The organism is Parabacteroides sp. AF27-14, from assembly GCF_003635425.1.
Classification (GTDB): Bacteria; Bacteroidota; Bacteroidia; order Bacteroidales; family Tannerellaceae; genus Parabacteroides; species Parabacteroides distasonis.
In genome coordinates, this window is record NZ_QTLZ01000001.1 from 199,565 (window position 1) to 405,402 (window position 205,838).

The following is a 205,838-nucleotide window of genomic DNA, read 5'->3' on the forward strand; positions in this document are numbered from 1 at the left end:
TATTAGACCTTTAAATCACCTATTTTATTGGTAATCATTTTACCACCAACAATTTAATATCAATCTAATAATTTAATTATTTAAATTATGAAAAACATTCTTTTCACAACGAGGAAGAACAATGGTGTTCCAATGTTAAAAAGCACCCTTCCTATTATTCTATTTAGCATGTTCCCATGAATTGCCGGTATTGCGGCAACGGAATCTGCGACACTAGACAATCCTTTGGTTTCAACGGTGACTCAACAAAACAAAAAAGTCAGCGGTGTTGTTTATGACACAAATGGAGATCCTGCCATCGGAGCAAATGTCATCGTAAAAGGGACAACCAATGGAACCATTACAGACATGGATGGTAAATATACGTTGGAAGTACCGGCAAATGCCATTTTGCAAATTTCCTACATCGGATACAATACCCAAGAAATACCAATAGGTAATAAAACAACAATCAACATAAATCTTAAAGAAGATACACAAGCCCTAGACGAAGTAGTCGTCGTAGCCTACGGTACTCAAAAAGCACGTTCAGTAACAGGGTCTATGAGTAAGCTTGATGCTAGTGAACTATCTGATATGCCGGTTTCCCAGATTGGGGAAAAATTACAAGGAAAATTCTCTGGAGTACAAATCAACCAAGCCAATGGAGAACCAAACGGCGGTTTAGTGATCCGTGTGCGTGGTGCGGCTTCTATCAATGGAGGAAACGAACCATTAGTGGTTATCGATGGTTTCCCCACTACTTCCGGTTTGGCATCCATCAGCCCGGATGAGATCGAGAATATCACTGTATTGAAAGATGCGGCTTCTGCCTCTTTGTATGGATCCCGCGCAGCCAATGGTGTTATCTTGGTAACTACAAAAAGCGCTAAAGGAGTAAGCGCAGGTAAACCGCATATCGATTTCAGCGCATACTTCGGAATTGACAAGGTCTCCAATCAAGGAAGGCCTGATTTGATGAATGCACAAGAATTTGCCCAGTTCAAGAAAGAATATTATGAAGATCAAGCACTTTACGAAGGTTATACAGGAGGAGTTCCCGAATGTTATCAAAACCCACAAGCAATAGGTAAGGGCACGGATTGGTTTGATATTCTTTTGCAAGACGCAATCACACAAAACTACAACTTAGGCCTAAGCGCAGCAGGAGAGAAATTCAAATCAGCTGTCAATATCAATTACAACGCAAAAGAAGGTGTTATTTTGAACACTTACTCCAATCGTTTCGCCGCACGTGCCAATAACGTATATGAAGCATCTGACCGTGTTTCATTCGGATTAAATGTCTCCGGATCTTACACAATCGGTCAATTAACAGACGGATTAGGTGGTGGACGTTACATCATAGGTTCTGCCATGTTGATGGACCCGCAGTTGAAATACAAGAATGATGACGGAACTTATCCTATCGCCTATACGCAACCGGGTATGTTTGCCAACCCTAACTATTATCTTGTACTTACTCAGCGTCAGAATCCTTCTAAAACCTTCAGAGGCACGGTCAATGCCTATACAGACATCAAGATCATTGATGGCTTGAAGTATCGTTTAAGTGCTAATGCGGATTTGGCGAACAACTCTCGTTCAAACTGGATTCCATCTACCGCAAACGGAGCTATGTTCTCCGCTCCTCCTCAACCAGCCACAGGTTCCTATCATACTTCTAATTACGTAAACTGGCTATTGGAAAACACGTTAACTTACAACAAGACAATCGCAAATGATCATAACCTTGATATTTTAGTAGGTTATACGACTCAGAAAAACACACAGGAAAACGCTCGAATCGACGCTTCCGACTATCCGGATGATGAGCTACCTTGGTTTGGAGCCGCAATCACAAGAACAGGAAACTCTGATGCTGATAAATGGGGTAGCTGGGCTATGATCTCTTATTTGGGACGTTTGAATTACGACTATAAAGAAAAATATATCTTATCTGTAGCATTCCGCCGGGATGGTTGTTCCCGATTTGGTTCGAATGCGAAATTCGCCAACTTCCCGTCCGTTTCAGTGGGCTGGATCGCTTCAGATGAGCCTTTCATGGAGAAATACGATAAAGTTAGCCATTTGAAACTTCGCGGTAGTTATGGACTGGTAGGAAACTACAACATCGGAAATTATACCTATTTGGCTTCCGTAGGCTCCTACAACTATGTGACAGATGGATCTATCACCGCTGGACGTGCTCTTTCCCGTATCGGAAACAACGAGCTGACCTGGGAGACAACCAAACAAATGGACTTCGGTGTGGATTTAGGGTTATTCAACGATCGTGTATTCTTAGTCTATGATTACTACAGAAAATGGACGGATGGTCTCTTGTATCAGATTGATATCCCCTACTCTTCCGGATTCAGCAATATTCAATCTAACATCGGTGAGTTCCATTTCTGGGGTCATGAGATCAGTTTGGAAACAAAGAATATGGTAGGAGCCTTTAAATGGAATACGCAGATTAATGTATCCATCGACCGAAACAAAGCCGCCAAATTGGGGACAAACGATACTCCCATTGGAGGCTTCAACAACCAAGAAGATTACAACCGTACCGCTGTAGGGAAACCATTAGGTATGTTCTACGGATACGTATACGACGGAGTATTCATGACTGAGGCTGAATATGAGGCAGGTCCTAAGCATGCGTCATCCATGGTTGGTACTGTACGAATGAAAGACCTGAATGGAGACAACAAGATTGACATGGACGATAGAACTTATATTGGAAATCCGAATCCCGACTTCACATTCGGCATAACGAATGAATTCTCATGGAGAAACTTTGATGCCAGCCTGTTATTGACCGGATCCGTTGGAAACGACATCATTGACGGCACATTGGAGTGGACAGAGAATATTGATGGCGTATTCAACGTACATAAAGGTGTAGCCAACCGATGGCGTTCCGTAGACAATCCCGGTGACGGACAAGTTCCACGTACTCGTACAGGTACAACAGAGCTATTCCGTTATACAAACTCTCGCTGGGTATCAAACGGTTCTTATTTAAGGGTTAAGAATTTGACCGTAGGCTATACTATTCCCATCAAGAAGAATCCATACGTGAAAGGACTACGCATTTATGCAAGTGGACAGAACTTATTGACTTGGACAGGGTATAAAGGTATGAACCCGGAAGTCAGTGGCAAAGGTGCCAGTGGCTTATATCAAGGGGTAGACAATACCGCTTATCCGGTAGCTCGTACATTCTCCTTAGGCGTTAATGTTAAATTTTAAAAGTTAAATCAGTATGAAAAAAAGATATTTATATGTTGCAGCTTTGGCTGCATTGTTGAATTTTTCGTCTTGCAGTAATTCTTTTTTGGACTTAAATCCGGATACAGCCATTACAGCAAATACATTCTACAAAACAGCAGAGCACTTCGACCAAGCACTAGTCGCTTCTTACACAGCTTTCAGAAGCATTGCTCAAACCGGAATAATGATGGATGAAATGCGCTCGGATAATTCCTTCTATACCTTCTACTCAGGAGATAGAGGCCCATACGCTTCAACGGAGGTACTAGCCTTGTTCTTGGATAGCGGAGATCCTATTAGCTGGATAGAGACCCGATACAAAGACAATTATACTTGTATAGGTCGTGTCAATACAATCTTGAATCGTTTGGAATCCTCTGAAATGACAGATTCAGAAAAAAACGCAGTAAAAGCCGAGGCTCTATTTTTAAGAGCATACTATTATTACGACTTGGTTCAGCACTGGGGGGGAGTCCCTTTGATATTGGAGGAGGTACAGAACGAAGCTGATGCGTTTAAAGCAAAATCTTCAGCTGAAGAGGTTTATAACCAAATTATCACAGACCTTACGGAAGCGATTACGTTAGGTTTACCTGTGCCTTCTAAATTCCCGCAAAGCGGACGAGCAACGATGGGAGCCGCAAAAATGTTGAGAGCATACGCTTACATGTCTCAACCCGATCGGAATTATCCGGCCGCAGAGCAAGACTTGAAAGATATCACAAAGATGAATTATACATTGTTGAGTGATTACAATGCTGTATTTGACAAAGCGAATAAAAACAACCAAGAATCCATATTGGAAGTACAATACGCCAATGACGGTAGTACAGATGAGTGGAATCGTATTCCTTGGAATATAATCCCTAAATGTAGTAACAATGAAGTCCTTATGGGTATCGCTGGTTCCAATTATGTAGGTGCATGGCCTGGTGGTACCGCCGGAGGTTGGAATGTTCCCACGGATGAAATGATCCAATCTTATGAAAAGGGAGACAAACGTTTAGAGGCATCTATCGCAGTGGCAGAAGGAACGTTGGATGGTGATAACTTCACATTCGAAGAAGTTAAAAGCCCGATCGGTTACACGCCAGCTGCAGGAAAAGACTTCCGTTACTTTGTAAAGAAGTATTATCATCCACCTTACACCTATTCACTGAGGGCAGACGATAATTTCCCGGTTTACCGTTACTCAGGCGCCTTATTGCTATTATCAGAGGCATTGGTGAAACAAGGTAAGAACGCAGAAGCTTTGCCTTATATTAACCAAGTAAGAGAAAGAGCGGGACTTAAACCTTTAGCGTCTGTAACATTAAACGATGTTATGGATGAAATGCGCCATGAGTTGGCCTTCGAGAACAAACGTTGGACGGATTTAATCCGCAATGATCAAGCCATTGAAAAAATGACAGCATTCGGCAAGACCATGAAAGCTCTCTATCCGTGGATTTTACCTTCCGCATTCAACGTCACGAAAGAGCGTTTCGTATACGCCTTCCCGAGACGTGAAATGGACATCAATTATCTATTGGAACAGAATCCCGGATATTAATATAATTATTCCTTTTGAAGAGGGCCGGCAATAGCCAGCCCTCTCGGAGATTACACTAATTTTATAGCGGATTTATATAAACAATTTAATAGCATGAAAACACAGGAATTAGTCAAGTATCTATCTTTCGCTATTACATGCGGATATTTATCTTGGGGCTTAACGAGTTGTGATGGGCAAGAAGCCATGAGTTCCGATAATTGGGCTACATTGGAAACCGGATTTAAAGATCCGAAAGCAGAATATCGAACAGCACCTTTCGCCGTATGGAATGGTAAGGTGACAAAAGAAGAGGTAGAACGGACAATCCAAGAGTTGAAAGACGCCGGATCTGGAGGAGCATTTATACATCCACGTCCAGGTCTCATTACCGAATATATGTCAGACGAATGGTACTCTTTGTACAGGCATGCTGTCGACTATGGAAAAAAAAATGATATGAACATCTGGATCTATGACGAGAACTCATATCCCAGTGGTTTCGCAGGTGGACATGTTCCCGAACTGATGCCGGAGTCTTATAATCAAGGACAAGGTTTGGCTTTGAAAAAAGCTGAGCTATTACCCGAGAAGTTAGACAACTGTTTTATCTGCCTAAAAAAAGAGGGTGACAAATGGAAAGACATCACAAACGAAGTTGACTCCTACAAACAAAAGAAAGGAGAATATTACCTGTATGAGAAAACATTCTATGGACGCTCGGATTGGTATGGTGGATATTCTTACGTAGATGTCATGGTAAAAGGCGTAACCGAGAAGTTCATCGACGTAACGATGCAAGGTTATGAGAAGGTTGCTAAAAATGAGTTTGGCAAGACCATACCGGGTATTTTTACTGACGAACCCAATATCCAGAGCTCCGGAGGTCTGCGCTGGACACCGGATTTGTTCGACGTATTCCAGCAAAAGTGGAATTACGATTTAAGACCTTTATTGCCATTGTTAGAAGAAGAAGTCGGCAACTGGAAAGAGGTACGTCATAACTACATGGAAACCTTATTGCAATTATTTATCGATCGATGGTCAAAACCATTTCATTCCTATTGCGAGCAAAACAATTTACAATGGACAGGCCATTACTGGGAACATGGTTGGCCTTATATGAATGACGGACCGGATAACATGGCCATGTATGCTTGGCATCAAGTCCCGGCCATCGATATGTTGTTCAACCAATTTGATGATAAAAGCCCCGTCGCGCAATTCGGTAACGTACGTGCGGTAAAAGAGCTGAGGAGCGTGGCCAATCAAATGGGATATATCCGGACTTTGAGTGAGACATACGGTGGAGGAGGCTGGGATGAGACCTTCAAAGACTTCAAGCGTTTAGGTGATTGGGAATACGTATTAGGTGTCAATTTTATGAACCAACATCTTTCGCACATGACATTGACCGGCGCTCGTAAATACGATTACCCTCCAGTATTTACATATCATTCTCCTTGGTGGTCTAACTACAAGAGCTTGAATGATTACTACGCACGCTTATCTTGGGTCATGAGTAAAGGTGTACAAGACAATGACATATTGGTTATCGAACCGAACTCTACCCTATGGAGCTATTATTCTCACACAAAAAGTAGCAAGCAATTGATGGAAGTCGGGCAAGCCTTCCAAACCTTTGTGACAACTTTGGAAAAGAGTCAAGTAGAATACGATCTGGGCTCTGAGAATATCATCAAGGATCAAGGAGCCGTAAAAAACGGTCAATTCGTCATCGGAAAAGCAGCTTACTCAACAGTAGTTCTTCCTCCTTTGATGGAGACTTTAAATAAGCCCACATTCGATTTACTACAAAAATTCGTTCTGCAAGGAGGAAAAGTGGTACGTTTCTCCTCTCCCAATCGGATTGATGGCGCAGAAAACGGCGAATTAGCCAAAGTATTAAGCGTACAATCGGTCATATCCTACGATCAATTGAATGAAAAAGTCATTCAAGATGCTTTTCCTCCAAAAGATTGCAAATTTTCTTTTAAGGGAGGCGACTTATTCCATCAACGTCGTAAGTTTGCAGATGGGGAATTGCTATTCTTAGTCAACTCATCCATGACCGAGTCCGTAGAGGGAACCATAGCCACAGTCGGCAAATCTGCAATCCGCCTAGATGCCATGGAGGGTAAGATTTATTCCTATCCTTCCGTTGTAGGCTATGGGTTATTACATACAGATTTCCATTTGGAACCTGCAGGAAGTTTATTACTTTATTATTCCAACCATATATTGAAAGGATATCCGGAAGCACCCGCTATCGCCGGAAATACGAAATTGGCAGCTAGCAAAAGTGTTGAAGTAAAACGTTTGAAAGAAAATGCATTGAATATTGATTTCTGTGATGTATCCGTAAAGGGAAAAACTCAGAAAAACATTTATTTTGCACAAGCCGCCGATATGGTATTCAAGGAATATGGTTTTACAAATGGTAATCCATGGAACACTTCTGTACAATACAAAAGAAATATCTTGGATAGGGACACCTTCAAGACCGGAGGATTCGTCGCAACCTACCATTTCAACGTGAATGATAAGTTTGATTATTCTACGATGAAACTGGTAGCTGAACGTCCTGAGTTTTTCTCCGTGAAAGTAAACGGACAGCAAGTACAGGCCATTCCTTGTGAATGGTGGCTAGACCGCTCTTTCGGAGTATACGCGATCGGAAACATGGTGAAACAAGGAACCAACACGGTCGAGATGAGTGTGACACCAATGAGTATATTCGCAGAAATCGAACCAATCTATGTGATCGGTGATTTTGCGGTTGTTCCTGAAAACAAAGGATGGAGTATTAGCGCTCCGGTGGAGAAACTGACCTTGGGCAGTTGGAAAAAACAAAAACAACCATTCTATTCTTGGGATGTTTCCTATACGAAGGAATACGATGTGAAAGATACCTCCAAATCCTACACCATCCAGTTGAACGCTTGGAACGGTACGGTCACCGAAGTCTACGTGAACGGCGAGAAAGCCGGAATCATCGGGTTTGATCCATATCGCTTGAATGTAGCCTCCTATTTGAAACCTGGAAAAAATCAAATAGAAGTCCGCGTAATAGGAAGCCACAAGAACCTGTTAGGCCCGCATTATAACAACCCGAATCCGGGTCTGGCCAGTCCATGGCATTGGAAGAATATTCGCAAGCAAATACCCGGCTCCGACTATCAGATGCTGGATTATGGCTTAATGGAAGATTTTGACCTTGTTTATTAATAGAGATAATAATGGCATCAAAGCATGATTATACGCATAACATGCTTTGATGCCATTTATTTAATCACAATAGATTTTTAGCGATGTTTAAATATTCATATAAATATGCACTGATGGTATACTTGCTGTTATTGAGCGCATCACCCATATTCAGTCAAAAAAGCGATGAATTGAGACATTCATTCAACGCTCCTCCCAATCAAGCGAAACCCCGTGTGTATTGGTGGTGGCTCTATAACCGAATAAACAAAGAAGGTATTACCCGAGATTTGCAGGAATTCAAGGAGAAAGGGATCAGTGGTGTGAATCTGATCTGCACCGGAGGATATGCAGGTGACAAAGCTTTAGAAGGAATCAAGTGGCTCAGCCCGGAATGGCGTGAACTTTTCCGGCACGCCGTCAGTGAAGCTAAACGACTGGATATCGAATTGGGATTCAACCTGTCCGGAGGATGGACGATGCTGGGTCCTTGGGTTACGTATGACAACGCAATGAAAAAAGTAGTCCAATCGGATACGATTATCGCAGGAGGTAAGAAAGTCTCCATGAAACTGGCTCAGCCGGAAACCGTAGAAGGCTATTATAAAGATGTCTGGGTACAGGCTTTCCGTATTGACACCACAAAGAAGTTGGTAGACGCAGAATCCGCAAAAGACCTAACCCTATACATGAAACCAGACGGAAACTTTGAATGGAAAGCCCCGAAAGGAAATTGGTTGATCCTCCGCACAGGATATACCTTGACCGGACATACTTGGAGCCGTTGGTTCGCCTATCCCCAAGGGGACACTTTCGCAGAAGGAGCCGGATATGAGATCGACTATTTAAGCAAAGCGGCCCTCGACAACCATTTCAACCACTTGGGAACAATTATTCTTGACGAGGTCAAAAAGGCAGGAGGCGATTTGGCCTATTTCTGGTCGGATAGCTGGGAATGCGGGAAATTAACTTGGACACAAGATTTCCCTGAACAATTCATGCACTACCGGAAATACGATTTGAAACCTTATATGGCCATATTGTCCGGATATATAGTTAAGGACTCTCTCTTTTGCGAACGTTTCCAAGAAGACTTCGATCGCACGATTCAAGATTGTATCGCCGATAATTACTACGGTCATTTTTACGATCTCTGCCATAAGAACGGACTGAATGTCGGCAATGAAGCCGGAGGACCTAATGACATTCCACCCCAGGATGTCTTAAAGAATCTAGGACGATGCGATATTCCTGCCGGCGAGTTTTGGGTTCATTACAAATTGCCGGAAGACGGAATGAACTCCCGGAAAAGCGCCCGGTTGAATTTGAAACAAACCGCCTCTGCCGCTCATATCTATGGTCTACGTGAGGCGCAAGCGGAAGCTTTCACCCAAATGGAACAAGATCGTACTCATTGGTCGTTAGGCCCGTATGATTTGAAACCGTATGCGAATGACGCATTCTGCGAAGGAATAAACCGCTTTATGTTGCACCAGTCAACCTGCCAGCCACCCGAGGATGGAAAACCAGGTTATGAGTTTTGCGCTGGACAGCATTTTACCCCCAACCTTACTTGGTGGGAACAATCATCCGCATTCTTCTCTTATTTATCACGATGCCAATATCTGTTGCAAGAAGGTAAATTCGTAGGCGACGTATGCTATTACATTGGCGAACAGACTCCATCACTGGTTCCTCCTCAGTACATCATTCCGTCGTTAGGTCTAGGATACGACTGTGATTATACGAATGTGGAGGTCTTGTTAACGAGAATGTCCGTAAAAGATGGTAGGATTGTCTTGCCGGACGGCATGAGTTATCGCTTACTCTATCTCCAAAATTGCGTCTCACCAGATAAGGAGATATGCGAGGCCGTTTCTCGCTACCAACAATTAGAAGTTCCTACCGAAGCATCGGAAATGATGTCCCTGGATGTGCTTAAGAAACTGCGTGAACTGATTATGGACGGAGCAACCGTCATAGGCGCACCACCAACAATGTCCGCAGGACTAGACAACTATCCTTATGCGGACAATGAGGTACGTAAACTGGCCTCAGAGATTTGGGGAGACTTGGATGGGAAAAACATCACAGAACGTAAATTAGGTAAAGGAAGGATCATCTGGGGCAAAACCGCACGCGAGGTTTTGCAAGCGGATGGAATCGGACAAGACTTCGCCTATCTGAACCAGACTGCAGAACCGGAAAAATTCAATTACATCCACCGTTCATTGGACGATTGCGATATATACTTTGTCATCAACCGGACAGGCAAACAAACTTCTAGCCAATTTACGTTCAGAGTTCAAGGTAAACAACCCGAGATTTGGGACCCTGTAACAGGCGAGATGAGAATAGCCTCCTCTTTCACCCAGCATGATGGATATACGACCGTCCCTTTAGAGTTCGTTCCGTACGGTTCTTACTTTGTCGTATTTGACAAGACAATCTCAACGGATAAGCAAGGAGAAGGCGATCGTAATTTCAGCAAGCTGGAAATAGCGCAAGATTTAAGCCACTCTTGGGAAGTGATGTTTGACACAACTATGGGAGGCCCACAAAAGGTCTTTTTCGAGGATTTATCCAATTGGATAGATCGGCCAGAGGAGGGTATCAAGTATTATTCGGGGACAGCCACTTACCGGAAATCATTCGACCTTTCTTTCAAGAAAGGAAACGGCGAACGTATCTACCTAGACCTTGGAGATGTCAAGCATGTCTCATCAGTTCGGTTCAACAACAAAGACTTAGGTGTCTTATGGTGCACCCCGTGGCGAATAGATATCACGGACTATGTAAAAGAGACCGGCAACTTCGTAGAAATCGATGTGATTAACTTATGGGCTAATCGGGTGATCGGTGATTGGAAATTACCCAAGGAACAACGGTTTACCCGTACTCATGATGTTTTCCGTTTTGACATGTTAAGAGCTAGTACCCCGCTTACGGACGCAGGTTTGTTAGGGCCGGTTAGCATTCTAAAAGAGAAAGTATGGGATGTGGATACACGAAGTATCGCCTTGGACTTATCCCCCGCAAAGTGGATATGGTATCCCGCAGGTAGAACCTTGCAAAATACATTTGTATTATTTCGGAAAGATATCGTATTGGACAAGAAACCTCATAAGGCTATCGGCTGGATATTGGCAGACAGCCGATATCGCTTGTTTGTCAACGGAAAGCGAATCCAATGGGGGCCAGCCCCTTCCGATCCTCGCTGGCAAGAGGCTGATCCAATAGACTTAACCGCATTTCTCACTGAAGGGAAAAATGTAATCGCTGTAGAAGTTTGCTTTTTCGGTTCTGGAGATGGTACACATCCAATGGGAAAGCCCGGATTTATACTAAACCTAGACATGGATCAAGAAAAGTTGGTGACCGATGCCTCATGGGATTGTTTTCTTGCTAAAAGTTGGCGACCGGGACAATATAAACGTTGGTTCCTACGCTCCTTACAGGAAGAATTCGATGCTCGGCTATATCCATACGGATGGGATACCTCCGATTTCAAACCAGACGAAAATTGGACAAAGGCTATCCTTGTAAGCCAAGATGGCAAGGAACCTTCCGTGTGCAACAGCTCCTCCGAGTATGTCTGGGAAATATTCGGTGACAAGCAATTGTCCGAGATACGGAAAAGAAGCATTCCCACTATGCGAGAATTTGATTTCCATGCCACTACGCTAGAAGAATCTATGTGGATCCATTGGAAAAGACCGGCGGAAGATTATTTTGATTTGTTGGTATCAGACGCTTTCGAGACAATCGATAAACCAATCACAAGATCTCTCGGGGATGGAGAGTGGGAAATATCACCGCAGGGAAACTACGCAGCTGCCCTGACATTCTCTTTTCCGGAACAAGGTGTCGGATGGCCTCATTTCACGATCGATGCACCCGAAGGGACCATAGTGGAGCTACTGGTTCATGAGGCTCATCAGAAAGGAGGCCCAGCACTTATCAACTCGCATTTCAATTCATGGTCGCGCTTCATCTGTAAAGAAGGAATCAACCATTTTGAGACTTTCGATTTTGAGAGTTTCAGATGGTTACAACTGCATATCCGCAACTTCAACCGTCCCATAAAAATAGCTTCAGTAGGTATGCGTCGTCGTATCTATCCTTGGAAGTCGGAACCTACTATCGTTATATCGGATGATACCATCCAACACGTAGTCAATGCCGCCGTGAATACATTATTTAATTGCGCTCAAGAAACTCTAGTAGATGGAATGGCTCGCGAAAGACAACAATACAGTGGAGACGGAAGTCATCAACTACACGCCGTAATCCAAACACTAGGTGATATAACGTTACCGTATCGATTCGTGAACACTTTCAGCCAAGGGCTTTCCATTGACGGATATTTCATGGATAGTTGGCCCGCATGGGATCGCTTAGCTCGTACGGTTGAACGACAAATGCATTTAACAGGTTGGGGCCCAATATTGGATCATAGTATTGGTTTTTGCTTTGATGCTTTTCATTACTATATGTACACAGGCGATCTACAAGGATTAAAGGAGGTCTATCCCAGACTACTCTCCTTCTTCAGCTATCTCTATAAATTGACTGACAAATCAGAACATCTGGTTCCGGTGGAGAACTTAGGAATGTGCTCTGTCTATATCGACCATGAGGCTTATAAGCAAACGAAGCATAAGCAACTCGCACTCAATCTATACATCGTTGCCATGTGCCGAAATGCCTTATCTACATTATGCCAAGCGTTTGGCGATACTCAAAAAGCAGATGAGATCAATCAGTATGCGGCGGACATTCTACAAGGATGTATCCAAAAATTTTGGGATAAGGAACAACAAGTCTATGTAAACAATCTACCATGGAAAGACGAGGAAGGAGAAATTCGTTACTGCGATCGTTCCTTAGCGACCGCCTTGATCTTTGATCTATGTCCAAACGGAGAGACCGCAAAAGCATTGAATCTATTAGAACAAAGTCCAGCAGAAATGGGAGTGTCGTATCCCTGTAACGCCGTATGGCCTCTATGGGCTTTGGTTAAATACAGGAAGATCAACACAGTCTTATCCGACCTAAGGGAAAAATGGGGCAACATGAGTTCCGTATGGGCCAATAATACGTTGCAAGAGTTTTGGCAGGCTTATCCCGACGAAGGTTCTCAATGGAGCCATTGTGCCATGTATCCCCTAATTACCCTCAACCAAGGTATCGCAGGAGTACATCCACTCAAACCCGGTTGCGAGAGGATTAAGATGGAACCTCAGTTAGGAGATCTTGAGCATATCCGTTTTGATGTGCAAACCCCCAAAGGAGCCATTCAATTCTCGGCACAAGGCATAAAAGGTAAACGTGAACTACGATTGCAAATACCGGAATCTCTCTCTATCGAGTTAAGACTGGATAAACGAGAAAAGGTGGATTTGCCACTTTTACGCACGGAAAAAGACGGAATCAACGTATATAAGATCACACATCCCGGTTCTTATGTATTAAAACTAAAATATACTTAATTGTTGGCCCATAACATTCTAAATTCGTTACTATATGAAAGGAAATAGAGTAATTTTAAACACAGCCATTCTCTTGATAAGTTCAATGAGTTTATTAAAGCTGTCCGCTCAGAATGAAAATTCATGTGTACCTACGAATCTTCGTTGTGAGCATTTGGCACGTCCTTTAGGAATCGACCGTCAGTCTCCCCGATTTAGCTGGTATTTGTCTGATACCCGAAATGGAGCTAAGCAAACGGCTTATCAGATCGCAGTAGGAAAAGACTCTTTGGCGCTATCTAAGGGAAAAGGTGCTATTTGGAAAAAGCAGATATCCGGAGACCAAATGCTGACCACTTATACGGGAAAGGCCTTAGAACCTTGTACACGTTATTATTGGAGTATCAGCGTTTGGGACAAGGACAAGAAGAAATCCCAGCCGGTTGTCTCCTCCTTCGAGACCGGCTTATTGACCCAAAGAAATTGGCAAGGCAAATTTATCTCAGACGGAAAGGATATGGAGTCTCGTGACACTCCTTATTTCAGGAAACAAATCTCATTAAACAAAGAGGTTGAATCCGCTCGTGCCTATATTGTCGCAGCCGGTCTCTACGAGTTATCTATCAATGGTGAGAAAGTCGGAGATCACTACCTAGATCCCGCCTTTACGGATTATGGAAAACGTTTGCTGTACGTGACACATGACGTGACAAGCCTTTTGCAACAAGGGAAGAACGCAATCGGTGTAATCTTAGGAAACGGATGGTATAATCATCAGCCAGTCGCAGAATGGAATTTCCACAACGCTCCATGGCGTGACAGACCATCATTTTGTATGGATATTCGCATCCGTTATACCGATGGAACAGAAGAGATCATTGCCTCGGACAATAGCTTTAAGACAAACTCCGGGCCTATCACGTTCAACGCTATTTATCTAGCGGAAAACCATGACTTCCGTAAGGACATGCCCAATTGGAATAAGCCTTCTTTTGATGACTCCTCTTGGCAAACAGCGACAGAAGTAGAAAAGCCGGATGTTATCATATCCTCCCAAACAATGTATCCTATTCGTATCACAGACTTTCGCAAGCCGATTGAGGTGAAAAAACTAAGTGATACGCTTTATCTGTATAACTTTGGGCAGAACTGGTCGGGTATCACCACTTTTACCGCACAAGGCGAAGCTGGTACGAAAGTAAAATTACGTCATGGAGAACAATTGGATTCCCGGGGTAAACGTTTGTTTGATGATAACAATACCCAATTCTATCAAAACGTAAACGAACCACTCAAGTATGGAAAACATCCGGAAGACGAATTGTTCCAAACGGATGTGCTTATCCTAGACGGGAAAAAGAACACGTTCACTCCACATTTCAACTATAAAGGATTCCAATATGTGGAAGTATCTTCCAATAAGCCCTTGGAACAGGACAAACAAGATATGACCTCCCATTTTATCCATACCGACTTACCACAGATCGGCACATTCGAATGCTCCGACTCTTTGATAAATCGTTTATGGCGTGCTACCAATTATTCATATCTGTCGAACTTAGCTGGGTATCCTACCGATTGTCCGCATCGTGAGAAAAACGGGTGGACTGGTGACGCGCATTTAGCCATCGAGACCGCTTTATTTAATTACGATGGTATCACCTTGTATGAAAAATGGTTAGCGGATCATCGGGATAATATGTATGAAAACGGACGGTTACACTGTATCATTCCCTCCGGAGGCTGGGGCAGCGACATCGTAGACTGGACTTGTTCCGTAACGCTTATCCCTTGGGCGATCTATGAATTTTATGGAGATCAGACCTGTTTACGTGATAATTACACCGAGATGAAGAGACATACCGATTACTGGTTGAGTAAGTTCCCCGATGGTTTAGTAGGAGATGCCGGATTGGGAGACTGGGTACCTCACAAAGCTGTAGCCAACCGAGAATTATCGGCCTCTATCTACCACTACAAAAACGCAGATATCATGTCACGCACAGCGAAGCTATTCGGTTATGAGGAAGAGTATAAATATTATAAGACCGAAGCGGAGAAAATAAAAGCAGCGATCAATAATAAATATCTCAACAAAGAGACCGGAATCTACGCTAGCGGTTATCAAACAGAACAGAGCATGCCACTCTATTGGGGTATCGTGCCAGAAGAACTGAAAGCGAAAGTCGAGGAACGTTTATCCGAACGTGTACACATGGATAAGGATCATCTGGATTTTGGCATCATGGGTTGCAAGACCGTACTGAACGCATTGACCGAAAGTGGGCACGTAGAACAGGCTTTCCGTATAGTCACACAACAGGACTATCCCTCATGGGGTAACTGGGTGAGACAAGGGGCAACTACCTTGTTTGAGAATTGGGATTATAATGGATTGGCGTGGGGATACTCACAAAACCATATCATGTATGGAGAAATTGGAGCCTGGTTCTATAAAGCTCTTGCCGGAATCAACTTTGATCCACAGCAACCCGGTTTTAAAAACATCCTGTTAAAACCGCACTTCGTGAAAGAGCTTACGTATGTAAAAGCTTCTTATCATTCACCGTATGGAGAAATTATCTCCGCATGGAAAAGAGTGGGCGACAAAGTGATTTATCAAGTGACTATTCCCGCTAATACAACAGCGACTTTATATTTGAAGCATAAAGACGTACCGAAAACTTTATCATCAGGATCTTATGAATTTGAAATTAAATAGAGTAGATATGAGAATTTTGAATAAGACAATTTTATCGGGAATGCTGCTTCTACAAATGTTCGCAATTTGCACACAGGCCTCTTCCTTGAAAGTGAACCACCTCAAATGCGAAGAATTGGTAAATCCGTTAGCAATAGATAATACGACACCTCATTTTAGTTGGCAATTGAATAGCGGCAGGCAAGGAGAGCAACAGACTGCTTATCAAGTATTAGTAGCTTCTGACAGGGAACGACTGAATGAAAACAAGGCCGATTTATGGAATTCTGGTAAGGTGACCTCCTCCGCATCTACTTGGATTCCCTATCAGGGAAAGCTTTTGGCCGCTAAAAGTTTTGCTTATTGGAAAGTACGTATTTGGAATAAGGATGGAGAAGTATCCGAATGGAGTACTCCTGCTTTTTTCGGTATTGGCTTATTGTCCCCACAGGATTGGAAGGCGCAATATATCGGTATAAACAACGAGGATCCTCAATCTCCCTTATTGAGAAAAACGTTTGAATGGAATAAGAAGGGAGATAAGATGCTGCTGCATGTCAACTCTTTAGGTTACCATGAGGTGTACTTAAACGGTTCGCCGGTAAGTGATATCGTATTGACCCCAGCGGTCTCACAATTCAATAGACGGTCACTTTCGGTCACCTACGACATCACTAACTCGTTGCGAATCGGTAAGAACGAATTGGTTATCTGGCTGGGAAAAGGTTGGTATCAAGACCAACTTCCTGGTGTCGTAAAAGGCGGTCCCTTTGTCCGTGCCCAATTAGAAGCGCGAAATAACAACGCATGGGAAACCTTTCAAGCCACAGACGCTTCTTGGCTGGCACGAGAAAGTGGTTACACCTCATTCGGGACTTGGCAGCCTCATCAATTCGGAGGTGAGGAGATCCATGCGGAAAAGCTGATCGCCTTGGATGCCGTTTCCCTAAACAAGGTAAGCTGGGCACCAGTCAAAGTTGCCGATATTCCAGAACACACCACCTCCCCACAAATGGTAGAACCCAATCGAATCCAACTAGAATTTCACCCGTTGTCCATAGAAGCATCCGGAGACACTGCCTGGATTTTCGATATGGGAACCAATCTGACCGGATGGACAAAGATCAAGTTTCCTCCTTTAGAGAAGGGAGAACGAGTTCGCATCAGTTATTGCGACTTTTTGGATAAACAACAGTTCCGGGATAACTTATATGAGGATTATTACATCGCAGCAGGCAAAGAGCAAGAGGTTTTTATCAACAAGTTCAATTATAAGGCATATCGTTACCTGAAGGTGTCCAACCTAAAGCAGGCACCGGCATTAAACGATGTTACGGCCTATCTGATCCATACGGATTATTCAAGTTCCTCTTCTTTTGCTTGCTCTGATGAAGATTTGAATGCAATTCATGATATGATACAATACACCCTATGCTGCTTAACCTTGGGAGGATATATGGTAGACTGTCCTCAAATTGAGCGTTTGGGATATGGTGGCGATGGGAATGCGTCAACACCCACGGTTCAGACAATGTTCAACCTTGCTCCGCTTTATACGAATTGGATGCAAGCTTGGGGGGACTGTATGCGCACTAACGGAAGTATGCCTCATACGGCTCCAAATCCGTATGCAGCTGGTGGTGGACCATTTTGGTGCGGTTTCATGATCGCAGGTTCTTGGCAAACGTATGTGAACTATGGCGATGCTCGTTTGTTGGAACGCTATTATCCATTCATGCAGCAATGGCTGGAATATGTAAAAGAATACACGGTCGATGGCTTATTGAAAACATGGCCGAATACAGATTATCGGAACTGGTATCTGGGAGACTGGGCAACACCGAAAGGGATTGACCAAACAGATCCCCGATCAGTAGACCTGGTAAACAATTGTTTCGTAGCAGTTTGTTATCAGACAATGGCTAAGATCGCTCAAACATTAGGCAAGCCTAACGACCAGAAACTGTATGAAAGCAAAAACGAGCAGTTGAGAACATTGATTCATAAAACATTTTACGACTCAAAAGAGGCTAGTTATGGTACCGGTACACAGATCGACTTGGTTTATCCGATGCTTGCCGGAGTTACTCCCGAATCACAACTATCTAACTTGTTAAACACATTGTATAAAAACACCGCTGAACGTTTCCGCAGCCACCTAGCAACCGGCCTAGTGGGGATTCCCATAATTACGGAATGGTGCATCAAGAACCAACAAGTCAACTTCATGCTCCAAATGTTGAAAAAGCGTGATTATCCGAGCTATTTGTATATGATTGATAACGGTGCGACCACGACCTGGGAACACTGGAACGGAGAACGCAGCCATATACATAACTGCTACAACGGGATCGGCACTTGGTTCTATCAAGCCCTGGCAGGGATCATGCCGGACGAGGCGCATCCAGGCTATAAGCATGTACGAATCTCTCCGCAATTGGCAAAAGGGATCTCTTGGGTTAAGGCCTCGAAAGAAACACCTTATGGCAAGATACTTGTCCATTGGGAGAAAAAAGAGGGTAGTTTGTTGTTAAATGTAACGATCCCCGCCAATAGCGAGGCGACAATCACTTTGCCAAGCCATACAGGGCAAGTCCGTTTAAATGGCAAGACGCTAACAAACGCTACCTCGATACATATCCCTTCTGGCAATCACCAAATCGTTTCCTCTTTATCTACGAATCCCGAAGTTGAATAATCATAAGTTTCGAGCCTATCGATTTGTCATTCCCTGGTCGTAGAGACACAGCACACGATGCCTCTACAACCGGGGAAGAATATAGTTCCATTATTTCTTACAGCTTAATCTTAATGTCCTTATCCCGTAACGAGGGATAGAAAGACGCATTGAACTGGCGCCTTTCTTCTCGGTGACAGTTAAGTCCTCAACCAGACGGTTATCCAATTCCACCAAGCTCGCTTTCACGTCTTGTCCTTGGAAGGTTATCGTTTTAGGGGAGGCATCGCTTTGGGCATTGAATAGGCGGATGTAAAGGTCATTACCTTTATAGACCATGGAGACCAACTCGTAGGCATTATTCTCTATCCGGAAAAGGGAACCGGATGTCAAGGTAGCATCGCCGCCCAAGGTCGCGACCAAAGGCTCATTGCGTCGTTCGCTTTGTGTCCAAATACGGCTTTTCTCCCAAGTTCCGGCATGAGGGATCAAGGCATACGAGATCTCGGTCGGACGGTCTATGATATAATCCCGGCCCCACAAGCCTTTACCGGCGTATTGTACGTTCAAGGCCAATGGGAAATCCTTACCATGCGCATAGCTGGTCGTATGATCCGTGAATAATGACAGACCGCAAGAGTTATCCTTGCTCGTAACATCCACCCAATTCAAAATGATATTATGCTTGATGCTATCCCAACGATTGAAAAAGGTATTCTCCAACCGGCTCTCGCAAACATCGAACGGAGCGTCCTTATAAATCTGTTGGTTGGCGATCTGGATAGGCAGATATACCAGAAGTTTGTAACGGTCGTCATAGAATGACTTACGAGGATTATCCGCACGGAATTCGATACCCGGCTCACCAATACGGGGGTTTCCTGTCCAATCCAGTTTAACACTCATATCGATGCGAGGCTCTCCCTGCGTTAACCGGATCGTTTGGGTAAATGAATACTTTCCGATCTTGCCTTTCACAGCTACCTTCACGAATAAGGGCCCTTGCTCCAACACGCTCACCTCAGCCGGTTGATCCATACTGGAAAGGAAACCACCCTCGTCGATAAAATATCCCCGAAGCTCATTGAACCCACGTTCATTCCGGTTATCCACGAATTCCTTGCCTCGTACGGCTTTCGCTTTCAAGCTTTCTATTACACCTCCTTTAGAGGGGTTTAGCACCAAGGTGTATAAATCACTTTCCATGCGAAACGTACCGTCTTTCTGTCTCTCAGCCTTCAAGGTTCCAGACTGTTTATCCTCTGCCTTCCGGATCGCATAAGAGGCATAACCGGCCGAGGGGACTTGCGCACGAAACAAGAGTTTTGAAATGCCGTCTTCCGTCAACCATTGAGCCGGTTGTTTCTTTCCTTGCTTATCAAGAACCACCCAATCCGAGTTTCTCCATGAGACGGGAACTTCCACCGCCACCAATTCATTCCGGTCGGTAGCCAAGGTATTATATACGTACACCGTGGATTCACCTTCCTTTTCTTTCAATAAGGACAAAGCGTTATCAATTATCTGACGGCTGTTTTGATTGGTCACCCCAGTCCAATCCGTAACCGTCTCCGCCCATGTCTTTTTCCCTTGTAATCGATTGTAAGGAACGATCCAGCAATCATGATGCTGCGACAATAGAAGCGTGCGCCATCCCTCATCGATACGTTCAGTCGGCCATTCCATGCCTTTGTATAAGCGAGCGTAAGCCGCCATTTTCTCCGCACGGACGATAGCGTTCTCGGCTACCCGTACCTCTCCGGCCAAACGCTGCATGACCTGCGTTCCCCACATCAAGCCACCTAGGACATTCTCTTGCGAGAAATGCCAATCATCCTGAGTAGTCCCGACGGAACAGTCTTGGATATAATTCCGCCAAGTCTTATAGGCGGTCGGCGTATAATAGCCCGTCGTATCCTGTCCCAGCCAAGGGCCTTTATCCCAACCATGGCTCCATGAGGCATCTTGGATACACATGCCGACCGGGTGCTGAATACCGGTATCCAAGCATTTATGGATGTAGTCCTTCGTATTGAACCACGAGATGGATTGCCAGCAAGAGCCGGGTTGTAAATCCTCGCAGGCGTAACGGGGGACGGTGGTAAATCTCGTACCATCCGGCCCTACCCAATTCACCAACTCACCTCCGTAGGCGCTTACGTAGCCACCCCACATCGTATTCGGGTTCTTAGTAGAGGCATACGAGAAGCCGAATGACTTCAATATATAGGGCAGGCAACTGGTAAAGCAAGGCTCCTCCGCCGAATAGGTGGTGAATACCGCCTCGGGGAAATGTTTCCGGATCAGCCGTATTCCATATTCGAATTGGCGGATAGCGCTCTCGCCGGATGTCCCGAAGAAATAACTTTGGGCATAGGTCGGGTTTACGTACTCGATCCGCCCGCTCTCCACGGATTGATCCTTAAATAAGCGCTTGAAAGCCTCGTAACCTTCAGGGTCTCGTTGCCGTACGACTTCCCATGATTCAGGCTCGATCTCGATATTGATATTCCAGTTGGGATTCTGCCTTAATTTCTGGGCGATAAAGGCGGTCTGCCCCACCGGGTAATGCCCGTAGATACCGCCATGATAGCCATCGATGAAATAGGCTTGTTGGGCATCTGCCCAACCGGCCAACAAGAATTGGCTTAATACGAATATCGCTAGTTTCTTTTTCATATAATATGTACTATTAATTCACATTTAGAATACTTCCAGTCGGTGGGAGACGGGGCACGCCCCGTCTCTACAAGTCTGTAAATTTCTTGATCTCTATTCGCAAGGGGATTGGTTTATTTTGCTCATAGATCTGGTTAACCAGATCCTGTTGCTCATTCACGCAATCCTCACGAATCCCCTTGTGCATGTATTGTAGCCAAAGGTCGCCGTTCCATTGCAAGAAGATGTCGTGGGGACGGTATTTGCGCAAGGTGTCCACGGCAGCCTCGTTGCAGGCCCAAAGCATGCCCGTCTTCCGCATCAAGTTATATTCCACCCAATAAAATTCACGCATCTTACGCTCTTTCAACCAGCGTTCCTCGTTCATCTGGCGGATCTTCATCGCTTGTTTATACTGCGGGGTATTCTGAAGAAGAGCCATATTGATGCCTCGCTCCAACTCCCTCGCCGTAAAACGACCGATAAACTCCCTACCGATCGTTAACCCGTAATATCCATCCGACAAACCGCTCACGGACAATCCCTCATAATTCATCTCATCCATAAAAGGGATAACACTCAAGGCATCTGCCTGCGTATGTTTCTCATTATCATAATAAGAGGTATCGATAGGATACGGAAGTGATTTCGCCTCGTACGTAAAAGTAAGGTTATCCGAGGAAACAGACAAATCCGAGACACGGCAATTATCCGAGCGAGTCACCTTTTTCCCCGCTCCGTCTATCCGGATATCGGCTACCGGCTTACCGGCCAGACCTTGCGCCTTCAAGAAGAGATAAGCCATGACCAGATGCCCGTCCGTAGAGGGATGTATACGATCCTTCCCGCATAAGGTATACATGGAATCCTCCGCTTGCTCCCATTGGTTGATCGCTACCATCGGGCGGTTAAAATCCACGAATCCCCATTGATTCTCCCGGGCCCGGGCATTCTGGAAATCCACGATCTCCAAGATTGGCGTATTCTTCCCCGGGAAAGCGACCTTATTGAAACGAGAAGTCTCGTCATAAGGAGAGCTTCCGATCAAGATTTTCCTCACCTCCGGATACTTCTTATAGACCTCCTCGATAAGGGCATAATCCCGGCAAGCTTTCTCTACCCGGTTCCGGGCGATCGTATCCGCCCCCGGCTTCCGAAAATCCATATAGCCGACATCGTTCATGCCAAAAGATAGCGTCACCACCGTAGGCTCATGTTCGAAAACCTTATCCAACCGCTGGTAAATCATCTCGGCTACATCCCCACCTACTCCCTCGTTAAAGATATCGATGCGTTGATCCGGGAAACGGGTCATATAATACAGCCAGATATATGAATGATAATGCCCACCGCAAGTAATGCTGTTTCCCACGAAGGCGATCCGATCTCCTTTCTGAAACGGAGCTATCGACTGAGCATATACTCCTGCAAGACCTGATAAAAGCAAACAGACAAACAAAACATATCTTTTCATCTCTATTTCTCTCTTCTCTAATTTTCTGTGATGAATAATATATACCGTGTTAAAAAATATTACTATCAATAGTAATCGTATTTATCATGGATAATAATCCGGATTACTACGGATAGTAATATCCTTCCACACACCTCTAGTCTAGAGAATCGCCCGCTTACTTTTAGCGAACGACATCCTCACCAAGCAGAGGGTTCAGTTCTTTCTCACGCAAAGGTACCGGGAAAACCAAATCCGATTCTTTAAACGGATACGTATGATTAACCGCCTGATAGCCGAATAAATCAACCATTTGCTTCGAAACCGGATCAAACGCACGGTGAGTACGCAACATATCATACCATCCTGTAAACTCATAACAGAGTTCCCACGCACGTTCTTTCAATACTTGATCAACCGTGATTGAAGTCGGTCTCGCCTCATTGGGCAACGCACGGTGACGAACTTGGAAATAAGCATCCACAGCTATAGCGTCGGAAGTAGATCCACCATCCAAGGTAGCTTTTGCCTCCGCACACATTAATAGAACGTCCGCATAACGGTAAACCGGAATATTCGCCCCGCTCTTTCCTGTAGATTCGGCATTCTCATCCCAATATTTGCATAAATAAGGAACATCCAAAGTAATCGTTGTCTCCGGATCACCATATTTGGGTTTAGAAGTATAGAAAAACTCCTCATTCCGTTTACGAATATCTTGGTCATCATAACTTTCATAAAACTCTTTACGAGGAGCCAAACCACCCCCATAAGCCGGAGTAATGGAAATCGGTTGTTCCGGATAAGGCAAAAGGCCAAAATGGAAAGGAGCCCCGGCATCTTGCGCCTCACGCTGGATCATAAAAATATGCTCACCACTATTTTCGTTCTCTGACGCACGCAAATCCTTATAATCAGCGAACAAGCTAAAGGCTCCACTATCAATAACCTCCTTGGCTTTCTCGTAAGCCAATTGATAATACTCATTTCCTTTTTGAAGCGGATAACCTGCCATTGTCAAATAAACCTTAGCTAAAAGGGTCTTGATCGCTCCCATAGAGACATGGCCTGTTTTATCACTCCAATCCAGCCCGGACTGCTCCGCCTTTTTCAAGTCTTCCACGATCTGGTTATAAATATCTTCCTTAGGAGACCTGGGGATCTTCACCGTATTCAAGTCTACCGTAGGTTCCGTCTTCAACGGGATATCCCCGAATAATTGTACCCCTTGGAAATAGTAATATGCCCGCAAGAAATAAGCCTCTCCCAGATACTTCGCTTTCTGGCTCTCGCTAATAATATCCGTAGCGGAAACATTTTGAATCACGCTATTACAATTTTCCAAAGGAAAGAAAGTAGCCTTCCAGAAGTTACGAATAATGCCGTTACTCTCTTCCAAACCGGAAAGCAACAAGAACTGGTTCTGCTCATTACCGGCCGCACGAGGACGATAACTAGTACCTACAAGATATTCCAAGTTAAAAAGGTGAACTGTAGCAATCTCGAGGTCGGAACTCAACAGATCATCAAGCCCGTCATAAGTGCCATCCACAGCCGCCTTTATCTGGTTCTCTGTCGTATAATATTCAGAAGGACTCAAGAAGGTTTTCGGGTCTTCCTCTAAAAAATTCGTACAGGATGTAAAAGCCATTGTCGCAGAAAGCAAGCCACACATCCATACATGCGCTTTATTTTTCATATCTTAGTTTTTTACGAAGTAAAGATTAAACAATTAGAAATTAACACCTAAAGTAAATGAATACGTACGAGGTTTGGGATAGGTATAAAAATCCACTCCTTGCTCAAATACGGCATCATAACTCGTCACCTCCGGATCACTACCAGAATAGTTCGTAATCAAGAACGCATTCTCCACATTGAATCCCAAGGATAAACTCTTGATGTGAGCGGCAGAAAGCATACGGGAACTAAAGTCATATTTCAAGCCGATATTACGTAAACGCAAGAACGAACCCGGCTCACAACTCCAAGAATCTACGTCATTCTCATATCCATCTCCCGGAAGGCGCAAGCTAGGCACCATCGTGTTTTGGTTTTCCGGCGTCCAAGCGTTCACCGGAATGTCCGCATAAGCATTGGAGAATGTCACACGGTTACCCATCAACTGGCGAGTGAAGTTAATCAACTTATTACCATATACCCATTGCAAATCAAACATAAACGTGAAGCCTTTCCACGAGAATGTATTTGTCATATTCATCTCGAATTTAGGAGCGCCATTTCCGATATAGTCTTGGTCTTCGCCATCCTTCATTCCATTACCATTCTTGTCCCAATACTTGATATCGCCGGGTTTCTTATTATACTTAGCGGCTTCTTCCGCCTCATCAGTACCCCATGTACCTAGGCGAACATAGCCGTAAAGAGCATTTAAAGGATGTCCCTCTTCAATGCGTCCTCCCCACTTACCGATAATATTATCATTTATATCCAGTACCATCGAGCGGTTCATCGTATAATTCCAAGAGGTAGTCCATAAGAAATCACGGCTTTGGATATTGCGTGTATTCAAGCTCATCTCAAGACCTTGATTACGGATCTTACCCAAATTTGTCATAGTCTTCTCATATCCTGAGTTAGAAGGCAATTGTAGCTCATACAATAAATCAGTCGTAATCTTATGATAATAATCCGCCATAAACTCGATACGCCCATTAAAGAAACTCAAATCGATACCCGCGTCAAGTTGTCTGGATTTCTCCCAGCGTAAATCCGGATTTGCCATACTTTTCAACGTAACGATCGTCGTCATATCCTTGCCAAAAGGAAGGCGTTTATTCTCATAACGTGCCATAGACGCATAATCACCGATTTCTGCGTTACCCACCGTACCGTAGCTCAAACGGACTTTCATATCATCAATCACCTTTTTTGCGTTCTCGAAGAAATTCTCATTGGATACACGCCAAGCGGCCGAGAATGAAGGAAAGAAACCATATTGGTTATTCAAGCCAAAACGAGAAGAACCATCCTCACGGAAAGAAGCGCCCAATAAGTAACGATTGTCAAAATTATAGTTGATACGGGCATAGTAAGAATTCATCTTATTATCCGTATAGTCTGAGCCAACCTTAGAACGTACGGTGCCGACTCCCATATTATTATACTCAAAATAATCATCGAAGAAATTCTCGGCCCCTAGCTCGCTTTTCTCTGTTTTTGAGTAATACCAACTAGCTCCCGCTACGACATTCAAGTTATGCTTATTCCAGCTTTTATCAAAAGTCAAGTAGTCCTCATTCGTCCACGACATCGTATTTCGATGTGCTTTCTCCGCTTTACCCTTTTGAGTATCTCCATAGCCGAATAAGGTACTCGGGTTATAAGATGAATTGATATAAGAACCATCTTGACGGCTGAAGCTAGTCGTTAACTTTAACCAAGAGGTAATTTTAAACGTACCGATCACATTAGCCAACGTGTACTGATTCTTATCGATATTCTTACGCTCTTTTAAAATCCTCACGGGGTTCTCCGTATCTTCCGCACCTGGATAATCTCCTTTACGGGAATAGGTACCATCCTCATATTGAACCGGAAGGAACGGTAATGCTTCCAATGTATACCGAGAGATCGCATTCTCTGAGTTTCGGGCATTACTAGATCCTACATTCAACATGGCCTGTAAATGAAACCATTCTTTCAAATCCCATCCGACATTGATAAATGCGTTCAACTGACGTTTATAGGTCTCCAACATTATACCTTGATTATCTTTGTAACTTACATTCGCCACAGCGGTCAGCTTATCACTTCCTCCGGAGAAACTAAGTGAATGCTGATGAGAAAAAGCCGTACGGGTTACGGCATCCTGCCAGTCCGTATCATATTTCGGAGTCCCGTCCGGATTGAACAGGTCATTCTTACGTGTAAACATATTGCTCGGATCCATATGGGGAGCGATACGTCCCGGTTGAGCCTCATAAGCACGCTTGAATACATCCAAAGCCTCCTCCGCATTCAAGACATCGACCTTACGAGCTAACGTTCCTGCTGACAGAACTGTATTATACGAGATATTCGTCGTATTTTTCTTACCTTCCTTTGTTGTTATCACCACAACGCCATTCGCACCTCTCGCACCATAAATAGAAGAGGAAGTTGCGTCTTTCAAGATATCGATAGACTGGACAATATTCGGATCAATCTGGTCCGGATCCACGCCAACCACACCATCGACCACATATAGCGGTGTATTGGAAGAATTCAAAGAACCGATACCACGGATTTTTATCGCAGGACTACCACCCGGCGCACCAGAATTTAAGGCGATATTAACACCCGCTACCTTTCCGGCCAATCCTTGGAATACGTTCGTGGCATTCGGGCGCTCCAATAACTTCTCCGAGTCTACGGAACCCACTGAAGTTGATAAGTTTCGTTTCAACATCGTACCATATCCAACGACGACGACCTCTTCAAGCGCTTTATAATCCTCGGCCAACTTCACGTTAAACAGTGTACGATTCCCTACCTCGATCTCTTGCTCCGCATAGCCGATATAGGAAAATGACAGGATATCGTTATTAGCCGCATCCAAGCTAAACTTTCCATCCAGATCCGTAACGGTACCGACCGTCGTACCCTTAATCACAACATTGGCCCCAATAACCGGTATGCCATCCGGATCCGTAACGGTACCGGAGATCTTTTTCTTTTGTTGCTGTACGGCGTCTTTCTTCAAGATCGTGATGTGCTTACCTGATATGCGGTAGGTCAAGTTCGTGTTTTTCAACAACTCATTCAACACGTCGGTGACTTGGCGATTCTTCACCTGTATATCCACCTGCTTACTATTATCGATATCCTCGCTCTTATAGAAAAACATGAACTCGGTCTGTTTCTCAATCTCCGAGACGACATCATAGAACGTCCCGTTCTTTACTTCTACCGTAACTTGAGCTTTTTGCGCATAGGTATCCGCCGAGACATGCAATATACCCAGTATTAAAAAAAGCAATGTGATCTTCATGATTGATTTAATTTTTTTAGGCAATAGCTCATCGCTATTCCAGACTTTTTCCATAAGTTTGTAATTGTTTTTTATTAATGACTTACCTTGCTCGCTACTTTTTAGAGGACAGCGATAAAGGTGATTAAACGAATAATGAACGTCTAAGAATCGGGGGTGAGTGGTGTCAGTCCCGATTCTTTTTTGTGATCAGGTATTTGTCATAGGCAATTCGAATGTTTAAGGTTATACATCTATTATTTTGTTATTTGCTCCTCGCCGATATCAGGATATCTTTTCCGTCTTTCGTGAAAGTGAATTGTTTCTCCGAGTTAATAATATCTAGTACCTCTTGTATACCTTGATCCAAGGAGAAGGTTCCTGTGTAGCGGATGTTCCGCAGACTGTCATGCGCCAAGCGGATATTTACCCCATAGTAATTCTCCATACGTTTTACGATAGAAACTAAGGTCTCATCCTTGAAACGATATTTCCCTCCTACCCAAGCGTTCGAGATCGAGGCATCTGTCTCTGACAAGAAAATAGAGCCGGTCCGGTTATCCGACCGGGCTTGTTGATTCGGCTTTAGCTTCATGCTACTCATTTTCCGTCCTTGAGCGTCAAAAGATTCCAACAGGATACTACCACTTAATAAGGTGGTGATGCTAAAGCGATCATCGTTGAAAGCCTGTATATTGAATGAGGTTCCGAGTACCGTGATTTGTTGGTTCTTTAGTTTTACGATGAAAGGTTTCGAATGATTCTTCGCAACCTCGAAATAGGCCTCACCCTCCAGATGAACCACACGCTCATCTCCATTAAAAGAGATGGGGTATTTTAAACGGGTGGAAGCATTGAGTATGATCTTGCTGCCGTCGGATAGCAATAGCGTGTTCGCACGTCCGCCTTTTTCCACTACGATCTCGTTATATTCCGTATCGCCGGCATATAAACGATTGCTTATCCATTGATTCATACCCACACCTACTCCCATAGCGATTACGATAATCGCCGCATATCTCAAGAATGAAAGCCAGAACTGTTTGCCAAGGACCTTGGATTTCATAGATACGCCAGAGATCGCATCCAGCTTTCCAGCCATTCGCTCCCAACTACGCTCCACGGAATAATGGTTCAAGAACGCCACTTCTTTCCGAGTGTCAAAAAGCCCCTTAAACTCAAAGAAGTGGGCTTTATTAGCGTCACTCTCATGAATCCAAGCATCCAACACCCGAAGTTCATCCTCTTGAATCTCGTTCTGCAAATAGCGTATGATCAGTTCTTCTATCGAATTATTAGATTCCATTTTCTGTTTCATTTATAATATATACGACCGGTTCCCTCTTTTTACTTACGTATTCTACCGTATTTTCATCTAAAAAATAAAATCAGTGCCAGAAGCGCCAACACATTCCGTATGATCTTCAATCCTTTATAGAGTTGCGCCTCTACCGTACGTTGAGAGATATTTAGCATTCCTGCGATCTCCACTGATTTCTTCCCGTCCACATAAGCCAACGTAAAAACCTCTCGGCATCTGTCCGGTAACTTGGCTATTTCCCGGTAAACGGAGTCCAGACGCTCTTTCTCCAGCTCCGCCGCATCCGACTGATTATAATAATCTATCTCCTCTATCTTTAGTCTACGAGCAACCTCATCCGCATAAGTCTTTTCTATTGATTTATGCTTTAGGTAATCGAGGCAAGCATTTTGAACGGAACGGAATAGGTATGTCTTCAAGCCTTCTTCCACGGAATAAATCTCTTTCTTTTGCCAGATCTTGATGAATATATCATGCACTAAATCTTCCGCCGTATCGCTATCCACATATTTCGAGGCATAAAAGATCAGTCTGGGGGCATTCTCCAGATATAATAATTTAAATTTATCTAACTCATGGTTCTTAATAATATAGTCTTTCATGCTCAATGTGGACATTTCTTGTATTATATTAGACAGTTCAAGGCTTCTCCTTTATCTATATACGATCATAGAAACAGATCTACTTACGCCCACACGAAAAAAATAACACAAAAACAAAAAGCCCTATCCGAACTTAATCAGATAGGGCTTTCAGATTATTCTATCGCTAGATATTATCTCAACGGGATATATTGTACAAACGCCTCGATCGCCTCATAAGAAGCCAAACCTAATTGGCGATACAACTCCGCGGTAGCACGGTTGCGATCTTCGGCACGCTGCCAGAACAAACGCTCGTCGTCACCCAGATACGGAGCGCTCTCGGCCTGCGATTGATGCTTCAAGATAGCGTTACGTTTGAAGCGCAACTCCTCCGGACTGATAGGTACGGCCATCTCGATATGATCCATTTCCCATTCTGCCCACGCGCCGCGATACATCCATACACGGCAGTTCTTCATCCATTCCTCGTCTTTCACCTCGTCGATAGCGGCCAGTACGGCATCCAGACAAACCTTGTGGGTTCCGTGCGGGTCAGCCAAGTCACCGGCGACAAACATTTGATCCGGCTTGATCTCAAGCAACAGGGCCTTTACGATATCCTTGTCGACCTCACTCAAATCATTCTTTTTCACTAATCCGGTCTCGTAGAACGGAAGATCCAAGAAATGAACATGATCGTCCTTCACGCCCGAGTAGCGGCAACCGTGACGGGCCTCCTCCCGACGGATCGTTCCTTTCATAAAGAGGACATCCTTCCGCTCCGGCTCGCCGTTCTCCACCTTCTCGTAACGCAGGTAGTTGATGATCTCGTTCGCTTTATCCTTCACGGCCGAGTCGGGAGAGTATTTCTCACATACATCACGCAAATACTCGCAATAACGGATTACCTCCTCGTCGCCTACGGCAATATTACCGGAAGTCTCGTAAGCCACATGCACATCATGATGTTGGTCGCACAAACGGCGCAAGGTACCGCCCATGGAGATCACGTCATCATCCGGGTGCGGACTGAATACGATCACTTTCTTCGGATACGGGTTAGCACGCTCCGGACGATTGGAATCGTCGGCGTTCGGCTTGCCACCCGGCCATCCGGTAATCGTATGCTGGATATCATTGAATATCTTGATATTTACATTATACGCCGAACCATACAGGGCTAACAACTCACCCAATCCGTGCTCGCTATAATCCTTGTTTGTCAATTTCAAGATCGGTTTGTCCGTCAACTGACACAACCAAACGATCGCACGGCGGATCAACTTATTATCCCACTCGCAGCTAGTCACCAACCAAGGATGGCTGATACGAGTCAAGTCGTAAGCGGCTGAAAGATCGATCACGACCTTGGCGTTCGGATGATTCTGCAAATAGCTGGAAGGAACGGCATCGCTAACCTTGCCCTCAACGGTCTTAGCGACAATGCTAGCCTTATCCTCGCCCCAAGCCATCAAGATCACGCTGCGGGCGTTCATCATCGTAGAGATACCCATCGTGATGATACCTGCCGGGACATTCTCCTGCGAAGGGAACGTACGGGCCGCCTCCTTGCGGGAAGCGCCTTCCAACAAGACCATACGGGTACGCGAGCTGATCGTCGTTCCACCCACGTTGAACATGATATTGCTGGAGTTACCGATACCTAGCAACATGCAATCGATACCTCCCACGGATTGGATCGTCTCCTCATACTGGCGACAGAAATCTAGGATAGCGTCTTTCGGCATGCTTCCGTCCGGGCAATAGATATTCGCAGGATCGATATCGACCTGATCGAATAACTCCTCTTTTAGGCGAGCCAGATTTCCGGCGCTGGGATTAGCCAATGGATAGAACTCATATTCCACGAAAGCAATCACGTTGCGGAAACTTAATTTCTCCTCTTTATGCATACGGATCAACTCCTTGTAAACGCTTAGCGGAGAACGTCCGCCGGGTAAAGCGATCACGAAGGGCTTACCAATATCTTGTTTTTTACGGATTTGTGTTGCTATCTCTTTAGCGATAGCGAAAGAACCTTCCTCGGCCGATTCATAAATGTTTGTCGGAATCTTTTCCAAACGGGTTAAAACTGAATGCTCGAAAGCATTTTCCGGGCGATAATACCGCAACGGTATACGCGTCAGAGTAATTTGAGAACTAAGGTTCGTTTTCATGTTTAATTATTGATTTAGTATTACAATCTTACTTGAATCACAAATATATGAAATAAGTACTGATTTCGCCATACGTTGATAGAACAAATTTATTAGCCGAAAGGTTTGATCTATATCGCCTAAAAATAAAAAAGGACCGTCCCGGCCAGCCAAGACAGCCCCTCTCTTTATTATTAACGTGTTTAGACCAATGTATTTGTCTCCGGAACTAAGTTTCCCATGCTCCATACCGCACGCACGTTCAACTTACGATCCAAGATCACGATATCCGCGTCCTTCCCTCTTTGCAAGGTTCCGGTGCAATCGCTTACCCCCATCAGGCGGGCCGGAGTCTCGGAAGCCATACGGACTGCATCGGCCAAAGGAATGTCAGCCTTCTGCACCATCGTACGTACCAGTACGTCCATCGTGGCGATACTTCCCACCAATGAAGAATGATCCGCCAACTTGCATACGCCATCCTCAATGATAATGCGGGGATCGGATAACGGCTTACCCTCGTTGGCTGCGCATGAGAGAGCGTCCGTAACCAAGCAAGTACGTTCCACTCCTTTCAACTTATAGACCAATCGGAGGATCGTAGAGGGTAAATGACGCCCGTCAGCAATCACCTCTACCGTCATATCGTCCATCAAGAAAACACTTTCCACCGTTCCCTCGTACTTATATTCACGACGCTTATGGAAACCAGGCATGGCGTTATAGAAATGAGCCGCATGCGTGAAACCGGCATTGTAAGCGGTCTTAATATCATCAAACTCCGCTTCCGTATGCGAGATAGCGGATAGGATTCCCCTCGACTTCAAGTATTGGGCGAACTCAAGCGCACCCGGTATCTCCGGGCTGGAATCCCAACGCTTGATGCAATCCGTGCGTTCCAATATCTCTTTATACTCTTTCGGGTCGGCGGAATTCTCCTTATCGATAAACAGGCTCGCCGCCATCTTCGGATTCAGATACGGTCCCTCGATATGCAATCCCAAGATAGGGCCGTCTTTTTTCCTCATCATCTCCTCGCATACGGCCACCGCCTTATCGATCACCCCGATTTCCGGAGCCAGCACGGTAGGGAATATCGTCGTGGCCCCATGCTTCTGATGGGCAGCTACCGCACCGTGGAAAGCCTCTTCCGTACATTCGGAGAAGTCGAAGCCCCCACCGCCATGGATATTCATCGCCACGAAACCGGGGACGATAGACATTCCTTTCGCGTCCACCACCTTGGCGCCAATCACCGCTAAATCGCTATTTGTAACCTCTAAGATCTTCCCGTCGCTAATCAATACGGAACCATCCTTCATCCATCCTTGCGGCGTAAGGATATGGCCATTTATAATCTGTGTCAACATAATCGTTCTTGTTTAGAATAGTTTATTCGTACCTTCAACCAACTTACCCATCGCCCAAACCGCACGGACATTCAAGTCACGGTCCAACAAGACGATATCGGCGTCTTTGCCCCGCTGCAAGGTTCCCTTGCGATCGGATACGCCCATGATACGGGCGGGAGTCTCCGAGGCCATACGCACGGCATCCTCCAAGGGAATCTCGGCCTTTTGCACCATCGTACGGATCAAGCGGTCCATCGTGGCGACACTACCCGCCAAGGCCGAGCGGTCGGCCAACTTACACACGCCATCCTCGATGATGACACGGGGATCGAAAGCGACTTGGCTATCACTGGCGGCGCAAGCCAAGGCATCCGTGATCAGACAAGTGCGTTCCACACCTTTTATCTTATAGACCAGACGAAGGATCGTAGGCGGCACATGGATACCATCCGCAACGACCTCGACGGTCATATCATCGAGCAGATAGATGCTTTCCACCGTTCCCTCATACTTATACTCGCGGCGTTTATGGAAGCCCGGCATGGCGTTATAGAAATGGGTGGCGTGGGTATAACCTACCTCATAAGCGGTCAAGATATCCTCAAACTCGGCTTGGGTATGCCCTACCGAGGCGAGTACGCCTTTCGAGGTGATATATTTACCGAACTGCATCGCTCCCGGAAGTTCCGGAGCGGCGTCCCAGCGCTTGATGCAATGCGTTTCCTCCAACAGAGGGATATATTCCTCGGGATCGGGATTCTTGATATTCTCAGGGATTTGTCCACCAGCCATTTTCATATTGAAATAATGTCCTTCTAAGTGAAGCCCCAGAACCGGGCTATCTTTCTCGGCCATCAGTTTCTCGGTGGTCTCGGCGGCGGCACGGATCATCGGGATGGTAGAAGAGGATAAGGTGGGGAAGATACTGGTCGTACCGTGTTTCATGTGCGTGGCTACCGCCGCACGGAAAGCTTCCTCGGTACCTTCCATAAAATCACGGCCTCCACCTCCGTGCACGTGAATTTCCACACCCCCGGGGACGATATACATACCTTTGGCGTCTATCAAGGTTGCCCCTACTACCGCTAAGTCGCAGTTTGTTACTTCTAAAATCTTACTGTCGCTTATCAGTACCGAGCCGTCTTTCAGCCAGCCCTGCGGGGTAAGAATCTTTCCATTAATGATCTGAGTTAACATGATATGAGTTTTAAGCTTTCGCGTTTCTTTGGATAGCAAAGTTAAGGACTTTCTTTTTAAAACGAGTAAGCTATTAAAGGTTATTTTCAAGGAATAATCAAAATGACACTTTGTAATCCGAACCTCCGGAGAACCGAATATTCCGGGCCTAAGTACTGCTCGCCTCCAAATCCGAAAGAAAATTTCAGCAAACAACTAATAGCCAACTCTATACCCGAAAATAGCCTTTTATTCTAGCGAAATCAATTCATCCTAATTCATATCAAAGGGAAAGATTGGTATCATTTATAGGGTTACAATAGGGTTCTAGCAGGGTAAGAATGCCTATTCACGAGTAGTCATAACCCTATTCTTGAGTAGTCACGATGCCCAACGGCGGCATACGCATCGGCCGATGACAGTACTGGCGTAGCCCAACGCAGCCTATCACGCATGAGAAAAGGGATATTCTCCCCTTTAAAAGCCAGCTCTCGTACTCTCCCTTCCGCTATTTTGCGTCATCAACGGCAAGCGCTTGTCACGAAAACAGGAGTATTTGGATCAAAAAGATCAGATAAGCAGCCTTTCACTGACTAGCAGCCTTTTCATGAATCCTGCGTATTCAGCTCTTCCAACTCCATTGTCCGTTCGGTCCATAGATCCATCGCATCGGAAAGTTCTTTTTTTAGGGCAGAATATTCACCGTAGAGAGAAGCGTCGGAGGCACCTTCCGGCGTAGCCAGCTTCGCCTCGATAACGGCAATGCCATTCTCAAGCTCCGAGATACGGGCCTCGGCCTCGGCAACTGCTTTCTCCGCTTTCTTAATCGCTTTACTCAGTTCCTTCCTTGCCTCATAGGAGAGCTTGTTTTGAGATACCTGAGCCTCACCGGTACCGGATGTGGAAGTGCTCGTCCCGGTAGAACGTTCCAATTCACGCAAGCTATCCATTTTCTTATGCTCCAAGAAATTATAGATGCCGCCTAAGTGCTCGACGACTTTCTGGTTACCGAACTCATAGACCTTATCGACTAGGCCATCCAAGAACTCACGGTCGTGGGAAACCAGAATCACCGTGCCGTCGAACTCCCTCAAGGCGTCTTTCAGCACGTCTTTCGAACGCATATCCAAGTGGTTCGTCGGCTCGTCGAGAATCAGCAGGTTGACCGGCTCCAATAACAAGCGGATCATCGCCAAACGGGTACGCTCGCCACCCGACAGGACTTTCACCTTCTTATCGGAAGCCTCGCCGCCAAACATGAAAGCGCCTAGGATATCCCGTATCTTCAAGCGGATATCTCCTTGGGCTACGTAATCGATCGTATCAAAAACGGTAAGATTCTCGTTCAATAGCTGCGCTTGGTTCTGGGCGAAGTAACCGATCTTCACGTTATGACCTAATTGGAGCTTTCCGGTGAAATCGGCAATCTCTCCCATGATACATTTCACCAAGGTAGATTTACCCTCGCCGTTCTTTCCGACGAAAGCGACTTTATCGCCCCGATTGATCGTCAAGGTCACATGGTCGAAGATCAGATGATCGCCATAACGCTTCGCCACCTCCTCACAGATCACCGGATAGGAACCGGAACGGGGAGCGGGCGGGAATTTCAGCCGCAGCATGGCTGTATCCACATCGTCTACCTCGATACGTTCCACCTTCTCCAATTGCTTGATGCGGGATTGTACCTGTACGGACTTCGTGGCTTTATAACGAAAACGCTCGATAAACGCCTCGGTATCGGCCAATTTCTTTTGTTGGTTCTCATAAGCGCGCTGCTGCTGCTCACGGCGTTCTTGGCGAAGTACGACGTACTCCGAATATTTCACTTTATAATCGTAGACCTTGCCTAATTCGATCTCCAAGGTGCGGAAAGTCGTATTATCAATAAAGGCACGGTCGTGCGAGACTAAGATCACGGCGTTGGCACGGGTAGCGATAAAGTTCTCCAGCCATTGGATGGATTCTATATCCAGATGATTCGTCGGCTCGTCCAGCAACAACACGTCCGGTTGCCGGAGTAAGAGCTTTGCCAGCTCGATACGCATACGCCAGCCTCCGCTGAACTCAGACGTCGGGCGGTCGAAATCGCTACGGCTAAAGCCTAATCCGACCAATGTACGCTCCAACTCCGCATGGTAGTTGTTTCCTCCCATCATCTGGAAATGCTCGGATAGGTACGTGACACGATCGATCAGCTTTTGATAGCTCTCGGAGTCATAATCCGTACGCTCCGCCAATTGGGTATTCAAGCGGTTGATCTCCTCCTCCATCTCATGGATATGCTCGAAAGCGCATTCCGCCTCCTCCCGCACCGTACGGGTATCAACTAATTGCATGTGCTGGGGCAAATACCCGATAGTAACATCTTTCGGTACGCTAACAGTTCCGGAAGTGGGTGATTGCAAACCGGCGAATATCTTCAACATCGTCGATTTACCCGCACCGTTCTTACCTACCAAGGCTATACGATCCTTCTTGTTTACTACAAATGAAATGTCATCAAAAAGCGTAAAACCGCCAAACTCAACTGTTAGTCCTTCAACCGAAATCATACTGTCTCTTTAATTTATGACCGCAAAGATACAACAGTTCAAGGTTTACTCACAAACTTTTCAATTAATATCAGCACATCCTTATGCAACGGAAGGGCGGGATCGGTATAGGTAGCCATTTGCCTCTGCTGGTCCATCGTATCGCAGGTCTTCATCAGATGGTTCATATTTCCAATCAAATGATAATCCGCCGAAGGCTGGGCTTGCTTCAATAGTTCGGCATCTTTTACGGATACTTGCATATCCTTATCCCCTTGTAAAATCAACACCGGCACTTTTAATTTTTTGATGATTTCTTGCGGATTATACGTATACCATGAGATCATATAAGGCTGTACCGACGAACGGAACAAGGATTGTAAGCCGATCGGCACGTCCGGTACGAGCTTCCCTTCCTTCAAGGACGCATTTATCGACTTTACCATGTCCCGGATCACTTCCGGCTGACCCGCCATTTGCTCCTCCACGATCTCATAGGCTGGACGCCCCGCACCTGCCACCGAAATGTATCCTTTCACTTTCGGGTTATCCACCGAAGCCGCCATACCGACTAACGCTCCCTCGCTATGCCCCAACACATAGATTCCGGAAATACGTTTATCCCGGCTCAAATAATCGATCCAGCCTCGTGCGTCCTTGATCCCGTCCTCGAAACGCATGGAATACTCATCCTTTCCCGCTGAGGCGCTGGAGGCGATACCCCGTTTATCATACCGCAAGGAAGCGATACCTTTTCCCGCTAGCCCTTCCGCCAAGTATTTAAGGGAGTTATTCTTACCCGGCAAGGCGGCGGAGTTCCCGTCCATATCCGTAGGGCCGGAACCGGGTATAATCAATACCACAGGATAACCGGACTCCTGATTGGGAGTTACCATCTTCCCTTTTAATGCCCCGGTAGACGTATTTAACACCACCGAACGCTCGTTCAACCGTACAGGCAACTGCGGCAAACAAGACAAGGATACGAGAAGAAAGCAGGCAAAAACTATCAGTTTCTTTTTCATAACGGAATCAATTTATATACTTAAGCACATGAGACATACAATCTCAATATTCGCCAAATGTAACTAAAAAAGGGGAGAACCTCTCGGCCTTCCCCCCCTTTTTATCTAACATCTCATAGGAAACTAATACCCCGGATTCTGTTTCAAGTTTGGATTCTTATCCATGCTTGTTTGAGGAATCGGCAAGTAACGGTTACGAGAAGAGAACTGACGAGTCTCAATAACAGCCGTACCCGTGATTTCCGCACGTTTAGTAGGCTCAGACTCCCCATAATTAATCGTTCCTGTAACACGTAACAAATCACCATTCAGGACTTTCTCGGCAAGCATCTTTCCATCTTCCTGCCAACGGACGATGTCCGCACGACGCAAGCCTTCGCCGGCCAACTCTACCGTACGCTCACGACGGATCAATTCACGAAGTTTATCCTTCGTCCCATATTTAGCCTTATCCACTTCCCGCATTCCTACACGCTGACGGATCTGATTCAAATAACCATAGATCTCATCAGAAGGACCGCTCAACTCATTCGCAGCCTCCGCATACGTCAATAGAACCTCCGCATAACGGAATACGATCGGACAAGCTCCCGAGCTCCAAACATCTCCATATTGATCCATCGGATCCAAGTATTTCGCCCAAGTCAAAGCACTCTTGGAAGCATTATCTGTATAAGTCGGGAAGTTCTTGTTGACAGTACCATCTTGAAGTTTCTCGTTCAAAGTATTCAAGACATCACCTCTCCAGTCACGTCCCGGATATAAAATGGTCATGGCCATACGAGGGTCACGATTCGCGAACGGATGCTTTGCGTCATAAGTCTTCGACTCTTCTTTCGTCAATCCATCAGACATTTCATACATATCCACCAAATTCTGGGTCGGGACGATAGAAGACCAGCCTTGGTCTACATTATTGTACATTTGCCCGATGGTTCCCAATCCGTCCAACGTCTCAATATTCTGATCCGCTAGGATTATCTCTTTAGAATCCACTCCCGATACCTTAAAAAGATTCGTATAATCCGGATCCAACTCATACTGCTTCAAATCAATGATTGCCTTAGCTGCGTCTTTTGCCTTTTGCCAATCACCATAATACAAAGCCTCACGCATCTTGATAGCTAAAACAGCACCTTTAGCGATATAGCCACGAGCCTCCGGAGCCTCCGCGATCCCAGCTAAGGCCTCGTCTAAATCCTTAGCTATATAATCGCGTACCTCTTGTTCCGTATTGCGTTCCACTTTAGCCTCGTCCGCACTTGAATAAGAACTAATAATAGGCACACCACCATACCACCAATTCATCAAGAAATACTTATAAGCACGGATCGCTTTAGCTTGAGCCACATAATTAGCTTTTACAGCGTCACTAGAAAACGTCACCTTGTCTACATTCTCCAAGAATGTATTCGCCTTACGAATCGACTTGTAATCATAAAGGATCTGCCCAGGATTAGAACTAGACAATGACCCATCCCCCCACGGGCGGAATCCTTCCCAAGGGAAATTATTATAGCCTATATCTGAGCCACAATCCAGATAAAGCAACGTATTTCCATCTAGCAAATCCTTATAACAGCCTACTATGAAGCCCTTCGCATCCGCCTCTGTCTGCCATGTGGTAGAGGGAGCCAACTGATCCTTAGGCACCGTATCCAGAAAATCCGAACACGAAGTAGATAACGCAGCCATACCAGCCGCCAACATATATATTGATAATCGTTTCATAAAATCTTCTATTTAAATGGTCTTAACTAATTAGAATGTCACATTTACGCCAAAAGAATTTGTCATCACTAATGGGTAGCTAGACAAACGGGAACTAACAGTCTCCGGGTCTACGTTCAATGGCATAGAATCTATCGTAAACAAATTCTCCGCAGAATAATAAACACGTACATTCGACAAACCGATAGCGTTCAGCACACTCTTTGGAAGCGTATATCCCAATTGCAATGTCTTCAGACGCAGGTAACTGGTATTAATTACCCAGAAATCAGACATCACGTTAGAAGCCTCACTCGGAGATTTTCTAGACTCCGCTACACGCGGCATACTTGCATTGGTATTTTCCGGTGTCCAGCTATCCAGCCATGCAGTAGAAGGATGTCCGGCACTACCCGAGAACTCACCAAACGCTTCTTTCGTAAACGCACGGCCTACATTAGCCGCACCGGTGAAGTTCAAAGTCAAGTCAAATGCTTTATAGCCTACATTCAAGTTCAAACCAAATGTAACAACTGGATTGATAGTCTTAGACAATACACGGTCATCCGCATCCAGCTTTCCATCTCCATTCGTATCTACATAACGTAAATCACCGGCTTGGAAATCCTGTCCGAACGGGTAGCCGTCTTTTCCTTTATAGGTATCCATCCATTGCTGTGCCTCCGCGTCAGATTGGAAAAAGCCATCAGCCTTATATACATAGTAAGAATCGATTGGCTTTCCAACAAAACGCCACAAATCACCGTCATCAGGATTTGTCATACGGTCTACACCTCCTAAATCCTCGATCTTGTTCTTATTATAGGCCATATTTCCCATCACATTCAATGACCAGTCATTCCACTTATTGTTATAACCTAGCTGTACCTCGACACCTCGGTTACGCATAGAACCCACGTTGTCGAAATAAGGATCCAAGCCAAACTCAGTCGGGACCGGTACCTCCATGATGATATCCGTAGTCTTGCGATCATAGTAATCAAACGTGAAAGTCACATGATTAATAACCGCATCCAAGCCAATACCCCAAGTCGTAGATTTCTCCCATGACAAATCCTCGATACGATAGGCTTTCTGATAATATCCCGTCGTCAAGTTGCCTCCCATAGGATAATTACCATCCAAATTATAAGTCTGCATCCAAGGATAATATTGGTTCTCCCAAGGATTCGATTTATTTAAGGCGTCTTGATTACCTAACATACCCCAAGAAGCACGAATCTTCAAACTGCTCAACCAATCATGCGTACTTTCCATAAACTCCTCCTCGCTGATACGCCAAGCACCGGAGAAAGAAGGGAAATATCCCCAACGATGTCCCGGAGCAAAACGAGAGGAAGCATCCGCACGGAAGTTTGCCTCTAATAAATATTTTCCCGCAAAATCATAATTAATACGCCCAAAATAGGAAAGCATGGCAAGCTCTCGGCTCAAACCATCATTTGTTTGTGTAGAAGCCCCACCGGCATCCATATCATTCAGGCTATTACTCGGGAAATTATTCCTCTGCATCTGATTCTTGCTAACCTCATACTTCTCCGCATGATAACCTACCATCACTTTCAAGCCATGCTGACCAAAGTTCTTGCTGTAATTCAGCAAAGCATCGAAATTATAACGTTTCCAATTCACGAAACGTTCAACCAAGGAAGTGGTACGAGACGCAGATGCCGGATCATCCGGTATGCTCAGGACTCGCTCCGTATGACGTTGGTCCTCGTTCACGTAGGCACCCGTCACAGTAGCCTTCAACCCATCAATAATATCATAATCAACAGAAAGTGCCCCCGTAAAATTCTGGTTACAATTATCCACCGTCTGCCCGGAATCCAACCATGCGATAGGGTTACCATCGTTAGTTTGTCCGTATTTGCCATCCTTATCCTTGACTGGGATCATCGGGCTAATAATATTCAATTGACGGATAATCTGGTCGGAAGAACCACCATAATAGCTAGCATTCGGATCCGAGAAGTCATTCTTAATAAAAGACATGTTCATCCGAACAGCCAGTTTCTTCGTCAACTGCATATCCAGATTCGTACGTCCGTTAAACTGTTTACGATCTGAGTTAGGAAGGATACCCGTCTGCCCTAAATATCCGGCCGAAGCCATATACTTCACGTTCTCCGCACCTCCTGTAATACTAACATTGTGCTTATGCAACAAACCTGTCCGATAAGCCTCATCATTCCAGTCCGTATTAGGATGTCCGTAAGGATCAGAGCCATCCTCAAACATCCGGATGTCCTCGTCACTATAACGTCCCGGCTCGAAACGATTCCACAAACGTGCGTAATCGGCTGAGCTGACACGATCAATCATGGAAGTAGCTTTCGAGGCACCCACATATCCGTTATAAGAAATACGAGGAGCACCCGTCTTACCACGTTTTGTCGTGATCAAGATAACACCATTAGAAGCCTTCGAACCGTAAATAGCGGCGGAAGAAGCGTCTTTCAATACAGAAATACTCTCAATATCATTCGGATCGATATCATTCATGGAGCCACTCTCGATACCATCGATCAAGATATATGGGCTGGCAGAGTTCAAAGTACCGACACCACGGATACGGATCGTACTACCATCCTGTCCCGGACGGCCTTGACCCGAGGTAACGGTTACACCCGGCATCATACCTTGAAGACCGGAAGACACGTTAGAGATAGGACGGCTTGTCAACTCCTTGCTATCCAATTGGGCTACCGCTCCCGACAAGTTCGCCTTCTGTTGCGTACCATAACCAACAACGATCACCTCATCTAATTTCTGGGTATCTTCCTGCAAGGACACATTGATGGAAGGCTCTCCATTATATTTGAATTCTTGAGTTAGATAACCGATAAAGGATACTTGGATCACATCCCCTTTCTTCACATCCAACACGAAATTACCATTCATGTCGGTTACAGTACCATTCGTAGTACCTTTTACAACTATTGACGCTCCGGCCACAGGGCCAAAACTGTCACTAACCGTTCCCTTCAAACTACCTTCTTGCTGGGAAATACCTACCCTCGGAGTTATCGCCGCACGATCAGAAGCATGAACCACACCCCCGGAACAAAACGCTGCAGACAATAGAACAAAACTGACAGGTCTTACAATTTTCAACATAAGAATCGTTTTTTGTTTATTAAATAGCTGTTACTATTATAAGACTTAAGGCATACTATTTTAGATCTCGTTTCTTATAATATTCACTCTTCTAAATCATTAATGTATAATTATAAATCCTCGGTTAACTACCATGAAAGCACTTCTTCATCGTTCTGGCGGAACTTATAATCATTAGACGCAGCAAATATAGCACTATTTTTAATTATAAAACAAAAAAGACTAATTTTTCGCATACGAATCTAAAACAACACCATCTAGTTATTAAAATATTTAACAAACAATCTTTCCAACCATAATCTTTTTTAGTATGGAGCTATGGACATCAAAGAGGTATATGGTTTGAAATTCAAACATAAAGTTAGTGTATATGAGTAATAAACGGAGTTCCGCCAGAACTACGTACTTAATAGAAGCTTGATTAATATTAAGGCACTTATTCCATTTATTCCTTTATAACCACTATTTATCATGAAAAAGTTGTTATCTTCGTCCCTTGTAATAACTAATTATTAAATTATGAAAAAGAAAAGCTTAACTTTATTACTAGCGACTACGGTGGCAAGTAGTATCCTATTTTCGTCCTGTATAGGATCTTTTGGTTTAACAAACAAACTTTTAACGTGGAATAGAAGCATCGACAGTAAGTTTGTTAATGAGCTAGTGTTCATTGCTTTCTGGATTGTCCCGGTTTACGAGATTTCCGCTTTGGCTGATGTCCTTGTGATCAACTCTATCGAATTTTGGAGCGGAAGTAATCCTGTAGCAGATGTAGGTAACGTTAAAACAATCGATGGTAAAGACGGCGTTTATACCGTAGAAACAAAAGTTGACGGATACCATATCCAAAAGGAAGGCGACGAGAAAGCGCTTGACTTAGTTTTCAACGAAGCAGATCAAAGCTGGAATGTAGAGGCTGACGGTGAAAGCACAAAATTGTTAAAATTCAATGGCAATGACGAAGTTGTCATGTACCTACCGGACGGAAAAGAAATGAATGTCGAGTTAAGCCAATCTGGGGTTTTAGCATTCCAGCAAGTAGCTAACGGATATTCTTACTATGCAGCTAAATAATTGAAAATTGAGAATTGAGAATTGAAAATTAGAAGTGACTCTACGTAATTTTCAATTCTCAATTCTCAATTTTCAATTCCCCAGTGCTAATCTAAATAAAATACGATGAATATGAACTCTATCAAAAAAATGATGCTTTCCGGAGCATTAGGTTGCCTTATTTCCGGAATGGCTTATGCGGACGGTTCTTCACCCCAACCCGTAAAACCTTATTGGCAAGACATTCAAGTCGTAGCCGTAAACAAGGAAAAACCCAGAAGCTCCTTCATGAGTTATGCGGACCGGGAAACCGCCCTCACCTCTCGATTTGAGAAAAGCCCGTACTATTCCCTATTAAACGGTACTTGGAAATTTTTCTTTGTCGACTCTTACAAAGATCTTCCTCAAAATATCACAGATCCTTCCGTTAATACCTCTTCATGGGATGATATAACCGTTCCCGGAAACTGGGAAGTACAAGGACATGGCGTAGCCATTTATACGAATCATGGTTACGAGTTTAAACCAAGAAATCCCCAACCTCCGTTATTGCCGGAAGCGAATCCGGTTGGCGTATACCGCAGGGACATCGAGATACCCGCAAATTGGGATAACCGGGATATTTATTTACACATCGGCGGAGCTAAATCCGGCCTTTACGTATATTTAAACGGGAAAGAAGTGGGTTATAGCGAGGATTCCAAAAATCCCGCCGAGTTCCTGATCAATAAATACCTGCAACCCGGGAAGAATGTGCTTACATTAAAGATATTCCGTTGGAGCACCGGTTCTTATTTGGAATGTCAGGATTTCTGGAGAATGAGCGGTATCGAACGTGACGTATTCCTTTGGTCTCAACCTAAGGCCAGTATTCAAGATTTCCGTGTCGTCTCAACCTTGGACGATACGTATACGAACGGAATCTTCAAACTGGCGGTAGACTTAAAGAATCATACCCAAGAAACGAAAAATTTAAATGTCGGATATGAGCTTTTGGACGCAAAAGGTAATCTTGTGACCTCCGAGGCTAATGATATATGGGTAAGTCCTGCAAGTCCTCAAACAGCATCTTTCGAGTATGATTTAAAGAACGTAGCCCCTTGGAGTGCCGAGCATCCGAATCTATACAAATTATTGATGACGATAAAAGAAGAGGGTAAGGTAATCGAGGTAGTTCCATTCAACGTTGGTTTCCGCCGGTTCGAGATGAAGCAAATCGACCAAGTAGCGGAAGACGGAAAACCTTATACGGTCTTATTGTTCAATGGGCAACCGGTTAAGTTCAAGGGTGTCAATATCCATGAGCATAACCCGGAAACCGGACATTACGTAACCGAGGAACTCATGCGTAAGGATTTCGAGCTGATGAAGCAAAACAATATCAACGCTGTCCGCCTATGCCACTATCCGCAAGACCGTAAATTCTATGAACTCTGCGACGAATACGGATTGTATGTTTACGATGAGGCGAATATCGAGTCTCACGGTATGTATTACAGCCTGAAAAAAGGCGGCACTTTGGGTAATAATCCGGAATGGCTGATCCCGCATATGGACCGTACGATGAATATGTACGAACGAAACAAGAATTATCCGAGCGTTGCTTTCTGGTCACTCGGAAACGAGGCTGGAAACGGATACAACTTCTATCAAACTTATTTATATCTGAAAGACAAGGAAATAAATAGCATGAATCGTCCGGTGAACTACGAACGTGCCCTTTGGGAATGGAATACGGATATGTACGTACCTCAATACCCGAGCGCTGAATGGCTAGAGGAAATCGGGCGTAAGGGTAGTGATCGTCCGGTAGCTCCTTCGGAGTATTCACATGCGATGGGAAACTCTTCCGGTAACTTATGGGATCAATGGAAAGCTATCTATAAATACCCGAACCTGCAAGGCGGATTCATCTGGGACTGGGTGGACCAAGGTATCTTGGAAAAAGATAAGAATGGACGTGAATATTATACCTATGGTGGTGACTATGGAGTAAACGCCCCTAGTGACGGAAACTTCCTTTGCAACGGTATAGTAAACCCGGATCGTACCCCGCATCCCGCTATGGCAGAGGTTAAATACGCCCATCAAAATATCGGGTTTGAGGCGATCGATTTAGCGAACGGTTTATTCCGCGTCACGAACCGTTTTTATTTCACGAACCTAAAGAAATATATGGTCCACTATAGCGTAACAGCCAATAATAAAGTTGTACGCTCCGGTAAAGTCTCTTTGGACATAGAACCCCAAGCTTCTAAGGAATTTACGGTTCCCGTAGGCAACTTAAAGCCACAAGCCGGTACGGAATATTTCGTAAACTTCAACGTAACGACCGTAGAAAAAGAGCCGTTAATCCCTATCGGACACGAAATCGCTTGCGATCAATTCCGCTTACCGATCGAAAGCCCCAAGAAGGCGTTTAAGACCAGCGGCCCTAAATTAACGGTTTCGACAAATGGAGATAACTTATCGGCATCCTCCTCAAAGGTAAACTTCATATTTAACAAGAAGACAGGAATCGTTACTTCTTATAAAGTGGATGGTACGGAATATTTTAGCGAAGGTTTCGGCATCCAACCGAACTTCTGGCGTGCGCCGACCGATAACGATTACGGAAATGGTATGCCAAAACGCTTACAAGTATGGAAGGAAAGCAGCAAGAACTTCAACGTAACAGACGCTACCGTCACTATGGATGGCAATAACGCCGTGGTTAACGTGAACTATTTATTGCCGGCAGGAAATCTATACATTGTTAATTATACGATCTATCCAAGCGGAGCCGTAAATGTGGCCGCCCGTTTCACATCCACGGATATGGATGCCGCCCAAACCGAGGTATCGGAATCTACTCGCACGGCAACTTTCACTCCGGGACGTGACGCCGCCCGTAAAGAGGCTTCCAAATTGAATGTTCCCCGTATCGGTGTTCGCTTCCGCTTACCGGCAAGCATGAATCAAGTGGAATATTTCGGACGAGGACCTGCTGAGAACTACTTGGATAGAAACGCCGGTAGTATGGTCGGCTTATATAAATCTACAGCCGAGGAATTATATTTCCCATATGTACGCCCGCAGGAAAACGGTCATCATACCGACACTCGTTGGGTATCACTTAGTACCGGCAAGAAAGGCTTGTTGATCCAAGCGGATAATACGATTGGATTTAACGCTTTGCGTAATTCCATAGAGGATTTCGATGACGAGGAAGCGACTGGCCTATCCCGTCAATGGAGTAATTTCACACCAGAGCAAGTAGCGAATCATGATGAAGCCGCAGCAAAGAACGTATTACGTCGCCAGCATCATATCAACGATATCACGCCTCGCGACTTCGTTGAGGTTTGCGTCGACTTGAAACAACAAGGTGTAGCAGGTTATGATAGCTGGGGTTCACGTCCGGAACCAGCTTATACATTACCCGCAAACCGGGAATACAACTGGGGCTTTACCCTTATTCCGCTTAAATAAAGAAAAGTCATAACTTATCCATAAAAAAGGGAGTGTATTAGGCTTAATCCAATACACTCCCTTTGTTTATACTACTGCAACGGCTTTGCAGTAACGTATCCTTATTTAATCACTTCCTTCAAGGTATTCTGTAAGTCTTCTCCAGTGATATTCTTGGCGATGATCACCCCATTCGGATCCAATAACACATTTGCCGGAATACCCCGTACCCCATAAAGAGCAGGGATCTCAGAATCCCAATATTTCAAGTCGGAAACGTGAGCCCAAGTCAGATGATCGTCAGCGATCGCTTTCTGCCATTTAGCCTTATCCTTGTCCAAGGATATACCTACGATCGTAAAGTTCTTATCCTTATATTGCTGGAAGGCATTTACCACGTTAGGGTTTTCCTTGCGACACGGGGGACACCAAGAGGCCCAAAAATCCAATAACACATATTTTCCCCTAAAGTCCGACAATGACACAGAAACTCCTGCAGTATCCGGCAAGGAAAACTCCGGAGCGACTTGTCCGATCTGTACGTGTTCTAATTGCTTGATAATACCGTCCAAGTCCTTCACATAAGGACTATTCGCCAATGCCGGGGAAATCTTCGCACGAGTCGCCTTCAAATCATCCAAAGATAATTGGTAGGTAAAATAACGATATAGATAGAACGCCGCCGCCGGAGAATCCGGACATTTCGAGATCAAACTGTCAATATCATACCCTTCCTCAAATACCTTCTCCGCATTTTCTTGAAAGATATCATTCACCGGCGAGTTCCGTACGGTGATGGTCTCCCCGTCATTCCCGATCTTGACATTCATATCCGTATTCTCCAAGAAGAGCTGAACCGGATAGTTCATATTCTCGGTTGCCAAACCAAAAAGTAAAGGCTGATCTACCTCACCCTTAAAGGTGAATTTCCCGTCTTTTACCTCTGCCGTATCCACGTCAAAGAACATTTTATTACGGAATGACTTCAAATAAATTTTACCGTCGGGCATATTCTCTACCTCGCCATTGATAACATATCCTTTTGGAACTTCTTGGCAACCAACCACCAAAAGGCCGGCAAGCGCCATCATACAAAATTGCTTCATTTCTCTATTCTATTTATTGATTACTTAAACTCTGGGTGATGATAACGTCCCTTTTTCAACGAGATCGTCCCATATTCTATCGCACGCACCGGACAACGATGAATACAGGCAACGCACTGAACGCAAGTATCAGCCCATTCCGGTTTTCCGTCACCCGACAGGGAAATCGTACCGGTCGGACAAACCTTCGCACAGATACCGCAAGAGATACAGGTATCCGTAGCATAAAATCGGTTGCTGCCTATCGCAAAGTGAGTAAATAACGGATAGACCATATAGCTCTTCAAAAGAGGGACACTTCCCGCACAATACAAAGAGGGATTTTTCTTCTGCCGGATCGCCTCTACGATCTCGTCTACACGTTCCGGTGCTTTTTTCAGTTTTTCAGTCTCTACCTCCTTACTATCCACGTCGAAGCCGGGCATTAAGATATAATTATTCGGCATTTGTATAGAGAATCCTCCAGTTAGTGTAATTCCCCGTCTCGCCAAGGTATTCCTCATGATCCGATCCGTATATCCACAATCATCACCACAAGTACAGACGAAATAAACCTCTTGCCCTTTATAGCCAGATAGGATCAATCGGGAAATAAAACGGGACACCAATACAGCCGGCCCCCAAGAATGGACAGGAAACACAAAAAACACTTTCTCCCTCTCCCTCAATGGATAAACATTCTCATCCTTACCCTCATTCAACGCATCGGCAATGGAAACCAACGGCTCATCGAAAGCCGTTCCTAACGCTTCCGCAACCCAACGGGAGTTTCCTGTCCCTGTAAAGTAGAATATCATGCGCTCATTTTTTAGATGCAAAAATACATAATATCCAAATACATACGCTATCTTTGTCTAGTTTAAGAAACCTAAAAAACAAATCTTATGACAACGATGGAATTAAATTTACGGAAAGAATATCTCTATGACTTGATAAAAGGCATGGATGAGGAAAGATTATCGAAAGTGGAGACCTATATAAAACGTCTATGCCTTGCCAAGCAAAAGGAGGGCCTTTATCCTTGGGCACCAGACGAGGCTGAATTAACTTGTAAGATAGCTGAATCTGAAGTAGATTTCAACAATGGGGATTATTGTACGCAAAAAGCGCTGAAGAAAAAACTACAAAAAAAGTTGGCTTCATGGTAAAATAAATCCAATGGTCTAAACATGCAGAAGAATCATTTACTGAAATATCAGATATTCGATACTAGGCAATTACCGGATAAACTGATGGATTTATTCAGATAAAATAACAAGGGATAGAAATGTAAGCGTCTTACAATTTATCCCTTGTTACTTTTCTGAATTATAGCGCAAATCAAATCTCAATATCCCAAATACCCGCCGAACGTTCTAATTCGACCAAGGCTGAGCTGTAATTAAACAGCGTCTCAATATACTGAGCTTGTACTTCATCGTAAGTACGCTGGGCGTCCAAGACTTCCAACAAAGAGACTTCCCCCCTATTATAGCTGTAAATCTTGCCATCCATCACCTCACGAGCTTGCCTTAAAAGCCCATCCTCATAATGATTAACTTGCTCGGCGAAAGATTGATAATTACGATATGCCTGCATCACCTCCGTCTGTACTTGCAAAAGAGCCTGCTTATATTGCGCTTCCGCCTGTTGCTCCCGATAACGAGCGGCACGAACCGTTCCCTTATTGAAATTAGAGAATTTCAAAGGAACAGCGATACCTGCCGTCACTCCGGTAAAAGGAGGTGCCGGGGCTTCCTCATTATAAACCCGGGCGTTACGGCTTACGGCGATAGACAAATCCACATCCGTATTCCGCTCCCGGCGAGCTACTTTCAAGGCTCTAGCGGCCACTTCCTTGTTTTTTAAGGCGGCTACCAAATCCGTACGCCCCTCGCTTGCCGCCGTGATTAAGTCGGCAAGGATAAAATCCCGAGGCTCCGTACGTAACTCAGCCTCTGGGTGAAATAAAGTATCCGTACTGAAAGTCCCCGTCAAGAAGTTTAAGTTCGAGAAAGCATTCTTTAATTCCGCTCCGGCTTGCAACAACTCGTTTCGTAAGACCCCGGCCTCTACCCGGCTCTGCGTAGCATCCACCTCACGGATTTGCCCCAATGAGAAACGGATACTGTCGCTCTCCGCCAATGTCCGGATATTCTCATAGGCATTCTCCTTTACCTTATACAACTCATGTTGCTTCAAGGCTTCCATATAAGCAATCGTAGCGTCTGCCCGGAGATTCCGGAAATAATCGGCCAACAAAGCCTCGGTCAACTCACTCTCGCTACGTGCCAATGAGATATTCGCACCCCGTTTTCCAAAAGAGAAAGTTTTGCTCAGTTCTACTTCAACACCTTCTCCCATTTGCAAGGAATTATTCTCATTATTGAAATAAGACACGGAAAGGTTCGGATCGTTAAACACCTTTGCCACCGTTACCTCAGCCTTAGCGGCCGGCACATTCAATTTCTCCGACGCATACTCAAGGTTGCCTTCCGCAACCCGCTCCATATATTGCCGATACGTAAGCGGAACCATGGTCTGGGCATTCACGGATAAGCATCCGCAGAGTAACGACAGGATTATATATTTCTTCATATCTTCTAATCTAAACATAGTATATCTTTTTAATTCCACCTCCGGATTAAGCGTGCAGCTCTTTTTCCTCCGATACCGGCGTCAAATCCTTCCCCTCATAATGTTTCTCGATCATATAGTATAAAGCGGGAAGTACATAAAGCGTAATAACCGTAGCAAATAAAAGCCCGTAAACGATTACCGTAGCCAAGGGACGCTGCACGTCCGAACCGATACCTGTACTAACAGAGGCAGGAAGCAATCCCAAGACCGCAACCGTAGCCGTCATCAAGATCGGACGGAAACGGTGCTTAGTTCCCGTTATCACCGCATCTTTCAAATCTCGTTCCCTTGTACGTAAGTTATTGATATGGGAAATCATGATCACGCCATTTTGGATAGCGACACCGACCAAGGCAATAAAACCAACCGCCGAGGAAACATTCAATGTCATTCCCCGCACATTCAACGCCAACATACCACCAAACAAAGCCAAGGGAACGACACTCATCATCAAAGCCGCCTGCCGGAATTTACCGCAAGCCGCAAACAACAGAAGCAGCATCAGTCCCAACGCCAAAGGAACCACAGCCCCCAAACGGGCATACGCACGATGCTGGTTCTCGAACTGTCCGGCCCATTTCAAATGCACGGAATCATGATCGTATTTCACCTCTTTATCAATCAACGCATTCGCCTTATTCAAGAACGCCGTCAAGTCCACGCCACGTAAATTAACCCGTACCGTCAAGTGCCGCTTATTCATCTCACGGGTAATCGTACTGGCACCGGTTGTCATCTTAATCTCCGCTACTTGCGAAAGAGGAATCTTCGTACCGGAACCGGTAGTCAGCAATAGATTACCGATACGTTCGGGAGAATTGCGGCTAGCGTCATCGAAACGACAAATCACGTCATAACTTTTACTTCCGACAAATATCTGGGAAATAGAGGCTCCACCGATCGCTAACTCAATCAAATCAGCCACATCCGACACGTTCAAGCCATACTGGGCGATACGGGCACGATCCGCGATAATCTGCAATTGCGGCAACGGAGGCTCTTGATCTACCGCTACGTCGGCAGCACCCGGTATTTCCTTCAACACATTAGCGACTTGATCCGCGATATGGCGACTTTCCGTAATATCATCGCTATAGATCTTCAACGCCAAATCACTATGAGCCCCGGCGATCTGATCCATCACCATATCGATGATCGGCTGTGAAAAACCGACCGAGTAGCCGGGCATAGTCTCCAACTTAGCTGCCATCTCCTCGATCAAATCCGCTTTCGTCTTACCGAACTCCCATGTACTATAGGGCTTCAATCCCACGCCACACTCCACATGGGAGAGTGAGAACGCTTCCGCCCCCTCATCATCGCGACCTACTTGGGTCATTACATATGAGACTTCCTTAAACTCTTTCAAAGTCTTCCGAAGCTCTGCCCCCATCTCCTTAGATTTCTCAATGGAAATACCAGGAGGAAGCTGTACCTGTATCCAGATCGCCCCCTCATCCAACGGAGGCAAGAAGTCTTTTCCTACGGTATAACTTAAAATCCCCGCTCCCAGCAATATCGCCAGTAACGGTACAATAACCCGTCTTGGCTTCTCCATCAATCGGGCAATTTGTGAATGATAAGCCGTGGAAAGTTTCTCCAACCAACGATTATGGTAAATCTTTCCCGGCTTACGATACGCATAAAAGGCCAATCCCGGAATCAAGAACAAGGCCACGCACAAAGCGCCCAGCAAAGCATACCCTACGGTATAAGCCATCGGCGTAAACAATTTCTTCTCAATATGCTCAAAAGCGAACAAAGGAAGATAGGCCGTTATAATAATTAATGTAGAGAAAAAGATCGGGCGAGCCACCTCAGTCGTACGGCGCAAGATCGAATCTTCCGTCAATACCTCATCCGGATGCCGTTCCCTTTTCTTCAAGACCGTCTCCATCATCACGATCGCTCCGTCTACCAAAATACCGAAGTCTATAGCGCCTAGGGAAAGTAGGTTCGCAGGAATATTCGTAACATGCATCAAGATAAAGGCAATCAATAGAGACAAGGGAATGGTTAAGGCCACCAACAAAGCGCCACGCCAACTCCCCAAGAATAAGATCAGTACTAAGACAACCAGTACCATACCCTCGAACAACGTATGCGATACAGTATGCAAGGTCGTATTAACCAAATCCGTACGATCCATAAACGGATGGATACGGGTTCCCTCGGGAAGTGTCTCGTTATTTAGTTCGTCTACCGCCTTATGCACATCATCCAACACCCGGGACGGATTCTCCCCCCTAAGCATTTGCACGATACCTTCCACGCCATCGGAGTAATCACGGGTATCGTCCGTAAAACCTAAAACGCCCTTACGCTCCAAGTTTCCGTATTTCAGTTTACCGATATCATTCAAGTAGACCGGGACACCATTCACGGTCTTGATCACGATATGTCCCAAGTCTTCCAAGTCCTTAACCAGACCGATTCCACGGATCACATAACTCAAATCCCCCCGGCTTAACATACTACCACCGGCGTTCACGTTATTCTTCTCTATCTTTTCCGTAATATCCCCTAAGGTAATGTCGTATTGCTCCATCTTATAAGGGTTCACCTCGATCTGATATTGGGTAGTGATACCGCCGTAATTACTTACATCCGCTACACCCGTAACCTGTTTCAGTCTCGGAATAATTACCCATTTATGCAAATCGGTCAACTCCCTCAAGTCTAAACGGTCACTTTCCACCACATAACGAAAGATCTCTCCCGTCGGCGAAGTCAAAGGATTTAAGCCGGGAACCGCATTATAAGGAAGCTCCACGTCTACCAACCGCTCTTGTACACGTTGCCGGGCCCAATAATCCTCAATACCATCATCAAAAACCAATACGACCGTAGATAAACCAAACGTATTCTTGCTACGCATTACGTTTAGTCCCGGCAGACCATTCATAGCCCGCTCGATCGGAATACTGATTTGTTGCTCGATCTCCTCGGCGGCCAATCCGGGAACTTGCGTCACGACTTGCACGGTGGTATCGGCGATATCCGGATAAGCATCTATCGCCAACCGCGTCCAAGAATAATAACCAACGATCGCTAAGAACAGAAATAACACGAACATCAGTCCTCGCCGATGTATCGCCAAGTAAATAATCCTTTTCATAATCCGTTAGCGTGCGTCAAGTAAATAAAACGCTCCCGTAGCTACGATCTCGTCACCTACGTTCAAGCCGGATAAAACCACCGTCTTGCCATCTTCAGTAAGGCCGGTCTCGATCTTTTGTTTCCGATAATCGTTATTCCCCAATTCCACCAATACGTACATATTCTCCTCTTCCTGCAAGATAGCGGAAGTAGGTATACGGATTACCTCCGCCTCACGGTCGCTCAACTTGACCGTGCCGTACATCTCCGGTTTCATCAAACGGGTACTGTTATCGCACTCGATCAAGACCTCCACCGAACGGGTATCGGGGTCCAGCATCTCGCTGATATGATAAATCTTTCCCGATATCGGTTTATCCGGCATGGCTACCAACCGAATTTCCACCTCATCCAAAGCCTGTATTAAACTCAAATCCTTCTCTTTTACATGGGCGACCACCCATACCTTGCTCAAATCGGCGATGACAGCTACTGGCTCGGCGTCCTCTTTCATATATTGCCCGATTACGATCCGATCTTTCACGACCTCACCGGCTATAGGCGAGCGAACGATCAATGGTTGCCCCAAAGCCATTTCATCCGGATTAATCTGAAAGACTTTCAATGCGGCTACCATATTCTCATAGTCTTTTTTCTTTAACTCGTAATTCACCTCGGCCTCTTCCAATTCCTTTTGGACACCAACCTTGTTTTTCATCAAGTCTTTCTCCCGATTCAAGCTTTTCAAGGCCAGTTCCATCTCTTGGCGAGCTTGGTAATAAGATTTCCCCGCCTCATAAACAGCGGGAGCGCTAATCTCGAAGATCGGACTACCCGGGGCCACTTTCTGCCCTAAGCGAACGAACGATTTCGTAATTCGCCCGCTTACCGGTGAAGCCACCTCCGCGTAATTAGAAGGAATCGCCTGTACGACCCCCGAGGTGGTAAACTCCATACGGTAAGGTTCCCGTTTAACCGTTTCCTTTGTCAACTTGGATAAAACAGGAGATTCGGAACCGATATGTATAATATCCCCTTTGAGTGTTACGGCATGCGCAGACTCATCCTCTTGCTTTTGGGTATGGCAAGAGCATAGTACTATCGCTGGAAGCAATAGTAAAAATATAGATTTCATATAAGATGCGTAAAATGTTTAGTATAAAAAGTGATTCTAATGCTTGATTCAAATTACTATACCAAACGAGGGAGGCGCACGGGATTCGCCACGCCGCACAAGACGCAAGACAACCTCTTTCTTTAGAAAGACGAGCACTACCATCAAAAGCGCCCAAGCCATAACCAAAGGTAAGTACGGAATTAACTCCATACACAATTCGGTCAGCTCTTCAATCGTATTAAACGCTACCGTACTATGCTCATGATGAGGCAAGCCATCGGCTCCCGGCAGATAGGGATGAGAGTGAGTGATACTATAGTTTAGGAAATGATGCGTATGGGTAAAGGCCGTGCCACCCACGTAGTAACTCATAAAGAGTACTACCAAGAGGGGTCTTAACCACTTCAAGCTACGCATTGTTTTCATTCACCATCTGTTTACTCCGCAAAGTTATAAAAGAAACTGCCATTTCATTTGCAATAAGTCAAAATTTATTCCTTTATTTGCATACACTGAATAATAAACAGTCATATCAATGAAATAAACACTACTTTATGAGAAAAATCTTACTTGTTTGTGCGGCATTAGCCTGCATGACAGTCTCCCCTGTACCAGCTCAGGACGCTGCCGTAAAAAAAATCATCGAGATGGGTCAGAACGATAATCAAGTGATGCATCAGCTGGATATCCTTACAAACCGCTTTGGCGGACGTTTAATAGGTTCCGACGCTTATGAGAACGCCGCCGAGTGGATGGTGCGTGAGTTTAAGAGTTGGGGACTCGATGTCCAATTAGAAGAGGCCGGTACCGTCCCTGTCGGCTTTAATCGAGGACCTTGGTTCGGACGCTTGTTGAGCGACAACGGAATGATCCTGCATTTCGCCACCCCTTCCTACACTTCCGGAACGAAAGGCGTGCAACGTGGGCATGCGGTGATGGAGCCTCGTAACGACGAGGAGTTCCAGCAAATCAAAGGAAGATTAAATGGTGCTTGGGTTCTTATCTCAGGGAAAAATGTAGGTTGGCCTATCGACCGCTCCGCCTCGGGAGATTCCATCCGTGCGGAGATCAAGAAAGAGAACAACGAGATCATGAAGAAAAACAATGATCTAAGACGCCGCAACTGGGAAAACGGGGAGAAAAACGAGATGTTGCCTTATAAAGAATTCCCCGGATTATATTATAAGGAAATGTGCGAGGCCGGAGCTTTAGGTTTTATCCAATCCTCCACCGTACCTATCCGTGCGTTATACGACCGGAAAATGATGAACGACCCGAATACGAACTTCGACAATCTGCCGGAACTTCCGGATATCAAATTAGACGAGCATCAATTCGCGATCATCGAACAAATGGTGAAAGAGAGACGTACATTCGAACTAGAGTTCGATATTCGTAATCATTTTAAATTAGGCCCGGTTAAATACCATAATGTCGTAGCGTCTATCAAAGGCAGCAAATACCCGGACGAATATGTTATTATCAGCGGTCACCTAGATGCTTTCGACGTGGCTACCGGAGGCATCGATTGCGGTACTGGAATCGGACCGATGATGGAAGCCGCTCGCATGATCGCCAAATCCGGAGCCAAGCCTAAGCGCACGATCTTATTTATCGGATTCGCCGGTGAGGAATTTGGCTTATTAGGAGCACAAGCTTGGGTGAAAGCGCATAAGGATAAATTACCCAAAATCGCTAATTTGTTCAATCGTGACGGTGGCCCGGAACCTCCTGTCGGTATCTCCGTCCCTCAAGCCATGTATGATGATTTCGTGAAGATCAGCGAACCCATCCAAAAAATCCGTCCGGACTATCCTTTCGAGGTAAAAGTTCGTGAACCCCGTAAACGCCCGACACGCATGGGGGGAACAGACGCATCAGTTTTCGCCATCGAAGGTGTCCCCACATTAGGTTTCACCACAGAGGATTTCAAAGGATATGATTTTGATTACGGCGAAATCTGGCATACGGAACGGGATTTATACACAAAGAACATCCCCGAATACCAAGAACATACGGCTACTGTTACCGCTATCATAGCCCTCGGTGTAGCGAATCTGGATAAGCAATTATCAAGAGAAGGTTTATATACCGAAGAGTAGGTCAGCACGATCGCTATTATAAGGAGTTTACAATGCCTATTGTAAGCTCCTTATGATGGGCATCATAAAAGACTTACAATGCCCATTATAAGAAATAGAAAAAGGATATGCCCTAATAGACATATCCTTTTCTCATTCTAGGGTGAAAGATGGGGCTCGAACCCACGACCCTCGGAACCACAATCCGATGCTCTAACCAACTGAGCTACTCTCACCATATAAAAAAACCTTTCATTCTTCACAGACGCCTTGGTTCATAAAACCTTGTTTTATTCATAACAAGATTTTTATCTAAAAAACCACAATGGGTGAAAGATGGGGCTCGAACCCACGACCCTCGGAACCACAATCCGATGCTCTAACCAACTGAGCTACTCTCACCATATCCGCCTTTCAAAGGATTCTCCCTTTAAGACGGCGCAAAGATAGGTATAAATTCTGATTACACAAACCTTTTGCGAACTTTTTTATCCATCCACTTACTTATAGATCGCTTTCTTTCCCGCTAACAATGTGTTACGCATCAAAGAAATGATTGTCATAGGCCCTACGCCACCCGGAACCGGAGTGATATAGGAACATTTAGGAGCGACCTCGTTAAACAAGACATCTCCCGTTAACTTAAATCCGCTCTTGGTTACGCTGCTTGGCATACGGGTTGTTCCCACGTCAACGATCACGGCGCCTTCCTTCACCATATCCCCTTTCAAGAATTCAGGAACACCTAAAGCCACGATAATAATATCAGCAGACAAGCACATCTCCTTCAAGTTCTTAGAACGGCTATGGCATACGGTCACCGTACAATCGCCCGGATAAGATTTCTGCATCATCAAGGTAGCCATCGGCTTGCCGACAATATTGCTGCGTCCCAAAACCACGCAATGCTTTCCTTGCGTCTCGATATGATAACGCTTCAATAATTCCAAGATACCGGCAGGCGTAGCCGATACGAAACAAGGCAAACCGATAGACATACGTCCCACGTTAATCGGATGGAAACCGTCCACGTCTTTACGATAATCGATCGCCTCAATCACCTTCTGCTCGGATATATGTTTCGGAAGCGGAAGCTGTACGATAAAGCCATCCACATCCGGATCATTATTTAACTCATCGACCTTACGAAGCAATTCTTCCTCCGTAACATCCTCCTCAAAGCGAATTAAGGTAGACTTAAAACCAATCTCCTGACAAGTCTTGACTTTACTAGCCACATAAGTCTCGCTACCACCGTCATGGCCCACCAAAATAGCAGCCAAGTGAGGGATCTTACCTCCGGCAGCCTTGATCTGGGCTACCTCCTCAGCCATCTCCTTCTTCATCTGAGCGGAAACGGCCTTACCATCCAGCAATTGATAATGTTGTTCTTCCATATTATTGATTGTCTCCTGTTAATTAACGTCTGAACGAAGGCTTCATCGAAGGTAGCTTCATCTTACCCGACTTCGCGGAAGTAAGCATACGCATCATCTTACGGGTCTCATCAAATTGCTTGATCAGCTTGTTCACCTCCTGGATGCTCGTACCGCTACCTTTAGCGATACGCTGACGGCGTGAGCCATTCAAGATAGCCGGGTTGCTGCGCTCATCCGGAGTCATCGAATAAATGATAGCCTCGATACTCTTGAACGCGTTATCATCGATATCCACATCTTTCAATGCCTTTCCTACACCCGGGATCATGGATGCCAACTCTTTCAAGTTACCCATCTTCTTGATCTGTTGGATCTGGGAGATAAAGTCGTTAAAATCGAACTGGTTCTTAGCGATCTTCTTCTGCAAACGTTTCGCTTCTTCCTCGTCATATTGCTCTTGCGCACGTTCCACCAAAGACACGATATCACCCATGCCTAAGATTCGATCCGCCATACGTTCTGGGTGGAAAATATCCAAGGCATCCATCTTCTCGCCCGTACCGACAAACTTAATCGGCTTATCAACAACCGTACGGATCGACAAAGCGGCACCACCACGGGTATCACCATCCAACTTCGTAAGTACGACGCCGTCGAAGTTCAGCCGCTCATTAAATTCCCTCGCGGTATTCACGGCATCCTGACCCGTCATGGCATCTACCACGAACAAGGTCTCATCCGGCTGGATAGCGCTCTTGATAGCGGCGATCTCGTTCATCATCTGCTCATCGATAGCCAAACGACCGGCGGTATCCACGATCACGACGTCATTGCCTTTAGCCCGTGCCTCGCGGATAGCGTTCATAGCGATCTCCACCGGATTCTTATTCTCCAATTCCATGTATACCGGAACACCTACCTGCTCTCCGACTACACGCAACTGCTCGATAGCTGCCGGACGATACACGTCGCAAGCGGCTAATAATGGTTTCTTATTTTTCTTGGTCTTTAATAAAGACGCTAGTTTACCAGTGAAAGTAGTCTTACCCGAACCTTGCAAACCGGACATCAATATAATGGCGGGATTTCCCTGCAAATTCACGTCGACTGCCGTACCTCCCATCAAGCTGGCCAACTCATCGTGAACAATCTTAACCATCAACTGACTAGGCTTAACCGATGTAAGCACGTTCTGTCCTAAAGCCTTCTCTTTTACCGTATCCGTAAAACTCTTGGCAACCTTATAATTGACGTCGGCATCCAACAACGCTTTACGCACATCCTTCAATGTTTCCGCCACATTGATCTCGGTAATCTTGCCTTCGCCCTTCAACAGTTTAAACGATCTGTCTAACCTTTCGCTTAAGTTCTCAAACATAATTCGTATGTGTATTTATATTATTTTCTACTGGATTAAGGGGCAAAGGTACGAAAAAGAGATGAGTATGCGATGAAAGCGATCTCGAAATTCTTCACTTCTCAACGTTTTAGTATACGGATCGAATTAAGAACCGCCAGCAAAGATACGCCTACATCCGCGAAAACAGCTTCCCAAAGCGTGGCAAAACCGAAGGCTCCCGCCACAAGGACTATCACCTTCACGCCAATAGATCCCACGATATTCTGACGGACGATATTCCGGGTAGCACGTCCGATAGAAATAGCTTCCGCTACTTTAGAGGGCTGGTCCGTTTGGATAACCACGTCCGCGCTCTCGATGGCCGCATCCGATCCCAATCCACCCATCGCAATACCGACATCACTTAAAGCCAGTACCGGCGCATCGTTCATCCCATCGCCCACAAAGGCAACCGACTTATCCGGCTCCGCCGTTAATCGCTCTATATAAGCGGCTTTATCCTCCGGCAGCAGATTACCATACGCTTTATCGACACCCAAACGCTCAGCGAATTGATTCACGATCTCTTGCTTATCCCCGGACAACAAGCAAATATCTTTAACATCCAGATCCTTTAACCGACGAATCGCATCCACGGCATCCTTCTTCAAGGTATCCGAAAGGAGAAGATGCCCCGCATATTTCCCATCGATCGCACAAACCACCACGGTAGAAACACTATCGGATAATTCCTTCGGGACAGGAATATCACGTTCGGCCAATAAACGAATGTTACCGACAAGCACCTGCCGACCGTTCACGATAGCCTCGACACCATGCCCTGCCAATTCCCGCATGTCAGTGATTTCCATCGGCACGCTATCTTGTTTTTCCGCATAGCGAACTACAGCCTGCGCTACCGGATGGGTACTTTTCCGCTCTACTGATAACAAAATACTCAAAAGATCAGAAACCGGGATCTCCGTGCTTTCCACCGTTGTGACCTCAAAACGCCCGGTAGTCAATGTACCGGTCTTATCGAACGCTACCGTATTTACCCGTGTGATCGCATCTAAATAATTACCGCCCTTAAATAATATCCCGGCACGAGAAGCGGCGCCTATACCACCGAAATACCCGAGCGGAACACTTATAACCAAGGCACAAGGACAAGAAATAACCAAGAAAACCAATCCCCTATATAACCAATCCGAGAAAACATACAGGAAAGAAGGCGTCACCATCCCTACCAAAGCAGGAACCGACACGATTAGAAACGACAGAAGAATCACGATTGGGGTATAAATCCGTGCGAAACGCCGAATAAACAATTCCGCCGGCGCTTTCCGCTCCGAGGCATCTTTCACCAAAGCCAAAATACGGGCCAAGGCACTTTGCTCGTACGGCCGATTCACTTGTATACGTACCGCCTGCCCCTGCACGATCATTCCGGCAAGCACCTCCTCACCCTCACGGATAGAACGAGGCATACTTTCCCCGGTTAATGCCGAGGTATCGAACTGTGCCTCGGCTTCCAATAAAACGCCATCCAAAGGCACACGTCCGCCGGGCTTCACCTCGATCCGCTCGCCTACTTTCACATCCTTCGGAGATACATTCATATATGTACCCGTCCGCCATACATCCGTTCGTTCCGGCCGGACATCTAATAAGTCACTGATATTCTTCGAGGCTTTATTCACGGCTAGAAGTTGCAACCTCTCTCCTACCGTATAGAAAAGCATCACGGCTACGGCCTCGGGATACTCCCCAATACAAAACGCCCCGATCGAGGCGATCGCCATTAACGAGAACTCACTAAAAAAGTCTTTCCGCAAAGCCGCTTCCCAAGCTTCTCGCATAACAGGAAGTCCTACCGGCAAAAAAGCGACCAGAAACCAAATGGCCTCTATCCAAGACTCAGCAAACCAACTTATCCCCGAGTACTTCCCGATAAGTCCTATCACCAACAAAACGAAAGAAACCGTCGGCATCCATAAACCGGAACTTCCGTGCGAATGGCAATGTTCGCATCCACATGTTGTACTCATAATCTTATCTATTTTAATTATTTACTTCTTGATTACGGTACAAAGGTAAGAGAAGGGAGTTGCAACTTGATTGCAAATTATCAGGGTTTCTGAAAACGTCGCTTATTACACAATGGGCAAACACCCTTTACCGTATAATTAATGGTATCCATTATATATCCTTCCGGCAATTGAGCGACCGGGATCTTGATATTATTTAAACAAGAGGTTTTACGGCATACCTCGCAGAAAAAATGAATATGCCTATCACCCACTGGGCATGTCTCCGAACGGCTCTGGCATATCTCATATTTTATAGAGCCACTACCATCTTCGAAAGAATGGATCGCATGATGTTCCAATAACAAGGCCAATGAACGGGAAATGGTCGATTTATCCAACGTCTCCAACTCCGCCTCCAATTCGAACAGGGAAGCCGGGCTGGTTCGTTCTGATAATTTTTGCAAGACAAGGATCCGTGCGGCAGTAGGCCGTACTCCTTTTCCTACCAACATATCTTCACATTGCTTCGTGGACATGAGTTACCTTTCTTATTTGATTACAATACAAAAATACGAACAATTTCCCAATATTCACAGTTCAAAAAAACACGTACATGTTTTTCAGAATTCACGTACGTGTTTTCGAAAAAAGACGTACGTGTTTTTTTCCCCTCATATACTTATATTCTCTTATTTTGCCAAGAGGCTTTCTTTAAATAGATTACGCTAGCGACGAGCAATCCACTATAGTAAATAGCCTCTGTCAAGAAGCATACGGCTACCGGCAAACGCAAACGCATCCCCGCGACATATACAAAAAGCACATACAGAATCAATACCGCCGCTTCCATAAAAAGCGCAGAACGTGTATTTCCCGTACCCGACACCCCGTTGAACGCCACATTAGCTACCGATCCGATCAATAAAGAACCGACAATCACGTAAACGGATGGAACCGAGGCCGCCACTAATGAAGCGTCATTCGTATAAACAGACACGACCCATCCCGGCATCAAACTGACAATAGCGGCAAACACGACCATAATGCCCAACGATAACTTACAGATCTTCCTGATAGTCGGCATAACTTGATTGATCGCTCCCGCCCCGATACTATTACTCACGAACGTGTTTGTCGTGGTCGCTAAGGAATTAACGGGAATCAACATCACGACGTAAATACTACGTACGATATTCGCCACCGCCAACTCCCGTTGCCCCAAATGCTCCACAGCGATAAAGAACATAAACCAAGTAGCGATAGACAAGAAATATTGCAGCATCGTGAACACGGAAATATCCAGCACCCGTTTCAACAAGCCAAAATCGAAAGAACGAATCTGGTTAAGCGCATATTTACGTATATCTACGGTAAGTCTCGTGTAAACCACGAAAAAGAGAATCGATACCGCCTCGGCTATGACGGAAGCGATAGCCGCCCCTTGAATGCCCATCTTTGGGAATCCGGCATGTCCGAAAATCAAAAGATAATCCAGTAAGACATTCGTCATTGCCATCAAGACAGCGTTCAATGTCAACACCTTTGTACGGGTAATACCAATAAAAAGAGCCCGGAACATCACGTTCACGAAAGAGAAGAAGAAGCCAAACACACGCCAATCCAAAAATTCCTCCGTGGCATTCAAGATAGCGTCCGAAGAAATCAATACACGCATCACATCTCCCGCGAAAAAACGAGAAAACAAGAACAATATAGCAGCCAGCGACAATAGGAAGAAAACGCCTTGTATCATGACAGGCCCTATCTGGTCATAACGTCCCTCTCCGTTTCTACGGCCAATCACGATTTGAGATCCCGTACTAAAACCGAAGGCGATCGTAAAAGCGCAGATATAATAAAGTCCTCCCATAGCGGAAGCCCCCAACTCGACTTCACCAACCCTACCTAGAAAAGCCGTATCAGTCACGTTTATCACGTTTTGCGCCAACAAGCTCAAAAAGATCGGGTAGCTAACATTCCATATATTCCTGTTCGTGTACATAACTCGCTCATTACTTAAATTTATGAAGATAAAAAAAGCCCGCCGCATCCCGACGAGCTTTTCTTATGATTAGAGATCTCTACAAAGCCTAGCGTCTGCTATATCAACTTATTTGTCGCCGTATCGGGAAATACCACGGAAGGCTTGAATGTTTTCGCCTCCTCGAAATCCATCATGGCATACGACATAACGATAATAATATCTCCGGGTTGAGCCTTACGGGCAGCCGCTCCGTTCAAGCAAACCACTCCCGAGCCACGTTCGCCCTTGATAATATACGTCTCAAAACGTTCTCCGTTATTATTATTCACGATCGAGACCTTCTCGTTCGCGATCAAATTAGCGGCGTCCAACAAATCCTCGTCGATAGTGATGCTACCGATATAGTTTAAGTTAGCTTCCGTTACCGTTACCCGGTGAATTTTTGACTTTACTACCTCTATAAACATGTATGACTTATAATTAGTATTTGATATTGTCGATCAAACGTACCTCTCCGCAATATACCGTGATGCAACCTACCGGATAATCGGTATCCGACCAGTTCTTGATAGACTCTAACGTATTGCCATCTACGATCTCGTAGTACTCAACTTCCATGACAGGATCGCTATTAATCGTATTGACAACATAGTCAATCACTTCTTCTACGCTTTTTCCGGGCACAAAGGTAGTACTTTCTTTTAACGTACGAGCAATTAACGGAGCTTTTTGACGTTGTTCCGGTGTCAAACGGGTATTCCGGCTACTCAAGGCCAAGCCATCGCCTTCACGAACGATCGGACAAGCATTGATCGTTACAGGGATATTCAATTGTCTCACCATCGCCCGGATCACAGCGATCTGCTGGAAGTCCTTTTCTCCGAAATAAGCGTTATCCGGCTCCACGATATAGAACAATTTACTTACCACCTGCGCTACACCGTTAAAATGCCCCGGACGCTTAGCGCCTTCCATTACCTCAGATACCGTTCCCAAATCAAACGTACGGGTATCTGGCTCCGGATACATCTCTTCTACAGAGGGAGCGAATACATAGTCACAGCCGGCAGATTCTAATAACACACAATCAGCCTCCAACGTACGGGGATACGTTTCCAAGTCGTGTTTGTCATTAAATTGGGTTGGATTTACAAAAACACTGACTACACATACATCATTGTTTTTCACGCAATGTTGTACCAAGCTAAGATGTCCATTATGCAGTGCTCCCATGGTAGGAACAAAGCCAATTTTCTTATTATCCTGCTTTGCCTCAGCAAGATAAGCCTTCAAATCTTTAATACTATTTACTATTTTCATCAGATAGATGCTTAATTGACGGTGCAAAGCAACTAAATAATTACCGTAAATAAAAGATTTTTCGTATCTTTGTAGCGTCTTTATAAAACTAGTTTACAGAATGGATGCAAAAAAAATCTTGTTTATAGCCCAAGAAATCACTCCCTACCTTCCCGAATCCGAGATCGCGACAATATGTAGAAATTTGCCGCAAGGAATTCAGGAGCGTGGTCGCGAAATCAGGACATTCATGCCAAAATTCGGAAATATCAACGAGCGCCGCAATCAGTTGCACGAGGTTATCCGTCTGTCTGGTATGAATCTTATTATTGACGACACGGACCATCCTCTGATCATTAAGGTAGCATCCATTCAATCGGCCCGGATGCAGGTTTACTTTATTGACAACGAGGATTTCTTCCAACGGAAATCCACGGTCAGCGATGAGAATGGAAATGAGTATGAAGATAATGACGATCGTTCGATCTTCTATGTACGCGGAGTATTGGAAACCGTAAAAAAATTGCGTTGGATTCCTGATGTAATCCATTGCCATGGCTGGATGTCAGCGTTAACGGCTCTTTACATCAAGAGAATGTATGCCGATGACCCGTGCCTGCGTAACGCGAAAATCGTTTATTCGATCTACAACGATGACTTCAAGAACCCGCTAAACAAAGATTTCGCGACAAAACTGAAGGCGGACGGAGCCAAAGAAGCTGACTTGAAGTTAATCAAGGCAGATACAAGTTTTGTGGCCTTAACCAAATTAGCGATTGATTTCGCTGATGGTGTAATCCAAGGTAGCGAGACGATCAATCAAGAAGTCCTTGATTATATCTCTGCCAAGAAAGATACTCCTTTCCTTCCCTATCAGTCACCGGAAACTTATATGGACGAGTTCAATAAGTTCTACGACGTGGTATTGGATTCTAACACGAAATAATAAATGTAGTAATGAAAATCAAGCTTTTAATACTTGGACTTGGCCTTGGTGCTAGCATTTTGGCCGGGTGTAATGATGATTTTAGTTCGATAGGAACAAGTATTCAGCCAGGCGACGATACAATTGCGGTATATATGGACACGTTCCAGATACAAGCCACTACGGTGCAATTAGATTCTATTTACGCAAGGTCTACTAGCGCCCAGTTGGGTGAACTCTACGATCCGCTGTATGGTAACCTTGTATCGGATTATATGTGCCAATTCTATTGTCCGAGTGATTTTCAATTTGCGCATACACCTTATGAGGGAAAAATTGATTCGGTGGAATTCAATATATATTATAATGGTTCCAATAAAAACGGTGTATGGGTAGGAGACTCCTTGGCGCCTATGCGTGCGGAGATCTTTAAAATTACAAGTCCATTACAAAAGAATTTTTATACAAATATTGACCCTAAGCAATATTGCAATATGCAAGAGTCAATGGGTGCTCAAGCTTATACAGCTTATAACACAAGTATATCCGACTCCCTTAGAAACTCTGATGGTTACAGCCCTCATGTAAGCATTAAAATGCCTACTGAGTTCGGACAAAAATTTTATGATGAAACGATTAATAATCCGGGTACATTCAAGAATCAAGAAACTTTCAATGAGTTTTTCCCGGGGCTTTATGTAACAACTACCTTCGGTAGTGGTAATATATTGTCCGTGGCTAGCTCTGTCCTTAAGATATATTATAATTATGCGGTTAAAAGCACAGCAGGAAAAGACTCTTTAATAACCACGTGGGAAGCTTTCTCCGTCACTAAAGAGGTTATTCAGCTAAGTCGTTTCAAAAATACGGATATGAGTCAATTGCTACAACCGAACGACAGCTATGCATTCTTTAAGACTCCTGCCGGCGTTTGTACACGCATTGTTCTTCCGACAAAGGAAATCACTCCGATCATGAAAGAGCGTATCGTGAATAATTTACCACTCGAGTTAAAAGCGATGCCGCAAGAAGATTGGCAATATGCATTGGCTCCTCCTCCTTATCTATTAATATTGCCAGAGGATTCGGTAAAAAGTTTCTTTGAGGGCAACCAGATAAACAATAATGTAACCTCGTTTTTATCGGAAGCTTACAATGAGACGACTCGCACTTACTCTTTCCCGAATCTCGCCAATTTATTGAAATATCAGATAGAGAAAGATCCGGATAAAGATATGGCGTTACTTATCATACCGGTTGATTGGACTTATACCCAAAGTAACAATTATGGTAGCGTACAAACAATCACAACCGCAATCACGAACTATTTGGCCCCTTCAGGAGTAAAAATACGGAAAGATGAAGAAGTAATGAAAATCGGTATCACTTCATGTAAATATGCCAGATAATAAAAAGTATTCATACAAAAAAAGCGAGAAGAAGAACATCTCGCTTTTTTTATGCACTGTTCCAAAGCAAAAAATAACGGGCCCCCTAAAGGACCCGTCACTCTCCAAAAATAGTCTAGTCAAATCAATTAACGACTTATTTCTTCGCCGCCTTCTTTTTTAATTTATCTAATTCTTTCTGTAGACTCTCGATCTCCTCTCCTTGATTCTTAATCGTAGAAAGCAATGAATTCAATTCCTCATTCTCTATGTTTTCCGGGAATTCCGCATTCACACGAACAATGAAATCGGAAAGAACATTCATATAGTTATTAAATGCGTCATACGGATTATCGTAAGGGCTAAAGCCTCCCTGTCCCATATGCTTTGTACTCATATAATAGAAATGGTCACTGCTCTGCAGATAGTACCAGTCCTGACGGATACGACGAGTCTGAGACAAACGAACACGCTCACCGATCTCGTTAATCTTACGGAATGCTTCCTGCTGCAATACATTTCCTAACCAAGAACTACAATCTCTCTCCTCATCTACCCAAGAGATCGGATAAGGAACGGAGATAGAATCTACCGGCTTGATCAATGTAAATACTTCCGATGGAGTAGAGAAACTAATACCCTTATCTGCGGCAAAGCGAGGCAAAGCCTTGAAGAACTCAAAAATACCGGTTGAAGCTGGATGCAAAGATCCCAGCACCTCATAATTCATAAACAAATTAATGATTTGCTCTGAATCCGGAGTAGCAGCGATCCATGACATATACTTATCGGCTGTCAAAGGATACTCATTCCAACTATAATCACTGAAACGGTTCGATAAATCCTCGCTGAAACGGTCATTCTTCAATAATAAACTCAACTTCGGAGCTACGCAAGAAGAATACATATAGTTCGGACTCTTCCAACCTAAGATATGCTTAGCACCCTCCGTCAACATCCCCTTATAGCCCATCTCAGAAACCATAGCGGAAATATCATCCGAGTAAATCAACTCCGTATTACGGAACACTTTCGGTTTAACCCCGAATAAAGTCTTGATCTTATCTTCTTGTTTCTTTACTTGATGCTTGAACTCCTCCGGATCTCCCAAGGAAGAAAGAGAATGAGCATAAGTCTCAGACAAGAATTCCACATTCCCCGTAGCCGCCAATTCCTTAAAGCTATCGATCACTTCCGGAGTATAAATCTCCATCTGCTCCAACGCTACGCCGGAAATAGAGAACGCTACCTTAAACTTACCACCACTGGTCTTAATCATCTCCAAAATAGTCCGGTTAGCCGGCAAGTAACATTGTTCAGCTATACGATGGATAATCTCCTCATTCTGGAAATCATCGTAATAGTAATGGTCGTTACCTATATCGAAGAAGCGATATCTTTTTAAACGGAACGGCTGATGTATTTGAAAATAAAAGCAGATCGTTTTCATAATATTGTTTGTTTTATTTTTGTCTTGTCGTTAATTTATTTGTTACCTATCACATTGTCGTAAATACGACGAACCTTTTGTCCGGCATACTCCCATTTGATATTATCCACCTCTTTCTTACCTTCCACTTTCAAGAACTCATGCATGGCAGGATAAGTAATAATAGAATACATGGCATCCGCTAACGCCTCAATATCCCAATAATCCACCTTAATCGCATAATCCAAGATCTCGGCGCAACCGGATTGTTTAGAAATGATAGAGGGTACACCACATTGCATGGCTTCCAACGGAGAGATACCAAAAGGCTCGGAAACCGAAGGCATCACATATACATCACTGGCTTTCAACACCTCATAGACCTGCTTACCCTTCATAAATCCAGTAAAGTGGAAACGATCTGAAATATTACGTGCCGCAGCCAAACGAATCATTTGATCCATCATATCACCACTACCAGCCATCACGAAACGTGCATAAGGAGCCTTAGCCAAAACCTTTGCGGCAGCCTCAACGAAATATTCCGGCCCTTTCTGCATCGTGATACGACCTAAGAATGTAATAACCTTATCCTTTACACCCTTTTTATCTGGGATCGCTAAAATCTCAGGACTTAAAGGCTCTACGGCGTTATGTACGGTCGTTACCTTAGAGGGATCTTGATGATATTTCTCAATCACCGTCTGACGAGTCAAATTACTCACCGTTATGATATGGTCTGCATTGTCCATACCATTCTTCTCAATCGCATAGACATCCGGATTCACATTACCGCGACTACGATCGTAATCCGTAGCATGAACATGGATGACCAAAGGCTTACCACTCACATTTTTAGCGTGAATACCCGCCGGATAAGTTAACCAGTCGTGCGCATGGATGATATCATACTCTTCCGTACGAGCGATTACTCCCGCAACGATCGAATAGTTATTGATCTCTTCCAGAAGATTATCCGGATAACGTCCGGAAAACTCAAGGCACCCTAAATCAGTCACATGACGATAACTGAAATCCGCATAAATATGATCCCTGTACTTATAATACTGGTCAGCGTTCATTCCCGCTTTGGAAACCCGTTGCTGCACATATTCACGGTCAACATCCTTCCAAACAATCGGAACTTGGTTGACACCCACTATCTTTAGAAAGCTCTGGTCTTCATCGCCCCAGGGCTTCGGTATACAAAAAGTAATATCCATATCGGGCTGCATTGCCATGCCTCGTGTCAAACCGAAACTGGCCGTTCCTAAACCGCCCAAGATATGAGGAGGAAATTCCCATCCAAACATTAATGCTTTCATAATGGTACTTAGTTTTATTCGGCGTTATACTTCTTCAACAAATCCACAACACGGAGGATAGCCGCAACATTCATCGCAAAAGAGACAGCTCCACGTCCGGTAAACGGTGGGTTACCATCAAACAATTCCGGGATCGTCCCGATACAGTGTAATGACATCTCCTCCTCCAAGCTTATCAACATACGTTCAGCAAAAGCAACGCCACTCTTTCCGAATACACGCAAATAAGCTTCCAAATAGGCGCCTAACAACCACGGCCAAGCAGTACCTTGGTGATAAGCCAAATCTCGTTCATATTGCGGCCCCACATAATACGGGCGATATCCTTCGCTCTTCGGACTCAAGGAACGCAAGCCCTTCGGGGTAAGCAACTCTTTCGTCACGATATCCACCACGGCACGTTTCTGCATCCTCGTCAATGGGGAATAAGGCAATGCCACAGCGAAAATCATATTAGGCCGTACGCTCCAATCTACCGTAGAACCATTCACGGAATCGAACAAATAATTATACCCGTTCACAAAGGTTTCCGGGAACGATTTATCCATCGACTTGATAATCGGATCAATACCCTCGACAGGTACTCCCCCCATCAATTCCGTATAGAAACAAAGAGCATTATACCAAAGAGCGTTAAATTCCACTATATAACCGGAACGAGTTACGACAGGTTTTCCGTTTACGGTAGAATTCATCCAAGTAATCGCCTTATCTTTTCCATTAGCGAAAAGTAAACCATTCTCCATCAATTTCATATCGGGATGTTTCTGGTCCCGTATATAATCGATAACCTCTTTCACGAAATCGCCGTATAGCTCACGTGCCTTTTCAACGCCCTCATGTTTAGCATACTGTTGGATCGCCCAGATCGCCCATAAAAAGACATCCGGATGCTCGATCTCACGAATCACCGCATCGAAACGCCCATTCTCCATATACGCCCGCATCGCCGGCATCGCCGTATGCATGATCTTCTCAAAACGAACCGGATCATCGATAGACAACGTACTACCCGGAAGAGCTACGAACAAATCTCTCGCACGTACTTTAAACCATGGATAGCCCGCTAATAGATAAGCATCGTCTTCCTTGGGACGAAAATAAAATTGCTGAGCGGAATTCTTCAAGCAATTGAAGAAGCTAGTACGAGGCGTACGAGCTACGACCTCATTCTCATACAGTGCCTTCAAGCGGGTAGTTGCCACTGCACTATCGCCAGCGCTGAAAATAATAGTCTCCCCTTTTTTGATAGGGACCTCGAAATATCCGGGAACATACAAATCCTCCTGATAAGGATATCCCCTCTCTTGTTCTTTCGGATACTCGATTCCATTGTACCAATACGGCTCATACACAAATTTAACTTTCTTGTTAAATTGCATATACAGTTCCGGATAACCGGGATACATACATGTCTTGATTCCGTTTGTGACTTCCTCGTAAGATTGGTTCACGTTACCATTGGCTTGCGTTAAGTTCTTCACGCTACGGAAAGCGAGGAAAGGACGGAAACGTAAGGTCGTAGCGGAATGAGCATCTTCCAACGTGTACTTGATCATGATACGATTCTCGTACATGGAAAACACTTTCTCTTTCGAGAAGATCACACCTCCTACACGGTAAAGCGTACGAGGTACTGTCTCTGAGCTATACTCGCGGATGTACTTATGTCCCTTGGGACTGAAATTATCGCCTGCATATTTATGCAACCCAAGATTAAATTCGGCACCATGTTGAATTACCGTCTCATCAAAAGAAGACAGTAACACATGGTTGTCATCATCAATCGCAGGCACAGGCATAACGAGTAGTCCGTGGTATTTCCTGGTATTACAATCAACAACAGTAGTGCAGTGATAGGCTCCCAAACGGTTGGTTCGAAGCACCTCACGAGTCAGCGACTCTTCCAGGTTTATCATTACTGTTTTGTCAAATTTAAGATAACTCATATGTGTATTTGGGTTTTAAGTTACTTTCTTTAATATCAAAATGAAATTATTTTCGTTTCTGAGAATCAAAAGTATTATTTAATAACTAAAAAAACAAACTGTCTTTTATATTTATTTAGAAAAAAAGGCATCCTTCTTCTACGATAAACTTATAGATCAAGGCTTTAAAAAGAAAGGTGCTCTAAAGGAGTGTTTTCAAACATATAAATTTTTGTTAAATCAATCCTATCATCATATTCATCAAAGCTCAAAATCAAGGTACAGCCCCCCGAAAACAAGCCTCGGTTTAGTCATAGGAAATGTTCTATTTTTCATTTTAAATCAATCTGAATATAAAAACAGATGCCGATAATGTTCCTGTGATTAAAATGCCTACCTTTGCGGAAATTTTCAAACAATTTTTAATATGAGGAAGTTATTATATAATGTAGTAATTTTATTAAGTGCAATTCAAATGACACACGCAGCGAATAACCCTTTCTTCGGGAAGTTTAAAACACCGTTCGAGACCCCTCCTTTCGATAAGATCAAGATCGAGCATTATGAGCCCGCTTTCGACGAAGGAATCAAGCAAATGGAAAAAGAGGTGCAAGAGATCGCCAATAACCCGCAACCGGCTACTTTCGAGAATACGGTAGTAGCTCTGGAACGTAGCGGCAAATTATTGGAAACAGTCTCTTCTGTTTTTTTTAATGTATTAGGGGCAGAGGCTAACGACGAGATGATGGAAATCTCGCAACGTGTCTCCCCGAAGTTATCCCAGACATCCAATAACATCTTCTTAAATGAGAAACTACTTGCTCGGGTCAAATCAATCTATGATAAAAAAGAACAATTGAACCTTTCTACCGAGGATGCCAAATTGCTGGAAGACCTTTACGAGTCGTTTAAAGCGAATGGGGCTACGTTAAATAAAGATGACAAGGAAAAATACCGCAAGCTAAGTATGGACCTAAGCATGTTAACCTTGCAGTTCGATCAAAACGCCTTGAAAGATAAAAACCGGTTCGAATTACTAATAATGGACGAGAACGAACTATCCGGCTTACCCGAAAGTGCTCGTGACGCAGCGGCCATGTTAGCCAAAAGTAAAGATAAAAACGGATGGTTATTCAATCTCTCGGCTCCAAGTTACATTCCATTCATGCGTTATTCCGACAAGCGTGATTTGCGAGAGAAAATGTATCGTGAATACATGAGCGTAGGAAATAAAGGGGATGAGTTCGACAATAAGGACATTATCAAAAAGATCGTTAATATCCGCCTAGAGATCGCCCAGTTGATGGGATTCAAGAATTACGCCGAATATGCGCTGGAACACACAATGGCTAAAAACTCAGCGAACGTATACAAATTATTGAATCAGTTACTCGAAGCTTATAAACCGATAGCGATCAACGAATACAATGCGGTAGAAGGATTTGCGTTAGGTACAGAGAAAGAGAATATCACCGTTATGCCTTGGGACTGGAGTTATTATTCCGAGAAGTTACGGGATATCCGCTTCAAGGTAAACGACGAGATGACTCGCCCTTATTTCGAGTTGAGCAACGTAAAGAAAGGCGTATTCGGATTAGCTACCCAGCTCTACGGTATCACCTTTAAGGAAAACAAGAAAATCCCGGTTTATCATCCGGAAGTAGACGCTTACGAGGTATACGATGCTGATGGTAAGTTCCTAGCAATCCTTTATACGGATTTCTTCCCTCGTGACGGAAAACAATCCGGCGCTTGGATGAACAATATCAAGGCTCAATACAAAGATAAAGACGGAAAAGATAGCCGTCCTCAGATCGTTATCGTGATGAACTTTACCCGTCCGACAGACACGAAGCCCTCTTTGTTAAGTTTCGACGAGGTGAACACGCTCTTGCATGAGTTCGGGCACTCCTTGCACGGCATGCTAGCGCAAGGAACATATTCCAGCCTTTCGGGAACCAGCGTTTATCGTGATTTCGTAGAATTACCTTCCCAGATCATGGAGAACTGGTTGACTGAAAAAGAGTTCTTAGATCAGATCGCCGTTCATTACCAGACCGGAGAGAAAATCCCGCAAGAGATGATACAAAGCTTGGTAAACGCCTCAAACTTCAACGCCGGCTACCTTTGCTGCCGCCAATTAAGCTTTGGCTTGCTGGATATGGCATGGCATACGTTGGAGCAACCTTTCGACGGTGACGTAGCGGCATTCGAGAAAAAAGCTTGGGCTCCGACCGTAATCATGCCGGAAGTACCGGAAGCCTTGATGGGCACAAGCTTCGGACATATCTTCTCCGGAGGATACGCGGCAGGCTATTACGGATATAAATGGGCCGAGGTATTAGACGCCGACGCTTTCTCCGTTTTCAAATCGAAAGGAATCTTCAACAAGGAGGTCGCGAAATCTTTCCGTGACAATATCTTATCCAAAGGTGGTACGGAAGATCCCGCCGTGTTATACAAGCGTTTCCGTGGACAAGAGCCTACGATAGACGCCTTATTAATCCGTAATGGTATTAAGAAGTAATAATTTACCGGGCGATAAGCCCGGTAAATCTAAATAATCACTACCTTTGTGTCTGGATTAAAAGACAAAAGAGTAAACAAATGTGCGAGAAAACAGAAAAACAGCACGAATTAGATAAACGTTACCTGCGAATGGCCGCTATCTGGGCCGAGAATTCGTACTGTAAACGACGCCAAGTGGGCGCATTATTAGTAAAAGATAAAATGATCATATCCGACGGATACAATGGAACACCCGCCGGTTTTGAAAATGTTTGCGAAGACGAGAACAATGTCACCAAGCCTTATGTTCTACATGCGGAGGCTAACGCCATCACAAAAGTGGCAGCCTCATCGAACAGCAGTAAAGGAGCGACCATTTATGTTACCTCCTCCCCTTGCATTGAATGCGCGAAATTAATCATACAATCCGGGATCAAGCGAGTGGTCTATTCCGAGAATTATCGAATAGCGGACGGCTGCGAATTATTGAAGCGTGCCGGTATCATAGTAGATTATATAGATTTGAACGAATAAATAAAACGTTTTTATGGATAAAAACAAAAGACTGACCGTATGGCTCCCGGTTATCATCGCAGCTAGTATCGCTTTAGGTATCTTTATTGGGAACCATTATTTATCTATCAGTCAAGGAAAAAAACGGTCCTACTCCAGCGGCAACAAGATAAATGCCATCTTGGACATTATCGACGAGCAATATGTTGACACGGTTAGCATGTCTAAGTTGGTAGAGAGTACGATCCCGAAAATATTCAGTGAATTAGACCCTCACTCCGTATATATCCCCGCGGAAGACGCTTCCGTGGTGAATGAGGAGCTGGAAGGTTCTTTCAGTGGTATTGGCGTATCATTTAATATGCAAACCGATACGATCCTAGTGATTAGCGTAATTAGCGGCGGTCCCGCAGAGAAAGCAGGTTTACTGCCCTTCGACCGGATCATCTCGATCAATGATTCTATTTTTTCCGGAAAGAAAAAGAACCAAGGAGAGATCATGAAGACACTTCGGGGCGCAAAGAACAGTACGGTGAAACTAGGCGTACAGCGAGGGAATTCTCCTGAGTTGCTCTATTTTGACGTAACCCGTGGAGATGTCCCAGTTAATTCGGTCGATGTTTCTTATGAGGCGGCTAAAGGTATAGGTTACATCAAGGTTAGCAAATTCGCCCGGAATACTTATAATGAGTTCATCACGGCGATCGCCAAGTTAAAACAAGCGGGCTGTACCTCTTTCGTGATCGACTTACGGGGTAATACCGGCGGGTATATGGATGCCGCTATCAATATGATTAACGAGTTTATGCCGGAAGGACGCTTGATCGTCTACACGGAAGGTAAGTCGTTCCCCCGTTCCGACGTATACGCGAACGGAACCGGAACTTGTAAAGACGCCCCGATCGTAGTATTGACCGATGAGATCTCGGCTTCCGCCAGTGAGATATTCTCCGGAGCGATCCAAGATAACGACCGTGGTACGATTATCGGACGAAGAACGTATGGCAAAGGTCTGGTACAAACTCAAATGTCATTGAGCGACGGTTCAGAGATGCGATTGACCATCGCCCGTTATTACACGCCGTCCGGTCGCTGCATCCAGAAGAAATATGAGATGGGTAATACGGACGCTTACGACCAAGATATCTATAACCGATATATGCACGGCGAGTTTGACTCGGCCGATAGCATCAAGATGGATGATTCCTTAAAATACCAGACCGTAGGCGGACGTACCGTATACGGCGGGGGCGGTATCATGCCAGATATCTTTATCCCTCGTGATACGAGTGGCGTTACCTCTTACTACTCAAATGTGGTAAATAGCGGCGTGCTTTACCTGTATGCGCTCGAGTACTCAGACCGCCATCGGGAGAAACTAGGCTCATTCAAGACTTGGGAGGAATTATATAATTACTTGCAGCAACAACCGCTCCTTTCCGACTTCGTGAACTTCGCCGCTACCAAGGGCATCAAGAGACGTCCCACATTAATTAATATATCCGGCAAGTTAATCGAGAACCAATTGCAAGCGTATATCGTAAGGAATTTCTTCGACGAGGCGGGCTTCTACCCCATTTTCCTAAAAGATGACGTTACCTTATTACGCGCGATCAAGATCTTGCAAGAGGGAAAATCCGTGCCGAACGCGGAACTATTAAAACAATCAGCGAATGGAGACTTACACAGCCAAGCAGGCCCTACGAAAAGATATGGCCTCTCGAAAGAAAGAATATTCGAGGATTACCTTGTGCGAGCTATCGGATAAGATCATGGACCGCTTGGAACAGACGGAACTGTTCCAAGCGGCTTCTTGTATCGCCCTTTATCACGCTATAGCGGGAGAAGTGCAGACCGCCGGCTTTATCGAGAAATGGTACCAAAAGAAAAAGCTTCTGTTGCCCTTGATCGTTGGTGATGATTTGAGATTGCTTCTTTACGAAGGACCGGAATCCTTAAAACCCGGACCTTTCGGGATATTAGAGCCTAAGGCGGACGGCATAGAAGTTCCAAAGAATGAGATCGACTTGATTATCGTGCCCGGAGTCGCCTTTGATAAAGACAAGAACCGCATGGGACGAGGAAGGGGATTCTACGACCGCCTTCTTTCCACGCTCAACGCTCCCAAGGTTGGCATATGCTTCGGGTTCCAGATGATACCGCAAGTCCCGGTAGAGCCACTCGACAAGAAAATGGATTACGTAATAACAGAAGACACCATCTATTGATCTCTCCGCAGAATATATACTTACTGGGTCAAGCCATATATACTTACTGGGGCTGGGCAGTATATGTTACTTGACCCAGTAAGTAATATTGCGAATGGTAAAGCCACACTCAATGAAAAACGATATTGGTAATGACCGAGGCACCCGCGTAATCATTCAAGCTTTTCACCAACCGTTCCCGGCAAAGCGTCAACTCGCTACGAAGTACGGAGGAAGTCAATGAGACATGAAGCACCTTATCACGTACATATATATTACGTGTGTACTGCATGATCGTAGGCCCTAAAACTTCTCCCCACGCACGCTGAACCCGGATCTCCATCATTTTCTCGTACAACTCGGTATTATCCTCGAAAAAGTCACGAAGCACCTCACCCAATGTCTGTGTATTTCTTCTCTGCATCCTTATTCCTCCATAGGTTGTACCTCGCCACGTTCCACACGGAAGAGGGCATAGTCATGATTCATAGCCAATAAGATCTCATCCAGATACTTCCGGTTCGTATCCGTAATAAAAATCTGCCCGAAGCCATTCTCGCTGACCAGTTTGATGATCTGCTCCACACGGCTAGCGTCCAGCTTATCGAAAATATCATCCAACAGCAAGATAGGTGTAGTCTGTCCCCGTTTATTTAGGAAAGCGAACTGAGCGAGTTTCAAGGCTATCAGATACGTCTTATTCTGTCCTTGCGAACCAACCCGGCGAATCAGGTACCCGCCCAACGTCATTTCCAGCTCATCCTTATGGATACCGGAAGAGGTATAGCCCAATATACGATCCCGTTCCCGGCTCATCGCCAATTTACCGGCAAGCTCCGTTTCCTCCAATTGCGAGATATAATGTAGCCCTACCTCCTCGGCAGAGCCGCAGATCGTCTGGTAGTACTCATTAAAGATCGGGGTAAAATCCTCCACCAGTTTTTTCCGCTTCTCGTAAACGATTTGGCCGTACATACCCAGCTGCATCTCCAATACCTCATAAAGAGAGGCATCCATGCTCTGATCTTTCAGCAACGTATTCCGTTGGAGCAACGCTTTATTATATTGGATAAGCGCATGCAGATAAGGCTTGTCCTGCTGCGAGATGATTAAGTCCAGAAAACGGCGTCGCTCATCGCTCCCCCCCCGGATCAAGTCGGCATCAGCCGGAGAGACCATGACCAACGGTAATAGGCCGATATGCTCGGACAGCTTGTCGTACTCCTTCTTATTCCGTTTGAACTGTTTGCGTTGCCTACGCCGCATGGCACAGAAAATCTCCTCCTCACGTCCCTCATAATCATAGTTACCCTGCACCACGCAAAGATCTTGATCATTGTTTATTATCTGGCTATCAGGCGTATTGACATGACTCTTGCAAAACGAGAGATAATGAATGGCATCCAATAGATTCGTCTTCCCCATCCCGTTATTGCCGAAAAAGCAATTCATCTTGGGCGAGAAAATAACCTCGGACTGAAGTATATTTTTGTAATTGAGAACAGAAAGCTTCTTTAGTATCATCTAAACCGTATTAATCGTACAAAATTAAAAAATATACTTCTAAGTATAGATTATATCAGCAAAAAAAACTACTTTTGCGCTTTGAATCGCCAACCGTATGGTATGGCTTAAAATCAGCGATAAAATTAATAAATAACTATAACACATTATGGCTACTAAAGAAAAGGACACCAACAAGGAGTTAGAAGTAGAAGAGATTGTCTCCAAATCGGAGCAATTCATTGAAAACAATTCAAAGAAGATTATTTACGGTATAATAGCTGTCGCACTCGTTGTTGGAGCTGTTTTGGGAATCAAGCATGGTTATTTAGTTCCTCAGGAGAAAAAAGCCGCCGCCGCCATGTTCAAGGGTGAGCAATACTTCGCCAGAGATTCTTTCGCCTTGGCTTTAAACGGCAATGGAGCTGACTATGAAGGTTTCGAGGCTATCATCGACCAATATGGAAGCACGGACGCCGGAAACTTGGCGAAAGCTTACGCAGGTATCTGCTACTACAAGATGGGCGATACGCAGAAAGCGATCGATTTATTGAAATCTTTCAGCGGAAAGGACCAAATGGTATCTCCGGCGGTTACAGGCTTGATCGGTGATTGCTACGTGAACATGGGTAATACGAAAGAAGGCATCAGCTATTTCGAGAAAGCCGCCAAGGAGGCCGACAATGAGGTAATCAGCCCGATTTACTTGAAGAAGGCCGGTATCGCTTACGAGAACTTGAAAGAGTATGACAAGGCTGTAAAGGCTTACACGACTATCAAGGATAAGTATTACACTTCCATGGAGGCATCCGATATCGATAAGTATATCACCCGTGCTTCGGCAGGAAAATAAATAAACAGTATATTATATAGTATAACAGAGGATGTCTCGGTCAAACAAGGCATCCTCTTCTTTTAAAGAGACAAGTATGGCTACAGCTTATCAGAATTTATCCGAGTACGATTTCAACAGCGTACCCGATGCTTCAGAGATGAACATCGGCATCGTAGTTGCGGAATGGAACAAGAACATTACCGAGAAGTTATTGGAAGGTGCTTGCAACACGCTTGAAAAGCACGGGGTGAAACCGGAGAACATCGTAGTTAAACGAGTTCCGGGAAGTTTTGAACTGACTTTTGGAGCCAAAAGATTGGCCGAGACTAAAGAATTAGACGCCGTGATCGTTCTGGGATGCGTCGTAAGAGGCGACACGCCACATTTTGATTACGTTTGTTCCGGCGTTACTCAAGGCATTACAGAATTGAATTTAATGTACGATATCCCTTTCATTTTCGGCCTGTTAACTACCGACACCATGCAGCAATCCGAGGATCGTGCGGGAGGTAGATATGGCAATAAAGGGGACGAGGCAGCGGTTACCGCAATAAAAATGGTAAATTTTTCTGCCTAAACGCTTGCAGGTTTCAAAATAAATCGTACCTTTGCACTGCAATTAAGAACAAGGGGGCAGTTACCAGAGTGGCCAAATGGGGCTGACTGTAACTCAGCTGGCTTTCGCCTTCGGTGGTTCGAATCCATCACTGCCCACCTTTTTAATTCGCAACATATTATTGCGGAAGTAGCTCAGTTGATAGAGCATTAGCCTTCCAAGCTGAGGGTCGCGGGTTTGAGCCCCGTCTTCCGCTCTAGGAAAAGAGGAAAATCGAAAGGTTTTCCTCTTTTTTTTATATCCTCGTATTACTATATATCCGGGATAATGTCTACTTTAGCCCCCAATACAACAAATAACAAAAAGAGAGATGAAGATGGTGAAAGGGATATACGTGTTGCTGACAATGTTCCTATTGATGGGATGCGCTACGGTAATGAATCCTTATAAAATGGACAACCGGATGCATAAGATAGAGCTAGGGATGACCAAGCAAAAGGTTATATCGATACTAGGAAAGGATTTTGAGTCGGCTGGCGCACGAATAACCCCGGACGGCCCCATAGAGAGTATCAGTTATAAGACGGTCACCATGACGATAGCCGACTACTCTGAAGGCTACTACATCCTAAGCTTCAAGAATGGGATACTGGTAGAATGGTTCAAGGAAAAGACACCGATCAATAACAATACAGCGAACTAAGGTCTCCTTTTAGGCTACTAAAAACAAATAAGGCAGATGCCTCTGGGCATCTGCCTTCATTCTTTTACGATTATAAACTTTCTTCGATACATGAATCCGGTTATGACTGACCGGCCTGCCGTGGTTTTCTAACTCGGCCTCACGACTGCCTTTCCGGTTAGCCTTTATGTACTCGACTAACGGATCTTGCTTTTTTCTCTTTGTCTTCATAGCTTTATTGCTTTTATATCGCTTTCACGAGCGCAAAGATACGAAAAGAATTCATTTCACCTCACTATCGTCCCAAGGGTATTTTCTTTTCGGATTTCTAGGGAACCAGCCTTTCTGCACACGCTCCTCCTGCTCGAAAATCTCCTTGATCGTCCAGAACGATGAGAAGGCGAATACGCCGCAAATAGCGGACATAAACACGCTGTCTATAAACAGGGAGGCTATCACTCCTAAAATCCCCAAGACAAGGAATATCCACCAGCATTTCGTCCCCCAATAATACTCGGCCTTCACGACTACCGGATGAAACAGACCGATAATCAAAAATGTAACGATACCGATCAACAACCCATCAAAATTTATCATATCCATATCTGAGTATTTATACTTATTACTATTATATGTAACAAATATACGAACAATATTCCACTTAACTGATCATTTCTTTCTATGAAGAGATAGAAGCCCCTATTCGCAATAATCGTCTCACAAAGATGAAACGATCTTTTCATATACGTAATACGATCTTTTCACCCTTGTGATACGATCTTTTCACATAGGTGAAAAGATTAAGAGATAAAGAAGCTTCCACTTAAAGTAGCACAAAAAAAGCCACATCCATTGTTAGTGGATATGGCTTCTATATTATTCTCAAATACAATCTTATTTGTTGCTTTCCTCCGCAGGTGTAGTAGTAGCGGGAGTTTCCTCTGCCGGAACTGCCGGTTGTTGCGCTGTACCAAAGTCCGGAGCGATCGTGTTAGGATCGATAGAGACAGCGTCGTTCACTTGTTGCTTGATCTCTGATTGAGCGGCATGCTCAGTTCTGGGGATAAATGCGGTAATCACGATACTCAGTACGATTACGGCACCCGCCAAACTCCAAGTAGCTTTCTCCAAAAAGTCTGTGGTCTTACGTACACCCATGATTTGGTTAGAAGAAGAGAATCCTGAAGCCAAACCTCCACCTTTCGAGTTCTGGATCAACACGATCAAGATTAATAGTATAGAGGCAATCAGGATTAAGATAGAAATAAATACGTACATCTTAGTTTTATTTTTTAGTGTTAATAATCAACTTTTCCAAAAATCTGATTTGGTCTGCAAAGTAAACATTTTTTTCTGGATATTTCAAGCTTAAGTTTTTAATAATTTGCAAAGCCTTATCATATCGCTTCTGTTTTATATAAATCCGGGCTAAAGTTTCCGTAAGGCACGAGTCTTCCAGCGATTTGGACTGTTCATCATCCAAATCTTTCACCGACTCTGGAGTCTCCGCACGGCTGGTTTCCTCACGGATTTCCAGCCCGCTACCCGGCATACGCTGTTGGTCATTTTTAATGAACGAATCGATCAAGTCGTGATGTCGAAGCCTATTCTCCGCATCCTCTCCAGATGGCTTCTCTTCTTCCTCTTTCGATAATGACCAAAACATATAATCTGACGATACCGATGGCTGGAACAGGAACGGGGCTTCTTTCTTAGGCTCCGGTTCCTCGTTACGGTTAGAGAGGAATGCGTCTATCAAGGAGAAAGTATCCTCTTTTCGCATATCCGGCTCATGCTCCACACGGGAGTTCAAGCCATATTTATCTCCCTCTATCAGTTGGAACAGCTTTTTCCGGTCCGGCAAGAATATCGCCATCTTCTCCAGCTCCGAGGTAAAACTCATATCATTTAATACGGCCAGATTCTTTAGATACAACATCCGTGCCACTTGAAAATACGGGTAATCCTCCACGATTCGTCGCAACTCAAGAAGAGTCCCCTCGGTCAATTCCGAAGGCTCCTCCATCAAACGATATAAATCCTCCGCCCTCATTCTACCAATTGGCAACCGTAGCGTTATAGATTTGGTCTACTATTTCCTCTATGATTTCCTCGCATAATGTTCCCTCTACCTGCTGCGGCATCAAGTTACTGTCGAACTCGCGGTAAGCGGAGAACGACTGCTCAAAATCCTCATCCGGGTTAACCCGGTTGGAGTAACGAACCCGCACCGTGATCGTCAACCTCGTCTGCGAGGCGATAGCATCCTCCTTCACGGCCATTGGAGCGAAATCGTAACCAGTGATCTCACCCTCCAACTCAAGGTCGCCATTGCTCGGAACCAGTTGCAGACGAGTCTGACGGATGTAAATATCCTTCAAATCCTCCGTAAACTGCGGCGCAAGGGTCGGATTCACGTAGGGAGCTTGGTTCGTGAAGTCACGAATCGTAATGGTCTTCACCTTCGTATAATCGATAGAGGCTCCATTAAACTTATAGGAAATAGAGCAAGCCGTAGCCAATACCGTCAAAAATGAGAGTATAAGCCAATTGGCTGCCGACAAACGTATGTTGACAATCTTCTTTAGCATATTTTTATTCCAAATTGTATTCCTTGATTTTTCGATATAACGTACGCTCCGATATCTTCAAGTCGGCTGCCGCGTTCTTCCGTCGCCCGTTATGCTTCTCCAGAGCCTTACGGATCATCTCCTTCTCCACCTCTTCCAAGGATAAAGTCTCCTCTTCCACATCCTCGGCATCTTGGATCGTCGGGTGCATGGCATGAACCGCCGCCGGATGGATCGGATGCGCATAAGGGGTATCGTCTGCCACCGTTGGCATCGGGATATTCCCTCCCATGATATCATGCACTAATTTCTTTAGCTCGTTCACGTCCTTTTTCATATCGAACAAGACTTGATAAAGGATCTCCCGCTCGCTGTTAAATATCTTTTGATCCGGATCTTGCTTCACCAATACCGGATATTTCTCAACGTTCACGTTCGGCAGATAAAGGTGCAGGACATCCGCCGTTATATCCCGTGTCTCCTCGATTACGGAGATACGTTCCGTGATGTTTTTCAATTCACGCACGTTACCCGGCCAACGGTAAGAAACCAATAATTGACGTGCTTCATCATCCAAGCGGATCGGCGGCATCCGGTATTTCTCGGCGCAATCACTGGCGAACTTACGAAATAATAAGACAATATCTTCCGGACGCTCCCGCAAGGGAGGCACTTGAATAGGCACCGTATTCAAACGATAGTACAAATCCTCCCGGAATTTACCTTCCGAAACCGCCTGCACTAAATTCACGTTCGTAGCGGCAACGATACGTACATTCGTCTTCTGTACCTTGGAGGAACCGACCTTGATAAACTCACCCGTCTCCAACACACGAAGCAAGCGTGCTTGCGTAGGAGTTGGCAGCTCTCCGACCTCATCCAAGAAGATCGTTCCACCGTCCGCTACCTCGAAATACCCTTTACGGTCGGCCAACGCCCCGGTAAAAGAACCTTTCTCGTGCCCGAAAAGCTCCGAGTCTATCGTCCCTTCCGGAATGGCGCCACAGTTTACGGCTATATATTGTCCATGCTTACGCTGACTGTTCTGGTGAATAATTTGCGGGAAAGTCTCCTTTCCTACTCCACTCTCTCCTGTAATAAGAACAGATAAGTCGGTTGGCGCTACCTGGAGCGCAACGTCGATCGCACGATTTAATCCCGGGTTATTACCAATAATCCCAAAACGCTGTTTTATCTGTTGTACATCAACCTTCATCACTCTTTCACTTTTAAAATCTGTAATTATTTCAGTTACTCTGCCAAAATTACAAATCTTAATTCAAACTACCACTATTGATAACAGATTCTATCGGTCGTTTCTTATTTTTTAGCACCATATGTACGTTTATACAAGAACTCGGCAAGATCCTTGTCTTCCGGGATGGCGGCGATCTCTTCCGGCGAGATAGGCTCACCGATATATACATCCGCTTTCTTTCCACGCTTATTGAAAGCCTCAGTAGGAATACGCAAGGTACGTATTTGCCAGCTGATATTCCCTAGCCAATAGAAAAAATGGGTATTTTGGAAATCAAAATAAACAGGGTATACCGGTGCTTTCGCCTTACGAACTAAGCGGATCACGCTATGCGCCCACGATAAATCCCGTACCTGTTTCTCTTTTTTATTATAAAATGAGATCGCTCCAGCAGGGAAGAAACCCATCGGATGACCTTCTTTCAGGCGTTGCAGGGATAGTCGCACGCCATTAACATTCGCCGGATTCGCCCCTCGCTTGTGGGAATCGGGCACCACGGATATGAAATTATCCTCCATCGCCCCGATCTTGGTCAAGATGCCGTTCACCATCACCTTAAAGTCCGGACGGCGGGAAGCGAAAATATCAATCAGCATGATTCCATCCAACGACCCGATCGGATGGTTGGAAACGGTAACAAAAGCCCCTTCCGGCAGATGATCTAAAATCTCCTTATTATGAACCTCATAGCTGAGATCGATAATGGGGTCATGCAATAAAGCGGAAGTAAACTCAGCGCCCCGTAAATGACAATTCCGGGCATGTACCTTATTAACCAGATCCACACGTAAGCACTTTATCAGCAACTTACCTAACCATGTCCCCACTCGCCCCTTGAAGAACGGGGCCATCTCTTGCAAATCGTAAATGTCAACAACACTCTTCTTCATACTTTATCCTAAAAACGAGGCACACATCTTCTCGTGTTTCCTCATCACTATCGCTAGTACGATGTTCAACACGATGATCTCGTATAGGTAATAAGCCCAGACCTGTCCCGTTAGTACGATCACAAACATAACCATCGTCCGGCCATTAAAGGTCAACAAGTCTATGTAACGCATTAAATGACGACTCTGTTTACGAAAGTCCACACGGATATTCTCCGGAATATTATCCCCATACTTCGCGTGCAAATTTTGTAACATACTCTGTAAGGTAGGCGTAGCCTTCACTTGCAACATCGTATACCAACGATATAAGAAGTAGAAAAACTTGTTAATGCCATACTTCATCTCCTTATGTTTCGCCTCCACCTGTTCCAAAGACTGAAACTCCGATCCTTTATCCTTACTGATAAAATAAAGGTGAAGCGTCTTATAATAATCCGTGATATTCGCTTGGACTAAATGAGACAGACCGGATAAGACCGCCAAGGCAAAGAACCAATCCGTACCGTAATCATGAGACAAACGAAGAGCGAATCCGATATAGATCGAAGCGAACCAGATATCCCCGGCGAATCCGTCCAAGATACGCCCGATAGCGGACTTGATCCCTGTAAGACGTGCCAGCTGCCCATCCACGCAGTCGAGGATATTGGCAAATACCAACAATAATATACCACAGATATTATATGTCAAATTATCGTGATAAAACATAAATCCGACCGCCGCACCCACGAAGATCGAGATAACCGTAATCATATTCGGGGTAATCCCCGTGCCTCGCAACATACGAGCAATACGAAATCCTATCGGACGATAAAAAATTCGGTCTATCTTATTTTCTGTTTCTATCGACTTTAACGATGCTTCGTATTCCTTATCCAACTCGCTCATTTGTTTCTTATTTATACGAGTAACCGCCATCCACAACGACTACCTCGCCATTAAAATAACTATTCTCTATCAACATTTTATAAACTTCCGCCAATTCATCCGGGTCGCAGAACCGTCCCAAAGAGACCTTGTTCTCTATATTCCGACGGATCTCGGCAGGCTTTGTTTTCTGCCATTCCGTATCGACAAAACCGGGAGCCACGGCATTCACACGCAGTTCATAGGGAACTAAGAACTTCACCATGTTTTTGACCAGCGCATGCACCGCGCTTTTCGTCACCCCATATGCCAAGGATACCGAATGAGGCTGTATTCCCATCAAGGAACCCGTAAACACGATACTTCCCCCCTTATTAATCCGTCCAACAATCTTCTGTAAAAGGAAGACCGGGAAATGGATATTAGCAAAGAAAACCCGTTCCCAATCCTCGAATGAAAGTTCCTCAAAAGGATCCCGACAGGTCATTCCCGCATTGAACACAAGGCCGTCCAAACGTAGCCTATTCTCCTCCAAGAAAGAATCGATAACCCCGATCGTATTCCGATCCGAGATATCGGCCCGCAGAATAGAAACCTGTATATCGAAACGCCCCACCAACTCGCTACGTACCTCCTCGGCCGCCGCTTGGTCGGAAGCATAAGTCAGTATAAGGTTATATCCGGCCTTTCCTAAACAGGACGCTACCGCCTTTCCTATCCCTTTTGTCCCACCGGTAATTAAAATAAATTTATCCATGAAACTGATCGTTATTTAGCGGCAGATCCTTTCACTGTTTCCGGCTTCGCCTGACGTTGGGTTGTCAGATTCGCCTCATAAGAATCATGTATCGTTTTTTTCAGATTCGAGGAGGAAACCCCCGTTCCGTAAGGGAAATAAAATACCTGAACGCCTAAATCCTTCAGATAGTCGTACTTTCCGAACCAGTCATCACCTACCACGAAAGCGTCGATATTCAGCTTCTTCACGATTTCCGTATGATCCAAGGAATGTTGTGGAATAACGATATCGGGAGTCTTCAACGCCTCGATGATCTGCAAACGTTCATGGAACGGAATGATCGGCTTCGCTTTATAAGAAGAGACCAACTCATCTGTACTAACCCCGACGATCAATATATCCGCCAAACTACGGGCGTAATTGATCATCCTAAGATGATTATAATGGAACATATCAAACGTCCCGGATGTATATACTATCGTTTTGTCTTTAAACATAATCGTAATTTTCGTTTTAAACCGCAAACTTACGCAAACTTTTCCTATCTTAAAAGTTTAAAACCAAAAAGCGTCCCACGCCCCATACAAAAATGTCATGTCAATAACATCCATTCGTTATTAACATGACATTTTATGTATTTATTGAAACTTGTCAGGAAAGATCTACTATAATCCGTCCGTATCGTCCTCTTTCGTCAAGTCCAGTTTCTCATTATCCCCCCCCCTATCGAAATATTGCTTACGCAACGGATTGACGGTAGCCTCTTGATAACGCAACCGGTTCCGGAAGATATCCAACGCCGCATATAAGGCTTGGCGGAACGACTCTTCCGAAGCCACGTTCTGCCCGGCTATGTCATAAGCTGTTCCGTGTGCCGGAGAAGTCCGTACGATCGGCAATCCTGCCGTATAGTTCACCCCGTCATCCATCGCCAACGTCTTGAAAGGAGCGAGCCCTTGATCATGATACATCGCTAAGACACCATCAAATTTATCATACATCTGCGAACCAAAGAAACCGTCAGCCGCATAAGGGCCAAATGACATTACGCCTTTTTTCTCCGCCTCTTGCATTGCCGGTATGATAATCGTCTCCTCTTCCGTACCCAGCAATCCGGCATCACCGGCATGAGGGTTTAAGGAAAGAACCGCGATACGTGGCTTCACAATACCGAAGTCTTGCTTTAACGACTGATTGAAAATACGCAGCTTATTCACGATATCGCCCACGTTGATGGAAGACGCAACTTGCGACAATGGAATATGCCCCGTCACCAAAGCGACACGAAGATCATCTTTCATCAAGATCATCAAGGCTTTTTTATCCAAGCCACCGAAGCATTTCTCCAAATACTCAGTATGCCCGGGAAAATGAAAATCCTCGTTCTGGATATTATGTTTATTGATCGGGGCGGTAAGCAGTACATCCACTACTCCCCGCTTCATATCCGTAACTGCCGCTTCCAACGCCTTGAAAGCCGACTCACCGGCAACCGGCGTAGATTTCGACAACTCCACCTTGGTCTCGTCCTCCACGCAGTTAATAATGTTCACCCGGTTTACTCCCGCATCCTCCGCATGTGAAATAATATTCATATTGATAGGAGGAAGCTCCAATGCCTTCCGGTGATAAGCGGCTATCTTGGACGAGCCATAGATAATCGGCGTGCAAAGCTCCGCCATGCGGGTATCGGAAAAGGTCTTTAATATTACCTCATAGCCGATACCATTTATATCTCCGTGGGTGATCCCCACTTTAATCAGTCGTTCTTCCATATATTTTGTTTGTTTATTACTTTTTCTCTTTTGGGATATCTAATGTCTCAGTTACCGGTTCATCAAATTCACCCGGCAAACGTAACGTAAATAAGGCAGCTTCTATTCTACGCATGAAATTACGCTTGTCTGTCTCCGGAGCATACACAAATCCCTCGGCTACAACCACACGATGATTCTTTTCATCCAAGCGGGTGTGGCTTACGAACGGGCCTCCCATCATATCGCCTTGCATTCTCCACAAACCGCGCATCACGCCGCAATATTTACCATTTAAGGTTATTGGCGTATACTCCACTCCCGCACGCGTTTCTGTTTGCATATAGGAACCCGGGAACGAACCCGGCAGATTCGCCTTCAATACAGAATCTCGTTTAGCGACCAGATATTCCTCCGTAAACGTATTCGGATCAGTATAAGGGAAAGTATATACGATTAAGTCCATACGGCCTGTGTTAGCGTTATTGGAAGACCAGAAGAAATCTGTCGTATCCTTATAGTACGTGAAGTTTGCCGGAGCGTTTAACATCACGTTCAGGTCGCTTTTCAGGTTATCCATAACCACCATACTATATTCCTTTTGTAATTGCTCTATCGCACGATTCATCTCCACCTTTACGAAGAAATCGACCAACGCCTTCTCATGGGTCTTTGAATACTCGACGATCGACTCCGTATTAGGAGCTTTCAGCGAAACAACCACCTGCCCTCTAGCCCAGACATTATTCTCGTAGCCTACAGAAACTTTCGTATAAGCGGTGGGGTCTATCGTAACCACTAATATATTCCTTACATACCGTAACAGACCTGTAAAATCCTTTGGTTGTACGTAGGTAATCTTCAAAGAAGGCTCGGCTTGCGGAAGTCCGGGCACCGAAGAGGCCAACTCAGACTTTATGGCTTCTCCCGCAGGGCCTTTCCAATCCTTTTGATCCATAACCACGACAACCTCATATGCGAAGCCCGTAGCTTGAGTCATCACAGAACCTGAATTACATGCTCCCATCAAAACAAGAAGCAGCAACATACCGATGAATAAAGAACGTGTTTTCATACCTGTGTGTTTTATATTATACAAATGTAACATTTTTCGCGGTAGAAAGCATTCCACAAGCGGCGAAAATATCCTCCCCACGTGACGCCCTTATCGTACATACAACTCCTTTGGCGTTTAAGAAATCCCGAAACGCCTCCATTTTAACGATATCGGAAGTCTCTAAAGACACATTCGGTATCGCATGAAAACGGATCAAGTTTACCCGACAAGGAATTCCACCTAATAAACAACTCAAAGCTTCGGCATGTTTCAAGCTATCGTTCAAATTTTTAAAAACAATGTACTCAAAAGAGACACGTCGTTGATGCGAAAAATCATATTGTTTGATTAAATCGATCACCTCCCTCGCTGGGAATGCCTTTTCAACCGGCATCAAGGAAAGACGTTCCATAGGATAGGGCGAGTGCAGACTTACGGCCAGATGACATTCGCTCTCCTCTAAAAAGCGTTTCAAGCCTTTCGTCACACCGATGGTTGAAACCGTGATACGCTTCGGGCTCCACGCATATCCATACGAGGCCGTGAGTATTTCCAAAACCTTGAAAAGCTCGTCTACGTTATCCAGTGGCTCCCCCATTCCCATGAAAACGATATTCGTCAATGAATCGTTTTCCGGCAAGGACTGGATCTGGTTCAATATCTGGTTCGCTGTCAGGTTTGCCGTGAAACCTTGTTTTCCCGTCATACAAAACAAGCAATTCATTTTGCATCCGACTTGAGAAGAGACGCAAAGAGTCGCCCGATCATCCGTAGGAATATAAACAGACTCAACAAAACGCCCCGGTCCGGCAGCATATAGATATTTGATCGTACCGTCTTTCGACTTTTGATACTCAGATGGCGGATAAGCCCCGATCTCGAATGAATCCTCCAATAAAGCACGTTTGGCAACCGCTATATTCGTCATCTCCGAAATCCGGGTTATTTTCTTTTTATAAATCCAATCGGCCATTTGCTTAGCCGCATATGCGGGAAGACCCACCTCAGACGCTACACCTTTCAGTTCCTCCAAGGTCATCCCTAATAATTGTCTTTTGTCAACCATGCTATCGATATTTTCTTATTCGCGAAAGTACGAGAAATATTCCACAAAATAAAGATCCCCTGTTTTGCCGTCAAAATAAATATATCTTGACGACAAAACAGGGGATCTTTTTTATCTTAAGTATAAATACTCTTTATTAATAGAAACGGATACGGTTGTCTTCCACCTTAGCGTTGTTGACCATAGATTGGATAGCTTGGAATCCTACACGATACGCGTTCGAAGCATCCAACGCACGGATTTCCTCAGCCTCGTTGAACTCCTTACCATCTTTATTTCTTGCGTATACCTTGAACACATATACACCGTTGTTACCTTTAACCGGAGCACTTACTTGGTCAACTTGAGCCATAGAAACCATAGCGTTCAAGTTCGGTTCGATACCGATACCAGCGATACGGCGAGTACCAAAGTTCACGAACTTTACAGAGTCAACAGAAGAACCCATCGTTTCAGCATATGCCTCAACTGAAGTTAAATTCTTAGCAGCCAATTCCTGAGCGATCTTATCGCCTTTCTTCTGGGCAGCCAATTCAGCTCTCAAAGCCGGAGCAACCATATCAACCGGACGATACCCCTCGGAAATACTTCCTTCTACAGCAGCCACGACAAATTTATCACTACACTCGAAGATCTCAGAGATAGAACCTTTATCGTTCTGGAACGCCCAACGAATTACCGGACGTGAATTCTTGATAGAACCTAACAACTGATCATCTGTAGTAACCGTTGCACCTGAAATCAAGTTATAACCGGCTTCCTTCGCATTCTCCTCCAATTTAGCCATAGAGTTGTTCTTCGATACGAACTGATTCAACTCATTGTAGATGTTGCTATAGGTCTTAGAGCTAGGAGATACAGTCATGTCGATATCTGCGATCTTATATTTTTCAACATTTCCTGTTTTCTCTGTTACTTTTACAAGGTGAGTACCATATAAAGATTTCACAACCGCTACCTCATTCAATGGAGTTGAGAAGACAGCCTTCTTAAAATCATCATTCACACCTCTCAAAGCGGTAACCTCTGTAAACCAACCTAGTTCACCACCATTCTCGGCGGCTTGGTCTGCTGAGTATTTCTTAGCTAATTCAGCAAAATTAGCGCCACCTTTCAACGCCCCCATCAAGCTATCAGCCAAAGCTGTTGTCTCAGCCTCAGATTTACCGGCCAACATGATGTGGCTAACTTTTACTGAGTCCGGAGCGACCGTCTTATCGACTAGCTTAAACATTCTGTATTTGTCATTCTCGAATACAGGACCATAAACAGCGCCAACCTCAGAAGTCGTAGCGAATTGTTTCATCTCCGGATCCAAAGCCTTCTCCGTGAAGAAAGCGTCAACATAAGGAACCTCAGAGTTCTCGTTTACTACATCAGCCACTCTTTCAGACGTAGCCAGCTCCTCTTTCAAGCTCTCGATCTCGGCCTGTGCCTTATCATAATCCTCTTTACTCGGACGGATATCTACGGCGATATATTTAATTACCTTAGATTCTTTTTGTTTATAAAGCTCCTTGCGTTGGTTATACAATTTCTCGATCTCGCTCTTGCTTACCTCAATCGTTGAATCCGGAATCGTAGCATATGATTGCATAGCGTAAATGATATCCGAATTCTCGGCATTATCATTATAAGCTTCCTTAGCGTCCAATGAATTCGCGGAAATAGCCTTGCTCAATAATGTCGTATATTTTTGCTCCAAACGTTGACGTTTGATGTTCTTCTCCCAGAACAACCAGAAGTTCTTAGCTTGAATCAGCTGTGCCTGTTGATCTGCCGGATAGCTAGCGATATTATCGGAATCGATTTGTTTCAAGAAATTCAACAAAGCGGCCTTATCAAAAGCACCAGTCTGAGGATTCGTAAACATTTGCATTTGTTGGATCAACGGAGAGATATTCTCACCTTGAACCATATCAAACAATTCTTCCGGACTTACTCCCATACCTAATTTAGCAGTAGCCTCGTCCAACACGACCTCTTGTACCATCGCATCGAATACGGACTGGCGAATCTGTGTCATATATTCCTCGGGCAGGCTGGCTGAACCGGATTGCATCTTATACATCTCGGCCATCTCATCAACGCGACCTTGATAATCTTGAATTTTTACAACCTCTCCATCAATCTCGGCGATCCGTTCCTGTGATTGCCTAAAATAAGTAGAACCAGAGTTTAAAAAGTCTCCAATGATAAAAGCGAACAATGCCAAACCCACCACGAGTACCAGCAGTCCTGCTTTGCTTCTAATTTTTTCCAGCGTAGCCATTTATCTTTATTATTTTTTAAAGTTTATTATTTCACATTTTAAGGGCACAAAGATATGAAAAAAAGGAAATTCCACAGCATATAATCCTTTTTTTTATCAAATCCCTACTTTCATACGTACAAGTTCGATCTTCGTAGCCGTTACTTTGATTATCTTAAACGAATATTTATCGATCTGGACAGTCTCGTTCAATTTCGGGAATTTTTGATAGAAGTGCAAGATAAAACCGGCGATGGTGACATAATCATCCGACTCCGGAAGATCCAACCCGAACATTTCGTTCAAGGTATCAATCTCCATCCTACCCGACAGCAAATACTCATTGTCCGATACTTTTTTAGCCACATGCGACTTCATATCGTGCTCGTCCTCAATCTCTCCGAAAATCTCCTCCACCAAATCCTCAAGTGTCACGATACCCGACGTACCGCCAAACTCATCCACGACAACAGCCAAGCTCTTCTTCTCTTGCATCAGCAGTTTCATCAGTTTATTCGCCGCCATCGTCTCCGGAACGATCGATACGCTACGGATATGCTGGGTCCAATCCTCCGGATTCTTGAAAAGCTCGGAAGAATGGATATACCCGATAATATCGTCAATATTCTCGTTATACACCAATATCTTCGAAAGTCCTGTCTCGATAAACTTAGAACGCAATTCCTCTATCGTAGCCGACGTATCACAGGCTACAATCTCCGTCCGGGGCACGATACAATCCCTCAAACGGACATTCGAGAAATCTAAGGCATTCTGGAAAATCTTAACCTCCGTATCCATATCCGAATTTTGAGGTGCATCTTCCAGACTTTGCTGTATAAAATAATCCAAGTCTACCTTGCCTAATGCCTGAGGTGAACTTTTCAAGTTCTTCACGCCCCCTAACTTCAAAATCAAAAAAGATAGCAGGGATGAGAACTTGGAGACCGGATACAGGATGATATATATGATAAATAATGGTATCGCAAATATATTGAGTGATAAATTAGGATTCAACTTAAATATGGTCTTGGGAATAAACTCCCCGGCAAACAAAATCAAGATCGTAGATATCACGGATTGGATAAAAACGATCAATGCCTCATTCGCAACCACCTTGGCTATAAACGGCTCCAATACGATTGCCATCTGAAGACCATAAACGACCAACGCAATATTATTTCCTACCAACATGGTAGAGATAAACAAATTTGGATTACGATAGAAAACACCCAGTATCTTACTGGATAGACTACGTTCCTTCTTATCCAGCTCGAAACGAAGCTTATTGGAGGAGATAAAAGCGATCTCCATCCCGGAAAAGAATGCGGAAAATGCGAGGGAAATTAAAATATAAGTCAGCGTCCCCACCTTAATTACTTTTTATTGAATCTATTTGTGACACATCTACCCGGGCACTATCCCCCTGAGCTGTCCGTGTCGTATCGGCCGGAGCATCGCTCACCGGGAAAATACCCTGTGAGTTAAATATCTTATACTGAGTCATATCTTGGTTCGACTCAAAACCTATACCTGTTATGATCTTATCTTCTTGCTCGATACGCATAAACTTATCAGAATAAACCTTCTCTTGCTTCTGGTCCCAGAACAATTGGGAAGTCTCAAAATGCTCCCCTTGCAGACTTTCCACCTCTACATTACCGATCAGCTCCCAAAGCCCTTTTTTATCATAATAATAGGCTGTATCCGCCTTAATACTCGCTTCTGTCTGGAATAAGGTATCGAACTTCTCCACGTAGATCCCCTCAGGGAAATACCAATGGGGTTCCGCCGCCTTCCCATAAATCTGCCACTCTTTCGCTTTCAAGCGATATCTCGTGATACCAGAATCGGAGATCAAGGATGACACATCCGTAGCCTTCATCGTATAAGTCTTGTCCGGGTCAAACTCAACATCAACCACCTCCTTATGCTCCTTACTGCAAGAGGCAGAAAACAAAAGAAGCATAACAACCACCACGAAGGTAGTTGTTATGCCCATATTTTCCGTTTTACAATGAAAACGATTTCCTATCATAATTACCGAATCGTTGTACGCTCTCCGATCCAACCACCGACAGTGAAAGGTTTGCCCTTCTCCAAATCCGGGTGCATGAAGATCTCCTCCGTAGAAGGAAGGTGAGCACGATAAGATGATATCAAAGTATTAGCCTCTTCAGCAACACTCGGATCTACCTGTTTCGCTTTCTCAAATTTATCGATAGCGGCATTATAAGCAGCTCTTGCCAGTACTCCGTCGTTCGGGAAAACAGACTTGGAAGTAGCGGCATACATCTTACCGATCAATAAATAGGCATTGCCATAATTAGGATTTGCCTCCAAAGCTTTCTGGCAATATTGTCTAGCCTTTGAATAAGCATTTTGCTCAAACAGCAACAATGCGATCATATAATAATCATCAGCTTTTGAAGTCGCGTCCGTTTCTAAATTTGCGGCCTCATCAAAGTATTTAATAGCCGTATCATAATCCTTTATCTTAACGGCTTTCTTTCCTAGCCCAACAGCTGCCTCGGCACTAGGTTCTTGACGATAAGCATAGTCTGATGCCAAAAAGTAAGCCTCGATTTCTTGGCAACCTGTTCTTCTCAACAAGGATATAGTCTCTTTCAAATAAGGTAAGTTGTCCTTATTCTCCTCGATCTTAGCAGCATACAAATTCTGCAAAGTCTCGCAATCGGCAGCACCACTATTCGCAAAGGCATTATCAACACCACTCTTATATGCGGTCAAGGCATTCACTTCTTTTTGATTGTTTGCAGCCTGCGCAGCTTTTAATTGAGCATCCAAGCCACCAGAAACCTTCAAATAATCTTGAATATACTGTTCTTTGAAGTTCGGATCGTTAACCATTTTCTTCATAGAAGAGAAACTAAACAAGGAGAGACCTAGAGCCTCCGTATCAGCACCTTTCTCATCAACGATCTCCTTCAACCAAGTATAGGCCTGATTATAGTCGGCATTATCGCCAGTTTGCGCTAAATAATCTTGCACTTTTCGAGCAACGATCCAGTCTTTTCCATACCGGCGATCATTTCCAAAATATTTCACACGCTTGTCGTAAACTCCCATCAAATCATCAATAAGAGCTTTCTTCTTAGCGGGATCTTTCTCTTGGGCGATCTTCCAGCCCATAATTTTCACACCGTACAAATAGATATCTTTTGTAGCGGCAGGACACTCATCGTACACGATCTTCCAGAAATCAAAGGCGTCTTTGAAGTTTCCGGCTTTCGCATAAGGAACGAACAAGCTGATATTGGTAATACAACGCACGCTATCCTCACCGGAACCGAACTGTGTACCATTATCTACTCCTTTCTGCGCATAAGCGCCTAACGTACCCATAGTACATCCAAGCGCTAGTAATAAAACTTTGATCTTCATATCTCTTTCTATTAAAGTTAGCTATAATATTTATATTCCTTCAAAAAAGTATCATACTCATTAGACCCTTTCGGCCATTCCCGGTTTAATCCACTTTTCGTTTAAAAAACCATAATTCGTTAAATGTATAGTTCACCGTAAACCGGAAATACTGCTCATCAATCATTGTACGTAATTCCGGACGGATCTTCACGTATTCAAATGACAGGTTCACTAATGAACGGTTATCGATCAATGGAAGCCCAAAACCGACACTCGCCCCATATTCATTATAACCATGTCCTTTATAACCATTCTCCTCGGAGCGACTGACTCTTAAGTACGAATTGCTATAATGAAAACCGGCACGGTATCTGATACGCCCCAAATAATTACGATTATCATAACGAGGAATAAACTCGGCACCAGCCGCCACACGTGTACGATTCTTGAATTGGCCTTTCTCGTTATCAAAATAAGCGTTCGCCCAGTCCTCATACAAGAAATCAGCGGCTAACGTCAACCGGTTCTCCTTCACATAAGAGATACCTGCTCCGTAAGAATTCGGCATATCAAACCGATAATCCTTAATCGTATCATTCCTCGTATATCCAGATGTAGAAGACAAAGAGCCAACAGTCTGAATATCATACACAGTCGTATTCAACTTCTTTCCGGGAGAGTAGACGAAACCTACCGTGACATGCTCCGTCTTACTCAAAGGATGCGTATATTGAATACCAAAATCTAACTTTAAATCACGAATCTCATAACGTTGGTTTCTATACACATTGTCCGCCCCTGTCGAGCTGGGAAAAATCAAGTTACGGGAATGTGTAATATTTCCAAATAAAAATCCGGCGTTTACACCAATGGAAAGACGCTTCTTCCAAATATCATAGGAGAGCCCTAAATAGGCATCGCTTAAGCCACCTTCGCCACTAAAGCTTTCTCCCCAACTTAAACCGCCCTCGGTACGGCTCTCGCCGAAATCATATCCTACATATGAATAAGGTAATAAACCAATACTCATCGCTAAACGCCGGGTGATCGGAAATTGCATGGCGATATACTCCACGTTTCCATTCATCTGTCGTTGCTTGTTCGTACCGTCATAGAACCAAGACACCTGACCGGACGCACCAAAATCAAAAAGGAATGTCAACGAGTCCATGCAACTATAAGATGCTGGATTTAATGGATTTATCTGTTTAGAGGACCTTAATCCATAACCGACTCCACCCATCGCCCTTCCGGCACCAAAAGATCGATCCGCCAACTCTCCATATCCAAATCGCGTATAAGGCGAGTTCGTGTTATTTTGAGCCCACAATGGCAATTGTGTAAAGATAAGAAAACTTATTATTACTACCTTATTAATTTTCAACATTATACTCTAAGATTCTGTTTAATCCTGTCAACACTAAATTAATGTCTGCAAAGATGGAGTTTTTTAGCCGTCTTTCAAAATAAAACGAATGACCGCCTGTTAAAAAAACCAAAAGATCCGGATATTTTACTTTCAGCTCGTCAATATATCCGTCCATCTCGTAAACAATCCCATTCACCACACCCGCTTGGATAGCCGTTTCCGTACTTCTCCCGATAAGCGGTATATCATCCTCTTCCGTTACCAAAGGCAGCTTCTTCGTAAACTGGTTCAACGCTCGAAAACGAGTAGTCATCCCCGGAGAGATATTCCCCCCCAGAAAGATACCCGGCGCTTCTATCACCTCATACGTGATAGCGGTACCGGCATCGATAACCAGCAGATTTTTTCCCGGCCGCAAATAATTCGCCCCCACGACAGCGGCCAAACGGTCCTTGCCTAGCGTTTTCGGCGTCCCATATTCCACCTTGATCGGTAAAGCTACATGTTCATCCAGAAAGACAAAACGCTGAAGCTTATTTTTTAGATAAGCGATCAACTCATCGTCCGTATCTATCACCGTCGATAAAATGCCTTGCGTAAAAGCGTACTTCTCAAAAAGAGCAGCGACCACAGATACACCGAATTGCTTGTATACAAAAGAAGCCTCTATATGCCCATTTTTATACACAGCGACCTTTGATGACGTGTTACCTTGTTCTATAATAAGATTCACTTCTCTGATATTTTCCGCAAAGAAAAACAAAAATGATGAAATAACACGCAAAAACATCGTATAACCTCTAAAATTCTTCTTGAACAAAAAGGATCGCATCTCTGTTTGAAGAAAAATCTAAATAAAAAACAAGTTATGAATTACGGGATTAGTGTCTTATTCAGGGCGATTCCATTGCTAATGGCCCTCTTTTGTTTCGGTTATGGATTTTTTGTCTTTAACTATGGAGTGGACTCCAGCAGATTCGTCGCCGGACCTGTCGTATTCTCTCTTGGCTTTATTTGTATAGCTTTGTTCGCTACGGCAGCGACCATTATTCGTCAAATTATCCATACATATAATAATGTAGCCAGATTCGCTTTGCCTATCCTTGGATATCTCTCGGCAACCATCACTTTTCTGGCGGGCTTTATCTTACTCATGTCCTCACCGACGCCAGCAGACTTTGTCGCGGGCCATGTCATTTGCGGGGTGGGCCTTATAACTGCATGCGTAGCGACAACGGCTACCGCCTCTACCCGATTCACCTTAATACAAATGAACGCCAAAAGCGACGATCCCAGAATACCAGACAAAGCGTTCAACTTTTGGCAGGGGGTATTCTTGATCCTTGTAGCATCATTTATATCCATAGTCGCATGGATTTGGGCTTACCGGTTGCTAGCGCATAGCGACGAGCATTCCCAATACTTTGTCGCCGGGCACGTGATGGCCGGACTAGCATGTATTTGCAGCAGCTTAATCGCTTTAGTCGCCACGATCGCCCGACAAATAAGAAACACATATTCCCGATTGGAAAAAAGGCTATGGCACCGTTTTGTCATCCTGATGGGATCTATCAGTCTGATATGGGGTCTCTTCGTATTAGGAGATAGCGACCCGGCTAATGCCTCAACCGGATATATCATGATCGGCCTTGGATTAGTTTGCTATAGTATCTCCAGCAAGGTGATCTTGCTGTCTAAAATATGGAGGGAAGAATTCAAGCTTGCCAACCGAATTCCATTGATTCCTATATTCACGGCTTTATTCTGCCTTTTCCTCTCCGCTTTCCTTTTCGAGATGGCGGCCGAGCATAGTTATTATGCCATTCCCGCACGGGTATTGGCCGGACTGGGAGCGATCTGCTTTACGTTGTTCTCCATCGTCAGCATATTGGAAAGCGGAACCTCTTCCAAGTAAACTGTTTTTTCATCGTGATGAAAATACTTTTTCTTCACGGTGAAAATACTTTTTCTTCATGATGAAAATGTTTTTTCCTCACAATGAAAAGATCAACATTCTTTGATAAACCATCGGCCACAATACATAAAACATTCTTTAACACTACCAAAAGCATAAGGTTTTCAATTCTTTATAAACAATTATCATCCCAAGAGTAAGAAAACGCTTGCAAAGTAAAAAATAATATCTACTTTTGCACCCGGGTAAGTCCTACACGGCATGCTCCCACGGAATCCCCCAGGGCTTGACCGCAGCAAGGGTACTTGGTTGTAGCGGCGCGATGTAGTAAGCTTACCCACCTGCCTCTTTAGCTCAGTTGGCCAGAGCACGTGATTTGTAATCTCGGGGTCGTTGGTTCGAATCCGACAAGAGGCTCAGATAAAACACAACTTAAAAGGAAGCTTATACGTAGGCTTCCTTTTTTCTATTTTAGACATAATATAGTTGCGCATTTGCATTAATATATTAACTTTGCTGATAAGAATTCAAAACAGCAACATCATGGAAGAGAATAAGAATTTACTTTTAAAAGGCGCTATGACTTATGGTTTGGCCATGGGTATATATTGGGTAGTGAAATACATCTTTTTCATCTTCAGCGTTTCCGTCCCCTCCTTGAGTCTTGTCTATTGGCTATTGACGCTCGCCGTCCCTTTCATCGCCTACTACATGACGAAAAGATATCGGCACGACATCGGTGGAAGGATCAGTTTCTTTCATGCATGGAGATTCGGCACGATGTTGTATTTTTTCGCCGCATTGATCGTCTCGCTTGAATACTTTGTCTTTTATCAGTTCATCGCCCCACCTGATTTCGTGGCAAATGCGATCGGGCAATTAACGACTGCATTAAAAGATAGCCAAGTTAGCTCGGATATGCTCGACTCGCTCAGCAATATTCGCATCTCGCCAATCCATATGGCCATACAAGGAATATTTAATAACGTATTTTACGGCATCATACTTTCTATACCGGTAGCGGCTCTCTTGTGCAGGAACAATTCGACTGGTTCCATCACTGAAAACCGCTAAAAAGTTAATTACAGACAAATAATGGACATATCAGTTGTTATCCCGTTGTATAACGAAGCCGAGTCTTTACCCGAGTTATTCTCGTGGATAGAGCGGGTGATGAAAGAACATAATTATACCTACGAAGTCATTTTCGTGAATGACGGTAGTACGGATAATTCTTGGGAAGTGATCGAGGAGTTGAAACAACGTTCTCCACATATCCGGGGAATCAAGTTCCGTCGCAACTACGGCAAGTCGCCGGGATTGCACTGCGGATTCCAGCGGGCTAAAGGTGACGTAGTCATTACCATGGACGCCGATCTACAGGACAGCCCGGATGAGATACCCGAACTTTACCGGATGATCACCGAAGACGGGTATGATCTGGTATCCGGTTGGAAAAAGAAAAGATATGACCCGTTGTCTAAGACGATCCCCACGAAATTATTCAACGCAACAGCTCGTAAATTCTCGGGAATAAAGAACTTACACGATTTCAATTGCGGATTGAAAGCGTATAAGAATGTTGTCATTAAAAATATAGAGGTGTATAACGATATGCACCGTTACATACCTTATTTAGCTAAGATTGCCGGATTTCACAAGATTGGCGAGAAAGTAGTGAAACATCAAGCCCGCAAGTACGGAACTACTAAATTCGGGTTGGATCGCTTCGTGAACGGTTATCTTGATTTGATCACGCTTTGGTTTACTTCCAAATTCGGAAAGAAACCGATGCACTTCTTCGGTTTATGGGGAAGCGCTATGTTCTTCATTGGTTTTATCGCTCTAGTAATCGTACTCAGCATGAAATTGATCTCGATGTACTCTGGAGATCTAAGACCTTTGGTTACAAGTTCCCCTTATTTCTATATTTCATTGACAGCGATGATTCTGGGAACCCAGATGTTCCTAGCGGGCTTTATCGGGGAGTTGATTTCCCGCAATTCTCCGAATCGCAATAACTATAAAATAGAGGATGAGATATGAGTTTCCTAGAATTAGCGAGAAAACGTTGCTCTATCCGAAAGTATGCCCCCAAAAACGTAGAGCAAGAAAAGATTGATTATATCCTAGAAGCAGCTCGTTTGGCCCCTTCGGCGGTAAATTATCAACCTTGGTATTTTGTATGGGTTCAAAGTGCGGAAGGAAAAGCTAAATTACAAGAATGCTATCCCCGGGAATGGTTCAAGCAAGCGCCTTATTACTTGATCGTTTGCGGAGATCATCAGCAATCTTGGAAACGGGGCGATCATAAGGATCATATGGATATCGATACGGCTATCGCTACGGAACACATTTGTTTAGCCGCTACCGAACAAGGATTGGGAACTTGTTGGGTTTGCAATTTCGACACGGAGCTTTGCCGTAAACATTTTAAAATTCCGGAAACGATCGAGCCTGTTGTATTGATACCGTTCGGCTATCCTTCCGACCCGGCATTATTCGATGAGACTCCAAAGAAACGTAAGCCCATAGAAGAAATTATTAAACGGGAATCATTCTAGTATGTTATACATTGAAGTTCTGCTACTAGCGATCGGCTTATCCATGGATAGCCTAGCAGTATCAGTTACCGGCGGCGCAGTTCTTAAGAACAACTGCACCGCCGGTAATATTATTAAGATAGCGAGCGTGCTCGGTATATTCCAAGCCGGAATGACCGTGATCGGTTATACGATGGGATTAGGATTCGAAAAATACATTTGCGCCTTCGACCATTGGATCGCATTTACCCTCTTGCTTTACTTAGGTGGAAAAATGATATACGATAGCACGAAGGAAGAGGAGGAAGACGGGAAATTCGATCCTCTATGTAACCGGACATTATGCGGATTGGGAATAGCGACAAGTATCGATGCCCTCGCCGTAGGAATCTCTCTGGCGATCTTAAAATCACCGCTCTTGCTGCAAGCCTCGACTATCGGTGTTGTCACCTTCGCTATCTCTGCCTTCGGTGTCTATTTCGGTAACCGATTCGGCAAGAGAATCGACTTGAAGCTGGACCTCATCGGAGGTTTAATCTTAATCGGTATCGGTACAAAGATTTTGATAGAGCATGTATTCTTTAGCTAGGGATACCTTATTGAATAAATAACCTTATACATTAATTAATAGACATGAAAAGCCAGCAATTACGAAAACTAGCGCCGGAGCTGGATTCACTCCGGCTAGGCAGCGGTTGGAAAATCGACGAATTGAGTAAACCGCAAATCATTGTAGAAAGCAGTTACGGACATAGCCATCCGGGAAGCGCCCATCTGGATAAATTGGTGGACGAGGCCGGAATCGGTATAAAGGAAAAGGGGGGACGTGCCGCAAACTACTTCGTCACTGATATTTGTGATGGAGAGGCGCAGGGACACGATGGTATGAACTACTCATTAGTCTCCCGTGATATCATGGCCGCCATGATGGAGATTCATGTAAAAGCGACTCCTTTCGACGCTGGTGTCTTTATAGCCAGTTGCGACAAATCCGTCCCTGCGCATTTGATGGCGATAGCCCGGCTAGATATGCCTGCTATATTCATGCCCGGTGGTATAATGAAAGCCGGTCCCAACCTACTCACGTTAGAACAAATCGGTACCTATAGCGCCCAATACGAGCGAAAAGAAATAACGGAAGAACAATTCATGGTTTATAAGCGTGACGCATGTCCGGATTGTGGAGCTTGCTCTTTCATGGGTACCGCCTCTACGATGCAAGTAATGGCAGAAGCGCTTGGCATCGCTTTACCGGGCTCCGCCTTGATCCCCGCCCATTTACCCGAGTTAAAAGAAACCGCCCGTAAAGCCGGAGAACATGCACTCGGACTAGCGAAAGAAGAGTTAAAACCCTCCGATATCATGACGATACAAGCATTTGAAAATGCGATCATGGTACATGCCGCCATAGCGGGTTCCAGCAACAGCCTGCTTCATCTTCCAGCTATCGCCCACGAACTGGGAATCCAGTTATCACCGGATTTGTTCGACAAGATACATCGTAAGATCCCCTACCTTTTAAATATACGTCCCAGCGGTTTTTGGCCCGGCGAATATTTCTGGTATGCGGGAGGCGTACCGGCGATCATGGAAGAAATTAAAGAATTCCTCCATCTCGACGTCATGACTGTTACCGGCAAAACATTGGAAGAAAACTTAAAAGATTTACAACTCAACGGCTTCTATGAGAATTGCCATAAATATCTTCCTACCCTAGGAGTAAAGGTTGGCGATATTATCAAACCTCTTCATACACCGATCAAGGCACAAGGAGCCATCGCTATATTGAAAGGAAATTTAGCGCCCGAAGGGGCAGTCGTAAAACATTCGGCGATTTCACCCCGCTTGATGCAAGTCACCCTGAAAGCGAGGGTATTCGATTGTGAGGAGAACGCTATTGAGGCGGTATTACAAAAGAAAATCCATCCGGGAGAAGCGGTATTTATCCGTTATGAAGGACCGAAAGGAAGTGGAATGCCAGAAATGTTTTATACGACAGAAGCGATCGCCTCCGATCCTGAGCTGGTAGAGACCATCGCATTGATCACCGACGGTCGTTTCTCCGGAGCGACCCGAGGCCCGGCGATCGGACATGTATCCCCGGAGGCTTCCGAGGGGGGACCAATCGCCTTGGTCGAGAACGATGACTTGATCCGTATCGATATTCCAGCGAGAACATTGGATATAATCGGTACCGACAGTATTGAGAGAAGCGTGGAAGAGATAGAAAAGATCCTATCCGAAAGGCGTGCACATTGGATAAAACCAGAGTCACAATATAAAAAAGGAATCCTTGATATTTATACACACAATAGCGTCTCCCCCATGAAAGGGGCATATATGGAATTTTTTATGTAAGTTCGCGACAGTGAAGTTACGAAAAGAGTGTAATTTATTGGAAATGAGCGTAGGTTAATTGCTCTTGATAGTAATAGGTTACGATTTAGTTAGTTATCTACTGCATTATCCTTCTGCGCGTTGCGTAACCTTCAAAGAACTCTTCGTATGCAAAAGTAGCTATTTAATTCGAGATTTTGATATAAACTCCCGTTTTTTATCCCCTCATTCATAAGAATTTTCCGTAAAAGCGGTATTGTCCGTCGGCACACCATTGCCCAAAACGAGTTTGGAACAAACGTGTGCCGACTACCGCATAGCTGGAGAAAAGGGCATTGCCTCACGCCTAAACGATGTTTAGACAGATGAAGCAATGCCCCTTTCTTTTGCGCCTATGCCAAGAGGTGCTTTTACGGGTTTTCAAATGATTTTTCTTTTTTCGCTGTCTCTTTTGCCGGAAGCGGAAAGTGAATGCAGAGTGTGTCAGCCTGCCCCATGAATGAAACAGGCGCCCACACACAGCCGGACAAACCGGGAAGAATGATTGTTGCCACCCGGCTGAACAAGTTCCGTCGGATCGGAAACAATCATACTTCCTTTGTTGTGGTTTGCCCTTTTCACGCTTCCGGTGATGTCTTTTTCCTTTTGGTGATTCTTTTTTTTACGGATTTTCCCCTGAAGTTTTTTTCTACACAATCTGCCTCTGTTTTCGTTTACCTCCATTTTGCGCCTTTCAGTAAGCCGCATCAGTCAGTCATTTTCGTTCTGGGCGCAAAGGTAATTCCGGGATTGGACGGGAAAGCAAGGTCAAGCCTCCTGTTTTCGGTAAAAATCTCCAGCCCTGCGGGTAGTATTTTGACCGAAAAACCTTGCATTCCCTAATCCCTACCTTTTCAAGCACCCGAAACGAAAACGACCGATGCGACAGAAAGACGCATAAAAAAAATGTCGGATAAACGAGAGGCAGATAAGATAGTTTGAAACTCAACTCCCTCAGCTCTTGAATCCGCATTAAAAACAAAAAAATCAAAAACAGCGAAGATATGACGGCAACGGCAAATTTCAGACAAATGGCGCAACACATCGGGTTGGCGATATGCGGCTTGATGATGCGCACCGCCTTCGGGGTGTTCGGCATCCTTTGGGGCATCATCAGAGAGATTGTAAACGGAGTGTTCCGAGTGGCGATAGGTGTAATCGTGGCTATCCTTTCCACCATTGCCTTCTTTGGCTTCATCCTTTGGTTATTCACCCTTTAACCCTTACCGACATGGCAAAAAGAAACAGCAAGACGGCAGCGCAGCAGTGCAGATATTACGAGGTGGACAACATCTTCGTGTATATGGTGGAAACGTACATCAACGGCAATTTTGAAACTTTCCGAAGATTGTACCACGAACTGAACAAGGACGCACGGAGGGATTTCATGGACTTCCTTCTCAGCGAGGTAGAGCCGACCTATTGGAGAGAGATACTGAAACAGATAATCTAAAAATGACAGCGATATGAAAGGAACAGACCATTTCAAGAGAACGATATATATGTACTTGGAACAGCGTGCGGAGGAAGATGCGCTATTTGCAAAGAAGTACCGCAACCCTGCCAAGAACATGGACGAGTGCGTGACCCACATTCTGAACTATGTGCAGAAAAGCGGTTGCAACGGTTTCACGGACGGAGAGATATTCGGGCAAGCCATCCACTACTATGAGGAAAACGAGATAGAGGTGGGCAAACCGATGGACTGCCAAGTGGTTGTGAACCACGTTGTGAAACTCACGGCAGAGGAAAAGGCGGAGGCACGTCAGAACGCTGTCCGCAAATACCAAGAGGAGGAACTCCGCAAGTTGCAGAACCGCCACAGACCGTCAGCGAGAAAAGAAAACCAACCCCAACCCTCATTATTTGATTTAGGCTTATGAAACCGAAGACCAAGATACAGAAAGAGGTGGCAAGACTTTCCGCCAACCTTCGCCCCATATCAGCGACACAAATAGATTGGGCATACCGCCACTGCGTTGAGCATATCGGCTACCGCACCAAGAAAGGGAACATCACCTGTTCCGACTGCGGTCACGAGTGGCACAGCGACAGCGGACTATGCGACACCCTTGAAGGCTGCACCTGCCCCAAATGCCATGCCGAACTCAAAGTGCAGGACACACGCAGACGCATCTACAAGGAAACGCAGAATTTCAGCGTGATAACCACCTGCAAAGGGTATCAGGTAATCCGCGTGGCGCAGGTCAGATGCGAGAGCAGGAAAGGCGAACCGATGCGTTTCTACTGCCACGAGGTCGTGCAGCGTTGGATTTCACCCGACGGCAAGGTTACGGACATGGCGTTGCTCCGTGGCTTCCTTTTCTGCTATTGCGATGTGTGGGCATTAGGCAGCGATATGGAGGTAAGACCGCACAACAGCCTATACGATGATGTGGTGGCAAGAAGCTGTGCATATCCAAAGATGAGGATATTGCCCCAACTCAGACGTAACGGCTTCAAGGGCGATTTCCACGGCATCTCCCCCGTGCGTCTTTTCAAAGCCTTGCTTTCAGACCCAAGAATTGAAACCCTTATGAAAGGCGGTGAGATTGAGGTCATGAAACACTTTCTTTTCAATACCCGTACTGCCGATGAATGTTGGGCATCATATCTGATTGCCAAGCGTCACAAGTATCAGATAGACAACCTCTCAATGTGGTGCGACTATCTGCGTATGCTCAAAAAACTCGGTCAAGACCTCCGTAACCCGAAGAACATCTGTCCCGAAGATTTCATGGCGGCACACGACAACGCAACCCGAAAAATTGAAGCCATACACGAGAAGGAAAGAGCCGCAGAGCAACGCCGTTGGGAGATTGAAAGGCGTGAGCGTGAGCAACAGCGACAACTCCAACGAAAGAAAGATGCGGAGGATTTCATCGCCAACAAATCCAAATTCTTCGGCTTGGTAATCACGGACGAGGAAATAATCGTCAAGGTGCTTGAAAGCATAGACGAGTATTACAACGAGGGCAAGACGCAGGGCATCTGCGTGTTTGGCAGTGGATACTACAAGAAAGCCGACACCCTCATACTATCGGCAAGGATTGGCGATGAGATTATTGAAACCGTAGAGGTGGACTTGCGAACCCTCGAAGTGGTGCAGTGCCACGGCAAGCACAACCAGGACACCGAATATCACGAGCGCATCATAGACCTTGTGAACAAGAACGCCAACCTTATCCGTGAGCGGATGAAAGCGGCATAGCATAACCCCTAAAACAACATTGATATGGAAGTAAGAATTGAAAGTATGATTTGTGTGTGGGATGATGCAATCCCCACGATGTTCCTTGAATTTGTGAACCTCCTCACTCTCACAACGAGTGAGGGGGAATTGAGAAAGAGCGTAAAGGAGTTTGCCGAGAAGCACGAACTTGACAAGTTTTTCCTTTACGGCTTCGGCTCACACCATTTCTACCTGCACCAACGCTACACAAGCAACCCCGAAATGGTGATGAAGAACAGAGTTCTGTCAGTACATTTTTAACCATCTAAAAAGCAACATTATGACAACACGAATGACCATCAACGGAGTAAGCACCTGCGCGGAAGCAGGTACGGAGAAATACGAGCGTTTCCAATCGGGTATCGGAAGACGCAGGCGGACACTTGTGCAGTACGACTACCGCCACCCCATAGACAGAGAATTGTTCTCTTGTGTCAAACCCACGTTGGACGAGTGCCGAGCCGCACGGGACAAGTGGCTGAACGCAAAGAAGGGAAAGGAGGACAGACTATGAACACGACCTATCAAACGCTGATAGTCAAGTTCAGCGAACCTATCACGGCATTGGACGGTATCTTTGACGATACCGGAGCGTGGGGAACGGACACCCTCAAGGGGTGGATAGATGATTACGAAAGCACACGTTTCACCGCCACCGACAGCCATACGGCAGTCATCACGAGCGAGTACAATATGGAATGTGTGAAAGAGTGGCTACAACGGCAGACCCCCATTTCCGAAATGCGAGAATTTTGAACGGGATGGCGGTGTCCGCACCGCCAATACTTAAAACCCTAAAAACAAAAGATATGATAGCCAAGACGATATTACAGCAGATAGGCGGAAAACGCTTCACCGCCATGACAGGTAGCCGTGATTTCATAGATATGGGCAACGGCTTACGGATGAGCCTTGCAAGGAACAAAACAAGTGCCAACCGCCTTGACATCATCTATGACGAAGGGGCAGACCTCTACAATATGCGCTTCTACCGCAGGACGTTCAGCAAAAAGACCTTTGAGTGCAAGACAAAGGACATTGCCGTACACGAGGGTATCTATTTTGATATGCTGGAGGAAATGTTCACGATGGTGACGGGACTTTACACACGCTTTTGAGTGGCGGGGCGGCGAGAGCCGCCCTACTTTCTTTCAGTGAGCATGATGGCGGACAAAGAAAGTAGCAAAGAAACCTTTGTCCAATCTGCGATAACTAAAAAATCCGCAAGTAAAACTTGCGGAGGCTATATATTGGGTCGTTATTTTTTGGTGGAGGGGAATGATAATCTCGAACCGTTGAACTACACATTTCTGCTTCGTCTCCATTTCCCCCAACGATTTGATACGTTCAATCATTTTTGTTGTTCCTTTCTGAATTTTCCTAAATACTTTCTTCATAATTTCGCTATACTTTTTATGGTTAATAACTATGTTTTGTATTGCTCTCACAACACTTACAACTTGAAGTGTTATTTGGAAACCGATAGGCAAAAATGGCTCAACGATGTCAATTAACGAGAAAATCCTACGATAATCTATCAAGTGATAGAGCAAAAGACGTGCCAAGTTAAATATGGCACGTCTTTTGCCAGTTTTGTCAGTCCTTTTATGGGATATACAACAGCGCAAACTCCGCCTTTCTCCGTTTGAGCAGCATGGCGTGGCGTTTTCCTTTGTAGTTGCAGAAGGCTATATACTCACGGTAGATGTTCCTGTCACCAGCTTCCAGCTTCTTGATTAAGGTGCTTTTGGGGATTGTTTTGCTGCCTAACAGCTTCGCCGGTCCCACATTGTAAGCTAACGTGCCAAGCAAAATCGAATCAACCCCGAATTTACGGAACATGGCGACAAATTTGCGCAGGTCTTTCCGCAAAAGTTCATCCGCATCCCGTTTTGTCATGGTTCGTGCCGAATACTTCTCGTTTGGCAAAAGTTTGTGACCCCAACCGACGTATGGGTAGTGTTTTTCTGAGTGCCAGCCTTCAAAGTAGCGGCAGCATAAAAAAGCACGTTCCATAAGCGGCAGTCGGTAGATTGCCGCCTGCCCGTCCGTTCCCTCTTGGCGGCTGATCTGCGCGGACACAGAACAGACCGTCAGAAGTGAACAGAGCATTGTCATGAATACACGCATCATTTCAACAAGGGGCTGAAGTTGCCGATGGGAACGATGGTAAGATCGTCGTCCTTTACATTCCTGTTGTTGAAGTCAAATTCCAGTTCGTAGGAGTTGCTAAAGTTATCCTCCACCACCACGATGAAATTATGCGCCTCATCACCCGCCGCCGTGTAGTACAGGCGGAATTTTTCGTTCTCCAGCAGGTAGCGGTCGTTAGGCAGGAAGGTGATGCCGTTATCCATTTTGAGCGAGCCTTCCCCCTCGAACTGGAAATAGCGGATGGTATAGAGCGTACCCGAAAAGTCGCCCTCCTTTTTCAGTTCACAGCGGATTTCCACTGTCTGCCCCTTTACTACCTTGTTCGGCACGGGCATGACCTCCACCGTGAAGGGATAGGACTGCTGGATGTCCATGTCATCGTCACATGACACGAGGGTGAATGACATGGCGGCTATCAGGCATAACGCCACTGCCTTGAATATTGATGTTCTCTTGTTTCTGTTGTTCAGTATGTTCATTGTTCTTCGATTTTTAGATGGTTGTTTTTCTGTTTTTTCGTTGTCAGTTGCAGGTACTCGTTCAAGTCCTTGCAACCGTCATAGAGGGAGGAACGGTCGGTGACACGTTCCCCGTATCGCATGGTAAGTGCGGCAAGCGTCCGCCGTCCGGCTTCGTCACGGTCGAGGAAGCAGCCGATGCGCCCGTATCCGTCCAGCAATCCCGCCGCCTTCTCCACGTTGGCGACTGAGTTCAGCACAAGACAGTCAGCGTTACCGGTTACACCAAGCGTCACGGCAGAGAGAAAGTCCATGAAGCCCTCGAACACGAGGCACTCGTCAGCCGGGATGTCATTCGCCTTTACCAGTGATACAGACTTCGGAGGTATGCAACCCTTGAAATATCGGCTTCTGACTTCATAGCCACCTGCCATGTTCGGAAAGCCAACGGCAAAATACCGTTTCCCACGCACACCGTAGTTCAAGCGGCAGCAGTGACGGGATGCGATGGCGTAAGGGATGCCCCGTTCCTCTAAATACTCCGTCAGCAGTGAGCGGAGCAGCGGAGCGACCTCCACATCCTCAAAAACGGATTCGGTCGGCTTCGAGAGATAGACGGGCTTTTCCCATCCGGCAACCGTCATATTGGCGGCTTCCGCTATGAACTTCGCTTGCTTCATGAAGTCATCGCTTTGCAGAAACTCCCCGGCAAGCGTGAAGATGTCGCCGCCCTTGCCCAAACCGAAGTCGTACCAGAGCTGTTTCGCCACGTTCACACGGAAAGAGGATGTGCGCTCGCCCCTGTACGGGGCAAGATACCACAGCTCGTTACCGCTCCTTCTGACAGGCTCATGCCCCAGCCGTGCGAGAAAATCCGCAAGCGGCATCCTTCTGACAGCATCTATTTCCGTCCTTTCCATGCCCGTGTCAGTTGATGATGAACTTGATACCGACCCCGAACTGCGTGTGGAACTTCCGTGTGTCGCCACCCCAAAGGCAACGCTCCCGCAGGTTGGCAAGCAGGGCGATACGGTCTGCCACGTAACACTCCACATCGAGCGTCAGCGCACCGCCGTAGATGAAGGCGTCCCGGTCGTGCAGCGTGGAGCCGTCATGCAGCACCTTCTTCCCCCAATTTACCGCCTCATATCCGGCGAGAGCCGAAGCCCCGGCATAGACGAAAACAATCTTTCGGGCGTCCGACAGTATCTTGAAGTAATAGCCGCCCTCCGCCGTGAACTGCGCCACGGGTATCTTGGTGTCCTTGTAGGGATTGTTCTTCAACAGGTATTCGCCACCGAACACCCACTTGTTCCCCTTCTTCGTGTAGGTGGAGAGAGCCGCCCCGAAGCTGTACCCGCCGTCCTTGCCGCCGAGATTGAAGCCGTCCGCCATGTCCGCCCTCACCTCGATGCCCTGCATCTTCGGCAGACACCGCTGGGCGTGCGCCTGCCCTGTAAAAAGGGCAAGCGACGCGATGATTATTGCGATGTACTTTCTCATGGTCAGCGTACTTGAAGTTCGTTGATGGTACCCGCGCGTACCAAATCCTCGTTCTCAATCACGAAGGACTGGTGACGGCCGCCGTTCTTCTCGTTCAATTCCACCACGAGGCACTTGTCATCGGGGATGGTGAACTTCGCCATCGTGAAGACCGTGCGCTCGCTCTTTTTGCCCGGCACGAGGGTGGCGTAGTTCTGCGCGCGGAGCGGCAGAATAATCTGCTCCTGCACGGCAGTACGCTTCGCAACCTTCTTGTCCACGATTTTCCAAGTGATGTAGTCCACATCGAAAGGCACGTTGCTCTGGTTCTTTATCTCCGTGTGGAAATAAAGCAAGCCGTTGTGCGTGTAGATGCCTTTCAACAGGTATTGGATGCCGAAACGCTTGCAGCCGATATGCTTCACCTCGCGCTTGTTCTGTTTGTGGATGGACTTCATGATAAGGCGCACCAGCATCGGGCTTTCGCTGCCCAGCTCTTTCAGATAGATTTCCTGCGCGTTGTTCGGGCGGTTCACCGTGCTGCCGTCATGGATGAAGTCGCACATCTCCACGTTGAGCAACAGCGGTTCGGCGGCGTACTTCACGTTGAAGGTGTAGAAACTGCCGTCCTCCGTGATGACGGACATATTCGTTTCGTTGGGAAAATTCCTTACGGTAGCCTTCACACGGATGATGTTCTCCGCTCCGTCGGCTTTCCCGGCAATCAGGTCGGGCGAGCCTAAATCGACATAGCGCACCTCCGCCGGAAAAATGACGTGGACGGTCTTGTCGTAGGTCACTTCCAGACCGTGCGGCGGTATCATGCGGTCGAAGGTCAGCTTGCGTGACAGCCCGTGATATAGGTCGCCGTCCGCCTCCTTCTGCGGATAGACCTCCTTCGTCAAGGTCGGTTGTTCACTTCCGTTGGTCGTTTCAACGGTTACATTCTCCTGCGCGTTGGCAGTTATGATGCCCATAGCGAGGGCAAACATGATGATTACTTTTCTCATTACTTTTGGATTTTAGTGGTAATTTTTATTGTTTTCAATATTTTTCTTGGTAAAGCATGACCCTGTACCCGGCTTTCAGATGCACCTTGACGGTTCGCATCTTTTTGGCGATGTACTGGCTCGTGCCTTGTATCAGCCCCTTGCCCAAGTCGGAGGCGAGCTGCGCCCCGGCATTGGTGGAGATGTTGATGCTGCTTCCCAGCGAGCCGCCCATGTTGGCGGCGACCTCCCGGACGGCGTTCATCTCCATCGAGTTCGGGATGAAGATGCCGGGCTGTCCGTCCGTGTCATAGACCGCAAGCTCCACGGGGATAATCGTGCCGTCGTATTCCAGCGAGGTAATCTCGATGTCGAGCCGCTCACCCTGTATCTTGCCCGTGCCGACCACCACCGCACCCCGGGGTATTGTCCTGCCTGCCACCGCCATAGGCTCCAGCAGGCGCAGCCTTACCGTCTGCCCGTCCGTCACGCTCTGCGCCCCATGCACGCACGCCGGTATGGTGTTCCTGTCCAATACCTCCGCCGTGCCGACAGCCGTGTTGAAACCCCGGTTGCGTTCCTGCGATAAGGCGGCGACAAACTCCGCGTTACTCATAGGCTGTGAGAGTGAAGAAACTACTTGATGCTCCACCTGTCTGATAGGCATTGCCTTGTTCTTCTTCCCTTTCTGCACGGTAGTTGGCTCTGCCCTCTGTTCCGCCGATGGCTGTCCTCCGTTCTGACCGCCCATGTACTTTGCCGCCAGCTCGTAGGACTTCTCCATAAGAGCCACCTGCTCGTCCATAGAGGAAGCCTTGCCCCTCTCGCTTTCCAGTTCCGACTCCAGCGATGCGATGCGCTCCAACAATTCGTCCATCTCCGCATTGTCGTTTTTCGGCTGGTCGTAGAAGTTTCCGAGCGTGGCGTTCAGGTCACGGTAGGCGGCTGCGGAGGACTGGATGGTCTGCGGCGTGGCTGGCTTTGCCCTTTCTTCCTTGCCGCCCGGATTGGCGAGGTCGAAGTCCACTCCGTTCTCCGTTCCCGCTATCTCGCGGTCGAACATGTCGCCCAGCTGCCCGATGGCACGGTTGCGGCTCTCCTGACGCTCTTCCATCTCCCCATGCTCGTAGGCTTTCAGCTTGTCGCCGATAATCTGCCGGTTCGCCTTGTCAGCGTCGGGCATCTCGGTGTTGTATCCGTCCGTTCCCGGCGGTTGCTCCTTGCCGGAGGACGGGGCGAATATCAGCCACATCGCCCCGATGAACACCAACACCATAGCGGGCAGCACGATCATCTTCTGCCGTTTCAGCCGTTGCGCCTCTGTCAGCGGTTCGCGCTCCTTTTTCGGTTTCCCCGTTTCGGGAGCAGCTTTGTTCTCTTTCGTCGGTTCATTCTTTGTCTGTTCCATATAAATAAGGTGTTAAGTGATTGCCTGTTTCCGCCGGGGTCGGCAGTTCCACCCGTCCGGCGTGTCCCGTTTCCATATGTGAGCCGTCGTTCCTGCCGATGTCATAGACGGCTCTGCCGAAGGTGTAAAGGGCAAGCACCGCGAAGGCGGCGAACATCCCCAGCACGATGCGGCGGCGTGTTTCCGGCGGCAAGCCGTCCAGATACCCTTTGAGACTTGCCGCCAAGCGTTTCCGTTTGTCGTGGAGTTTCCAATACATGCCCCACATTGATTTTCTGATACTTTTCATGTCCTGTTACCGTTTGATAGTCTGTAAATCCTTGTTCTCAATGATGGTGAAACCCTCGATGGTAAAACCGTTCGGGTTGTCATCCGACCGCGATGCGTTCAGCAGGCGGCAGGTGGTCACGAGGCTGCGCTCGGTGACGTTGCTCTGCCGGATGATTTTCTGTGTGGCGTAGGTCACGGCACGGTAGGGATAGGCGTTGAAGTCGCACACCACGCTGTCCACCTTCAGCACTTGGTTGATGTTCCCGGCGATGATGCGGTTGTAGTACCCCTTCTCCGCGAAGTCCGAATAATAGTGGTACACGCTCTTGTCCGCCAGCAGCAAGGCACGTTTCACGTTGTGTTCAATCGCGCTTTTTTCAGGTGATAGCGTGAAGAACATCTCGTGGAAACGGCGCACATGTTCCCGTGCCTCCGCCGGGCGGTTCTGCGACAAATCCTGAGACAAGGCGAGCATCAGGCTCTTGCCGTTGTCCAGCACATAGATTTTCTCCCGTTGCTTCTCTGCGAAACGGTAGGAGTTCCACACGCTCCACACCGTCACCACGGCGCACAGCGAGAGGAAGACGATACCGAACAGGCGTATCTGCCTGAACGACGATTCGATGTTTCTAAGTGATTTGAATTCCATTTATATTTTCCAATTTATGATTGCACATTGATTATTTCAGCAATTTGCCGACACGTCCGACTGCGTTTCCTGCGGCTGCACCCGCCACGCTGCCCGCCATGCTTCCGGCTCGTCCCGCCATCTGGTTCACGTTGCGACCGTAACCGCCCATGCCTCCGGCTTGGATAATCCAGCCCGCAACGGTGGGAATGGTAAAGTAGCCGATGATGCCGATGCAGAGGAATACGATATACACCCCGTCGCTCGAATCCAGCGAGAAGTTCGGGTCTGCCTGCATCCGCTCGATGTCGTTTTGCAGCATCAGAACCTGTATCTTCGCCAGTATGGTGCTGAACATGTCCGATACCGGTAGCCACAGATAGACCTGTATATAGCGGCATATCCACTGCGTGAGCGTGTTTTGGAAACCGTCCCATACCGACAGGGCGAAGGCTATCGGACCGAGAATCGCCAGCACCACGAGAAAGAAGGTGCGGACGGTGTCTATCACGAGGGCGGCGGCTTGGAACAGCAGTTCGAGTATCTCGCGGAAGAAGTCGCGGATGCTCTTCTTCATGTTGTACATTCCCCGGTCGATATACATTCCCGCCATCGTCACCATGTCGGAGGGCGACCAGCCGAGTTCCTCCAGTTGCTTGTCAAATTCCTCGTTGGACACGAGGTAGGCGGTTTCGGGGTTGCGTACCATCGCCTCGTATTCCAGTTTGTCCTTCTGCTCCCGGTATCGGTTCATGTCCAGCGTTTCCGCCTCCAGCATCTTTGCCGTGCCCTGTACGACGGGTGAGAGGATGCTGTTTATCGTGCCCAGCACCACAGTCGGGAAGAACATGATGCACAGACCGATGGCAAAAGGACGGAGCATCGGGAATACGTCTATCGGTTCAGCTCTCGCCAGCGACTGCCATACCCGGTAGGCGACGTAGAACAGCGCACCCAGCCCGGCGATGCCTTTCGCCACACCAGCCATGTCCCCACACAGCGGCATCATCTGCTCATAAAGTGAACGTAAAATCTGATGAAGGTTGTCGAACTTCATAGGCTACCAGTATCTTTCGTTCATGTTCCCGTACAGCCCCATGATGCGGTCGAGGTCGTTCTTCTTTTTCGCACGCAGGTAACTCACGGAGATGTTCTTGTTCGTGTAGTAGCTCACGAGGTTGCGGTAACGCTTCATCTTCGAGTGGCAGCGTTCCACCACGTCCATGCGCTCCTTGTCGGTCATGGAGAGCGTGGTGATGTTCACCACGTTCCTGAGTTCCGTCAACACTTCGTTGCTTTCCTCCAGCAGTTTCGTGTAGCCGAAAGCGATTGCGGAAAGCTCTTCGGGTCTGAAATTCCCGTCACGGAGCATCCGTTGGAAACTGTTCACATAGATGTCTGTGATGTCGCCCACCATCAGGATGGTCTGCTGCACCTTGCGGGCGTCCTTGACCAGATTGTTCACCGATTTGAGGGCATCGTAATACTTCTTGCCCTGCTGATAGATTTTCACCGTCTCCTGAAAGTTGCTCACCATGTTCGTGGCGGTCTTGGAGGTATGGATGATGTTTTTGGAGGCATTGATGATGCCCTGCGCTAGATTGCCCGGATCGCTTACGACCCACTGTGCGCTTGCCCTGCCCGCGAAAAGCAGGCACAGGCAGATAATCATTGTTATTCTTGTTCTCATGTTACTTTGGATTTTAGTGGTTGTTATTCTTCGGTCGGATGTCCCGGCTGCGGCTTCACCCGCACATAGTCCCCGTTTGGCGAGAAAGTCAGCACATCCGTGGCCTCGTTGTAGGACACGTCGATGCGGAAGCCGGTGTTCATGAACAGGTTGCCGTTCTCCTCCTGCAAGAGATAGGTTTCCGGCTTGAGCTTGCGGCGCAGACCGCTACGACGGAACACCGTCACTTTGTAGGCTTCGCCCTCCTTGTAGATAAGCACGTCAGGTTTTCCCTCCACGCTCTCCCAGTTCCCGCACAGCATGTCGCGGCGGTTGTCGGCCACGTCGCAGGATTGCAGCATCATGACCGCCAATCCGATAAGGCACTTGCTGACTTGCAGCATTTTCACTTTTGGTAAATTCATACGCGTTTTTCTTTTTTGGTTGATACATTCTGTTTTTTAGTTATTCCTTGTTTCTCCGCCTTTCGGCAAGCTGCCGGATGGCGGCTTCGATGTCGTCGCCCAGCTTCTCCGCCAGACGGTAAACCTCCACTTTTTCCGTTTCCTCGGTGGTGTACGCCAGATACTCTTCCGCGCTGACCTCCGTGGCATAGACCGCCGACTGCGTGCCGCCCAAGCCTATCCACACCTCCTTGTAGAGCCGTGAAGGGTTGTTCGCCATGTTGATGGAGAGTATCTGCGACTTCTCCTTTTCCGTCAGTCCGAGCAACGCCTGTATCTGGTCGAACTTGTTCATATATTTCCTTTGGTCAAGCAGGATTTTACAATCCGAGTTGTTGATAATGCTCTCTTTGACCACCGGAGAACTGATAATGTCGTCCACCTCCTGCGTCACCACGATTGCCTCGCCGTAATATTTTCTGACCGTCTTATACATATAGCGCAGATATTCAGCCATGTTCGCCGATGAGAGGGCCTTCCAAGCCTCTTCCACGATAAGCTGTTTCCGCACGCCTTTCAGCCGCCGCATCTTGTTGATGAAGGCTTCCATGATGATGATGGTCACGACGGGGAACAGTTCGCGGTTTTCTTTAATCGAATCTATCTCGAAGACGATGAACCGCTTGCCGAGCAGGTCGATGTTCTCCGTGGAGTTGAGCAGGAAATCGTAACGCCCGCCCCGGTAATACTGCCGCATGGTGGTGAGCATGTTGTCGATGTTGAAGTCGGACTTCTCCACCTTGATGTCACGCTGTGCCAGTTCCTTGCGGTAGTCGTCACGCATATACTCGTAGAAGGTGTTGAACGACGGCACGATGCTACGGTCGGATTGGATGCGCTCAATATAGGCACTCACGGCACTGCCCAGCTCGCCGCTCTCCGTCTTTGTCACCTTGTCGTCCTCCGACTTCCAGAGCGTCAGCAACAGGGTCTTGATGCTGTCCTTCTTCTCCACGTCGAAGATGTAATCGTCGGTGTAGAACGGGTTGAAGCTGATGGGCTTATCTTCCGTGTAGGTGAAATACACACCGTCCGCTCCGCCTGTCTTGCGTCGGATCATGCCGCACAAGCCCTGATAGGAGTTTCCCGTGTCCACCAATACCACATGTGCGCCTTGCTCATAATATTGGCGCACGAGGTGGTTCATGAAGAAAGACTTGCCGCTGCCCGAAGGACCCAGCACGAACTTGTTGCGGTTGGTCGTGATACCTCGCTTCATGGGCAGGTCGGAGATGTCAAGGTGCAGCGGTTTTCCCGTGAGCCTGTCCACCATCTTGATGCCGAAGGGCGAGAGCGAGCTGCGGTAGTTGGTTTCCTCTGTGAACAGGCACACCGCCTGTTCGATGAAGGTGTGGAAACTCTCTTCCGCCGGGAAGTCCGCCGCATTGCCGGGTATCGCCGCCCAGTAGAGTGTCGGGCAGTCGATGGTGTTGTGGCGCGGCACGCATTCCATGCTTGCCAACTGGCTGCCCACGTCGTTCTTGATATGCTTCAGTTCCTCCGCATCGTCGCTCCACGCCATGACGTTGAAGTGTGCCCGTACCGAGGTCAGTCCGTAGGAATGGGCTTCGTTCAGGTATTGGTCTATCCACTCGCGGTTGATGCTGTTGCTCCTTGAATAGCGAGATAGCGACTGCATGTTACGGGCGGACTTCTCGAACTTCTGCAAGGTTTCCTCACTGTTGTCTATCAGCACATACTGGTTGTAGATATGGTTGCAGGAGAGCAGAAGCCCCACCGGGGAGGCGAATGACAGTCGGCAGTCACTCCGGTCGGTGGAGAGCTTCTCGTAACGGGTGTCGGTAGCCACCTTGCCCGGCAGGTCTTCCGCGTCGGAGAGGGTGTGCAGACACAGGCGGTTGTCGCCGATGCGCATCTCCCTTGCCGAAAGCTCGATGTCCTGCAAGGTGGTGTCACCTTCCGGCATGAGCGAGAAGTAGCGTTCAATAAGTCCCGTCTTTCCCTCAGTACCCACAATCTCATCGGTGGAGAGGCGGCGCAGCCTGACAAGCCCGCTGTCGTTCATGATGCGCTCGAACTGTTCGCAGGCTTCCAAGAACTTGGTCGTGGTTTCCCTGTCCAGCTCCTTCGGGATGATATGTCCCCGGCACAGCGTGCTGAAATTGCTCTGCATCCGGTTACGCTCCTTTGTTGTCTTGGTCAGGTAGAGGTAGCAGGTGTGTTTCAGGTACGGACGCTCGTTGAAGTGACGCTCGAAAGAGCGGCTTAAAAAGCTCATGTCGTCCTTCTGAAGCTCCGGTTTGTAGCGTTCCTTGATGAACCAGTCCTGTTTGTGGACGACGGAGTAGTCCGGCAGCACCTTGATAGCCTTGCACCAGCAACTGTGTATCGCCTCGTACTCCGCACCCGTCACGGTGTAAAGTTCCGGTAGTTCCACCTCGAAAGCCACCGTGATGTCGGCGTCCTTTGAGATGATGCAGCCATGCTCCACCGCTAAAAGTGGGAACCTGTTTTCCAGTGTTGTCATTTTCGATGTATTCCTCATTGTCTTTCTTCCTTTCGTTGTCGTTTGAACAGACGGGTTATCCGCCGCCGGTTGATAAGGTATCGGGGATGGCTCCGTGCCGCTCCTAATTTCATCAGCCCGTGTTCACCGTACCGGGCGTTCAGCGCGAAGGTCTGCCATACAAGGAGGGAGGACGATGCCGCGCCGAAGCCGATACATATCCACTGGTCGATACCGACCATGTAGAGGATGACGAACAGGACGAAGAGAGCCAGCAGACCTCCGCAGAAGATGAAGAGGTACTGTGCCTTCAAGCCCTTGAACTCTACCGGACGGCCGATACCCTTGTTGATTGGGTATTCAGCCATACATTATTTATTAAAGGAAGAATGAGCGCAGGATGGTGGCGGCAACAATCAGGAAGATGCACGCGCCGAACCACGAGGCGGCTGTCTTGCTGGTGTCGGGGTCGCCCGATGAAAACTTGCCGTACACTTTTACGCCCCCGATAAGCCCGACGACTGCACCGATGGCGTATATCAGTTTAGTTCCGGGGTCGAAATAAGAACTCACCATAGAGGTGGCTTCGTTGATGCCCGCGATGCCGTTTCCCTGCGCGAAAGCGGAGGCGGTTGCGGCGATGACAAGTGCCGCGGAGAGGATTGCTTTTCTGTTTTTCAAGATGTTCTTGTTCATAAACTGTTCTTGTTTTTTGCCGTCAAAAGGGTGGATGGTCCTTTGTCGGGCGGTTGATACTTTGTTTCTTTACTTTGGTTTTAGTGGATGCCCGTTTGTTTCCACGGACGTGGGCGTGTCCGTTGCGGATGGGGATGCGCCTTGCGTTTCCTCGCCGCGTGGGTTGATGTCATTCTTTCATGTTCATTTCTTTTATTGTTGTCATACATAGTTGCGAATGTCGAACTCCTCGATGTTGTCCGGCACGACGAACTCCTTTTCAGATTTCTTCAGCCGAATCTCGATAAGCCCCTTGATGCGGATGCCTATCTCCGAAGAGCCTTCCATCATTTTCTCGTACAACTCCGTGCCCTCCATGTCGGTGAACACCTTAGCCGCCTTTTCACGTTCCGCCTGTGTCGCGTCCGGGTTTTTGGCGGTCTTGCAGGCGTCGTCAATCTCGTCAAAGCTGCTGCCCGAAGCCCGTGGCGTGTCCGAGGCGTCCTCTTCCGGTTCGTCGTCCCCGTATCCCAGTTCCTCCGGCGGTATGCTCGTGAAGGTCTCATCGAGTTTTTCCTCCGGGACTTGTGCCGGGCGGGATGCGTTTCCCGTTTTTCCGTCGTCAAAAGTAGCCTCTTCCTCCGACAGCTCAATGCCTTTTTCAATAGTGGCGGCTTCTTGCGTCGGTATGGCAGCGGTTGTCCGGGTGGATGCCATCCTGAAACGGCTCTTGCCGATGATGTCCGCCTTTTCCGCAGGGACTTCCTCGTGTGCCGCTATGCGTTTAGCCTCATTCCCGTCCAGTGACCGCCATAATCCGACAATGCCCTTGAAGAAGCGGACAATCCGCGTGTCCATGATGCGCTCGTAAAGGAGCAGGAACAGGAACCAGAGGTTGCAGCCGACCGATACCGCCAGCAGAATGTCTGTCATGCTGATTGTGTAATTCATATCCTTCCGTTTTTGGTTAGAATACTGAATTGTAATTTCGGGCATAAAGGCTCTTTATCGCATCTTCGCACTGGTTGAAGTGGTGCGTCAGCACATGGTCGATGTAAGCGGACAGCGTAAGCCGGTCATGCCCGATTACACGGGTGATACGCATGATACGCTCGTGGTACTCCGGGCGCACATACGCCATCTTCCCCTCACGTGCCTTTACTTCCGGGTCGCGGATGAACAGGCGTTCATAGTCCTTCTCACTGCATTTGCCGCTTACCGGGACAGGCGACAGTATTTCCACACTCGCCTGCACTTGGGTAAACATACCTCCGCAGTCTTGCTGTGGTCTTTTTTCATTCGGTGTCATTTCTTTTTCCATTTTCAAATCAGATCTTCACGTTGTTTCTTGTACAGTTCGTTGATTCTCTCCTTGTGCTGTTCCAGATGCTGGCGCAGCACGGTATCCACATATCCGCCTACTGAGATTTCCCCTCCGGCGATGTCGTTCACGATTCTGAGGATCTTGCCGTGGACGTCACGGCTGATATAGACACATTGGCGGGTCTTTATCTCGTTGCGGCGCAGGAATAGCTCGTTGTAGTCCTCGTCCTGCCTTTTCCGGCGTCCACTTTCCCTCTGCGCTTTTTCCCGTGTTACGGGTTGCACAGGAGATGGTTCCGGTGCGGCGGTGTCCTCTTCGGTCGGTGCAGCTGCGGGTACTTCCTGTGCGGGGCGCAGTGTCCCGTCCTGTGTGCGCCGCCCGATGGAGGCTAACAGCAGTTCCTCGTCGATGCCTTCCGTGTTCACTTTCCTGCTGCCCATGCTCACTGCGGTCTGATGATGTCGCTTATCTCTTCGGAAAACTCCCGGATGCCACTCCCTTTCAGCAGTGCCGTGTCCATCGGGAAGATGGTGGAGCGGAAAACGCTCTTGCGCTCTTCCGAAAGGTCACGGCGGAACTTCTTGCTGTCGGGCAAGCGGGTGGAAAGTACCGGAAAGCCCATTTCGGCTATCACTTCCTCGTAGATGCCGTACAAGTCGTTCCTCTCCCTGCCGTCCACCATCGTCCAGAACAGATGCAGCCCCTTTGTTTTCGCCTGTCCGGTAGTCATCAGCCTGTCGCGGAACATCGTGACGAATTTCAGGGTACTCTCCACGACAAAGCGGTCGGCACTCAGCGGAGTGAAAATGTAGTCCATCTGCGAGAGCGTCTTTATCACGCCGTTGCTTCGGAGTGTGCCGGGCATGTCGAAGAACACCACGTCGGGTTTCACGTCCTCAGTGGCAATCATCCTCTCGGCATCGTCGAGGGCGTTCACCGCATTGCTTTTGACGATGGTGTAGGCGTTCTTTTTGATCCGGCGGAAATGGTCGCAAGCGAGAGCCTTGAAGTAGGTGCTGCTGTCGATAAGCCCCATTTCGTGTTCGCGCAGCCCGTGGATGCTGTGCTGCGGGTCGTCGCAGTCCACGACGGCGACATTGTAGCCTTTCACGTTGTGCAGGTAGCTGGCGGCAAGTGCCGTGACAGTGGATTTGCCGATGCCACCTTTCTGTGTTGCGAATGCAACGAAGATTTCCTTACTCATAGTTCCATTTATTTTAATTGTTGATGATTTGTTTTTCTGTTTCCATACGGATTTGGCTGTCGCACCATCCGCTTCCGTGACTACACACGCAGGCGGGTCGTCGCGTATCCGGTTCTGTGGTGAAGCGGTGCGTCGGACAAATGGTGATTGACGACATTGCGTCATGAAGTCATTGAATCCATACGTCACCGAATTGTCGGAGAACCGGGTTTCCGACGGTTCGGGTATCCGTTTCGGCAAGTATCCGAAGAAGCGGATTTCCGGGTATTTGAATGTTCCGTTTATCATATCTTCAAATCGTTCGTTTCTTGAATCATGCTGCAAATAAACAAGTATATTTTGGAACCTGTATCACTTCTCCGGCAAGTGGCGGCACGTTGCGCCGGTTGGCAGTCATTGACCGGGTCAAGCATCTGTCCGATACCGCTTTAAGGGCGTAACTTTGCACCCGGACAGCAGGGTTCGCCGATGACGCGCGGCCCGGAGTCCTGAAAGGTATTTTCCCAATCCGTCCCCTGACGGATTTTTATGTTCACCTGAACATAGCAAGATGTCTTTTCAGCCGCTCAAAATATTTTGAGCAGCCACGAAAAGCACTTGCCCTTGCAGGGGGCGGGCTTTCCCTCCGAAGTCGGGAAGCCTTTCAGAACTGCGGTGCTGTAATCCGAAGCGGCGGCTTATGCCGTCAATCCGCTAAATCCAAAGTAATATGAAAGAGAAAAGGAAAAGCAAATCAGGGAGAAATCCCAAACTTGATCCGGCGGTGTACCGGTACACCGTCCGTTTCAACGAGGAGGAACACAACCGTTTCCTCGCCATGTTCGGAAAATCGGGTGTCTATGCACGGTCTGTTTTCCTCAAAGCGCACTTCTTCGGGCAACCGTTCAAGGTGCTGAAGGTGGACAAGACGTTGGTGGACTATTACACCAAACTGTCGGATTTTCATGCACAATTCCGTGCCGTGGGTACGAATTACAACCAAGTCGTGAAGGAACTGAGGCTGCATTTTTCAGAGAAAAAGGCGATGGCGTTGCTCTACAAATTAGAGCAACACACCGTCGAACTCGTGAAACTGAGCCGCCGGATTGTGGAACTTTCAAGGGAAATGGAGGCAAAATGGTCGCAAAAATCAGTGTAGGAAGTTCGTTGTACGGCGCGATTGCCTACAACGGGGAGAAGATTAACGAGGCGCAGGGGCGGCTTCTCACCACCAACCGCATCTACAATGACGGTTCGGGAACGGTGGACATAGGCAAGGCGATGGAGGGTTTTCTCACCTTCCTGCCACCGCAGATGAAGATCGAGAAGCCGGTGGTGCATATCTCTCTCAACCCGCACCCGGAGGATGTGCTGACCGATATTGAGTTGCAGAATATCGCCCGCGAGTATCTGGAAAAACTCGGTTTCGGAAACCAGCCTTATCTTGTATTCAAGCACGAGGACATCGACCGCCACCACCTGCACATCGTGACGGTCAACGTGGACGAGAACGGGAAAAGGCTCAACCGGGATTTTCTCTACCGCCGCAGCGACCGTATCCGCAGGGAACTGGAACAGAAGTACGGATTGCATCCGGCAGAACGTAAAAATCAGAGATTGGATAATCCGTTGCGCAAGGTGGCCGCATCGGCAGGTGATGTGAAGAAGCAGGTAGGCAACACCGTGAAGGCTCTGAATGGGCAGTACCGTTTCCAGACGATGGGCGAATACCGTGCGCTCCTTTCCTTATATAATATGACGGTGGAGGAAGCGAGGGGCAACGTGCGCGGACGGGAGTATCACGGGCTGGTCTATTCCGTCACGGACGACAAGGGTAACAAGGTGGGCAACCCGTTCAAATCCTCGCTTTTCGGGAAGTCCGCAGGCTATGAAGCCGTACAGAAGAAGTTTGTCCGTTCCAAATCGGAAATCAAGGATAGGAAACTGGCAGACATGACGAAACGCACCGTCCTTTCCGTGCTGCAAGGCACTTATGACAAGGACAAATTTGTATCCCAACTCAAAGAGAAGGGCATCGACACCGTACTGCGCTACACAGAGGAAGGGCGCATCTATGGGGCTACCTTCATCGACCACCGCACGGGATGCGTGCTGAACGGTTCGCGCATGGGTAAGGAGCTTTCGGCGAATGCCTTGCAGGAACACTTCACCCTGCCATACGCCGGACAACCGCCGATACCGCTATCCATCCCTGTGGATGCTGCGGACAAGGCACACGGGCAGACCGCCTACGACAGTGAAGATATATCGGGCGGTATGGGCTTGCTCACTCCCGAAGGTCCGGCGGTAGATGCCGAGGAAGAGGCTTTCATCCGGGCGATGAAGCGCAAAAAGAAGAAAAAACGCAAGGGCTTGGGTATGTAATCAGAGTATCAACAATTAAAAAATCAATGTATGTCACAACAAGAAGACGATTTGAGGGCATTGGCGAAAATCATGGATTTTCTGCGTGCCGTGAGTATCATTTTAGTGGTCATGAACGTGTACTGGTTCTGCTACGAAGCCATCCGGCTGTGGGGCGTGAACATCGGCGTGGTGGACAAAATCCTTCTGAACTTCGACCGCACGGCGGGGCTGTTCCATTCCATTCTCTACACGAAGCTGTTTTCCGTCCTTTTGCTTGCCTTGTCCTGTCTGGGTACGAAGGGTGTCAAGGGTGAGAAAATCACTTGGGGGAGAATCTGGACAGCATTTGCCGTCGGGTTCGTGCTGTTTTTCCTGAACTGGTGGTTGCTGCCCCTGCCGCTGCCGCTTGAAGCGGTGACGGGACTGTATGTCCTTACCATTGGAACGGGCTATGTCTGCCTGTTGATGGGTGGTCTGTGGATGAGCCGCCTGTTGAAACACAATTTGATGGAGGATGTTTTCAACAACGAGAACGAGAGTTTCATGCAGGAAACGAGGCTTATCGAAAGCGAGTATTCGGTCAATCTGCCGACACGTTTCTATTACAGGAAACGCTGGAACAACGGTTGGATCAATGTAGTTAATCCCTTCCGTGCGTCCATCGTGTTGGGTACGCCGGGCAGCGGCAAGTCCTATGCCGTGGTAAACAATTTTATCAAGCAACAGATTGAAAAGGGCTTTAGTCAATACATCTACGATTTCAAGTATCCCGACCTATCTACTATTGCCTACAACCATTTGCTGAACCACCCGGACGGCTACAAGGTAAAGCCGAAGTTCTATGTGATCAACTTCGACGACCCGCGACGCTCTCATCGGTGCAATCCCATTCACCCGGATTTTATGGAAGATATTACGGATGCCTATGAGAGTGCCTACACAATAATGCTCAACCTCAATAAAACGTGGGTGCAAAAGCAGGGCGACTTCTTCGTGGAGTCACCTATCATTCTGTTTGCCAGTATTATCTGGTATCTCAAAATCTATCAGAACGGGAAGTTTTGCACGTTTCCCCATGCTATCGAGTTTCTGAACCGCCGTTACGAGGATATATTTCCGATACTGACCTCTTATCCGGAGCTGGAGAACTACCTTTCGCCGTTCATGGATGCGTGGCTTGGAGGGGCTGCGGAGCAGCTCATGGGTCAGATAGCGTCGGCAAAAATCCCGCTTTCGAGGATGATTTCACCGCAGCTCTACTGGGTGATGTCAGACAGCGAGTTTACGCTGGACATCAACAATCCCGAAGAGCCGAAAATCCTCTGCGTGGGTAACAATCCCGACCGTCAGAATATCTACGGTGCGGCACTCGGTCTGTATAATTCCCGTATCGTGAAGCTCATCAACAAGAAGGGGATGCTGAAGTCATCGGTCATCATCGACGAGTTGCCCACAATATACTTCAAAGGGTTGGACAATCTTATAGCTACCGCCCGAAGCAACAAGGTTGCCGTGTGTCTGGGCTTTCAGGATTTCAGCCAGTTAGTGCGTGACTACGGGGACAAAGAGGCGAAAGTGGTGATGAACACTGTCGGCAATATTTTCTCCGGTCAGGTGGTGGGGGAAACAGCCAAGACGCTCTCCGAGCGGTTCGGTAAGGTGTTGCAGAAACGGCAGTCCATCTCCATCAACCGGCAGGATGTTTCCACCTCCATCAACACGCAGATGGACGCGCTCATTCCACCGAGTAAGATTTCCGGGCTTACGCAGGGAATGTTTGTCGGTTCTGTATCCGACAACTTCAACGAGCGTATCGAGCAGAAGATTTTTCATTGCGAGATTGTGGTGGATGCCGAAAAGGTGAAACGGGAAGAAAGTGCCTACAAGAAAATTCCCGTCATTACAAACTTCACGGACGAGGACGGCAACGACCGCATGAAGGAAACGGTGCAGGCGAACTACCGGCGCATCAAGGAAGAGGTGAAGCAGATTGTGCAGGAGGAACTGGAGCGTATCAAAAACGATCCGGTGCTGTGTAAACTGCTACCAGATAATGAGACTGTCTAACAAGTCCCCAAAATTGAAAATTATCCCTATCGAAGTTTGAAGTGACCCCCAAAAGTTGGATACAATTTTTTTGGGGGGCACTTCAGTTCTGACGGGTAAAATCGTAAAATTCGGACTTGTTAGACAAATACTTACGCGGTTTCAACCTCAGGTACTGAATCTATCGAATTGACAAATTTAACCAATTGCGGATCTGAATCTTTTTGTATGAGGTTTCGGAGACTCTTTTTCAATTCATAAGCATCATCCCCTGCTGTATTTATTAAATCCATATAAAAATCTTTGTTTTGCAGAATCAATGAACGGCATGCCCCATCGGAAATTACAGGTTTCACTATTTTATCAATAACGTCTCCAGCTTGACTTTTCAAATTACCATGCGATCTAAGCCATGTTTCGAAAAATTGAAACTTTATTGCATTGATAGTCTTTTTACCGATGCAGAAATCATTTCTTATATCGGTAACTGTCGATTTAATTTTTCGTTTATCCAATCTTTCAACTATATTCTTGAAACAATTAGGGAAAGGATTCAAACTTTGAGTTCCAGAAGCAATATCCATCAGAATCTTTTTGCCAAATTCAGTCAAGTTATCTGGCAAGGATTTGATTTTAGCCAGTAAATGTTTTATTGCGACAAACCAATAATATGATGTATGTGCTGTTCTTTGGGCGTATAATGTATCAACACTTATTTCAGACAACGCTTCGAACGCTATTTTATTGATATGATCGGTCAGGACATTGCTTATTTTAGTGGTCAAATCGTAAAAAGATGCGTCAGGAATTACATCTTTAATATTGTTCTTAGTGATATACTTATCCAAATCGGTATTCCACTCTGCTAAATGCTCGATAAATACCTCATCCGTTACACCTATTCTGTTCTTAATATCTTCAAATTGGGGCAATATGTCTGAGAGCAATAATTTATAGCCAAGTTTATGATTTACCATGTATTGTAGTGTTTCATTTAATAGCGGTATATTCCATCCCACACTATTTACTAATAAGTCTCCATGATCCACATAATAGTCCATGAGTTCTGCAACATATTTTATATCTCCACCCTCTATTAAGGAAACGGAATGACCATGTGCCAATTGCATGGCGACTAAATCGTAATATCCAGACTCTTTAATGTTTCGGCCATCAGTTTCTAATTCAGAATGCAACTGATTTATGTAGGTTGAATCTAACGTTACAGGTAAAGGTCTTTCTTCGTCAGATGCCAATAAACGATAGGTTGTAAATATAGCCCCTATATTATCTTTATTTACATTCTGTTCATCAATGCAATTCGTGATCGCTTGCAAAAGCGTTGGAAACGTATAGGTAGAATTATCTTTTAACGTTTTTACAATATCTGCATGGTCGAAATTATCGGGTAGTAAGTTTGCCAAATAATTATCGAGCGCCTCCGAATTTGTTGCTACTTGATAATATTTATATGCTTTAGTTGTCGCGTTATCCCGATAGGCAGCATCTGTTGCATTTGCAGCTTGAATATAATCGATAAATGTATTTGGCTTGACTGTTTTTGCTTCAATCAATGACGTAAAATCGCACGCCAACTTATTTTGCGCAATAAACCTGTCTATTGCATCTAACGTTTTGAAATAGTCGCCGCCATTGAAGTCATTGAACCGAACTATCTTCTTATATAATTGAGCAATCACATGGTTTTGGCTTTCCGTGTCTAAATGCAACAGCAGTTCTTGGTATTCGACAGGGAACACCTGCTTCTCTATGGATTCTTTTAATTTCAATTGTGCTATTCTTTGCCATACACGCAGAATAACATCGCTCTTTCGAGTTAATTTATGCAAACAATGTATAATCTTATCGATAAGCGCATTGTCCATACATTGTATAACTTCTTCTAATACAGTGTCAAATTGTTTATTAGTCTCTGCATATTGATTTATGTCGTGGTCTTCTTCTCCGTTGATGCAGCCTTCAATATATTTTTTCAATGGAATTTGTCGAGCATCTTCAACATCGACACCATATACCAAAGCTGCAATTTCGCGTTGTGTTTGCAGATCATTGTTAATTATTGTTTGAATGCCATTCAGATAGTCGCCGGACAATATTTGTTCTACTGGATTTGCCAGAATATCCGTCTTCTTCAAACAGAACAATGCTATGTTTATCATCAAAATTTCGTTACACCACTCTTGTTTAAGAGCGACCATCTCATTGATATATGATATAATTTCCCTAACATTGGCATTAGGATTTACCAATCTGAATATCCGATTTATAGTTTCTTTCGCTTCATTTTCTGTTTCTCCAAATGCTTCAACAAACAGTTTGTTGAATATACTTCGATAGTCGGTAATAACAGGAGGAGCAACACGATAAACAATAGGGAAAGTTTTATTGATAAAATACTTGGTCAGTTGTTTCGTTTGTTCGTCGGTCTCATCTCCGAATGCACAAGCTAAATGTGTTTCATCGAAAGGAATAACAGCCCAAACATTTTCAAAACCGCTATCGGCGAAGAACGTATGGATAGAAGACCATAATTCTTTTACTTTTTCAGCGGGGAGACGATCCATGTTGTCAAAAACAAGGACTAATTTACGTTGTCCTTTTTCCTTGATAAAATCAGAAATGTCTTGCATCCATGTTTTGAACTCGTAAACCGTTGGTTCGTCTTCGCTCAAAGTCTCATAGCAAACGTCCTTTTCGACTTTATCTTGATAAATAGCTAACATATAACTCCATCCATATTTATGATCTTTGCTATATGCCCATTTCCAAACGCACAATGCAATAAGAACTGGCAGTGCAGCTATGATAATAGACAATAAAGAAAACCACCATGTTGTGGGTGTAGGTTTTACTGCATACGCAATAAATGTAAATATCGGAGTTAAAACTGCAACCAAAAATGCCGCAACCATACCATTACTGATAAGGGGATATTTTTCGGTTACGGTCTCCGTTTTACGGGCTAATAAATATTTCAGCTTTTCAGACCATGATACGGTTTTCGTACCTCCACCTTTGACTTTTATTGTTGCATTTCCAGATAGGATACCATCATCAATAAGTTTGCTTGTAAGCAATTCCAATATAGAGCGGCGTTGCAAGTCCTCTTGATGTCCCCATGCGTCATACTCAAAAAAGTAATAGTCGTCTGATAATTCACGTTCCAACATTTTAACCACGTTGGATTTTCCAGATCCCCAAATACCTTCGATGCCGATAATTCGAGGTAAAGTACATTCCTCATCCAATGAATCATTCTGACAAAAATGGCGAGCAATAGTTTTTGCCAACCTTTCTTGCGAACCTCCATCGAATTTGTCAATACCACACGGTTTATTTTGGATAAACCGCGGATATTGCTGTTTGGATTGTAGTTTTGTTTCCATATACGTAATTTATTGATTATACGAACTCCAAATAATTCTCCCGATTTACCACATGAAACTCGGCATAGGGATAGGCTTCTTGGAAGGCTTTCGGTGCGGCCGGCATTTTATTTCCCCACTTGAACTCCAAGGCGGTAAGACTGTCGGCACTCTCCTCAATCAGGTCGATTTCCTGTTTGTCGTAGGTGCGCCAGAAATAGAACTCCCTGTGCAGTCCCTCATTGAAGTTCGCTTTGCGCCGCTCTCCGATGATGTAGTTCTCCCACAGCGCACCGACATCCTGCCGAATGGCCAGCGGTGAGAAAGCCCCGATAATGGCATTGCGAATGCCGTTGTCGTAGAAGTACCACTTGCCAGCTTTTGTAACCTCCTTGCGTAGGTTACGCGAATAAGCCCCCAGACGATAGATAACGAAGACCTTTTCCAATAGGTCGAGGTATTTTTCAACGGTCGTCTTGCTCATGCCGAGTTGTTTACCTAACTCTTCGTAAGAAACTTCGCTGCCCAACTGAAAAGCTATCAATCGCAGTAGATCGCGCATCTTGCTCGAATTTTTTAAGCCGTCAATTGCTAAGATATCTTTAAGCAGGTATGCACCGACAATATCACGTAGGTAGTCTGTTTTACGTTCATAGTTCTCCATCATTACTACTTCGGGATAGGAACCGTAAATCAAGCGCGCTTCGAGGTTCTGGCGGGTTTCAAGTGCCGTTTCCGTCTGTGCGATTTCCCGTTGCGAGAATGGTGTAAGGAGAAATTGCGTACTGCGGCCGACCAACGGTTCACCAGTCTTATTCAGCAAATCGAATGACGAAGAACCACTTGCCAAGACACTTATTCCCGGTATTTCATCAACTATCAACTTCAGAATACTACCGATTTGTGGTATGTTCTGTGCCTCATCAATAGCCAGCAAATCAATACCATCCAATAAATGCCGATAATTGGCTATTGAGCGATTCTCCAATAGTGCTAATGTGTCGTAGTCTTCGCCGTTGAGCATCATCGTCCTACCTGAATAGTTGTCCACAATTTTACGCATCATTACCGTTTTACCAACACGGCGAGCACCAAAAATCAGTACTGCTTTATTGGGCGCGATTCGTGCTGTAATCTTCTCTTGAAGTATTCTATTTACTGTTTCCATACCTTATAAAATATAATGCAAAGATAATCATATTTTTTTAATTGGCGAATTTTACAAAAAAAACGGGCTATTAAATGGCGATTTTTACAACCACAATCTTATGGAAGTTGTTTCATTGTTTTTAGTAATGATATATGTTCATACTATGATGACTCAATAATTTACCAGACATACGTTTCTGAAATTTGTCCTTATAGGAATGAAAAACTCACATATATTGTGCTAATTAATATATAATTAAATGAAAATAAAAAGACAGGATACGAGTATTCCTGTCTTCTCATATGTAATGGATATTTTTTTATTTTCTCATCCGCTCCAACTCCTCATCACGCAACATTCTCTCGTTCAGTTTTTCCTGCATCCTGTCAATGAAATAGGTGCGGCTTTCGTTCTTCCGGCGTTTGATATCAGTGTAGAAGCGGTAGCAGTCTTTAGAATCAACCCCGAATATCTTATAGAGAAGTGGGGCGAGCTGTTTGAGCGGCATATTGCCGTTGTTGATGCAGCCCATCACGTCTATGCCGTAGATAAGTTCCACGAGGTCGATGGCATTGCCCGTCCATTGAAGAAGGCTGGCGGTGGTTTCTGTTGCGTTGTTGGCGGATATTAGTGGTGGCACTTGGGGCGTGGCAAGGAATTTCTGCATCTTTCTTACGAAAGACAGAGCCTTGCTGACGTAGGCGGCAATCTCTCTTTTTTCTTCTGACAGATTACGTACGGGATGGTGCTGCAACTCGATTTCGATGTAGGCAAGCGCGATGACGGTAAGGTTCATGTCCATGCCGCCGTTGCACAGTTCGATCACTTGGGTGGCGAAAGCCGTGTATGCCGTTTCCATATTGCAGTCGCCGGCTTCGTTTATCAGGCGGAAAAAGTCGGTTTCCGCCAGCAAGAAATAATTCATGGTTCTGTCAATTTTGAAAATTACACTTTGTTTTCTGCGTGCGCACATGAATATAATTGGCAAAAAACGCGGCAGAAAATAAAAAATCCAACACTCAATTTTACAAAGTGCTGGATTTCAGAGGTATAAAATTCAGTATTTTTTCACAAGGACAAATTATCTCCGACTTAAATTGTTTGTAATCGGAACATTTATTCTATTCCTGAAAATAGAAATGTATGCTTGCCGCACATTTTGGCTATCTTGCTTTTTTATCAAGGATATAGATAATGCGACATACACCGTTGGGATAGCTTTTCAAAGAGGAAAGCGTCCAGTGTTGCTCTGGCAGAGCCGACTTAAAAAAATGTCGTCCGCTTCCGGATATGAAAGGAACGGTGTATAGTATGATTTCATCCACAGCGTGCATCCGCAGCAGTCCGTTTATATAGTCTGCCGTGTCCGGTGTGGCTTCCGCGAGGTAACGGATGTTTGTGCAGTCTTTTCTCCATTCGTGCAGCATTGAAATGGAATAGTCCGGTGTCACACGGTAAAAGGCTTTCTTCCTGATTTCATCAAGACCGCAACGGTCAAGGCACAAATCCTGATGTGCTTTATCATATAACTCTGAAGAAAGACATCCGTCCATCGTCAGTACGGCGAGAATCTGAACTTTACCCATAATCGTTTCCTTTCGTTAGGCAAGGGTAAAAAAGTAGCGTGCAATTCACACTACCTTCAAGCGATGGCTCTGGTAAAGCCTTTACGGAGAGTACGTGAATGCACGCTATGCGTAAGCATAGCATAAGCATCACGCAATCGTCTCCGTAGTTCCAATTTACCAGATTTTCGCTTGAAACGCCTTGCGGTCTTATCCTATATGTTGGCGGCGAAAAGCTCCTGCCAATCGCCGTTTTTCTCAAATGTTATGCAAAGATAGCCAAATTCAGTGAATTACGGGCTATGATTGCTTGAATTTATATTTAAGTCCATACTCTTCAAGTTTGCTGTATAGTGTTGTCCTGCCTATGCCGAGCAGTTCTGCGGCGACACTCCGGTTGCCGTTTGCCTGTTTCAACGCACGCAATATCCGCTCCTTATCCTCCGCGTCATTGCGCAAGGCGAAGCTGACAGTAGAGGTCGGTTTCGTCACGGCAAGTTCCAGATGCTCTTTCATGACAACACCTTCCTGCGCCTGCAATACAGCACCCATAACTTTCTGCCGAAGTTCCCGCACGTTGCCCGGCCATGCGTGTGTCAGCAACGCTTTACGTGCTTCGGAACTGAACCCGCTCACGCTACACTCCAGCTCTCTGTTTGCCATATCACGGAAGAACTCTGCCAGCGGCATAATGTCTTCTTGACAGTCACGCAACGGAGGAACGGTTATCCCGAAGTCGTGCAGGCGGTACAGAAGATCCTGCCGAAAACGCTTTTCATTCACCGATACCTCCAAATCTTCATTGGTAGCAGCGATGATGCGGACATTGAAATTCCGGTCTGCCTTGTCTCCGACCGGGCGATACCGCCTCTCCTGTATGGCACGGAGCAACATCTGTTGGGTTTCCAACGCGAGGTTTCCTACCTCGTCCAGAAACAACGTGCCGCCTTCCGCCTCATGGAAATATCCTTTCTTGGCATTGTCCGCACCTGTAAATGCACCTTTGACGTGTCCGAAGAAAGCCGACGGTGCAAGCTCTTTGGAGAGTGAACCGCAGTCCACCGCCACAAATGGCTTGCCTGCACGTTTGCTCTTGTCATGCAACAGGTGGGCAATATGCTCCTTGCCCGTGCCGTTCTCACCAAATATCATCACGCTCATATCGGTGGCGGCTACCAGCCTTATGCGGTGCATGATTTTCTGAAAGGCGGAACCTTCACGGGCGAATATAGGCATACGGCGTTGTCCTGCCTGACGTTCTTTCAGTATGGAACGGATCAGGGGGACAAGTTTATCCTCCACAAGCTGTTTGGGAATATAGTCTATCGAGCCGAGTTTCATGCTTTCCACGGCGGTATTAACTTCGGCGTAGTCGGTCATAATGATGAAGGGCTGCATCTTTCCCTCCTTTCGCATCCAGCACAAAAGGTCTATGCCACTGCCGTCAGGCAGACGCAGGTCGGCAACCACGATATCATTATCTGTTGCCTGTTGCAGATGTTTCTTCGCGGTTGAGAGGTGGTAAGCCTTCATATTGCGGTAGCCCTCCCGTGACAGCATATTGCAGACATATTCGCAATACACGATGTTGTCTTCCACCACAATTATTTTTGTCTTATTCATCTTCGTATTTTCTCCTTTCCTCTTCTGCCAACCGTATTATTTCCACTCCCTTATCCAGCACGGCAGTCACGGCATGGCTTAACGCTTCACCATCCGGGAGAGCATCGCCACGAAGCAATCCGTAAAGTACATTCAGCGGTTGGTCGGCACGGAGCACCTCCCACGAACTGCGCAGGTGGTGGATCAGGGAATCCAGCTTTTGCAGGTCTTTTTCTTTTGCTGCATCCCGTACCGCCTGCATTTCCTTTTCTGTTTCAGTTATCAACTTTTCCAGCATGACGGCTTCATTGCCATAGGACAATAAGGCGGAAAAGTCCGGTTTCCCGTCCGGTGTCGCTTTTATGGCACACCTGTCGGAAACCTCCATCAGTTCCGATATGGAGAACGGTTTGAACAGGCATCCGGCAAAGCCTTTTGCCAATAGTTCCCCTTTGTTACAACTGCCCGAAGCGGTTGCCACAACCACCGGGATTGTTGGTGAATTGCCCACGTTGGACGAACGCAACAGTTCCAGCAATTCGAAACCGTTTATATCGGGCATATTCAAGTCTGTCAGCAACAGGCTGTATTCTTTCTGGCGTATCATTTCCATCAGTGCCGCAGCATCGGTGCAAGTGTCGCAGTGTATTCCTTCTTGGGAATACATCTCTTTCAGCATCAGAAGTAATACCTCATCATTGTCAATGGCGACAACATCATGGAATTTATTGTTATGATAAACAGGTGTATTGCTTGTATATCCAAGCTGTTCTTCAGCTTCCTGCATAGAAATTTCAACTGTGAAACGACTGCCTTTCCCTTTCTTGCTGTCTAAACGGATTGTTCCGCCAAGCATCGACACAATATTACGCATTATGGCAAGCCCAAGCCCGAAACCCTCCTTTGCGGCGGCATTTGATAGACGTTCAAACGCACCGAACGCTTGTTTCTGTTCCTCTTCTGTCATGCCTGTACCTGTATCTTCAACGACCAGTGTCAGAACTCCATTATCATATTCAGTAATCAAAGAAACACCGCCTTCTTCTGTGAACTTGACAGCGTTTGACAGCAGGTTATTCCCGATTTGTATTATTCGCTCTTTGTCGGTCAATACAATGGCATCGTGTCCAGTCTTCACGGACAAGGACAGCCCTTTGTTCACGGCAACAGGCATGAACTCCGTTTCAAGTGTGTGCGTGATTGCTGAAATCCGGCAGGGTGACAGACGGGGCTGTTCCTTGCCGTTGTCCAGGCGGAAGAAGTCAAGCAAAGTGTTAAGCATATCCCGCATACGGTCGGAGGATTGCAGTATGTTTTGGATATACTGCCCGGACTTATCCTCACACTGTTCTTTCCGTATCAGTCCGGCATAGCCTGTTATTGCTGTCAGCGGTGTGCGCAGTTCATGGGTGATAGTATGTACCGCCTTCTTCCTTGACGTTATCAGTGCCTCGTTCCGTTGTACGGATTGTTCCAGTTGCCTTATCAAATCAGTTGTCTTGTGCTTGTATTGTTTAATGCTTTTTGCATCACGATGTATGATGATGTAGGAAATTAACAACAATAGAAGAACGAATCCCATTAAACCGCCTACTTGCATAAATGACTTTTCACGCATGGCAACTATTTCGTTTTCCCGGCTTTGCAGTTCGGTTTGTACCTTTTCTTCTATTTGGCAAATCAATTCTTGCAGTTGTCTGTTAAGTTCTGCATTACGAGCTGCAAGGCTGTCGGCTTGTTCCGACAATTGGCGATCCTGCACTTTCTGTTCGCTGATTACGTTTCTATTGACCGAATGAAGGATAGTGGTTGATACTGCTGGAGTTACTTCCTTTTTTTTGCCGAATATGCCTAAGAAACCTTTTCGTTTTGGCTTTTTGGACTGTTCCTGCACACTTTTCTGTACAATAACCGGAATTTGATTGGCTATCTTCTTGTTAATAGATTGTTGTTCATCCATTAACCGGACTATCTGGAACATCTGTCGTTCCTTATCCTCTAAAAGACTGCGCACACTATCGATGCGCTCTGCTGGATAGGTGGCCTTGAAACGGCAGAGCATACTGTCCATTGCCATACGCCGTGCATGGTAATGCTCGATATCTTTATCGTTCCATTCCAGTATTGTTTCACCCAATAGAGAAAATTTTATCATTTGAATATTGATATTGTTTATTTCTTTTCGGAGCTCGTCTATTTTTTTATTGCCAAGTTCTAATGCTTCTATCTCCTGCCATTCATAGAGGCTATTATATGCCATACATCCGATAAGAATGGAGATAAGTATATATCCCAACCGTATTGCCTTATAGAAATTTCCTGACCGCTCCATTATTTTAATGACATTGATTTTTGGAACATGAATAAAAGTTTATCTTTTTCGTTCATGCGGATATTATCAGAATAACCGTCTTTTGTTATTTGATACCCACATGGCTTAACCATAAAAATGCCTAAGCCCTTAGTGTACGAACTTACTTCTGAGGCATAGTCTTTACTTGTATTTAATGGAACTTTCCCTTTAATATGACACCACTCATTATTACAACTGATGTCTTCAATCTCAGACATCAGTTTTTGCAAATCTGTAATAGCTTTGGAACTCGCTACTTGGGGTATCTGCAACTCAAAACAGAGCATCGGTTCGAGAATGTCCACACCTGACTGTTGCAAAGCCAGCCTGAAGACATAAGGGGTCAGCTGTCTGAAATCAGCAGGTGTACTTACCGGGCTATAATACTCGGCTTGAGTAAAAGTTACTTTCAGATCTGTCACTTCCCATCCATGTAAACCAGATTGGCAAGACATACGAATCCCTTCAAAAACGGCATTTTGAAAAGAATGGTTCAGATAACCATAGGAGATGTCACTTTCGATTTGCAACCCTGCCCCTAACGGTAAGGGTTCAAGAGTCAGCCCTATTGTGGCCCAGTAAGGGTTGGGTGGTACTTCGATCTGAATAATCTTATTGACCTTTTTTATAGGTCGTTCTTTGTAGATAGTCTTGATCTCATCAAAATGGACCTTTACGGAAAATCGTTCTTCCAGCAATGTCTGTATGATTTCCTTTTGGGTCAAACCATATAACGAGATTTCCAATTCATCACTATATGAGTTTATGGAAAAGGACAAAGACGGGTCTTCAATCCACAATGTATTCAGAGCGGATATCACCTTGCTTCTCTCTTCGGGCTTATTTGGCCGGACGGAGGATTTGAGAGCGGGATGCTGATGAGATAATCCTTGAATCAAACAAGGTTTAGCACCTAAATAATCTCCGATTCGAAAATCTTCTATATCTTCTACAATCGCGATATCATTGGCACCCACTTCATCAACATTTATCTCTCTGCCCTGATAAATAGTCTTTAGATTTTTAATCTTGATGAATTTTTCCGAATCGTTGATTCTTACAACGTCTCGAAGTCTCAGACTTCCGTCAATTATTTTAAGAAAACTTCTTTTATGCCCTTTGGGGTCATGCTCTATCTTATAGAGATAAGCTGAAAGTCTGTTTGAGACTGATGCCGGAGGAAGTATAAAAGAAGAAATGGCGTCCAACAACTCATTGATACCGATATTGAACATTGCTGATCCATGTAGCACCGGATAGACTTTGGCTTTTGCCACAAGAGCGATTATCGTATTCCAATAATCAGCCGGTGAAATTTCGCTATCCGCCAAATATCGTTCTAATATATCGTCGTCATGGTTGCATACAAATTCTTTGTATTCTTCCTTTATATATGTTTGGGAGCAAACCGGATAAACCGATCCATCGACAACAGTTTGCATAAACAGGACATCTTGCGACAGATTTGTTTTTATATCCATATACAAACGCTCCAAATTCACACCGGCACGGTCAATCTTATTGATAAATATAATTGTCGGGATTTGCAGCTTTTGTAAAGTACTGAACAGCAACTTTGTCTGCGCTTGTATGCCTTCCTTTGCGGATAAGATGAGGACTGCTCCATCAAGCATTTTGAATGTCCGCTCCACTTCCGCAATAAAATCCATGTGTCCCGGAGTGTCAATGATATTGCATTTCACTCCATTCCAGATAATAGATGTCGTAGAAGCCCGGACAGTAATTCCTCTACGTTTCTCTATATCCATAGAGTCCGTTATGGTGTCACCATTATCCACACGGCCGCACTTTTCCGTTGCTCCACTGGCAAACAGCAGATTCTCGGTTACGGAAGTTTTTCCTGCATCAATGTGAGCAAGAATTCCTAAATTTATAATATTCATTTGGATTAAGCAATAATATACTACAGTAGATGCATTGTCGAAACGCACCTTTTAATACCTCCTCGTAGCATATGAGAACTACAGGATTACTAACTCGTATTAATATGTATATTATTACTGCCGCATAACGATTACAAAATTACACAAAAAAATATATCTAACAAAAGTGGGAGGATTTTTTAACTTTTTACCATAGACATTTTATTAGGGAAGCGTAGGTTCAACTGGCAAGTACAAATAAGTAGAAATGTTTGAACAACACCGTTTTAGGAAGTTGAAAAATCAAGTTTCTCTCTCGGTATAGCGTTTATTTTGGCCAATATCTTCTTTAGTTTAGCATTTGTGTATTTCCCATTCGTGTTCTATTTAGCTCCTTATTATGAGTATGTAGCAAGTTACTTATCAAATTCAGCCTCTTTGAGGGTCAAATATGGTTTTGCAAATGGTGACTGACAAGACATAAACAAGGTCAGCAGGAATTTTTTACATAAATGGACATGAATGTATATAACCTAAAATAAGAATAAATTTTAATAAGGGCTGCCCAAAAAGAAAAAAATGCAGTTGCCATCCTATAGATACTTGCAGAAAGGATAAAATTTACTTTTAGACCTTTTGGGATAGCCCTTATTAATACTTCAGATAAAATTCCTTAGGTTATATTTTCAATCCTTTGGACCGGGTTTCCTCCTTGGCATACAGTCCCGGACGCCCGATTATGACATGGTTGGCAACGATACTATCCGCCGGACTGCGTATCTGCGGCGGTGCATTTTCGGGATATTGCGCCTGCCTGTTCCTCACATCTTCCGCTTCCGGCTTGAGCTGTTGCCCTTCATTCTCCTTTTCTGCGACTTCGGGCGTGGGTGGCGCAAGCTCCAGCTGAATTTTTCGGTCAAGGGCGGCAAGTTCGGACTTCAACTGCTTCAGCTCGTCCTCCTTCTTCCACACCTTACCCGCTATCTCCTGTAACTGCGGTATCTCCATCTCCAGCACCTCGTTCTTCGCCTTGTACTGGTCGATGATGGAGGGTATCCTCTCCATCGCGTTGAGGAAGTTGCGGGCGGCGGCCAACGGGTCAGCCATCGCCAGATGCCCGTTGTTGTAGGTGTACTTGTAGTTCCCCTCGACCACGAAGCGGTTGTCGGTGAACTCCAATCCCTCTTTGAGTATCCTTTCGCTCACCACCTTTATCGGAAAACCGTAAAGTTCACCGACCTGCGTGTACAACCCTCCGGTCGTGGCATTCTTGGCTATCTCCTGCAAACGCTTTCCGATGACCTTCTCATCGGCGGAATCCACTCCGTCCACCTTTATTATATTAAGGCGGTTGCCCTCCTTGTCGGTCTGCACCACCGACAGGAAGCGGTTCCAGTCCTCCGTCATGGCATCTATGAAAGCCGTGTTGTTGCGCAACTCGCCGGTCTTTGACTCCAGCTTGAACTCCGAATCACGCTTGCCCTTGTTGAACGACTTGCGTTCCCCTTCGAGCGATGCGATCCGCTTTTCCAGTTTCGCCTTGTCCAACAGGTCGGTATTGCCGGAGAGCAACGCCATGTATTCCGAGAAATTCATGCCCGATTTTTCGTCCATTGCCCCCTCGTCGATGGTACGCGCACCCATCGCACCGCTTTTGAGCTGGCTTATGAAAGTCTGCTTGCAGTGCAGGAGGTTGAACTTGTAGCTGTCCAGTGACTTCTCCACCGCGTAGATGATTACATCCACGTTGTTCCCGGCGAAATGTTTGGCAATCTCATTACCTGCCCTAACTCCGCGTCCGTCACGCTGTTGCAAGTCGGACGGTCGCCACGGCGTATCGAGATGATGGATAGCCACACACCGTTTCTGGGCGTTCACACCCGTTCCGAGCATAGAGGTAGAGCCGAACAGCACACGCACCGTCCCGGCGTTCATGGCGTCTATCACCGCCTTCCGCGCCTTGTCGGTCTTGCACTCCTGAATGAAGCGCACCTCGCTTGGCGGTATACCGTAGTCCTCCGTCAGTTTGCGCTTGATTTCCGAATAGACGTTCCACCCGTCGCCCGGCTGGTATGTCCCCAAATCAGAGAAAACGAACTGCGTGCCTTTCTGGGCGTCGTATTTTTGATAATACTCCGCGATCATCTTGGCACAGTGACTCGCTTTGTTGTCGGGATGATCTTCGTAATTCGGGTCTATCATGCGCATGTCGAGTGCCATTTTCCGGGCATAGTCCGTGGCGATGAGCATCTTCGCCTTTTCTTCCGTTTCCGAAAGCGGCAGCCTGCCCAACAAGGTGGCATCGCCCGTCTTGGCGAACTGCATCAGTTTCTGTATGAAGTCCTCCTGTTCCGGCGTGGGCGGTATATGGTGCAGTATCTCGTTCTTGGCAGGACGGTCAACGCCCACATCCTCCGCCGTGCGGTAGTCCGTGATTTCATTATAGAAGGCGGCAAGCTCCGGCACTTTGATGAAGTAGCGGAAACGCTCCTTCTGGACCACATTGTTCGTCACGTTAAATTCAAAATCCGTCGTCTTCTTGGCAAATATCGCCGCCCAAGCGTCGAAACACCTTATGTCCTGCCGTTCCAGCTCCTTCGGGCGCAGGTACTTGAACAGCAGGTACAATTCAGTCAGTGAGTTGCTGATAGTCGTGCCGGAGAGGAAGGTCGCACCCAAGTCTTTTCCTGTGCGCTCCTGTATGGTGCGTATGGCAAAGAGCATGTTAAGTGCCTTCTGGCTTCCCTCGCTGTTTCCCAATCCCGCCACACGGTCGTGGCGCGTGTTGAAAGTCAGATTCTTGAACTGGTGGCTCTCATCTATGAAGATGTGGTCGATGCCCATCTGCTTGAAATCCACCACGTCGTCCGTGCGTGACTTTATGGCGTGTTCCACCTTCTCCAGCTTCGCTTCAAGGTTGTGCTTGCGCTTCTCCAATCCTTTCAGCATCGCCCGCGACACGTTCTTTCCCTGCTGCCGTAGCACTTCGAGGTTTTCCTCCACCGTGTCAAGCTCTGCTTGCAGGATGCGCTGCTGCAATTCCGGCGACTGCGGTATCTTGCCGAACTGGTCGTGCGACATGATGACGCAATCGTAGTCGTTGTTCTTTATATTATTGAAGAAGCGCACACGGTTGGCGGTCGAAAAGTCCTTCTCCGAAGCGTACAGAATACGTGCGTTGGGATATGCCGCCTGATAGGTGGCTGCAATCTCCGCAACGTTGGCTTTCAGCCCGATAATCATCGGCTTGTGTGCCAAATTCAGACGCTTCATCTCATGCGCGGCGATGCACATTATCAGCGTCTTACCGGTTCCCACCTCGTGGTCGCAAATTCCGCCGCCGTTCTGTTTCAACATCCAGACGCAATCCATCTGTGAGGGATAGACGCTCTTGATACCCCGGCTTGCCAGCCCTTTCAGGTTGAGGTCGGGAAAGGTCTGATGGGAGCCGTCGTAGCGCGGGCGCACGAAACAGTTGAACTTGCGGTTATACATCGTCACAAGCCGCTCCTTGAACTGCGGCGACTGCTCTTCGAGCCATTCGGAGAAGCCGTTTCGTATCTCGTCAATCTTGGCGTTGGCGAGTTGTATTCCCTCGCTGTCGCGCATCTTGATGTCGTTGCCATGCTCGTCCTTGCCGATGGACTTCATCATGTCAGGGCAGGTGTTGTGCAGGGCGTGTTTTAGGAGGTGCATACCGTCATAGTTCCGGTAATACCCCTTCACCAGAAACTCGTCCGTGATTTTCATGGTGCGGTAGCCGCACACCACCGAAAACTCGTCCATGCTTGCGGAATAGGCGATTTTCACCTCCGTGTCGAACAGCCGGCTCATGTAGGCGGCATAGACACCCGTCGGAATCCAGCGTTCCCCGAAATTGAAGTCCAGATCCTCGAAGGCGATGCGCTGCGGCTCGGCATCTTTCAGAGCCTCCAACGCCTGCTTCACCTCCGGCATACGCTCATTTTCGGGATTGTCACCCATCCATGCCTCTATGCGTTCCGCTTTCTCTATGACATTTCCGGCGATGAAACGGTCTTTGATTTCGTAACCGGTCACGAGCGGATTGTAGTAGATGCGCCCTTGCAGGGCAGTGAGCAAATCCTCCGCCGTGCTGTCGGTTATCTCCCGCATATAGTCGAGATTGACCGTACCATATTTGTTGAGCGACGCAGACAGGGCTTCTTCGGGAGAGCCTACGTTGGCATGGCTCTCCACCGCGAAGGAAACAGGATGCTCGAAGATGTCCGCCTTGACGAACTTTCCGTTTTCCATCCGTTCCAGCGAAAGGATGTCGCGCCCGCCCGCATCCATCATCACTAACTTCACGTTCTGCTTGGCGTTGAGGTTGCCGTAGCGCATGACAAACTCATCGTAACAGGTATTCAGATGCTCTCGCCACGGAACATTTGCCTCGCGCCGGAGCGATTCATAACGGTACAGACGCTCGTAGGCGTCACGCAGCGACACATACAACAACGCCTTTTCCTTCTGGTATCCTTTCAGGTCGAGCGGCTGGAATGTCGCCCCGTATGGCGTGATGTCTTTCAGGTAGCCGATGTTATGACGCCCCCGGTCAGCCACCAGCGACCCTTCGCGCAGGTGCATCTCCGGCGTGCGGTGGTAGGCACGCGGAGAAAGGTCCACGACTTCCTCCTTCGGCTTTTCCGCTTCGATGTCGGGGAAAAGGAAAGTCCCCACCGCTTCCGATGGGGTATCTGTAACGGCAGGTGCGGCGACTGCCTCCGGCTGTGTTTCCTCCTGTCGTGGCTGCTCACGGGAAGTTTCCGGCACGGCTTTCACTTCCGTCTTTTCCGCCACTTGTTTCTCGTTATGCTGCCTTGCCAGTTCCCGAAGTTCTTTCCTACGCTCCGGCGTCAAACCCATCATCATTTCATAGAAACCGTTGATGGGAGGATTGGTATCCCAGTCCAGTGTGGCATAGATGTCGTCCGGGTCGGCAGGCTTGGCGGTGTTCTCCGCTTTCACCTCCTTATTCTCCATTGCGGGTTTTGCAGTTGGAGCTGTCGGTGTAACCGTGACTTTCGGTTTGGGCGGAGTGGACTTTGCCGTAACTGCCTTTTTCACCGTCTTTTTCTTTTTGGAGGTTTTCGGTTGGCTGACCTCTTCCGTCATCCCCCAGAGGTCAAGCAGGGTGAGCTGCACGCCTGCGGAATATTGCGGGCGCGGTTCTATCTCCGGCTTTTCATCTGCGGGTTGCGGCTTTTCTGTCGGAGTTTCCACCGTCTGCGCCGAGGATACTGTTTCCAATTTTATGGCAGGACGCTCTACTTTATTTTGAACGGCAACTTTTTCTTCCGTTCCTGCCTGCCGGATTGAACCCGAATACAAGCGCATGGCAAGCCTGTAATGGAAATCCTCGTCGAGCATACGGCGCAAATCCCCGGCGATGCCTGCTGCCTTGCCCTCGTGCAGATAAACCATAGCGGGCTTCCCGTAGGGGTCTGTGTCAAGTTTCGCCATCGTATGCACGATGCGTTCCGGGTGGTGGATGAAATAGGCGTTGTCGGTCAGGGCGGTTTTCGTGTCCGTCTGTATCACGGTCATCAGCCGCTCGTCCTGCGACATTTCCTTCTTGCTGAGGTTCTTTTGCAGGACAATCAGGTCACTGCCCACCTCCGTGCCCGCGTTGTCCGTGAACAGGTTGTTGGGCAGGCGTATCGCGGATACCAGATTGGCCTGACTGAACAGCTCGTTACGCACGGAGGTCTTGGTGCTATTCAATACCCCTTGCGAGGTGATGAACGCCACGATACCGCCGTCACGCACGGCATCCAGTCCTTTGAGAAAGAAATAGTTGTGGATGGTTTTCTGGGCGGAGCGTCTGCCGAAAGAGTCGCTCCGCTGAAACTCCGCGTCGAACACGGCAATGTCACCGAACGGAATGTTGGACACCGCCAAGTCGAAATAATTGTTGAACGGTCTTTCGATTTTCTCAAAACCGCAGGTGCGCATTTTCTGGTCGGGATAGAGATGCCTCAAGATTGTACCCGTGAGCAGATCCTTCTCGAAAGCCATCACATCCGCATTGGGGCTGTGCCGCAGCATGGAATCCACGAACACGCCGACACCTGCCGACGGTTCGAGCATACGGGCGGGGCGGACGCTGTAATCTGCCAGCACGTCCGCGATGGTGTCGGTTATCTCTTTGGGGGTGTAGAAAGCGGTCAGCACGGACGCTTTCAGCGAATCCACAAACCGCTTGTACTCTGTTTCGTCCTTGCTGTTCTCACGGATAAGCCTGTGCAGCTCCACCGTCGGGGCGAACAGTTCGAGGTCGGATTTCGCCCACCGGACGGCATCCGTCAGTTCCTTTGCAGGGTTGAGGATACATTTCAGACCGCCGAAACCGCAGTACCTTTGAAGTATGGCACGCTCTTCGGTTGTCGCTGTCCTATTTTCCCTGTCAAGGATGAATGCCGTCCGTATCGCCTCGATGTTGTCCCGCAGTTTCTGTTTGCGGTTAAACGCCATATTCGTCTAAGTAAAGGACGGTTGCTCCCGTCAGCTCCGTGTAGAGCAGGTCGTAATCGGAAGACAGGGCGAAATTGTCATCCGAGAGGTCATAGACGGAGAACACGTTGCCGACAAGCGGCAGCAGTTTCAGGACAAAGGCTTCACGCTTCTCTTCCGGCACTTCATCGGCAAACTCGTTTTCCACGACTTCGCGGAGGATGGCGTAACGGGAATAATGCAGCCCGCGCAGCAGCGTGTCCATCGCCAGTTCCTGCGCACCATCGGCGGGATAGCCTTCAAGCCGTGCCCTCTCATACGTTTCGGCGGCACGGTCGGCCCGTTCCCGTATGAAAGCGGTGTCGTCAGCCTGTTCAAACTTGTTCGTGCGGAGATAGTCCAGCAGGTACAGACCGTAATAGGAAAAGTCGGTCTGACCCTCGTTTTTCTTCTTGTTGTTCATTACTTTGGATTTAGCGGATTGATAATTAACGGGATAATCGGTTGGAAAAAGGAAGAAAAAGGCACTCGGTATCCCTCCGAGTGCCACCACTAAATCCAAAGTATGAGTGTAATCCGGTATCGAAGAACAATTCATTACTCTGAACAAGTGGCAAAGTTAATACTATTTCTTCCGTCCTGAAAATTTCTTGTCCTTTTTAGCCTCCGGGAACACAAAAGTCGTGTTATATTCCCCGTCAAAGGCGACAACAGCATCGAAACTCTTGCCCTGTTTGCTCTTGAACCCTTTGAGCAGCTTGGTATGCCCTTCGGTGAGCAGGTCTTTGATTTCATCGTCGGACAGGGTGCGTCCCGCTTTCAGCCGGAACACGGGCAGTCCGCACTCCGTGTTGTCGCAGCGTACCACCTTGCCGTAGAACCGCATCCTGCCCGTGCCACACTTGGGACACGCGCAGCCGGAGTCACGGCTGCCGAAGAGCTTGTCGCACGAGATCAGTTCGGAGGTTATCTCACGTGTGTACGCCTCTATCTCCTTGCGGAAGGTGTCGTCGGACAGTTCCCCGCGCTCGATACGCGCCAGCTCCTTTTCCCATTCGCCCGTCATGGCAACATCGGCGATGCGCATCGTCTTGACGACGGAATTGAGGGCAAGTCCTTTTTCGGTGGGAACAAGCGACTTCTTGCAGCGTTCCATGTAACCGCGCTTGAAAAGCGTTTCGATGATGGAGGCGCGTGTGGCGGGAGTACCGATGCCACAGTCCTTCATCGCCTGCCGCAGTGCGTCGTCCTCAATTTCCTTGCCCGCCGTTTCCATTGCCGAGAGCAGGGTGGCTTCGGTATGCAGCGGCTTGGGTTTGGTCTTTCCTTCGGTAATGGACGAGCCTTTCGGTGTCAGCGTGTCGCCTTCCTGCCAGCCGGGGATGGTAATTTCCTCTTTTTCCTCGCCATAGACGGCACGCCATCCGGTTTGCTTCACGACGCTGCCTTTTACGGTAAACTCCACTCCGGCACATTCCGCCGTGACAGTGGTCACATCCTTGACGCATTTCTCAGAGAATGCCTCGACCATGCGCCCGGCAATCATCTGATAGATGGTATTGTCCTCTTTGGAGAGGAAGAGCGGTTTCTCACCCGTGACGAGCAGGGCATGGTGGTCTGTCACCTTGCCGTCGTCCACGCTGCGGCGTGTCGGGGCGGCTTTTGCCCGCACCTTGTCTTTCCATTCGGGCTGTGTGCCGATGAAAGCGAGCAGTTTGGGAATTTCGGCAAACACGTCTTCGGGGATGTAGCGGCTTCCCGTTCTCGGATAGGTTATCAACTTCTTTTCGTAGAGTTTCTGCGCGATTTCAAGCGTCTGTTCCGCCGTGAAGCCGTGCTTGGCGTTGGCTTCTTTCTGGAGCGTGGTCAGGTCGTAGAGCAAGGGAGTTTCCTCCGTCTTCTCCTTGCGCTCGGCTTTCGTGACAGTGGCGCAACCTGCCGCCTTTACCTTATTATATAGTTCCATCGCCGGTTCTTTCTCTTTCCATTTCTCGGAGGATGAGAATTTCACGACTTCGCCGTCGCAACCGTCCGTTGCGATATGGAGCTGCCAGAATGCTTCGGACGTAAAGCGGCGGTTCTCCCAGTAGCGTTCACATACCATAGCCAACGTTGGTGTCTGCACCCGCCCCACGGAATACGTGCCGTGTCCGGCGGCGATGGATAACGCCTGTGTGCCGTTGATGCCCACGAGCCAGTCGGATTCGCTCCGCGCTTTGGCGGCGAGGTAGAGGTTGTCGTATTTGCTGCCGTCTTCGAGTTTCCGCAGTCCCTCGCGGATAGCTTTGTCGGTGAGAGAGCTGATCCACAGGCGCACGAAAGGAGTGGTGCAACCCGTATAGTGGTAGAGGTAGCGGAAGATAAGCTCTCCCTCGCGTCCGGCATCGGTCGCCACGATGATATGTTCGCTTGTGTCGAACAGTCTTTTGATGACTTTTATCTGCGACACCACGCCGCTGTCGGGCTTGTAACCTTTCTCCGTCCTGACCTGACGGGGGACGAGCGTGAATGTGTCGGGAATAATCGGGAGGTTGTCACGGACAAATCCGCGCACGCCGTAGCCGTCGGGCATGGCAAGCTGAACGAGGTGTCCGAATGCCCATGTCACGGCATAACCGCCTCCCTCGAAATATCCTTCCTCTCTCTTTGTCGCGCCCACGATGCGGGCGATTTCACGTGCCACGGAGGGCTTTTCTGCAATGATTGTCTTCATGTCTTCTTCTTTTTTGTTGATACTTTGGATTTTATTTTGGATTCAGTGGCGGACACGGGATTACATTTTCATGCCCTTGCCCGTTTTCTTCTGCGGCTTCTCCTGCTGCTGTTGCTGGCGGGCGTCCTTCGGGTTGGTCTGACCTTTCTGCAACGGCTCTCTCAGATTCTTTGTAGCCTCGTTGGTCTTGCCATCGTTGTTCACCGCCACCTGCGTGCGGCTCTCGTTGGACGGAGCAACCTGCTGTGCATTGTCAGGGTTCGTGTCGTAGCGGTACGGGCGTCCCTTCTCCGGGTTGAACTTGATATACATCGTGGCATGGAAGCCCTGCTTGTCGGTCACGTTCTCCAGCTTCACGGCTTTACCCGCCACATAGTCGGCTTTCTGCTGGTCGGTGAAGCTCACGCCGCTCCATTTGCTGATGGGGCGGATGCTGCCGTCCTCGTTCGTCCACGTGTTGCGGCGTTGCTCCTTCTTGGTCTGTGCGGCATTTTCCCCGCCCTGCGCCTGACTTTTCGATGTGTCGCCTTTGGTTTCCTGTGTCTGTGCGGTACGGGGCGACTTGCCGGTTCCCGGCACGAACTCCACGCCGCGCTGCTCCACGTTCACTTGCAGGGTGGTGACGAACTTTCTGCCGTCGTTGCGCTCGATGAGCTTGTCGCGTACGGGCAGTCCGGCGCGGAGCATGTCCCGCTCCTGCGTGGTGATTTCCGTCTTGCCGATGCGCTCCGGGATGCGCACCCTGCTTGCCGGAATGTCCGTGATTTCATTCGTCTTGCGGTCGATGCTGATGTAGGAGGGGATGATCTCGCCCGTTTCCCTGTCCACAATGTCCACGACCCTACCGAGATTGCCCGTTTCGCGGAGGTTCTTCCGGTCATTGTCGGAGAATTTGTGTTCCTTGTACTCATCCAGCTTCTGCTCCTTGCGGATGAAGTGCGGCACGAGGCTGATGTTTCCCTCACCGTCCTTCTTGAAGGAGAGGCGGGCGTCCAGCTCGAATGATTCGCCGCCGAAGGTCGGTTTGACCTTTACCAAGTCGGACTTGCCATAGTTGAGCATCTTCGTAAGGTCGCCGGACTTTTCAAGGTTGTCCCGCTTTACGCCCCATCTGTCCTCCAGCTCCTGCCAGTTGATTTTACTCTCGTCGATGGGCTGGTAGCCACGTTTGCCCTGCATCTGTTCGGATTTGTCCTGTTGCTGTTCTTTCCGTTGTTCCATGTTCTCCTGTTTTTGAGGTTCTTGTTTCTCTGTCTGTTGTGCTGCCATCTCTTCCTGCACCTTCTTCTCATAGTCGGAGGTGTCCACCTTGTGAGGGGCGAGCAGCTCCTTGTTCGCTTCGGGGTCTTTCAGCAGTTGCTTCATCACCTCTAAGAGATTTTCAGCTTGGTCTGCCGCAATGCGGTAGAAACCGAAGCGGCTGGGTTCCTTGCACTGCCGGAAGAAGTTCTTGAAGAAGTTGTCCAGCACGTCGCCATGTCGGTCGAATTGCAGGAAACTCTGCGCGTTCTCCGCTTTTGCGGGGGTGCGCTTGGGTGTGCCGTCCGCGTTCAGCCCGGCTACCACGCTGATCTCGCCTGTCTTCTCGTCACGGACTACCAGCACGTCCTTTTCGTCTTTTTTCTTTGCCATCTGAAAAATGTTTTAATGGGTTATTTATGAAAGAAATTATGGATACGAGCCTTGTAGAAGGCTATATCTTCCTTTTTGAAGTCCTTGATATGGTTGGAAAGGAATGTCAGCACGTCCTCCTCGCTGTAATAGGTCTTCTTGCCCAGCGTCTTGTAGGGCAATGCGCCTACGCTGCGGTAGCGTTGGAGGGTGCGTTTGCTTATCTGGAGCAACATGCACAAATCCTGATTGTCGAAAAGGCGGATGCTTTCCGTGATAGTGGGCTGTTTCCCCTCAGCCTTCATCGCCAGCAGCAGTTCGTCCTGACGGTCGAGCCGTTCCATCAGCTTCTGCATCCAGCCCTCGAAGTTGTTTCGTGTGAGCAGTTCCATGACCTATGTCCTCCTTCCTTTTGGTTTGCCGCCCGTGCGCAGCGTGTGGTTGTGGAACAGGGTGTCTATTGTCCCTTCCTCGTTCCTTACTGTGTTGTCCTCCAATAGCCGCAGTATCTCGGAAAGGCGGTAGCGGCAGCTTCCGCGTACCACCACATACTCGATACGGTGGTCGGTGCGCATACGCTGCATGGTGCGCTTGCTCACGTTGAGCATCTTCGCCGCCTGTGCCGTGTCAAGCAGCTTGTCTTCGGTTTCCCGCTTCCGTTTCTTCTCGTCCCTTGCCTCGCGGATGTACCCTGCGATGTTCGCAATCTGCGCCATCATCTCCTTGTAGGCGGAACTTTCCATTGTTATCACTTTCATGTTCAGTCCTTTCTTTTTGTTTCTGCGACAAAATTCGGCAATAAACAAAAGGGGCTTTAACAACTCACTACGTGACTCACGTAAGATTTTTGCGGAAGATGGCTCCGTAACCCGGTCAAACGGCGCAACAGGCAGCCTTTCAGCGGAAAACGATACGTCTTGTATGCCGTTTCGTTACCTTTGCGGCAAACTCTAAATGACATGAATATGGAAATAGTATCTATCGAGAAAAAGACTTTCGAGATGATGGTGGCGGCATTCGGCGCACTCTCGGAGAAGGTCGCCGCCCTGAGGCGCAAAAGCGACACGGGGCGCATGGAAAGATGGCTCACGGGCGAGGAGGTCTGCGGGCAGTTGAGAATAAGCCCGCGCACGTTGCAGACGCTGCGTGACAGGCGGCTTATCGGCTACTCGCAGATAAACCGCAGGTTCTATTACAAGCCAGAGGAGGTGAAGCGGCTGATACCGCTTGTCGGCACGCTCTATCCGCACGGCAGATGATTTGATTTATTCACCCACTGAATCCGAAGTTATGATGAACGAGAACAACGATGTTTTTACGATGGAAGACGAGCCGATAGCCTCTGTGGTGCAGGATATGCGCAAAGGCTCGAAATGGCTGTCCGCATTTCTGGAAAGCTACCGTCCTCCGCTGGACGGGGAACGTTACCTGACGGACGGCGAGGTGTCGGAACTGCTCCGTGTGAGCCGGCGCACCTTGCAGGAATACCGCAACAACCGCGTGTTGCCCTTCATACTTTTGGGAGGGAAGGTGCTTTACCCGGAAACGGGGCTGCGCGGGGTACTGGAAGCGAACTACCGCAAGCCGCTGGAGTGAGGCGGTTTCATGAAAAAGTAAACGGGTGACACCTTTTGTGGTGCTACCCGTTTACTTGTCTTATGGGGTATGTGCAATCAGCAATACCCGGCTTTTCCGTTCTGTATGAACATCACGTATGTCTGCCGTTTCTCTTGTGAGAGTGCCTTTCCCACCAGCCATGTGCGGAACAGGTGGGTGTTGTAGGTATTCACCCTGAAAGCGACCGGGATGATGATTTCAAGGGCGTACACGTCCGCGTGCAGCCCGTTTTCAAGCTGCATGTAGCGGCACACCTCGTAGTCGTTCAGCACGTCCGACTTGCGGACGGCTCTGATGGCGGCGTTCACTGCCGGGACGGTCGTATGGAACAATCCGGCTATTTCGGTGGCGGTCATCCACACGTCGTTACCGGTTACGCTGACTGCCTTGTCCTCGATGATGATTGTGTCACGTTTCATGGCTTTTCTTTTTAGATGGTGCAACCTGCAAATTCCTCGACGCCGTTCAATCTTGCGGCAAGGTTCTCCATGTCCTGATTGAGCTTCTCTTTGGTTATCTTTGCGTAAATCTGCGTCGTCTTTATGCTCTTGTGTCCGAGCATGGAGCTGACCGTTTCGATGGGAACACCGTTGGAGAGGAATATCGTCGTGGCTGCCGTGTGGCGGCTCTGATGCCACGTGATATGCTTGGTGATGCCGCAACGCTTGGCGACGGCACGGATACCGGCAAGGCACGTGTTATAATGCGGAACGGGAAATATCCTGCCGTCCCCGCACAGTCCCCGGTATTTGCCGATTATGCGGTTGGCGATGTCGAGCAGGCGGATGTTGGACACCACGCCCGTTTTCTGGCGGTTGATGTTTATCCACTCGTGTTCGTCGAAGTAGGTGCGGATATTCTCTTCCGTAAGGTTGCGCATATCCGCGAACGACAGCCCCGTGAAGGCGCAGAACAGGTAGAGGTCGCGGTACAATTCCTGTTTGGCGTTTTTCAGTTTCCCCTCCATCAGCAGGCGGATCTCATCTTTGGTCAGGAAACTGCGTGTTGTTTCCTCCTTCTTGATTTCATACTCGCGGAACGGGTCGCGCGTCAGCCACTCGTTGTTGATGGCGATGAATACCATCGTCCGTAACGGGCAGACGTACAGCCACACGGTATTGGTGCAGCAGTGCTTGTCCGTGCGCAGGAACATCTCGAAGTCGGAGATGAAAGCCGGGGTAAGCTCTTTTAGGGCGATGTCCTTCACATGGTAGCGGATGTCGAGGAACTCTTGCATGTGCTTGTAAACGGTGCGGTACTTCAGCAGCGTGCCTTTGGCTTTCATGCCTGCCTCCACCTGCTTCTCGTAGTCCTCGTTGTGCTGGCGGAACACCTGCATCAGCGTGTGGTAGCGGTGTTCCAGTCCGAGAAAGGCGTTCTTCACCTTCTCCGCCGTGACGAAGTTGTCACGCTCCATGATTTCCTGATAATGCCTGTTGATGCGTACCCGCATCTTGTCAAGCATACGGTTCGTTTCGAGTGCCGCCGTGCTTCTGCCCGTGACACGTCCACCTTTGGTGTCCCACAGTTTCGGATCGACAGTCAGTTTGCAGCTGAACTGTGTCTGGCTGCCGTCCACCGTGATGCGTCCCATGACGGGAACTGTCCCGTCCTTTTTCACTACCTGACGCTTGAGGTAGTAGATTACTGAAAATGTACTCTTCATTGTCCTTAATTTTTGGGTTTCAAAATTAGTTGGTGAAGAGTCCGGTGTTGGTACGCAAAACGGGGAGGAACGGCGCAATCTTTTTCCGTAACCTGATTTTTCGCATGAGTTATGGATAACTCACTATTCCTTAGAGCCTTGTTTCGCTATTCGTACCCGTTTGTCGCATTTTCGGGCATGGTTACGAACAAGTAACGTAGCGGCGTCAGGATTTGGCTTCGGCAGGGATTGTAATGGCTTCACGGATTATCGCCACTTCAACCAAAACCCTTGTAACTCAATTCTATCACTATATCTTTCCGCATTTCACTTTTTTGTAGTAACTTTGCGACATAAAATTTCATAATGATGCGCAAGAATATTTCCATATTAGTCAGCCTGTTGATCTTATCGCTTACGGCTTGCTCGGACAAGGGCCAATATTTCGAAGAGAGTGATTCTGTTTTTCATACAAGTTACCACATCAAATACAAGGCCAAGCAAATCCTAACCGATAAGATCGACAGCGAGCTGCAACGTTTTAACCTCTCCTTAAATCCTTTCAACCCCAACTCCACGATCGCGAAAGTCAATAATAACGAGGATGTGGAGGTAGACGAATGGTTTACCGAAGTATTCAATAAGGCGGAAGAAATCTCCCAAAAATCAGGAGGAGCTTTTGATATTACTTGTGCTCCATTAATTAATCTATGGGGATTCGGATTCAGTAAGATGGATAGCGTAACCCCGCAGATGATCGATAGCATAAAGGCTTTCGTCGGTTATCAAAAAGTGAGATTGGAAGGAAAGAAAATCATCAAAGAAGATCCCCGGATTCTATTGAATTGTTCGTCCATCGCAAAAGGTTATGCTTGCGATGTCATCGCCCGCCTGCTGGAAAAGGAAGGCGTAAAGAACTACATGGTAGAAATAGGTGGTGAGGTCACCATGAAAGGCGTAAATCAACAAGGTGACTGTTGGCGAGTCGGCATCAACAAGCCGGAAATAGGGACAAGTGGCGTAACAAATGATGTTGAAGAGATCGTACAATTATGCCAAAAAGGGGGTGTGGCTACTTCTGGTGACTACCGAAACTTCTACATCAAGGATGGTAAGAAATATGCCCATACGATCAATCCGGCGACCGGTTATCCCGCTGGACAAAATATTCTTAGCGCGACCATCGTGGCGGAAGATTGTATGACAGCAGACGCTTACGCTACGACTTTCATGGTTTTGGGAGTCGAGAAAGCGAAGCTACTGGCACAATCCATCCCCCAAATAGAGTATTTTATTATTTATGCGGACAACAACGGACAACAGAAAGTCACCTACTCAAAAGGTATGTTGGAATACCTTCCTAACAGAAAAACATTGGCTATCCTCGAAAATCCTTAAGTTCCTACATGAAGCGTTATCTAAATCAACTTGAATGCAAAATACTGAGAGCCGGAGATTCCCTGTTTAATACCACAACCACGGATAATCTATTAATCTTCGTATTTTCGGGAAAACTTATTATTTACAGCCAAGAAGGGACACATATAGCGGAAGTGGCAAAAGATCATTTCATGCTACTTGCGCAAAACACCAATCATAAGGTTATAGCCTCAGCCCCTACCCGCCTTATCTTAATACATGCGGGCAGCCTATCCGACATGATCATAAATGACCCGGAATGGAATGTGGAGAAACCGGTCGTCTTACCGATTCCCCCAGCCTTAGCGCACACATTAAATCAGATAGAATATTATATGAAGGATAAATACTTTACCTTGAATTGAGATTAAAAATGTTTCAATTCCTGATAAAGCTTTTGCACAGGTAATCCCATCACGTTATAAAAGCTACCATTGATAGCCTCTACCCCGATATAACCGATCCACTCCTGAATGCCATACCCTCCCGCTTTATCATAAGGTTTATATTTATCCAAATAATAATTAATCTCTTCATCACCCAATTTTGCGAAACAAACCGCAGATTCGACGGAAAAGCCTACATTTTTGTCCTTCGTCATGATACAAACGCCGGTTATTACCTGATGTACATGATCCGACAAAGCATGAAGCATAGCATAAGCTTCCTCCCGGTTCGCAGGCTTCCCCATAACCCCGTCAAACGTCCAGACGATCGTGTCCGCCGTGATCAGCAATTCATCATCTGCCATAGTCGATTTATAGGCCTCCGCTTTCGAACGGGCAATATATAAAGGGATCTCCATGGAGTCAATAGAATCCGGGTAAGACTCGTCAATATCCGGAATTACCCTCACCTCGAAGTCGATATCCAGACCAGATAACAAATTCCGTCGTCTCGGAGAATTAGAGGCTAAGACGATCTTGTACTTTTTTAAATTCTCTAACATAACCTATTCGATTAAGCGTTACACATTCACCAAAATTTTACCACCCAAAAGCCTCCTCGCCGAACCAGTGTCCTTGAGCCCGCATCGTTTGCTCGATCACGTCCCTAGCTACGCCTTCGCCACCTCGCCGGGAGGATATATATTTCGCTATCTCCTTGATCTCCGGAGCCGCATCCGCAGGTGCCACCGGCAATCCGACTCGCGTCATTACCTCATAATCAGGAATATCATCACCCGCATACATGATTTGCTCAGGAGACAAGCCCGTTTTTTCCATGAAATCCTTAAAGTCATGCACCTTTACAGCGCTACGCATATAAATATGTTGTATTCCTAAACGAGAAAAGCGAATCTGTACGGCTTCCGTATATCCGCCCGTAATTATAGCGACCTCATAACCTTTCTTCACGGCCAATTGCAAGGCATAGCCATCCTTGATATTGACCGTACGCATCGGATCGCCATTCGGGTGAAGCGGAATCACATCGCAGGATAGCACCCCGTCTACATCAAAGACAAAAGCCTTTATTTTTCTCAAATCATAGTTTATACTACTCATGTCGAGCCTCCTTATGTATACTTCGGCTAATCAGCTCATATAAATTTCGCATATCCGGATCTTTAAGCATAGCCATATGTTTGTTTATCACATTCTCGTCATATCGTATAGCTGGTCCCGTTTGGGCTCGCGCCGGCGACATTACATGTACCTTAGCGGCTGTCTCGTCTATCAAAGGTAGCAAGACCTCTCCCGGTATTTGCTGTTCTTCCAAGATCTTTTCAGCTAGCGCATACATATGATTCGTAAAATTACAAGCGAAAACCGCCGCTAAATGTAAGTTCTTTCGCTTCTCGGAGGAGAGGAAACGGACATCACTGGAGAGCGCCCTAGCCACCTCGCCCAGCACCTTCTCATCTTCAGACGAGTTCGCCTCTAAAAAGAACGGTATTTTCTTGAAATCCACCTCCCTACTCTTACTAAACGTTTGTAACGGATAAACCACCCCATATCTAGCCGTAAAATCTTCAAATACAGAGATTGGCATACTCCCTGCCGTATGCACCCACAAACCGTTATTCGGTTTTACACGGGCGATAACATCTTGGAGCACGGCATCTTTCAAAGAGAAAACATACAAGTCGGCATCTTCCACAATATCTTCCGGGACAACAGTCCACCCACATCCCAATTCATCGGCTAAAATCTTAGCATGCTCACTTGTGTGACTATACACTTGCCCGATACTCATTCCGGACTTACGCATTTCCAACGAAAGCCGGGTAGCTAAGTTTCCGGCACCAACAAATACAACTCTCATTCTTCCGCCTCTTTATTTTCTTCCGGAAGAGAGAACTTTCCTATATGTATCTTCTCCCATTGTAAATGGGATTCATCAAAAGGCTTACGAACCTGATCCTTATAACCGATACCAATGATAGACAAGACATCCAATTGATAAGGGATATCCAGCAACGAACGAACATAATTATTCGAATCCGCCTCGTCCTCTGTTACCCGGTTCCGGATCTGACACCAGCAACTGCCCAATCCCAAATCCTCCGCTTGCAATTGCATATAAATAGAAGCGACCGAAGCGTCCTCGATCCAAACATCGCTTTCCATCACATTCGCCAAGACAACCACGGCCAAGGCACAACCCTCCAGAAAAGCAGAACCATTTTTCTTACACCCGGCAAGTTTCTTCAACATTTCCTTATCTTCCACGACCACGAACTGCCAAGGATTACTACGTTTTGAGGCCGGAGCCATCAACGCCGCTTTCAAGATCAGTTCTACCTGCTCGGGGGAAAGTAGTTGTTCGGTAAACTTACGTGTACTTCTTCTATTTTGTATAAGTGTTGCAAAACTCTCCATTTTTTTCGTTCTTTGTACTCTTTTAATATTAAGATTCGCAAATATAAATATAATTTTTTGCACCCATATATACGTATCGTTCTTTTTTCTCGTTAGTATTTTTATAATTGAACAATAGATTATGAAGATTCGTGCGATAGCCGCGCTGCTATTTATACTTATTTCCGTGAGTGCCTTTGGCGAAGGCCGCATAAAAATCACTGGTTATGTCCGTGACGCCGACGGTAACCCTCTGGAATTAGTGAATGTCCGGGTTAAGAACACGTTGATCGGCTCCATGACCAACGAGAAGGGATATTATTCCTTTTCCATATCGCCGGGGGATTCTATCTCCATTATTTACTCTTGTCTGGGATATAATAAAGCTGAACGTATCATTCCTTCGGCACAAGCCGATATGCGCCTGAACGTACAGATGAACAATACCTCATTTGATTTAGGGGAAGTATCTGTTACTGCCATCCGCAAGCAGACCACGACCATGGAGTCCCTAAATGCGGACAAAATCAAGTTATTGCCCGATCCCTCCGGAGGTAGTATAGAGAGCTTGGTCGTTACGTTTGCCGGAGTATCGTCCAATAACGAGTTAAGTTCCCAGTATTCCGTACGTGGAGGTAGTTATGATGAAAATATCGTTTATGTGAATGGGATCGAGGTATTCCGTCCGCTTCTGATTCGCTCGGGACAACAAGAGGGCCTTAGCTTTATCAATCCGGACCTGACAGAAGCGGTCAATTTCGCCGCCGGTGGCTTCGAGGCCCGTTACGGAGACAAGATGAGTTCCGTGCTGGATATTACCTATAAAAAGCCTAAGATATTCGAAGGCTCGGCTTCCGCGAGCTTGTTGGGCGCGAATGCTTATGTAGGCAGTTCTATCGGTAAATTTACCCAAGTAACGGGTTTCCGCTTTAAAAGCGGTCGGTCTATTTTGGGTACCATGGATACAGACGCAGAATACGACCCTAAATTTATCGATCTGCAAACTTACATCACGTACCAATTGGCCCCTAAATGGGAAATCAATTTCTTGGGAAACCTCGCTAACAATAATTATAAATTCACCCCTTATAGCCGGGAAACCTCTTTCGGTACAGCCGAGCATCCCAAGAACTTCAAAGTCTATTTCGACGGAAGGGAAAGAGACCGTTTCCAAACCTTATTCGGTGCGCTTACATTGAAACACAACCCCAATGAGAACACAGAATTGGGACTCCAAGCCTCCGCTTTCAAAAGCAAGGAAGAAGAGGGATACGATATCGCCGGAGAATATTGGCTAAGCGAGAACGGAGCGGAAAATCCGGATGACGACGCGTCAGCCGCCATGTCCGTAGGCCGTTATCACGAGCACGCACGAAACCGTTTGAACTCCACCGTCATGAATGTCGGGCACTATGGGATGGCCCGCCTTTTAAACAATACGTTGAAATGGGGAGCCACGGTACAAATGGAGAAAATCAATGATAAGATCAGTGAATGGGAAAAAAGGGATTCCTCAGGTTATTCTTTGCCCCAAACCGGTAATAACGTAAGTGTATATTCGAACCTCTTTTCTGATAATCAGATAGAAAGCACACGCTTTTCCGCTTATGCGCAAGACGCGTTCAAATTCAGGACCAAGCAAGGTCTGTTCACGTTAGTCGCAGGGGTTAGAGGTAGTTATTGGACTTATAATAAGGAGTTCCTTTTCAGTCCTCGTGCCTCATTGGGCTTTATCCCGAACTTCGACCAAGACTTGACGCTCCGTTTCGCCACCGGACTGTATTATCAATCGCCCTTCTACAAGGAATTACGTAGAGTAGACAAAGATAAGAACGGCAATAATATCACGGTATTGAACAAAGATCTAAAGTCACAACGCTCCATCCATTTCATATTGGGAGGAGATTATACGTTCCGTGCCGTAGACCGGAATTTCAAGGTGACCGCCGAGATGTACTATAAAAAGCTGGACAATCTGAATCCCTACACCGTAGATAACGTCAAGATCCGCTATTACGGCGAGAACTGCGCCAAAGGTTACGCCATGGGACTCGATGTCAAATTCTTCGGAGAATTCGTACCGGGTACCGACTCATGGATCAGCTTCTCCTTGATGAAAGCCCAGCAAACCATCCGGGAAACAACGACCGTTCCTATGGCCAATAGCCAAGGCTACAACATCTCACTCTTCTTCCAAGATTATTTCCCGGGCTATAAACGAGTCAAGCTAAATCTGAAAGGAGTTCTATCCGGAGGACTTCCCCAGACAATCCCGGGCAAAGGATACGAAGCCGGCTATTTCCGTACGCCCGCCTACAAACGTGTAGATATCGGCCTCTCCTATCAATTGGCAGGAGGCACGGACGCTATCATGGACAGGGGCTTCTTCCGCCATTTGAAAAACATTTGGCTAGGTCTGGATGTATTTAACATATTAGACATCAAAAACGTTAGTTCCTACTATTGGATAACAGATGTATATAATGTCCAATACGCAGTTCCAAACTATCTGACCGGACGTCAATTGAACGTTCGTCTGATTGTCGATTTTTAGTAAAATGTATCTTTAAACACATTTACTGGGAGATAAAAACAAAAAATTATTTCCTCATTCATAAAAAGTAGTGTACATTTGCACACAATAGAAACAAACATTTACTAAATCTTTAAATTATTATTGACATGGAACTTACACATATCGAACATTTAGGTATCGCAGTGAAGAGTATCGAGGCTTGTTTACCCTATTATGAAGGTGTTCTTGGATTAAAATGCTACAATATCGAAGAAGTAGCAGACCAAAAAGTAAAAACCGCATTTTTCAAGGTAGGACAGACTAAGATTGAATTACTAGAGCCGACCAGCGAAGATAGCACGATCGCAAAATTTATCGAGAAAAAAGGTGAAGGTATCCACCATATCGCATTCGCGGTACCTGATGTACAGGCAGCTTTGAACGAGGCTGAGGAAAAAGGCGTTAAATTAATCGATAAAGCTCCCCGTGGTGGCGCGGAAGGCTTGAACATCGCTTTCCTTCACCCGAAATCAACTTGCAGCGTATTGACAGAACTTTGCATGCCGGGCAACAAATAATTAATCCGTTCATTTCTAACAACAAATCAAAATACAATGAGTAACCAGCTTGAAAAAGTAAAAGAGCTCATCGCACTTCGTGAGCAAGCTCGCTTGGGTGGAGGAGAGAAAAGAATCGAATCACAGCACAAAAAAGGCAAATATACCGCTCGTGAGCGTATCGCCATGTTGCTTGACGAAGGTAGTTTCGAGGAATTCGACATGTTTGTTCAACACCGTTGTACAAACTTCGGTATCGAGAAAACTAAATATTTAGGCGATGGTATCGTAACAGGTTATGGTACGATCGACGGACGTTTGGTATATATCTTCGCTCAAGATTTCACCGTATTCGGTGGAGCCTTGTCTGAGGCTTTGGCTATGAAGATCTGTAAAGTAATGGATCAAGCCATGAAGATGGGCGCTCCCGTTATCGGTTTGAACGACTCCGGTGGAGCTCGTATCCAAGAAGGTGTAAACGCCTTGGCAGGATACGCTGAGATTTTCCAACGCAACATCTTGGCTTCCGGTGTTGTTCCCCAGATTTCCGGTATCTTCGGCCCTTGCGCCGGTGGAGCCGTTTATTCTCCGGCTTTGACAGACTTCAACATCATGACACGTGGTACCAGCTATATGTTCTTGACTGGTCCGAAAGTCGTAAAAACCGTAACAGGAGAGGATGTAACCCAAGAGCAGTTGGGTGGAGCCAGCGTACACACTACCAAATCGGGTGTAGCCCATTTCGCTGTCGATACAGAAGAAGATGGTTTGCAATTGATCCGTAAATTGCTCAGTTTCTTACCTCAGAACAACTTAGAGGAAACGCCGTTAGTTGAGTGCAAAGACCCGATCGATCGTTTGGATGATGTATTGAATGATATCATTCCCGATAACGCTAACCAATCTTACGATATGTACGAGGTTATCGGTACGATCGTCGATAACAACGAGTTCCTAGAGGTCCATGCGGACTACGCTAAGAATATCATCGTAGGTTTCGCTCGTTTCAACGGACAATCTGTCGGTATCGTAGCCAACCAGCCGAAGGTTATGGCAGGATGCTTGGATAGCAACGCATCTCGTAAAGCAGGTCGCTTCGTTCGTTTCTGCGACGCTTTCAATATTCCTTTGGTAACATTGGTTGACGTTCCGGGATTCCTTCCGGGTACAGGTCAGGAATACAACGGTGTAATCCTTCATGGCGCTAAATTGCTTTACGCTTATGGTGAGGCTACCGTTCCTAAGATTACCGTTACATTGCGTAAGTCTTACGGTGGAGCTTATTGCGTGATGAGTTCTAAACATTTACGTGGTGATATGAATTACGCATGGCCGACAGCCGAGATCGCCGTTATGGGCCCGAGCGGTGCCGTAGAGGTTATCTTCGCCAAGGAAGTAGCAGCCGCTGAAGATCCGAAAGCATGCGCAGCAGAGAAAGAAGCTGAATATAAGAAAGCATTCGCTAATCCTTATAACGCAGCTCAATACGGTTATATCGACGATGTTATCGAACCGCGTAACACTCGTTTCCGTATTATTCGTGCTTTGCAGCAATTGCAGACTAAGAAGTTAAGCAATCCTGCTAAGAAACATGATAACCTGCCTCTATAATCCGTAAAACAGGAGATGAATATGATAAATAAGAAAATAGGGGTATTGCTACTGTTAATGGTTCTCTTCAGTATGGGAGCCAAGGCACAGTTGACTACCTCCGTTAAGTTAAACGAAGTATTGGTTGTCAACGAGGATAACTTCGTTGATGACTACGGTAAACGCCATCCATGGATTGAGTTGTATAATAACTCGGCCGGTACGGTGGACTTACGCGGTTGTTTTTTGACGAACGATAAAAGTAATCCTAAGAAGTATATGATACCGAAGGGAGACGTATTGACAAAGATACCTCCTTATCAGCATGCACTTTTTTGGGCGGACAACGAGCCTACAAAAGGAACATTTCACGTAAACTTTACGCTTGATCCGAACAAGGATAATTATCTAGCCTTATACGATTCAGATGGTACAACGTTGATTGACGAGGTAACGATTCCTGCCGGACAAAAGGCGGATATCAGCTACGGTTTGGACTTAGATGGTAAAGGCAAATGGGCAACTCTAGGCAAAGTGACCCCTAGTACCAACAATCTAACGCTAGATTCGAATGCGAAACTTGAGAATTTCCAGCGGAACGACCCATGGGGTATCGGTATGACCATTACAGCCATGGCTGTTGTATTCCTTGGCTTGATGATCTTGTTCCTTGTATTCAAACAGATCGGTAACGCAGCGATCAAAGCTAGCAAGCGTAACGCCCAAAAAGCCGCAGGAACAGGTGCTGCCGTATCAGCCAATATCGGTCAAGAATCAGGTGAAATTTTTGCCGCTATCGCTACCGCTCTTTATGAGATGAGCGATGACAACCACGATATCGAGAACACGGTATTAACTATCCACAAGGTTCAACGCAGCTATTCACCATGGAGTTCTAAGCTTTATTCTCTGCGTCAGACTCCAAATAAAAAGTAATCATCCTAAAATCCAATTGACGAATGAAAAGTTTTAAATATACCATTAACGGTAACACATATAAAGTACATATCAACTCAGTTGTAGATGATGTGGCAGAGGTAGAGGTAAACGGAACCCCTTATAACGTAAAAATGGAGAAACCTGCGAAAAAACAAATGGTTACATTGAAACGTCCGGCTCAAGCTCCGACCAATGCCAGCGGTGAACCTGTTATCACCCGTCAAGCAGCTCCAAGTGTAGCCGGCGCTGTTAAATCTCCGCTGCCAGGTGTAATTTTAAGTGTAGACTGTAAAGTCGGCGATACAGTTAAGAGAGGTCAAAAGATCTTGGTATTGGAAGCCATGAAGATGGAAAACAACATCAATGCCGATCGTGACGGTAAAATTGTAGAAATTAAAGTAAACAAAGGCGACTCTGTATTGGAAGGTGCAGATCTCGTTGTAATCGGTTAATGATATGCAAGAAAGTTTCTTACAATTCCTAGGAGAAAATATCCAAATATTTCTCTCCTATACAGGATTTGCGAACGCGACTCCAGGGCATATCGTGATGCTATTGGTAGGTTTGCTGTTCATATTCCTAGCGATTAAATATGAATTCGAGCCGATGCTTCTGATCCCTATTGGTTTCGGTATCTTGATCGGAAATATCCCTTTCAAGGATGCCGGATTACAATTAGGTATATACGAAGAGGGTTCTGTATTGAACATTTTGTACCAAGGAGTGAAACAAGGTTGGTATCCCCCCTTGATATTCCTCGGTATCGGTGCCATGACAGACTTCTCCGCTTTGATATCCAACCCTAAGTTAATGCTAGTCGGAGCTGCCGCCCAATTTGGTATTTTCGGTGCTTATATCATTGCATTGCAAATGGGATTTGACCCAAGCCAAGCCGGTGCTATCGGTATTATCGGAGGAGCTGATGGTCCAACTGCAATCTTCTTGTCATCCAAGTTAGCTCCTAACTTGATGGGTGCTATCGCTGTATCCGCATACTCATATATGGCATTGGTTCCTATTATCCAGCCACCGTTTATGAGATTGCTTACAACGAAGAAAGAACGTGTGATCCGTATGAAACCTCCAAGAGCCGTTTCACAGACGGAGAAAATCGTTTTCCCGATCGTTGGCTTGTTATTGACAGCCTTCTTGGTACCGTCTGGTTTGCCATTGTTAGGAATGTTGTTCTTTGGTAACTTGATCAAGGAAAGTGGTGTTACTCGCCGTTTGGCAGAGACAGCCCGCGGCCCGCTGATCGATGTTATCACGATCTTATTAGGCATCACGGTAGGTGCTTCTACACAAGCTACCCAGTTCTTAACATTGAACTCTATCAAGATTTTCGGTTTGGGTGCGTTGTCATTCGTTATCGCTACTTGTGCCGGTGTATTGTTCGTTAAGTTCTTTAACCTGTTCTTGAAAGAAGGCAACAAGATCAATCCGTTGATCGGTAACTCCGGTGTATCCGCCGTACCTGACGCTGCCCGTATTTCCCAGAACGTAGGTTTGGAATACGATCCAAGTAACTACTTATTGATGCACGCTATGGGTCCGAACGTAGCAGGTGTAATCGGTTCCGCTGTAGCTGCCGGTATCTTGCTAGGATTCCTTGGTTAATAAAAACAACTATCTATATTAAAAAAGGCGAGGTCCGAAAGGATCCCGCCTTTTTATGTTATTGTTCTCAGTTAGCTTGCTCTATAGGAACCGGACTAATCTCCGTACTCGTATCCTCCACCAACGTTGTCCCGAGGAACAACCAGATCATCAAAAGGATTATAGCGACAACCACACCAAATACCAATAGCGTATTCACACTTTTCTTTCTCATGTCTTTAACTGATTTATTCATTTTAGAATAAACAGCCGGAACATGAATTTGGTTGTGTACCCTTACTCTTATTTGTTTTTCCCTAACGCCTCGTTCAGCACTTTGTTCTTAGCGATCGTTGCTTGGAATTCTTTCAAATAGAAAGGCTCAAAATAAGCCACATTCTCAAAACGGCCATCATCATATGCTTGCTGCGACAAGGATGCCATATTTACAGCTAATGGATAGATACCATCTATAAAACAGGCGTTCGAAGAAGTGATTACCGTCTCACATTTAGCGGCACCGTCTCCAAAGAAACAAACCTTACCGTTCTCTAAAAAAGAAGCATACGAATCAGCATCTACGATATCAGCAGTCGTGGCACGTATCGTGTTGAGATGGGAATCATAAATCGAAGAGTAGACTTCCATACGACGGGCATCCAACATAGCGCAATACAAGCAATCGGCCTCCTCCTTATTTTTCCGGATAGCGGCAGACGCTAAAATATCCAGCGTATGAATACCGATCAAAGGAATACCATACCCAAAGCATAATCCTTTAGCCACAGACACCCCGATGCGTAACCCCGTATAAGATCCGGGTCCGCTACTTACCGCCACGGCATCCAGTTTTATCCCTTTCGACTTCGCGGCTTCTAATGCCTCTTCCATATAAACGCCCAATAACGCCGCATGAGACGGCCCCTCAAAGGAAGCCTTCTCAAAGACCACCTCCTCCCCTTCCGACAGGGCTACTGAACATACGGAAGTGGATGTCTCGATATTTAAGATCAATGACATAATAATAGACTATTAACAGTTGATAGTTAGCATCTCTTCTATAGGAATACCAACATTATAATTAGATTATGTCGCAAAGGTATACAAAAAATCACTTTCTATCTTTATCACGTTCGGAGATTATCTTCGAAAAGGTTTCCGGTGTCATATTTAAGAAAGAAGCGATGCTATACTGTGGAACATGCTTCATTAAATAATAGATATCATGATTATCTTTATAATATTGCACCCGTCCTCGGGCGGATCGGCTACGCAGTACATAGCTCCTCTCTTCACCTACTTGGATTATATTTGACAAGACCCTACAAATGACATAAGCGAATTCCGGACATTCCCTTAATATAAAGTCATAATGCTCATATGAGATTACCACGGCAGCCGTATCCACTACCGCTTTTATCGCCATAAAAGATTTTCTTTTACTTTGGAAACTATACCAAGAGGTGCAGAATTGCCCCTCTTCGAAAAAGCCTAATATACACTCCTTCGTTACCGTACTATAATAAGAAGCACAAAAACCTCCAGCAATAAAAAAAAGTGAATTACAGAGCTTTCCCTCCTCTTGTAATAATTCCTCTTTGGCAAAAGAGACCATATAGCTCCTCTCATAAATCAATTCACGGAAACGATCCGAGACTGGTACATATTCACTGACCAAAGTAAACAATCTCTCATAAGCCCGGTCTGGAAAAAGATCTATTCTTTGTTTCACAATAGTTTACGTTTAGTATCATTTAACAATAAATTTAGTCCTATCAGAACTATTTCAAATAGCGGAATTACAATATGCTCAAATTGAAAAAGATATAAGAAAGGCACACTTGCGGAAATATAGTAGGACTATCAAATCGTATTTTTATTAAAATTTCAACAAAAAGTAATAGGCTCTACATTATATATATTGTATTTTTGCGAAAATATTATTGTATTAGTTCTGATAGGACTAAGGCATCAGTATCTACAAATCCCCTCTTAACCCATTATACCCTAGAACAAATCTTAATATCGGATAAGATTTATCTTATATCTAATCTTTATATTTGGCCAACAAAAACAACTTATGATTATGGAAAACACAACAATCAAACAAAACAAGCTATTAATTATCATATACTTGATCATAACAGCAGGAGTTTGTATTTGGAGTATTTACTCAATCTACCAAGGAGCTTTATCAATCTCCGACAACCCTATCGACTCGAATGTTTTTGAAGGAGGCAGTTGGTTTGGAGGGCTATTCATCATAGGCCTTATCATCTCTTTTGGTACAGGCTGGGATGATTATAAAGCGGTGGACACATACGCCGATGGTCACAAGGAAGAGAACGCTACGGATGGTTGTATAGCTACATTATTAAGTAATTTCATTATCAAGCCTGCGATAGTCACGCTTATTATCTACTATGCCTTATATTTTTTGATAGAGATAGCGATATTCCTGCTACCATACGTTGCGGGAATCGTAATTGTGGGAGGTTTATTCGCATCATTTCGCTTACTTCTAAAAATGGCAAATGAGGAAAAACGTATTCCTTTAATCATAACGCTTGTTTGTAGTACAGCTCTATATATAGGTATTGGGTACTTTTTATCCAAGCATGTCGACTCTGTGACAGACCCTAGTCCGGAAGAAATGATCCGGGCAGAATCAAGCAATAAACTAACCCCAGACAATCTCAAAGGAACTTGGCGATTGGTTTCCGAGAAAAAAGAGGGCCAATCCGTTCCATTAGCCCAATGTAAACTCATCTTTACCGAAACATCCAATGGAGGAAACGCATATAAATTGACCGAGGTATACACATCTAAAAAAAATCAATCTAATTATTCCCTAATGAGTAACACGATTGTCATGCGACTAAAAATAACAGGCGATAATATGGAGAACCAATATACAGTTGTTGAACTAAACAATAAGAAGATGATTCTTACCTTCGTCTATTTTCCAAAAGAAACCTCATCCGGAGAATTGATATTCGAAAAAGAATAACTCAGTATCTCGACAGAAACGGTCTTTGATCAAGGATTCACACAAAATTAATGTCTTTATATTCGGCTAGACCTATTACTATGTGACATTAATGATCATACAATCGAAAAGTTAATCTAGGACAAGATTTTTATCCTTTTTACCTTATAATTTTGTAAAAAATTATATAGCCGACTCTTGAGTCATGGGGTATTACGAAGATAACAAACATTATTACCAAAATAACATTAAACAAAAAAATGATTATGAATCGAATCGCACTTCTACTTCTCTTATTGATCGGAGCGTTCAGTATGAGAGCACAAACAACAGAAACAACCGGCAAAGAAATCGTTTTTGTAAATGAGTTTAAAGGCAGCGGCAATTTAGAGGGCTCTACCATCGCCGCCATCCGCAACAACATAATAGAAGGATTGATAGACGCTAAAAGGCTCATCGTAAAAGATTTAAAGTCGGATGCCCAATTCCAAGCTGAAATGACTAAAAGAGCAGCCGATGCCTCCGTATCCGAGGAGGAATATGGCTTCACAGTCTTAAGGAATATGAACGCTCGTTGGGTAATTACAGGAACTATCACTCATGTAGAAGCTGTCCGAAAAAAATATAGTGATGGTAGTTATTACTACGACGCAGCCATCAATGTTTCTGCCAACATTATCGATGTAGCGAGTGGAACCATTACAGAGACAAAGACAATCACAACTGAAGGAAACGCCCTTATAGATTTAACAGGCATTGGCAAAGAAACAACAATAGGAAACACCGAAGAAGAAGCTATTGCCAACGCTAGTAAAGTTCTTAAGAATAAGGCCAAATCGTTTGCAGAAGGATGTTTTCCATTAAAAGGAACGATCCTTGAAGTCGCATCCGAGAAAAAAGGAAAAGCAGAAGAAGTATACATTAGCCTTGGAGAAACAAGTGGCGTGAAAAAGGGAGATATCTTCGATGTATTTGAGCAACGAGTAATCGCTGGAAGAAATAGCCGAAAAAAAATAGGAGAGCTGAAAGTGAAAGCTGTTGAAGGTGATGATATTTCATTATGTAATGTAACCAAAGAAGGAAAGGTGATCCTTGAGAAAATACAAGCCCTAGAGGAAAACCAGTCATTATCCATCGAATCTCGTTCTAAATCTAACGGCAGTATTATTAGTTTATAAATTCAGTCATGGGCCGCATTTCTGCAGCCCATGGCCTTTTCAATAACGACATTGGATATGCGAAACAAATTTATCATTTACTTGTATGCCTATATTCTAGGAATTTGCTTAATAATCCCAAATACGGTCTCTGCTCAATCCAGTGAAAATTTCACGAACGACGCTACCTTGGTATCTGACCAAGGGAGAACCGCTATCATCCTTTCGTCCGGTATCCACGAGAAGAAAAAAGAGGCTGTAGCCATGGCTATACTATCAGCCTTCGACACTTATTTCTTTTCCGGCATTGCAGGACTAAATGATGATATGCCCCTCATTGGAGAGTTAGAGACCCAAGAACAGAAAGATTATGTAAAACGCATATTTAAGGAAAACCGATACACTCAATTTATCGGTCTAGTAACAGAAGTCAACGGCTCCCCTGAAAAAATGCCCACAAGACAATTTAAGGCAACCATACAATTCGAATTAAAAACAGATGCCTTATATAAAGACATGCTTCGTTCCAAAGTCATAAAAAAGGACTTGGAAAGAATGAACACGACTGAGATCCGCCAAGAGATACCTCAATTCACGTTGACCGTCGTTCCTTTCAAACCGGAAGGAACCACCTATAGCGGCATATTAAAAAATGATTATGAAATACGAAATGCGATCACACGTATCGAGGCGATGCTAAAAACCAAGAAATATGAGGTTAAAGATTTCCTAGCGGTAGTGGCTGCCGCAGAAAGAGACCTGCAATTCGAGATGGACAAGACAGTCATGTCAAACGATAAACAGCTTATCAATCAAACCCAAGCTGACGTATATATCACGGTCGACCTAGCGAATAACAGGAGGCCGGATGGCGGTATGGGGGTCGTAAACCTAAAAGCTTATGAGGTATCAACCGGCAACTTGCTCAGCTCTGCCGAAGGGAAATCAAAACGTTACAGAGATTACATAATCGCGAATCTTTACGACAGAGCCCTAGAGAATTGCTTAGATGGTTTCATCCAGCAGCTTACCAGCAATTGGGCAAGCAAGATCACGGATGGGAACCAATATGCCATCAATTTCGCCATCGCCCCGGAATCGGCCATCGATATGAGCACCGAAGTAGGTAGCATGGGTTTTCCACTAGCCGACGTATTAACCCTATGGATAAAAAAACATGCCTTTAACGGAAAATACCATCTGGCTGGAAGCGTAGATGAATATATCAAGTTTGACCAAGTTCAAATACAGCAAGGGCAAGAGCAAGAATTCATCTTGAGTTTGTATACCTATTTGCGTGATGAGTTAGGCATTAGTTGCAATCGTAGGCAAAGCGGTAAAACCTATTATATAACGATACAATAAACATATGAGATACATTATAGCACTGATCAGTTGGCTACTTATAAGCAGCCTGTCAATCACTATACATGCGGAGAAAAAGCCGGACTGGTTGACAGAACGCCCCAACGGGACTTTCTTTTATATTGGTATAGGAAGCGCCTCGAAGTCTTCTCCCAACTACCAACAAGTAGCGAAACAAAACGCGATAGCCGAACTTGTCTCCGAGATCGAGATCAAGGTAGAGGCTAGCTCCTTAATGACGACCTTGGAAAAGGAGGACGAATCTGTATCCTCCTACTTCTCGGAGATCATCCAAACATCCGTGAAACAACATATCAAGGATTTCGAACAAGTAGACAACTGGCAAGACGAACAAAATTATTGGGTCTATTACCGCCTCGACAAAGAGACATACGCCGAGCAAGTACAGAAGCGCAGGGAACTAGCAATCCGGCAAGGATTCGATTTTTGGTATAACGGGGAGAACGCCTTGCGGCAAGGTGATCTATTGACCGCTATAGACTTATTCATGCAGGGTTTGACCGCTATCGAACCCTGCGTTAACGAGGATCTAAGCTGCTCTTATGAAGGACAGACCATTTTAGTAGGCAACGCCCTATATACCTCACTGCAAAGCGTGTTCGATGGTATCCAGCTAAAACCGTCCAATTCGGAAATCCAAGCGAGCGCATTTCAAGCCTCCCGTACCCCGATCATACTAACCATACACAAAAACAATATTCCATTAAGAAATTTACCCATCAAAGGAGAATTCAACTCCGGCGGAGGCTCATTATCAGAGATCATCCCAACGGATGACAATGGGGAAACAACTGTTTATCTACAGAATATCACTTCAAAGAACACGAACCAAGAGATTCTTTTTACGCTGGACATACACCCATTCACGCAGATCAAGAACCCTCTGTTCAACACCCTAAAGCGACAGTTATCAGCCAATACGCCCAGATGCCAAGTGTTGGTAAGTAGCGATTCGGAGAAGAACATCCGTGCGTATATCCAATCCAAGCAACAAGGAAATGAAGGTCTAGTCAGAGGAATACATAATCTACTGACGAATAATTACTTTGACATCACTGACTCTCAGAACAAAGCGGATGTCCTTATACTCATCCAAAGTGATTTTTCACAAGGGAATATCGTGGAAGGAGATATATACAACATGAAAGAATATTTCACCACGATAAGTATACAAATCAAAAATAACCGCAGTGGCGCTATCCTGTTAAATTACCTATTGGAAAAAAAGAGGACTTTATCTCCCGCAAATACATCAATAGCGAACGCACGTAATTCTGCTATTCGAGAAGCCATGAAAATAATCAACAGAGAACTTGGCAAACAATTGAAAGAGGTAAAAATAGATACGAACGGGGAAATCCCTCAAGTAAATGATACACCACCGGCACCTAAGCGACCGAGCCATGTAAGCACCCCACCCAGCCAACCTGTCATTGTGATACATCCTAAACCCACAAGCCAGACACCGGTGGAGAAACCTCAATCTACGGTCTCTCCTACTCTTGCCAAGAAAAAAACAGAAGCGGAGTTGGAGCCGGGGATATTCATAAGTTATAATGGGAAAAAAGATATGAGCGACCGTACGTTTCTTAGATTCAACATAGAGAACAAGAATCAAGAAGATTACAAGCTAGGCCTGTATAACCGTGAGCTGCTCATCGTCAATGGAAATGGGGAGGAAATGAAATGTATCACCGTGAAAATTGGTTCCAAATCAGACAGCTATGGCATACAAGCTACCATTGTACCCAATACCCCTACTTTATTGGAAGTAGAGATAATGAAGACGGGAAAGATCGCTCTTTTCCAGCTCACGAATACGAATCATCGAACGATCAAACTCAGGAACTTAGAATAGCAATAAGGGGGGAGGCCGAAAAACCCAATGATAGAGTAGGCTTTTAATTAAAAAAGAATAAAAATGAAACGATTAAATTATGTAATGGGAATGGCGATGGGGATCGTCTTTTTATTAACCGCATGTGGAGGTCCTAAAAGCGTAGCGCAACAAGATGTCGCCGTGATCGTACCTTGCTCCGGTCCTGAATACATGACCAATAGCCAATATATACGGGCTAGCGCCATGGGGTTATCTACGGATATGACTATCGCCAAAAAGAAAGCGCAGTCATCTGCCCGTACGGAAATAGCTACCGCTATCGAGGCTAAAGTAAAAGCTATGGTGGAAGACTATACGTCTTCTTATCAAAATGGTGAAAATGACGAGAGTAAAAGACGTTTTCAAGACATCGCACGAACTACCGTACAACAGAAGCTAAACGGGTTGCGAACGATTTGCGAACAAACAATGAGAACTCCGGATAATAAATATAAGGTGTATATCGCACTAGAACTAGCCGGCAACGAACTTTTGGAAGGAATCAGCAATTCCATCAAGAATGATGATAAACTTCGAATTGACTTCGAGTACGAGAAATTCAAAAAAGTATTCGAGGAAGAGATGAGCAAGGAAAATTAAAGTTACTATGTTTAACTAACTGTTCCACCCGTCCCCTCTCACTTCTTCACCGAAGTAAGGGGGACGGCCAAACGGTTTACCAATCACCTAAAGACGAAGAATGAGCAAACGGCTTATACATTTAGTCCTTTTCCTATCAGGGTTCTCAGCCCTATTTGCCCAAGATAATGAGAACTATACGCAATCATATCATTGGGCTAGTGGGTATTTGGAAAATATCCCACATGATTTTCCATTGGCTTTACGAGATGAGGAAACCATGGGTACTTCAGATCCCGGACTATGCCCGGAAATCGCCCGGGAACAAGCCATACAACGGGCCTTATTCCTGTATTCGCTAAAGCGAGGCACACATATGAGTATGCTGACGGACTATTTCATCATAAATCAAGTCGCCACCAATATGAATGATTACAAACACGAGAAAATGATGGTCATGGCGACACTACATTCCGAACCTCAGACCTATTCTTTTTCCGTCATCCGAGAACACACCTCAATATATGGGGAACAGTTCGTCTGGCTCACCGTAAATAGCCAAGGCAAGGAGCAACGTACGCTCTCTTCTTTTTATGAATTCATGCTAAGTACCAGCCAAGAATCCCATGAACGACAAGAGGAAAGACTATCTCTTTCGATACGCTGCGACAATGACTCGATCCTCAAAAATCATTCATTCACGCTCAAAGGGAACAAAGAAAAGCTAATCATCTCCACACAAATCAATGACATTTCGCTTCCTCTTCCGACCGATCTATATCTATACAAGGATAAAGGAACGCTGCTGGCACAAGAAAAAAAAGAATATCCTCTTTCAAGCGGATATTGGAGTACCCTGCTGGAATCACTAAACGATGCCCTCACAAACTTTGACTTTCCGGGAGTAACCATCCAAGAAGTTTTTGAGAGCTATCAAGATACGAACCAACAGTTATACAGAGAAAAAAACTGTTGCTCCTTATCTGCCAGACCGGTCATCTTGAGCATACAGAACAACCATATTTTCTTGGATTGGTCGATTCAGACGATCCAATAAACTTAAATCTCCTATACCATGAGAAAAGCTCTATTGATACTAATTTGCATTCATACCTTTATTCCTATAGGAAAACTGTATGCACAAGATCCATATACGGAATATAAGGAATTCATAAAGAAACAAAAGCAAGAATATAATGATTTCCGCAGAAAGGAAAATCAAGAATTCGCCTCCTTCCTAAAAAACTATTGGAAACCCTATACTAAGGAGGAAGCTATCAAGGCTCCTACCCAGCCTGAACCTGTAAATCCGGTAGTCTATACCGACCCTTTGCGGGAACCCGACCGAATACCAAACGTACCAACTGTTCCTCCCCTAAAAATCAATCCGGAAGACAAGCCCCGTCCCCTACGGCCAATTCCTCATGAGAATCCGCAACCTCAAGAGGATGATGAGCATTTTATACTCACCTTTTACGGAGCATCCTTACGCCTATCAAAAATACTGGATGCACCATTCCGCTTGACCGGCATCACGGAAAACGAGATATCCCAAGCATGGAGCAGACTAAGCGAAACCCCTTACAAAACGCTAATAGACGATTGCTTGCATATCCGGAAAAAATCACATCTTTGTGATTGGGCCTACTTCCTACTAACCCAAAAGATCGCTCAACATTTTTGCGGGGAAAACGCAAAGAACGAGATAGCGTTCATGCAGATGTTCTTACTTTGTCAATCCGGCTATAAAGTGAAAAACGGCCGGACCGAGGACCAACTACTCCTTATGATCTCCACGGATTGTATTGTTTACGGCTTTCCTTATCTCACAATAGATAAGGAAAGATACTTTATTATCAATACTCCCAAACTCAGCCAACAAGAGATTTATACCTATAAGAAAGATTTCTCCGCTTCCACGCAGACTATTCACATGCATATTCAAGATAAGCAAACAGGGAGTTCAACCCTCTTCAGCCGTACATTGGAAGCCAAAAGATATCCGGTAAAAGTAACCGTTAATCTAAATCAAGATCTTATTGACTTCTATAAGGAATATCCTCAATGTGAATTCACAGTCTATGCCTGCGCTCCCGTAAGCGATGAGGTAACAAGCTCTATATTACCTCCATTACAAGAAGCTATTCAAGGGAAAAGCGAGACAGACGCAGCAAACATCTTACTGAATTTTGTCCAAACGGCATTCCTCTATCAAACCGATCATGAACAGTTCGGATACGAAAAACCATTCTTCGTGGAAGAGACATTCTATTATCCCTATTGCGATTGTGAAGACCGTGCTGTTCTTTACGCCTATTTGGTAAGAGAGCTATTAGGACTAGATGTCGTACTGCTCAATTACCCGCAGCACTTGGCCACAGCGGTCCTTTTCAACGGACCGATAAATGGTGACTTCGTGAACGTTTCCGGAAAAAGATATACGGTTTGCGACCCCACCTATATCAATGCGCCAATCGGAAAGGCGATGCCACAATTGAAAGACGCAAAAGTAAAAGTAATATCGAATATAATCACTCATTAATTAACAACTTAAAAATTAAACACCATGTCAGCAGAATCTTTTATTCTATTAATCATCGGATTAACTTTAGTTTTTTTTATGTTTCGCAAGTCCGAATGGTATCAAGCCAAAGTGCAGAAACTCTTATCGGTTGAAGTCACTCCAAGCACTCTTCTCGTACATAAAATCACATTGATTATCGGCTGTATATTAGGAGTTATCCTAGCTTTCATCAGTTCAGTTCTAAAACCATATGAAGATCTTACCCTCTACATAATGGGAGCGCTGGCGATCGGCACCATCCTCTATTTCACTTTTACCGCAACAGATAAGAAGAAAGGCGCACTAAAAGGAGTTTACTATGTTATCACTACATTCCTACTACTTTGCACTTCTATATTTGGCGTTATCCTAGTTATCATTTTGGTCTTTCTTTATTTGATGCTTAAGTTCATTTTCGGAGCCTTATTAGGCAATTCAGGTAGCAGTGGAAAGAAAGGTGGCTTTATCGATTTCTTATTCGACAACAGCAGTTCAGACCAGTCCAACAAAGAGCCTGAAGATGATAACTTTGAAATCACAGACGAAAATGGTTATACCAGAGAACTGAAAAAAAAATGGGGTAGTACATATACAGATGATAAAGGTGATGATTGGGAGGAAGTCATAGGAGGTTTCCGTAGAAAAGAAAAATAAGAATTATGACTGGAAAAACACAGTATCTCTATTTTTCCAGCACATTGATTCTTCGCAAGATTAAGAAATCAACAAAATAATTAGCTAAACAATGGATATAACTCAGATTTTCGAGTCCAGAAAGAATAATTCTAAGTGGAATACGTCCTACCCATTATCACCGAATGACTGGGTAAAGTATCGAACGGACACCTCCTTGATCTTTAACGAAAAAGATGGCATTTCATATTATATCCATATTCCTTTCTGTAAAAAACTATGTTCATTCTGTGAATATACTAGAATGGAATGTCCTAGCATAGAGTTACAATATAATTATCTAGTTAATCTTGAAAAGGATGTTCTGCATTTTGTCCATACCCACGCAAATATGCCTTTACGTGGATTTGATATTGGTGGAGGTACACCGACCACATTGAGTGAAGAAAATTTTCAATTTCTTTTGAATATATTCCGAAAGGTTATTGATCGCCTTAGTAGGAATGATGATTTTGAACCAAGTATAGAAACCACGTTCGATACGATTACCCTCAACAAAGCAAGAATGATTACAGAAGCAGGAATCCGACGAGTATCCCTTGGTATTCAATCCACCGACCCCAACGTATTAAAAGACAATCACCGTGTGACAGTCAATCTTACTTCAATGTTAGAAACCATCGAAATGCTACATCATGCAGGTATCGAGAAAGTTAATCTGGATTTGATGTATGGATTGAAGGGACAAACCACAAAAAGTATAGCCAAAGATTTGAAAGCTATTGAGATTCTAAATCCCGAACAAGTTACGCTCTATGAATTGCGAACGAACATGATACGTGAACCATCCTATTTGTCAAAAGATGAGCTTTATTATGCCTATAGGTGTTTATATGAAGGGTTAATAGCATTAGGATATCATGCCCGATTTGGTCAAAATACATTTTCAAAGTATATTGCAGATCATGGTGTATCCTCATATCTTCGTAGCCGTATGCTTGACGGGGTGGCATATAAAGGTTTTGGTTTATCTGCCCAAAGTATGAACAATGAAGGCATATCATATAATATTGGCAAAAACTCCTGCCAATTAAAAAAACTTCTGTCATCAAGTTCATTCCTTGATGAATATATCTATAAATTGCCGCCAGCAGAACTTGCATCAAAGTATATAGCCATCGGCGCTTATAATGGATCTTTTTCATTGAATCATGTGACTAAGCTTATCGGACAAAGCGCGATTGATTATTTCAAAAAACAACTAGACTTTTGTTTGGCTAATGATTTGGTTTCTGTTGAAAATGAACGTGTATATATTACCGCCAATGGATTCCGCCATTATGGTGCAGTATTTTCATTATTTTATTCTAATTCATTATAAACATGAGAAAAATTGATAACAATTACAAATATCCTTGCACACGCAACATCAACATAGATGGCTTTGGCACATATCTTGAAAAAGAAATTGGTGAACCACGTCGAAATCTTCGACTTTTTGCAAATGAATTCGGGAATCTTATCTCTGCCCAAGGAGACAATATCGCAGATCATTTAGTGCTAGTGAATAGCGGATCTTCAGCAAACCTTGTGGCAGCTCTTACTATAGCAGAGAAATGCAAAAAGGCTAATAAACCCTTAACTGCTGTTGCCTCTGCTTTCACTTTTCCTACAACGGTAAGTTCCTTACTGCTTGCCGGATTCAAGATAAAGCTAATAGATGTGGATAAATCGGGATTCAATATGTCTATTGACAGACTTACTGCCGAGAAAGAAATCCCATCTTTAGTAGTCGTAACACACTTCCTAGGCTTTCCCGCCGACATGGAGGCCCTAAAAAAATATCAGTCACTAACAAAATGTTTCATTCTTCAAGATGCTTGTGAAACACTTGACACCTACCTTGGTAACAAACCTTTATACAAATATGGAGATATAATCACTTGGTCATTTTATCACCCACATCATCTTTCCTCTTATGGAGGAGGGGCTATATTTTCAATTTCGGGAGAAGATTATTCACTTTTAGACAGTATTGCCCATTGGGGTCGTGCTTGTAAATGCCATATAGATGAGAAACTCTGTTTCGTTCCATCTGGTCCCGCCCATCAGTTTACTTATGAGAATATCAGTGTTAATATAGAGATGTCGGAACTCAATGCTTGCTTTGGACGTTGGCAGTTGAAAAATTGGAAAGAGATAGAGAACCAAAGACAACGTAATTATCAGACTTTATATGATATAGTGTCAGCTAATACCAATTTGCATGTATACCCATTTCATAATGCAAGGCATGATTCTCCATTTGTATTTCCTGTATTTTGTAAAAATAAGTCCGTGAATGATATTTATGAGTTTCTCAAAAAAAAGAATATTGAGATACGAACACTCATGGGAGGAGCTACTTGTCAACAACCAGCCTTTACTAATAAAATATCATATGATAATTGCTCTAATGCCATTTACATGTCGCAACATGCTTTTTTTGTAGGGTGTCACCATACATTGTCAGATGACGATGTAAAGTATATAGGAAATAGCCTCTTATGTTTATAATTCATGCGAAATGCTCTCATGGTAATACTATTTAATCTACAAGGTAAGCAACTGGGACAAATCACAGTACAAAGATCTTACCCTTACTAGTGAATTAACCCTTCGCAAAGCGATAGTAGCGTGTAGTGTCTCTACATTACTTAATCTATGTCAAGCTTTTTATCATTTCCTATATATACATTTACAAAAAAGACAGTATAATAGCATTTAAATCATAATACACCATGAAACTATCAAACATTTTCATTTTCATACTAATCTTTATCGGTATGACAGGATGTTCAGGGAGTAACTCCCCCGAATCAGTGGCTAAAACATTCACTGAGGCTTTTTACACGGCAGACTTCAAGAAGGCGAAAAGTCTTTGCAGTAATGATTCTAAAGAAGTTTTCGACCAATTGGAAGAAATGCTATCCGACGAAACGACAGAAGCCATAAAATCTGCCGACGTTAAAGCCACCGTAGTGAGCTGTGAGCTTTCCGATGACCAGAAAACTGCCATCGTAAAACTCTCAGTGATAAATACAGTAGACATAACAGGAAGAATACAGAAAAAGCCCAAACTGCAAGATGTCCAGCTAAAGAAAAAAGATGGTAAATGGGAAGTTATTTTCAAGATAAAATAATCATACTTTTCTTTTATATCGCATTAATATGTCTGTCTTTAGGATCTTGCCATGATCCTAAAACAGACATTCCTTATATACTTGACGACCAGATCAAGGCAAGTATAAAAAATGGAGATATCATTCTAAGAATGGGAAAAGGCATTATAAGTGAAACCATTAAAAATGTATTGGCCGACAGCATCGAGATTTCACATTGCGGTATACTCATAAAAGAAAAAGACTCCATATCTATCATTCACTCCTTATCTAAAGAGATTTCCGGTATAGATGGTTTGCAGGAATGTACAATAGACCAATTCTGCTCCGAAAGCATTGAAAATTCCATCATTATCGTACGATTCAGAAACGATTCCAATCAAGTATTAAGTCAAAAGGCACAATATTATCTATCCATACATAAACCATTCGACAATGCATTCAATATCAGAGACACCTCGGCGTTTTTCTGCTCCGAACTGCCATTGCATATCATTAAATATGAACTAGAAACCAATTTATATGACCCGTATTCTAAAATTCCCAAGTTTTCGGTATTCTTGGACTCCATTCATTTTGAGAAAATCTATCCAGTCTCACAGGAGATAGAATAAATAAGAGGAATTTAGCACTCCTCTTATTCATTAAACTAATTCCATCAAAAATTTCATTCATCCCATTGTAACAAATTCGTATAGCCATATGGCTGTTGATCTTCTTCGTACCAATAAGAACGTTGGAAGTTTAGCGATTTAAAAACAATAAGTTTCCATTCCCCTTCAATTTTCTTAAATACGACCTCACAATCCAAGCCATCTTTAAGCTGTGCCTTATAAGGACTCCGGGGGCTATTGTCTTCCAAGATCTTCCCTGCCTTGGTTAAATTATCAGGTAGTAAATAAACGATACAAACCGCTTGGTAATCATCTTTTCTAAATTTTTCTATTCGATCCACCTCATAATTATATGCCTTATAATAATAGGTAGGTTCCGAATTTTTCCAAAGCCCATCTTTCTTTCCCAAATAATCCTCATCACAACCTTCTAATTTCTTTTCGCTATAACCGGGCGCATATAAAGTAACCGCAGGAGATTGGGATAAATAATCTTTTACTACCTGTTCATCCATTGGAGCCGAACATGAGATCATGCAACTTAGCAATAAGCCAGCACATAACTTTTTTAGATTTTCCATACATTTAACTTTTAATTGTTCAATGCACAAAAGAAAAGAAAAAAAGAGAATTTAATCTTAATCTGTAATAAGATACTAAATGATTAAGTAACAAGTCTAGTTCAACTTAAAATATCCATAGGGGTGCACACATAAGCCCCCCATAGTAAAGCGCATATAAATATTTGAATTATTATTGATCTGTCACTTATCCTAATAAATTATCTCAGTTCGTCTCTTACTTCCATAAGCGCAAAGCCTAAAAGGTTCTTACCTCTCCAAGAAAAAGGATCTTGAGCATCCAAATCAGATTCTTTTAACCCAATTCCCCATATGCGATCATAAGGACTAGCTTCAACTATTACGGCATCTTCTGTTTTCAAAAGGAAATCCCTCATATTCTTATTCTGAGAGAATTTGTGATAATTACCTTTAATTACAACCGCATATTTGAGTTTATCCCAAATGGCCTCATCGAAATTCCTCACTTTCCTTCCCAACCCCTTAATCGTTTTTTGATCCGTCTCTTGAAGAATTGCTTGGAGAATTTTCATATCCCCAAAGATCCGAGCCTTTTCTGCCATCATATATTGCTCAGCACAATTATAGATACGCCCATCAACCTCAAAACCGCAACGCCACCATTGACTAAAACAAACTTTTGTCAATCGAGGCGCATTATTTGTATGTCCCCAGAAAAACAAATAATTTAAATCCTTTCCATCAGAAACACATGCCTTAGCCCAATCCAAAGAATATTTTGGGACAAGTTGATGATCTGAAATCTCTATAGTCTTAAACATAATAAATAATTTAATGATTCATTCTAAAATTCTAATCTCAATCCTTTTTGTTTCAATTTTTCATATTGTTCCGCATTAAAGCTATACCTAATCGGTTGTTTTAACGAAACCTTTCCCGAACGTTCTTCCACGACTGTCAGTAATCCCAATTTTATCATCTTCTTATAAAAATTCCGGCGATCGAATTTCACCTCAAGTATCGCCTCATATAAATTTTGCAACTCTGTCATCGTAAACACTTCCGGTAATAGCTCAAAACCGATCGGTTCAAAATGAATTCTTTCCTTCAATTTACTCATCGCTACACGAAGTATCAAATCGTGATCAAAGGCTAATTGCGGGATCTCATTCAACCCAAACCATCGTGCCTTAACCGCATCATCCCCACCTTTAACTTCTGCAATTTTAACCAATGCATAAAAAGCAATTGTAACAACACGCTCTCTTGGATCACGGTTAACATCAGAAAAAGCTTGCAACTGCTCCATAAAACCACTTTTAAAACCGGTTTCTTCTTCTAACTCTCTCCTAGCACATGCCTCAGCCGTCTCATCTATCCGCATAAACCCTCCGGGAAAAGCCCAATGTCCTTTATACGGATCAAGACCTCTCTCAATTAATAACACCTTAAGATTCACACCATCAAAGCCGAACATCACACAATCCGTTGTTATGGATGGATGAGGATATTTATACCTATAATTTAATTCTTCCATGCTATTTATTTCTTGCAGCACACATATATTGCGTAATTATTACGCAAAGATATGAAGATTAATTCAACCCACAAGTATTTATGCGTATTTTTTACGCAATAGATATTCTAAACCTTTTACCGACAACTATATTAAAGGATAACAGAGCACCTTTCAGTTTTTATCTCTATCTTTGCGCAAACTTTTGAGAAAAATGATACAATCAATGACTGGGTTCGGTAAGGTTACTGCCGAGCTCCCTTCAAAAAAAGTAACCGTAGAGATAAAGGCTTTAAACAGTAAGCAATTGGATTTGTCCACCCGTATCCCTTCCATATACAAGGATAAGGAAATGGAGCTTCGGAGCCTGTTACTTCAATCTTTGGAGCGGGGAAAAGTTGAGTTCAATATCTTTATAGAATATATAGGCAAAGATACTCCTACACAGATCAATCTTGCCGCCGTAGAGAATTATTACAACCAAATCAAGGAGATCGCAGAGAAACTGAATATCAGCGTTCCGAACGATTGGTTCCAGACCTTGCTCCGAATGCCGGACGCAATCAAGTCCGAGACCGTAGAACCGGACGAATCCGAATGGGAGGTGGTTTTAGAAACGGTAAAGGACGCTATCAAGCACCTGTGTGATTTCCGTATCCAAGAAGGAGCCATGCTTCAAAAGCTTTTCGAGCAAAAGATAGCCAATATCGCCACTCTGTTGAAAGAAGTGGAGAAATACGAGGGGGAACGTATCGAGAAGATCAAGGCTCGTATCATGGATAACCTGCAAAAGATAGCCGAGAAGGACTACGACAAGAATCGTTTCGAGCAGGAGATGATCTATTACATAGAGAAGCTGGATGTCAACGAGGAAAAGAACCGTTTGGACAACCACTTGAAATATTTTATCTCAACCATGGAATCCGGTCACGGCCAAGGCAAGAAGCTCGGTTTTATCGCTCAGGAAATGGGGCGTGAGATCAATACGCTCGGATCAAAGAGCAACCACGCCGAGATGCAGAAGATCGTGGTCCAGATGAAAGACGAGTTGGAACAAATCAAGGAACAGGTACTAAACGTATTATAATAAGATTAACGAGAATGGCTGGCAAATTAATTATCTTCTCCGCACCCTCGGGTTCCGGAAAATCAACCATTATTAATTATCTTTTGAAACAAGATTTACACCTTCGTTTCTCCATCTCGGCTACCAGCCGGGCTCCGCGGGGAACCGAGAAGAATGGTGTGGAATATTATTTCCTTACGCCGGAAGAGTTCCGCAGTCGTATCGCTAATGGAGACTTCTTGGAATATGAGGAGGTGTATACCGATAAATATTACGGTACGTTAAAGAGCGAGGTAGAGCGTATCTTGAATGAAGGGGACAACGTGATTTTCGATGTGGATGTGGTAGGCGGATGCAATATCAAGAAATTCTATGGAGACCGTGCCCTGTCTGTCTTTATCCAACCTCCTTGCATCGATGACCTGCGGAAGCGATTGGAAGGACGGGGAACAGACAGCCCGGAAGTTATCGAAAGCCGTATCGCCAAGGCTGAGTATGAATTAGGGTTCACGGGACAGTTTGATAAGGTTGTCGTAAACGATGATCTGGAGACTGCCCAAAAAGACGCGTTGAAGATCATTCGTGAGTTCTTAAACAAATAGTCTATGCCTAATATATTCAAGAATACCCGTTTTATGATGGGGCTTTCTATCGTTTGTGGGATAGCGAGCCTCGTATTAGGTGGTATCAGCCTGTATTATAAGGAGTATATCATCGGGGGTGCCCTGATATTTAATATATTCATTTGTTTTATCAACTATAAGGGTTGGCAAAAGAAGGGTTAAGTAAAAATCGTATGGGACTCAAGACCGGGATTTACAGTGGATCATTCAATCCCATTCACATAGGCCATCTCGCCTTGGCGAACTGGCTATGTGAGTTCGAGGGATTGGATGAGGTGTGGTTCGTAGTCACGCCTCACAATCCGCTGAAGAAAAAGGATGACTTGCTAGATGACTCACTACGGTTGGAAATAGCCCAAGCCGCCATTGACGGATATCCGAAATTCAAGGTCTGCGATATTGAGTTCCACCTGCCAAAACCTTCTTATTCCATTGATACCTTGCGAGCCTTATCCAGCAACTATCCGGATAGGGACTTTTATTTTATCATGGGAGCCGATAACTGGCTGCTTTTTCCCCGATGGAAAGAATATGAAAAAATACTCCAAAACTACAAACTGCTGATTTATCCCCGCCTAGGATTCGATATCTCGATCCCAACCATTTATCCGAACGTGAAAAAGGTAGACGCTCCCTTGATGGAAATCTCCTCCACATTTATCCGTAACGCTTACCAAACCGGCAAGGATATCCGTTTCTTCCTGCCGGAAGGAGTGCGGCCTTATTTCGGGTCAGTAGCAAATCAGTGACATACCTGCGATAGAAGATATACTTACTTGGGCTATGAAGTATATATCCTATGCCACTTGAAGTATATATTCTTCGAGAAGGGAAGTTATACCGTGATTATTTACAGCTTTGCCATCTTAGGGCAATCTGCCAAAATTCCCATTAAAACATGTTTTACAGCACAGCCGTTAAAGATGATCCCCGTAACATCAAAACAGGCTCACCCGATAATCTTTTTGGAGTATCCAAATATATAATTTGAGCCTTGTCAAGTGAATAACTAATGGCTTGTCAAGTGAATAACTAACGGTTAGGGATAGCCGTTAGTTATTCACTTGGGAAGTGATTAGTTATTCATTTGGGAGGCTTTGTACCTATGGCTTACGCTATTACATAAAATACTATTACATAACAAATTACATCAATACAACAAGTCATTTCTCGAACAAATTAAACATGGGACAGAACAATCGAGTTCGCATAGCTAACTTATATACATATCTCCACTAATTTTCTACTGTACCAATAGAAAGACAATATACATTAAACAACAATAAAAAAGACATAATATACCCCATGTTTGATATTTTTTAATTTTCTTTGTAAATATCAAAGCATTACACATCTATTAACTTTTTAAATCTTTCAAATTATGGACAAACTCAAAAAACTGACAAAAGTCGTACTAAACCAACAAGGTAAAGTTCTTCCAAAAGAGCAAATGATGAAAATCTTAGGGGGAGGAAGTGCGTATTGCCACTGCTGGAACAGTTCTAATGCCATTGATGCCTCTAACTGTTCTCAATGTCAAGATAAATGCAATGGTCTTGGAGGAGTACAAAACTGCAATACCGTAGGAGGTTAACAACAAAAGAAAGGGTTGGCTTTAGCAGAGGTCACCTCCTACCGCCAACCCCTTGTTTCTTAAAACAATATACAACCATGATCTATCTTTTCTTTTTAATCCCCCTTTTACTTATCAGTTGTAACCAGGATCGAGTGAAAGATAATAGTAAGAACGAAATAATCGAGTACTTCATTCCACTCTCACATCGGGTAGAAAAAGATGTGAATGAAGTATTTGAGGAATATTGGTATGTCCCCTTGGAAACAAGGGATGACGCATTGATAGAAGAACTTTACAATATCAAGAACATTGTTATCTATCAAGAAGATATCTACATAGGCTCGGGAAATCAATTAATCATATGGGATAAATATGGAAAAATCAAACGCTATTTATATAAAAAGGGAGAAGATCCTCAATCGTACTTCTTCTTAGGAAATTTTACAATATGGCCTAATGGAGATATTTTGATTTCTTCTGCGAACGATATTACGACTTATTCTAATTCGTTCAAATTTATTCGCAAATGGGCAGATCATGAAAATATAGGATATATAGAGGCTATCACCCAATTTAATGACAGCTCATACATTATAAAAAACATGCCTATACAGGGGCAGTCGCGTTACAGGATAATCAACCCAAAGAGCGGAAATCTTATCAACTCGTATGATTCCATAGAAAAAGCGAACAAATATATCAGCTCATACACAAATTCGTTCGAACGTTTTGAGGGGCATATCCTCTCTCATGGCTATCAAGGCAATGAGATACTTGAGTGTACAATGGATAGCACTAAAATTCGATATCGAATAAATATCGACAATAAAATTCCTCCAGTGGGATTTTGGGCACAAGACGGAAAGGATTATGTGCAAATAGTAATGGAGGAGACAGAGAAAGGATACATCGGGCATATCCCGGATTACGTGGAATCAAAGGAAACAATATTACTCTCCTTCAAGGGAAAAAGGGATGACCTGAACGGAATAGCCTTAATCGACAAAAAAGACGGGAACGCAAGAGTTTTAGAGAACATCAAGTTCGATGACAACTTCCGGTGGTTGCCCAAACAGTTCTTCTCGTTAGATGAGGGCTGGTGCGCCATGCTGATGTATCCGGAAGACGTTTTGAAGAAGGAAGAGTTCGCAAGGCGTTTCCCCGGACTGGACGAGGAGAGTAACCCGGTGTTGTTCATTGGTAAACTAAGGTAATCATTAAAGACCTAAAGCAATGGAACATGACAATCTATTCATCCAAATTTTAGAAATCTTATCGATAAAGCACACGGAAGATTTTACCATAAGATTCTACGAGAGCCATCCACACAAAAACAATCTGTTTGGACTGTCCGAGATGCTACGTTATTATAATATAGAGAATGTAGCGGCCGAAATTCAAAAAACACAAGAAAACTTATCCTCATTGGATGTACCCTTTGTGGCTTACGTAGATCATGAGTTTGTATTGGTGCGACATGTTTCTACCGAGGCAATCATCTATTCATGGCGAGGTAAAAACATCACATTATCTATCCCGGTATTCTTGGAACGATGGTCAGGAATCGTCCTTCTTTTCGAATCCACCGATGAATCTATTGAACCGGATTATAAAGAGCATAGAAAGGAATACTTACGACAGCGGATAGTAATCGCATGTTTCGTTTCATTACTTCTATCATTAATAGGGTGTGCCCTTATCACCAACAGAGGAATGGAGATAGGAATCTGGGGGTTATGGGGTGTTAATGTGATCGGAGCATCTTTCTGCGGTATCCTGCTTTCTCGAGAGATCTTAGGCTCGGATAAATATGTCAACAAAATTTGTTCCCTGTTTTTGAAATCCAGTGATTGCAACGGGACATTGGATTCCCAAGCATCTCATTTCTTGGGGATCAGTTGGAGTGTCTTCGGCTTAGGATATTTTCTTTCCGCAATATTGTTTATCGCCTTGTTGCCCCAATATGTTATATATGCAGAGACTCTGAATATAATCGCATTACCTTATACAGCGTGGAGCGTATGGTACCAAAAATTTAGGGTAAAACAATGGTGCGCTTTATGTTTATCTGTACAAGCTACCGTATGGATCACCTTTCTTATCTCTCTATTTGCGATAGGCATGGATTTCAATCAATGGGATTTATTTGATTTCACTACCATTGGATGCGTGTATGGGCTCGTCATTCTATCGCTCCATTTTACTGTTACATTATACGTAAAAGAAAAGCAAATCCAACGAAGCAACAATAAACTTAGCAGCATAAAACTGAATGCCTCTGTATTTAAGAGCTTATTAAACGAACAGCCTCAATATGACATTGACAAAAATACAGGAATATTATTGGGCAATAGGGATGCCAAAGAGTGGATTACCATTATCTCTAATCCACATTGTGCTCCTTGCGCAAAATTACATCTCCAAATAGAAAAGTTACTCAAAGAATATAAAGAAGAGATTTGCATACAAATCATCTTGACCTCTTTTAGCAAGGAATTAGAACCTAGCGCCATGCTACTGACCTCCATGTATCTACTAAATAATGAATCGGATTATTTACGATTCCTATCTGACTGGTATGCAAAAGGGCGTCATAAAAAAGAGGATTGCTATAAAAGATACAGATTAAATCCTAATGACAAAGATATGTTAGCCAATTTTCAAGCACAAAACGAATGGGTTAGGCGCAATACAATAAGTTCCACTCCAACAGTTTTGACAAATGGTTATTTATTGCCGGAAGAATATGAGTTAAAGGATATGTCGTATTTAATAAATTAAGTACTATGAATAAATTAGCATCACAAATAGATTCGCTAAATAAGCATTTGATAGGCTCATTACATACAAGCTACCCTTTCGGGTTGGCTCACGGCAAAATGGGATTACTCATCTATTTATACCATTTGTATGATTATACGCAAGAAGCTATTTATAAAGAGAAGGCTGAGCGATTGCTGGACGATCTCTTGGAAAACAATCTCTCTAAAAACGCAGAACTTACTGTGGAGGAAGGTTTATGCGGAGTTGCGTTAGGATTGGATTATATTGTAAAAAAGCAATTTGTAGACGGTGATATTAATGATTTGCTAAGTGGTATCGATGATTTGCTATTCAAGAAGCTGGTTTTCGGAAATATGGAATCTAGGTATTCCCTGTCTCAACTCATCCATTTCTTATATTACATTTATAAAAGGCTGGAAATCCAGACAAACGATAATGAGCGTTTCCCTTTCGAGGGCTTAGCAATCAAGTTAGTTAATCAATTGGCCGATTTGATAGACGCCTCCTTTTTCGAGGAATCCTATACGTTTTCCATTTACCAATATCACGTACCGATATTGATGAAAACCCTGTCCTGTCTTATACAATATGATTTTTACAAGGATCGGATACAAAAGGTTTTGGAACAACTATCTCTGTATATGTTCTCCCATTTGCCTCATCTGCATTTGAACCGACTATATCTGTTATGGGGCATACTACCTTTACGGGATTGTTCGCCGGATTGGCAAAGATATGTGAACGAACTAAGAAAATCAATCAATCTAGACATAATATATAATAGAGAGATCAAAGGCAAGGATATCTATATCAGTAATGGATACGCTTCTCTATATTTCTTGTTAGAGGGATTAAAAAGGGACTTCCCCGAATACACCATCCCTTTCAATCCGCACCTAATTTACGATCGGATCATCTCGTCTGACGTTTGGGATGCCCTAATGGAGAACGAATACTACTATAATATACACCGAGGATTGCTGAATGGTTTCCCCGGTACGGTGTTGGCATTGTTAAACATTAAGCAAAGATATTTATGCGAATAGACTTGACAGATACAACATTTATTATTCCCGTACGGATCGATTCCATGATCCGTTTGGAGAACCTGTTGATGTCCGTGGACTCAATAGTACGTTATTTCCGGACACGCATCTTAATTCTGGAGGCCTCATCATACCAAAATGAGATTATCCCCTCGTTAATAAAAGACGATACGGTGAAGTACACTTTCCTCGTGGATAAAGATTCTGTATTCTACAAGACCAAATACTTGAATATCCTCGCAAAGCAGGTTGATACTCCACTTGTTTGTATTTGGGACGCAGATGTGATACTGGACCACCTTCAAATATTGGATGCGGTGAAACAACTTAGAACTAGGACTTCTGATGTCGCTTATCCATATGATGGTAATTTTTTAGATACGTCAGATATATTGAGGGAACATTATTGGCTCCATCGTGACTTAGATTTCCTAAAAAAACATCAAGCAAAGATGAACTCTTTGTACACAGTAGAGGGAGTGATAGGCGCAGTCGGGGGAGCGGTCTTCGCCCAAACGGAAAAATACCTGCAAGCGGGTATGGAGAATGAGGATTTCTATGGCTGGGGCTTGGAGGACGGAGAAAGACATTACCGTTGGTTGAGTTTTGGCTACCGGATTTATCGGAGTGAGGGCTGTTTATTCCATTTGTCTCATCCCCGGGATCAAAATGGGATGTTCCGTTCAAGGATACATAGCGAAAAAGCGATGCATGATATGAATGAAGTAGTAAACTATTCCAAAGAGGAACTTCGAGAAAAGTTCTCCTTGGATTCAAGATAGAGAATTGTATTTAGTGATGAAAGATAAAATTATTGGGTCTTAAGTTCATTGGCCTACAAACCTAAGATACTTCACCAAGGATCCTAAGATACTTTACCGATGAACCTAAGATACTTTATCCATGAACAAACAAGATCGGTGACCTCAACCTTTTACCACATAAGTCAGCATAAATCAGAAATATTTTGTACTTTTGCGCCGTATTATACAAAATAATAGCATAATGAATCTATTAGAACTGAGTGAACAGGAAATAATAAGACGTAATAGCATGGAGCAGTTGCGTCAGATGGGGATAGAGCCTTATCCCGCAGCTGAGTATGTAACGAACGCATTTTCCAAAGAAATAAAAGAGACATTCAAAGACGACGCTGAGCCACGCCCGGTAAGTATCGCCGGCCGTATCATGAGCCGTCGTATCATGGGTAAGGCTTCCTTCATGGAATTGCAGGATTCCGAGGGCAGAATACAGGTCTATATCTCCCGTGACGATATTTGTCCGGATGAGAATAAGGACACCTACAATGTCGTTTTCAAGAAATTACTGGATATCGGTGATTTCGTCGGGATCAAGGGATTCGTTTTCCGTACTCAGATGGGAGAAATTTCCGTTCATGCTCAAGAATTGACAGTTTTGTCTAAATCACTTCGTCCGCTACCGGTCGTTAAATATAAGGACGGTGTCGCTTACGACGGTTTTAATGACCCGGAGCTTCGCTACCGTCAACGTTACGTGGATTTGGTAGTAAACGATGGCGTAAAAGATATTTTCATGAAACGTGCGGCTATCATCAAGACCATGCGTACCGCTTTGGATGAGGCCGGATACACGGAGGTAGAGACTCCGATCCTGCAATCTATCGCCGGAGGAGCTAGCGCACGTCCGTTCACGACACATCATAACTCCTTGGACATCGATTTATATTTACGTATCGCTACCGAGTTGTATTTGAAACGATTGATCGTCGGTGGATTCGAGGGTGTATACGAGATCGGTAAGAATTTCCGTAACGAGGGTATGGACCGTACGCACAACCCGGAGTTCACCTGTATGGAACTTTATGTTCAATACAAGGACTATAACTGGATGATGAGCTTCACCGAGAAGCTATTGGAGCGTATCTGTATCGCCGTGAACGGTACGAGCGAGAGCACGATCGACGGTAAGACAATCAGCTTCAAGGCGCCTTTCCGCCGTTTGCCGATCTTGGAGGCGATCAAGGAAAAGACGGGTTACGACTTGGAAGGTAAGACCGAGGACGAGATTCGTGCGATCTGCAAGGAATTGAAGATGGAGATCGACGATACGATGGGTAAAGGTAAATTGATCGACGAGATCTTCGGGGAGTTTTGCGAGGGTACGTTTATCCAGCCGACCTTCATCATCGACTATCCGGTTGAGATGAGCCCGCTGACTAAGATGCACCGTAGCAAACCGGGATTGACCGAACGCTTCGAGTTGATGGTAAACGGGAAGGAATTGGCGAACGCTTATAGCGAGCTGAACGATCCGATCGACCAAGAAGAACGTTTCAAGGAGCAATTACGCTTGAGCGAGAAAGGGGACGACGAGGCAATGTTCATCGATCAGGATTTCTTACGCGCCCTTCAATTCGGTATGCCTCCTACGTCGGGTATCGGTATCGGTATCGACCGTCTGGTTATGTTGATGACCGGACAGACAACGATCCAAGAGGTATTGCTTTTCCCGCAAATGCGTCCGGAGAAAACCGCAAAGAAAGATAACGCCGACAAATACGTGGCCTTGGGCATTTCCGAGGAGTGGATTCCCGCTTTGCAGAAAGCCGGCTACTTGACGGTTGACACGCTGAAAGAAGCGAACGCCAACAAATTAAGACAAGAGCTTTGTGAGCTTAATAAAAAATATAAGTTAGAACTTCAAAATCCTACGATCCAAGAAATAGAAGCTTGGATAGCCAATGTAGGAGAATAAAAGCGTGATACGATGGATTTGCCCGGAAAAATCGCGATAATGGGAGGTGGTAGCTGGGCTACCGCCTTAGCCAAGATCGTACTTTCAACTCAAGATAGTATCAACTGGTACATGCGTAGGCCCGATCGTATCGAGGAGTTCAAGCAGTTGGGACACAACCCGTGTTACCTCACCGCCGTGAAATTCGACACGAACAAGATAAACTTCTATTCCAATATCAACCAAGCGATCAAGGACTCGGATACCTTGATCTTCGCTACGCCTTCCCCTTTCTTGAAACAACATTTGAAGAAGGTGAAGACCTCTTTGATAGATAAGTTTATCATCTCGGCGATCAAGGGTATCGTACCGGATGAGAATATGTTGATTACGGATTACTTCGCGGAGTATTACAAGGTTCCGACAGAAAATATAGCAGTTATCGGTGGTCCCTGTCATGCGGAAGAGATCGCTCTGGAGCGGCTCTCGTACATTACGTTGGCTTGTTCCGACATCGAGAAGGTCCGTACGATATCCCCCGTTTTCAAGAATCAATACTTAAAGAATTCCTTCTGTAAGGATGTGACCGGTATCGAATACGCCGCCGTACTGAAGAACGTGTACGCTATCGCCGCCGGTATTTGCCATGGGATGAAATATGGCGATAACTTCCAAGCCGTATTTATCTCGAACGCTATTGAGGAGATGCGTAATTTCGTGGACGCCGTACACGGGCTGGAGCGGGATATCACCGACTCCGTCTACCTTGGCGATTTGCTGGTTACCGCTTATTCCCGGTTCAGCCGTAACCGTACTTTCGGAACCATGATCGGTAAAGGATATTCCGTGAAGACAGCGCAGCTGGAGATGGAAATGATCGCCGAGGGATATTATGGAACCAAGTGTATGCGTGAGATCAACGAGAAATATAAAGTGAACATGCCGATACTGGACGCTGTTTATGATATATTGTACGAGAAGAAATCGCCAACAACGGTCATTCGTCAATTAACGGAAACGTTTAAATAAAATAGCATATGAAAAACATCAGTTTAAACATCGACAAGGCTCTGGGCACTGTCTCCAAGGAACAGGTTTACGCTCAAGAGGCCAAGGCAATGGAATGTATTGCCACATTACATAACGGTAACGGAGCAGGTAACGACTTTTTGGGTTGGTTACATCTCCCCTCTTCTATCACGGACACAGAGTTGGCCGACATCGAGAATACGGCGAACGTGCTTCGTTCTAAATGTGAGGTGGTCGTAGCCATTGGTATCGGTGGTAGCTATTTGGGTACCAAAGCGGTAGTAGAAGCGTTAAACAACAGCTTCGACTGGTTGCAAAACGACCGTAAAAACCCGGTTATGTTATACGCCGGACACAATATCGGAGAGGATTATCTTTATGAATTAAGCGAAGTCTTGAAAGGTAAGCAATTCGGTATTATCAATATCTCCAAGTCTGGTACGACTACAGAGCCGGCTTTGGCCTTCCGTATCTTGAAGAAACAATTGGAAGACGCTGTTGGCAAGGAAGAGGCTAAACATCGTATCGTAGCTATCACGGACGCTAAGAGAGGCGCTTTGCGTACTTTGGCAGATCAAGAAGGTTACAAGACTTTCATCATCCCTGATAACGTAGGTGGACGTTTCTCTGTTTTGACTCCGGTAGGTTTGCTCCCGATCGCTGTGGCAGGTATCAGCATCCGCGACTTGATTGCTGGAGCTGTTTCCATGGAAAAAGCTACAGACGCAAGTGTTCCTTTCGCTGATAATATGGCCGCTATCTATGCCGCTACTCGTAATGAGTTATATAAGAACGGTAAAAAGATTGAGATCTTGGCTAACTTCCATCCGAAATTGCACTATATCGCAGAATGGTGGAAACAACTTTACGGAGAGAGCGAAGGTAAAGACGGTAAAGGTATTTTCCCAGCATCCGTAGATTTGACAACCGATTTGCATTCCATGGGTCAATGGATTCAAGACGGTGAGCGTACGATTTTCGAAACGGTTATCTCCGTGGAAGCTACAGATCATAGCGTATTGGTCCCTACAGATGAAGCCGATTTAGATGGCTTGAACTTCTTGGCAGGCAAGCATGTAGACGAGGTAAACAAGATGGCCGAATTAGGTACTCAGTTGGCTCACGTAGATGGTGGTGTTCCTAATATTAAGGTTAATATGCCGGAAGTAAGCGCATTCTATATCGGTCAGTTGTTCTATTTCTTCGAGAAAGCTTGCGGTATCAGTGGTTATATGTTAGGTGTGAATCCTTTCAATCAACCGGGTGTCGAGGCTTATAAGAAGAATATGTTCGCCCTGTTGAATAAGCCGGGATACGAGAAAGAAAGCGAAGCTATCAAAGCACGTTTATAATACGATTTACCCCATAAAAAAACGGTTTTCTCATCACGAGGAAACCGTTTTTTCGTTTGAATAGTTTTTATTACTCATTTAATTCTTTAAGTAAATCGCTCCCGGCTTTGAATTTGACCGAGACACGTGGAGTAATCATTACTTCCTCCCCTGTTTTCGGATTACGTGCCAATCGCTCGGATTGTTGCCAAGGTACAAAAGATCCAAATCCTTTCATGGAAATAGATTCTCCTTCCCGTATTCCTTTCGCCACAACAGTCGGTAACGCATTCACTACGGCCCTAACAACATTTTTCGGCAATCCTGTTTCTTCCACAAGAGATTGTACTAATTCTCCTCTATTCATACTAGATAATAAATATACCATTCTTCACCAGAAAAGAGTCCGGTGAGAACTTAGTTGTTTAATCATTGCAAATATATGAATATTTGGGGAATATCAAAATATCATATATTAAAAATCAATGCATACAGAAATATCATATACCTAAATGCAGGTATAATTGAACCCCTTTCAGATAGACAAGTGAGACTTTGGTAGAAATATAATTAATAAGAAATAGTATACAGTATTATGATATCACTTATTCATAGCAAGTTATAGCCTTTGAAAATTCGTTATTAATGCGTTAACTAGAGTTCTCACCGAACTACGTCATAATTTATTGATTAATTATCTCAACGAAATAAATTTATATCCCTTATTTTTCAATACATCTATCAACTCATCCAGATAATTATAAAATTTATCAATCCGGTTAGGGTGTACATGTAGGTGGATCAAAAGTAAGCACCCATTTAAACCATTTTTGTTTCATAAAATGAAATTCCATTATATATCATATTTATTTAATTTCAAGAAGCTTTCCTCCCATTTCTGTTAATTCCGATTTATTACGTACCTTTGTATTGGTTTTTAAGAAGGTAATAACATGATTCAAGAAGCGATTATCCGATATCTGCGTAAACACAGGCAGGAATCCCTTTCTCCCAAAGCTGTTCTTTTCGATATGGATGGTGTATTATATGACTCTATGCGTTTTCATGCACGGGCATGGCATGAGGTAGCGACCCACCATCAGCTAACTTCTCGGCCGGAAGACTTTTATATGTTCGAAGGACGTACTGGGGAAAGCACGATCAACGAGCTATACCAACGCACTTTCCAACGAGACGCTACCGCCGAGGAGAAGCAAACGATCTATAAAGAGAAAGCGGATCTATTCAATACCTATAATGACGGTGCCCCCATGACCGGCGCCGCAGAGGTTCTAAAAGAAGTGGAAGCATCTGGACTGCAACGATTGGTTGTCACCGGTTCCGGCCAACATAGCTTGATCGATAAGCTAAATCATACCTATCCGGGACATTTCAACCGAGAGAAAATGGTTACGGCTTTCGACGTGAAATATGGCAAGCCACACCCCGAACCTTATTTAATGGGACTTCAAAAAGCGCATGCGAAGCCTAACGAAGCTTTTGTGGTAGAGAACGCTCCCATGGGAGTAGAAGCTGCCGTGGCAGCCAATATCTTTACGATAGCCGTAAACACCGGACCTCTCCCCGATCAAGTTTTATTAGATGCCGGAGCGGATTTACTATATCCGGATATGGAAAACTTAGCTAAAGATTGGAAACAAATCATCGAGCTTGCGAAATCCACCCGATTGAACGAGTATTCCAAATAAGCGAACATAAAAAAAGAGGCTACCCGATAATGAAGTAGCCTCTTCTTTTTTATCATCGAACGGATTATTTCACATAATCAGCCTTATTCAAGAAATCATAGCTCTGCTGAACGCTGGCAACCGGATCATTGTTTGTATATTGCTCAACTTCAACATACCAATCCTTTACGTTATTAGCGTACATTTGATCGAAGATAGGCTTGAAATTCATCTTGCCACTTGCGCCGATCTCTTTCTCATCCTTGATATGGATAGCCTTGAACTGGCTCGGACGGTTCTTCAAGTAAGCGACAGGATCACCGCCACCCATCATTACCCAGTATACATCCATCTCGAAGAATACGTGGTTCGGGCTTACGTTATCCAGCAAGAAATCATAGATCAATTGATCGTCAATCTTACGGAACTCGAAGTCATGGTTATGATAACCGAATGCGATACTAGCGGCAGCGGTCTTATAACCAACCGTGTTGAAATAATCGCAGTACATCTTCAAGTCATCCAATGTAGTCTTATCGTTAACCGGCATCCACGGTTGAACCATATATTTAACGCCTAACTCATTATGAGCATCGATCGCCTGATCCCACCAACTCATAACCTCGGCTTCTTTTTCTTTCGTAAAGGCCTGTCCAAGGTGAGCGCTCGTGCACTTCATACCTAGGTCATTCACCATTTTCTTAAATTCAGCGGGAGCTAAACCGTAAATCTTACCGTTATCATAGCTTGCTGTCTCCAGATTCTTATAACCCATCTTAGCGGCGGTTTCCAATACTTTCTGGATACCTTCATCTTTTACAAGGTCTCTTAAAGAATACAATTGAAGCCCTATATATTTAGAAGACTCCGATGCTGTAGCGGCAGCTTGTCCTGATTTACCGCCACAAGAAGATAATAACTGCGGGGCTACCAACCCACCCGCAAGCATCAAAGAGGCTTGCTTCAAAAAATTACGTCTGTTCTGCATAGTACTATTAATTAAGTTTGATTGAGAATTTTTACAAAAGTAAGACTATATTCTTAGGTTTATATCTTTATGGAAGTTAAAATCTTCAAAAAGGACATTGTATTTTAATTTTCGTTATCTTTGGAGGATATATTATTACTTAAATCATTTATATCATGAAAAAATTATCAATTCTAGCGATGGGCCTTCTCTTTGTCCTGACCACAGCCTGTAGTGTTTCTGGCAGTGGCACCTTATTCGATGGCAAAGATAGTAACAAATGGAAAATGACAGGCGATGTCTCCGTTCAAGACGACATAATGACCTTGAAAGGTACGGATGCGCTGGTCGTACTGAAAAACGGCAAATACAAAAACTTCGATCTGACCCTTGATTTACGTACTACCCCGGGAGGCAAAGGCGCCGTCTGGTTCCATACGGACCCGAACTTGAAGAAAGGATATCGTATCGCTATCAATAATGACCGGGCTGATAAGGTTTGGTGGAAAATGACAGGAAGTCTTGTTTCCGTGAGGAATTTGACCAAAAGCTTCGTAAAAGAAGATCAATGGTTCAAGATGGATATCCGGGTTGCCGGACAAGAGATCGATGTAAATATAAACGGCGAACCGGTTGTAGAGTATATCCAACCGACCGCACCGTATCGTACGGACGCTAACACCTATGCCTTATTATCGGAAGGGACATTTGGCATAGAGAGTGATGGTAGCGGTGAGATCCAGATCAAGAACATCACCGTGAACGTAATTGATGAATCCACGATCGATATCAACGCACAATTGGCGGAAGCTAACGATGAGCAAAATGACGAGATCATAAAATTACATCAATCGGATTTCCCTGTATTGGATTACCACGTGCATTTAAAAGGTGGATTAACCAAGGAAGTTGCCGCTAAGCAATCCCGCAAGACCGGTATCAATTATACGATCGCACCGAACTGCGGCATCGGTTTCCCGATCACGAACGACCAACAAGTCATGGATTACCTAAATGAGATGCGCTCACAGCCTTTCATCCTTGGTATGCAAGCGGAAGGACGCGAATGGATAACCACATTCTCTCCCGAGACTCTTAAAGAATTCGACTATGTGTTTACGGACGCTTTGACGTTCAAGGACAATAAAGGTCGCCGTACCCGCCTATGGATTCCGGAAGAGACTTGGATCGAGAATGAGGAGCAATATATGGACATGATCGTAGATCGTATCTGCTCCGTATTGGAAGAGCCGGTAGATATCTATGTAAATCCTTGTTTCTTGCCATCTCCGATGGATAAGCGTTTTGACGAGTTCTGGACGGAGGCCCGCATGAAGCGTTTCGTCGAGGCATTGGCTAAAAGCGGAAAAGCTTTAGAGATCAACGAACTATACAACATTCCAAATAAAGCGATCATTATGAAGGCGAAAGCCGCCGGCGTTAAATTCACGTTTGGAAGTAACAACGTGACACCAAACGTCAGCGATCTGTCTTACAGTATCCGCATGATGAAAGAATGTGGCCTGACGGCTGAGGATATGTATAAACCGAAAGTTAAAATCTAATCACACTTTACCCTCACCCTAATCCCCCGTTTAGGGACACCCTAAATGAGTGATTAGGGTAGACCTAAACGAGGGATTATTCTCTCTCTCGCAACATCCGTCGCATCTTCATATACCGATATTGCTTAATAATCATCTTGCGGCTACGTATGATCTGATAACGGTAAATGATACAAGACAAGATGAAATATACGCCCGCTTGAATCCATAATACCCGATATTCATGCGCCACCTCATGCAAGGAAGCGCCTGCCGTATTGATACGAATAAATCCCTGGATACCCGGAGTAGAAGGAAACAAATAACCCACCACTTTCCAAAACGGAGGAATAGCCGCCTCCGGCCAAGAGACACCCGAGATAAATAACAAGATGACAGACGTGAAAACGAATACCAACATAGGCGACTCACGACTCGTCATAAATCCAGATAGCGTCATAGACATAAAAATACAGGCAAACAGGTAAGGCAGTAAAAACAACAAAATAGTCAGTGGCTCACCAACCTGAGGTAAGGAGAATAACTTAGGGACAATAGCCAATACCCAGATGCAAACCACCACATACAGCAAAAGATAAGTCAGCGACTTGCCGAACACGATACGCAAAGTCCCATTAAAATGCCGGCAAATAGGCACCAGACTATGAAAGCGGTTCTTTTCCCGGGCCGTTCCTCCCAACATTCCGATACCCAATATCAAAGTCTGTTGCAACACCAAGATCAAGATAGCCGGTACCAAGAAACTGGCAAAGCCATTCTGGGAATTAAACAACGCTACCGATTCATACGGGATCGGGTCTACCGTGATCTGGTCCATCTTATCCGTAGACGACGGATTATTATGCATCCGAAGTTCCTTACCCATATCCAATGACACCTCTGTCGTCGCCAAAAGGAAAGCCTTATAAAACAATAAGGCGCTCATATCGCAATACAACGAGACGGTTGTCTGTCGCCCTTCATGCAGGTCCTTACTATAATCCGGGGGAAAGAACAAAATTCCATAGGCCTTCTTCTCATCTAACATCTTCTTGGCTTCCGCCATATCCGGACAAACACCCACTACTTCCACATCCGGCGTGGCGTTAACCCGTCTGGTAAACTCACGACTCAAATAGGAATCACTTTGGTCTACCACCACCATCTTCGCCTCGTGTACTACCTCGTTATTATATATAAATGAATAAAGCAGCGGATATACGAAAGGCACCAAGAAAAAGAAGATCATGACCCCCGCATCCTTAAACACGTTTCTCAATTCATCTTTCCAAATATAAAACGTATCCAGAAGACCTTCCTTTATGATATATCGTAAACGATGTTCTCTTTTCATCACATACAGTTTTTACGGTAGATATTTGAAATCCAACAACGCCCTCTTCAAGTTCCGCCCGATAAGGAACGGCAAGATCAGAAATCCCAACAACCAAGCGTACTCGCCCAACGTATAGAATAGCGCCCGCCCGTTCAAGGCTTGATCGACATAAATCAAGAAATAATGCCGCAGAGGAAACAAACGTGCCAACGCTTGCAACGTAGGGTCCATACCTTGTACCGGAAACGAGAATCCGACAATGGAGAACGAGATCATTCCGAACAGACTGGCGAAGCTAAGCCCTAAACGGGGAGTCGGTAATACGCCGATCATAAATACGCCTACCGCCTGAGAGGATATAATCAGCAAAAACATCGCCAAAAGCATCGGAAACCAACCGCTATTTAACGGGAAAGAATTAAATCCATACAACACCGCACAATACATAAAGCCTACGACCGTAAAAATAGCCGTCTGCGGCAATAACTTTCCCAACAAACTAACTGCGATAGAACTCCCTCCCATATCCAACCATTTACGGGATGTGGAATATTTAATTTCCGTACCGATACTGAATACTGTCACTAGAAATACCATCAACTGAATGATACCCGGCAAAACCGTATTATTCAAATATACCGAATAATTCAACCACGGATTGCCGATCGGATGCGTATCGATCACGATCGGTTGTAGCTGTCCCATGATCTGCGCTTCGGTATATCCTTTAGCTTGTCCGGTTTGTAAACCCACAGCGGCCCCCGCCAATACTGACATCGTTTTCATATCCCGAAACAGCAAGGAAGCGGCGATCAAATAGGTACCATTCGTATAGAAAGACAACCGGGGCTGCTTTCCAGATGTGGCGTCCACGGCGAAACCGGATGGAATGTAAAAAATTCCATATACATTCCCTTTCTGCATTTCCTGACGAGCCTCGGTAAACGACATGGTTTTCATATACACCTCTGTCTGCTCAAAGGCATCCAACTGGCGAATCAAATTGCGCGAGGTAGCAGAGTTATCCATATCCACCACTGCTATCGGCAGATCGGTCGGCAATCCCTCATGCATCAACGATACAAAGAAAATGACACAGATAGCCGGAGCGATCAGCATACAAAAGAAGTAAATCGGTTGAGCCACCAGCCGATGCACCTCACGCTTCGCGATAAGCCAGATTCTATGCAAACTTTCTTTATAGGTCATACGATCTCTTTCCCTTTTTTCTTTAAGATCACGGACATTCCCGGACGAAGATCAGCGACTTTCTCCAACGGACGGGCACGCACCTCGAAAGTCTTCGAGTCATATTGTCCATTCGTCTTTGTCGCTTTCCATGCGGCATACGAGCCCATATCCTTCATATAATAGACTTTCAACTTCACCGGTAGGTCCCCCAACGCCGGTATAAAAGCATTTACTTCCGAGCCAATCTTGATATCTTTCAACAGATCCTCACGAATACTGAAAGTTACCCATACATCATTTAAATCAGAGATATTCATGATCGGAGCGCCTGTACCAACCAACTCACCGACTTCCGGGAACCGTTCTGAAACCTCCCCGTCAATCGGAGCCACCAAAGCGCTCTCGCCCACATACGACTCCACTTCGGCGATAGCACCTTCCGCACGTTGGACCATAGCGGCAGCGGCAGCCTTATCTTCCTTACGGGCACCTTCTTTTGCCATCTCATATTGAGAACGGGCAGCCTTCTCTGTCGCTACCATAGCGTTATAATTAGCCTCCACCTCGTCTCTTTTTTGAGCGGACATCACCCCTTTCTCGTATAAATTCTGAATACGATCGAAAGATTTCTTAGCGATAGTTAATCCAGCTTGCGCCTTTTGCCACATCTCATAAGCGGCCGTGATTTCCTGTTCACGGGCTCCTTTAATCGCTTTAGCGTTCTGCGCCTCCGCTGCCGCACGAGCCGCCTCCGCTTGTTTCAGCTTCGCCATAACCTCGGGCGTATCTAAAAAGACCAAAGTATCTCCGGCTTTTACCTGATCGCCTTCGCCAAAACGATAAGAAGCGATACGTCCGGGAACCTTACCGGAGATACGAACTTGGGTGGCCTCGGCCTGCCCCATTATAATATCGTCAGGCGGTGTAAGCAGGAAGAAACCTGCCAAGGCTACCAATCCGATCACGACCAATACCGTGATAAAAGCTAACATCATGTTACTGATAGAAAACTTCTTGTTCTCATTCATCTCTGTGTATATTTTTATTTGTTATTACTCTTATTCATTTGCGGACAGTTTACCCAAAGCCTTGCTTAGATAAACTTCTGTTAATTTCACCTCGATTTGAGCATCAATCAAACTAGAGCGAGCAGAAACCCATGCTGTCTGCGCCTCCATTAAGTTCAAAGCCGGGATAACCCCTTCCTCAAAACCGAAATTCGCACGCCGCAAATTCTCTTCCGCATTTTCCATATTACGGGAAGAAGCGATCAACTTTTTGCCCGCTTCATTCACTTTATAAACGGATTGATTTACCTGCAACTCGATCTTTTCACGAGCATCCTGCCATTCCAGTGTTTTTATGCGCGTTTCCGCTTTCGCCGAGTTACGCCTATAAGTGCCTTCCCACCAACCGGACAAGGGTACCTTTACCATAACTCCGACATTAAACATACCGGCGAAATCATTTTTAAAACCATTAAAAACATTCGGATTCGTGACGAAGTAATTCGCCGCTAAAGCGACATTAGGCAACATCTCTGCCAAAGCAATACGTTCTTTTCGCTTATAGATTTTCGTTGCCAGATCCAAACTTCTCAGTTCATTACGATTCATGAAAGCCTCATTCAGATCGGCCGAGGCTTGTGTTGTCTCTACCGGAAAATTATCCAGCTTCTCGTCTGCAAGCGATAAATCCTCCTCTAAAGACAGACCACAAATTTGCGCTAAAAGCATTCGGGTTAAAGCCAGACCATTCTCAACCTTAGTCTGAGCCATCTCCGCCTCATTCAGTTTCACCTTGACAGAAAGACCATCGGCCTCGGTAGCGACTCCCTCATAGATCATAGCGGTCACATCACTATCCATCTTACGGAGCAAATCCACATAAGCGTCCGCCAATTTCTTCTTATTCACCAAAGATATGACCTGCCAATAGGTCTCGTCAGTCTTATAAATCAAGTCCTGCAACTGTAAATTATTCATTGACTCCGCTAATTGCTTGGCAAACTTAGTGATTTGGTTATAATTAACGATCTTCCCGCCCATGAATACAGGCTGCACCAACGATACATTACCCACCCAGATATTCTGCACATCCAAATGTTGCATATCGTTCACCCCACTCATCAAATGTTGGATCATCGGTAATTGGGCCAAGCCACCTAAAGAAGAGCTCAAGGATGAGGACAAAGCGCCCATGTCCAGTAAGTTTATATCCTTCTGGTTCCACATATAGGCACCGTTTGCCGATAATTGAGGAAAATACTTGGTAAAAGCGGCTTTCTTCTCATTATCCGCCATCTTGATCTTTTCGCCAGAGATTTGTAGCTCCTTATTGTTCTGGATCGCCAGATTCCGGCACTCTTCCAATGTCAACATTCGCTGAGCGTGCATACAGCTCACCGTGACTACAAATGCTAATAGTAAGATAGTTCGTTTCATCTTTATATCGTTTTAACCTACCTATATAATGCCATCATATTCCCTATGTGACAAAAATATAAAAACCCGCACAAAAGTATAGGTTTAAAGCGAATATAAAATTGAACTAATTCAATAAAGGATACGTTTCTTCAACTTACAATACCAAGAATCACTAACCCCCATATATTGAGCTATATATTTATCAGGTACCCGGCTTACGATCCATTGGTGGTTCGTATAAAGATATTTCAGGAATTCTTCCGCCTTACAGGTTTGACGGACAGCGAACATTGAATAGAGCTTGGAAATAATCATCAGCATCACATTCTGATAACAGGTAGCGAAAGCTGGATATCCCAACGACAAACGTTCGATATCCGTCCGGGAGAAACAAAGTAATTCACCATCCTCGATAGCTTTCACCTCAAACTCGGAAGGGACTTGTGTAAAATAACCGATTGTAGAAACAAAAGGGTACATACTGTCCGAGGAGAAACCGGTTACGCATTCATTCCCATTCTCATTAATATATTGATTGATAAAAAGCCCTTTATTAATAAAATAGGCATCTTGGCACAACTCGCCCGTACGAATCAAATAATCCCCTTTCCGGATTGTCACACCTCGAGTACAACTTTCCAAATCCTTTAGGAAAGATTCATCTCGAGACAGAATCTCCGGAATAAAACTTAGGAACTTCTCAAAGTCAGGAGATAATTTCATAGTTAATCATCCAAGGTAAATCTCTTCTGTCCGATCAAATTACCGTCAGAGAAAATATCCACACGGTAAGTACCCGGAGATAAGAATTCCTCGATATTCCAATACATGGTCACAACCACCTCCTCACCTTCATATTCTATCATTTTCTTCATAGAATAATTGATTTCCTTTCCTTCAAAAGCGAATACATCCGCACGGCTTTTCACCAATATATCGTCATCCGGTTTCATGATCCGTACATATACCATCTTTTCGCCGACAGGAGCGGTAATGTTCTTCGCTATCTTGAAAGTCACGACGAATTGCTGCATCTTCTTAATACGCTTAGCTAGTTTTCCTCGAGAGTTCACAGGAGTCACGTTAATATCCGTCGCATCCAAACGACTAGCTAACGTTACTCTTTCCGTCAATTTCTCTTTTTCCTTTTTCAAGGTAGCAGCTTGTGAAGTAGCCCTCTGATATTTCTGAACAGCCTCTTTCTTCTCAACCTTCAATTGCTCATTCTCACGATTCAAGGAATCGATTTGGACAACATAGTTACGCATGATTTTACGTAAGGTATCCAATTCCTTTTTCAAGCGAGCTATTTCCTTCGCATTCGTAGCCTTCACCGTACGCAATTCTTCCAATAAACGTTGTACCTTTGCTTGCTCCGTAGATAATAGGGCAACAAGGGAATCATTGCCTACGCTAAACTTATAACCTTCATATTGAAGAGACAATTCATTATATTCATCCTCCAAAGATTCTTTCTCAAGATCAAAGGTTTCCACCAAATCAGTCATTTGCTGCTTTTGATGATAAATATAATAACCGGCACCAGCAATAATCAGTACCAATACTATAACTGCTACAATAAGTAGCGAAAGTTTATTTACTTCTTTATTCTCTTTCTTTTCAGTATCCATATGAGGTTCTTAGCTATTACAAAAGCACAAAATTACAATTTCTTATCCATCCGAACAACAAAGTACACCTAAAAATAGAAAAAGACAGAGAGGATATATACCAAAAAAAGGAGCCAATCTTTCGACTGACTCCTTTCACCTAAGACGGCGGCTACCTACTCTTCCACTGTTACGCAGTACCATCGGCGTGACGAGGCTTAACTTCTCTGTTCGGAATGGGAAGAGGTGGATCCCTCGTGCTATAGCCACCTTAATATCATCATTTAGATTTTGACCGGACATCAATCCGAAGAGACCAGCT

At 45.2% G+C, this 205,838-nt stretch carries 176 protein-coding genes, 5 tRNA genes and 1 rRNA gene; 76 read left to right on the forward strand and 106 right to left on the reverse strand.

Going from position 1 to position 205,838, the window contains the following annotated elements; genetic code table 11:
• Positions 1 to 237: 237 nt before the first annotated feature.
• The 6 genes from DWY79_RS00870 to DWY79_RS00900 all read left to right on the forward strand — a co-directional run bounded on the left by DWY79_RS00870 (position 238) and on the right by DWY79_RS00900 (position 18,866).
• On the forward strand, positions 238 to 3,237 hold the full coding sequence (locus DWY79_RS00870) for a TonB-dependent receptor (RefSeq protein WP_233563921.1): 3,000 nt from the start codon (positions 238 to 240) through the stop codon (positions 3,235 to 3,237).
• Positions 3,238 to 3,250: 13 nt separating this feature from the next.
• On the forward strand, positions 3,251 to 4,810 hold the full coding sequence (locus DWY79_RS00875; RefSeq protein ID WP_008780805.1) for a RagB/SusD family nutrient uptake outer membrane protein: 1,560 nt from the start codon (positions 3,251 to 3,253) through the stop codon (positions 4,808 to 4,810).
• Positions 4,811 to 4,903: 93 nt separating this feature from the next.
• Positions 4,904 to 8,017, forward strand: a complete 3,114-nt coding sequence (locus DWY79_RS00880; protein ID WP_122368698.1) for a glycosyl hydrolase — start codon at positions 4,904 to 4,906, stop codon at positions 8,015 to 8,017.
• A gap of 113 nt (positions 8,018 to 8,130) precedes the next feature.
• Complete coding sequence (locus DWY79_RS22885; protein WP_233563922.1) at positions 8,131 to 13,488, forward strand: glycosyl hydrolase; 5,358 nt, start codon at positions 8,131 to 8,133, stop codon at positions 13,486 to 13,488.
• Between the two features lie 85 nt (positions 13,489 to 13,573).
• The gene (locus DWY79_RS00895; RefSeq protein WP_233563923.1) at positions 13,574 to 16,189 is read left to right on the forward strand and encodes a glycoside hydrolase family 78 protein; all 2,616 of its coding nucleotides are present in this window, start codon (positions 13,574 to 13,576) and stop codon (positions 16,187 to 16,189) included.
• A 7-nt stretch (positions 16,190 to 16,196) separates the two neighbouring features.
• Positions 16,197 to 18,866 carry a family 78 glycoside hydrolase catalytic domain gene (locus DWY79_RS00900; RefSeq protein ID WP_122368762.1) on the forward strand — a complete coding sequence of 890 codons (2,670 nt, stop codon included), beginning with the start codon at positions 16,197 to 16,199 and terminating at the stop codon, positions 18,864 to 18,866.
• Between the two features lie 90 nt (positions 18,867 to 18,956).
• On the opposite strand, the gene DWY79_RS00905 is transcribed toward DWY79_RS00900, so the two are convergent.
• From DWY79_RS00905 to DWY79_RS00965, 13 genes are all read right to left on the reverse strand, one after another.
• On the reverse strand, positions 18,957 to 21,524 hold the full coding sequence (locus DWY79_RS00905) for a glycoside hydrolase family 38 C-terminal domain-containing protein (protein WP_122368700.1): 2,568 nt from the start codon (positions 21,522 to 21,524) through the stop codon (positions 18,957 to 18,959).
• 67 nt (positions 21,525 to 21,591) lie between these two features.
• Positions 21,592 to 22,977, reverse strand: coding sequence for an SGNH/GDSL hydrolase family protein (locus tag DWY79_RS00910; protein WP_227154485.1), 1,386 nt, complete (start codon positions 22,975 to 22,977; stop codon positions 21,592 to 21,594).
• 163 nt (positions 22,978 to 23,140) lie between these two features.
• Positions 23,141 to 24,655 carry a RagB/SusD family nutrient uptake outer membrane protein gene (locus tag DWY79_RS00915; RefSeq protein ID WP_009018572.1) on the reverse strand — a complete coding sequence of 505 codons (1,515 nt, stop codon included), beginning with the start codon at positions 24,653 to 24,655 and terminating at the stop codon, positions 23,141 to 23,143.
• Positions 24,656 to 24,688: 33 nt separating this feature from the next.
• Complete coding sequence (locus tag DWY79_RS00920) at positions 24,689 to 27,949, reverse strand: TonB-dependent receptor (protein ID WP_233563924.1); 3,261 nt, start codon at positions 27,947 to 27,949, stop codon at positions 24,689 to 24,691.
• Between the two features lie 244 nt (positions 27,950 to 28,193).
• Positions 28,194 to 29,234 carry a FecR family protein gene (locus DWY79_RS00925; RefSeq protein WP_199705176.1) on the reverse strand — a complete coding sequence of 347 codons (1,041 nt, stop codon included), beginning with the start codon at positions 29,232 to 29,234 and terminating at the stop codon, positions 28,194 to 28,196.
• A 65-nt stretch (positions 29,235 to 29,299) separates the two neighbouring features.
• Positions 29,300 to 29,866 carry an RNA polymerase sigma-70 factor gene (locus DWY79_RS00930; RefSeq protein ID WP_122368704.1) on the reverse strand — a complete coding sequence of 189 codons (567 nt, stop codon included), beginning with the start codon at positions 29,864 to 29,866 and terminating at the stop codon, positions 29,300 to 29,302.
• Positions 29,867 to 30,024: 158 nt separating this feature from the next.
• Positions 30,025 to 32,010 carry a glucosamine-6-phosphate deaminase gene (locus DWY79_RS00935; RefSeq protein ID WP_005861744.1) on the reverse strand — a complete coding sequence of 662 codons (1,986 nt, stop codon included), beginning with the start codon at positions 32,008 to 32,010 and terminating at the stop codon, positions 30,025 to 30,027.
• A gap of 182 nt (positions 32,011 to 32,192) precedes the next feature.
• Positions 32,193 to 33,359, reverse strand: coding sequence for an N-acetylglucosamine-6-phosphate deacetylase (gene nagA / locus DWY79_RS00940; RefSeq protein WP_122368705.1), 1,167 nt, complete (start codon positions 33,357 to 33,359; stop codon positions 32,193 to 32,195).
• 12 nt (positions 33,360 to 33,371) lie between these two features.
• Positions 33,372 to 34,538, reverse strand: a complete 1,167-nt coding sequence (gene nagA / locus DWY79_RS00945; RefSeq protein WP_008778038.1) for an N-acetylglucosamine-6-phosphate deacetylase — start codon at positions 34,536 to 34,538, stop codon at positions 33,372 to 33,374.
• A 584-nt stretch (positions 34,539 to 35,122) separates the two neighbouring features.
• Entirely contained in the window at positions 35,123 to 37,072 is a 1,950-nt protein-coding gene (locus DWY79_RS00950) for an ABC-F family ATP-binding cassette domain-containing protein (RefSeq protein WP_048928023.1), read from the reverse strand.
• A gap of 38 nt (positions 37,073 to 37,110) precedes the next feature.
• Positions 37,111 to 38,076 carry an alpha/beta hydrolase gene (locus tag DWY79_RS00955; RefSeq protein ID WP_005865889.1) on the reverse strand — a complete coding sequence of 322 codons (966 nt, stop codon included), beginning with the start codon at positions 38,074 to 38,076 and terminating at the stop codon, positions 37,111 to 37,113.
• Between the two features lie 123 nt (positions 38,077 to 38,199).
• Entirely contained in the window at positions 38,200 to 39,807 is a 1,608-nt protein-coding gene (locus DWY79_RS00960) for a RagB/SusD family nutrient uptake outer membrane protein (protein ID WP_122368706.1), read from the reverse strand.
• 30 nt (positions 39,808 to 39,837) lie between these two features.
• Complete coding sequence (locus DWY79_RS00965; protein WP_005865885.1) at positions 39,838 to 42,927, reverse strand: TonB-dependent receptor; 3,090 nt, start codon at positions 42,925 to 42,927, stop codon at positions 39,838 to 39,840.
• Positions 42,928 to 43,446: 519 nt separating this feature from the next.
• Between DWY79_RS00965 and DWY79_RS00970 the strand changes: the two genes are divergently transcribed.
• Positions 43,447 to 44,001: a DUF3332 domain-containing protein gene (locus tag DWY79_RS00970; protein ID WP_005865883.1), complete on the forward strand. Its 555-nt coding sequence runs from the start codon at positions 43,447 to 43,449 to the stop codon at positions 43,999 to 44,001.
• A 111-nt stretch (positions 44,002 to 44,112) separates the two neighbouring features.
• Entirely contained in the window at positions 44,113 to 47,451 is a 3,339-nt protein-coding gene (locus DWY79_RS00975; RefSeq protein WP_370449894.1) for a glycoside hydrolase family 2 TIM barrel-domain containing protein, read from the forward strand.
• 101 nt (positions 47,452 to 47,552) lie between these two features.
• On the opposite strand, the gene DWY79_RS00980 is transcribed toward DWY79_RS00975, so the two are convergent.
• Both DWY79_RS00980 and DWY79_RS00985 read right to left on the reverse strand, forming a co-directional pair.
• Positions 47,553 to 48,536: a TlpA disulfide reductase family protein gene (locus tag DWY79_RS00980; protein WP_121961633.1), complete on the reverse strand. Its 984-nt coding sequence runs from the start codon at positions 48,534 to 48,536 to the stop codon at positions 47,553 to 47,555.
• A gap of 20 nt (positions 48,537 to 48,556) precedes the next feature.
• Complete coding sequence (locus tag DWY79_RS00985; RefSeq protein WP_122368707.1) at positions 48,557 to 49,333, reverse strand: EFR1 family ferrodoxin; 777 nt, start codon at positions 49,331 to 49,333, stop codon at positions 48,557 to 48,559.
• A gap of 87 nt (positions 49,334 to 49,420) precedes the next feature.
• Here DWY79_RS00985 and DWY79_RS00990 point away from each other — a divergent pair, with 87 nt between their 5' ends.
• Positions 49,421 to 49,684 carry a hypothetical protein gene (locus DWY79_RS00990; RefSeq protein WP_122368708.1) on the forward strand — a complete coding sequence of 88 codons (264 nt, stop codon included), beginning with the start codon at positions 49,421 to 49,423 and terminating at the stop codon, positions 49,682 to 49,684.
• A gap of 172 nt (positions 49,685 to 49,856) precedes the next feature.
• Here the strand turns inward: DWY79_RS00990 and DWY79_RS00995 are convergent, their stop codons facing one another.
• Genes DWY79_RS00995 through DWY79_RS01010 form a run of 4 tightly spaced genes read right to left on the reverse strand, consistent with a single transcriptional unit; the run spans position 49,857 to position 55,797 of the window.
• Positions 49,857 to 51,131 (reverse strand): TolC family protein, encoded by a 1,275-nt coding sequence (locus tag DWY79_RS00995; protein ID WP_122368709.1) that lies wholly within the window; start codon positions 51,129 to 51,131, stop codon positions 49,857 to 49,859.
• 28 nt (positions 51,132 to 51,159) lie between these two features.
• Positions 51,160 to 54,273: an efflux RND transporter permease subunit gene (locus DWY79_RS01000; RefSeq protein ID WP_121773394.1), complete on the reverse strand. Its 3,114-nt coding sequence runs from the start codon at positions 54,271 to 54,273 to the stop codon at positions 51,160 to 51,162.
• A 6-nt stretch (positions 54,274 to 54,279) separates the two neighbouring features.
• Positions 54,280 to 55,389 carry an efflux RND transporter periplasmic adaptor subunit gene (locus DWY79_RS01005; RefSeq protein ID WP_122114961.1) on the reverse strand — a complete coding sequence of 370 codons (1,110 nt, stop codon included), beginning with the start codon at positions 55,387 to 55,389 and terminating at the stop codon, positions 54,280 to 54,282.
• A 48-nt stretch (positions 55,390 to 55,437) separates the two neighbouring features.
• Complete coding sequence (locus DWY79_RS01010) at positions 55,438 to 55,797, reverse strand: hypothetical protein (RefSeq protein WP_005861714.1); 360 nt, start codon at positions 55,795 to 55,797, stop codon at positions 55,438 to 55,440.
• A gap of 128 nt (positions 55,798 to 55,925) precedes the next feature.
• On the opposite strand from DWY79_RS01010, the gene DWY79_RS01015 reads away from it, so the two are divergent.
• Entirely contained in the window at positions 55,926 to 57,473 is a 1,548-nt protein-coding gene (locus DWY79_RS01015; protein ID WP_005865866.1) for a M28 family metallopeptidase, read from the forward strand.
• A 141-nt stretch (positions 57,474 to 57,614) separates the two neighbouring features.
• On the opposite strand, the gene DWY79_RS01020 is transcribed toward DWY79_RS01015, so the two are convergent.
• From DWY79_RS01020 to panC, 9 genes are all read right to left on the reverse strand, one after another.
• A tRNA-His gene (locus tag DWY79_RS01020) sits at positions 57,615 to 57,688 on the reverse strand.
• A 92-nt stretch (positions 57,689 to 57,780) separates the two neighbouring features.
• Positions 57,781 to 57,854 (reverse strand) — tRNA-His (locus DWY79_RS01025).
• Positions 57,855 to 57,952: 98 nt separating this feature from the next.
• The gene (gene folD, locus DWY79_RS01030) at positions 57,953 to 58,849 is read right to left on the reverse strand and encodes a bifunctional methylenetetrahydrofolate dehydrogenase/methenyltetrahydrofolate cyclohydrolase FolD (protein ID WP_005865864.1); all 897 of its coding nucleotides are present in this window, start codon (positions 58,847 to 58,849) and stop codon (positions 57,953 to 57,955) included.
• 22 nt (positions 58,850 to 58,871) lie between these two features.
• Positions 58,872 to 60,209: a signal recognition particle protein gene (gene ffh, locus DWY79_RS01035; RefSeq protein ID WP_005861632.1), complete on the reverse strand. Its 1,338-nt coding sequence runs from the start codon at positions 60,207 to 60,209 to the stop codon at positions 58,872 to 58,874.
• A 101-nt stretch (positions 60,210 to 60,310) separates the two neighbouring features.
• Positions 60,311 to 62,221: a heavy metal translocating P-type ATPase gene (locus DWY79_RS01040; protein WP_057327079.1), complete on the reverse strand. Its 1,911-nt coding sequence runs from the start codon at positions 62,219 to 62,221 to the stop codon at positions 60,311 to 60,313.
• 80 nt (positions 62,222 to 62,301) lie between these two features.
• A complete protein-coding gene (locus tag DWY79_RS01045; RefSeq protein ID WP_005865860.1) occupies positions 62,302 to 62,739 on the reverse strand; it encodes a Fur family transcriptional regulator in 438 nt (145 codons plus the stop codon).
• A gap of 143 nt (positions 62,740 to 62,882) precedes the next feature.
• On the reverse strand, positions 62,883 to 64,205 hold the full coding sequence (locus tag DWY79_RS01050) for an MATE family efflux transporter (protein ID WP_057327083.1): 1,323 nt from the start codon (positions 64,203 to 64,205) through the stop codon (positions 62,883 to 62,885).
• 98 nt (positions 64,206 to 64,303) lie between these two features.
• Positions 64,304 to 64,654, reverse strand: a complete 351-nt coding sequence (panD, locus tag DWY79_RS01055; RefSeq protein ID WP_005861624.1) for an aspartate 1-decarboxylase — start codon at positions 64,652 to 64,654, stop codon at positions 64,304 to 64,306.
• Between the two features lie 13 nt (positions 64,655 to 64,667).
• Positions 64,668 to 65,507: a pantoate--beta-alanine ligase gene (panC, locus tag DWY79_RS01060; protein WP_122368710.1), complete on the reverse strand. Its 840-nt coding sequence runs from the start codon at positions 65,505 to 65,507 to the stop codon at positions 64,668 to 64,670.
• 100 nt (positions 65,508 to 65,607) lie between these two features.
• Between panC and DWY79_RS01065 the strand changes: the two genes are divergently transcribed.
• Positions 65,608 to 66,432, forward strand: coding sequence for a glycogen/starch synthase (locus DWY79_RS01065; protein ID WP_005865855.1), 825 nt, complete (start codon positions 65,608 to 65,610; stop codon positions 66,430 to 66,432).
• 11 nt (positions 66,433 to 66,443) lie between these two features.
• Entirely contained in the window at positions 66,444 to 67,820 is a 1,377-nt protein-coding gene (locus DWY79_RS01070) for a DUF4270 domain-containing protein (RefSeq protein WP_005865853.1), read from the forward strand.
• 136 nt (positions 67,821 to 67,956) lie between these two features.
• Here the strand turns inward: DWY79_RS01070 and DWY79_RS01075 are convergent, their stop codons facing one another.
• Genes DWY79_RS01075 through DWY79_RS01085 form a run of 3 tightly spaced genes read right to left on the reverse strand, consistent with a single transcriptional unit; the run spans position 67,957 to position 72,502 of the window.
• Positions 67,957 to 69,249: a glycoside hydrolase family 57 protein gene (locus DWY79_RS01075; protein ID WP_005861616.1), complete on the reverse strand. Its 1,293-nt coding sequence runs from the start codon at positions 69,247 to 69,249 to the stop codon at positions 67,957 to 67,959.
• A gap of 35 nt (positions 69,250 to 69,284) precedes the next feature.
• Positions 69,285 to 70,553 (reverse strand): glycosyltransferase, encoded by a 1,269-nt coding sequence (locus tag DWY79_RS01080; RefSeq protein WP_005865850.1) that lies wholly within the window; start codon positions 70,551 to 70,553, stop codon positions 69,285 to 69,287.
• Positions 70,554 to 70,567: 14 nt separating this feature from the next.
• Positions 70,568 to 72,502 (reverse strand): glycogen debranching enzyme N-terminal domain-containing protein, encoded by a 1,935-nt coding sequence (locus DWY79_RS01085; protein ID WP_005861612.1) that lies wholly within the window; start codon positions 72,500 to 72,502, stop codon positions 70,568 to 70,570.
• 406 nt (positions 72,503 to 72,908) lie between these two features.
• Between DWY79_RS01085 and DWY79_RS01090 the strand changes: the two genes are divergently transcribed.
• The 4 genes from DWY79_RS01090 to DWY79_RS01105 all read left to right on the forward strand — a co-directional run bounded on the left by DWY79_RS01090 (position 72,909) and on the right by DWY79_RS01105 (position 77,730).
• Positions 72,909 to 75,008 (forward strand): M3 family metallopeptidase, encoded by a 2,100-nt coding sequence (locus tag DWY79_RS01090; RefSeq protein ID WP_199705180.1) that lies wholly within the window; start codon positions 72,909 to 72,911, stop codon positions 75,006 to 75,008.
• A gap of 80 nt (positions 75,009 to 75,088) precedes the next feature.
• Positions 75,089 to 75,523 carry a dCMP deaminase family protein gene (locus tag DWY79_RS01095; protein ID WP_008778036.1) on the forward strand — a complete coding sequence of 145 codons (435 nt, stop codon included), beginning with the start codon at positions 75,089 to 75,091 and terminating at the stop codon, positions 75,521 to 75,523.
• Between the two features lie 13 nt (positions 75,524 to 75,536).
• On the forward strand, positions 75,537 to 77,270 hold the full coding sequence (locus DWY79_RS01100) for a S41 family peptidase (protein ID WP_005865846.1): 1,734 nt from the start codon (positions 75,537 to 75,539) through the stop codon (positions 77,268 to 77,270).
• On the forward strand, positions 77,215 to 77,730 hold the full coding sequence (locus DWY79_RS01105) for a 5-formyltetrahydrofolate cyclo-ligase (protein ID WP_233563931.1): 516 nt from the start codon (positions 77,215 to 77,217) through the stop codon (positions 77,728 to 77,730). Before DWY79_RS01100 ends, DWY79_RS01105 begins: the two co-directional genes overlap by 56 nt.
• Before the next feature lie 109 nt (positions 77,731 to 77,839).
• Here the strand turns inward: DWY79_RS01105 and DWY79_RS01110 are convergent, their stop codons facing one another.
• Together DWY79_RS01110 and DWY79_RS01115 are read right to left on the reverse strand one after the other, a co-directional pair.
• Positions 77,840 to 78,133 (reverse strand): DUF721 domain-containing protein, encoded by a 294-nt coding sequence (locus DWY79_RS01110; RefSeq protein ID WP_005865842.1) that lies wholly within the window; start codon positions 78,131 to 78,133, stop codon positions 77,840 to 77,842.
• Between the two features lie 2 nt (positions 78,134 to 78,135).
• On the reverse strand, positions 78,136 to 79,233 hold the full coding sequence (locus DWY79_RS01115) for a DNA replication/repair protein RecF (RefSeq protein WP_122368712.1): 1,098 nt from the start codon (positions 79,231 to 79,233) through the stop codon (positions 78,136 to 78,138).
• Positions 79,234 to 79,381: 148 nt separating this feature from the next.
• On the opposite strand from DWY79_RS01115, the gene DWY79_RS01120 reads away from it, so the two are divergent.
• From DWY79_RS01120 to DWY79_RS01140, 5 genes are all read left to right on the forward strand, one after another.
• Positions 79,382 to 80,065 (forward strand): tetratricopeptide repeat protein, encoded by a 684-nt coding sequence (locus DWY79_RS01120; RefSeq protein ID WP_009276541.1) that lies wholly within the window; start codon positions 79,382 to 79,384, stop codon positions 80,063 to 80,065.
• Positions 80,066 to 80,141: 76 nt separating this feature from the next.
• Positions 80,142 to 80,624, forward strand: coding sequence for a 6,7-dimethyl-8-ribityllumazine synthase (gene ribH / locus DWY79_RS01125; RefSeq protein WP_008774114.1), 483 nt, complete (start codon positions 80,142 to 80,144; stop codon positions 80,622 to 80,624).
• 54 nt (positions 80,625 to 80,678) lie between these two features.
• Positions 80,679 to 80,761, forward strand: a tRNA-Tyr gene (locus tag DWY79_RS01130).
• Between the two features lie 25 nt (positions 80,762 to 80,786).
• Positions 80,787 to 80,859: transfer RNA gene (locus DWY79_RS01135), tRNA-Gly, on the forward strand.
• A gap of 114 nt (positions 80,860 to 80,973) precedes the next feature.
• On the forward strand, positions 80,974 to 81,306 hold the full coding sequence (locus tag DWY79_RS01140) for a hypothetical protein (RefSeq protein WP_008774115.1): 333 nt from the start codon (positions 80,974 to 80,976) through the stop codon (positions 81,304 to 81,306).
• Between the two features lie 9 nt (positions 81,307 to 81,315).
• Here DWY79_RS01140 and DWY79_RS01145 read toward each other — a convergent pair whose 3' ends face one another.
• From DWY79_RS01145 to DWY79_RS01235, 19 genes are all read right to left on the reverse strand, one after another.
• Entirely contained in the window at positions 81,316 to 81,516 is a 201-nt protein-coding gene (locus DWY79_RS01145; protein WP_005861590.1) for a hypothetical protein, read from the reverse strand.
• A 51-nt stretch (positions 81,517 to 81,567) separates the two neighbouring features.
• Positions 81,568 to 81,888 carry a DUF4491 family protein gene (locus tag DWY79_RS01150; protein WP_122368713.1) on the reverse strand — a complete coding sequence of 107 codons (321 nt, stop codon included), beginning with the start codon at positions 81,886 to 81,888 and terminating at the stop codon, positions 81,568 to 81,570.
• 291 nt (positions 81,889 to 82,179) lie between these two features.
• On the reverse strand, positions 82,180 to 82,563 hold the full coding sequence (secG, locus tag DWY79_RS01155) for a preprotein translocase subunit SecG (protein ID WP_022192885.1): 384 nt from the start codon (positions 82,561 to 82,563) through the stop codon (positions 82,180 to 82,182).
• 7 nt (positions 82,564 to 82,570) lie between these two features.
• A complete protein-coding gene (locus DWY79_RS01160) occupies positions 82,571 to 83,338 on the reverse strand; it encodes a hypothetical protein (RefSeq protein WP_022192884.1) in 768 nt (255 codons plus the stop codon).
• A gap of 1 nt (position 83,339) precedes the next feature.
• Positions 83,340 to 83,876, reverse strand: coding sequence for an LptE family protein (locus DWY79_RS01165; protein WP_005861582.1), 537 nt, complete (start codon positions 83,874 to 83,876; stop codon positions 83,340 to 83,342).
• A gap of 4 nt (positions 83,877 to 83,880) precedes the next feature.
• The gene (locus tag DWY79_RS01170; protein ID WP_087880726.1) at positions 83,881 to 85,071 is read right to left on the reverse strand and encodes a sigma-54-dependent Fis family transcriptional regulator; all 1,191 of its coding nucleotides are present in this window, start codon (positions 85,069 to 85,071) and stop codon (positions 83,881 to 83,883) included.
• A 104-nt stretch (positions 85,072 to 85,175) separates the two neighbouring features.
• Entirely contained in the window at positions 85,176 to 86,003 is an 828-nt protein-coding gene (locus DWY79_RS01175; protein WP_005861578.1) for a lysophospholipid acyltransferase family protein, read from the reverse strand.
• Positions 86,004 to 86,006: 3 nt separating this feature from the next.
• Entirely contained in the window at positions 86,007 to 86,894 is an 888-nt protein-coding gene (locus tag DWY79_RS01180; RefSeq protein WP_005861576.1) for a CDP-alcohol phosphatidyltransferase family protein, read from the reverse strand.
• Between the two features lie 7 nt (positions 86,895 to 86,901).
• Positions 86,902 to 87,630 (reverse strand): SDR family NAD(P)-dependent oxidoreductase, encoded by a 729-nt coding sequence (locus tag DWY79_RS01185; RefSeq protein ID WP_005865829.1) that lies wholly within the window; start codon positions 87,628 to 87,630, stop codon positions 86,902 to 86,904.
• 11 nt (positions 87,631 to 87,641) lie between these two features.
• Positions 87,642 to 88,109, reverse strand: coding sequence for an adenylyltransferase/cytidyltransferase family protein (locus DWY79_RS01190; RefSeq protein ID WP_005861572.1), 468 nt, complete (start codon positions 88,107 to 88,109; stop codon positions 87,642 to 87,644).
• A gap of 168 nt (positions 88,110 to 88,277) precedes the next feature.
• Positions 88,278 to 89,387, reverse strand: coding sequence for a 4-hydroxythreonine-4-phosphate dehydrogenase PdxA (gene pdxA / locus DWY79_RS01195; RefSeq protein WP_122368714.1), 1,110 nt, complete (start codon positions 89,385 to 89,387; stop codon positions 88,278 to 88,280).
• 16 nt (positions 89,388 to 89,403) lie between these two features.
• Positions 89,404 to 90,441, reverse strand: coding sequence for a DUF4837 family protein (locus DWY79_RS01200; RefSeq protein WP_008774122.1), 1,038 nt, complete (start codon positions 90,439 to 90,441; stop codon positions 89,404 to 89,406).
• A gap of 16 nt (positions 90,442 to 90,457) precedes the next feature.
• Positions 90,458 to 91,489 carry a 23S rRNA (adenine(2503)-C(2))-methyltransferase RlmN gene (rlmN, locus tag DWY79_RS01205; protein ID WP_048928010.1) on the reverse strand — a complete coding sequence of 344 codons (1,032 nt, stop codon included), beginning with the start codon at positions 91,487 to 91,489 and terminating at the stop codon, positions 90,458 to 90,460.
• A 136-nt stretch (positions 91,490 to 91,625) separates the two neighbouring features.
• Complete coding sequence (locus DWY79_RS01210) at positions 91,626 to 93,761, reverse strand: SurA N-terminal domain-containing protein (RefSeq protein ID WP_005861564.1); 2,136 nt, start codon at positions 93,759 to 93,761, stop codon at positions 91,626 to 91,628.
• Between the two features lie 96 nt (positions 93,762 to 93,857).
• Positions 93,858 to 95,111 carry a hemolysin family protein gene (locus DWY79_RS01215; protein ID WP_121961620.1) on the reverse strand — a complete coding sequence of 418 codons (1,254 nt, stop codon included), beginning with the start codon at positions 95,109 to 95,111 and terminating at the stop codon, positions 93,858 to 93,860.
• A 1-nt stretch (position 95,112) separates the two neighbouring features.
• Entirely contained in the window at positions 95,113 to 95,778 is a 666-nt protein-coding gene (gene lptC, locus DWY79_RS01220) for an LPS export ABC transporter periplasmic protein LptC (protein ID WP_008774124.1), read from the reverse strand.
• A 2-nt stretch (positions 95,779 to 95,780) separates the two neighbouring features.
• A complete protein-coding gene (locus DWY79_RS01225) occupies positions 95,781 to 97,145 on the reverse strand; it encodes a lipopolysaccharide assembly protein LapB (RefSeq protein ID WP_121961293.1) in 1,365 nt (454 codons plus the stop codon).
• 85 nt (positions 97,146 to 97,230) lie between these two features.
• Positions 97,231 to 98,514, reverse strand: a complete 1,284-nt coding sequence (locus DWY79_RS01230) for a hypothetical protein (RefSeq protein ID WP_121961294.1) — start codon at positions 98,512 to 98,514, stop codon at positions 97,231 to 97,233.
• The gene (locus tag DWY79_RS01235) at positions 98,501 to 99,328 is read right to left on the reverse strand and encodes a type III pantothenate kinase (protein WP_122368715.1); all 828 of its coding nucleotides are present in this window, start codon (positions 99,326 to 99,328) and stop codon (positions 98,501 to 98,503) included. Before DWY79_RS01235 ends, DWY79_RS01230 begins: the two co-directional genes overlap by 14 nt.
• 36 nt (positions 99,329 to 99,364) lie before the next feature.
• Here DWY79_RS01235 and DWY79_RS01240 point away from each other — a divergent pair, with 36 nt between their 5' ends.
• From DWY79_RS01240 to ilvD, 7 genes are all read left to right on the forward strand, one after another.
• A complete protein-coding gene (locus DWY79_RS01240; RefSeq protein WP_121961617.1) occupies positions 99,365 to 100,411 on the forward strand; it encodes a DUF2776 domain-containing protein in 1,047 nt (348 codons plus the stop codon).
• Positions 100,412 to 100,754: 343 nt separating this feature from the next.
• Positions 100,755 to 100,828: transfer RNA gene (locus DWY79_RS01250), tRNA-Thr, on the forward strand.
• A gap of 126 nt (positions 100,829 to 100,954) precedes the next feature.
• Positions 100,955 to 101,485 (forward strand): DUF4199 domain-containing protein, encoded by a 531-nt coding sequence (locus DWY79_RS01255; RefSeq protein WP_008774125.1) that lies wholly within the window; start codon positions 100,955 to 100,957, stop codon positions 101,483 to 101,485.
• A 21-nt stretch (positions 101,486 to 101,506) separates the two neighbouring features.
• Positions 101,507 to 102,457, forward strand: coding sequence for a glycosyltransferase family 2 protein (locus DWY79_RS01260; protein ID WP_005865808.1), 951 nt, complete (start codon positions 101,507 to 101,509; stop codon positions 102,455 to 102,457).
• Complete coding sequence (locus DWY79_RS01265) at positions 102,454 to 102,975, forward strand: nitroreductase family protein (RefSeq protein ID WP_121961616.1); 522 nt, start codon at positions 102,454 to 102,456, stop codon at positions 102,973 to 102,975. The genes DWY79_RS01260 and DWY79_RS01265 overlap by 4 nt, the downstream gene beginning before the upstream one ends.
• Position 102,976: 1 nt before the next feature.
• The gene (locus tag DWY79_RS01270; RefSeq protein WP_008774127.1) at positions 102,977 to 103,543 is read left to right on the forward strand and encodes a manganese efflux pump MntP family protein; all 567 of its coding nucleotides are present in this window, start codon (positions 102,977 to 102,979) and stop codon (positions 103,541 to 103,543) included.
• Between the two features lie 44 nt (positions 103,544 to 103,587).
• Positions 103,588 to 105,312, forward strand: coding sequence for a dihydroxy-acid dehydratase (gene ilvD, locus DWY79_RS01275; protein WP_121961296.1), 1,725 nt, complete (start codon positions 103,588 to 103,590; stop codon positions 105,310 to 105,312).
• 131 nt (positions 105,313 to 105,443) lie between these two features.
• Here the strand turns inward: ilvD and DWY79_RS23340 are convergent, their stop codons facing one another.
• Positions 105,444 to 105,656, reverse strand: coding sequence for a hypothetical protein (locus DWY79_RS23340; RefSeq protein WP_007567577.1), 213 nt, complete (start codon positions 105,654 to 105,656; stop codon positions 105,444 to 105,446).
• 106 nt (positions 105,657 to 105,762) lie between these two features.
• Here DWY79_RS23340 and DWY79_RS01285 point away from each other — a divergent pair, with 106 nt between their 5' ends.
• The 9 genes from DWY79_RS01285 (at position 105,763) to DWY79_RS01330 (ending at position 109,680) form a co-directional block, all read left to right on the forward strand.
• Positions 105,763 to 106,173, forward strand: coding sequence for a hypothetical protein (locus tag DWY79_RS01285; RefSeq protein WP_004291538.1), 411 nt, complete (start codon positions 105,763 to 105,765; stop codon positions 106,171 to 106,173).
• Positions 106,174 to 106,334: 161 nt separating this feature from the next.
• Positions 106,335 to 106,550 (forward strand): hypothetical protein, encoded by a 216-nt coding sequence (locus DWY79_RS01295; RefSeq protein ID WP_004291535.1) that lies wholly within the window; start codon positions 106,335 to 106,337, stop codon positions 106,548 to 106,550.
• Between the two features lie 11 nt (positions 106,551 to 106,561).
• Positions 106,562 to 106,783, forward strand: a complete 222-nt coding sequence (locus tag DWY79_RS01300) for a hypothetical protein (protein ID WP_004291534.1) — start codon at positions 106,562 to 106,564, stop codon at positions 106,781 to 106,783.
• 13 nt (positions 106,784 to 106,796) lie between these two features.
• Positions 106,797 to 107,213 (forward strand): PcfK-like family protein, encoded by a 417-nt coding sequence (locus tag DWY79_RS01305; protein ID WP_004291533.1) that lies wholly within the window; start codon positions 106,797 to 106,799, stop codon positions 107,211 to 107,213.
• Entirely contained in the window at positions 107,210 to 108,541 is a 1,332-nt protein-coding gene (locus tag DWY79_RS01310; protein WP_004291532.1) for a PcfJ domain-containing protein, read from the forward strand. Before DWY79_RS01305 ends, DWY79_RS01310 begins: the two co-directional genes overlap by 4 nt.
• A gap of 24 nt (positions 108,542 to 108,565) precedes the next feature.
• Positions 108,566 to 108,823 carry a hypothetical protein gene (locus DWY79_RS01315; protein WP_004291531.1) on the forward strand — a complete coding sequence of 86 codons (258 nt, stop codon included), beginning with the start codon at positions 108,566 to 108,568 and terminating at the stop codon, positions 108,821 to 108,823.
• A 19-nt stretch (positions 108,824 to 108,842) separates the two neighbouring features.
• Positions 108,843 to 109,076 carry a DUF3873 domain-containing protein gene (locus DWY79_RS01320; RefSeq protein WP_004304291.1) on the forward strand — a complete coding sequence of 78 codons (234 nt, stop codon included), beginning with the start codon at positions 108,843 to 108,845 and terminating at the stop codon, positions 109,074 to 109,076.
• Positions 109,016 to 109,318: a hypothetical protein gene (locus DWY79_RS01325; protein WP_005783104.1), complete on the forward strand. Its 303-nt coding sequence runs from the start codon at positions 109,016 to 109,018 to the stop codon at positions 109,316 to 109,318. The genes DWY79_RS01320 and DWY79_RS01325 overlap by 61 nt, the downstream gene beginning before the upstream one ends.
• A 53-nt stretch (positions 109,319 to 109,371) precedes the next feature.
• Positions 109,372 to 109,680 (forward strand): hypothetical protein, encoded by a 309-nt coding sequence (locus DWY79_RS01330; protein WP_004304290.1) that lies wholly within the window; start codon positions 109,372 to 109,374, stop codon positions 109,678 to 109,680.
• 33 nt (positions 109,681 to 109,713) lie between these two features.
• On the opposite strand, the gene DWY79_RS23345 is transcribed toward DWY79_RS01330, so the two are convergent.
• The 19 genes from DWY79_RS23345 to DWY79_RS01420 form a co-directional block, all read right to left on the reverse strand.
• On the reverse strand, positions 109,714 to 110,103 hold the full coding sequence (locus DWY79_RS23345; RefSeq protein WP_004291527.1) for a hypothetical protein: 390 nt from the start codon (positions 110,101 to 110,103) through the stop codon (positions 109,714 to 109,716).
• 64 nt (positions 110,104 to 110,167) lie between these two features.
• Positions 110,168 to 110,695, reverse strand: coding sequence for a hypothetical protein (locus tag DWY79_RS01340; protein ID WP_004291526.1), 528 nt, complete (start codon positions 110,693 to 110,695; stop codon positions 110,168 to 110,170).
• The gene (locus DWY79_RS01345) at positions 110,692 to 111,195 is read right to left on the reverse strand and encodes a DUF3872 domain-containing protein (protein WP_004291525.1); all 504 of its coding nucleotides are present in this window, start codon (positions 111,193 to 111,195) and stop codon (positions 110,692 to 110,694) included. Before DWY79_RS01345 ends, DWY79_RS01340 begins: the two co-directional genes overlap by 4 nt.
• Entirely contained in the window at positions 111,192 to 112,094 is a 903-nt protein-coding gene (locus DWY79_RS01350; protein WP_004291524.1) for a toprim domain-containing protein, read from the reverse strand. Before DWY79_RS01350 ends, DWY79_RS01345 begins: the two co-directional genes overlap by 4 nt.
• A 7-nt stretch (positions 112,095 to 112,101) precedes the next feature.
• On the reverse strand, positions 112,102 to 112,677 hold the full coding sequence (locus DWY79_RS01355; protein ID WP_004291523.1) for a conjugal transfer protein TraO: 576 nt from the start codon (positions 112,675 to 112,677) through the stop codon (positions 112,102 to 112,104).
• A 2-nt stretch (positions 112,678 to 112,679) separates the two neighbouring features.
• Complete coding sequence (traN, locus tag DWY79_RS01360; protein ID WP_004291522.1) at positions 112,680 to 113,666, reverse strand: conjugative transposon protein TraN; 987 nt, start codon at positions 113,664 to 113,666, stop codon at positions 112,680 to 112,682.
• A 34-nt stretch (positions 113,667 to 113,700) separates the two neighbouring features.
• Positions 113,701 to 115,053: a conjugative transposon protein TraM gene (gene traM / locus DWY79_RS01365; protein WP_004291521.1), complete on the reverse strand. Its 1,353-nt coding sequence runs from the start codon at positions 115,051 to 115,053 to the stop codon at positions 113,701 to 113,703.
• Complete coding sequence (locus DWY79_RS22665) at positions 115,034 to 115,342, reverse strand: TraL conjugative transposon family protein (RefSeq protein WP_004291520.1); 309 nt, start codon at positions 115,340 to 115,342, stop codon at positions 115,034 to 115,036. The genes traM and DWY79_RS22665 overlap by 20 nt, the downstream gene beginning before the upstream one ends.
• 6 nt (positions 115,343 to 115,348) lie before the next feature.
• Positions 115,349 to 115,972 carry a conjugative transposon protein TraK gene (traK, locus tag DWY79_RS01370; RefSeq protein ID WP_004291519.1) on the reverse strand — a complete coding sequence of 208 codons (624 nt, stop codon included), beginning with the start codon at positions 115,970 to 115,972 and terminating at the stop codon, positions 115,349 to 115,351.
• A gap of 31 nt (positions 115,973 to 116,003) precedes the next feature.
• Entirely contained in the window at positions 116,004 to 117,008 is a 1,005-nt protein-coding gene (gene traJ / locus DWY79_RS01375; protein ID WP_004291518.1) for a conjugative transposon protein TraJ, read from the reverse strand.
• A 3-nt stretch (positions 117,009 to 117,011) separates the two neighbouring features.
• Positions 117,012 to 117,641 (reverse strand): DUF4141 domain-containing protein, encoded by a 630-nt coding sequence (locus DWY79_RS01380; RefSeq protein ID WP_004304283.1) that lies wholly within the window; start codon positions 117,639 to 117,641, stop codon positions 117,012 to 117,014.
• A gap of 23 nt (positions 117,642 to 117,664) precedes the next feature.
• A complete protein-coding gene (locus DWY79_RS01385) occupies positions 117,665 to 118,045 on the reverse strand; it encodes a DUF3876 domain-containing protein (RefSeq protein WP_004291516.1) in 381 nt (126 codons plus the stop codon).
• 40 nt (positions 118,046 to 118,085) lie between these two features.
• Positions 118,086 to 120,590 (reverse strand): TraG family conjugative transposon ATPase, encoded by a 2,505-nt coding sequence (locus tag DWY79_RS01390; RefSeq protein WP_004291515.1) that lies wholly within the window; start codon positions 120,588 to 120,590, stop codon positions 118,086 to 118,088.
• Entirely contained in the window at positions 120,587 to 120,919 is a 333-nt protein-coding gene (locus DWY79_RS01395; RefSeq protein WP_004291514.1) for a DUF4133 domain-containing protein, read from the reverse strand. Before DWY79_RS01395 ends, DWY79_RS01390 begins: the two co-directional genes overlap by 4 nt.
• A gap of 10 nt (positions 120,920 to 120,929) precedes the next feature.
• Positions 120,930 to 121,247, reverse strand: coding sequence for a DUF4134 domain-containing protein (locus tag DWY79_RS01400; protein ID WP_002560983.1), 318 nt, complete (start codon positions 121,245 to 121,247; stop codon positions 120,930 to 120,932).
• Between the two features lie 201 nt (positions 121,248 to 121,448).
• Positions 121,449 to 122,177: a hypothetical protein gene (locus DWY79_RS01405; RefSeq protein WP_004304280.1), complete on the reverse strand. Its 729-nt coding sequence runs from the start codon at positions 122,175 to 122,177 to the stop codon at positions 121,449 to 121,451.
• Between the two features lie 16 nt (positions 122,178 to 122,193).
• Positions 122,194 to 122,547 (reverse strand): DUF3408 domain-containing protein, encoded by a 354-nt coding sequence (locus tag DWY79_RS01410; RefSeq protein ID WP_004291505.1) that lies wholly within the window; start codon positions 122,545 to 122,547, stop codon positions 122,194 to 122,196.
• Positions 122,548 to 122,549: 2 nt separating this feature from the next.
• Positions 122,550 to 122,990 (reverse strand): DUF3408 domain-containing protein, encoded by a 441-nt coding sequence (locus tag DWY79_RS01415; RefSeq protein WP_004291503.1) that lies wholly within the window; start codon positions 122,988 to 122,990, stop codon positions 122,550 to 122,552.
• A 2-nt stretch (positions 122,991 to 122,992) separates the two neighbouring features.
• Positions 122,993 to 124,042 (reverse strand): ParA family protein, encoded by a 1,050-nt coding sequence (locus DWY79_RS01420; protein WP_004291492.1) that lies wholly within the window; start codon positions 124,040 to 124,042, stop codon positions 122,993 to 122,995.
• A 421-nt stretch (positions 124,043 to 124,463) separates the two neighbouring features.
• On the opposite strand from DWY79_RS01420, the gene mobA reads away from it, so the two are divergent.
• Genes mobA through mobC form a run of 3 tightly spaced genes read left to right on the forward strand, consistent with a single transcriptional unit; the run spans position 124,464 to position 128,167 of the window.
• Positions 124,464 to 124,892, forward strand: a complete 429-nt coding sequence (mobA, locus tag DWY79_RS01435) for a conjugal transfer protein MobA (RefSeq protein WP_004291488.1) — start codon at positions 124,464 to 124,466, stop codon at positions 124,890 to 124,892.
• Positions 124,871 to 126,118 (forward strand): conjugal transfer protein MobB, encoded by a 1,248-nt coding sequence (gene mobB, locus DWY79_RS01440; RefSeq protein WP_004291483.1) that lies wholly within the window; start codon positions 124,871 to 124,873, stop codon positions 126,116 to 126,118. The genes mobA and mobB overlap by 22 nt, the downstream gene beginning before the upstream one ends.
• A 30-nt stretch (positions 126,119 to 126,148) precedes the next feature.
• The gene (gene mobC, locus DWY79_RS01445) at positions 126,149 to 128,167 is read left to right on the forward strand and encodes a conjugal transfer protein MobC (RefSeq protein ID WP_004291482.1); all 2,019 of its coding nucleotides are present in this window, start codon (positions 126,149 to 126,151) and stop codon (positions 128,165 to 128,167) included.
• Between the two features lie 131 nt (positions 128,168 to 128,298).
• On the opposite strand, the gene DWY79_RS01450 is transcribed toward mobC, so the two are convergent.
• The 13 genes from DWY79_RS01450 to DWY79_RS01510 all read right to left on the reverse strand — a co-directional run bounded on the left by DWY79_RS01450 (position 128,299) and on the right by DWY79_RS01510 (position 151,641).
• Positions 128,299 to 131,553, reverse strand: coding sequence for a P-loop NTPase fold protein (locus DWY79_RS01450; protein ID WP_004291481.1), 3,255 nt, complete (start codon positions 131,551 to 131,553; stop codon positions 128,299 to 128,301).
• A gap of 16 nt (positions 131,554 to 131,569) precedes the next feature.
• The gene (locus tag DWY79_RS01455) at positions 131,570 to 132,700 is read right to left on the reverse strand and encodes an ATP-binding protein (RefSeq protein ID WP_004291480.1); all 1,131 of its coding nucleotides are present in this window, start codon (positions 132,698 to 132,700) and stop codon (positions 131,570 to 131,572) included.
• 301 nt (positions 132,701 to 133,001) lie between these two features.
• Positions 133,002 to 133,607 (reverse strand): RteC domain-containing protein, encoded by a 606-nt coding sequence (locus DWY79_RS01460; RefSeq protein WP_004304269.1) that lies wholly within the window; start codon positions 133,605 to 133,607, stop codon positions 133,002 to 133,004.
• A gap of 238 nt (positions 133,608 to 133,845) precedes the next feature.
• Positions 133,846 to 134,268: a dihydrofolate reductase family protein gene (locus tag DWY79_RS01465; RefSeq protein WP_004291474.1), complete on the reverse strand. Its 423-nt coding sequence runs from the start codon at positions 134,266 to 134,268 to the stop codon at positions 133,846 to 133,848.
• Positions 134,269 to 134,547: 279 nt separating this feature from the next.
• Complete coding sequence (locus DWY79_RS01470; RefSeq protein ID WP_004291471.1) at positions 134,548 to 135,870, reverse strand: sigma-54 dependent transcriptional regulator; 1,323 nt, start codon at positions 135,868 to 135,870, stop codon at positions 134,548 to 134,550.
• Entirely contained in the window at positions 135,863 to 138,181 is a 2,319-nt protein-coding gene (locus tag DWY79_RS01475) for an ATP-binding protein (RefSeq protein WP_004291467.1), read from the reverse strand. Before DWY79_RS01475 ends, DWY79_RS01470 begins: the two co-directional genes overlap by 8 nt.
• A complete protein-coding gene (tet(Q), locus tag DWY79_RS01480) occupies positions 138,181 to 140,106 on the reverse strand; it encodes a tetracycline resistance ribosomal protection protein Tet(Q) (protein WP_004291466.1) in 1,926 nt (641 codons plus the stop codon). Before tet(Q) ends, DWY79_RS01475 begins: the two co-directional genes overlap by 1 nt.
• Positions 140,107 to 140,763: 657 nt before the next feature.
• Positions 140,764 to 146,580 (reverse strand): N-6 DNA methylase, encoded by a 5,817-nt coding sequence (locus DWY79_RS01485; protein WP_004291462.1) that lies wholly within the window; start codon positions 146,578 to 146,580, stop codon positions 140,764 to 140,766.
• The gene (locus DWY79_RS01490; protein ID WP_004304266.1) at positions 146,570 to 147,022 is read right to left on the reverse strand and encodes a DUF1896 domain-containing protein; all 453 of its coding nucleotides are present in this window, start codon (positions 147,020 to 147,022) and stop codon (positions 146,570 to 146,572) included. Before DWY79_RS01490 ends, DWY79_RS01485 begins: the two co-directional genes overlap by 11 nt.
• 162 nt (positions 147,023 to 147,184) lie before the next feature.
• Positions 147,185 to 149,272 carry a type IA DNA topoisomerase gene (gene topB, locus DWY79_RS01495; RefSeq protein WP_004291456.1) on the reverse strand — a complete coding sequence of 696 codons (2,088 nt, stop codon included), beginning with the start codon at positions 149,270 to 149,272 and terminating at the stop codon, positions 147,185 to 147,187.
• 60 nt (positions 149,273 to 149,332) lie between these two features.
• Positions 149,333 to 150,904 (reverse strand): DUF3945 domain-containing protein, encoded by a 1,572-nt coding sequence (locus DWY79_RS01500; RefSeq protein WP_004291455.1) that lies wholly within the window; start codon positions 150,902 to 150,904, stop codon positions 149,333 to 149,335.
• 20 nt (positions 150,905 to 150,924) lie between these two features.
• Positions 150,925 to 151,275 carry a helix-turn-helix domain-containing protein gene (locus DWY79_RS01505; RefSeq protein WP_004291454.1) on the reverse strand — a complete coding sequence of 117 codons (351 nt, stop codon included), beginning with the start codon at positions 151,273 to 151,275 and terminating at the stop codon, positions 150,925 to 150,927.
• 3 nt (positions 151,276 to 151,278) lie between these two features.
• A complete protein-coding gene (locus tag DWY79_RS01510; RefSeq protein WP_004304264.1) occupies positions 151,279 to 151,641 on the reverse strand; it encodes a helix-turn-helix domain-containing protein in 363 nt (120 codons plus the stop codon).
• A gap of 201 nt (positions 151,642 to 151,842) precedes the next feature.
• On the opposite strand from DWY79_RS01510, the gene DWY79_RS01520 reads away from it, so the two are divergent.
• Complete coding sequence (locus DWY79_RS01520) at positions 151,843 to 152,142, forward strand: helix-turn-helix domain-containing protein (protein WP_004291426.1); 300 nt, start codon at positions 151,843 to 151,845, stop codon at positions 152,140 to 152,142.
• Between the two features lie 31 nt (positions 152,143 to 152,173).
• Positions 152,174 to 152,479, forward strand: coding sequence for a helix-turn-helix domain-containing protein (locus tag DWY79_RS01525; RefSeq protein WP_004291424.1), 306 nt, complete (start codon positions 152,174 to 152,176; stop codon positions 152,477 to 152,479).
• Positions 152,480 to 152,556: 77 nt separating this feature from the next.
• Here the strand turns inward: DWY79_RS01525 and DWY79_RS01530 are convergent, their stop codons facing one another.
• Both DWY79_RS01530 and DWY79_RS01535 read right to left on the reverse strand, forming a co-directional pair.
• Positions 152,557 to 152,919: a hypothetical protein gene (locus DWY79_RS01530; protein ID WP_004291423.1), complete on the reverse strand. Its 363-nt coding sequence runs from the start codon at positions 152,917 to 152,919 to the stop codon at positions 152,557 to 152,559.
• 11 nt (positions 152,920 to 152,930) lie between these two features.
• A complete protein-coding gene (locus DWY79_RS01535; RefSeq protein WP_004291422.1) occupies positions 152,931 to 154,166 on the reverse strand; it encodes a site-specific integrase in 1,236 nt (411 codons plus the stop codon).
• A gap of 345 nt (positions 154,167 to 154,511) precedes the next feature.
• On the opposite strand from DWY79_RS01535, the gene DWY79_RS01545 reads away from it, so the two are divergent.
• Positions 154,512 to 155,543: an FAD:protein FMN transferase gene (locus tag DWY79_RS01545; RefSeq protein WP_122368717.1), complete on the forward strand. Its 1,032-nt coding sequence runs from the start codon at positions 154,512 to 154,514 to the stop codon at positions 155,541 to 155,543.
• Positions 155,544 to 155,551: 8 nt separating this feature from the next.
• Positions 155,552 to 155,929 (forward strand): hypothetical protein, encoded by a 378-nt coding sequence (locus DWY79_RS01550; RefSeq protein ID WP_005865798.1) that lies wholly within the window; start codon positions 155,552 to 155,554, stop codon positions 155,927 to 155,929.
• A 2-nt stretch (positions 155,930 to 155,931) separates the two neighbouring features.
• Here the strand turns inward: DWY79_RS01550 and DWY79_RS01555 are convergent, their stop codons facing one another.
• Genes DWY79_RS01555 through DWY79_RS01570 form a run of 4 tightly spaced genes read right to left on the reverse strand, consistent with a single transcriptional unit; the run spans position 155,932 to position 158,389 of the window.
• Positions 155,932 to 156,513, reverse strand: a complete 582-nt coding sequence (locus DWY79_RS01555; protein ID WP_008774130.1) for a Maf-like protein — start codon at positions 156,511 to 156,513, stop codon at positions 155,932 to 155,934.
• 37 nt (positions 156,514 to 156,550) lie between these two features.
• The gene (locus tag DWY79_RS01560) at positions 156,551 to 157,072 is read right to left on the reverse strand and encodes an HAD family hydrolase (protein WP_005865795.1); all 522 of its coding nucleotides are present in this window, start codon (positions 157,070 to 157,072) and stop codon (positions 156,551 to 156,553) included.
• A complete protein-coding gene (locus DWY79_RS01565; RefSeq protein WP_122368718.1) occupies positions 157,065 to 157,832 on the reverse strand; it encodes a Rossmann-like and DUF2520 domain-containing protein in 768 nt (255 codons plus the stop codon). Before DWY79_RS01565 ends, DWY79_RS01560 begins: the two co-directional genes overlap by 8 nt.
• Positions 157,829 to 158,389 carry a nitroreductase family protein gene (locus DWY79_RS01570; protein WP_005861528.1) on the reverse strand — a complete coding sequence of 187 codons (561 nt, stop codon included), beginning with the start codon at positions 158,387 to 158,389 and terminating at the stop codon, positions 157,829 to 157,831. Before DWY79_RS01570 ends, DWY79_RS01565 begins: the two co-directional genes overlap by 4 nt.
• Positions 158,390 to 158,510: 121 nt before the next feature.
• Here DWY79_RS01570 and DWY79_RS01575 point away from each other — a divergent pair, with 121 nt between their 5' ends.
• The 6 genes from DWY79_RS01575 to DWY79_RS01600 all read left to right on the forward strand — a co-directional run bounded on the left by DWY79_RS01575 (position 158,511) and on the right by DWY79_RS01600 (position 165,586).
• Positions 158,511 to 160,922: a TonB-dependent receptor gene (locus tag DWY79_RS01575; RefSeq protein WP_011965914.1), complete on the forward strand. Its 2,412-nt coding sequence runs from the start codon at positions 158,511 to 158,513 to the stop codon at positions 160,920 to 160,922.
• A 128-nt stretch (positions 160,923 to 161,050) separates the two neighbouring features.
• Positions 161,051 to 161,461, forward strand: coding sequence for a methylmalonyl-CoA epimerase (gene mce / locus DWY79_RS01580; RefSeq protein WP_121736096.1), 411 nt, complete (start codon positions 161,051 to 161,053; stop codon positions 161,459 to 161,461).
• 36 nt (positions 161,462 to 161,497) lie between these two features.
• On the forward strand, positions 161,498 to 163,051 hold the full coding sequence (locus DWY79_RS01585) for an acyl-CoA carboxylase subunit beta (protein WP_005861522.1): 1,554 nt from the start codon (positions 161,498 to 161,500) through the stop codon (positions 163,049 to 163,051).
• 21 nt (positions 163,052 to 163,072) lie between these two features.
• Positions 163,073 to 163,966: an OadG family transporter subunit gene (locus DWY79_RS01590; RefSeq protein ID WP_122368765.1), complete on the forward strand. Its 894-nt coding sequence runs from the start codon at positions 163,073 to 163,075 to the stop codon at positions 163,964 to 163,966.
• 23 nt (positions 163,967 to 163,989) lie between these two features.
• A complete protein-coding gene (locus tag DWY79_RS01595) occupies positions 163,990 to 164,421 on the forward strand; it encodes a biotin/lipoyl-containing protein (protein WP_008774133.1) in 432 nt (143 codons plus the stop codon).
• Between the two features lie 4 nt (positions 164,422 to 164,425).
• Positions 164,426 to 165,586 (forward strand): sodium ion-translocating decarboxylase subunit beta, encoded by a 1,161-nt coding sequence (locus tag DWY79_RS01600; protein WP_008774134.1) that lies wholly within the window; start codon positions 164,426 to 164,428, stop codon positions 165,584 to 165,586.
• A 67-nt stretch (positions 165,587 to 165,653) separates the two neighbouring features.
• On the opposite strand, the gene DWY79_RS22670 is transcribed toward DWY79_RS01600, so the two are convergent.
• The 3 genes from DWY79_RS22670 to DWY79_RS01615 form a co-directional block, all read right to left on the reverse strand.
• The gene (locus DWY79_RS22670; protein WP_005861514.1) at positions 165,654 to 165,800 is read right to left on the reverse strand and encodes a hypothetical protein; all 147 of its coding nucleotides are present in this window, start codon (positions 165,798 to 165,800) and stop codon (positions 165,654 to 165,656) included.
• 68 nt (positions 165,801 to 165,868) lie between these two features.
• Positions 165,869 to 166,585, reverse strand: a complete 717-nt coding sequence (gene tsaB / locus DWY79_RS01610) for a tRNA (adenosine(37)-N6)-threonylcarbamoyltransferase complex dimerization subunit type 1 TsaB (RefSeq protein WP_122368719.1) — start codon at positions 166,583 to 166,585, stop codon at positions 165,869 to 165,871.
• A gap of 91 nt (positions 166,586 to 166,676) precedes the next feature.
• On the reverse strand, positions 166,677 to 167,297 hold the full coding sequence (locus DWY79_RS01615; RefSeq protein ID WP_146375666.1) for a Crp/Fnr family transcriptional regulator: 621 nt from the start codon (positions 167,295 to 167,297) through the stop codon (positions 166,677 to 166,679).
• Between the two features lie 354 nt (positions 167,298 to 167,651).
• Here DWY79_RS01615 and DWY79_RS01620 point away from each other — a divergent pair, with 354 nt between their 5' ends.
• From DWY79_RS01620 to DWY79_RS01675, 12 genes are all read left to right on the forward strand, one after another.
• A complete protein-coding gene (locus tag DWY79_RS01620; protein WP_158593835.1) occupies positions 167,652 to 168,575 on the forward strand; it encodes a lipocalin family protein in 924 nt (307 codons plus the stop codon).
• A 245-nt stretch (positions 168,576 to 168,820) separates the two neighbouring features.
• The gene (locus DWY79_RS01625; protein WP_147431797.1) at positions 168,821 to 169,732 is read left to right on the forward strand and encodes a hypothetical protein; all 912 of its coding nucleotides are present in this window, start codon (positions 168,821 to 168,823) and stop codon (positions 169,730 to 169,732) included.
• Positions 169,733 to 169,789: 57 nt separating this feature from the next.
• A complete protein-coding gene (locus DWY79_RS01630) occupies positions 169,790 to 171,076 on the forward strand; it encodes a DUF6175 family protein (protein ID WP_146375668.1) in 1,287 nt (428 codons plus the stop codon).
• 4 nt (positions 171,077 to 171,080) lie between these two features.
• Positions 171,081 to 172,955, forward strand: a complete 1,875-nt coding sequence (locus tag DWY79_RS01635) for an LPP20 family lipoprotein (RefSeq protein ID WP_122368724.1) — start codon at positions 171,081 to 171,083, stop codon at positions 172,953 to 172,955.
• A 63-nt stretch (positions 172,956 to 173,018) separates the two neighbouring features.
• Positions 173,019 to 173,576, forward strand: coding sequence for an LPP20 family lipoprotein (locus tag DWY79_RS01640; RefSeq protein WP_122368725.1), 558 nt, complete (start codon positions 173,019 to 173,021; stop codon positions 173,574 to 173,576).
• A 100-nt stretch (positions 173,577 to 173,676) separates the two neighbouring features.
• A complete protein-coding gene (locus tag DWY79_RS01645) occupies positions 173,677 to 174,612 on the forward strand; it encodes a hypothetical protein (protein WP_122368726.1) in 936 nt (311 codons plus the stop codon).
• Between the two features lie 18 nt (positions 174,613 to 174,630).
• Entirely contained in the window at positions 174,631 to 176,097 is a 1,467-nt protein-coding gene (locus tag DWY79_RS01650; RefSeq protein WP_122368727.1) for a hypothetical protein, read from the forward strand.
• Between the two features lie 24 nt (positions 176,098 to 176,121).
• Positions 176,122 to 176,772: a hypothetical protein gene (locus DWY79_RS01655; protein WP_122368728.1), complete on the forward strand. Its 651-nt coding sequence runs from the start codon at positions 176,122 to 176,124 to the stop codon at positions 176,770 to 176,772.
• A 91-nt stretch (positions 176,773 to 176,863) separates the two neighbouring features.
• Positions 176,864 to 178,132 (forward strand): radical SAM protein, encoded by a 1,269-nt coding sequence (locus tag DWY79_RS01660; RefSeq protein WP_122368729.1) that lies wholly within the window; start codon positions 176,864 to 176,866, stop codon positions 178,130 to 178,132.
• A gap of 2 nt (positions 178,133 to 178,134) precedes the next feature.
• Positions 178,135 to 179,307, forward strand: a complete 1,173-nt coding sequence (locus DWY79_RS01665; RefSeq protein ID WP_122368730.1) for a DegT/DnrJ/EryC1/StrS family aminotransferase — start codon at positions 178,135 to 178,137, stop codon at positions 179,305 to 179,307.
• Between the two features lie 224 nt (positions 179,308 to 179,531).
• Positions 179,532 to 179,933 (forward strand): DUF4878 domain-containing protein, encoded by a 402-nt coding sequence (locus tag DWY79_RS01670; RefSeq protein WP_122368731.1) that lies wholly within the window; start codon positions 179,532 to 179,534, stop codon positions 179,931 to 179,933.
• Positions 179,906 to 180,526, forward strand: coding sequence for a YiiX/YebB-like N1pC/P60 family cysteine hydrolase (locus tag DWY79_RS01675; RefSeq protein WP_122368732.1), 621 nt, complete (start codon positions 179,906 to 179,908; stop codon positions 180,524 to 180,526). Before DWY79_RS01670 ends, DWY79_RS01675 begins: the two co-directional genes overlap by 28 nt.
• 53 nt (positions 180,527 to 180,579) lie before the next feature.
• Here DWY79_RS01675 and DWY79_RS01680 read toward each other — a convergent pair whose 3' ends face one another.
• The 3 genes from DWY79_RS01680 to DWY79_RS01690 form a co-directional block, all read right to left on the reverse strand.
• Positions 180,580 to 181,107: a hypothetical protein gene (locus DWY79_RS01680; RefSeq protein WP_146375669.1), complete on the reverse strand. Its 528-nt coding sequence runs from the start codon at positions 181,105 to 181,107 to the stop codon at positions 180,580 to 180,582.
• Between the two features lie 200 nt (positions 181,108 to 181,307).
• Entirely contained in the window at positions 181,308 to 181,889 is a 582-nt protein-coding gene (locus DWY79_RS01685; RefSeq protein ID WP_122368734.1) for an NADAR family protein, read from the reverse strand.
• Positions 181,890 to 181,912: 23 nt separating this feature from the next.
• On the reverse strand, positions 181,913 to 182,605 hold the full coding sequence (locus tag DWY79_RS01690; RefSeq protein WP_122368735.1) for an NUDIX domain-containing protein: 693 nt from the start codon (positions 182,603 to 182,605) through the stop codon (positions 181,913 to 181,915).
• A 193-nt stretch (positions 182,606 to 182,798) separates the two neighbouring features.
• Here DWY79_RS01690 and DWY79_RS01695 point away from each other — a divergent pair, with 193 nt between their 5' ends.
• The 12 genes from DWY79_RS01695 (at position 182,799) to DWY79_RS01750 (ending at position 194,775) form a co-directional block, all read left to right on the forward strand.
• Positions 182,799 to 183,671 carry a YicC/YloC family endoribonuclease gene (locus DWY79_RS01695; protein WP_008774137.1) on the forward strand — a complete coding sequence of 291 codons (873 nt, stop codon included), beginning with the start codon at positions 182,799 to 182,801 and terminating at the stop codon, positions 183,669 to 183,671.
• A gap of 14 nt (positions 183,672 to 183,685) precedes the next feature.
• Positions 183,686 to 184,252, forward strand: coding sequence for a guanylate kinase (gene gmk, locus DWY79_RS01700; RefSeq protein ID WP_005861508.1), 567 nt, complete (start codon positions 183,686 to 183,688; stop codon positions 184,250 to 184,252).
• A 3-nt stretch (positions 184,253 to 184,255) separates the two neighbouring features.
• Complete coding sequence (locus DWY79_RS01705) at positions 184,256 to 184,435, forward strand: hypothetical protein (RefSeq protein WP_022192875.1); 180 nt, start codon at positions 184,256 to 184,258, stop codon at positions 184,433 to 184,435.
• 11 nt (positions 184,436 to 184,446) lie between these two features.
• Entirely contained in the window at positions 184,447 to 185,022 is a 576-nt protein-coding gene (gene nadD, locus DWY79_RS01710) for a nicotinate (nicotinamide) nucleotide adenylyltransferase (protein WP_122368736.1), read from the forward strand.
• 632 nt (positions 185,023 to 185,654) lie between these two features.
• On the forward strand, positions 185,655 to 185,867 hold the full coding sequence (locus DWY79_RS01715) for a hypothetical protein (protein ID WP_005865774.1): 213 nt from the start codon (positions 185,655 to 185,657) through the stop codon (positions 185,865 to 185,867).
• Between the two features lie 203 nt (positions 185,868 to 186,070).
• Positions 186,071 to 187,063: a 6-bladed beta-propeller gene (locus DWY79_RS01720; protein WP_233563926.1), complete on the forward strand. Its 993-nt coding sequence runs from the start codon at positions 186,071 to 186,073 to the stop codon at positions 187,061 to 187,063.
• A 19-nt stretch (positions 187,064 to 187,082) separates the two neighbouring features.
• Positions 187,083 to 188,630 (forward strand): thioredoxin domain-containing protein, encoded by a 1,548-nt coding sequence (locus tag DWY79_RS01725; RefSeq protein ID WP_048928003.1) that lies wholly within the window; start codon positions 187,083 to 187,085, stop codon positions 188,628 to 188,630.
• A 5-nt stretch (positions 188,631 to 188,635) separates the two neighbouring features.
• Complete coding sequence (locus tag DWY79_RS01730; protein WP_122368738.1) at positions 188,636 to 189,679, forward strand: hypothetical protein; 1,044 nt, start codon at positions 188,636 to 188,638, stop codon at positions 189,677 to 189,679.
• A complete protein-coding gene (locus tag DWY79_RS01735) occupies positions 189,670 to 190,461 on the forward strand; it encodes a galactosyltransferase-related protein (protein ID WP_122368739.1) in 792 nt (263 codons plus the stop codon). The genes DWY79_RS01730 and DWY79_RS01735 overlap by 10 nt, the downstream gene beginning before the upstream one ends.
• 223 nt (positions 190,462 to 190,684) lie before the next feature.
• Complete coding sequence (lysS, locus tag DWY79_RS01740; RefSeq protein WP_122368740.1) at positions 190,685 to 192,415, forward strand: lysine--tRNA ligase; 1,731 nt, start codon at positions 190,685 to 190,687, stop codon at positions 192,413 to 192,415.
• A 12-nt stretch (positions 192,416 to 192,427) separates the two neighbouring features.
• Entirely contained in the window at positions 192,428 to 193,423 is a 996-nt protein-coding gene (locus DWY79_RS01745) for an NAD(P)H-dependent glycerol-3-phosphate dehydrogenase (RefSeq protein WP_122368741.1), read from the forward strand.
• Positions 193,424 to 193,431: 8 nt separating this feature from the next.
• Positions 193,432 to 194,775: a glucose-6-phosphate isomerase gene (locus DWY79_RS01750; RefSeq protein ID WP_122368742.1), complete on the forward strand. Its 1,344-nt coding sequence runs from the start codon at positions 193,432 to 193,434 to the stop codon at positions 194,773 to 194,775.
• A 70-nt stretch (positions 194,776 to 194,845) separates the two neighbouring features.
• On the opposite strand, the gene DWY79_RS01755 is transcribed toward DWY79_RS01750, so the two are convergent.
• Positions 194,846 to 195,121, reverse strand: coding sequence for an HU family DNA-binding protein (locus DWY79_RS01755; RefSeq protein WP_008780759.1), 276 nt, complete (start codon positions 195,119 to 195,121; stop codon positions 194,846 to 194,848).
• Positions 195,122 to 195,707: 586 nt separating this feature from the next.
• Between DWY79_RS01755 and DWY79_RS01760 the strand changes: the two genes are divergently transcribed.
• Positions 195,708 to 196,463 (forward strand): HAD-IA family hydrolase, encoded by a 756-nt coding sequence (locus DWY79_RS01760; RefSeq protein ID WP_009276519.1) that lies wholly within the window; start codon positions 195,708 to 195,710, stop codon positions 196,461 to 196,463.
• Between the two features lie 64 nt (positions 196,464 to 196,527).
• Here DWY79_RS01760 and DWY79_RS01765 read toward each other — a convergent pair whose 3' ends face one another.
• Complete coding sequence (locus DWY79_RS01765; protein ID WP_122368743.1) at positions 196,528 to 197,430, reverse strand: sugar phosphate isomerase/epimerase; 903 nt, start codon at positions 197,428 to 197,430, stop codon at positions 196,528 to 196,530.
• 155 nt (positions 197,431 to 197,585) lie between these two features.
• Here DWY79_RS01765 and DWY79_RS01770 point away from each other — a divergent pair, with 155 nt between their 5' ends.
• The gene (locus DWY79_RS01770; RefSeq protein WP_022192866.1) at positions 197,586 to 198,974 is read left to right on the forward strand and encodes a DUF1080 domain-containing protein; all 1,389 of its coding nucleotides are present in this window, start codon (positions 197,586 to 197,588) and stop codon (positions 198,972 to 198,974) included.
• Between the two features lie 76 nt (positions 198,975 to 199,050).
• Here DWY79_RS01770 and DWY79_RS01775 read toward each other — a convergent pair whose 3' ends face one another.
• The 7 genes from DWY79_RS01775 to rrf all read right to left on the reverse strand — a co-directional run bounded on the left by DWY79_RS01775 (position 199,051) and on the right by rrf (position 205,790).
• On the reverse strand, positions 199,051 to 200,307 hold the full coding sequence (locus DWY79_RS01775) for an ABC transporter permease (RefSeq protein WP_011965909.1): 1,257 nt from the start codon (positions 200,305 to 200,307) through the stop codon (positions 199,051 to 199,053).
• Between the two features lie 12 nt (positions 200,308 to 200,319).
• Positions 200,320 to 201,498: an ABC transporter permease gene (locus DWY79_RS01780; protein WP_005865745.1), complete on the reverse strand. Its 1,179-nt coding sequence runs from the start codon at positions 201,496 to 201,498 to the stop codon at positions 200,320 to 200,322.
• Entirely contained in the window at positions 201,495 to 202,508 is a 1,014-nt protein-coding gene (locus tag DWY79_RS01785; protein WP_005865742.1) for an HlyD family secretion protein, read from the reverse strand. Before DWY79_RS01785 ends, DWY79_RS01780 begins: the two co-directional genes overlap by 4 nt.
• A 30-nt stretch (positions 202,509 to 202,538) precedes the next feature.
• Positions 202,539 to 203,924: a TolC family protein gene (locus tag DWY79_RS01790; RefSeq protein ID WP_008774144.1), complete on the reverse strand. Its 1,386-nt coding sequence runs from the start codon at positions 203,922 to 203,924 to the stop codon at positions 202,539 to 202,541.
• 111 nt (positions 203,925 to 204,035) lie between these two features.
• Entirely contained in the window at positions 204,036 to 204,629 is a 594-nt protein-coding gene (locus tag DWY79_RS01795) for a Crp/Fnr family transcriptional regulator (protein WP_005861469.1), read from the reverse strand.
• 2 nt (positions 204,630 to 204,631) lie between these two features.
• Entirely contained in the window at positions 204,632 to 205,537 is a 906-nt protein-coding gene (locus DWY79_RS01800; RefSeq protein ID WP_005865736.1) for a hypothetical protein, read from the reverse strand.
• Between the two features lie 142 nt (positions 205,538 to 205,679).
• Positions 205,680 to 205,790: ribosomal RNA gene (rrf, locus tag DWY79_RS01805) — 5S ribosomal RNA — on the reverse strand.
• Positions 205,791 to 205,838 lie beyond the last annotated feature (48 nt).

Coding starts and splice junctions, on each gene's coding strand:
- DWY79_RS00875 (WP_008780805.1), top strand. CDS start 3,251: ATGAAAAAAAGATATTTATATGTTGCAGCTTTGGCTGCATTGTTGAAT.
- DWY79_RS00880 (WP_122368698.1), top strand. CDS start 4,904: ATGAAAACACAGGAATTAGTCAAGTATCTATCTTTCGCTATTACATGC.
- DWY79_RS22885 (WP_233563922.1), top strand. CDS start 8,131: ATGGTATACTTGCTGTTATTGAGCGCATCACCCATATTCAGTCAAAAA.
- DWY79_RS00895 (WP_233563923.1), top strand. CDS start 13,574: ATGAGTTTATTAAAGCTGTCCGCTCAGAATGAAAATTCATGTGTACCT.
- DWY79_RS00900 (WP_122368762.1), top strand. CDS start 16,197: ATGAGAATTTTGAATAAGACAATTTTATCGGGAATGCTGCTTCTACAA.
- DWY79_RS00905 (WP_122368700.1), bottom strand. CDS start 21,524: ATGAAAAAGAAACTAGCGATATTCGTATTAAGCCAATTCTTGTTGGCC.
- DWY79_RS00910 (WP_227154485.1), bottom strand. CDS start 22,977: ATGAAAAGATATGTTTTGTTTGTCTGTTTGCTTTTATCAGGTCTTGCA.
- DWY79_RS00915 (WP_009018572.1), bottom strand. CDS start 24,655: ATGAAAAATAAAGCGCATGTATGGATGTGTGGCTTGCTTTCTGCGACA.
- DWY79_RS00920 (WP_233563924.1), bottom strand. CDS start 27,949: ATGAAGATCACATTGCTTTTTTTAATACTGGGTATATTGCATGTCTCG.
- DWY79_RS00925 (WP_199705176.1), bottom strand. CDS start 29,234: ATGGAATCTAATAATTCGATAGAAGAACTGATCATACGCTATTTGCAG.
- DWY79_RS00930 (WP_122368704.1), bottom strand. CDS start 29,866: ATGTCCACATTGAGCATGAAAGACTATATTATTAAGAACCATGAGTTA.
- DWY79_RS00935 (WP_005861744.1), bottom strand. CDS start 32,010: ATGAAAACGAACCTTAGTTCTCAAATTACTCTGACGCGTATACCGTTG.
- nagA (WP_122368705.1), bottom strand. CDS start 33,359: ATGTTGACACAGATTATAAATGGCCATATCCTTACGCCGCAAGGATGG.
- nagA (WP_008778038.1), bottom strand. CDS start 34,538: ATGTTAACTCAGATCATTAATGGAAAGATTCTTACCCCGCAGGGCTGG.
- DWY79_RS00950 (WP_048928023.1), bottom strand. CDS start 37,072: ATGATTTCGGTTGAAGGACTAACAGTTGAGTTTGGCGGTTTTACGCTT.
- DWY79_RS00955 (WP_005865889.1), bottom strand. CDS start 38,076: ATGAAAAAGAAACTGATAGTTTTTGCCTGCTTTCTTCTCGTATCCTTG.
- DWY79_RS00960 (WP_122368706.1), bottom strand. CDS start 39,807: ATGAAACGATTATCAATATATATGTTGGCGGCTGGTATGGCTGCGTTA.
- DWY79_RS00965 (WP_005865885.1), bottom strand. CDS start 42,927: ATGTTGAAAATTGTAAGACCTGTCAGTTTTGTTCTATTGTCTGCAGCG.
- DWY79_RS00970 (WP_005865883.1), top strand. CDS start 43,447: ATGAAAAAGAAAAGCTTAACTTTATTACTAGCGACTACGGTGGCAAGT.
- DWY79_RS00975 (WP_370449894.1), top strand. CDS start 44,113: ATGAACTCTATCAAAAAAATGATGCTTTCCGGAGCATTAGGTTGCCTT.
- DWY79_RS00980 (WP_121961633.1), bottom strand. CDS start 48,536: ATGAAGCAATTTTGTATGATGGCGCTTGCCGGCCTTTTGGTGGTTGGT.
- DWY79_RS00985 (WP_122368707.1), bottom strand. CDS start 49,333: ATGATATTCTACTTTACAGGGACAGGAAACTCCCGTTGGGTTGCGGAA.
- DWY79_RS00990 (WP_122368708.1), top strand. CDS start 49,421: ATGACAACGATGGAATTAAATTTACGGAAAGAATATCTCTATGACTTG.
- DWY79_RS00995 (WP_122368709.1), bottom strand. CDS start 51,131: ATGTTTAGATTAGAAGATATGAAGAAATATATAATCCTGTCGTTACTC.
- DWY79_RS01000 (WP_121773394.1), bottom strand. CDS start 54,273: ATGAAAAGGATTATTTACTTGGCGATACATCGGCGAGGACTGATGTTC.
- DWY79_RS01005 (WP_122114961.1), bottom strand. CDS start 55,389: ATGAAATCTATATTTTTACTATTGCTTCCAGCGATAGTACTATGCTCT.
- DWY79_RS01010 (WP_005861714.1), bottom strand. CDS start 55,797: ATGAAAACAATGCGTAGCTTGAAGTGGTTAAGACCCCTCTTGGTAGTA.
- DWY79_RS01015 (WP_005865866.1), top strand. CDS start 55,926: ATGAGAAAAATCTTACTTGTTTGTGCGGCATTAGCCTGCATGACAGTC.
- folD (WP_005865864.1), bottom strand. CDS start 58,849: ATGGAAGAACAACATTATCAATTGCTGGATGGTAAGGCCGTTTCCGCT.
- ffh (WP_005861632.1), bottom strand. CDS start 60,209: ATGTTTGAGAACTTAAGCGAAAGGTTAGACAGATCGTTTAAACTGTTG.
- DWY79_RS01040 (WP_057327079.1), bottom strand. CDS start 62,221: ATGAGTACAACATGTGGATGCGAACATTGCCATTCGCACGGAAGTTCC.
- DWY79_RS01045 (WP_005865860.1), bottom strand. CDS start 62,739: ATGTCCACGAAGCAATGTGAAGATATGTTGGTAGGAAAAGGAGTACGG.
- DWY79_RS01050 (WP_057327083.1), bottom strand. CDS start 64,205: ATGTACACGAACAGGAATATATGGAATGTTAGCTACCCGATCTTTTTG.
- panD (WP_005861624.1), bottom strand. CDS start 64,654: ATGTTTATAGAGGTAGTAAAGTCAAAAATTCACCGGGTAACGGTAACG.
- panC (WP_122368710.1), bottom strand. CDS start 65,507: ATGAAAATAGTAAATAGTATTAAAGATTTGAAGGCTTATCTTGCTGAG.
- DWY79_RS01065 (WP_005865855.1), top strand. CDS start 65,608: ATGGATGCAAAAAAAATCTTGTTTATAGCCCAAGAAATCACTCCCTAC.
- DWY79_RS01070 (WP_005865853.1), top strand. CDS start 66,444: ATGAAAATCAAGCTTTTAATACTTGGACTTGGCCTTGGTGCTAGCATT.
- DWY79_RS01075 (WP_005861616.1), bottom strand. CDS start 69,249: ATGAAAACGATCTGCTTTTATTTTCAAATACATCAGCCGTTCCGTTTA.
- DWY79_RS01080 (WP_005865850.1), bottom strand. CDS start 70,553: ATGAAAGCATTAATGTTTGGATGGGAATTTCCTCCTCATATCTTGGGC.
- DWY79_RS01085 (WP_005861612.1), bottom strand. CDS start 72,502: ATGAGTTATCTTAAATTTGACAAAACAGTAATGATAAACCTGGAAGAG.
- DWY79_RS01090 (WP_199705180.1), top strand. CDS start 72,909: ATGAGGAAGTTATTATATAATGTAGTAATTTTATTAAGTGCAATTCAA.
- DWY79_RS01095 (WP_008778036.1), top strand. CDS start 75,089: ATGTGCGAGAAAACAGAAAAACAGCACGAATTAGATAAACGTTACCTG.
- DWY79_RS01100 (WP_005865846.1), top strand. CDS start 75,537: ATGGATAAAAACAAAAGACTGACCGTATGGCTCCCGGTTATCATCGCA.
- DWY79_RS01105 (WP_233563931.1), top strand. CDS start 77,215: ATGGCCTCTCGAAAGAAAGAATATTCGAGGATTACCTTGTGCGAGCTA.
- DWY79_RS01110 (WP_005865842.1), bottom strand. CDS start 78,133: ATGCAGAGAAGAAATACACAGACATTGGGTGAGGTGCTTCGTGACTTT.
- DWY79_RS01115 (WP_122368712.1), bottom strand. CDS start 79,233: ATGATACTAAAGAAGCTTTCTGTTCTCAATTACAAAAATATACTTCAG.
- DWY79_RS01120 (WP_009276541.1), top strand. CDS start 79,382: ATGGCTACTAAAGAAAAGGACACCAACAAGGAGTTAGAAGTAGAAGAG.
- ribH (WP_008774114.1), top strand. CDS start 80,142: ATGGCTACAGCTTATCAGAATTTATCCGAGTACGATTTCAACAGCGTA.
- DWY79_RS01140 (WP_008774115.1), top strand. CDS start 80,974: ATGAAGATGGTGAAAGGGATATACGTGTTGCTGACAATGTTCCTATTG.
- DWY79_RS01145 (WP_005861590.1), bottom strand. CDS start 81,516: ATGAAGACAAAGAGAAAAAAGCAAGATCCGTTAGTCGAGTACATAAAG.
- DWY79_RS01150 (WP_122368713.1), bottom strand. CDS start 81,888: ATGGATATGATAAATTTTGATGGGTTGTTGATCGGTATCGTTACATTT.
- secG (WP_022192885.1), bottom strand. CDS start 82,563: ATGTACGTATTTATTTCTATCTTAATCCTGATTGCCTCTATACTATTA.
- DWY79_RS01160 (WP_022192884.1), bottom strand. CDS start 83,338: ATGAGGGCGGAGGATTTATATCGTTTGATGGAGGAGCCTTCGGAATTG.
- DWY79_RS01165 (WP_005861582.1), bottom strand. CDS start 83,876: ATGCTAAAGAAGATTGTCAACATACGTTTGTCGGCAGCCAATTGGCTT.
- DWY79_RS01170 (WP_087880726.1), bottom strand. CDS start 85,071: ATGAAGGTTGATGTACAACAGATAAAACAGCGTTTTGGGATTATTGGT.
- DWY79_RS01175 (WP_005861578.1), bottom strand. CDS start 86,003: ATGAAGAAGAGTGTTGTTGACATTTACGATTTGCAAGAGATGGCCCCG.
- DWY79_RS01180 (WP_005861576.1), bottom strand. CDS start 86,894: ATGAGCGAGTTGGATAAGGAATACGAAGCATCGTTAAAGTCGATAGAA.
- DWY79_RS01185 (WP_005865829.1), bottom strand. CDS start 87,630: ATGGATAAATTTATTTTAATTACCGGTGGGACAAAAGGGATAGGAAAG.
- DWY79_RS01190 (WP_005861572.1), bottom strand. CDS start 88,109: ATGTTTAAAGACAAAACGATAGTATATACATCCGGGACGTTTGATATG.
- pdxA (WP_122368714.1), bottom strand. CDS start 89,387: ATGGAAGAACGACTGATTAAAGTGGGGATCACCCACGGAGATATAAAT.
- DWY79_RS01200 (WP_008774122.1), bottom strand. CDS start 90,441: ATGAAAACACGTTCTTTATTCATCGGTATGTTGCTGCTTCTTGTTTTG.
- rlmN (WP_048928010.1), bottom strand. CDS start 91,489: ATGGTTGACAAAAGACAATTATTAGGGATGACCTTGGAGGAACTGAAA.
- DWY79_RS01210 (WP_005861564.1), bottom strand. CDS start 93,761: ATGGCTACGCTGGAAAAAATTAGAAGCAAAGCAGGACTGCTGGTACTC.
- lptC (WP_008774124.1), bottom strand. CDS start 95,778: ATGATAGGAAATCGTTTTCATTGTAAAACGGAAAATATGGGCATAACA.
- DWY79_RS01225 (WP_121961293.1), bottom strand. CDS start 97,145: ATGAAGATCAAAGTTTTATTACTAGCGCTTGGATGTACTATGGGTACG.
- DWY79_RS01230 (WP_121961294.1), bottom strand. CDS start 98,514: ATGTTGAAAATTAATAAGGTAGTAATAATAAGTTTTCTTATCTTTACA.
- DWY79_RS01235 (WP_122368715.1), bottom strand. CDS start 99,328: ATGCGATCCTTTTTGTTCAAGAAGAATTTTAGAGGTTATACGATGTTT.
- DWY79_RS01240 (WP_121961617.1), top strand. CDS start 99,365: ATGAATTACGGGATTAGTGTCTTATTCAGGGCGATTCCATTGCTAATG.
- DWY79_RS01255 (WP_008774125.1), top strand. CDS start 100,955: ATGGAAGAGAATAAGAATTTACTTTTAAAAGGCGCTATGACTTATGGT.
- DWY79_RS01260 (WP_005865808.1), top strand. CDS start 101,507: ATGGACATATCAGTTGTTATCCCGTTGTATAACGAAGCCGAGTCTTTA.
- DWY79_RS01265 (WP_121961616.1), top strand. CDS start 102,454: ATGAGTTTCCTAGAATTAGCGAGAAAACGTTGCTCTATCCGAAAGTAT.
- DWY79_RS01270 (WP_008774127.1), top strand. CDS start 102,977: ATGTTATACATTGAAGTTCTGCTACTAGCGATCGGCTTATCCATGGAT.
- ilvD (WP_121961296.1), top strand. CDS start 103,588: ATGAAAAGCCAGCAATTACGAAAACTAGCGCCGGAGCTGGATTCACTC.
- DWY79_RS01285 (WP_004291538.1), top strand. CDS start 105,763: ATGCAGAGTGTGTCAGCCTGCCCCATGAATGAAACAGGCGCCCACACA.
- DWY79_RS01295 (WP_004291535.1), top strand. CDS start 106,335: ATGACGGCAACGGCAAATTTCAGACAAATGGCGCAACACATCGGGTTG.
- DWY79_RS01300 (WP_004291534.1), top strand. CDS start 106,562: ATGGCAAAAAGAAACAGCAAGACGGCAGCGCAGCAGTGCAGATATTAC.
- DWY79_RS01305 (WP_004291533.1), top strand. CDS start 106,797: ATGAAAGGAACAGACCATTTCAAGAGAACGATATATATGTACTTGGAA.
- DWY79_RS01310 (WP_004291532.1), top strand. CDS start 107,210: ATGAAACCGAAGACCAAGATACAGAAAGAGGTGGCAAGACTTTCCGCC.
- DWY79_RS01315 (WP_004291531.1), top strand. CDS start 108,566: ATGGAAGTAAGAATTGAAAGTATGATTTGTGTGTGGGATGATGCAATC.
- DWY79_RS01320 (WP_004304291.1), top strand. CDS start 108,843: ATGACAACACGAATGACCATCAACGGAGTAAGCACCTGCGCGGAAGCA.
- DWY79_RS01330 (WP_004304290.1), top strand. CDS start 109,372: ATGATAGCCAAGACGATATTACAGCAGATAGGCGGAAAACGCTTCACC.
- DWY79_RS01340 (WP_004291526.1), bottom strand. CDS start 110,695: ATGATGCGTGTATTCATGACAATGCTCTGTTCACTTCTGACGGTCTGT.
- DWY79_RS01345 (WP_004291525.1), bottom strand. CDS start 111,195: ATGAACATACTGAACAACAGAAACAAGAGAACATCAATATTCAAGGCA.
- DWY79_RS01350 (WP_004291524.1), bottom strand. CDS start 112,094: ATGGAAAGGACGGAAATAGATGCTGTCAGAAGGATGCCGCTTGCGGAT.
- DWY79_RS01355 (WP_004291523.1), bottom strand. CDS start 112,677: ATGAGAAAGTACATCGCAATAATCATCGCGTCGCTTGCCCTTTTTACA.
- traN (WP_004291522.1), bottom strand. CDS start 113,666: ATGAGAAAAGTAATCATCATGTTTGCCCTCGCTATGGGCATCATAACT.
- traM (WP_004291521.1), bottom strand. CDS start 115,053: ATGGAACAGACAAAGAATGAACCGACGAAAGAGAACAAAGCTGCTCCC.
- DWY79_RS22665 (WP_004291520.1), bottom strand. CDS start 115,342: ATGAAAAGTATCAGAAAATCAATGTGGGGCATGTATTGGAAACTCCAC.
- traK (WP_004291519.1), bottom strand. CDS start 115,972: ATGGAATTCAAATCACTTAGAAACATCGAATCGTCGTTCAGGCAGATA.
- traJ (WP_004291518.1), bottom strand. CDS start 117,008: ATGAAGTTCGACAACCTTCATCAGATTTTACGTTCACTTTATGAGCAG.
- DWY79_RS01380 (WP_004304283.1), bottom strand. CDS start 117,641: ATGAGAACAAGAATAACAATGATTATCTGCCTGTGCCTGCTTTTCGCG.
- DWY79_RS01385 (WP_004291516.1), bottom strand. CDS start 118,045: ATGAATTTACCAAAAGTGAAAATGCTGCAAGTCAGCAAGTGCCTTATC.
- DWY79_RS01390 (WP_004291515.1), bottom strand. CDS start 120,590: ATGAGGAATACATCGAAAATGACAACACTGGAAAACAGGTTCCCACTT.
- DWY79_RS01395 (WP_004291514.1), bottom strand. CDS start 120,919: ATGGCTGAATACCCAATCAACAAGGGTATCGGCCGTCCGGTAGAGTTC.
- DWY79_RS01400 (WP_002560983.1), bottom strand. CDS start 121,247: ATGAACAAGAACATCTTGAAAAACAGAAAAGCAATCCTCTCCGCGGCA.
- DWY79_RS01405 (WP_004304280.1), bottom strand. CDS start 122,177: ATGAATTACACAATCAGCATGACAGACATTCTGCTGGCGGTATCGGTC.
- DWY79_RS01410 (WP_004291505.1), bottom strand. CDS start 122,547: ATGGAAAAAGAAATGACACCGAATGAAAAAAGACCACAGCAAGACTGC.
- DWY79_RS01415 (WP_004291503.1), bottom strand. CDS start 122,990: ATGGGCAGCAGGAAAGTGAACACGGAAGGCATCGACGAGGAACTGCTG.
- DWY79_RS01420 (WP_004291492.1), bottom strand. CDS start 124,042: ATGATAAACGGAACATTCAAATACCCGGAAATCCGCTTCTTCGGATAC.
- mobA (WP_004291488.1), top strand. CDS start 124,464: ATGAAAGAGAAAAGGAAAAGCAAATCAGGGAGAAATCCCAAACTTGAT.
- mobB (WP_004291483.1), top strand. CDS start 124,871: ATGGTCGCAAAAATCAGTGTAGGAAGTTCGTTGTACGGCGCGATTGCC.
- mobC (WP_004291482.1), top strand. CDS start 126,149: ATGTCACAACAAGAAGACGATTTGAGGGCATTGGCGAAAATCATGGAT.
- DWY79_RS01450 (WP_004291481.1), bottom strand. CDS start 131,553: ATGGAAACAAAACTACAATCCAAACAGCAATATCCGCGGTTTATCCAA.
- DWY79_RS01455 (WP_004291480.1), bottom strand. CDS start 132,700: ATGGAAACAGTAAATAGAATACTTCAAGAGAAGATTACAGCACGAATC.
- DWY79_RS01460 (WP_004304269.1), bottom strand. CDS start 133,607: ATGAATTATTTCTTGCTGGCGGAAACCGACTTTTTCCGCCTGATAAAC.
- DWY79_RS01465 (WP_004291474.1), bottom strand. CDS start 134,268: ATGGGTAAAGTTCAGATTCTCGCCGTACTGACGATGGACGGATGTCTT.
- DWY79_RS01470 (WP_004291471.1), bottom strand. CDS start 135,870: ATGAATAAGACAAAAATAATTGTGGTGGAAGACAACATCGTGTATTGC.
- DWY79_RS01475 (WP_004291467.1), bottom strand. CDS start 138,181: ATGGAGCGGTCAGGAAATTTCTATAAGGCAATACGGTTGGGATATATA.
- DWY79_RS01485 (WP_004291462.1), bottom strand. CDS start 146,580: ATGGCGTTTAACCGCAAACAGAAACTGCGGGACAACATCGAGGCGATA.
- DWY79_RS01490 (WP_004304266.1), bottom strand. CDS start 147,022: ATGAACAACAAGAAGAAAAACGAGGGTCAGACCGACTTTTCCTATTAC.
- topB (WP_004291456.1), bottom strand. CDS start 149,272: ATGAAGACAATCATTGCAGAAAAGCCCTCCGTGGCACGTGAAATCGCC.
- DWY79_RS01500 (WP_004291455.1), bottom strand. CDS start 150,904: ATGGCAAAGAAAAAAGACGAAAAGGACGTGCTGGTAGTCCGTGACGAG.
- DWY79_RS01505 (WP_004291454.1), bottom strand. CDS start 151,275: ATGGAACTGCTCACACGAAACAACTTCGAGGGCTGGATGCAGAAGCTG.
- DWY79_RS01510 (WP_004304264.1), bottom strand. CDS start 151,641: ATGAAAGTGATAACAATGGAAAGTTCCGCCTACAAGGAGATGATGGCG.
- DWY79_RS01520 (WP_004291426.1), top strand. CDS start 151,843: ATGAATATGGAAATAGTATCTATCGAGAAAAAGACTTTCGAGATGATG.
- DWY79_RS01525 (WP_004291424.1), top strand. CDS start 152,174: ATGATGAACGAGAACAACGATGTTTTTACGATGGAAGACGAGCCGATA.
- DWY79_RS01530 (WP_004291423.1), bottom strand. CDS start 152,919: ATGAAACGTGACACAATCATCATCGAGGACAAGGCAGTCAGCGTAACC.
- DWY79_RS01535 (WP_004291422.1), bottom strand. CDS start 154,166: ATGAAGAGTACATTTTCAGTAATCTACTACCTCAAGCGTCAGGTAGTG.
- DWY79_RS01545 (WP_122368717.1), top strand. CDS start 154,512: ATGATGCGCAAGAATATTTCCATATTAGTCAGCCTGTTGATCTTATCG.
- DWY79_RS01550 (WP_005865798.1), top strand. CDS start 155,552: ATGAAGCGTTATCTAAATCAACTTGAATGCAAAATACTGAGAGCCGGA.
- DWY79_RS01555 (WP_008774130.1), bottom strand. CDS start 156,513: ATGTTAGAGAATTTAAAAAAGTACAAGATCGTCTTAGCCTCTAATTCT.
- DWY79_RS01560 (WP_005865795.1), bottom strand. CDS start 157,072: ATGAGTAGTATAAACTATGATTTGAGAAAAATAAAGGCTTTTGTCTTT.
- DWY79_RS01565 (WP_122368718.1), bottom strand. CDS start 157,832: ATGAGAGTTGTATTTGTTGGTGCCGGAAACTTAGCTACCCGGCTTTCG.
- DWY79_RS01570 (WP_005861528.1), bottom strand. CDS start 158,389: ATGGAGAGTTTTGCAACACTTATACAAAATAGAAGAAGTACACGTAAG.
- DWY79_RS01575 (WP_011965914.1), top strand. CDS start 158,511: ATGAAGATTCGTGCGATAGCCGCGCTGCTATTTATACTTATTTCCGTG.
- mce (WP_121736096.1), top strand. CDS start 161,051: ATGGAACTTACACATATCGAACATTTAGGTATCGCAGTGAAGAGTATC.
- DWY79_RS01585 (WP_005861522.1), top strand. CDS start 161,498: ATGAGTAACCAGCTTGAAAAAGTAAAAGAGCTCATCGCACTTCGTGAG.
- DWY79_RS01590 (WP_122368765.1), top strand. CDS start 163,073: ATGATAAATAAGAAAATAGGGGTATTGCTACTGTTAATGGTTCTCTTC.
- DWY79_RS01595 (WP_008774133.1), top strand. CDS start 163,990: ATGAAAAGTTTTAAATATACCATTAACGGTAACACATATAAAGTACAT.
- DWY79_RS01600 (WP_008774134.1), top strand. CDS start 164,426: ATGCAAGAAAGTTTCTTACAATTCCTAGGAGAAAATATCCAAATATTT.
- DWY79_RS22670 (WP_005861514.1), bottom strand. CDS start 165,800: ATGAGAAAGAAAAGTGTGAATACGCTATTGGTATTTGGTGTGGTTGTC.
- tsaB (WP_122368719.1), bottom strand. CDS start 166,585: ATGTCATTGATCTTAAATATCGAGACATCCACTTCCGTATGTTCAGTA.
- DWY79_RS01620 (WP_158593835.1), top strand. CDS start 167,652: ATGGAAAACACAACAATCAAACAAAACAAGCTATTAATTATCATATAC.
- DWY79_RS01625 (WP_147431797.1), top strand. CDS start 168,821: ATGAATCGAATCGCACTTCTACTTCTCTTATTGATCGGAGCGTTCAGT.
- DWY79_RS01630 (WP_146375668.1), top strand. CDS start 169,790: ATGCGAAACAAATTTATCATTTACTTGTATGCCTATATTCTAGGAATT.
- DWY79_RS01635 (WP_122368724.1), top strand. CDS start 171,081: ATGAGATACATTATAGCACTGATCAGTTGGCTACTTATAAGCAGCCTG.
- DWY79_RS01640 (WP_122368725.1), top strand. CDS start 173,019: ATGAAACGATTAAATTATGTAATGGGAATGGCGATGGGGATCGTCTTT.
- DWY79_RS01645 (WP_122368726.1), top strand. CDS start 173,677: ATGAGCAAACGGCTTATACATTTAGTCCTTTTCCTATCAGGGTTCTCA.
- DWY79_RS01650 (WP_122368727.1), top strand. CDS start 174,631: ATGAGAAAAGCTCTATTGATACTAATTTGCATTCATACCTTTATTCCT.
- DWY79_RS01655 (WP_122368728.1), top strand. CDS start 176,122: ATGTCAGCAGAATCTTTTATTCTATTAATCATCGGATTAACTTTAGTT.
- DWY79_RS01660 (WP_122368729.1), top strand. CDS start 176,864: ATGGATATAACTCAGATTTTCGAGTCCAGAAAGAATAATTCTAAGTGG.
- DWY79_RS01665 (WP_122368730.1), top strand. CDS start 178,135: ATGAGAAAAATTGATAACAATTACAAATATCCTTGCACACGCAACATC.
- DWY79_RS01670 (WP_122368731.1), top strand. CDS start 179,532: ATGAAACTATCAAACATTTTCATTTTCATACTAATCTTTATCGGTATG.
- DWY79_RS01675 (WP_122368732.1), top strand. CDS start 179,906: ATGGGAAGTTATTTTCAAGATAAAATAATCATACTTTTCTTTTATATC.
- DWY79_RS01680 (WP_146375669.1), bottom strand. CDS start 181,107: ATGGAAAATCTAAAAAAGTTATGTGCTGGCTTATTGCTAAGTTGCATG.
- DWY79_RS01685 (WP_122368734.1), bottom strand. CDS start 181,889: ATGTTTAAGACTATAGAGATTTCAGATCATCAACTTGTCCCAAAATAT.
- DWY79_RS01690 (WP_122368735.1), bottom strand. CDS start 182,605: ATGGAAGAATTAAATTATAGGTATAAATATCCTCATCCATCCATAACA.
- DWY79_RS01695 (WP_008774137.1), top strand. CDS start 182,799: ATGATACAATCAATGACTGGGTTCGGTAAGGTTACTGCCGAGCTCCCT.
- gmk (WP_005861508.1), top strand. CDS start 183,686: ATGGCTGGCAAATTAATTATCTTCTCCGCACCCTCGGGTTCCGGAAAA.
- DWY79_RS01705 (WP_022192875.1), top strand. CDS start 184,256: ATGCCTAATATATTCAAGAATACCCGTTTTATGATGGGGCTTTCTATC.
- nadD (WP_122368736.1), top strand. CDS start 184,447: ATGGGACTCAAGACCGGGATTTACAGTGGATCATTCAATCCCATTCAC.
- DWY79_RS01715 (WP_005865774.1), top strand. CDS start 185,655: ATGGACAAACTCAAAAAACTGACAAAAGTCGTACTAAACCAACAAGGT.
- DWY79_RS01725 (WP_048928003.1), top strand. CDS start 187,083: ATGGAACATGACAATCTATTCATCCAAATTTTAGAAATCTTATCGATA.
- DWY79_RS01730 (WP_122368738.1), top strand. CDS start 188,636: ATGAATAAATTAGCATCACAAATAGATTCGCTAAATAAGCATTTGATA.
- DWY79_RS01735 (WP_122368739.1), top strand. CDS start 189,670: ATGCGAATAGACTTGACAGATACAACATTTATTATTCCCGTACGGATC.
- lysS (WP_122368740.1), top strand. CDS start 190,685: ATGAATCTATTAGAACTGAGTGAACAGGAAATAATAAGACGTAATAGC.
- DWY79_RS01745 (WP_122368741.1), top strand. CDS start 192,428: ATGGATTTGCCCGGAAAAATCGCGATAATGGGAGGTGGTAGCTGGGCT.
- DWY79_RS01750 (WP_122368742.1), top strand. CDS start 193,432: ATGAAAAACATCAGTTTAAACATCGACAAGGCTCTGGGCACTGTCTCC.
- DWY79_RS01755 (WP_008780759.1), bottom strand. CDS start 195,121: ATGAATAGAGGAGAATTAGTACAATCTCTTGTGGAAGAAACAGGATTG.
- DWY79_RS01760 (WP_009276519.1), top strand. CDS start 195,708: ATGATTCAAGAAGCGATTATCCGATATCTGCGTAAACACAGGCAGGAA.
- DWY79_RS01765 (WP_122368743.1), bottom strand. CDS start 197,430: ATGCAGAACAGACGTAATTTTTTGAAGCAAGCCTCTTTGATGCTTGCG.
- DWY79_RS01770 (WP_022192866.1), top strand. CDS start 197,586: ATGAAAAAATTATCAATTCTAGCGATGGGCCTTCTCTTTGTCCTGACC.
- DWY79_RS01775 (WP_011965909.1), bottom strand. CDS start 200,307: ATGAAAAGAGAACATCGTTTACGATATATCATAAAGGAAGGTCTTCTG.
- DWY79_RS01780 (WP_005865745.1), bottom strand. CDS start 201,498: ATGACCTATAAAGAAAGTTTGCATAGAATCTGGCTTATCGCGAAGCGT.
- DWY79_RS01785 (WP_005865742.1), bottom strand. CDS start 202,508: ATGAATGAGAACAAGAAGTTTTCTATCAGTAACATGATGTTAGCTTTT.
- DWY79_RS01790 (WP_008774144.1), bottom strand. CDS start 203,924: ATGAAACGAACTATCTTACTATTAGCATTTGTAGTCACGGTGAGCTGT.
- DWY79_RS01795 (WP_005861469.1), bottom strand. CDS start 204,629: ATGAAATTATCTCCTGACTTTGAGAAGTTCCTAAGTTTTATTCCGGAG.
- DWY79_RS01800 (WP_005865736.1), bottom strand. CDS start 205,537: ATGGATACTGAAAAGAAAGAGAATAAAGAAGTAAATAAACTTTCGCTA.